General features: G+C 61.1%; 202 protein-coding genes, 13 pseudogenes and 1 riboswitch (2 of these 216 running past the window's edge). Of the genes and pseudogenes, 112 read left to right on the top strand and 103 right to left on the bottom strand.

The features are described 5' to 3' along the window. The 5 genes from EJ078_RS23405 to glcF form a co-directional block, all read left to right on the top strand. Positions 1-318, top strand: partial view of a DUF3422 family protein gene (locus tag EJ078_RS23405; RefSeq protein ID WP_127215720.1) — the 3' portion only. It extends 999 nt beyond the left edge of the window; 318 of the gene's 1,317 nt are visible here — the last part of the coding sequence; its start codon lies beyond the left edge, outside the window; its stop codon occupies positions 316-318. Between the two features lie 286 nt (positions 319-604). Beyond that, positions 605-2,101 carry an FAD-linked oxidase C-terminal domain-containing protein gene (locus EJ078_RS23410; protein WP_067327351.1) on the top strand — a complete coding sequence of 499 codons (1,497 nt, stop codon included), beginning with the start codon at positions 605-607 and terminating at the stop codon, positions 2,099-2,101. A gap of 68 nt (positions 2,102-2,169) precedes the next feature. Next, on the top strand, positions 2,170-3,426 hold the full coding sequence (gene glcE / locus EJ078_RS23415; RefSeq protein WP_095801081.1) for a glycolate oxidase subunit GlcE: 1,257 nt from the start codon (positions 2,170-2,172) through the stop codon (positions 3,424-3,426). Further along, positions 3,423-3,812, top strand: coding sequence for a DUF4870 domain-containing protein (locus tag EJ078_RS23420; RefSeq protein ID WP_095801080.1), 390 nt, complete (start codon positions 3,423-3,425; stop codon positions 3,810-3,812). Before glcE ends, EJ078_RS23420 begins: the two co-directional genes overlap by 4 nt. A 69-nt stretch (positions 3,813-3,881) precedes the next feature. After that, positions 3,882-5,207: a glycolate oxidase subunit GlcF gene (gene glcF, locus EJ078_RS23425; protein ID WP_127215718.1), complete on the top strand. Its 1,326-nt coding sequence runs from the start codon at positions 3,882-3,884 to the stop codon at positions 5,205-5,207. Here glcF and EJ078_RS23430 read toward each other — a convergent pair whose 3' ends face one another. Further along, positions 5,208-6,128 (bottom strand): bifunctional 5,10-methylenetetrahydrofolate dehydrogenase/5,10-methenyltetrahydrofolate cyclohydrolase, encoded by a 921-nt coding sequence (locus tag EJ078_RS23430; RefSeq protein WP_127215717.1) that lies wholly within the window; start codon positions 6,126-6,128, stop codon positions 5,208-5,210. Between the two features lie 339 nt (positions 6,129-6,467). After that, entirely contained in the window at positions 6,468-7,208 is a 741-nt protein-coding gene (locus EJ078_RS23435; protein WP_127403499.1) for a L,D-transpeptidase, read from the bottom strand. A gap of 215 nt (positions 7,209-7,423) precedes the next feature. On the opposite strand from EJ078_RS23435, the gene EJ078_RS23440 reads away from it, so the two are divergent. Beyond that, positions 7,424-8,062: a DNA-3-methyladenine glycosylase I gene (locus tag EJ078_RS23440; protein WP_127215715.1), complete on the top strand. Its 639-nt coding sequence runs from the start codon at positions 7,424-7,426 to the stop codon at positions 8,060-8,062. 124 nt (positions 8,063-8,186) lie between these two features. Here the strand turns inward: EJ078_RS23440 and EJ078_RS23445 are convergent, their stop codons facing one another. Further along, positions 8,187-8,423 (bottom strand): hypothetical protein, encoded by a 237-nt coding sequence (locus tag EJ078_RS23445; RefSeq protein WP_067327371.1) that lies wholly within the window; start codon positions 8,421-8,423, stop codon positions 8,187-8,189. Positions 8,424-8,653: 230 nt separating this feature from the next. On the opposite strand from EJ078_RS23445, the gene hisS reads away from it, so the two are divergent. The 6 genes from hisS to EJ078_RS23475 all read left to right on the top strand — a co-directional run bounded on the left by hisS (position 8,654) and on the right by EJ078_RS23475 (position 16,078). Next, a complete protein-coding gene (gene hisS / locus EJ078_RS23450; RefSeq protein WP_127403500.1) occupies positions 8,654-10,156 on the top strand; it encodes a histidine--tRNA ligase in 1,503 nt (500 codons plus the stop codon). Between the two features lie 174 nt (positions 10,157-10,330). Further along, entirely contained in the window at positions 10,331-11,452 is a 1,122-nt protein-coding gene (locus EJ078_RS23455) for an ATP phosphoribosyltransferase regulatory subunit (RefSeq protein ID WP_127216257.1), read from the top strand. Continuing rightward, a complete protein-coding gene (gene hisG, locus EJ078_RS23460; protein ID WP_127403501.1) occupies positions 11,449-12,147 on the top strand; it encodes an ATP phosphoribosyltransferase in 699 nt (232 codons plus the stop codon). Before EJ078_RS23455 ends, hisG begins: the two co-directional genes overlap by 4 nt. 70 nt (positions 12,148-12,217) lie before the next feature. Continuing rightward, positions 12,218-13,984, top strand: a complete 1,767-nt coding sequence (locus EJ078_RS23465) for an AMP-binding protein (RefSeq protein WP_127216259.1) — start codon at positions 12,218-12,220, stop codon at positions 13,982-13,984. A gap of 80 nt (positions 13,985-14,064) precedes the next feature. Beyond that, on the top strand, positions 14,065-14,679 hold the full coding sequence (locus tag EJ078_RS23470; protein WP_127216260.1) for a poly-gamma-glutamate hydrolase family protein: 615 nt from the start codon (positions 14,065-14,067) through the stop codon (positions 14,677-14,679). 295 nt (positions 14,680-14,974) lie between these two features. After that, positions 14,975-16,078 (top strand): calcium:proton antiporter, encoded by a 1,104-nt coding sequence (locus tag EJ078_RS23475; protein ID WP_127216261.1) that lies wholly within the window; start codon positions 14,975-14,977, stop codon positions 16,076-16,078. Between the two features lie 142 nt (positions 16,079-16,220). Here EJ078_RS23475 and EJ078_RS23480 read toward each other — a convergent pair whose 3' ends face one another. Then, on the bottom strand, positions 16,221-17,129 hold the full coding sequence (locus EJ078_RS23480; RefSeq protein ID WP_127216262.1) for a hydrogen peroxide-inducible genes activator: 909 nt from the start codon (positions 17,127-17,129) through the stop codon (positions 16,221-16,223). Positions 17,130-17,280: 151 nt separating this feature from the next. Here EJ078_RS23480 and katG point away from each other — a divergent pair, with 151 nt between their 5' ends. Beyond that, positions 17,281-19,494: a catalase/peroxidase HPI gene (katG, locus tag EJ078_RS23485; RefSeq protein WP_127216263.1), complete on the top strand. Its 2,214-nt coding sequence runs from the start codon at positions 17,281-17,283 to the stop codon at positions 19,492-19,494. A gap of 146 nt (positions 19,495-19,640) precedes the next feature. Here the strand turns inward: katG and EJ078_RS23490 are convergent, their stop codons facing one another. Next, entirely contained in the window at positions 19,641-20,318 is a 678-nt protein-coding gene (locus tag EJ078_RS23490) for an MIP family channel protein (protein WP_127216264.1), read from the bottom strand. 331 nt (positions 20,319-20,649) lie between these two features. On the opposite strand from EJ078_RS23490, the gene EJ078_RS23495 reads away from it, so the two are divergent. The 5 genes and pseudogenes from EJ078_RS23495 to EJ078_RS23515 all read left to right on the top strand — a co-directional run bounded on the left by EJ078_RS23495 (position 20,650) and on the right by EJ078_RS23515 (position 26,435). Next, complete coding sequence (locus EJ078_RS23495; RefSeq protein ID WP_127403503.1) at positions 20,650-21,939, top strand: RsmB/NOP family class I SAM-dependent RNA methyltransferase; 1,290 nt, start codon at positions 20,650-20,652, stop codon at positions 21,937-21,939. Positions 21,940-22,032: 93 nt separating this feature from the next. Next, entirely contained in the window at positions 22,033-22,491 is a 459-nt protein-coding gene (locus EJ078_RS23500) for a PaaI family thioesterase (protein ID WP_066989431.1), read from the top strand. A 3-nt stretch (positions 22,492-22,494) separates the two neighbouring features. Then, entirely contained in the window at positions 22,495-23,133 is a 639-nt protein-coding gene (locus EJ078_RS23505) for a 5'-methylthioadenosine/S-adenosylhomocysteine nucleosidase (protein WP_067327396.1), read from the top strand. Between the two features lie 175 nt (positions 23,134-23,308). Beyond that, positions 23,309-24,865, top strand: coding sequence for a glutamine-hydrolyzing GMP synthase (guaA, locus tag EJ078_RS23510; protein WP_067327399.1), 1,557 nt, complete (start codon positions 23,309-23,311; stop codon positions 24,863-24,865). 317 nt (positions 24,866-25,182) lie between these two features. Continuing rightward, a pseudogene (locus EJ078_RS23515) lies at positions 25,183-26,435 on the top strand (tyrosine-type recombinase/integrase). On the opposite strand, the gene EJ078_RS23520 reads toward EJ078_RS23515, so the two are convergent. Further along, complete coding sequence (locus tag EJ078_RS23520; protein WP_091595894.1) at positions 26,416-26,670, bottom strand: AlpA family phage regulatory protein; 255 nt, start codon at positions 26,668-26,670, stop codon at positions 26,416-26,418. The pseudogene EJ078_RS23515 and the gene EJ078_RS23520 overlap by 20 nt on opposite strands. A gap of 256 nt (positions 26,671-26,926) precedes the next feature. Here EJ078_RS23520 and EJ078_RS23525 point away from each other — a divergent pair, with 256 nt between their 5' ends. The 12 genes and pseudogenes from EJ078_RS23525 to EJ078_RS23580 all read left to right on the top strand — a co-directional run bounded on the left by EJ078_RS23525 (position 26,927) and on the right by EJ078_RS23580 (position 37,740). Continuing rightward, complete coding sequence (locus EJ078_RS23525) at positions 26,927-27,064, top strand: hypothetical protein (protein WP_164746654.1); 138 nt, start codon at positions 26,927-26,929, stop codon at positions 27,062-27,064. Between the two features lie 1,243 nt (positions 27,065-28,307). After that, positions 28,308-28,502 (top strand): annotated as a pseudogene (locus EJ078_RS23530) (transposase); the annotation flags it as partial. A gap of 883 nt (positions 28,503-29,385) precedes the next feature. Then, positions 29,386-29,946 (top strand): hypothetical protein, encoded by a 561-nt coding sequence (locus EJ078_RS23535; protein ID WP_091595768.1) that lies wholly within the window; start codon positions 29,386-29,388, stop codon positions 29,944-29,946. A 457-nt stretch (positions 29,947-30,403) separates the two neighbouring features. Continuing rightward, a complete protein-coding gene (locus tag EJ078_RS23540; protein WP_091595766.1) occupies positions 30,404-31,432 on the top strand; it encodes a hypothetical protein in 1,029 nt (342 codons plus the stop codon). Positions 31,433-31,434: 2 nt separating this feature from the next. Then, positions 31,435-32,367: a cupin-like domain-containing protein gene (locus EJ078_RS23545; RefSeq protein WP_126092613.1), complete on the top strand. Its 933-nt coding sequence runs from the start codon at positions 31,435-31,437 to the stop codon at positions 32,365-32,367. Next, a complete protein-coding gene (locus tag EJ078_RS23550) occupies positions 32,360-32,617 on the top strand; it encodes a hypothetical protein (RefSeq protein WP_127323513.1) in 258 nt (85 codons plus the stop codon). Before EJ078_RS23545 ends, EJ078_RS23550 begins: the two co-directional genes overlap by 8 nt. After that, positions 32,592-33,353 (top strand): hypothetical protein, encoded by a 762-nt coding sequence (locus tag EJ078_RS23555; RefSeq protein ID WP_091595760.1) that lies wholly within the window; start codon positions 32,592-32,594, stop codon positions 33,351-33,353. The genes EJ078_RS23550 and EJ078_RS23555 overlap by 26 nt, the downstream gene beginning before the upstream one ends. A gap of 246 nt (positions 33,354-33,599) precedes the next feature. Beyond that, positions 33,600-33,733: pseudogene (locus EJ078_RS23560) on the top strand (IS5/IS1182 family transposase); the annotation flags it as partial. Positions 33,734-34,321: 588 nt separating this feature from the next. Continuing rightward, positions 34,322-34,756 carry a transposase gene (locus EJ078_RS23565; protein WP_024505581.1) on the top strand — a complete coding sequence of 145 codons (435 nt, stop codon included), beginning with the start codon at positions 34,322-34,324 and terminating at the stop codon, positions 34,754-34,756. Beyond that, the gene (tnpB, locus tag EJ078_RS23570) at positions 34,753-35,109 is read left to right on the top strand and encodes an IS66 family insertion sequence element accessory protein TnpB (RefSeq protein WP_024505580.1); all 357 of its coding nucleotides are present in this window, start codon (positions 34,753-34,755) and stop codon (positions 35,107-35,109) included. Before EJ078_RS23565 ends, tnpB begins: the two co-directional genes overlap by 4 nt. A 69-nt stretch (positions 35,110-35,178) precedes the next feature. Beyond that, positions 35,179-36,711: an IS66 family transposase gene (locus tag EJ078_RS23575; protein WP_024505579.1), complete on the top strand. Its 1,533-nt coding sequence runs from the start codon at positions 35,179-35,181 to the stop codon at positions 36,709-36,711. Between the two features lie 12 nt (positions 36,712-36,723). Further along, a complete protein-coding gene (locus tag EJ078_RS23580; RefSeq protein ID WP_208721669.1) occupies positions 36,724-37,740 on the top strand; it encodes a DUF4238 domain-containing protein in 1,017 nt (338 codons plus the stop codon). Positions 37,741-38,731: 991 nt separating this feature from the next. On the opposite strand, the gene EJ078_RS23585 is transcribed toward EJ078_RS23580, so the two are convergent. The 4 genes from EJ078_RS23585 to EJ078_RS23600 form a co-directional block, all read right to left on the bottom strand. Then, a complete protein-coding gene (locus tag EJ078_RS23585) occupies positions 38,732-39,268 on the bottom strand; it encodes a hypothetical protein (RefSeq protein WP_126043593.1) in 537 nt (178 codons plus the stop codon). Positions 39,269-40,566: 1,298 nt separating this feature from the next. Beyond that, a complete protein-coding gene (locus tag EJ078_RS23590) occupies positions 40,567-41,619 on the bottom strand; it encodes a tyrosine-type recombinase/integrase (protein WP_245456906.1) in 1,053 nt (350 codons plus the stop codon). Continuing rightward, positions 41,552-42,322: a HAMP domain-containing protein gene (locus EJ078_RS23595; RefSeq protein ID WP_127214444.1), complete on the bottom strand. Its 771-nt coding sequence runs from the start codon at positions 42,320-42,322 to the stop codon at positions 41,552-41,554. Before EJ078_RS23595 ends, EJ078_RS23590 begins: the two co-directional genes overlap by 68 nt. Further along, entirely contained in the window at positions 42,319-43,044 is a 726-nt protein-coding gene (locus EJ078_RS23600; RefSeq protein ID WP_127403964.1) for a response regulator, read from the bottom strand. The genes EJ078_RS23595 and EJ078_RS23600 overlap by 4 nt, the downstream gene beginning before the upstream one ends. Positions 43,045-43,258: 214 nt before the next feature. On the opposite strand from EJ078_RS23600, the gene EJ078_RS23605 reads away from it, so the two are divergent. The 16 genes and pseudogenes from EJ078_RS23605 (at position 43,259) to EJ078_RS23680 (ending at position 62,311) form a co-directional block, all read left to right on the top strand. Further along, positions 43,259-43,948, top strand: a complete 690-nt coding sequence (locus EJ078_RS23605; protein WP_127214448.1) for a hypothetical protein — start codon at positions 43,259-43,261, stop codon at positions 43,946-43,948. Positions 43,949-44,025: 77 nt separating this feature from the next. Continuing rightward, the gene (locus tag EJ078_RS23610; protein ID WP_245456907.1) at positions 44,026-44,229 is read left to right on the top strand and encodes a hypothetical protein; all 204 of its coding nucleotides are present in this window, start codon (positions 44,026-44,028) and stop codon (positions 44,227-44,229) included. Next, complete coding sequence (locus tag EJ078_RS23615) at positions 44,222-45,361, top strand: efflux RND transporter periplasmic adaptor subunit (RefSeq protein WP_164747244.1); 1,140 nt, start codon at positions 44,222-44,224, stop codon at positions 45,359-45,361. Before EJ078_RS23610 ends, EJ078_RS23615 begins: the two co-directional genes overlap by 8 nt. Continuing rightward, the gene (locus EJ078_RS23620) at positions 45,358-48,507 is read left to right on the top strand and encodes an efflux RND transporter permease subunit (protein ID WP_127847460.1); all 3,150 of its coding nucleotides are present in this window, start codon (positions 45,358-45,360) and stop codon (positions 48,505-48,507) included. The genes EJ078_RS23615 and EJ078_RS23620 overlap by 4 nt, the downstream gene beginning before the upstream one ends. After that, on the top strand, positions 48,491-49,774 hold the full coding sequence (locus EJ078_RS23625; protein ID WP_208721671.1) for an efflux RND transporter periplasmic adaptor subunit: 1,284 nt from the start codon (positions 48,491-48,493) through the stop codon (positions 49,772-49,774). Before EJ078_RS23620 ends, EJ078_RS23625 begins: the two co-directional genes overlap by 17 nt. An 8-nt stretch (positions 49,775-49,782) precedes the next feature. Beyond that, positions 49,783-52,932 carry an efflux RND transporter permease subunit gene (locus tag EJ078_RS23630; protein WP_127847459.1) on the top strand — a complete coding sequence of 1,050 codons (3,150 nt, stop codon included), beginning with the start codon at positions 49,783-49,785 and terminating at the stop codon, positions 52,930-52,932. 12 nt (positions 52,933-52,944) lie between these two features. Further along, positions 52,945-54,441, top strand: coding sequence for an efflux transporter outer membrane subunit (locus EJ078_RS23635; protein WP_127214158.1), 1,497 nt, complete (start codon positions 52,945-52,947; stop codon positions 54,439-54,441). Positions 54,442-54,802: 361 nt separating this feature from the next. Beyond that, positions 54,803-54,988, top strand: coding sequence for a hypothetical protein (locus EJ078_RS23640; RefSeq protein WP_127214156.1), 186 nt, complete (start codon positions 54,803-54,805; stop codon positions 54,986-54,988). A gap of 205 nt (positions 54,989-55,193) precedes the next feature. Beyond that, positions 55,194-55,417 (top strand): annotated as a pseudogene (locus tag EJ078_RS23645) (co-chaperone GroES). Positions 55,418-55,512: 95 nt separating this feature from the next. Then, positions 55,513-56,118: pseudogene (locus EJ078_RS23650) on the top strand (TCP-1/cpn60 chaperonin family protein); the annotation flags it as partial. 226 nt (positions 56,119-56,344) lie between these two features. Next, positions 56,345-56,434 (top strand): annotated as a pseudogene (locus EJ078_RS30535) (hypothetical protein); the annotation flags it as partial. 854 nt (positions 56,435-57,288) lie between these two features. Next, on the top strand, positions 57,289-58,380 hold the full coding sequence (locus tag EJ078_RS23660; RefSeq protein ID WP_127214154.1) for a porin: 1,092 nt from the start codon (positions 57,289-57,291) through the stop codon (positions 58,378-58,380). A 596-nt stretch (positions 58,381-58,976) separates the two neighbouring features. Further along, a complete protein-coding gene (locus EJ078_RS23665) occupies positions 58,977-60,536 on the top strand; it encodes a type II and III secretion system protein family protein (protein WP_208720847.1) in 1,560 nt (519 codons plus the stop codon). 434 nt (positions 60,537-60,970) lie between these two features. Then, positions 60,971-61,549 (top strand): TolC family protein, encoded by a 579-nt coding sequence (locus EJ078_RS23670; protein ID WP_208720849.1) that lies wholly within the window; start codon positions 60,971-60,973, stop codon positions 61,547-61,549. After that, positions 61,509-61,934 (top strand): TolC family protein, encoded by a 426-nt coding sequence (locus EJ078_RS23675; protein ID WP_208720856.1) that lies wholly within the window; start codon positions 61,509-61,511, stop codon positions 61,932-61,934. The genes EJ078_RS23670 and EJ078_RS23675 overlap by 41 nt, the downstream gene beginning before the upstream one ends. After that, on the top strand, positions 61,934-62,311 hold the full coding sequence (locus EJ078_RS23680) for a TolC family protein (RefSeq protein WP_281060669.1): 378 nt from the start codon (positions 61,934-61,936) through the stop codon (positions 62,309-62,311). Before EJ078_RS23675 ends, EJ078_RS23680 begins: the two co-directional genes overlap by 1 nt. Positions 62,312-62,532: 221 nt before the next feature. Here EJ078_RS23680 and EJ078_RS23685 read toward each other — a convergent pair whose 3' ends face one another. Then, positions 62,533-62,868: a hypothetical protein gene (locus tag EJ078_RS23685; RefSeq protein ID WP_127214146.1), complete on the bottom strand. Its 336-nt coding sequence runs from the start codon at positions 62,866-62,868 to the stop codon at positions 62,533-62,535. A gap of 666 nt (positions 62,869-63,534) precedes the next feature. Here EJ078_RS23685 and bamA point away from each other — a divergent pair. The 4 genes from bamA (at position 63,535) to EJ078_RS23710 (ending at position 71,709) form a co-directional block, all read left to right on the top strand. Next, positions 63,535-65,817 carry an outer membrane protein assembly factor BamA gene (bamA, locus tag EJ078_RS23690; protein ID WP_245456886.1) on the top strand — a complete coding sequence of 761 codons (2,283 nt, stop codon included), beginning with the start codon at positions 63,535-63,537 and terminating at the stop codon, positions 65,815-65,817. A gap of 354 nt (positions 65,818-66,171) precedes the next feature. Further along, positions 66,172-66,570, top strand: coding sequence for a MucR family transcriptional regulator (locus EJ078_RS23695; RefSeq protein WP_127214142.1), 399 nt, complete (start codon positions 66,172-66,174; stop codon positions 66,568-66,570). 375 nt (positions 66,571-66,945) lie between these two features. Continuing rightward, complete coding sequence (locus EJ078_RS23700) at positions 66,946-67,854, top strand: patatin-like phospholipase family protein (protein WP_348627320.1); 909 nt, start codon at positions 66,946-66,948, stop codon at positions 67,852-67,854. 1,527 nt (positions 67,855-69,381) lie between these two features. After that, positions 69,382-71,709, top strand: coding sequence for a DUF3772 domain-containing protein (locus tag EJ078_RS23710; RefSeq protein ID WP_127214140.1), 2,328 nt, complete (start codon positions 69,382-69,384; stop codon positions 71,707-71,709). A gap of 191 nt (positions 71,710-71,900) precedes the next feature. Here the strand turns inward: EJ078_RS23710 and EJ078_RS23715 are convergent, their stop codons facing one another. The 4 genes from EJ078_RS23715 to EJ078_RS23730 all read right to left on the bottom strand — a co-directional run bounded on the left by EJ078_RS23715 (position 71,901) and on the right by EJ078_RS23730 (position 74,351). Then, positions 71,901-72,572: an invasion associated locus B family protein gene (locus tag EJ078_RS23715; RefSeq protein WP_164747550.1), complete on the bottom strand. Its 672-nt coding sequence runs from the start codon at positions 72,570-72,572 to the stop codon at positions 71,901-71,903. A 616-nt stretch (positions 72,573-73,188) separates the two neighbouring features. Further along, on the bottom strand, positions 73,189-73,488 hold the full coding sequence (locus EJ078_RS23720) for a hypothetical protein (RefSeq protein ID WP_208720858.1): 300 nt from the start codon (positions 73,486-73,488) through the stop codon (positions 73,189-73,191). 382 nt (positions 73,489-73,870) lie between these two features. Further along, positions 73,871-74,128, bottom strand: a complete 258-nt coding sequence (locus tag EJ078_RS23725) for a hypothetical protein (RefSeq protein WP_127214136.1) — start codon at positions 74,126-74,128, stop codon at positions 73,871-73,873. Between the two features lie 49 nt (positions 74,129-74,177). Further along, complete coding sequence (locus EJ078_RS23730; RefSeq protein ID WP_164747549.1) at positions 74,178-74,351, bottom strand: hypothetical protein; 174 nt, start codon at positions 74,349-74,351, stop codon at positions 74,178-74,180. A gap of 217 nt (positions 74,352-74,568) precedes the next feature. Between EJ078_RS23730 and EJ078_RS23735 the strand changes: the two genes are divergently transcribed. The 3 genes from EJ078_RS23735 to EJ078_RS23745 all read left to right on the top strand — a co-directional run bounded on the left by EJ078_RS23735 (position 74,569) and on the right by EJ078_RS23745 (position 78,090). Then, positions 74,569-75,438 (top strand): DUF6502 family protein, encoded by an 870-nt coding sequence (locus EJ078_RS23735; RefSeq protein WP_245456882.1) that lies wholly within the window; start codon positions 74,569-74,571, stop codon positions 75,436-75,438. Positions 75,439-76,090: 652 nt separating this feature from the next. Beyond that, the gene (locus EJ078_RS23740) at positions 76,091-76,816 is read left to right on the top strand and encodes a response regulator (RefSeq protein WP_127214134.1); all 726 of its coding nucleotides are present in this window, start codon (positions 76,091-76,093) and stop codon (positions 76,814-76,816) included. Further along, positions 76,813-78,090, top strand: coding sequence for an ATP-binding protein (locus EJ078_RS23745; protein WP_208720860.1), 1,278 nt, complete (start codon positions 76,813-76,815; stop codon positions 78,088-78,090). The genes EJ078_RS23740 and EJ078_RS23745 overlap by 4 nt, the downstream gene beginning before the upstream one ends. A gap of 247 nt (positions 78,091-78,337) precedes the next feature. Here EJ078_RS23745 and EJ078_RS23750 read toward each other — a convergent pair whose 3' ends face one another. The 3 genes from EJ078_RS23750 to EJ078_RS23760 are packed head-to-tail and all read right to left on the bottom strand — an operon-like array spanning position 78,338 to position 79,700. After that, positions 78,338-78,595: a hypothetical protein gene (locus tag EJ078_RS23750; RefSeq protein ID WP_306462627.1), complete on the bottom strand. Its 258-nt coding sequence runs from the start codon at positions 78,593-78,595 to the stop codon at positions 78,338-78,340. Positions 78,596-78,625: 30 nt separating this feature from the next. After that, positions 78,626-79,075, bottom strand: a complete 450-nt coding sequence (locus tag EJ078_RS23755) for a hypothetical protein (RefSeq protein ID WP_164750368.1) — start codon at positions 79,073-79,075, stop codon at positions 78,626-78,628. 34 nt (positions 79,076-79,109) lie between these two features. Next, a complete protein-coding gene (locus EJ078_RS23760; protein ID WP_127214130.1) occupies positions 79,110-79,700 on the bottom strand; it encodes an amino acid synthesis family protein in 591 nt (196 codons plus the stop codon). A gap of 165 nt (positions 79,701-79,865) precedes the next feature. Between EJ078_RS23760 and EJ078_RS23765 the strand changes: the two genes are divergently transcribed. The 9 genes from EJ078_RS23765 to proX all read left to right on the top strand — a co-directional run bounded on the left by EJ078_RS23765 (position 79,866) and on the right by proX (position 90,119). After that, the gene (locus tag EJ078_RS23765) at positions 79,866-81,659 is read left to right on the top strand and encodes a helix-turn-helix domain-containing protein (protein ID WP_127214128.1); all 1,794 of its coding nucleotides are present in this window, start codon (positions 79,866-79,868) and stop codon (positions 81,657-81,659) included. Between the two features lie 161 nt (positions 81,660-81,820). Beyond that, on the top strand, positions 81,821-82,807 hold the full coding sequence (locus tag EJ078_RS23770) for a flavin reductase (protein ID WP_127214126.1): 987 nt from the start codon (positions 81,821-81,823) through the stop codon (positions 82,805-82,807). 20 nt (positions 82,808-82,827) lie between these two features. Then, positions 82,828-84,339, top strand: coding sequence for an aldehyde dehydrogenase (locus EJ078_RS23775; RefSeq protein ID WP_127324599.1), 1,512 nt, complete (start codon positions 82,828-82,830; stop codon positions 84,337-84,339). A 41-nt stretch (positions 84,340-84,380) separates the two neighbouring features. Continuing rightward, a complete protein-coding gene (locus tag EJ078_RS23780) occupies positions 84,381-85,457 on the top strand; it encodes an LLM class flavin-dependent oxidoreductase (protein WP_127215098.1) in 1,077 nt (358 codons plus the stop codon). 4 nt (positions 85,458-85,461) lie between these two features. Further along, entirely contained in the window at positions 85,462-86,271 is an 810-nt protein-coding gene (locus tag EJ078_RS23785) for an alpha/beta fold hydrolase (RefSeq protein WP_127215097.1), read from the top strand. Then, positions 86,268-86,582 carry an NIPSNAP family protein gene (locus tag EJ078_RS23790; protein WP_127215096.1) on the top strand — a complete coding sequence of 105 codons (315 nt, stop codon included), beginning with the start codon at positions 86,268-86,270 and terminating at the stop codon, positions 86,580-86,582. The genes EJ078_RS23785 and EJ078_RS23790 overlap by 4 nt, the downstream gene beginning before the upstream one ends. A gap of 270 nt (positions 86,583-86,852) precedes the next feature. Then, entirely contained in the window at positions 86,853-87,995 is a 1,143-nt protein-coding gene (locus EJ078_RS23795) for a glycine betaine/L-proline ABC transporter ATP-binding protein (protein WP_127215095.1), read from the top strand. Next, positions 87,988-88,926, top strand: a complete 939-nt coding sequence (locus tag EJ078_RS23800; RefSeq protein ID WP_127215094.1) for a proline/glycine betaine ABC transporter permease — start codon at positions 87,988-87,990, stop codon at positions 88,924-88,926. Before EJ078_RS23795 ends, EJ078_RS23800 begins: the two co-directional genes overlap by 8 nt. A gap of 158 nt (positions 88,927-89,084) precedes the next feature. Next, on the top strand, positions 89,085-90,119 hold the full coding sequence (proX, locus tag EJ078_RS23805) for a glycine betaine/L-proline ABC transporter substrate-binding protein ProX (protein WP_127215093.1): 1,035 nt from the start codon (positions 89,085-89,087) through the stop codon (positions 90,117-90,119). A gap of 212 nt (positions 90,120-90,331) precedes the next feature. On the opposite strand, the gene EJ078_RS23810 is transcribed toward proX, so the two are convergent. From EJ078_RS23810 to EJ078_RS23825, 3 genes and pseudogenes are all read right to left on the bottom strand, one after another. Beyond that, entirely contained in the window at positions 90,332-90,703 is a 372-nt protein-coding gene (locus EJ078_RS23810) for a hypothetical protein (protein ID WP_127215092.1), read from the bottom strand. A 647-nt stretch (positions 90,704-91,350) separates the two neighbouring features. Beyond that, a pseudogene (locus tag EJ078_RS23815) lies at positions 91,351-91,545 on the bottom strand (RND transporter); the annotation flags it as partial. A 296-nt stretch (positions 91,546-91,841) separates the two neighbouring features. Then, positions 91,842-92,042 (bottom strand): GMC family oxidoreductase N-terminal domain-containing protein, encoded by a 201-nt coding sequence (locus tag EJ078_RS23825; protein WP_164747400.1) that lies wholly within the window; start codon positions 92,040-92,042, stop codon positions 91,842-91,844. Positions 92,043-92,933: 891 nt separating this feature from the next. On the opposite strand from EJ078_RS23825, the gene EJ078_RS23830 reads away from it, so the two are divergent. From EJ078_RS23830 to EJ078_RS30770, 11 genes and pseudogenes are all read left to right on the top strand, one after another. After that, positions 92,934-93,953: a substrate-binding domain-containing protein gene (locus EJ078_RS23830; RefSeq protein WP_127215090.1), complete on the top strand. Its 1,020-nt coding sequence runs from the start codon at positions 92,934-92,936 to the stop codon at positions 93,951-93,953. A gap of 71 nt (positions 93,954-94,024) precedes the next feature. Continuing rightward, positions 94,025-95,545, top strand: coding sequence for a sugar ABC transporter ATP-binding protein (locus tag EJ078_RS23835; RefSeq protein ID WP_127215089.1), 1,521 nt, complete (start codon positions 94,025-94,027; stop codon positions 95,543-95,545). 14 nt (positions 95,546-95,559) lie between these two features. After that, entirely contained in the window at positions 95,560-96,555 is a 996-nt protein-coding gene (locus EJ078_RS23840; protein ID WP_208720862.1) for an ABC transporter permease, read from the top strand. An 18-nt stretch (positions 96,556-96,573) separates the two neighbouring features. Beyond that, positions 96,574-97,538 (top strand): annotated as a pseudogene (locus EJ078_RS23845) (sugar-binding transcriptional regulator). Further along, positions 97,528-98,523 (top strand): aldo/keto reductase, encoded by a 996-nt coding sequence (locus EJ078_RS23850; protein ID WP_127215086.1) that lies wholly within the window; start codon positions 97,528-97,530, stop codon positions 98,521-98,523. Before EJ078_RS23845 ends, EJ078_RS23850 begins: the two are co-directional and overlap by 11 nt. A gap of 58 nt (positions 98,524-98,581) precedes the next feature. Further along, entirely contained in the window at positions 98,582-100,312 is a 1,731-nt protein-coding gene (locus EJ078_RS23855; RefSeq protein ID WP_127215085.1) for a glycerol-3-phosphate dehydrogenase/oxidase, read from the top strand. Next, positions 100,303-101,145, top strand: a complete 843-nt coding sequence (locus EJ078_RS23860) for a class I fructose-bisphosphate aldolase (protein ID WP_127215084.1) — start codon at positions 100,303-100,305, stop codon at positions 101,143-101,145. Before EJ078_RS23855 ends, EJ078_RS23860 begins: the two co-directional genes overlap by 10 nt. Next, entirely contained in the window at positions 101,138-102,655 is a 1,518-nt protein-coding gene (locus EJ078_RS23865) for an FGGY-family carbohydrate kinase (protein WP_127215083.1), read from the top strand. Before EJ078_RS23860 ends, EJ078_RS23865 begins: the two co-directional genes overlap by 8 nt. Beyond that, complete coding sequence (locus EJ078_RS23870; protein WP_127215082.1) at positions 102,652-104,262, top strand: GMC family oxidoreductase N-terminal domain-containing protein; 1,611 nt, start codon at positions 102,652-102,654, stop codon at positions 104,260-104,262. The genes EJ078_RS23865 and EJ078_RS23870 overlap by 4 nt, the downstream gene beginning before the upstream one ends. Before the next feature lie 893 nt (positions 104,263-105,155). After that, entirely contained in the window at positions 105,156-105,434 is a 279-nt protein-coding gene (locus EJ078_RS23875; RefSeq protein ID WP_245456985.1) for a hypothetical protein, read from the top strand. Between the two features lie 135 nt (positions 105,435-105,569). Then, on the top strand, positions 105,570-105,692 hold the full coding sequence (locus EJ078_RS30770) for a hypothetical protein (RefSeq protein ID WP_259979830.1): 123 nt from the start codon (positions 105,570-105,572) through the stop codon (positions 105,690-105,692). 362 nt (positions 105,693-106,054) lie between these two features. On the opposite strand, the gene EJ078_RS23880 is transcribed toward EJ078_RS30770, so the two are convergent. The 4 genes and pseudogenes from EJ078_RS23880 to EJ078_RS23890 form a co-directional block, all read right to left on the bottom strand. After that, the gene (locus EJ078_RS23880) at positions 106,055-106,306 is read right to left on the bottom strand and encodes a hypothetical protein (RefSeq protein WP_127215392.1); all 252 of its coding nucleotides are present in this window, start codon (positions 106,304-106,306) and stop codon (positions 106,055-106,057) included. A gap of 616 nt (positions 106,307-106,922) precedes the next feature. After that, a complete protein-coding gene (locus EJ078_RS23885) occupies positions 106,923-107,753 on the bottom strand; it encodes an alpha/beta hydrolase (protein ID WP_127403285.1) in 831 nt (276 codons plus the stop codon). A gap of 16 nt (positions 107,754-107,769) precedes the next feature. Continuing rightward, positions 107,770-107,977: pseudogene (locus tag EJ078_RS30540) on the bottom strand (aldehyde dehydrogenase family protein); the annotation flags it as partial. Between the two features lie 49 nt (positions 107,978-108,026). Continuing rightward, positions 108,027-109,358 (bottom strand): sorbosone dehydrogenase family protein, encoded by a 1,332-nt coding sequence (locus tag EJ078_RS23890; protein ID WP_127215395.1) that lies wholly within the window; start codon positions 109,356-109,358, stop codon positions 108,027-108,029. Positions 109,359-109,843: 485 nt separating this feature from the next. Between EJ078_RS23890 and EJ078_RS23895 the strand changes: the two genes are divergently transcribed. The 3 genes from EJ078_RS23895 to EJ078_RS23905 all read left to right on the top strand — a co-directional run bounded on the left by EJ078_RS23895 (position 109,844) and on the right by EJ078_RS23905 (position 111,539). Then, on the top strand, positions 109,844-110,062 hold the full coding sequence (locus EJ078_RS23895) for a hypothetical protein (protein ID WP_127215396.1): 219 nt from the start codon (positions 109,844-109,846) through the stop codon (positions 110,060-110,062). Between the two features lie 625 nt (positions 110,063-110,687). Next, on the top strand, positions 110,688-111,122 hold the full coding sequence (locus EJ078_RS23900) for an Hsp20/alpha crystallin family protein (protein WP_164747352.1): 435 nt from the start codon (positions 110,688-110,690) through the stop codon (positions 111,120-111,122). 12 nt (positions 111,123-111,134) lie between these two features. Continuing rightward, on the top strand, positions 111,135-111,539 hold the full coding sequence (locus EJ078_RS23905; protein WP_127215398.1) for an Hsp20/alpha crystallin family protein: 405 nt from the start codon (positions 111,135-111,137) through the stop codon (positions 111,537-111,539). Between the two features lie 67 nt (positions 111,540-111,606). Here EJ078_RS23905 and EJ078_RS23910 read toward each other — a convergent pair whose 3' ends face one another. Together EJ078_RS23910 and EJ078_RS23915 are read right to left on the bottom strand one after the other, a co-directional pair. Beyond that, positions 111,607-113,412: a hypothetical protein gene (locus EJ078_RS23910; protein WP_245457050.1), complete on the bottom strand. Its 1,806-nt coding sequence runs from the start codon at positions 113,410-113,412 to the stop codon at positions 111,607-111,609. A gap of 868 nt (positions 113,413-114,280) precedes the next feature. Further along, a complete protein-coding gene (locus EJ078_RS23915) occupies positions 114,281-115,180 on the bottom strand; it encodes an HWE histidine kinase domain-containing protein (protein ID WP_208720864.1) in 900 nt (299 codons plus the stop codon). A gap of 572 nt (positions 115,181-115,752) precedes the next feature. Here EJ078_RS23915 and EJ078_RS23920 point away from each other — a divergent pair. Then, positions 115,753-116,133: a cytochrome c family protein gene (locus EJ078_RS23920; protein WP_095802744.1), complete on the top strand. Its 381-nt coding sequence runs from the start codon at positions 115,753-115,755 to the stop codon at positions 116,131-116,133. Between the two features lie 1,506 nt (positions 116,134-117,639). Here the strand turns inward: EJ078_RS23920 and EJ078_RS23925 are convergent. After that, entirely contained in the window at positions 117,640-117,777 is a 138-nt protein-coding gene (locus EJ078_RS23925) for a hypothetical protein (protein WP_164750450.1), read from the bottom strand. Positions 117,778-118,074: 297 nt separating this feature from the next. Next, a complete protein-coding gene (locus EJ078_RS23930) occupies positions 118,075-118,365 on the bottom strand; it encodes a hypothetical protein (protein WP_128294375.1) in 291 nt (96 codons plus the stop codon). 370 nt (positions 118,366-118,735) lie between these two features. On the opposite strand from EJ078_RS23930, the gene EJ078_RS23935 reads away from it, so the two are divergent. After that, positions 118,736-118,939 carry a hypothetical protein gene (locus tag EJ078_RS23935; RefSeq protein ID WP_095826422.1) on the top strand — a complete coding sequence of 68 codons (204 nt, stop codon included), beginning with the start codon at positions 118,736-118,738 and terminating at the stop codon, positions 118,937-118,939. A 148-nt stretch (positions 118,940-119,087) separates the two neighbouring features. Here the strand turns inward: EJ078_RS23935 and EJ078_RS23940 are convergent, their stop codons facing one another. Continuing rightward, entirely contained in the window at positions 119,088-119,810 is a 723-nt protein-coding gene (locus EJ078_RS23940; protein ID WP_127215400.1) for a DJ-1/PfpI family protein, read from the bottom strand. Positions 119,811-121,407: 1,597 nt separating this feature from the next. On the opposite strand from EJ078_RS23940, the gene EJ078_RS23945 reads away from it, so the two are divergent. Next, positions 121,408-121,833 carry a hypothetical protein gene (locus EJ078_RS23945; protein WP_095826417.1) on the top strand — a complete coding sequence of 142 codons (426 nt, stop codon included), beginning with the start codon at positions 121,408-121,410 and terminating at the stop codon, positions 121,831-121,833. A 489-nt stretch (positions 121,834-122,322) separates the two neighbouring features. Here the strand turns inward: EJ078_RS23945 and EJ078_RS23950 are convergent, their stop codons facing one another. The 4 genes and pseudogenes from EJ078_RS23950 to EJ078_RS23965 all read right to left on the bottom strand — a co-directional run bounded on the left by EJ078_RS23950 (position 122,323) and on the right by EJ078_RS23965 (position 124,192). Further along, positions 122,323-122,703, bottom strand: coding sequence for a MucR family transcriptional regulator (locus EJ078_RS23950; RefSeq protein WP_095826433.1), 381 nt, complete (start codon positions 122,701-122,703; stop codon positions 122,323-122,325). 281 nt (positions 122,704-122,984) lie between these two features. Beyond that, positions 122,985-123,263 (bottom strand): annotated as a pseudogene (locus EJ078_RS23955) (DUF763 domain-containing protein); the annotation flags it as partial. Positions 123,264-123,340: 77 nt separating this feature from the next. Next, on the bottom strand, positions 123,341-123,706 hold the full coding sequence (locus EJ078_RS23960) for a hypothetical protein (RefSeq protein WP_127215401.1): 366 nt from the start codon (positions 123,704-123,706) through the stop codon (positions 123,341-123,343). A 168-nt stretch (positions 123,707-123,874) separates the two neighbouring features. After that, positions 123,875-124,192, bottom strand: coding sequence for a hypothetical protein (locus tag EJ078_RS23965; RefSeq protein WP_066999538.1), 318 nt, complete (start codon positions 124,190-124,192; stop codon positions 123,875-123,877). Between the two features lie 654 nt (positions 124,193-124,846). Between EJ078_RS23965 and EJ078_RS23970 the strand changes: the two genes are divergently transcribed. Further along, on the top strand, positions 124,847-125,212 hold the full coding sequence (locus EJ078_RS23970) for a hypothetical protein (RefSeq protein ID WP_189413660.1): 366 nt from the start codon (positions 124,847-124,849) through the stop codon (positions 125,210-125,212). On the opposite strand, the gene EJ078_RS23975 is transcribed toward EJ078_RS23970, so the two are convergent. The 3 genes from EJ078_RS23975 to EJ078_RS23990 all read right to left on the bottom strand — a co-directional run bounded on the left by EJ078_RS23975 (position 125,155) and on the right by EJ078_RS23990 (position 129,404). Further along, a complete protein-coding gene (locus EJ078_RS23975; RefSeq protein WP_127217387.1) occupies positions 125,155-126,327 on the bottom strand; it encodes an MFS transporter in 1,173 nt (390 codons plus the stop codon). The genes EJ078_RS23970 and EJ078_RS23975 overlap by 58 nt on opposite strands. 618 nt (positions 126,328-126,945) lie before the next feature. Beyond that, positions 126,946-128,064, bottom strand: a complete 1,119-nt coding sequence (locus tag EJ078_RS23985) for a DUF1501 domain-containing protein (RefSeq protein ID WP_127216139.1) — start codon at positions 128,062-128,064, stop codon at positions 126,946-126,948. After that, positions 128,055-129,404: a S8 family serine peptidase gene (locus EJ078_RS23990; protein ID WP_127216140.1), complete on the bottom strand. Its 1,350-nt coding sequence runs from the start codon at positions 129,402-129,404 to the stop codon at positions 128,055-128,057. Before EJ078_RS23990 ends, EJ078_RS23985 begins: the two co-directional genes overlap by 10 nt. A 165-nt stretch (positions 129,405-129,569) precedes the next feature. On the opposite strand from EJ078_RS23990, the gene EJ078_RS23995 reads away from it, so the two are divergent. Then, positions 129,570-130,148, top strand: coding sequence for a hypothetical protein (locus EJ078_RS23995; protein WP_127403287.1), 579 nt, complete (start codon positions 129,570-129,572; stop codon positions 130,146-130,148). A gap of 12 nt (positions 130,149-130,160) precedes the next feature. Here the strand turns inward: EJ078_RS23995 and EJ078_RS24000 are convergent, their stop codons facing one another. Next, a complete protein-coding gene (locus EJ078_RS24000) occupies positions 130,161-131,894 on the bottom strand; it encodes an adenylate/guanylate cyclase domain-containing protein (RefSeq protein WP_127403288.1) in 1,734 nt (577 codons plus the stop codon). 212 nt (positions 131,895-132,106) lie between these two features. Here EJ078_RS24000 and EJ078_RS24005 point away from each other — a divergent pair, with 212 nt between their 5' ends. After that, positions 132,107-133,285 carry a YcaO-like family protein gene (locus EJ078_RS24005; protein WP_208720872.1) on the top strand — a complete coding sequence of 393 codons (1,179 nt, stop codon included), beginning with the start codon at positions 132,107-132,109 and terminating at the stop codon, positions 133,283-133,285. Positions 133,286-133,604: 319 nt separating this feature from the next. Here EJ078_RS24005 and EJ078_RS24010 read toward each other — a convergent pair whose 3' ends face one another. Next, complete coding sequence (locus EJ078_RS24010; protein ID WP_306462628.1) at positions 133,605-135,194, bottom strand: DNA polymerase/3'-5' exonuclease PolX; 1,590 nt, start codon at positions 135,192-135,194, stop codon at positions 133,605-133,607. Between the two features lie 92 nt (positions 135,195-135,286). Then, the gene (gene ligD / locus EJ078_RS24015; RefSeq protein WP_306462629.1) at positions 135,287-137,359 is read right to left on the bottom strand and encodes a DNA ligase D; all 2,073 of its coding nucleotides are present in this window, start codon (positions 137,357-137,359) and stop codon (positions 135,287-135,289) included. A gap of 228 nt (positions 137,360-137,587) precedes the next feature. On the opposite strand from ligD, the gene EJ078_RS24020 reads away from it, so the two are divergent. From EJ078_RS24020 to EJ078_RS24055, 8 genes are all read left to right on the top strand, one after another. Continuing rightward, positions 137,588-137,809, top strand: a complete 222-nt coding sequence (locus tag EJ078_RS24020) for a DUF768 domain-containing protein (RefSeq protein ID WP_127847222.1) — start codon at positions 137,588-137,590, stop codon at positions 137,807-137,809. A gap of 1,557 nt (positions 137,810-139,366) precedes the next feature. Beyond that, a complete protein-coding gene (locus EJ078_RS24025; RefSeq protein ID WP_208720874.1) occupies positions 139,367-139,948 on the top strand; it encodes an adenylate/guanylate cyclase domain-containing protein in 582 nt (193 codons plus the stop codon). Between the two features lie 35 nt (positions 139,949-139,983). Continuing rightward, entirely contained in the window at positions 139,984-142,461 is a 2,478-nt protein-coding gene (locus EJ078_RS24030) for an AAA family ATPase (RefSeq protein ID WP_208720876.1), read from the top strand. Then, positions 142,461-143,609: a YcaO-like family protein gene (locus EJ078_RS24035; protein WP_127215353.1), complete on the top strand. Its 1,149-nt coding sequence runs from the start codon at positions 142,461-142,463 to the stop codon at positions 143,607-143,609. Before EJ078_RS24030 ends, EJ078_RS24035 begins: the two co-directional genes overlap by 1 nt. A gap of 61 nt (positions 143,610-143,670) precedes the next feature. Then, positions 143,671-144,339, top strand: a complete 669-nt coding sequence (locus EJ078_RS24040; RefSeq protein ID WP_245457046.1) for a TfuA-like protein — start codon at positions 143,671-143,673, stop codon at positions 144,337-144,339. An 85-nt stretch (positions 144,340-144,424) separates the two neighbouring features. Beyond that, positions 144,425-145,606, top strand: coding sequence for a hypothetical protein (locus EJ078_RS24045; RefSeq protein ID WP_306462630.1), 1,182 nt, complete (start codon positions 144,425-144,427; stop codon positions 145,604-145,606). Between the two features lie 27 nt (positions 145,607-145,633). After that, positions 145,634-146,356 (top strand): hypothetical protein, encoded by a 723-nt coding sequence (locus EJ078_RS24050; protein ID WP_127215356.1) that lies wholly within the window; start codon positions 145,634-145,636, stop codon positions 146,354-146,356. 742 nt (positions 146,357-147,098) lie between these two features. Further along, on the top strand, positions 147,099-149,288 hold the full coding sequence (locus EJ078_RS24055; protein ID WP_245457047.1) for an adenylate/guanylate cyclase domain-containing protein: 2,190 nt from the start codon (positions 147,099-147,101) through the stop codon (positions 149,286-149,288). A 33-nt stretch (positions 149,289-149,321) separates the two neighbouring features. On the opposite strand, the gene EJ078_RS24060 is transcribed toward EJ078_RS24055, so the two are convergent. The 4 genes from EJ078_RS24060 to EJ078_RS24075 form a co-directional block, all read right to left on the bottom strand. Beyond that, on the bottom strand, positions 149,322-149,792 hold the full coding sequence (locus EJ078_RS24060; protein ID WP_245457048.1) for a YHS domain-containing (seleno)protein: 471 nt from the start codon (positions 149,790-149,792) through the stop codon (positions 149,322-149,324). Positions 149,793-149,866: 74 nt separating this feature from the next. Next, positions 149,867-150,535, bottom strand: a complete 669-nt coding sequence (locus EJ078_RS24065; RefSeq protein WP_245458923.1) for an ankyrin repeat domain-containing protein — start codon at positions 150,533-150,535, stop codon at positions 149,867-149,869. Between the two features lie 286 nt (positions 150,536-150,821). After that, positions 150,822-152,750, bottom strand: a complete 1,929-nt coding sequence (locus EJ078_RS24070; protein WP_127403874.1) for an adenylate/guanylate cyclase domain-containing protein — start codon at positions 152,748-152,750, stop codon at positions 150,822-150,824. 244 nt (positions 152,751-152,994) lie between these two features. After that, positions 152,995-153,813 carry a methyltransferase domain-containing protein gene (locus tag EJ078_RS24075; protein WP_208720878.1) on the bottom strand — a complete coding sequence of 273 codons (819 nt, stop codon included), beginning with the start codon at positions 153,811-153,813 and terminating at the stop codon, positions 152,995-152,997. A 216-nt stretch (positions 153,814-154,029) separates the two neighbouring features. On the opposite strand from EJ078_RS24075, the gene EJ078_RS24080 reads away from it, so the two are divergent. Beyond that, entirely contained in the window at positions 154,030-157,407 is a 3,378-nt protein-coding gene (locus EJ078_RS24080) for an adenylate/guanylate cyclase domain-containing protein (protein ID WP_127403872.1), read from the top strand. Positions 157,408-158,112: 705 nt separating this feature from the next. On the opposite strand, the gene EJ078_RS24085 is transcribed toward EJ078_RS24080, so the two are convergent. The 11 genes from EJ078_RS24085 to EJ078_RS24135 form a co-directional block, all read right to left on the bottom strand. Beyond that, positions 158,113-158,862: a hydroxymethylpyrimidine/phosphomethylpyrimidine kinase gene (locus tag EJ078_RS24085; protein ID WP_127215750.1), complete on the bottom strand. Its 750-nt coding sequence runs from the start codon at positions 158,860-158,862 to the stop codon at positions 158,113-158,115. Next, positions 158,853-159,458 carry a thiamine phosphate synthase gene (locus EJ078_RS24090; protein ID WP_067320447.1) on the bottom strand — a complete coding sequence of 202 codons (606 nt, stop codon included), beginning with the start codon at positions 159,456-159,458 and terminating at the stop codon, positions 158,853-158,855. Before EJ078_RS24090 ends, EJ078_RS24085 begins: the two co-directional genes overlap by 10 nt. Further along, complete coding sequence (locus tag EJ078_RS24095; protein WP_127215749.1) at positions 159,455-160,228, bottom strand: thiazole synthase; 774 nt, start codon at positions 160,226-160,228, stop codon at positions 159,455-159,457. The genes EJ078_RS24090 and EJ078_RS24095 overlap by 4 nt, the downstream gene beginning before the upstream one ends. A gap of 3 nt (positions 160,229-160,231) precedes the next feature. Next, positions 160,232-160,429, bottom strand: a complete 198-nt coding sequence (thiS, locus tag EJ078_RS24100) for a sulfur carrier protein ThiS (protein ID WP_067320453.1) — start codon at positions 160,427-160,429, stop codon at positions 160,232-160,234. Beyond that, positions 160,426-161,394 (bottom strand): glycine oxidase ThiO, encoded by a 969-nt coding sequence (thiO, locus tag EJ078_RS24105; RefSeq protein WP_067320455.1) that lies wholly within the window; start codon positions 161,392-161,394, stop codon positions 160,426-160,428. The genes thiS and thiO overlap by 4 nt, the downstream gene beginning before the upstream one ends. After that, on the bottom strand, positions 161,391-163,211 hold the full coding sequence (thiC, locus tag EJ078_RS24110; protein ID WP_127215748.1) for a phosphomethylpyrimidine synthase ThiC: 1,821 nt from the start codon (positions 163,209-163,211) through the stop codon (positions 161,391-161,393). The genes thiO and thiC overlap by 4 nt, the downstream gene beginning before the upstream one ends. A gap of 111 nt (positions 163,212-163,322) precedes the next feature. Then, a riboswitch (TPP riboswitch) is annotated at positions 163,323-163,435 on the bottom strand. 282 nt (positions 163,436-163,717) lie between these two features. After that, positions 163,718-165,853 carry a beta-galactosidase gene (locus EJ078_RS24115; RefSeq protein ID WP_127215747.1) on the bottom strand — a complete coding sequence of 712 codons (2,136 nt, stop codon included), beginning with the start codon at positions 165,851-165,853 and terminating at the stop codon, positions 163,718-163,720. Positions 165,854-165,881: 28 nt separating this feature from the next. Continuing rightward, on the bottom strand, positions 165,882-167,027 hold the full coding sequence (gene ugpC, locus EJ078_RS24120; RefSeq protein ID WP_127215746.1) for a sn-glycerol-3-phosphate ABC transporter ATP-binding protein UgpC: 1,146 nt from the start codon (positions 167,025-167,027) through the stop codon (positions 165,882-165,884). 49 nt (positions 167,028-167,076) lie between these two features. After that, positions 167,077-167,928: a carbohydrate ABC transporter permease gene (locus EJ078_RS24125; protein WP_095827647.1), complete on the bottom strand. Its 852-nt coding sequence runs from the start codon at positions 167,926-167,928 to the stop codon at positions 167,077-167,079. Then, the gene (locus EJ078_RS24130; protein WP_067320472.1) at positions 167,928-168,812 is read right to left on the bottom strand and encodes a sugar ABC transporter permease; all 885 of its coding nucleotides are present in this window, start codon (positions 168,810-168,812) and stop codon (positions 167,928-167,930) included. Before EJ078_RS24130 ends, EJ078_RS24125 begins: the two co-directional genes overlap by 1 nt. A 65-nt stretch (positions 168,813-168,877) precedes the next feature. Then, positions 168,878-170,146, bottom strand: a complete 1,269-nt coding sequence (locus EJ078_RS24135) for an ABC transporter substrate-binding protein (protein WP_127215744.1) — start codon at positions 170,144-170,146, stop codon at positions 168,878-168,880. A 114-nt stretch (positions 170,147-170,260) separates the two neighbouring features. Between EJ078_RS24135 and EJ078_RS24140 the strand changes: the two genes are divergently transcribed. Continuing rightward, the gene (locus EJ078_RS24140; protein WP_208720880.1) at positions 170,261-171,460 is read left to right on the top strand and encodes an ROK family protein; all 1,200 of its coding nucleotides are present in this window, start codon (positions 170,261-170,263) and stop codon (positions 171,458-171,460) included. A 218-nt stretch (positions 171,461-171,678) separates the two neighbouring features. Here the strand turns inward: EJ078_RS24140 and EJ078_RS24145 are convergent, their stop codons facing one another. From EJ078_RS24145 to EJ078_RS24165, 5 genes are all read right to left on the bottom strand, one after another. Then, complete coding sequence (locus EJ078_RS24145) at positions 171,679-172,140, bottom strand: phasin (protein WP_127215742.1); 462 nt, start codon at positions 172,138-172,140, stop codon at positions 171,679-171,681. A 366-nt stretch (positions 172,141-172,506) separates the two neighbouring features. After that, positions 172,507-173,784 carry a 3-oxo-tetronate kinase gene (otnK, locus tag EJ078_RS24150; protein ID WP_208720882.1) on the bottom strand — a complete coding sequence of 426 codons (1,278 nt, stop codon included), beginning with the start codon at positions 173,782-173,784 and terminating at the stop codon, positions 172,507-172,509. Continuing rightward, the gene (gene otnI / locus EJ078_RS24155; RefSeq protein WP_127217091.1) at positions 173,781-174,590 is read right to left on the bottom strand and encodes a 2-oxo-tetronate isomerase; all 810 of its coding nucleotides are present in this window, start codon (positions 174,588-174,590) and stop codon (positions 173,781-173,783) included. The genes otnK and otnI overlap by 4 nt, the downstream gene beginning before the upstream one ends. Before the next feature lie 28 nt (positions 174,591-174,618). Further along, positions 174,619-175,590 carry an L-threonate dehydrogenase gene (gene ltnD, locus EJ078_RS24160; RefSeq protein ID WP_127217092.1) on the bottom strand — a complete coding sequence of 324 codons (972 nt, stop codon included), beginning with the start codon at positions 175,588-175,590 and terminating at the stop codon, positions 174,619-174,621. A gap of 32 nt (positions 175,591-175,622) precedes the next feature. Next, positions 175,623-176,936: an MFS transporter gene (locus EJ078_RS24165; protein WP_067320488.1), complete on the bottom strand. Its 1,314-nt coding sequence runs from the start codon at positions 176,934-176,936 to the stop codon at positions 175,623-175,625. Between the two features lie 220 nt (positions 176,937-177,156). On the opposite strand from EJ078_RS24165, the gene EJ078_RS24170 reads away from it, so the two are divergent. Together EJ078_RS24170 and EJ078_RS24175 are read left to right on the top strand one after the other, a co-directional pair. Then, entirely contained in the window at positions 177,157-178,170 is a 1,014-nt protein-coding gene (locus EJ078_RS24170; RefSeq protein WP_245322509.1) for a LacI family DNA-binding transcriptional regulator, read from the top strand. Beyond that, positions 178,167-178,832: an aldolase gene (locus tag EJ078_RS24175; protein WP_127216265.1), complete on the top strand. Its 666-nt coding sequence runs from the start codon at positions 178,167-178,169 to the stop codon at positions 178,830-178,832. The genes EJ078_RS24170 and EJ078_RS24175 overlap by 4 nt, the downstream gene beginning before the upstream one ends. Before the next feature lie 180 nt (positions 178,833-179,012). Here EJ078_RS24175 and EJ078_RS24180 read toward each other — a convergent pair whose 3' ends face one another. Beyond that, positions 179,013-179,531, bottom strand: a complete 519-nt coding sequence (locus EJ078_RS24180) for a MarR family transcriptional regulator (protein WP_127216266.1) — start codon at positions 179,529-179,531, stop codon at positions 179,013-179,015. Here EJ078_RS24180 and EJ078_RS24185 point away from each other — a divergent pair. Both EJ078_RS24185 and EJ078_RS24190 read left to right on the top strand, forming a co-directional pair. Further along, positions 179,504-180,178, top strand: a complete 675-nt coding sequence (locus EJ078_RS24185) for a hypothetical protein (RefSeq protein WP_127216267.1) — start codon at positions 179,504-179,506, stop codon at positions 180,176-180,178. The two genes, EJ078_RS24180 and EJ078_RS24185, sit on opposite strands and share 28 nt — an antisense overlap. A 104-nt stretch (positions 180,179-180,282) precedes the next feature. Then, positions 180,283-181,227, top strand: a complete 945-nt coding sequence (locus EJ078_RS24190; RefSeq protein WP_127216268.1) for a hypothetical protein — start codon at positions 180,283-180,285, stop codon at positions 181,225-181,227. 373 nt (positions 181,228-181,600) lie between these two features. On the opposite strand, the gene EJ078_RS24195 is transcribed toward EJ078_RS24190, so the two are convergent. The 5 genes from EJ078_RS24195 to EJ078_RS24215 all read right to left on the bottom strand — a co-directional run bounded on the left by EJ078_RS24195 (position 181,601) and on the right by EJ078_RS24215 (position 186,467). After that, positions 181,601-182,932, bottom strand: coding sequence for a TRAP transporter large permease subunit (locus EJ078_RS24195; protein ID WP_245458924.1), 1,332 nt, complete (start codon positions 182,930-182,932; stop codon positions 181,601-181,603). Between the two features lie 42 nt (positions 182,933-182,974). Continuing rightward, positions 182,975-184,075, bottom strand: a complete 1,101-nt coding sequence (locus EJ078_RS24200; RefSeq protein WP_127216269.1) for a TRAP transporter small permease subunit — start codon at positions 184,073-184,075, stop codon at positions 182,975-182,977. A gap of 60 nt (positions 184,076-184,135) precedes the next feature. Continuing rightward, positions 184,136-185,254: a TRAP transporter substrate-binding protein DctP gene (dctP, locus tag EJ078_RS24205; RefSeq protein ID WP_067320507.1), complete on the bottom strand. Its 1,119-nt coding sequence runs from the start codon at positions 185,252-185,254 to the stop codon at positions 184,136-184,138. Positions 185,255-185,305: 51 nt separating this feature from the next. Beyond that, on the bottom strand, positions 185,306-185,734 hold the full coding sequence (locus EJ078_RS24210) for a hypothetical protein (RefSeq protein ID WP_127216270.1): 429 nt from the start codon (positions 185,732-185,734) through the stop codon (positions 185,306-185,308). A gap of 160 nt (positions 185,735-185,894) precedes the next feature. Continuing rightward, complete coding sequence (locus EJ078_RS24215; RefSeq protein WP_095827618.1) at positions 185,895-186,467, bottom strand: DUF1003 domain-containing protein; 573 nt, start codon at positions 186,465-186,467, stop codon at positions 185,895-185,897. Between the two features lie 181 nt (positions 186,468-186,648). On the opposite strand from EJ078_RS24215, the pseudogene EJ078_RS24220 reads away from it, so the two are divergent. Then, positions 186,649-187,281 (top strand): annotated as a pseudogene (locus EJ078_RS24220) (hypothetical protein). 252 nt (positions 187,282-187,533) lie between these two features. Beyond that, the gene (locus tag EJ078_RS24225; RefSeq protein ID WP_127216271.1) at positions 187,534-188,508 is read left to right on the top strand and encodes a nucleoside hydrolase; all 975 of its coding nucleotides are present in this window, start codon (positions 187,534-187,536) and stop codon (positions 188,506-188,508) included. A 158-nt stretch (positions 188,509-188,666) separates the two neighbouring features. On the opposite strand, the gene EJ078_RS24230 is transcribed toward EJ078_RS24225, so the two are convergent. From EJ078_RS24230 to EJ078_RS24275, 10 genes are all read right to left on the bottom strand, one after another. Further along, entirely contained in the window at positions 188,667-189,566 is a 900-nt protein-coding gene (locus EJ078_RS24230) for a DUF3618 domain-containing protein (protein ID WP_127403370.1), read from the bottom strand. Then, on the bottom strand, positions 189,563-189,955 hold the full coding sequence (locus EJ078_RS24235) for a phage holin family protein (protein ID WP_127323778.1): 393 nt from the start codon (positions 189,953-189,955) through the stop codon (positions 189,563-189,565). The genes EJ078_RS24230 and EJ078_RS24235 overlap by 4 nt, the downstream gene beginning before the upstream one ends. Further along, on the bottom strand, positions 189,952-190,788 hold the full coding sequence (locus tag EJ078_RS24240; RefSeq protein WP_245457169.1) for a hypothetical protein: 837 nt from the start codon (positions 190,786-190,788) through the stop codon (positions 189,952-189,954). Before EJ078_RS24240 ends, EJ078_RS24235 begins: the two co-directional genes overlap by 4 nt. Further along, entirely contained in the window at positions 190,754-191,083 is a 330-nt protein-coding gene (locus EJ078_RS24245) for a hypothetical protein (protein WP_066994801.1), read from the bottom strand. The genes EJ078_RS24240 and EJ078_RS24245 overlap by 35 nt, the downstream gene beginning before the upstream one ends. 2 nt (positions 191,084-191,085) lie before the next feature. Continuing rightward, positions 191,086-191,445, bottom strand: coding sequence for a hypothetical protein (locus EJ078_RS24250; protein WP_127216704.1), 360 nt, complete (start codon positions 191,443-191,445; stop codon positions 191,086-191,088). Further along, positions 191,445-192,665, bottom strand: coding sequence for a divalent metal cation transporter (locus tag EJ078_RS24255; RefSeq protein ID WP_208720884.1), 1,221 nt, complete (start codon positions 192,663-192,665; stop codon positions 191,445-191,447). Before EJ078_RS24255 ends, EJ078_RS24250 begins: the two co-directional genes overlap by 1 nt. Then, the gene (locus tag EJ078_RS24260) at positions 192,662-193,093 is read right to left on the bottom strand and encodes a hypothetical protein (RefSeq protein ID WP_127403368.1); all 432 of its coding nucleotides are present in this window, start codon (positions 193,091-193,093) and stop codon (positions 192,662-192,664) included. Before EJ078_RS24260 ends, EJ078_RS24255 begins: the two co-directional genes overlap by 4 nt. A gap of 117 nt (positions 193,094-193,210) precedes the next feature. Beyond that, entirely contained in the window at positions 193,211-194,185 is a 975-nt protein-coding gene (locus tag EJ078_RS24265) for an alpha/beta hydrolase (protein ID WP_127403367.1), read from the bottom strand. 89 nt (positions 194,186-194,274) lie between these two features. Then, positions 194,275-194,529 carry a hypothetical protein gene (locus tag EJ078_RS24270; RefSeq protein WP_127403366.1) on the bottom strand — a complete coding sequence of 85 codons (255 nt, stop codon included), beginning with the start codon at positions 194,527-194,529 and terminating at the stop codon, positions 194,275-194,277. Between the two features lie 113 nt (positions 194,530-194,642). Then, complete coding sequence (locus tag EJ078_RS24275; protein ID WP_127403365.1) at positions 194,643-194,960, bottom strand: hypothetical protein; 318 nt, start codon at positions 194,958-194,960, stop codon at positions 194,643-194,645. A 366-nt stretch (positions 194,961-195,326) separates the two neighbouring features. Here EJ078_RS24275 and EJ078_RS24280 point away from each other — a divergent pair, with 366 nt between their 5' ends. Further along, complete coding sequence (locus EJ078_RS24280) at positions 195,327-195,566, top strand: hypothetical protein (protein ID WP_127403364.1); 240 nt, start codon at positions 195,327-195,329, stop codon at positions 195,564-195,566. 149 nt (positions 195,567-195,715) lie between these two features. Here EJ078_RS24280 and EJ078_RS24285 read toward each other — a convergent pair. After that, positions 195,716-196,015: pseudogene (locus EJ078_RS24285) on the bottom strand (low affinity iron permease family protein); the annotation flags it as partial. A 66-nt stretch (positions 196,016-196,081) separates the two neighbouring features. On the opposite strand from EJ078_RS24285, the gene EJ078_RS24290 reads away from it, so the two are divergent. Next, the gene (locus EJ078_RS24290; protein ID WP_127403362.1) at positions 196,082-196,288 is read left to right on the top strand and encodes a hypothetical protein; all 207 of its coding nucleotides are present in this window, start codon (positions 196,082-196,084) and stop codon (positions 196,286-196,288) included. Between the two features lie 16 nt (positions 196,289-196,304). On the opposite strand, the gene EJ078_RS24295 is transcribed toward EJ078_RS24290, so the two are convergent. Both EJ078_RS24295 and EJ078_RS24300 read right to left on the bottom strand, forming a co-directional pair. Further along, positions 196,305-196,826 (bottom strand): ferritin-like domain-containing protein, encoded by a 522-nt coding sequence (locus tag EJ078_RS24295; RefSeq protein ID WP_066994822.1) that lies wholly within the window; start codon positions 196,824-196,826, stop codon positions 196,305-196,307. A gap of 109 nt (positions 196,827-196,935) precedes the next feature. Then, a complete protein-coding gene (locus EJ078_RS24300) occupies positions 196,936-197,238 on the bottom strand; it encodes a DUF982 domain-containing protein (protein ID WP_066994825.1) in 303 nt (100 codons plus the stop codon). Between the two features lie 403 nt (positions 197,239-197,641). On the opposite strand from EJ078_RS24300, the gene EJ078_RS24305 reads away from it, so the two are divergent. From EJ078_RS24305 to EJ078_RS24315, 3 genes are all read left to right on the top strand, one after another. After that, positions 197,642-198,631, top strand: a complete 990-nt coding sequence (locus tag EJ078_RS24305; RefSeq protein WP_127403373.1) for an SDR family oxidoreductase — start codon at positions 197,642-197,644, stop codon at positions 198,629-198,631. Positions 198,632-198,736: 105 nt separating this feature from the next. Next, positions 198,737-198,919: a hypothetical protein gene (locus EJ078_RS24310; protein WP_067320556.1), complete on the top strand. Its 183-nt coding sequence runs from the start codon at positions 198,737-198,739 to the stop codon at positions 198,917-198,919. Further along, positions 198,916-199,143: a DUF768 domain-containing protein gene (locus EJ078_RS24315; RefSeq protein ID WP_095779498.1), complete on the top strand. Its 228-nt coding sequence runs from the start codon at positions 198,916-198,918 to the stop codon at positions 199,141-199,143. The genes EJ078_RS24310 and EJ078_RS24315 overlap by 4 nt, the downstream gene beginning before the upstream one ends. 40 nt (positions 199,144-199,183) lie before the next feature. On the opposite strand, the gene EJ078_RS24320 is transcribed toward EJ078_RS24315, so the two are convergent. Then, the gene (locus tag EJ078_RS24320; RefSeq protein ID WP_127403361.1) at positions 199,184-199,492 is read right to left on the bottom strand and encodes a hypothetical protein; all 309 of its coding nucleotides are present in this window, start codon (positions 199,490-199,492) and stop codon (positions 199,184-199,186) included. A gap of 631 nt (positions 199,493-200,123) precedes the next feature. Here EJ078_RS24320 and EJ078_RS24325 point away from each other — a divergent pair. After that, positions 200,124-200,279: a KTSC domain-containing protein gene (locus tag EJ078_RS24325; RefSeq protein WP_348627321.1), complete on the top strand. Its 156-nt coding sequence runs from the start codon at positions 200,124-200,126 to the stop codon at positions 200,277-200,279. Positions 200,280-200,373: 94 nt separating this feature from the next. Here EJ078_RS24325 and EJ078_RS24330 read toward each other — a convergent pair whose 3' ends face one another. Next, positions 200,374-200,559 carry a DUF3606 domain-containing protein gene (locus EJ078_RS24330; RefSeq protein ID WP_066994850.1) on the bottom strand — a complete coding sequence of 62 codons (186 nt, stop codon included), beginning with the start codon at positions 200,557-200,559 and terminating at the stop codon, positions 200,374-200,376. A 973-nt stretch (positions 200,560-201,532) separates the two neighbouring features. Between EJ078_RS24330 and EJ078_RS24335 the strand changes: the two genes are divergently transcribed. Next, a complete protein-coding gene (locus EJ078_RS24335; protein ID WP_067320564.1) occupies positions 201,533-201,760 on the top strand; it encodes a hypothetical protein in 228 nt (75 codons plus the stop codon). Positions 201,761-202,079: 319 nt separating this feature from the next. On the opposite strand, the gene EJ078_RS24340 is transcribed toward EJ078_RS24335, so the two are convergent. Beyond that, the gene (locus EJ078_RS24340; protein WP_245458926.1) at positions 202,080-202,403 is read right to left on the bottom strand and encodes a hypothetical protein; all 324 of its coding nucleotides are present in this window, start codon (positions 202,401-202,403) and stop codon (positions 202,080-202,082) included. Between the two features lie 1,408 nt (positions 202,404-203,811). Here EJ078_RS24340 and EJ078_RS24345 point away from each other — a divergent pair. Both EJ078_RS24345 and EJ078_RS30025 read left to right on the top strand, forming a co-directional pair. After that, positions 203,812-204,021: a hypothetical protein gene (locus EJ078_RS24345; protein ID WP_127245897.1), complete on the top strand. Its 210-nt coding sequence runs from the start codon at positions 203,812-203,814 to the stop codon at positions 204,019-204,021. Positions 204,022-204,382: 361 nt separating this feature from the next. Continuing rightward, the gene (locus EJ078_RS30025) at positions 204,383-204,487 is read left to right on the top strand and encodes a putative RiPP precursor (RefSeq protein ID WP_206516957.1); all 105 of its coding nucleotides are present in this window, start codon (positions 204,383-204,385) and stop codon (positions 204,485-204,487) included. 696 nt (positions 204,488-205,183) lie between these two features. Here the strand turns inward: EJ078_RS30025 and EJ078_RS24350 are convergent. Both EJ078_RS24350 and EJ078_RS24355 read right to left on the bottom strand, forming a co-directional pair. Then, entirely contained in the window at positions 205,184-205,396 is a 213-nt protein-coding gene (locus tag EJ078_RS24350; protein ID WP_095779495.1) for a hypothetical protein, read from the bottom strand. A gap of 402 nt (positions 205,397-205,798) precedes the next feature. Next, positions 205,799-206,239 (bottom strand): hypothetical protein, encoded by a 441-nt coding sequence (locus EJ078_RS24355; protein WP_245458928.1) that lies wholly within the window; start codon positions 206,237-206,239, stop codon positions 205,799-205,801. Positions 206,240-206,603: 364 nt separating this feature from the next. On the opposite strand from EJ078_RS24355, the gene EJ078_RS24360 reads away from it, so the two are divergent. Next, entirely contained in the window at positions 206,604-207,518 is a 915-nt protein-coding gene (locus EJ078_RS24360) for a YihY/virulence factor BrkB family protein (protein ID WP_095826182.1), read from the top strand. Between the two features lie 231 nt (positions 207,519-207,749). Here EJ078_RS24360 and EJ078_RS24365 read toward each other — a convergent pair whose 3' ends face one another. Beyond that, positions 207,750-208,187 carry a CBS domain-containing protein gene (locus EJ078_RS24365; RefSeq protein ID WP_127403371.1) on the bottom strand — a complete coding sequence of 146 codons (438 nt, stop codon included), beginning with the start codon at positions 208,185-208,187 and terminating at the stop codon, positions 207,750-207,752. A 54-nt stretch (positions 208,188-208,241) separates the two neighbouring features. Between EJ078_RS24365 and EJ078_RS24370 the strand changes: the two genes are divergently transcribed. The 4 genes from EJ078_RS24370 (at position 208,242) to EJ078_RS24385 (ending at position 214,479) form a co-directional block, all read left to right on the top strand. Further along, positions 208,242-209,612 (top strand): chemotaxis protein CheB, encoded by a 1,371-nt coding sequence (locus tag EJ078_RS24370; protein WP_245458931.1) that lies wholly within the window; start codon positions 208,242-208,244, stop codon positions 209,610-209,612. Then, positions 209,566-213,159: a CheR family methyltransferase gene (locus EJ078_RS24375; protein WP_127403360.1), complete on the top strand. Its 3,594-nt coding sequence runs from the start codon at positions 209,566-209,568 to the stop codon at positions 213,157-213,159. The genes EJ078_RS24370 and EJ078_RS24375 overlap by 47 nt, the downstream gene beginning before the upstream one ends. Next, positions 213,156-213,560, top strand: a complete 405-nt coding sequence (locus tag EJ078_RS24380) for a response regulator (protein WP_067320576.1) — start codon at positions 213,156-213,158, stop codon at positions 213,558-213,560. Before EJ078_RS24375 ends, EJ078_RS24380 begins: the two co-directional genes overlap by 4 nt. Positions 213,561-213,915: 355 nt before the next feature. Then, positions 213,916-214,479, top strand: coding sequence for a sigma-70 family RNA polymerase sigma factor (locus EJ078_RS24385; RefSeq protein WP_127213774.1), 564 nt, complete (start codon positions 213,916-213,918; stop codon positions 214,477-214,479). Between the two features lie 9 nt (positions 214,480-214,488). Here the strand turns inward: EJ078_RS24385 and EJ078_RS24390 are convergent, their stop codons facing one another. From EJ078_RS24390 to EJ078_RS24475, 18 genes and pseudogenes are all read right to left on the bottom strand, one after another. Then, positions 214,489-214,665, bottom strand: coding sequence for a hypothetical protein (locus EJ078_RS24390; RefSeq protein WP_082953720.1), 177 nt, complete (start codon positions 214,663-214,665; stop codon positions 214,489-214,491). A gap of 183 nt (positions 214,666-214,848) precedes the next feature. Continuing rightward, positions 214,849-215,067, bottom strand: coding sequence for a hypothetical protein (locus EJ078_RS24395; protein ID WP_066992288.1), 219 nt, complete (start codon positions 215,065-215,067; stop codon positions 214,849-214,851). 64 nt (positions 215,068-215,131) lie between these two features. Then, complete coding sequence (locus EJ078_RS24400) at positions 215,132-216,040, bottom strand: class I SAM-dependent methyltransferase (RefSeq protein ID WP_127213763.1); 909 nt, start codon at positions 216,038-216,040, stop codon at positions 215,132-215,134. Continuing rightward, positions 216,037-217,029: a GNAT family N-acetyltransferase gene (locus tag EJ078_RS24405; RefSeq protein ID WP_127403359.1), complete on the bottom strand. Its 993-nt coding sequence runs from the start codon at positions 217,027-217,029 to the stop codon at positions 216,037-216,039. Before EJ078_RS24405 ends, EJ078_RS24400 begins: the two co-directional genes overlap by 4 nt. Further along, entirely contained in the window at positions 217,026-218,090 is a 1,065-nt protein-coding gene (locus EJ078_RS24410) for a glycosyltransferase (RefSeq protein ID WP_127213761.1), read from the bottom strand. Before EJ078_RS24410 ends, EJ078_RS24405 begins: the two co-directional genes overlap by 4 nt. Before the next feature lie 22 nt (positions 218,091-218,112). Next, entirely contained in the window at positions 218,113-219,045 is a 933-nt protein-coding gene (locus tag EJ078_RS24415) for a beta-xylosidase (protein ID WP_127213760.1), read from the bottom strand. Then, entirely contained in the window at positions 219,038-219,799 is a 762-nt protein-coding gene (locus tag EJ078_RS24420; protein ID WP_127213759.1) for a TIGR04290 family methyltransferase, read from the bottom strand. The genes EJ078_RS24415 and EJ078_RS24420 overlap by 8 nt, the downstream gene beginning before the upstream one ends. A 2-nt stretch (positions 219,800-219,801) precedes the next feature. Continuing rightward, positions 219,802-220,605, bottom strand: coding sequence for a sugar phosphate nucleotidyltransferase (locus EJ078_RS24425; protein ID WP_095827599.1), 804 nt, complete (start codon positions 220,603-220,605; stop codon positions 219,802-219,804). Continuing rightward, on the bottom strand, positions 220,605-221,705 hold the full coding sequence (locus EJ078_RS24430) for a glycosyltransferase (RefSeq protein WP_127213758.1): 1,101 nt from the start codon (positions 221,703-221,705) through the stop codon (positions 220,605-220,607). Before EJ078_RS24430 ends, EJ078_RS24425 begins: the two co-directional genes overlap by 1 nt. Positions 221,706-221,718: 13 nt before the next feature. Then, positions 221,719-222,312 carry a histidine phosphatase family protein gene (locus EJ078_RS24435; RefSeq protein ID WP_067320596.1) on the bottom strand — a complete coding sequence of 198 codons (594 nt, stop codon included), beginning with the start codon at positions 222,310-222,312 and terminating at the stop codon, positions 221,719-221,721. Continuing rightward, positions 222,309-223,412, bottom strand: a complete 1,104-nt coding sequence (locus tag EJ078_RS24440) for an inositol-3-phosphate synthase (RefSeq protein WP_067320599.1) — start codon at positions 223,410-223,412, stop codon at positions 222,309-222,311. The genes EJ078_RS24435 and EJ078_RS24440 overlap by 4 nt, the downstream gene beginning before the upstream one ends. Before the next feature lie 189 nt (positions 223,413-223,601). Then, on the bottom strand, positions 223,602-223,760 hold the full coding sequence (locus EJ078_RS24445) for a DUF3309 domain-containing protein (RefSeq protein WP_066991972.1): 159 nt from the start codon (positions 223,758-223,760) through the stop codon (positions 223,602-223,604). Between the two features lie 452 nt (positions 223,761-224,212). Continuing rightward, positions 224,213-225,169: pseudogene (locus EJ078_RS24450) on the bottom strand (UDP-glucuronic acid decarboxylase family protein); the annotation flags it as partial. A 23-nt stretch (positions 225,170-225,192) separates the two neighbouring features. Next, the gene (locus EJ078_RS24455) at positions 225,193-226,302 is read right to left on the bottom strand and encodes a glycosyltransferase (RefSeq protein ID WP_095826276.1); all 1,110 of its coding nucleotides are present in this window, start codon (positions 226,300-226,302) and stop codon (positions 225,193-225,195) included. Further along, positions 226,299-227,393, bottom strand: coding sequence for a glycosyltransferase (locus EJ078_RS24460; protein ID WP_127213757.1), 1,095 nt, complete (start codon positions 227,391-227,393; stop codon positions 226,299-226,301). The genes EJ078_RS24455 and EJ078_RS24460 overlap by 4 nt, the downstream gene beginning before the upstream one ends. Next, positions 227,390-228,520 carry a glycosyltransferase gene (locus EJ078_RS24465; RefSeq protein ID WP_127403171.1) on the bottom strand — a complete coding sequence of 377 codons (1,131 nt, stop codon included), beginning with the start codon at positions 228,518-228,520 and terminating at the stop codon, positions 227,390-227,392. The genes EJ078_RS24460 and EJ078_RS24465 overlap by 4 nt, the downstream gene beginning before the upstream one ends. A gap of 2 nt (positions 228,521-228,522) precedes the next feature. Next, positions 228,523-229,623 (bottom strand): glycosyltransferase family 4 protein, encoded by a 1,101-nt coding sequence (locus tag EJ078_RS24470; RefSeq protein ID WP_127403170.1) that lies wholly within the window; start codon positions 229,621-229,623, stop codon positions 228,523-228,525. Further along, positions 229,608-230,686, bottom strand: the 3' portion of a protein-coding gene (locus EJ078_RS24475; protein WP_127403169.1) for a TIGR04295 family B12-binding domain-containing radical SAM protein. The gene runs 214 nt beyond the window's last position; 1,079 of the gene's 1,293 nt are visible here — the last part of the coding sequence; the start codon falls outside the window, past its right edge; the stop codon is at positions 229,608-229,610. Before EJ078_RS24475 ends, EJ078_RS24470 begins: the two co-directional genes overlap by 16 nt.

Raw genomic sequence — 230,686 nt, forward strand, 5'->3', positions numbered from 1 at the left:
GCCACCACGTTGCTGCGCACCTGGGTCGATGTCGACGTCGAGAAGCAGAACCGCGACCTGCTGGCCTCGATGAACAATCGCGCCAGGCTGCAGTTGCGCCTGCAGCAGACGGTCGAAGGTCTCTCCGTCGCTGCCGTCTCTTATTATGTCGTCGGCCTCATCGGCTATGTCGCCAAAGGCGCGTCGAGCTTCGGCCATGCCTTCCCGCCGGAAGTCGTCACCGCGGCTTCGGTGCCGGTCGCCATCCTGCTCGTCTGGTGGGGCGTGCGCCGCGTGCGCAGGATGCACTCCGAACCGGCCAAGCATCCGGGCGAGTAAACTTCCCCTCGACCGGGAGATTTCCCGAAGACAACAGGGGGCCGCGGCGCGAGAAGCTCCAGGATCTTCCTCGACGCCAGACGAGCCGGCGGTTACGTGAGGCGAACCCCTGACCGCTTCGCGGCCATCTCCCCTCGAGGGTCCCTCAAGCGGGCAGAAGCCAGCGGCAGATTGCCGCTGCGAAAGCTCGGCCGTCGTTCGCCATCCGATTTCGACCAAAGCAGCGTTTGCAAGGAGTGCTCCCGGCTGGTAAAAGATTTTGACCAGTCGAGTGGAGGAGGCTTCGATGTCCGGCCTTGCCATGCCCAAGCCAGATGCCGGGACGCTGCGCAAGCGCGCCGAGATCGTCGCCGACATGCGCATCATCGTGCCGGGCGAGGGCGTTGTCGACACGGCCACCGAGATGCGCGCCTTCGAGAGCGACGGCCTGACCGCCTACCGCCAACTGCCGCTCGTCGTCGTGCTGCCCGAGACGGTGGCGCAGGTCTCCCGCGTGCTGAAATATTGCAACGAGCGCAACATCCGCGTCGTGCCGCGCGGTTCCGGCACGTCGCTGTCGGGCGGCGCGCTGCCGCTCGAAGATGCCGTGCTTCTGGTGATGAGCCGCTTCAACCGCATCCTCGCGATCGACTATCCGAACCGTGTCGTCGTCGCCCAGCCGGGCGTCACCAATCTCGGCATCACCACCGCCGTCGAGCAGGAGGGCTTTTACTACGCCCCCGATCCATCCTCCCAGATCGCCTGCTCGATCGGCGGCAATGTCGCGGAAAATTCCGGCGGCGTGCATTGCCTGAAATACGGGCTTACCGCCAACAATGTGCTGGGCATCCAGATGGTGCTGATGAATGGCGAGGTGGTGCGGCTCGGCGGCAGCCATCTCGATCAGGAAGGCTATGACCTGCTCGGCGTCATGACCGGTTCGGAAGGCCTGCTCGGCGTCGTCACCGAGGTGACGGTGCGCATCCTGAAGAAGCCGGAGACGGCACGCGCGCTGTTGATCGGCTTTCCGACCAGCGAGCAGGGCGGCCAATGCGTCGCCGACATCATCGGCGCCGGCATCATCCCGGGCGGCATGGAGATGATGGATCGCCCGGCGATCCACGCGGCCGAGGATTTCGTCCATGCCGGCTATCCGCTCGATGTCGAGGCGCTGCTGATCGTCGAGCTCGACGGGCCGAGCGTCGAGGTCGATCATCTGATCGGTCTCGTCGAGGCGATCGCATACCGCAACGGCTCGACCACCTGCCGCATCTCGCAGTCGGAGCAGGAGCGGCTGAGCTTCTGGGCCGGACGCAAGGCGGCCTTTCCGGCCGTCGGCCGCATCTCGCCCGACTATTACTGCATGGACGGCACCATCCCGCGCAAGGAGCTGCCGAGGGTGCTCGCCGGCATGCGCGATCTCTCCGAAAAATACGGGTTGGGCGTCGCCAATGTCTTCCACGCCGGCGACGGCAATTTGCACCCGCTGATCCTCTACGACGCCAACGTGCCGGGCGAGCTCGACAAGGCCGAGAGTTTCGGCGCCGACATATTGCGGCTGTGTGTCGAGGTCGGCGGCGTGCTCACCGGCGAGCATGGCGTGGGGGTCGAGAAGCGCGATCTGATGCCTGAAATGTTCAACCAGGTCGATCTCGAGCAGCAAATGCGCGTCAAATGCGCCTTCGACCCCAGCCATCTGCTCAACCCCGGCAAGGTCTTCCCGCAGCTCCGCCGCTGCGCCGAACTCGGCCGCATGCACGTGCACCGGGGCCAGGTGGCGTTTCCGGACATTCCGAGGTTTTGATGGGAACGTCCCAGAACTTGGGTTCCTCGCCCCCGCTTCGCGGGGGGGGGGAGGAACCGGAGATTACAATGACCACCTTCACCCCATCCAGCCCCGCCGAAGTCCTCTCCACCATCCAATGGGCCGCCGCGGAGGAAAGCCCGCTCGAAATCCTCGGCCATGGCTCCAAGCGCGGCATTGGCCGGCCGCTGCAGACCGAGCATACGCTCGACCTGTCGACGCTCACCGGCGTCACGCTCTACGAGCCGGCCGAGCTGGTGCTTTCGGCACGCGCCGGCACGCCACTCGCCGAAGTCGAAAAACTGCTTGCCGAGAACGGCCAGCAATTCGCCTTCGAGCCGATGGATTACGGGCCGCTGCTCGGCGGCGAGCCGGGTAAGGGAACGCTGGGCGGCGTGCTGGCTTCGAACCTATCCGGTCCGCGCCGGCTCAAGGCGGGTGCGGCACGCGACCACATTCTCGGCATATCGGCGGTTTCCGGCCGCGGCGAAGCCTTCAAGTCGGGTGGCCGCGTCGTCAAGAACGTCACCGGCTACGACCTTTCCAAGCTGATGGCGGGGAGCTGGGGCACGCTTGCCGTGCTGACCGACGTCACCTTCAAGGTGCTGCCGGCGGCGGAAACCGAGGTGACTTTGGCCATTCGAGGCCTGCTCGACGATGCTGCCGTTGCGGCTATGGCGCTGGCGCTGGGCTCCAGCGCCGAGGTCTCGAGCGCCGCGCACCTGCCCGAGCGGATCGCCGCGCGCGTCGCCGCCGGCCATCTCGGCAGCGATGCCGCGACGCTGCTGCGCGTCGAAGGCTTTGGCCCCTCGGTCGTCTACCGTACCGAGGCATTGCGAAACCTGCTCAGCAAGGCCGGCCCGCTGCAGGAAATTGCCGGCGAAGCGTCGAAGGCGATCTGGCGCGACATCCGCGACTGCGCGCCCTTCGCCGATGGTGCCGCAAGGCCGGTCTGGCGCGTCTCGATGCCGCCGTCTGAGGCGCATCATATGGTGATGGCGCTGCGCATGCAGGCGGCGGTCGATGCCTTCTATGATTGGCAGGGCGGGCTGGTGTGGCTTTCGATGCGCGAGGACGACCCAGAGGCGGAACTGCTGCGCGGTCTTATTCGCAAATATGGCGGCGGCCACGCGACGCTGGCGCGCGCGTCTGCCTCGCATCGCGCGGCGCTCCCAGTTTTCGAACCGCAACCGCCGCATCTGGCGGCGCTTTCCGCGCGGGTCAAGGCCGAGTTTGACCCGAAGCACATTCTCAACCCCGGCCGCATGGCGCCTACTTCCAGCTCTGCTACTCTTCCTCAGTCAACGGAGGGAGCAGCACCATGAGCAATGCCAATCCAGGCCCCGGCAGCGGCTCGCGCCAGACCGATCGCTGGCTTGAGCCGGGCCAGACCAACGCGCTGGTCATCTACATTCTCTATCTCGCCAGCCTTGTGGTCGGCGTCACCGGCATTATCGGATTCGTGCTTGCCTACATCAATCGCGGCAAGGCGGGCGGCTATGTCGAAAGCCACTACACATTCCTGATCAGGACGTTCTGGATCGGCCTTCTCTACGCGCTGATCTCGGTGGTCCTGATGATGCTCGCGATCGGCTTCCTGCTGATGTTTGCGGTTGCCGTCTGGTTCATCGTCCGCTGCATTCTCGGCCTGCAGGCGCTGCAGCGTGGCGAGCCGATCAGGGACCCGCAAAGCTGGCTTCTCGGTCAATGAGAGCATGATCCAGCAAAGTGGAAACTGGTTTGCGGAAAAGATCATGCTTAGACGATAAGGACATTTTTCGTGCAGACCAATTTTTCAGCCGCGCAGCTCGCTGACCCGCATGTCGCGGAATCGGAGAAGATCCTGCGCAAATGCGTGCATTGCGGCTTCTGCACCGCGACTTGCCCGACCTATGTAACGCTCGGCAACGAGTTGGATTCGCCGCGCGGCCGCATCTATCTCATCAAGGATATGCTGGAGAACGGCCGGCCGGCGGACACGGAGATCGTCACCCATATCGACCGCTGCCTCTCCTGTCTTGCCTGCATGACGACATGCCCGTCAGGCGTGAATTACATGCATCTGGTCGACCATGCCCGCGCCCACATCGAGCAGACCTACAGACGGCCGCTGCTCGACCGGCTGACCCGCGCCATGCTGGCTTTCGTGCTCCCCTATCCGGGCCGCTTCCGCGCCGCGCTGAAGCTCGCCCAGCTCGGCCGGCCGCTCATCGGCCTGTTGGAAAAGCTGCCGACCCTGAAGCCGCTCGCCGCCATGCTGAAGCTTGCGCCGTCGTCGACCCCGCCGGCATCGCCGATCGCCTCGCCCGGGGTGCATGCGGGGCAGGGCACGAAACGCGGCCGCGTCGCCATCCTCACCGGTTGCGCCCAGTCGGTGCTCGATCCCGCCATCAACGAGGCGGCCGTCTCGCTGCTGACGCGGCTCGGCGTCGAGGTCGTGGTGCCGGAAGGCGAGGGCTGCTGCGGCGCGCTGGTGCACCACATGGGCCGCGAGGATCAGGCCCTTGCGTCGGCTAGGCAAAATGTCGACGCCTGGACGCGCGCGATAGACCAGGGCGGGCTCGACACCATCATCATCACCGCGTCCGGCTGCGGCACCACCATCAAGGATTACGGCTTCATGCTGCGTCTCGATCCGGCCTATGCGGAAAAGGCGGCTCGTGTCTCGGCGGTGGCTAAGGATATCACCGAATATCTCGCTGCCCTCGACCTGCCTGAGCCGGTGCGCAAGCCGGGCACGATCGTCGCCTATCATTCCGCCTGCTCGATGCAGCACGGCCAGAAGATCACCCGTCAGCCGAAGGAGCTTTTGGCCAAGGCGGGCTTCGTCGTGCGCGAGCCGCGCGAGGGGCATCTCTGCTGCGGCTCGGCCGGCACCTACAACATCCTGCAGCCCGACATTTCGGCCAAGCTGCGCGACCGCAAGGTGAAAAATATCGAAGCGACCGGCGCCGAGATCGTCGCCACCGGCAATATCGGCTGCATCACGCAGATCGCGTCCGCGGCGAAGCTGCCGGTGGTGCACACGATAAAATTGCTCGACTGGGCCTATGGCGGCCCGAAGCCCGATGGCGTTTCCGAGAACAGCCTGGGTGGCGCGGAATAGCTACTCAGCCGCCAGCTGGTCCGCCACACCGTAGGTCGCGCGGTAGAGCGCGCGCTGACGGCTGAGCGCCACCATGGTGTTGCGCAGCAGGATCGCCACCGTCAGCGGGCCGACGCCGCCCGGCACCGGCGTGATCCAGGAGGCGACCTCCTTGACGCTCTCGGTGTCGACATCGCCGACGATGCGGCTCTCGCCGTCCGGGCCGATTTCCGAATTGATGCCGATGTCGATGACGCAGGCGCCGGGCTTCACCATCTCGGCTTTGATCAGTCGCGGCCTGCCGACGGCGACGAACAGCGCGTCCGCGCGCCGCGCATGCGCGGCCACCGAGCGCGTCATGTGATGGCACACCGTCACCGTCGCGCCCTCGCTCATCAGCAGGAAGGCGATCGGCTTGCCGACGATCTCGGAATGGCCGACCACCACCACCTCGAGCCCCTTGAGGTCCAGGCGGGTCTCCTTGAGAAGCTCGACCGATGCGGCCGCCGTGCAGGGCGCGAGATCGAGCTGGTTGTAGACGATGTTGCCGATCGAGGCCGGATGCATGCCCTCGACGTCCTTCAGCGGGTGCACCGCCGCCTGCAGCGTCTTGATCGGGATATGCGCCGGCACCGGCCGCTGGATGATGATACCGGTGACGCGCGGATCGGCGTTGAGGCCGTGAATGGCGGCTTCCAGCTCGCCCGCCGTGATGTCGGCGGCAAAGCGCCGTTCCTCGAAGCCGATGCCGGCAAGCCTGGCCTTGGCGCGCTGGTTGCGCACATAGACGTCGACCGCGTCGGTGTCGCCGACGGTGATCGAGACCAGCTTCGGCGGGAAGCCTTCCGCTGTGGCGATGGCCGCTTCCTCGCGTACCGAAGCGATGATGCGCTGGGCGACCGGACCGCCCCTGAGATAGCGGCTGTCGTCGGACCGGGTCATAGGTGGAACCTCTGCCTTCTGGAGCAACTCCAGAAGGGCGGTTTTCCGTCCGGAATTGCGTAAAACCAAGATTGTGCGCTGCAATAGCAGAGGTGCGCTGGGAAATCAGCCCCGAATGCGAAACATGCTGCTTCCGGGGCGACCCGTTGACGGGCTTGAAACGAAAAGGGCAGCGCGGTCTCCCGTGCTGCCCTTCGTGACTGACCGTATCCCCACACGGCCCGTCCCCCGTTAGCTCGATGCCAGTCTAAGCATGTCTCGCCAAACCGCGCTATGGCTTGGGGGCAACAGCAACCGCCAAAACTGCTCAGCGCCGCCTAACCGGCTGATTCGCAATTACTATATCACCTCGACGGTTGTTCCGACATTGACGCGCTCGTAGAGGTCGACAACATCCTCGTTGCGCATGCGGATGCAGCCGGAGGACACCGCGCCGCCGATCGTCCAGGGCTGGTTGGTGCCGTGGATGCGGTATTCCGTGGTGCCGAGATAGAGTGCGCGCGCGCCGAGCGGGTTCTCGATGCCGCCGGCCAGATAGGTCGGCAGGTAGCGACCCTTGGCCGCCTCGCGGGCGATCATTGCCGCCGGCGGGCGCCAGTCCGGCCACACTTTCTTGTCGGTGATCTTGTGCGTGCCCGACCATTCGAAACCGGGCTTGCCGGTGCCGACACCGTAACGGCGCGCCTTGCCGTCCTTCTCGACAAGATAAAGGAAGTTCTGGTGGGTATCGATGACGATCGTGCCCGGCCTCTGCGGCCCGTCATAGGCGACTTCCTGAGGCAGGTAGATCGGGTTGATCTGTGGCCGCATCACCATGCGCTTGGCAGGCTGCCGCACGGCTGCGGTGCGCTGCTGGTCGGGCTGCGCCTGGAAAAGCCGCCGCAGCGGCTGCTGGGTCGCCCGGCGGCTCGGGCGCACGATCCCTGGCGCATGGCCGAGCTGCAGCACCCAAGGCGCTGAAAGATCGGGGCTCACCATCACGGGCGGCCTGTCGGCATAACGGTCATTGGCGAAAGAGGTCGTCGCGCCGGCGGCAAGCACCGCGGCTGCGCCGAGCACGAAAGTGAACGCTGTCTTCATCGGAACGCACCTTGATCGTCGAACTCGTCCAAGAGCAGGGAAGAGCCCTCGGCGTGGCGATCCTTGGCGCTGAGCGGCAAGCAAAACATGAATCGGAATGCGTAAAATGCCGACTTGTCAGTAAACTTTGTGGTGTGGTTACCGGCCGGTTCAGGAATCTGGTAAAGCCACGGTAAAACCGACGCTTGCGCGCATTAACGGACGGATTTCTAACAATGGAACAAGAAAATGCCGGCCTGCTCGATGGCCCCGACGGTATCGCGCGCTGCTTCTGGCACGGCAATCTGCCGGACTATCTGGACTATCACGACCATGAATGGGGCCGGCCGGTAGCGGACGATCGCCGGCTCTTCGAAAAGATCTGCCTCGAAGGTTTCCAGTCCGGTCTCTCCTGGCTGACTATCCTGCGCAAGCGCGAGAATTTCCGCGAGGCTTTCGCCAATTTCGACTTCGACAAGGTGGCGGCGTTCACCGACAAGGATGTCGAGCGTCTGCTCGGCAATGTCGGCATCATCCGCCATCGCGGCAAGATCGTCTCGACCATCAACAACGCCGGGCGTGCCCGTGAAATGGCCGATGAATTCGGCTCGCTGGCCGCCTGGTTCTGGAAGTTCGAGCCGGGGCCTGACGAGCGGCCGAGGGTCGTCGACCTCGCCCAACTGCGCGCCAATCCGACGACGGCGGTCTCGGTCCGGATCTCGAAGGAACTGAAGAAGCGCGGCTGGAGCTTCGTCGGCCCGACCACCGTCTATGCCTTCATGCAGGCGATGGGCTTGGTCAACGACCATCTCGAAGGCTGTGTCTGCCGGGCAGAGGTGGAGGCCGAACGGCAGAGGTTCAAGAGGCCGAAATAGCGTCACCTCTACCTGCCCCTTGGGCCCCCTTTTGCGGGGATCGCGCCGAAGGCGCGGGTCGGTTCGCAAAACCGAGCTCATCGCCTCCGACGCTACGCGTCCTCACATTGGAGGGTGCGGAAGATCAGAGGCTACCGGCGCTTGTCAGAAACAGCCCGGCGATGATGGCCGCCACGGCAGCAAAGGCCGGGTAGATCACCAGCAGTCCGGTCACCAGCGCGTCGCGCACCGTCGGCTTGTGGGCTTCCGCCACGACCTCGAACGGCCCTGCAGGCTGCTGCGCCGGGTTGGGGATGGCGCTGCCGGCCGGCCGGAGCTTGGCAACCGGCTTGCTCTCGATGATGTCTTCCGTGGTCGTCATGGCCCGAACCCTTATTTCGGCGCGCTTTATGATCCTCGATTGTGTCGGCAGCATGCCGCGCCGGTGACGCGATTGTTTCGTTCTTGGCGCCGTTTTGTTTCGAAGGCGCGGCCTTTCCTTGTCGGCACAAGGAGAAGGGAAAGGCGCCAACCCTTGCCGCCCAAGGCGGTATCGTCTAGGACACGCCCGCTCGAAACAAGTCAGCGTTCAGACAGCGAAAAGACCCATCCATGGCCGACAAATCGGAAAAGACGAAAGCGCGCCTGCCGCGCGGTTTTGCCGACCGCAGCGCAGAAGACATTCGCGCCGTCGAGAAGATGATGGCGACCATACGGTCGGTCTATGAGCTTTACGGTTTCGAGCCGGTCGACCAGCCGATGATCGAATATACCGATGCTTTGGGCAAATTCCTGCCCGACCAGGACCGCCCGAACGAAGGCGTCTTCTCGTTCCAGGACGATGACGACCAGTGGCTGTCGCTGCGCTACGACCTGACGGCGCCGACGGCGCGTTTCGTCGCCGAGAATTACGACCGCCTGCCGAAACCCTATCGCAGCTACCGGTCCGGCTGGGTGTTCCGCAACGAGAAGCCGGGCCCCGGCCGCTTCCGCCAGTTCATGCAGTTCGACGCCGATACGATCGGCACGCCGGGCGTCGCCGCCGACGCCGAGATGGCGATGATGATGGCCGACGTGATGGAGGCGCTTGGCATCAAGCGCGGCGACTACGTCATCCGCATCAACAACCGCAAGGTGCTGGACGGTGTGCTGGAGGCGATTGGGCTTGGCGGTGAGGAGAATGCTGGGCGCAGGCTGACGGTGCTGCGCGCCATCGACAAGCTGGACAAGCTCGGCCCGGAAGGCGTGAGGCTGCTGCTTGGCCCGGGCCGATGGGATGGCGGCAAGGAAGGCGAAGGTGATTTCGCAAAGGGCGCGGGGCTGAATGACGCGCAGGCCGAAGCGGTTCTTCTCGCAACGGCAAGGAACGGACAGGCTGGCCAGGATTCCAGCGTCGGTGCCAACGCTGTGTATCAGGAAGGCGTCGGCGAACTTGCAACGATTGAAGCTCTGGTCAGGGCTGCAGGATATGGCGAGGACCGCGTTGCGATGGACCGCTCCGTCGTGCGCGGCCTCGAATATTACACCGGCCCGGTCTTCGAGGCCGAGCTGCTGGCCGAGATCCCCAACGACGAAGGTCAGATCGTGCGCTTCGGCTCGGTCGGCGGCGGCGGCCGCTATGACGGGCTGGTCTCGCGTTTCCGCGGCGAGCCGGTACCGGCGACGGGCTTCTCGATCGGCGTCTCGCGGCTGATGACGGCGCTGAAGAACCTCGGCAAGCTCGACACTTCCGACGTCGTTGCTCCGGTCGTCGTTCTGGTCATGGATAAGGATACGGAAAGCCTCGGCCGCTACCAGAAGATGGTCGCCGATCTGCGCGCCGCCGGCATTCGCTCGGAAATGTATCTCGGCGGCGCCGGTATGAAGGCGCAGCTGAAATATGCCGACCGTCGCGGCAGCCCGATCGCCGTCATCCAGGGCGGCGACGAGCGCGTCAAGGGCGAGGTGCAGATCAAGGACCTGATCGAAGGCGCGCGCCTGTCGGCCGAGATCACCGATAACGCGGAATGGCGCGCCGCGCGCCCGGCGCAGGTGACGGTGGCGGAGAGCGAGCTGCTCTCCGAGGTGAAGAAGATCCTGGCAGCGCAGGCCGAGGAGCGGGCACGTGGCAAGTAGGGCGCCAACCTCTCCTTCTCCCCTTGTGGGAGAAGGTGGCCGAGCGAAGCTCGGTCGGATGAGGGGTGTTCCAGGGAGCGCCGGCGTCTCATTCCTTCCAGCACCCCTCATCCGTCTTGGCGCTGCGCGCCAATCCACCTTCTCCCACAAGGGGAGAAGGGGAGGTGGTGCTTTATGACTTCCCGCTATCCCGCCATCGCCGCCGACGTCGCAAAACTCTTCGCTGCCCGGGACACCCACGCGGTCGAGGTGGCCGTGCTGCAGCCGGCCGATCCGTTCCTCGACATGGCGGGCGAGGATCTGCGCCGCCGCATCTTCCTGACCGAGAGCGAGACCGGCAAGACGCTCTGCCTGCGACCCGAATTCACCATTCCGGTCTGCCTCGACCACATCGCCAGCCAGGCCGGCACGCCGCGCCGCTATTCCTATCTCGGCGAAGTGTTTCGCCAGCGCCGCGAGGGCGGCAACGAGTTCTTCCAGGCCGGCATAGAAGATCTCGGCGATCGCGATACCGCCGCCGCTGATGCGCGGTCGCTGGCCGACGCGCACGCGCTGCTTTCGCTGGTGCTGCCCAGCGTGCCGCTCGCCATCACGCTCGGCGACCAGACCTTGTTCGAGGCGGTGCTGGCCGCGCTCGGCCTGCCGCGCGGCTGGCGCATGCGCCTCGCCCGCGCCTTCGGTTCGGCGCCGATGCTGGAGGCGGCCCTTGCCGATCTCGCCAATCCGCCGCGCAACAGCCAGCTGTCGGGTCCGGTGGCCTTGCTGGTGCTCGACAGCGATACCGACGGCCTCGCCGCTTATATCGCCGCCGGCATGGAAGAGGCCGGGCTGTCGGCCTCCTCGGGCCGCGCCCCGGCCGAGATCGCGCGGCGGCTGATCGAGAAGGCGCAACTGCGCAGCGTGCGGCTGTCCGACGAGGCGTTCTCGGCGTTGAAGGGATTTCTCGAGATCGACGTCGCGCTCGGCGGAGCAACTGAGGCGCTGGAAAAATTCGCCGCCGATGCCGGCCTGTCCCTTGGCGCAGCGCTCGAAAATTTCGCCGCCCGCGCCGAGGCGATCGCGGCGCATGGCCTGCCGGTCGAACAGATCCGCTATGACGCCGCCTTCGGCCGTCCGCTCGATTACTATACCGGTCTCGTCTTCGAGATTGCTGCCCGGGGTGGCGACCGTCCGCTGGTGGGCGGCGGTCGTTACGACCGGCTGCTGACGCTGCTCGGCGCGAAGAAGCCTATCCCCGGCGTCGGCTTCTCGGTCTGGCTCGACCGCATCGAAGCATTACGGGAGCCCACGCGATGATCACGCTGGCGATCCCATCCAAGGGCCGTCTCAAGGAGCAGTCGCTTGAAGTCCTGGCCAAGGCCGGACTGGCGGTCACTCTGCCCGAGGACGACCGCAAATACCGCGCCCGGATCGAGGGCCTCGACAATGTCGAGGTGGCCTTCCTCTCCGCGTCCGAGATCGCAGGCGAGATCGGCCAGGGCGCGGTCGATCTCGGCATCACCGGCGAGGATCTGCTGCGCGAGAACCTCGCCGACTGGGAAGCACGCGCCGAGATCGTCGGCCGTCTCGGCTTCGGTCATGCCGATGTCGTCGTGGCGGTGCCGGATATCTGGCTCGACGTCGATACCATGGCCGATCTCGATGATGTCGCCGCCGATTTCCGCCAGCGTCATGGCCGGCGGCTCAGGATTGCCACCAAATACTGGCGGCTGACCCAGCAGTTCTTTTCGCTGAAGCACGGCATCCAGGTCTACCGCATCGTCGAAAGCCTCGGCGCCACCGAAGGCGCACCGGCGGCCGGCCTTGCCGACGTCATCGTCGACATCACCACCACCGGCTCGACGCTGCGCGCCAACCATCTCAAGGTGCTGGGCGATGGAATAATCCTGAAGTCGCAAGCCTGTCTCGTTGCTTCCAGGAAGGTCCGCGACGCGGCCGATGAGGCACAGTTGCGTGGCATCGCCACGAAGATGGCTGCGCTGGTCGCTTAACCCATACCTTCGGCGGGTTTCCACCGTCCCGGCAGGCTGATAGGCTGGCTCATCCCGGGAGGTGACGGCGATGGCGATCAAACTCGACGAGCTCATGAACGCCACCAATCTGCGCGGGCGCGGAACGCATGGCACCTTCATTGCTCCGATGGACGGCAGGGCGCATGTCTCGGGCGACCGTTCGACGCCGTTGCTCGACAAAACCATTCCGGAAATGTTCTCCGATACGGTGAGCAGATACGCCACGCTCGATGCCGCCGTCTTCGTCGGCCAAGACAAGCGCTTCACCTGGAGCGAGCTGTCGGATGCGGTCGACGCGCTGGCCGCCGGCTTCCTGGCGCTCGGGCTGGAGAAGGGCGATCGCGTCGGCATCTGGTCGCCCAACCGTTGGGAATGGCTGGTGACGCAGTTCGCCACCGCGCGCATCGGCCTGATCCTGGTCAACATCAACCCGGCCTATCGGCTCAGCGAGCTGGAATATGCGCTCAACAAGGTCGGTTGCAAGGCGCTGGTCACGGCGGTCAGCTTCAAGACCTCCGACTATCTCGGCATGATCGAGACGCTGGCGCCGGAGATCGCCAAAGCCGAGCCCGGCAAGCTCGAGGCAAAGAAGCTGCCGTCGCTGAAGATCGTCATCCGCATGGGCGAGGACAACTCGCCCGGCATGTTCAATTTCGGCGATGTGCTGGCAATGGCCGGACGCGACGAGCATGACAGCCTCGATCGCATCTCCGAAAGCCTGAAGCCCGGCGACGCCATCAACATTCAGTTCACCAGCGGAACGACGGGCGCGCCGAAGGGCGCGACCCTCACCCATTTGAACATCGTGAACAACGGCAGCTTCGTCACCTCGGCGATCGAGCTCACCGTCGATGACCGGCTCTGCATCCCTGTGCCGCTCTATCATTGTTTCGGCATGTCGATGGGCACGATGGGCTGCGTCACCAAGGGCGCCACGATGGTCTTCCCGGGCGAAGGTTTTGATGCGGGCGCGACGCTCAGGGCCGTCGCGCAGGAACGTTGCACCGGCCTTTATGGCGTGCCGACCATGTTCGTCGCCATGCTCGATCATGCCGATTTCTCTAGCTTCGACCTCTCCAGCCTGCGCACCGGCATCATGGCCGGCTCGCCATGCCCGATAGAGGTGATGAAGAAGGTGGTGTCGCTGATGCATATGGCGCAAGTGACCATTGCCTATGGCATGACCGAGACCAGTCCGGTTTCTTTCCAGAGCAGCGTCGACGACCCGCTGGAAAAACGCGTCTCCACGGTCGGCCGCATCCATCCGCATGTCGAGGTCAAGGCGATCGGCGCCGATGGCGCCACCGTCCCGGTCGGCGAGCCGGGCGAGCTCTGCACACGCGGCTATTCGGTGATGAAGGGCTATTGGGACGACGCGGAAAAGACCCGCGAGGCGATCGACGCGGACGGCTGGATGCACACCGGCGACCTCGCGACGATCGACGCGGAGGGCTATTGCAACATTGTCGGCCGGGTGAAGGACATGGTCATCCGCGGTGGCGAGAACGTCTATCCGCGCGAGGTCGAGGAATTCCTCTACCGCCACCCCAAGATCAAGGAAGTGCAGGTCTTCGGCATTCCCGACGACAAATATGGCGAGGAGATCTGCGCCTGGATCGTGCTGAAGCCCGGCCAGATCGCCACCGCTGAGGAGATCAAGGCCTTCTGCAGCGGCCAGATCGCGCATTACAAGGTGCCGCGCTACATCCGCTTCCGCACCGAGCTGCCGATGACAGTGACCGGCAAGCCGCAGAAATTCCTGATGCGCGAGGCAATGGTGGAGGAACTGGGGCTGGTGGCGCAGAAGACGGCGTGAAGCGGGATTGATCCGGAAATATTCAGCCTTTGCAAAACGCGCTCGAAGCGCAACTGCCGACCACGCGTTTGGATGGGATTATGGACAACGAGTTCCCAAATTTCGCGGCGCTGAAGGCCGCCAAAACTGAAAACGTGGACTATCGCATCGTCGTGCGGCGTGGCGCTCGAACCGGCAATGCGATCGTCCTCGCGCCGCACGGTGGGAAGATCGAGCCCCGCACCTCCCTGATTGCCGAGACGGTGGCAGGGAGCGATCTGGATCTGTATTGCTTTGAAGGACTGATGCCGCAAAACAATCGCGAGTTGCACATAACGTCAAATAACTTTGACGAGGAATCCGCGCTCGGCTTGGTGCGGGCGAAGTCGATTGTCGTTGCTATCCATGGTCGCCAGGATCGGGACGATCCCTCGACAATCTATATGGGCGGCAAGGATGCCGCGCTGATTACAGAGATAGTTCGGCGCCTCCAGGAAGCCGGCTTCAACACCAAAAGGGACAACCATATTTTTCCAGGCATCGGCGATTTGAACATCGTCAATCGTGGATTGACCGGCAAAGGAGCGCAGCTGGAGATACCCTTCTCCCTGCGCCAGCGCCTGGGGAACGAGCCGGAACTTTTGGGAAAATTCTGCACGGCGGTTCGCAAGGCGATTGACACCGTCGATGCCAGAAGCTGTTCGATCGTGTCCTAAAGCCGCCTCACCCAGACCGGCAAGGGGAGTACGCCACGCACGCGTGAAGTCCTAGCACGGTGCTTTGTGGATGGTCGTTGTCGGGGAGGGAAACGGCGTAGACCACGGCATCTCGACGTTTCGGTGCGCTGGAACAGCCGGCGCCGCAACTCCTCGCGCATCCTCGGCAGCAGCGGGTCGGCTTTCTGCAAAGAAGTCGAACGCCGGGTGATCGGTCCGTCCGCTTCGCAATGATGTCGGCTGGGGTGTTTCCCACAGGCTTTTCCGCTAAATTCGCGGAAACGCAGGGGCTTCAATGACTGGTTTCGCGCGGTCGGTGACTTCCTACACGATGCCATTGGCCGCCCTGGTGATGGCTGTCGCGGTCAGAGCCAGCGGCCTTTCGGTGGACGAAGGTTCGCTGAACATCAGGATTGTCGTTGGAGCGCTTTCGAGTGCGATCATGTTCATCACCATTTTCGTGGTGCTCGACCACGCCGAGGCAGTGGCCCGGCGCGTGGGGGAGCCGTACGGGACGTTGGTGCTGACCTTTGCCGTGACGGCAATCGAAGTGTCGATCATCGTTTCCATGATGCTGCATGGAGAGAACAACCCGACATTGGCGCGCGAGTCCGTCTTCTCGACGGTGATAATTATCTCTACCGGCGTCGTCGGTACGTGTCTCACGCTTGGCGGCTGGCGTCATCGCAAGCAGGCAATCGTTCGGCAAGGGACCAGCGCGTATCTCGCGGTTCTGATCGCGCTGACTGTCATGACGCTCGTCCTGCCGACCTACACCCAGACGACGGATCCAGGCACGTTTTCGGCAGGCCAGCTTGGTTTTGTGAGCGTCCTTTCGGTGCTGCTCTATGCAAGCTTCGTGTTCGCCCAGACCGTTCGGCACCGGGACGACTTCGTCCAGGAACAGGCGCACGAGGTTTCGATGCGAACTGCCCTTCACGAAAACCTTTCTGTCGGCGTTCTGCTGCTGGTGAGCGGGCTGATCGGCATCGTCATGCTGGCCGAGCAGGTCGCCGCCGGTGTCGAGGATACGCTCGTTGCCTACCAGGTGACCCAGGCCGACAGTATCGTGGGAGCGATGATCGCCGGGCTGGTTTTGATGCCGGAGGCCATTTCGGCGGTTCGCGCCTCGCTCAACAATGAGCTGCAGCGCGGCCTCAACGTTGCGATGGGTTCGGCCTGCGCCACCATCGGTCTGACGATACCGGCGGTCGCGGCCGCCAGCCTGCTGACGGGCCGAGGGTTGACGCTTGGGCTTCCGGCGGCTGATGCGGTACTTTTGGCCCTGGCGCTGTTCATTTGCAGCGTAAGCTTCAGCACCGAAAGAACGACATTCCTGACGGGAATGGTTCATATTGTGGTGTTCTTTACCTACGTATTTCTCATATTTGTGCCGTGAAGGGTGGCAATCGAACGAGGAATAGAGAACACGAGGTTGGGAACCGCACTATCGCATTTCAGAAGCGGGCAGCATTAGCTCCGGTAAGCAGCAGAAGCTTCCGATACAAGGCGTCGGCTGAGGGAAAGTTCAGAATCCAGGGTCAGCTCGCCAGCACCGCCTGATCCAATCCCCGTATGTTCTTTGCCAGTTCCACGCATTCGTCCTGGCGCACCTTGTTGCGCCGCCATGCGAGGCAGATCATGCGCTGCGGCATCGGCTCCTGGAACGGCACGATCTTGAGGTCCGGCATGACGCCGGCGGCGTTTGCCGCCATTTCCGGAACCAGCGTCACGCCCAGCCCATGCGCCACCATCTGCAAGAGTGTGGTGAGACTGGTGGCGCCATAGCTTGCCATCGCCACCGGCCGAACATTGCCGCAGACGGCCAGAGCCTGTTCGCGCAGGCAATGGCCTTCCTCGAGCAGCATCAGCCGTTCCAGCGCCGGGCTTTCCGGCGGCACGGGCGGCGAGGCGAAGGCAGGATCGCCGGCGGGCACCGCAAGGAAGAAGCGGTCCGGGAAGAGCTCTTCCGTGACGAGCCCCGGATTGTCGAGCGGCAGCGCGGCGATGAAAGCGTCGAGCTTGCCCGAGACATTGTCCTCGACCAACGATGCCGTCAGCGCCTCGCGCAGTTCGAGCTGCAGGCCCGGGAAATGCTTCTTCAATTCCGGCAGGACCCGCGGCAGGAGATAGGGCGCTACGGTCGGGATGATGCCCAGCCGGAAGCGGCCTTCCATCGCGGGGCGACCGCGCCGGGCGGTCGTCTCGACGTCACGTATATCGGCAAGAATGCGCTCGATGCGCGGCTGCAGCACAAGCGCTTCGTCCGTCATCCGCACCGTCTTGCCGCCGCGCTCGAACAGAAGACAGTTCAGCCGCTCTTCCATTTCGGCGATCTGGGCGGAGAGCGCCGGCTGGCTGACGCCGGCAAGCTTCGCGGCGCGGCCGAAATGCAGCGTCTGCGCCAGCGCGTCGAAATAAAGCATCTGTCGCACGGTGAGGCCGATCATAAGGAAAGCTTATCAAAACGAACAGGAAAGGCAATTTGTCTTTATCGCCCAGCCGGCCTAGGCTGGAATCGTTCCAGATTGGCGCGGCCGCTGGCCGGCCCCGAAATCTGCGCAGAATCAATCTCGGAAAAATCAAAACCTGGAGAGTAAGATGGACGCGAAAACCGACGACAACAGCGCTGGCAAATGCCCCGTGGCGCATGGATCCGCCGGCAGGACCAATCGGGATTGGTGGCCGAATCTGCTCGACCTCGGCGTTCTTCATCAGCAGTCGAACCTCTCGGACCCGATGGGCGAGGATTTCGACTATGCCACGGAATTCCGAAGCCTCGATCTCGATGCCGTGATCAAGGACCTGCACCATGTGATGACCGACTCGCAGGACTGGTGGCCGGCCGATTTCGGCCATTACGGACCGCTCTTCATCCGCATGGCCTGGCACAGTGCCGGCACCTATCGCATCGGCGACGGGCGTGGCGGCGCCGGTGCCGGCCAGCAGCGGTTCGCGCCACTGAACAGCTGGCCGGACAATGCCAATCTCGACAAGGCGCGCCGGCTGCTGTGGCCGGTCAAGCAGAAATACGGCCGCAAGATCTCCTGGGCCGACCTGATGATCCTGGCCGGCAACGTCGCGCTGGAATCGATGGGCTTCAAGACCTTCGGCTTCGCCGGCGGCCGTGCCGACGTGTGGGAGCCGGAGCAGGACGTGGATTGGGGCTCCGAAACGAAGTGGCTGGACGATCAGCGCTATTCCGGCGACCGTGAACTGCAGGGCCATCTCGGCGCCGTTCAGATGGGCCTGATCTACGTGAACCCGGAAGGCCCGAACGGCAAGCCGGATCCAGTCGCCGCGGCCCGCGACATCCGCGAGACCTTCCGCCGTATGGCCATGAACGACGAAGAGACCGTGGCGCTGATCGCCGGCGGCCACACCTTCGGCAAGACCCATGGCGCCGGCGATGCCTCGCTGGTGGGCGTGGAGCCGGAAGGTGCCGGCATCGAAGCGCAGGGCCTCGGCTGGTCGAGCAAACATGCCACCGGCATTGCCGGCGACACCATCACCTCGGGCCTGGAAGTCACCTGGACCACGACGCCGACCAGATGGAGCAACAATTTCTTCGATAACCTGCTCAACTTCGAATGGGAGCTGACGAAGAGCCCGGCTGGAGCCAATCAGTGGACGCCGAAGGGCGGCGCCGGCGCCGGCACGGTTCCGGACGCGCATAATCCCTCCAGGCGTCATGCTCCGGCCATGCTCACCACCGATCTCGCGCTGCGCTTCGATCCTGCCTATGAGAAGATCTCGCGTCGCTTCCACCAGAACCCGGACCAGTTCGCCGACGCTTTCGCCCGCGCCTGGTTCAAGCTCACCCATCGCGACATGGGTCCGGTGGTTCGTTATCTTGGCCCGCTCGTGCCGAAGGAAGAGCTGATCTGGCAGGATCCGATCCCGGCGATCGATCACGAACTGGTCAGCGAAGAGGATATCGCCGCGCTGAAGACGAAGATCCTGGCCTCCGGCCTTACGGTTCCTGAACTGGTCTCAACCGCCTGGGCCTCGGCCTCGACCTTCCGCGGCTCGGACAAGCGGGGCGGAGCCAATGGCGGCCGCATCCGACTCAGCCCGCAGAAGGACTGGGAAGTCAACCAGCCCGCCCAGCTTTCGAAGGTGCTGGCAAAGCTCGAAGCCATCCAGCAGGAGTTCAACACGGCGCAGGCGGGCGAGAAGAAGATCTCGCTCGCCGACCTGATCGTGCTCGGCGGCGCCGCCGCGATCGAGAAGGCCGCGAAGGACGGCGGCAATGAGGTGAACGTGCCCTTTACGCCAGGCCGCATGGACGCTTCGCAGGAGCAGACCGATGTCGAATCCTTCGCGGCACTCGAGCCGAGGGCCGACGGCTTCCGCAACTACGTCCGCGGCAGGCTGCCCATGTCGGTCGAAGCGATGCTGGTCGACCGCGCGCAGCTCCTCACGCTGACGGCGCCGGAAATGACGGTGCTGGTCGGCGGCCTGCGCGTGCTCGGCGCCAATCATGGCGGCTCAAAGCACGGCGTGTTCACCGACAGGCCGGGCACGCTGACCAACGACTTCTTCATCAACCTGCTCAGCATGGCGACCATCTGGGATCCGGCGGCCGGCTCTGAGCCAGACGCGGATGAGGTCTATGAGGCGCGCGACCGCAAGACCAAGCAAGTCAAGTGGACCGGCACCCGCGCCGACCTGATCTTCGGCTCGCACTCGCAATTGCGTGCGCTGGCCGAGGTTTACGGCTCGGCGGATGCCAAGCAGAAGTTCGTCAAGGACTTCGTGAAGGCGTGGACGAAGGTGATGAATCTCGACCGCTTCGAACTGGTCGCGAAGTAAAGCATGTCTCCCGAGAGTGGGAGCCGCTTTTCGGCACAAAGGCAACTAAAGCGCACGGAGCGAAACTGAAAGATCGCGATGCGCTTTAGGTCTCATCCTCCCAAAGAGAAGGCGCGGGTTCATGCCCGCGCCTTTTGCATTACGTATCAGTCTTTTTCGAAGATACCAGTCTTGGCGACGATGCCGGCGATCGCCCCGCCGATCAGTGGCGCGACGATGAACAGCCAGAGCTGGCCGAGCGCCGCGCCGCCCGAAAACAGCGCCGGGCCAATCGAGCGCGCCGGATTGACCGAAGTGCCCGTCACCGGGACCATGGCAAAGTGGAGCCCTGCCAGCGTTAGGCCTATCACCAGGCCGGCAAAGGCCGTCATGTTCTTGGCGTTGGTGACGCCGAGAATGACGGTGACGAAGGTGAAGGTGCCGATCAGCTCCCACAGGAAGGCCGAGTTCATGCCCCATTTCGCCTCGTCCCAGCCATTTGCGCCGAAGCCCCCGGTGTGGCCGCCGGCCTGACCGGTGACGATGATCCACAGCGCCAGCGAAGCGATGATGGCGCCGATGATCTGCGCGATCCAGTAAGGCACGACTTCCCTCGCCGGCATCCGCCCCGCAAGGAACACGCCGAGCGTCACCGCCGGATTGAGATGCGCGCCCGAGATCGGGCCGATCGCATAGGCCGCGGCGATCAGGCCGATGCCGAACGCCAGGCCGATCCCTTCCTGTCCGAGCGGCAGCGCGCCGCCGAAGCCGCCCGTGACCACGGAGGCCGTGCCTATGAACACCAACAGAAACGTGCCTAGAACTTCTGCCAGATAAGTCTTCATTGCCCTCTCCTCATAGGGATCCGCCAAAACGCGTTTTCCGCGTCGCGAATCACAGGCGAAAGAGTATTCCTGCCGGCAAAACTTGGAAAGCTGAGTGTTAAGCCAGCGGTCTTGCTTTGCATCCGCCAGTCAAGACATTAGAGAAGTTTCATGTGCGAGGCGTTTTTCTTGTTCTCCGCTGACCGCCGACTGCCGCGAAAGAACCTTCCGCCTGTTGCATGGACGATGGCATGGGACAGGTCGTTTTGGCTTCACCGCAAGAGAAGTGTTTCAATCGGAGCCGGAAAGGCTCTAAGAGCAGGGCTGGAAGCAACGATAGACGGAAGCAGGAATGAGACTGGGCGGAAGGCTGGCGGCGGCCATCGAAGTGCTTGAAGACATCGGCCGGCGGCATCGGCCAGTGGCCGACGCCTTGCGCGACTGGGGCTTGTCGCACCGCTTTGCCGGTGGCGGCGACCGCGCGGCGATCGGCAACATCGTCTACGACGCGCTGCGCCGCAAGCGCTCGGCCGGCTGGCTCTTCGGCGAGGAGACGCCGCGCGCCATCGGCTTCGGCGCGTTGCTGCTGGAATGGGGCCAGACGGCGCGGTCGCTGAATGACGCTCTCGACGGCGACAAATTCGCGCCGCCGCTGCTCAGCGCCGCCGAACTGAAAGCGGCAGCCTCCGGCAGGCTCGCCGATGCGCCGGATGCCGTGCGGGCCGATGTTCCGGACTGGTGCGCGCCGCTCTTCGAACACGCCTTTGGCGATGCCTGGGTCGAAGAGGGCGCGGCTCTCGCGATGCGCCCGCCGCTGGATCTCAGGGTCAATGCGCTGCAGGCAGACCGCGGTAAGGTGCTGACGGAACTCCAGGGCACCGGTGCAGCAGCTGCCGCAATCGCGCCGCACGGCATTCGCATCCCGCCGATCAATGGCGACGGCAGGCATCCGAACGTCCAGGCCGAGCCCGCCTTCCAGAAAGGCTGGTTCGAGGTGCAGGACGAGGGCTCGCAGCTTGCAGCAGCGCTCGCCGGCGCCGAGCCAGGCATGCAGGTGCTCGACTATTGCGCGGGCGCCGGGGGCAAGACGCTGGCGCTTTCGGCAGAGATGGACAATCGCGGCCAGGTCTTCGCCCATGATGCGGAAAAGGTGCGGCTGGCGCCGATCTTCGAGCGCATCCGCCGCGCGCACAGCCGCAACATCCAGGTCGTCAGCAAGCCCGCGGAACTCGCGCCGCTCACCGGTCATATGGACCTCGTGCTGATCGATGCGCCCTGCACCGGCAGCGGCACCTGGCGGCGGCGCCCGGACGCCAAGTGGCGGCTGACGGACAGACAGCTCGATGCCCGCAAAGGTGAGCAGCAGGCGATCCTCGACATGGCGCAGGCTTTCGTGAAGCCCGGCGGGCTGCTCGTCTACATCACCTGCTCGGTGTTCGATGCCGAAAACGGCGAGCAGGTCGCAGCCTTCCGCGAGCGCCACGGCGACTTCGCGCCGGTCGACCACCGCCAGCTCTGGGACGGCCGTTTCCCCGGCCACAAGAGCGCTGCGCGTATTGGCGAAGCCGGTGGCATCTCGCTGTCGCCGGCGCTCAGTGGCACTGACGGGTTCTATTTCCACGCCCTGCGCAGGGCCGCATGAGGGCAGCCGGCATTTGCTGCGCTGCAACATAAGAGATTGCCTGTCCTGCCTGCCTCTGCAATAAGCTTCGCCAGCAAAAATGAGGCGAAGGCCATGGCAGCCAAGATCGTACCCGCTCCCGACTATGAGGATCGCGTCAGGACTTCCTTTGCCCGCCAGAAGGCCATGGCCACCATCGGCGCGGAGCTGACGCTGGTCACGCCCGGCATCATCGAGATCGAGATGCCCTATGCCCCTTCGCTCACCCAGCAGCACGGCTTCCTGCATGCCGGCGTCATCTCGACCGCGCTGGACTCGGCCTGCGGCTATGCCGCCTTCTCGTTGATGCCGCAGAATTCCAGCGTGCTGACCATCGAATTCAAGGTCAACCTGCTCGCACCGGGGAAGGGCGAGCGCTTCCTGTTCCGCGGCTCGGTGACCAAGCCAGGCCGCACCATCATTGTTGCCGACGGCCAGGCCTATGCTTTCGCCGCCGATGGCGAGGCCAAGCTGATCGCCACCATGACCGGCACAATGATGACGGTGGTTGGCCGCGACGGCATCGAGGGGTGATCCATGGCGAGCGTTGCGCGGTTAGGGGAAAAATCCGTCCTCTTCGTCATGGCGGCCGAGGCCGAATACGGTCCGCATCTCAAAAAGCGGTTCACGCCGCTGATGACCGGCGTCGGCCCGGTCGAGGCCGCCGTGCGCCTCGGCGCCGAGCTCGCCACGTTGAAGGCCGAGAATGCGCTGCCGGATCTCGTCGTGTCGCTAGGCTCCGCGGGAAGCCGAACGCTCGAACAGACCGAAATCTACCAGGCCGTGTCGGTGAGTTACCGCGACATCGACGCTTCGCCGCTCGGCTTCGCGAAGGGCGCGACGCCGTTCCTCGACCTGCCCGTGACGGTGCCGCTGCCCTTCGTCATTCCCGGCATCAGGACCGCGACGCTGTCGACCGGAGGCGCCATCGTCACCGGCGCCGCCTATGACGCGATCGACGCCGACATGGTCGACATGGAGACCTTCGCCTGCCTGCGCGCCTGCCAGCTGTTCGGCGTGCCGCTGATCGGCCTGCGCGGTATTTCCGACGGCGCGGCCGATCTCAGACATGTCGGCGACTGGACCGAGTATCTGCACGTCATCGACGAGAAGCTGGCGGCGGCGATAGGTCTGCTCGAGCAGGCGATTGCGTCCGGCGCGGTCGGCCTTACTTAAATGCATGTCGCCCAAAAGTGCGCAGCGGTTTTGGGAGAACGACATGTATCAAGATAAAACTTGAAGCTGGTCGCCTGGGCCCGTTCGACGCGACGCGCTTTAGCGCTCTGGCAAGGACCGAACGCCGCAGCGCGCCACCATTGCGCCGAATCGGTTCTTTCTTTAAAGGCTCGCCATGACGACACATCCCGACACCGTTCTCATCATCGACTTCGGCAGCCAGGTCACGCAGCTGATCGCGCGGCGCGTGCGCGAGGCCGGGGTCTATTGCGAGATCGTTCCGTTCCAGTCAGCCGCAGAGGGCTTCCGCCGCATCCGGCCGAAGGCCGTCATTCTATCGGGCAGCCCGCACTCGACCGTCGACATCGGCTCGCCCCGCGCGCCCGACGAGGTCTTTTCGTCCGGCATTCCGGTGCTCGGCATCTGCTATGGCGAGCAGACGATGTGCGCTCAGCTCGGCGGCAAGGTCGAGGCCGGCCATCACCGCGAGTTCGGCCGGGCCTTCCTGGAGATCGAGGACGACTGCGCGCTGTTCGAGGGTGTCTGGGCCAGGGGCACGCGTCATCAGGTCTGGATGAGCCACGGCGACCGCGTCACCGCCATTCCGGAAGGATTCAAGATCGTCGGCACCTCCACCGGCGCGCCCTTCGCAGCGATTGCCGACGAGGCACGGAAGTTTTACGCGGTGCAGTTCCATCCCGAGGTCGTCCATACCCCGGACGGCGCGAAGCTGCTGAGCAACTTTGTCCACCATATCGCCGGCCTCAGCACGGGCTGGACCATGGCTGCCTATCGCGAGCAGGCGGTCGAGGCGATCCGCAAGCAGGTCGGCAAGGGCAAGGTGATCTGCGCGCTATCAGGCGGCGTCGATTCCTCGGTCGCTGCGCTCCTGATCCACGAGGCGGTCGGCGATCAGTTGACCTGCATCCTCGTCGACCACGGCCTGATGCGGAAGGACGAGGCGAAAAGCGTGGTGGAGATGTTCCGCCAGCATTACAACCTGCCGCTGATCCTGGTCGACGCTTCCGACCGCTTCATTTCGGCGCTGGAAGGCGAGAGCGATCCGGAAAAGAAGCGCAAGACCATCGGCCGCCTGTTCATCGAGGTGTTCGAGGAAGAGGCCAAGAAACTTGGCGGCGCCGACTTCCTGGCGCAGGGCACGCTCTATCCCGACGTCATCGAAAGCGTCTCCTTCTCCGGCGGCCCGTCGGTGACGATCAAGTCGCATCACAATGTCGGCGGCCTGCCCGAGCGCATGAACATGAAGCTGGTCGAGCCGCTGCGCGAGTTGTTCAAGGACGAGGTGAGGGCGCTGGGCCGAGAGCTCGGCCTGCCCGAAAGCTTCATCGGCCGCCATCCGTTCCCGGGTCCTGGCCTTGCCATACGCTGCCCGGGCGGCATCACCCGCGAGAAGCTGGAGATCCTGCGCGAGGCCGACGCCATCTACCTCGACGAGATCCGCAAGGCAGGCCTCTACGATGCCATCTGGCAGGCCTTCGCCGTGCTCTTGCCGGTGCAGACCGTCGGCGTAATGGGCGACGGCCGCACCTACGAATTCGTCTGCGCGCTGCGCGCTGTCACATCGGTCGACGGCATGACGGCCGATTTCTACCACTACGACATGAACTTCCTGGGCGCCGCCGCCACCCGCATCATCAACGAGGTGAAAGGCATCAATCGCGTCGTTTACGACGTTACGTCGAAGCCCCCGGGCACCATCGAGTGGGAATAAAGGTGCATCATTAGCTAGCTTTCGGTAAGTATCGATCAGAGTTGTATAAGCCTCTGAAATAAGTGTGTTTTCCTTACTGCATCTATCGCCATCTATCGCCTGGAAGCGGAATCATTTGGCGGTAAATTTGACGGCATGCGTTTCAGCGTTCTCTTTCCTGCCATGCAATACCGTCGTCCCGCCGATTGCAAGCGCACTCACTTCTTGCCCATCAAAGCATTGAAATACAATGATCGTTCCTAACAGTTGACGGTAAAATTAATGACGGTAAAATTGGCGGCCGAGAAACCCAAGTTGTGATCCGATCCTCTGTCATTATGTTAACAGATATTGCCCTTAAGCGGCTGAAACCGAAAGACAAAATGTACAAAGTTGCCGACCGTGACGGTATGTACGCTGCGGTGTCTCCGACTGGGCAGATTGCGTTTCGGTACGACTACCGGACCAATGGTCGGAGAGAGACTGTGACGCTGGGCCGATATGGGAACGGAGGTCTCACGCTGGCAGAGGCACGCGACCGCTGCCTTGCCGCGCGAAAAATGGTGGCAGCCGGAAAGTCGCCGGCGCAAGAAAAGCAGCGCGAGAAGCGTCGCCTGTCAGGCACGGCGAGCTTCGGGGATCAAGGCAAGCGCTGGTTAAAGGAAGCGAAGATGGCGGATAGCACCCGCTCGATGCGCAAGGCTATTTTCGATCGCGACATTTTGCCGATTTGGGAAAAAGACTCCTAACCGAAATAACACCTGACGACTTGCGGGCGCTCTGCGCAAAGGTGAGGGATCGTGGTGCGCCGGCAACCGCCGTCCATATCCGCGATGTCGTGAAGCAGATCTATAGCTACGCCATTCTGCACGGCGAGAAGATCGCCAACCCTGCGGACGAGGTGGGACCAGCCTCAATTGCCACGTTCGAGGCGAAAGACCGCGCTCTGTCGCCTGCAGAAATCCGGATAATGCTGAAAGAGTTGGAAAACGTGCCGACGCTGCCGACGATTCGGGTCGGCCTAAAGTTCATCCTGCTCACGATGGTCCGAAAGAGTGAACTACTCGAGGCGACTTGGGACGAGGTCGATTTCGAGAACGCCGTCTGGAGCATCCCAAAAGAGCGAATGAAGCGGAAGAAGCCGCATAACGTCTACCTGTCACAGCAATCCCTCGATATCATGATCGCGCTCAAGACTTGTGCGGCGAACTCCCGATATGTGCTGCCGTCCCGCTACGATGCCGATGAGCCCATGTCGCGCGCGACGTTCAATCGGGTAACCGCGGCGATTGTCGAGCGGGCAAAGCAGCAAGACTTTCCGCTCGCGCCTTTCACAGTGCACGACCTTCGGCGCACCGGCTCAACACTCCTGAACGAGATCGGATTTAATCGCGACTGGATTGAGAAATGCCTTGCCCACGACGACAGGCGGTCCTCTCGAGGTGTCTACAACAGAGCTGAATATGAGCCGCAGCGTCGTCATATGCTGCAGGAATGGGCGGACATGGTCGATGCGTGGGCGGCAGGCAAAAAGCACACGCCCAGACTCCAGCCGCCTGCAGAGGCAGCGGTTATCCTTGATCCGATTTGACGGGTCTTGCCTTTCGTAGTCTTACGTCAGGCGCAGGCTTGGTCTTGATTTTTCCGACAGATGACGCATTCCGCCGCTCCTCGATCCACGCTTCGACTTCTGCCAAGTCCCAAACAACACAGCGGGCGGTGAGATTGAAGCGTCGTGGGAACTCGCCACGCTGTTCCATCTCATAGACGGTCGTATCAGACAGGGGAACGATTTCTCGCAGCTGCGACCGGCGAACAGTTCGCACTACTCGACGCGACGCGATGTGTGGTAGAACCAGAAGTGGATCCGGCTGCCCAATTTCGATGCCCTTGAATTTATCGACCTCGGAAGACTGCTGCCGTTTGACCATTTGCGTGACCGGGATGGATTGCCTTACTGGCCAACAATCGCGCAACTTTTCGAGGTTTCGTACAGCCCTCAATTGCGACCACGTATCCTCGCCTACTGACGTGAAGACTCAAGGGCATTTCACTGCGGATTATGTCAGGACCGCACCACCAATGGGATCCATCGAGCAGGCGCTGCATAAGGTCCGACAGGCGATCCTTGCTGCAGGCTTCTCGATGCTCGAATATCTCAAGCTGCGCGCTGACAATGACCTTGCGCCAATTGACGCGTTAATCGGCCGGCGCGGCTAGATCGCGGCGGAGGCGAAGCGCCGCGAGATCACGCTCACAGCCGAGGACGCGAAGCGCCGCCGGCTTCGCAGTTACGCCGTCGCCGATCTCACCAATCATGAGAGATTGCCGACATGGACAGCGAGACTTGGTCTTTGGTTAAACGGCAGCAGGCTCGGCGGTCGCAACGGCTACCTTGTCAAATACTGTGATGAGAAACGTTGCATCGCCAACATCTTCATCGAAGATGTGCTCGCATATTTCGAATTCCTGCGTGCCTTAGCGTGGCTGATCACGGAGGACGGCAGAACAGCCGATGCCGACCGACAAAAGGTGAAAGGCAATGAAGGCGAGCATAGTTCCTGCTCCGCTTGGTTGTTTGCGGAACCGGACCGAGTGTTGGAAAATGAAAGTTGGGGACAGTGCTCTCCGGCAGTTGATTGCAGACGCATCACAATGCGTATTACTCCGACTCAACCGCGCGGGGAAAACCAATGGCGAAGAAACCCAATGAGACTACGAGCAAGAAAGTTGCTTCGACGGCATCCAAGTTGCTTCGTTCTAACAGCTCCTCAAAGGCAGTCAAATCGGTCGCGGGATCCGCTCTTACGCAAAGGGTGAAAAAAAGAAATAGCGCCGGTTTGACAGACATGAAGCAGTTTTGGCCTCATTCAGAAGAGCGCCAAGGAGTTTGGTTTCCGGCGAACTGGTTGTGTCCGAAAAGGTGGACTGCACGTTGGCGTCGACGCCATCCACAAACTGGAGAGCGCAGAGATTGGCGTTTTGGTTTGCCTTGATCCACCAACGGCACCGATGCTGAGAGAGGCTGCATCCGAGGGTGAGGTCGGCCCGCGCTCAAAGCAAGTTCCTAAAGTCCAGATTTAGAAGACGCCCGTCGAACGCCTGGGGATGATAGATCTTCCGGAAGTAGGAAGACAGCCGGCTGTTTCGCCACAAAAGCTTGGCCGCAAGCGGGTTGAGGGTCAAACGGAAATGATGTTTCCAATGTCTTCAAACAGCAGAATGTCGAAGGGCCAAAACGCAAGGGAAATGGGCCCATCCGGACGGTCGACATCGAAGTGACCCGCGGACCATAGCCGAAAACAAAATAGCCTTTAAGGGCCCGCTCGACTGAATCCAGGAGCGGGCTTTTCTAATTCAGGGCGGGGTTCGAACCCACGAGACCGATGAAGGTCCACCTCCTTATCAGGGATGCGCAATCGACCGCTCTGCCACCTATCCACAACGTTGGTTCGATTGATCGATCTTCAAGCCCCGAGACATTCTCGGTGCGAATACGGCGGACTTTTGCCGCAAGCACGGCATTTCGGCAGCGACCTTCTATAAGTTCAAGGCGAAGTTTGGCGGGATGGAATTGTCCGACGCCCGTCCCCTGACGGCGCTGGAGGACGAGAACGCGCGGCTCAAGAAGCTGCCGGCGGAGCGGATGCTCGACAATGGATCTTGAAGGATGCTGCCGCAAAAATGTATGGTCCGCCCCGTCCGGGCAAGGTGTCGCGAGATCGCGAATGACCTATGGAAGGGCCGATACCCTCGAAGAGCGGCTTGGGTTGAAGCCGCTGGTTGGCCAGCGCATTGCGCCGATCATCATCTTCGCCGCCAGCATCGAACATCACCTGGAGCGGCGTTGTGGAAGCTCAAGGGCGTCAATCCAAAGGGCATTCGACCCGAGACCGACGCGAAGATGATCTCTGATTTGATCGGGATGCTTGAAACATTCGCGTCAACCGCTGCCAGCGGGAGACGAGCGCACCCTTCTTCAGACATGGTCCAATGCGGCCAGTCTTGCATTTGCGATCAGGAATGACATCGCTCATGGCGTGCCACCAACTTGGGCGAGAACGCGCAAGAGACCGTCCAGCGACTATTGGGCCGACGATCACTCTCTCGATCTCGTTCGTCACGCCTTCGCGGTTCTACTGCGCGTCACTGTTGGCGTTTCGACAGAGAAGATGCCGTTGATCGAGCTTGCGAACCCATCTTTGCTACGTGCCCTCCGCCGCGAATTATTCTGAGCGAGATGGCCTGCAAAGACTATAATCCGACCTTCAGAAATACTAAATCGGCAGCGATGGCTTCCTATTTCCCCGCGAGCGCTACACTGGTCACTTCAAGAATGGCGGCACCGTACCGCGGGCGCGCAGGCCAGGATGTCCAGTTCGACGTCACGGAAGGCCAATCGAAGACACGATCGAGGCATTCAACAATCTTGGATTTAACGATCGCACGATGACGATCAATCGTACGGCTACTCGGGCTATATCGCTCGAACTTGGACCGATTGCCCTTGGCCGCTTCCAGGTCGCATTGGTTTCGAGGTTGTGCCGGCATTCAACGAAGCTTTCTACGGCGCGCTCCACGTCGATCATATCGATCACAGCTGGAATGAGAATGACGGCCTCGCTTTTCGCATTCAAAATACACTTGGCCTTGCCGGCTTAGTGGTCGGCGGCAAAGTAGAGTTCTGCAAGATAAGCGGCACCATTCCAATCGGCGGCGCGCTGGTTACCTTGGGCGCGAAGTCGGCGACGGGGTCGACATCGCTTGATACGCCCAATGGCGACAGCACAACCTACCATGTGCGGCTCACGCAGCCGATCTACATGCTCGCCCATGTCGTCACGCCGGTGTTTTCAGGTACGGTCCCCCTGTGGTTCAAGTTGGAACTGACCAAGGGCAAGATCCCTACAACGCTGGGACAGAAGGGGTCGATCCAGATCACACCGACAGGACAGCGCCGTGACTACGTCCTTGTCGTTAGGCTCGATCAGGCCGCCTTTCTCCCGCAAGGGCTGACCGCGTCGGGCAAAGTCGACGTTAATTGGCAGGCACCGACCACGCTGCCGCCGACCGCGGCCGGCATCACGATGCCGCACCAGTAGCGAATTTCTCGCTGTAGCCGGGTTTGAGCGCAGCAAGCGATCTATTCGTCGCACTGCAATCGGCCTATGGCGAACTGAGTGCGAGGCCCTTTTGGAGGGCTTTTCCGTGTTGGCCGAAACGGTAGCTTTGGGTCAGGTCACGACTATGCCTAGCGGGGTGCCTCAACGTTCGTTTCCGACTATTTGTGCCTTAAAACTGCCAACCTGCAACGGCCCAACGCCGCCTGGCAGCTTTTGCGCCTCGTGTCGGCCATAGAGGCGAACTTTACCTCTGCCCGGAAGCAGACATTTCGGTTGACAACGCGCGCCGTCGCGGTCGCGCCATGAACAGGCATGGAATGTGGGTTCAACTGAAATGGATAGCTGGAGACTAGTATTGGCAAAAGTGCTTGCATCGCGGTGCGAACTGACGCTCTCTATTAGCTTAAGGTAAGATCAATTAGCTAAACCTAGTGCCATGGGCGATACTGACATCAACGCCGCTTTCGCGGGGGTGGACATAGCGCGATTTGCCCCGAGGGGGCATGAGCGTTTTGATGGTCCTATTCGAACGTTCTCAGACGCAGATGGGACAACTCTCTCAGCAATATCGGATCGAACGTTTCTTAGGTGGATAATCAGAGAACTCGGCGATCTGAGGGGGAAGCGCATATACGAAATTGGAACAGGAACTGGTTATCTGGTGTCAGTACTCTCCTTGCTAGCCGGCAGGGAAGGAGACGTCCCACTGATATTTGGTTGCGAGATTATTCCCGACCTCTTCGATCAATCACAGCGCGCCCTCATCGGCACTTCTGGTGTGCGCGTGCAATTAGGTGATTGGGTCGATCGACTACCCGAGCTGGGTCTCTTCGACGTCATAATAGCCACTTCTGCGTTTCGTGGCATCCCGCGACTGCTTCGCGAGGCGTTGCGGGTGCCGGGAGGCATGCTCGCTATGCCTGTAGCGATTCCGGGTGGCGGGGACTGCTTTACGATCTTCCTAGCAACCGAGAAAGGACTACTCACGGTCGGCGCTAGGATGTCCGTGTCCGTCCCTACAACCGGTTCCATTGCAGATGAGGACACATGGTACATCCCGCTTGAAAAGCTTATTGATCCGCGACCGAAGTCCTTCTTGCATATTGAAAAGGGCCGAGGCTTTGGTCACCCTGTTTTGGATTCTTTGGCATTCCGGAGCTACCTTTTTGGCGCTGAACCGAATTTCCGCGCTGTGAACCTAGGCGTCGAGCGTACATTCGACCTCACACACTACTCTTTCGGTCTCATCGATAGCGAGCGCCGCTCGGGCGCGCTTTATCACGGCCGCGACATAGTCGTGTTCGGTGATCTGGGCCTCGAATTTGCCGGCACCTTGGCAGCCCATCGGGAACGATGGCAAGCAAATGGGCAGTCGGATCTTAGCCGAGTGCACTATCATATCCCTTGGACCGCGTTCGATGCTGACCAGTTGCCAAGCGGATATGTTGCTGCCCTTGGAGGCTGAGGATGTTGCAGACGGCTCCTCCAGACTTGTCATACGTTTGTCCCGATGTGAGATTTCGGGAAATAGGTTGCATCCCCATCATCGGAATGAAGTGCGCAGCAGAGCTGATGGAAACTCCCTGGGTGTCGCGAGACGTTTCCGCTCTGGATGAACTTGCTGCCCTCCTCACACCCCAGCGTATCGCGGCACGGCATGGGACGCGCTTGGTCACGCTCGAGCATAAGGAACGATGGCGGAACCTCCGGGCGCAACAGAGATTGGGCGATTATCTCGCTGGTCTCGACACAACTGAATTTTATCTCAGGCAGAGTGACGCGTCCTTCGTCGACATCGCGCATCGATTGCCTGTTTCACCTCGATCACGCGAGCCGGCATACTTCGACAACATATGGATCGGTCCGCCAGGAACGGTGCAAACCTTTCATCAAGATAACCACAACGACTACGTCACGAACCATAATTACTTCATTCAGTTGTTTGGGTGGAAATATGTTGCAGTCTGCCACCCACGGGATACCTTCGCGCTCACGGACGGCGCCACAGTGCGAGGGCACCATTGCGATGCCTCGCCGACGGACCCCAATGTCTGGCAACGCGTGCCGTCGTTACGTCATGCAATCGTCGGTCCATGCGACCTCCTGCATATCCCTCCCAGTTACTGGCATTACGTCCAATCCCTCTCAGTTAGCATTTCGGTGTCGCGTTGGTGGTTCGATAACCACTTGGCAGAGATCATTTACAGCGTTGGGCAAGAGCGTTGGGAGCGTCCTGCAATCGTTGTGGCGGATACTAGGACATTCTTGGCTGACCTTGAAGAGTTTGGCGGCGCTTCTGCTTTGAAGCGTGTCCTTTTGCAATTGTCTCCCATCGCAAGATTTGCAATTATAACGGCGTTCAGTGAATTCTATGGCAAAGGAGTTTTCGACTATGTCTGAAGCACCGCTTTCCTTCGAACTGAGTGAAGATCAAGCTAAGGCCCTCAGGTCCCTCGCTGGAGGTAAAGGCATACGCATTTCCGGTTATGTCGATGGGACAACCCTGAAGGTCGACAACATTGCCATCAACGCAGGGATAATCGGTATCAGCAGTTCACCCTTCAAGGACGGCATGGCCCCTTTTATCGCTCTTGCAATGGCCCGCTCGAAGTTGAAAAATGACAATGGACTACGTCGCGCGTTTTGTTGAAACTGCCCTTGACGAACAAGGCGACATAGCAACGCGCGACTACCTTCGGCTGTTTGGCGACGCTGTTGCACGTCACGTGCCGCCATACTTCCTCGCCGACTACGGCAACAGTTTTAGGTCGCATATTGAGAACCCGGTATGGGTGCTGCAGTCGCTTGTCTCGAATGCGATCAAAGAGGGCGAGGGTTCCCGCGACTTAGCGAAGATTGCCAACGCTTGCACAAGTGCCGGGCTTGTTGACGATCTGAGCCAGCATGTCGAGGATGAGGCAGGTCATTGCCGAATGTACCTTCGTCTCGCCGATCTGGTATTTCCAGACGCATTGCCAGATAATGTGCGCGGGGCCGTTGAGACCCAGTTTCCCCCCATGCAGCACAGCCAGGTCGAGGCCGCTAGCCTCGAAACCTGGAGGGTGCTCGACTATTTGATTCAGGTGAACCTCGGTGAGGTGAGGACCCGCATTCACCAGAAGTTGTTGGAGCCCGTGCTCGAGGCATATTGCCCGCACCGTAACCTAGACATGCTGGGTCGAACGCTATGCAAGTTAAGTGGCGACGAGTGTAGCCACATCCGCTACACTGCAAGACGCATCGGAGAACTGTCCAAAGAATTTGCCTCGACTCGGGTTGAAGAACTCTTTTGGCAGAGATTGCTACAGTTCACCGCATACACAGAGCGCGAATTGGGTAGCCAGAGGGCTGGAGGGTTTGCGACGTCCCTAGTTAGGGATCGGTGATTGCTCCGTGGGGATCGTGTTGGCAGGCACGCTCTTATTCAGGTCGCCTTCGCCGTTGACCCGCGCCGTTAGATCTGTCGACCTCCTGGATGAAAATTCGCTTGCGAACCGCGGGGAGTCAACCGGACAGTTCTCAGGACGGCTGTTGGCGCCAAGCGGTCCGCGCTATGCTGGACGTGTTAGTCCGTTTCTAGACCGGCCAACCCGAAAACAAATAGTCCGCTTGCGGCCCAGAAGCCGACGCATCTGGCCGCCGACAGCGCCTACGGATCGGCAGCGAACCTCGCCTGGTTGGTCAAGGAACGGGAGATCGCGCAGCATATCCCCGTGTTCGATAAAACCGCACGGATGGCACTTTCTCGCGCGCCGACTTCATGTTCAGCGGAACTACTGGTTCGCCCTGAGCGAGGATCGACCGCTATTCTTTTTCGCCGGCCTTCGGACGCCTTGGCATGGTATCGGAAGGTTACTCGGGTCTAGCCGGCGCGGCCGTCTTGTCCCGTTCCTGCCCGCTCCTTCGCTGCGCTCCCGTGTTGGGGACAAGCCAGCCCTGCACGCCGTCTCCTTTGGAGCCGTCCTCCCGGGACAGCGCGTCGGCCGCATCCAAGTCTGACGCTTCGTGAAACGAACGCCACCCTGCGACGGCGTTCGTCACGTCTCTTCGATTGAGTGCCAGGAAGGGCGGGCCTGAGACGTACATTCCCGCTGGAAGCTCTGTGTGATAGCAACGGCTTGGCGCGGGTGTTTGAGCGCCCCCACGGCAGTGCCGGAATGGCGGATCGCTCAATTGCATGGCGGAGAACAAGAACCAGCACTTTGTTCCCCGGGTACATCTATCGCCCTTCAGCGTGTGTGCCGAAGGCAAAGCCATTCACCTGTTTAACGTAAGCGGTGTTTCCTGACCACCTTTCGGGAGTGGTCGCGATCTGTGAGGTTGCCGATCCTGTATTGGGATCGGAGATCGGCTTGTGTCTGGACTTGACCTTACGCTTGACCCGGAGCGGCAGCTTCGGCGTTTCGAGGTGATCAACGGTGCCGGCGGTCGGCGTCACTGGTCGGTGGATGACAAGGCGCGGATCATCGCAGAGACGCTGGAGCCGAATGCGATCATTTCCGAGGTCGCCCGCCGTTATGGTCTCAGGCCGCAGCAGGTCTTCGCCTGGCGCCGCGAAGCGCGCAAACAGGTCGCTTCGGTGCAGCAAGATTCTCCTGCCTTTGTGCCGGCGGTTGTGGCGGCGGCGGAACCTGTAGCCAGCCGTTCACCGAAGCAGCGGAAACGGCAAGCCACCCGAGATGCCGGCATGATCGAGCTTGAGATCGACGGCGTCGCGATGCGCGTCGGCCGGGGCGCCGATACCAAGACGGTGGCCGCAGTGATCCGCGCGCTGAAGGCGACGTCGTGATCGGGCCGACGGGTGCGGTCAAGGTCATGGTGGCGACGAAGCCCGTCGACTTCCGCAAGGGTGCGGAGGGATTGGCGGCGCTGGTGCGAGAGACAATGGGGGCCGATCCGTTCAGCGGGGCCGTCTACGTCTTCCGGGCGAAGCGGGCTGACCGGATCAAGCTGATCTTCTGGGATGGCACCGGGGTTTGCCTCTATGCCAAGCGTTTGGAGGATGGGGAGTTCCGCTGGCCGAAAGTGCATGACGGCATGATGCGGCTGACGGCCGCGCAGCTCTCGGCGCTACTCGAAGGTCTCGACTGGCGGCGAGTCCACGAGGCGCGCCGGACCCGCGTTCCAGCCCAGGCGGGCTGACCCGCGACGAAGTGAATCAGCCTGGATTCCGCTGTCGCGGGCTGTCGGCGAATATGGTCTGATCCGCTCATGGCGATGACGGCTGACCAGCTTCCCGACGATCCGGACGCGCTGAAGGCGATGGTCCTGGCGCGCGACGTCGAGAATGCCCGTCTGATTCAGATCATCAAGGAATTGCAGCGTCACCGCTTCGGCCGGCGTGCCGAGACGCTCCCCGAGGATCAATTGCTGCTGGGGCTCGAAGAGGCCGAGCAGATCGAGGCCGCCGACGAGGAAGAGAACGAACAAGCATCTCCCGCAGAGCGCCTGGAGCGCGCCAGGAAGCGCCGGACGAACCGCGGCGCGTTGCCATCCCATCTGCCGCGGGTGGAAATGATCGTCGACATCGAGGACCATGCCTGCCCATGCTGCCGCAATGGCTTGCATCGGATCGGCGAGGACGTGAGCGAGCGGCTCGACATCGTTCCGGCGCAGCTGCGTGTAATCGTCGTGCGGCGGCCCAAATATGCCTGCCGCGCCTGCGAGGACGTCGTGGTTCAGGCTCCCGCGCCGGCCCGGCTGATCGAGGGTGGTCTTCCGACCGAGGCAACGGTCGCCCAGGTGCTGGTCTCAAAATATGCCGATCACCTTCCGCTCTATCGTCAGGCGCAGATCTACGCCCGGCAGGGTATCAATCTCGATCGCTCTACGCTCGCCGACTGGGTCGGCCGCGCCGCCTGGCACCTGCGTCCGGTGCATGAGCGGCTGCTTGGCAAGCTGAAGTCCTCGCCAAAACTCTTCGCCGACGAGACGACCGCGCCGGTGCTCAATCCCGGCCGCGGCAAGACTAAGACAGGTCAACTCTGGGCCTATGCCCGCGATGACCGACCATGGGAGGGGAGCGACCCGCCGGGCGTCGCCTATGTCTATGCGCCGGACCGAAAGGCCGAGCGTCCGATCGCTCATCTCGCAGGCTTCACCGGAATCTTGCAGGTCGACGGCTATGGCGGCTATCGCGTGCTGGCCGACAAAAGCGGCGTCACGCTCGCCTTCTGCTGGGCGCATGTCCGTCGGCGCTTTTATGAACTGGCAGCAGCCGGTCCCGCGCCGATCGCCAGCGAGGCGCTGAGACGGATCGCCGAACTCTACAAGATCGAGGATGACATCCGTGGCCGATCGGCCAACGAGCGCCGCGCGATGCGTCAGGACAAAAGCCGCGCCATCGTCGCCGATCTCGAACCCTGGCTGCGTGAGAAGCTCGGCCTGATCAGTCAGAAGACCAAGCTCGCAGAGGCAATCCGCTACACGCTCTCACGCTGGGAAGGCCTCTCGCGCTTCCTTGACGACGGCCGCATCGAGATCGACAGCAACACCGTCGAACGCTCGATCCGTCCGATCGCGCTCAACCGCAAGAACGCGCTCTTCGCAGGCTCTGACGGCGGCGCCGAACACTGGGCAGTCATCGCCTCGCTGATCGAAACCTGCAAGCTCAATGGTGTCGAACCGCTCGGCTATCTCGCCGATGTCCTCACCAGGATCGTCAACGGCCACCCCAACAGCCAGATCGACGATCTCCTGCCTTGGGTCTACATCAACAAGCTCGAGCTCAAGGCCGTGGCCTGAGAACACCGCTTACTGTTTAACCTTGATCGCAACCAATCATTCTTCGATGCCCCGGTGAAGAATCAGTGTTCCAGGGATTACTTCTACGGGCAGGACCCAAGGCTCGAAACCGCAATCCAGACCGTCGAGGGACACTATGGCGACTGCGTTTCGTCGTTGCTCAAGCCACGTGCGGTCATCAAGGATCTTCATGCCACAATCCTCAGGCGTTTCGCCTACCTGCAGCATGTCCGCACAGAAGCCGCCGCGCGTCGATCCGCGGAGTTTGCTTTCGCTGCCACGTCAGTCAAAGGTGCGGACTTCGAACAACCGTCTTTCAAGGAGGCCGTCAAAAGTGCGGTGATCTCGGCGATGCATCACTACGCCAAAACGATGAGCGTCGTAGACGATCTAAAGGTGCGGGTTGTTCGCAACCTTACCTCGGTGCCGTTTCTCACATCAGATGACCCTGCTGCTCTCGCCAACCGCTGGCATCAACAGCACAGGCATGCGCAGCACAGATCTTTTGGAATCTCCAGCGCAGGTGCGCTTCTCTTCCTGCCGCTTTCGCCAACGCTGTTGGCTGTTCTCCTGGATGGCGACGTCTATCAAGCCGAGCACGTCGGTGGCTGGATCGATGTGTCAAATACGGCGGACATTCTTGCGTGCAACCACCAGCAGGTACTGAACTGCGCGGCAAATCTGTACTTTGGCGAGCGTAGCTCTGGGGATGATGTGCAAGCTATAGCGATCTCAGTTGCGCATCTGCGACCCCCGAGTCGGTTTGACGTGGTTATGGCGGTAGCCGACGGCAGAACCGAAACTCATACTCACTACGCAGTCGTAGATGCCCCCGACGCTCGGGAGCATGACGACGTGCTTATCCACGTGAGAACTGTCAGGCCGGTTCCGCCAACGTGGCCCTCGTTCCTGAAGTTTCGAAACAATCGTTTCGTCTTCACCAACGATACGGGCGCAGGCTTCCGCCGTCGGAGGACTGCGACGTCAAGTCTTTGGGGTAGTCCGCCTTGGCGGAAGGTTCGAGGCTAAGGAGACCAATGCTATTCTGGCGCTTCGCCATCATTCTCACCTGGCGGCGTTTTCGGGTTGTTCGGTTTCATCGAAGACCAAGAAGAGGGTGTCGTCATCCTCGTTCATGGCCCTTTCCGCCAATCCTTTTGCCAATCGCAAAGGCAACGCGTTGGCCGATGGCGGGATGCTGGTCCCGAGTGGGTCATAGAACGGAGGTACGGCGTCGGCTTTGACTTTACAGCTTAGCGTGTGAAGCACGAAGAGCAGCCGCTATCGTTTGCGGGAGTGGCGTCCCATGCGAACTGGGACAGATTGGTTAGGTTAGTCTCCTACGGGCTAAGCCCACCCGACGTCGTCCTTTCTGGAAAGTCTCAAAAACAGATCGAACCAGAATCGATATTCGGCATCTTCACGATTGCCAGACACTTCCAAGGGACACTAGGCGACCGACGTGGTAGCGTCCTTGCCGTGCCTTCGATCTCGGCTTCCATCGCCTCGTCGTCGGATAGGAGTGCCCAATCTTTAACAATGTCATACTGGCTTCGCACATCGATGCCCTCCGTCTTGCCGAGAAGCAGCCTTAGGTACCCCGACGCCTCCCGACCTTCAACACAATGACAATGGCCATCACCAGCCCCGACGCGGCCAAGACGCCGTAAAACCCTTCGGCCGTTATTGCAAAGCCCCAGAAGTCGATTGTGATCTTGTCCATTGGTTCGGTTGCCTTCACCAGATTCCAGGTTCAAACGACAGACTGAACCGTCTGCGCTCGTGTTGCGTTTTACGGCGCAAGCATGAGGCACCCTTGCAGGCGTCAATTGCAAAAGCGCCATCTTAGAAAATTATACCTACAAAATGCGTCGTTTCAGTCCCGGCTGGGGCCGAAATCTGTCCTTCGCGAACCGGTCGCGCGCTGCCTTGGCGTCAATTGCCGTTATTGGGCAGTTTTTGTAGCCTCAACCCCATTTTTTCAGCTCGGCAAGGAAGCGATCCTGCTCCTCCAAGGCTTTCAGCATCGTTCCATGACAGTGGAATCCGTCATGCGCCGCAATTCTCGCTGAATGGACGATTCGTGAAGACCCAGCGCCGTCCTCAGCGCCAGTGAGTCTAAAACACCATGTACCTCTTTCCTGAGGGGCGTATCGAGGTATCCAGCCGCGGCCTTTTGGAGAGCAGATGCTTCCGAAAAATTGTACATACTCGCCGTCTCTTTGGCTTTCCGCATAAGGTACTCGCTAGCCGAGTCGGAGATCGATGACGTCGTGCGCGAGGGCGCTCTCGCCGTCCTTGCAGCTCTCGTTGCCGCCGCTTCGTTCATGAATTTCTGTCTGTTCAGCTTCCAGCGCCCCTGCCATCGACGGATCAAGGTAACGTCTGTCTCCCTCCGCGAGCTGGACATATCATTGAGGACCCGCCTCATGGCTGAAGTCGCCTTCATGGAAGGATTATCCAGCAAGATACTTGCGACCTTGGCAAGGGCCTGATCGTTGTTCTTGACGCCGCTGCCAATTGGGCGGCCGACGCGGCGCTTCTGAATCTCTTCCATTGCTTTGCCTCCAGTTGGTGTCGGTCTGCCCCGTGCGCTCTTTGATATTGTAGCAACGGATGGATTCTCAAGCGATTTAAATAGCTCCGATCAGTTTAAAAGCGCGGAAAATTCCCGCTCGTGAATCCAAAAGCGCGGAAAATTCAGCGACACGTAATTTTCCGCGCTTTTACGGCTTACGGAGAGGCTGAGCGCGAAAAATTCCAGCCGGTGCGGCGTTTGGCAATCGGCGTTTTCATCCGAAAACGGCCCCGCATTATTCCTCTAAAGCTTAGAACTGCCGGCCATAGCGCGGGCGAGCGGCACTGCTGAGGTAAGCAACTCAGCTCCCACCTTGCAGGACCTGGATGACGGACTGCCCGCAGGTGCTGCCCCATCTGCTTTGGACCGCATCTGCGAAATTCTCACGTATCCTGCCTGTGCGCATGTAAGCATAGGGTAGCGCCTGGGCTCGATTGGCCACCACACTAAGAACCACCGTCGGCATGGCGACCGCAGGCTGATGTCCCAAACGCCACTCCAAAAGGATCATCCTCTCATGGATCCCAATGCCATCATTGCGTCCCTGCCAGTCGCCGGGGCTGATCGATCTGTGCTCATCGAAGTCGCTAATGCCGCGTTCGAGCCCGTCATTGAGCGGATTGAACCGAATATTAGGAACGACCCGAAGCCTTTGGGATGCTGATAACTACATCGACAATAGCCTTCTCGGCGTCTCTCCCACAAGTCCGTGGGAAACGGCTCAGGAATTCTTTGCGGCTCTCGCACGCAAGGAAACCTTGTTCACCCATACTTGGCAGCTGGTCGGCAGAGAAGCTCCCCTTGCTGAAGCCTTGGAAGCACACAAGAATCCGGACGTTGGCGTGACGCTGGTAACGGGGTCTGGCGGCGGCGGCAAATCTCGAGCTCCAAGCCATTCTGGACCAAATCGCCGCCGATCAGTCTGCGACTAGGATCAGGCTTGTCTCACCGACAATGGAGATCACCAAGGTGTCTCTAGAAGAGCTTGGTTCCGGTGACCTGCTCCTCGTCGTCGATGATGCTCATGACAGCGACAAGTCTCCAGCCATTGTTCAATTACGCCGCGGCCAACGTGGGTCGTGTAAAATTGCTCATTGTCTTCCGACGATATGGAGTTGAGCATATCCGGGCCCAGGCAAGCAGCTATTCCTTTTCTGGAGACCGTCTGAGCGTCATCGACGTACCGCCTCTTTCCAAGGAGGAGTCGGAGTCGCTTGCCCGCCAGGTGCTTGAACACCTAGGTGGACCTATGGAGCTTGCGGCCAGCATTGCTCATCTCACCCAAGATTGCTCGCTCGCCACAGTGGTCGGGGGCTCAGACCTGCATGAAGCCCCATCTTGTGCAGCGTCCTTTGCTTAGGCGCGGAACCATACGGAGCGATACGGGAAGATTTCTGATTTTGGCCCACGAGAAAGCCAATGAAATCAACGGTCCCGGCACATCCTCCGGGCCCACCATTATCGTTATTTATCAATGCTTTATAAGGTGGTTCGCCACGAGGTTCGCCAATAGGTTCGCCAAGCATCGGCTTGCGCGTCACGAGGCGTACGACTCGATCCATCCCCTGTACCGCCAGCCGAACCTGCGATGCCTCGCGTGAATAGAGCTCGGCATGGTCGATGTCGTCGTGTCCCAGCACGTCCATGAGCTGTCTGGTGGAGGCCTCTGCCTCCGCCAGATAAACACCGAGCGACTTCCGCAAACCATGCAGGGTCAGCCCCTTCGGCAGACCAGCAAGCTTGCACCAATGCGTCATCATTCCAGTCAGCGACTTGGCGGAGAACGGCTCACCGTAGCCGTTGACCAGGACGGTCTCGCCGCGCCGGTCGGCCGCATCCAGGATCTCGGACAGCATCGGCGTGATAGGCACAAAAAGCCGTTTGCCACCCGTGCGTCCCTTGTTCTTGGCTTGAACGATATCAAATCCGTCGAAGTGACGCTCGACACCGTCGATGAAGACTCGGCGGGTGACCCTCTGATCCCAGCGCAGGCCCGCGACGTCGCCGCGGCGATTGCCGAGCCAAAGCGCCAAGCCGTAACAGGTGCGTGCCGCCGTGCCGAGCTGCCAACGGTTTTCGAATTGCGCCATCGCTTCCCGCGACCAGGCTTTCCAACCGGCATAGGCGGGCCGCCACTCGACCGCTGCTGTGGGATCGATTTCGATCCAGTCTTGCCGCAGCGCGACATAGACCAGCTTGCGTATGCCCACCAAAAGGTGCTTGGCCTTATGTGGGGTGGCGATGAAGCGGCCAAGAAGCTCTTCAATATGGATACGTCGAAGGTTTTTTACCGCTACATCCCGCCAGATGAGCGGGTGATCTGCGACCACCCGGAGTCAGCCGCATGCGCGTCATAGGTGTTCTCAGATCATGGCCCGCCGCAGCGACGAGGTGCATACGACTTTCCATGGCTGATTTAAGCCGGCTCGAAAGCTGGTTCAGTGCACGTGCGGTGGCGCGCACCTCGCCGGAGCCTTCTTCGGGCAGAGGTGCGAGGATGCCGTCCGGCCCAATGCGTGCTGCCGCAGCTTCCAGCATCACCAGGGGCCTAGTCAGCACTGTCGCGGTGTAGAACGAAACGGCCGCGGCACCCAGCACGATCAACGTGATCCAGCCGGCAAGGACCAGCCAACGGTCTTCCGGCGGCGAGAAGTCCGGAATATCGACTGTCATCCAGCGGCCGTCCGGCAATTGCACCGGGGCGACCATGCCTGGCTTGCCCGCGACCCGCACGACAGCAGCGGGAAGCGGCGCGCCGCTGTTTTCGAGCGCTCTCTCGAGAACATATGTGGCGCGTTCGTCGTCTTCCCCCTTTGCCGGCCGATTTGAGAGGTCACGCTTGATGTCATCTGACTGCGGAGCGCGGCCTGGAAACGATTGCGCCAGAAGCCTAATCTGGCGCGCGACCGGTTCTATCGTCGTTTCGAGGTTGGGTGCCCGCATCGCACTGACGGCCGCAAGCGTCGCAAGCGCCACAACGCCCACGATCGCAGCCACGAGAAGCAGCGCAATCCGCGCCCGGAGCGAGGTCATGGCCGGGCATCCAGCGTCTCGACGCGGACGGCCAATTGATAACCGCCATTGCGTACCGTCTTGAAAAAAGGCGCTGCGGCGTCTTCGCCGAGCTTGCGCCTGAGCCGGCTCATCAGCACGTCGACGGAACGGTCGAGCGGCTCGCGCTCGCGCCCCTGCGTCAGATCAAGAAGCTGGTCGCGGGACAAGACGCGGCCCGGCCTTTCGACGAAAACTTGAAGGAGGTCAAACTCGGCACCGGTCAGATCGACGACCGCGTCTGCAGCATTTGTCACCTTGCGAGTGTCCGGTTCCAGCCGATAGCCGGCGAAGTGGTAGATGCGAACACGAGGCGGGGCAGCTTCCTCCGGCGCCGAGCGCCTCAGCACTGCCCGGATGCGGGCGGCGAGTTCGCGTGGATTGAACGGCTTGCCAAGATAGTCGTCGGCGCCGAGCTCCAAGCCGATAATGCGGTCGACATCCTCCTTCAGCGCTGTGAGCAGGATGACCGGAACATGCGGTTTGCTGTCTCGCAAGGCGCGGCAGATATCGAGCCCTGAACCGTCCGGAAGCATGACGTCGAGGATGATCAGGTCGAACTGGTCGGCGGCAATTTCCTGCTCGCATTCCCGTCGATCCGCCGCCATTGAAACACGGAAACCCTGTTCGTCGAGATAACGTCTGAGAAGTATCCTGATTTCACGATCGTCGTCGACGACAAGGATATGGGGTTGTGTCTGCATCGCTTACCCTGCCGTTACTTGCGTCACGCGGATTATAGGAAGAGCCACAGCTAACGGGGATAAAAATTGCAATCGAATGTTTCCAATCGGCCTTTAGAAACATTGGGAAACAATTTTCCGTTTTCTGGAAATCTTCTGCAACATTCGGAAGCAAAGCGGCAAAGGATGCCTCCTATCCTAATACCACCCGAAGCACGCAGGAAAGGATCATGTCATGCGCAGCAAACTCTTGGCGCTCGGCCTGTTTTCGGTCGCGGCCATCCATCCCGTGCTGGCCGCTCAGCCCGATCCCGGCGCCGCACCGGGCGGCGAGCCGCCGGCCATCAATCAGAAGGACGACACGGGCCCGGGGCCGATGCCCTGGCCTCGGCCGCCTGGGCCGATGCGGCACGGGCCGCAAGGGCCGGAAGGCTTCGGCTTCCGCAGCATGGGACCGCCGCCGCCGGAAATGCTTGCCGCCCGGCTTTCGGCGCTCGAGACCCGCATCGGCATCCGGTCTGAGCAGCTCGATGCCTGGCGCGACTATACCAGCGCGCTGCAGGCGGTGTTGGCGCCTCCGCAGTTCGACCGTGGCCCCGGCGCTCCCGGCGGCCCCGAGGCAGGCGGGCCGGGCTCCCCCGGCGGCCCCGGCCAGGCGCAACGCGATCCCTTCGCCTTCCAGGAGCGCCTGGCCGACGAGGTCACAAAACGCGCGGCTTCGGCCGCCAAGCTGAAGGATGCGATCGCCGTGCTGCGCACCAAGCTGACGCCCGAACAGCTCGAAATCCTCGCTTCGGCGGATCGGCCGCACGGCCCGCCCCCCGGTCCATGGGGTGATCCGCCGGATGCAGCCGGCCCCGGAGGTCTGCCTGGTCGCGGCGGACAGCTGCCTCCACCGCTACCCCGGAGAGGCGAGCAACTCTGACCGGCTGCGCCGGCCGGCCCCCTGACCCACCCGTTCAAGGGCCGGCCGGTATTTTTTGCGAAGCATGGAACGCATTTATGATCTGGGAAGCCCTGATGATGCTGCGGCTGCTTGCCTCCCTGGGCTCGCCCCTGACGATCCGTCCCGGCGCTAATGCCAGCCAGCGGATCCTGTCGAACCAGGCGCTGACGGGAGCGATTCGGCTGAGCTTCGCCGCTTATCGCCTGTCACTCCTAATCGCCTCGCCCAACGTCAAAAACGATGACCGTAAAATTGCGTAAACGATATCTTCTTCTGCTGGCTTTGCTTGTCGTGGTGGCCGCTGTCGCCGCGCTCAAAGCCTATGGCCGCGCCTCGCCCGAACCGGTGGCGCAGACGCCCGTATCGGCGGCGACACTCGCGGTTTCGGTGGAGAAGGTGGTCCCCCAGACGGTGACATCCTCGGTCAGCGCGACCGGCACGGTGGCTGCTTGGCAGGAAGCGACAATCGGCGCGGAAGAGAGCGGCCTGCGCCTGACCGAGGTTCTGGTGGCCGAGGGCGATCATGTGAAAGCCGGCGATGTCGTCGCGCGGTTGGACGACTTGCTCCTCAAGGCGCAGCTCGCCGAGCAGAAGGCAGCCGTCGAGCAAGCTCAGGCCACGCTCGACTCGGCGCTGTCGGCCGCCGCGCGAGCCAACAAGCTGCTCGCCAGCAACGCCGTCAGCGCTGAAACCGCCGAGGACAAGGCGACCGCCGTCAAGACCGGCAAGGCCGGCGTCGATCAGGCCCAAGCCGCGGCCGAGCGGCTACAGGCCCAACTCGACAGGACGATCATCCGCGCGCCATTCGACGGCATCGTCTCCAGTAAGCCGGCCGTGACGGGTTCCATCGTCCAGGCCGGCACCGAGCTGATGAAGATCGTCCGCGAAGGCAGGCTGGAGGTCGGCGTGCTTGTCCCTGAAAAGGATCTCGCGGCAATCTCGGCCGGTCAGCCGGCGAACATCGTCGATGCATCCGGCCGCGCCTTTTCCGGCAGCGTTTCCCAGATAGCCGAGACGGTCAACTCGACCACCCGGCTCGGCACCGTCTATGTCGCCGTCAGCGACGGCTCGGGCCTTAAGCCCGGCATGTTCGCCCGCGTCACGATCGAGACGGCTGCGTCCCGGCAACTGACTGTCGCGGAGACGGCGTTGGTCTGGCATGGCGGCAAGCCGGCCGTGTTCGTCGTCGACGATCAAGGCAAGGTCAGCGCGCATCCCGTTGCAACCGGCACGCGCCAGAACGGCCGCGTCGCCATCGAAAGCGGCTTGTCGGAAAGCGTTTCCGTCGTTGTCGCCGGCGCCGGCTTCCTCAACGACGGCAACCTCGTGCGTGTCGCCGCCGACGAGACGAAGGCGGCCGATGCCGCGAGCACGGCGGAGCCGGCGCAATGAACGCCATCTCCTCCTGGTCGATCCGCAATCCGGTTCCGACCATCGTGCTGTTCCTGTCGCTCAGCGTTGCCGGCGTCTACGGCTTCATGCAACTGCGCACCAACAATATGCCCGACATCGACTCGCCGACCGTCACCGTCACGGTAGCGGAGCCGGGCGCGGCACCGAGCGAAATGGAAGTCCAGGTGGCGCGCGTCATTGAGAACGCTGTCGCGACCCTCGAAGGCGTCGACGACGTCTCGACCTCGATCAGCGAGGGCTCGTCCGTCACCACCGTCGAATTCACCCTCGGCACGGATCCCGAGACCGCCACCAACGATGTCCGCAACGCCGTCTCGGGCGTGCAGTCCAGCCTGCCGGCCGCGGCCCAGACGCCGGTCGTGGCGAAGGTCAACGCAACCGGCAATTCGGTGCTGACCTTCGTCGTCGAGGCGCCGACCATGTCGCCCGACGCTCTGAGCTGGTATATCGACAACGACGTCGCCAAGGTCCTGCTCGGCGTCGACGGCGTCTCCAAGATCACCCGTTCCGGCGGCGTCGACCGCGTCATCCGCGTCGAGCTCGACCCCGACCGGCTCGCCGCTCTCGGCATCAGCGCCGGCGATGTCAGCCAGTCGCTGGCCTCCAACAACGTCAACCAGCCCGGCGGCCGCGCCAATATCGGCGGCCAGGAGCAGTCGGTGCGCACGCTGGCCAGCGCCGCGACCGTCGAAGCGCTGGCCGACACCCGCATCGCGCTGAGCGGTGCCGGGGATGTCAAGCTTTCCGACCTCGGCACCGTCGTCGACAGCTGGGAGAAGCCGCGCCAGTCGGCCTATCTCGACGGCAGGCAGGTCGTCGCCTTCAATGTCTACAGGTCGGTCGGCTCGAGCGAGATCGACGTGGTCAAGGCCGTTCGCGACGCGATCGCCGACATGGGCGCCAAGACCACGACGGCAAAGTTCACCGAAGTCACCTCCTCGTCCGGCTTCGTCCAGGAAAGCTACGACGCCGCCTTCGAAGCCTTGTGGCTCGGGGCCCTGCTCGCCATCGGCGTGGTCTGGCTGTTCCTGCGCGATATCAGGGCGACGCTGGTGTCGGCGGTGGCGATGCCGCTGTCCCTGATCCCGACCTTCGCGGTGATGGCGGCCTTCAACATCTCGCTCAACAACATCACGCTGCTGGCGCTGTCGCTGGTCGTCGGCGTCCTTGTCGACGATGCTATCGTCGAGATCGAAAACATCGTGCGCCATATGCGCCAGACTGGCATGAGCGCCTACCAGGCGGCAATCGAAGCGGCCGACGAGATCGGCCTCGCCGTGGTGGCGACCACCGCCACAATCGTCGCCGTGTTCCTCCCCGTGGCCTTCATGCCCGGCATTCCCGGCAAATTCTTCTTCTCCTTCGCCGTCGCCGTCTGCGTCTCGGTGCTGTTCTCGCTCTTGGTGGCGCGCATGCTCACCCCGCTGATGGGGGCCTATCTGGTGCGCGCTGGCGGTCATGACGAGAACGACACGCCTGCCTGGGTGCCGACCTATCTTTGGCTGCTGCGCAAGGCGCTCGATTACCGCTGGATCACGCTTGTTGCCGGCATCGCCTTCTTCGCCGGCTCGATGATGCTGGCGACGCATCTCCCGACCGAATTCATGGCAGCGACAGATCGCGGCCGCTCGATGATCTCGGTCGAGCTGCAGCCCGGCTCGACCATCGAGCAGACCACGGCGGTGGTGCAGGAGATCACCAAACGACTGGAGAAGGAGCCGGCCGTCGACAGCTTGTTTGCCACGATCGGCACGGCCGCCTCGTCGGGTGGCGGACCCAACCAAAGCTCAAGCTCGGCCGAAGTGCGGACCGCGACCGTCACGGTCAACCTCAAACCGCGCGCCGAGCGGACGATGAGCCAGCAGCAGTTCGAGGCCGAGGCTTCGCCGAAGCTCAACGACATCCCAGGCGCCCGCCTCCAGTTCGGCGCCGACGGCTTCGCCGGCGCCAAGGTGTCGATCACGCTGGTCGGCGACGATGGCGCGGCCCTCGAGAGGGCGAGTGATGCGCTGATTGGCGGGATGAAATCGGTTCCCGGGCTGATCAATCCGACGTCGACCGCGGCCACCACCAAGCCTGAGCTGATCGTGCGGCCCGACAGCGCCAAGGCGGCCGAGCTCGGCGTCACGCCGACCGAGATCGCCGCGACGGTCAAGATCGCCACCATCGGCGACACCGACACCAGCCTGGCGAAATTCAATCTCGGCGACCGTCAGGTCTCGATCATCGTCACCTTGCCCGACGGCGCCATCGACGACCCGGCGAAGCTTGGCATCCTGCCCCTGACCGGCAGCAAGGGCACGGTACCGCTCGGCGCCGTCGCCGATATCGGCTTCAATGCCGGGCCGAACAGCATCACGCGTGTCGACCGCAGCCGCAGCGCCACGGTCGAGGCGGATCTTTCCGGCCTGACGCTCGGCCAGGCGACGACCGCCATTCGCGCGCTGCCGGTCATGAAGAGCCTGCCGCAGGGCGTGCATGAGCTGGCGCGCGGCGATGCCCAGCGCATGCAGGAACTGTTTTCTGGTTTCGCCACCGCAATCGCCGCCGGCATCATCCTGATGTACCTGACGTTGGTGCTGCTCTTCCGCAGCTTTATGCAGCCGGTGACCATCCTGGTCGCCTTGCCGCTGTCGGTCAGCGGCGCGCTTGGTTTCCTGCTCATTACCGGCAAGGCGCTCGGCATCTCACCGTTGATCGGCATACTGATGCTGATGGGCATCGCGGCCAAGAACTCGATCCTGCTCGTCGAATATGCTCTGGTCGCCGAGAAGGAACGCGGCATGAGCCGCTTCGAGGCACTGCTCGACGCTGCCCGCAAGCGAGCCCGGCCCATCGTCATGACATCGATCGCGATGGGCGCCGGCATGCTGCCGATCGCGCTCGGCATCGGCGCCGACGCGGAGACGCGGTCGCCGATGGCGATCGCCGTCATCGGCGGGCTCATCTCCTCGACTGTGCTCAGCCTCGTCTACGTACCGGTCGTTTATACCTTCATGGACGACATCCAGCGGTTCCTTGCCCGGCATCTCGGCAAGCTGTTGGTCGAAAGACCTGATGCTGAAACCTCGACTGAAACAGCAACCTCAGGGAAAAATCATCCGGACAATGCCTATTCAACCTAGTCGATATGCGCCTGGCGCACGTTTATCCCTTGTGCCCCCGACGGGGCTGTTCTGCGCCGTCATGGTTCTGGCAGGCTGTACTCAGCAAAGCGCGACCAGCGCGCCTCCCGGCGGGGCACCGGCCCGGCCGCAGGTCGGAGTCGTCACAGTGCATCCGCAATCGGTCGCGATCACCGCTGAGTTGCCGGGACGCACGGTCGCCTCCCTCGTTGCGGAGGTGCGCCCCCAGGTCGGCGGCATCATCCAGTCGCGCCTGTTCAAGGAGGGCAGCGAGGTTGCCAAGGGTGATGAGCTGTACCAGATCGATCCGGCGAGCTACCAGGCCTCCTATGACAGCGCGATCGCCACCGAGCAGAAAGCCGAAGCAGCGGTGCCGAGCGCGCAGGCGAAGTTCGACCGCTATGCCGGATTGATCAGTCAGAATGCGGTGAGCAAGCAGGATTATGATGACGCCGCCGCCTCGCTGGCGCAGGCCAAGGCCGAAGTTGCGTCAGCCAAAGCAAGCGTCGAGACTGCGCGCATCAATTTGGCCTACACGAAGATCATCGCGCCCATCGCCGGACGCGTCGACAAGTCCTCGCTGACGCCTGGAGCCCTTGTGACGGCAAACCAGACAGATGCCCTCACCACCATACGCACGCTTGATCCGATCAACATCGACGTCACGGAATCGAGCACCAACCTGCTCAACCTGCGCCAGGCAATCGCCGAGGGGCGGCTGAAGTTCAACGGCGAAGGTGTCAGCGTGAAGCTGAAGCTCGAGAACGGCACCATCTATTCGCAGACCGGCAAGATGGAATTCGCCGAGGCCAATGTCAGCGAGACCACTGGCACGTTCGCGCTGAGGGCCCAGTTCCCCAATCCCGACCGACTGCTGCTGCCAGGCATGTATGTGCGCGCAATCGTCGAGGCTGCGGTGGCACCGAACAGCTATCTGGTGCCGCAGCGCGGCGTCACCCGCAATACCAAGGGCGAGCCAACTGCCATGGTCGTTAATGCCGACGGCAAAGTTGAACAACGCATTCTCAGTGTGCGCAACAGCGTCGGCAACGACTGGCTGGTGGATCAGGGTATCAGTGACGGCGAGCGTATCATCGTCGAAGGCACGCAACTCGTGAAGGCCGGAGCGGAGGCGACGCCGGTCGAAGTGACGATCGATCCGACGACCGGCGAGGTCAAGGAGCATCAGTCCTCGGCCGCGCCCGCTCCCGTGCAAGCAGCCGATAGCGGACAGAAACCGGCGCAAGGCGCCTCAAGCAGCAACTGAGGCAAATCATGTCCGGCTTCTTCATTAACCGGCCGATCTTTGCCTGGGTGATCGCCATCGTGATCATGCTGGGCGGCCTGCTGGCGCTCCGATCGCTGCCGATCTCGCAATACCCGCAGATCGCGCCGACCACCGTCAACATCAGCGCCACCTACCCTGGCGCCGACGCCCAGACCGTCGAGAACTCGGTGACCAAGGTCATCGAACAGGGCATGACCGGCATCGACAATCTCGACTACATGACCGCGACATCGACCTCGACGGGTTCGGCCTCGCTCACGCTGACCTTCACCAGCGGCGCCAACGCGGACACCGCCCAGGTGCAAACCCAGAACAAGCTGCAGCTCGTGCAGTCGCAGCTGCCGCAGGTCGTCCAGAATAATGGAATCACCGTCTCCAAATCCTCGACCGGCTTCCTGATGGTCATCGGCTTCGTCTCCAGCGACGGCAAGATGAACTCGACCGACCTCGCGGACTATGTCGACTCAACCGTCAACGACACGCTGAAGCGCGTCGAAGGCGTCGGCTCGACGCAGCTCTTCGGCTCCGGCTATGCCATGCGCATCTGGCTCGATCCCGACAAGCTCTCCAAATATGCGCTGATGCCGAGCGACGTGTCATCGGCGATCGAGGCGCAGAACACCCAGATTTCGGCAGGACAGCTTGGCGCTTTGCCGGCACTCAAGGGACAGCAGCTCAACGCCACGGTGACGGCCAGGAGCCGGCTGCAAACCGCTGAGCAGTTCCGCAACATCATTCTGAAAAGCAACACCGCCGGCTCGCTGGTCAGGCTGAACGATGTCGCCAAGGTCGAGATCGGCGCCGAAAGCTACACCACTCAAGCCCACTACAACGGCAAGCCGGCCGCGGGCCTCGCCGTCAGCCTGGCGACCGGCGCCAATGCCCTCAACACCGCAGAAGCAGTGCGCGCGACCATCAACCGCCTGAGCTCGACCTTCCCGCAAGGCGTCGAGGTCGTCTACCCGTATGACACTTCACCCTTCGTGCGGCTTTCGATCGAGGAAGTGGTGAAGACGCTCGCCGAAGCGATCGTGCTGGTGTTTTTGGTGATGCTGCTTTTCCTGCAGAACCTGCGCGCTACCATCATTCCGACGATCGCCGTGCCGGTGGTGCTGCTCGGCACATTCGGCGTGCTCTCCTTCTTCGGCTATTCGATCAACACGCTCACCATGTTCGCCATGGTTTTGGCCATCGGCCTGCTCGTCGACGACGCCATCGTCGTGGTCGAGAATGTCGAGCGCGTGATGCAGGAAGAAGGCCTGCCGCCGAAAGAAGCGACGCGCAAATCGATGAACGAGATCACCGGCGCGCTGATCGGCATCGCGACCGTGCTGTCGGCCGTGTTCGTGCCGATGGCCTTCTTCGGCGGCTCCACCGGCATCATCTACCGGCAATTCTCCGTCACCATCGTCTCGGCCATGGTGCTTTCGGTGCTGGTGGCACTTGTTCTGACGCCGGCGCTCTGCGCCACCATCCTGCGCACGCCAAAGGACCATGCGACGCAAAGGGGTCCGTTCGGCTGGTTCAACCGCGTCTTCGACCGCGGCACGATCGCCTATCGCGAAGGCTCGCATGGCATCATCAACCGCTCCTGGCGCTTCCTCGCCGTGTTCCTGGCCATCGTCATCGCCATGGGCTGGATGTTCGCCCGCCTGCCGAGCTCGTTCCTGCCGGACGAGGACCAGGGCATCCTGATCACCAGCGCCTCGCTGCCCTCCGGCGCGACGCAGGATCGAACCGAGCGCGTGCTCGCCCAGGTGACCGACCACTATCTCAGCGAAGAGAAAGACGCGGTCCAAGGCGTGTTCACGGCTTCCGGCTTCAGCTTCGGCGGCGCCGGGCAGAATGTCGGCATTGCCTTCGTGCGGTTGAAGGATTTCGACCAGCGCAAAACGCCGGCTCTGGCAGCATCGGCGGTCGCAGGCCGCGCTATGGGCGCCTTCTCCAGGATCAGGGACGCGCAGGTCTTCGCGCTCGCCCCGCCCGCCATCCAGGGTTTCGGCAACACCAACGGCTTCGATTTCTACCTGCAGGACGTCAACGGCGCCGGCCATAATGCACTGACCCAGACGCGCAACCAGCTTCTGGGTCTCGCCGCAAAGAGCAAGCTGCTCGCCAACACCCGTCCCAACGGCCAGGAGGATCAGCCGCAATTCTCGGTCGATATCGACCAGGAGAAGGCGAGCGCGCTGGGCATCGGCCTTGCCGACATCAACGACACGCTTTCGACTGCCTGGGGCAGCGACTACGTCAACGACTTTATCGATCGCGGCCGCGTCAAGCCGGTCTATCTGCAATCCGCTCCAGAGTTCCGCATGCAGCCGCACGACCTGGAAAGATGGCAGGTCCGTAACTCGAGTAGCGCAATGGTGCCGTTCTCGGCCTTCGCCTCCAGCCACTGGACCTATGGATCGCCCCGCCTCGAACGTTACAACGGTTCGGCCGCAGTCGAGATCCAGGGCGCGGCGGCTACCGGCCAGAGCTCGGGCGCTGCCATGGACGAGATCGACAGGCTGGTCGCGCAACTGCCCGCCGGCTATTCGCATGAATGGACCGGGCTGTCGCATCAGGAAAAGCTTTCCGGCAACCAGGCGATGCCGCTCTACGCGATTTCGGCGCTCGTCGTGTTCCTGTGCCTTGCCGCGCTTTACGAAAGCTGGTCGATCCCCTTCGCGGTGATGCTGTCGGTGCCGATCGGCATCTTCGGTGCGCTCGCGGCGGCCACCCTCTTTGGCCAGACCAACGACGTCTACTTCAAGGTCGGCCTGCTCACCACGATCGGTCTCGCCGCCAAGAACGCCATCCTCATCGTCGAGTTCGCCATCGAGCGGCAGGCAGCCGGAATGGGACTGGTCGAAGCGACGCTGGAAGCGGCGCGGCAACGCCTGCGGCCGATCCTGATGACATCGCTGGCCTTCATCCTCGGCGTCACCCCCTTGGCGATCGCCAGCGGCGCCGGGTCGGGGGCGCAGAACTCGGTCGGCATCGGCGTCATGGGCGGCATGATCGCGGCGACCGTGATCGGCGTCTTTCTGGTGCCGCTGTTGTTCGTCACGGTGCGCCGCATCTTCAAGGGCAAGGCAGCCAACGAGAATTCGGACGGGACCCCAGCTACAGCCACAGCCACTCAAGAATAGAGGTTTCTTTCCATGCCAGGTTTTGAACGCGGTCTCGCGACCGCGAAGGGGCTTCTTTTGCCCGCGTTTGCCGCTGCCCTGCTCTCGGGATGCGTCGTCGGTCCGGATTACCAGAAGCCTCTTCTGGCAATGCCGACGAGCTGGAGCGGGCAGAAGGCGGTGAAATCGGCCAAGCCGGCGCAGCTGTCGCAATGGTGGCAGCGCCTGCGCGATCACGAGTTGAACGCGCTCGTCGAGGAGGCGGTCGCCGGCAATCTCGATGTCGCCACCGCCAAGGCCAAGATCCGCGAGGCGCGGGCAAGCTACCGCCAGTCGGTGGGCAAGTTGCTACCATCCGCCGAGGGTTCGGCCTCAGCCACCCGCAACAAGTCAGCCGCGACCACCTCGGGCTCGAACGCCATCTATAGCGAATATCAGGCCGGCTTCGATGCCAGCTGGGAACTCGACCTCTTCGGCGCCAACCGCCGCAGCATCGAGGCCGCCAGCTACGGCTTGGACGCTTCCGAGGAAAGCCTGCGCTCGACCCTACTGACCTTGGTCGGCGATGTCGCCTCCAACTATATCCAGGCACGCGGCTATCAGACGCGCGTCGCGCTGGCCCGGCGCTCGGCTGCGTCACAAAGGCAGACCGCCGAGCTTACCCGCACGATGGCCCTGGCCGGCACCGCGACGGCGGCAGATGTCGCCAAGGCCATGGGGCAGGCAAGCAGCACGGAAGCGGAGATTCCGACGCTGGAAGCGAGCTACGCCGAGGCCGTGCATCGCCTTTCAGTGCTGACCGGGCGGCCGCCGGCGACACTCACCGAGCGCTTGAGGCGCGTAAAGCCGATCCCGGCGCCGCGCCTGCCGATCCCGACCGGTATTCCGGCCGAAATCCTGCTCACCCGTCCGGACGTGCGCATGGCCGAGCGGCAATATGCGCAATACACCGCGAAGATCGGCCAGGCCGAGGCGGCGCGCTATCCGAGCGTCAGCCTGACCGGCGACATCAGCACCACCGCCCTCAAGCTCGGCGATCTCGGCAAGAACTCCACCATCGGCTGGTCCTTCGGCCCCTCGCTCAGCGTGCCGTTGTTCAATGGCGGCCAGTTGCAGGCGGCTGTCGACGTCGCCCGTGCCCAGCGCGATCAGTATTTCGTCGCCTACAAGGCCGCGGTGCTCACGGCGCTGGAAGACGTGGAGAACGCCACGGTTTCGCTGTCGCAGGAGCGCATCAGAAACGGCAAGCTCGCCTCCTCGGCCAAGTCCTATGGCGATGCCGCGCGGCTAGAAAGAACGCTCTACAAGGCTGGCGAGGCAAGTCTCCTCGATGTGCTGGACGCCGAGCGTTCAGCCTACTCGGCGGAGGATTCGCTGCTGCAGAGCCGGGTGTCGATCGCCACCGACTATGTCGCTCTCAACAAGGCACTCGGCGGCGGCTGGGATGGCGCGATCGACAGCGCCACACCTGAAATCATCGACGTCAAAACCGGCCCGCGGTTGGCATCAGAGCCGCAACGCAATGAATAAGAGAGATTTGCCTCGCGGCGACGTGCTGCAGGTTCCTGGGCAATTTTGGTCATGATCCTCTCATGGTCATCTCTATTTTGAAATCATTCGCGGCAGGCCCGGTTTTCACCTCTCAGGCCAACTATACATCATGCTGCTCTCATGGGTGATATGGGGTGCCGTCTTCTTCTCGGAGCATCCTGCGCCGACATTTTGGGTAAGCCTCGGACTCGTCATGGCGGCATTGGCACTGCTTTCCTGGCAACGGTTAGAGGCATCTCGCAGAAAGAATCCAGGCGAGGCAGAAGCTTCATGACGCCGGGAGTTGATGATGTATGAACTAAGCCGGGCTGCCCTCTTCGAACTTGTATGGTCGAAGCCGATGACCGAGATCGCCCGCGTACTCAACGTGCGCGATCAGCACATTGCCATGACTTGCGATCTCTTCGACATTGCCCGACCGCGCGCCGGCCACTGGCAAAAGGTTAGGTACGGCAAACCTGTCGAAAAGGCCGTCCTCAGCACTGAAGCTTTTCCTGCCGAGGAGATTGTTTGCCTAGGCGTTTGAACAGCAGTCGCGGGCCGATCCCGATGGGCCTGCCCAGTTGCGTCCCTCGATGGCGGCGTGCGCCAAGATGAAAGGCGTCGGCAAAAGTGTGCTCCAAATCTTTCCAACAACGCAATGAACGTTTTTGCTTCGGTTTTGCGGCCTTCGCTACAACTTGTCAGCACTTCGATGAGGAGACTGTCAAGTTTAGCAATGGAGATATGTCATGGGATCCAAGCCCTTACATGATCGGGTGGTGATCCGCCGGATCAGTGAAGAAAAGACGGCGGCCGGCATCATCATCCCGATACGGCCAAGGAAAAACCGCAGGAAGGCGAAGTTGTTTCGGTCGGCCCCGGCAGCCGCGACGAGACGGGCAAGCTCGTTCCACTGGACGTCAAGGCCGGCGATCGCGTGCCGTTCGGTAAATGCTCCGGCACCGAGGTCTAGATCTGCGGGCAGGACCTGCTGATCGCCAAGGAATTCGACATTTTCGGCATCATCGCCTGACCCCTTTCCAAGACCAAGTCCAGGAGGCAATGATCATGGCCGCCAAGGACGTGAAATTTTCAACCGACGCCCGCGACTGCCTGCTGCGCGGCGTGGACATCCTCGCCAACGCCGTGAAGGTCACGCTGAGACCCAAGGGCCGCAACGTCGTCATCGAACAAATACTTCGGCGCGCCGCGCATCACCAAGGATGGCGTCACCGTCGCCAAGGAAATCGAGCTCGAAGACAAGTTCGAGAATCTCGGCGCGCAGCTGCTGCTGCGCGAGGTCGCCTCCAAGACCAATGATCTTGCCGGCGACGGCACCACGACCGCGACGGTTCTGGCTCAAGCGATCGTCAAGCAGGGCGCGAAATACGTCGCCGCCGGTCTTGATCCGCAGGATCTGAGGCGCGGCATCGACCTCGCTGTGGCCGCCGCCATCGCCGATATCAAGAAGGGCCCCCGCAAGGTCGCCTCGTCGGAAGAGGTGGCGCAGGTCGGCACCGTTTCGGCGAACGGCGCGCCGCGGAAATAGGCGGCCGGATCATCGCCACGGCGGTTGAGAAGGTCGGCAATGAAGGTGTCATCACCGTCGAAGAGGCGAAGAGTTTCGAGACCGAACTCGACGTCGTCGAAGGTCTGCAATTCGACCGGGGCTATGGTGATAGCCCAGATCAAAGAGGTGCAGGCCGAGCGTGACGCTCCGCTGGCAGTCGAAGTAGCCGAGACTCCAGCGGCGACATTGCTCGATCTGAACGGAATCAGGCCCGAGTGTGGGGCCCTCTTTTGCGCCGAAGGGCTGTTCAGACACTTCGATAATCGCTGACAAGTCGCCGCCTATGCCGGTCTCGCGCCGACACCCTGCGAGAGCGGATCGGTCCAGCGCAAGCAAGGCGTCTCGAAGCTCGGCAACTCCCGGCTGCGAACGACCATGATCGAGTTGGCCCGGCTGTGGTTGCGCAATCAACCGCCTTAGGCGCTTCCCGCTGGTTCCACGAACGCGTAATGCGCAATCAGGCCTCAAAAAGACAAACCATCGTCGCCCCTGCAAGGAAGCTGCCTGTGGCGCTGTGGACCGCAGGCGTTTTCATAGAAGGGGGCGTCATGAAGCTGTCTGACGAGACCACACCGACACACTCATCCCTCGAGGCCTGATCTCGCCTTCTGGGCCGTGCCGCCGCAAGCGGAATATTGGTGCAGCCGTCCTCAAGCGGCGACCGTGTGTGAGCTTAACCAGGCTCGATTGACCGAGTCGTGCCACGCGATCGGGCTCAGCTCTGGATTCGGCCGCCATTGGAGCAACCGATGCCGCCCTAAACACGGCTCTTGACCTTGGCATGTAAGCCCGGATCAACAGCCAGTCCTGGCTCGTGTCGTCTCACCGTATCTCGCGGACCGTACTCCCAATCGAATTGCAGACGAGACCTGGTTGAAGACGTGGCAGAGGTCGCTCGCCGTCGTGCTTGGTTCCTGACGGAACCGCTTTCCTAAGCCCTGAAATACCAAGCTAACTAGACAAGAAAACCTAGTCGAAGCCGAGCGGAAAGCTGATGTTGTTAGAAAAAAATAATGCCATATGTTCCAAATGATTTAGTTGTGCCACATGTATCACAAGTATTACATGTATCAGACGTCCAAATTAAGTGGTATTTGCGCAACAGTAGCGAAGGATACTATTGGCTAGCGATTTAATTCGACAGAAACTTTATTGAAGAATCGCGACTCATGGGTAATCCATTTGCGCAGAGGTGGCGTCCCGCGCTGCTTCTTAAGCTGGGGACGAAGGCGGAAATTTTGGCCAGCCCCTTTAACTTTACTGGAGGTCCAAAAATGAACATCAAGAGCCTTCTTCTCGGCTCAGCTGCGGCCCTGATCGCAGTCTCCGGTGCTCGCGCCGCCGACGCGGTGACGGTCGCCGAACCGGAACCGGCCCAATACGTCAAGATCTGCGACGTATACGGTTCGGGCTACTTCTATATCCCCGGCACCGAAACCTGCCTGCGCATCGGCGGCTATGTCCGCTATGACATCGGCGTGGGTGACCGAGAAGGTGTGCAGAACGTTCCGGATCGCCAAGGCGACGGGAACAACGATACCTACTACAAGCAAGCCCGTTTCACGCTGAAGACCTGGACCGGCCAGGAAACCGAACTCGGCACGTTGAAGACCTACACCGAGACCCGCTTCAACTTCGGCAACAGCAGCGGTGATTATCTCGGCACCGACTCGACTGATTGGCAGGCTCGCAACAAGGGCGTCTCGCTGAACTTCGCCTGGATCCAGCTCGGTGGCCTCCGCGTCGGTAAGGACGAATCGGCCTTCAATACGTTCATCGGCTACGCAGGCAACGTCATTGACGACACGATCGTCCCCTACGGCGATTTCGACACCAATGTCGTCCAGTACTACTTCGATGCCGGCAACGGCTTCTCGGCCGTGGTCTCTCTCGAAGAAGGCGACGGCGACTATACGATCGACAGCTATGTTCCGCATGTTGCCGGCGGCGTGAAGTACACGCAGGGCTGGGGCGCCATCACCGGCGTGCTTGGCTATGACAGCAACTATGAGGAAGTGGCCGGAAAAGTCCGCCTGGACATGAACGCCACCAACGAACTGTCGTTGTTCGTCATGGGCGGTTACGGCTCGGACTCGAACGCCGACCACAACTTCTACAAGCTGTGGGACGGCAACTGGGCAATCTGGGGCGGCGGCACCTATCAGTTCAACAAAAAGACCTCGTTCAACGTCCAGGCGTCCTATGACGAAGGCAAGACGTTCGGTCTGGCTGCGAACATCGCCTATGATATCGTTCCGGGCTTCACGGTTACGGCCGAGGCCGATTATTTCAGCAAAGGCACCAGTGTCTATCACGCTTCTTCGGACGGAATTGGCGGGATACTGCGCTTTCAGCGCTCGTTCTAGACCTCGTTTGGTGGGCAAGGTCCGCAGCGTCGGCTGCGGACCTTCAGACCTCTGACGAACCCCGTCGATTTTCGGCGGGGTTTGTTTTGCGGCCTGATCGACCTCAGCGAATTGGTGTCAGGAGAGGACGCCAGGATGCCGCTGCGGTAGCCTGAGCCTCATGCGAGGCCGGTTTGAGAGGTTGATTGCGATCTTTTCATGTTCGGAGCTGCGGCTGCCAAGAGGCACTGCCAGGCGACGCTCGTTCGTCCCCGGGAGCGGGTGTAGCGGTGACCAAAGAGAAGCTTGGCGTCGGCGAAGGATATCCTGGCCGTCTCCGCGCCCGGCCTTATGTCAACAAGCGATTTTTTGGCAGGCTGCTAGCTTCGGCGGAGGCAAAAATCGGATGGGAAACTTAGAGATGCCGCTTCAGAAATCGTCGTCTCCCTTGCGCGGTGCCGGAAGGATACGGCGGAAACGTTCTGTCACAAAAAAAGACTTACGAGAAACATTCGGACATGCATGGAAATAACCCGGAAAAATCCGCCTGTCAATTTAACGGAGCGAATCATCTGTTTACTTGCACAAGATAGTTCAATAGCGCCAGCGGAGAGACCATGTGCAACCTGGGGAGCTTGGAGCAAACTGCGTGCAAACTCCTTTTCTTCGTATCCTCGCTTGGGATAGCGTATCTTGTTACCTTGGCTGAGCTACCCAACGCTGAAGCAGGCAGCAGCCAGACTGTGGAAAGGCAAGGTCAAGGTGGGGTACAGCGTGTAAAAATCGGACTGAACAAGGCTTTGGTGCTGGATATTCCCGGGGACGCCAGTGACATTCTGGTCGGCAATCCTTCTGTGGCCGATGCTGTAATGCGCACGGCTCGCAGGATATATCTCTTTGGCAAGCAGGTCGGTGAGACGAACATCTTCGTGTTCGACGCCAATCAGGAGCAAATTGCCAACATCAACCTTGTCGTCGAGCGCGATGTGGCCGGCTTAGAGGCCTACCTGAAGCGCTATATCCCAAGCTCAAAAATCACCGTTGAACTCCTGAACGACAATGTCGTGCTAACCGGCAGCGTCGACACTCCGCTGGACTCTTCGCGTGCCGTGAGCCTCGCGGAAATATTTGTAAGCGGCGGCGAAGCGACCACGGGCCAGTATTCGCAAACCGCAAGCGGCGGCTCATCTCAAAGTGGGGTGACGATTAACAACCCGGATAGCGAGCGGCGGGACAGCAAGATCGTGAACCTGCTGACGATATCTGGCGACGATCAGGTTACCCTGAAGGTGACTGTCGCAGAAGTTACTCGCGCAGTGATGAAGCAACTGGGCGTGAACCTCACCGCGTCTGGTTCTAGCAACGGCATCAGCTGGGGTGCTGTGAGTGACAATCCATACGGTCTTGGAAAGGCGCTTTCTAACACAGGGGTCAGCATCAGTTCCTCCGGGCTGGACGCTTCAATCAATGCGATGGAGCAAGCCGGTGTCATGAAGACACTTGCCGAACCAACGTTGACCGCGGTCTCGGGTGAAAAAGCGACCTTCCGGGTTGGGGGTGATTATAATATTGTAAAGAGTTCATCGACGGATAGCGATGGAAAGACAGACTATAGCACAGAAACCGTGGAATATGGAATTGGCCTCGAGTTTCAGCCGGTTGTTCTTGCGGCTGGTCGTATAAGTCTTAAAATCCGCACCCAGGTGTCCGAGCCGACACTAGAAGGTTCGGTATCCATCGCTGGGAGTTCGACTGAAAGTGACAGCGGAAGCAAGAGCTACGCGGTGGGTTCAAACATTTTGTCCATACGCAAACGCCTTGCGGACACAACCGTCGAGTTGCCATCTGGCGGGTCGATGATGATAGCCGGTTTGGTGCGCGATGACGTTCGGCAAGCCGTGAGCGGCTATCCTGGACTTTCTAAAATCCCGGTGCTTGGCACATTATTCCGAAGTCGGGATTTTGTGCGCAACGAAACTGAACTGGTTATCATCGTAACACCATATCTAGTGCGCCCAGTGCCGACGAAGGATTTGTCTAAGCCAGATGATAATTTTGAGCCGGCCGGGGACGCAGCAGGAATGTTTTTGGGGGAGATTAACAGAATATATGGAGTAGGTAATATGAAGAAATCCGGAGAAATATACTACGGGTCAGTTGGCTATATTTATAAATGAGAATTGTTCTATATTTAATATCAAAAAATAATGGCGTTACATTCGGCCGTACACGCCGGCTCGTTCTTCGCTGGTACAGCTGTCGATCAGCCCGGTTCGCCGGCGGTTCATAACGCGCCCGGAGAGGAGTCGACACTTATAGACGGGGCCACGCCAACTTTGAAACATACATATGGTGATTGGACCGTGCAGTGTCGGATCGTGAAGGGGCATAAGGGTGACCTAGGATTCGGTAGTTCCGACCGAAGGACACGAACCGACATGATTGCTTCCGCGGATTCTGAATTCGCCTCGTCAACCAGTTCCGCTGAGCCTGCACGACGCGCTAAATCGCGGACAGTCCTGACCATTGTCGCGATTGGGTGAGCGCGCAAGACATTGAATTTATTTAGGTCGATCACGTGATGTTTTCTCGCTCGCTGGTGGCCACTGCAATGGTCGCATTTGCCTTGTTGGTTTCGTCCTGTTCCGACGTCCCGATCGCGCCCCCTTCTGCAGATCTACCTGCCCGTTTCGCGGGGGCGCCGCCGAAGCCGCAGCTGCATGTGTCGCCCATAAAGGCGGAGTGGTGGTCGGGATTTGCAGACAAGGAGCTGGCAGTTCTGATCGCAACGGGCAGAAGTCAAAATCCTAGGCTTCGACAGGCATCGGCGAAGGTCGAGCAGGCTCGCGCCGAGGTTGGTATTGCGAGCTCGAGCCTTTTCCCCTCGCTCAGCGCGGGAGTTGGCTCATCACGCGGCGACAAATACGGCTTCGGCACCAGCCACAGCAACAAATACAGTACGGTGTCCGGCGATTGGACTGTGGATCTCTTCGGCGCAAAGCATGCGCAGAAACGCGCTGCGGAGGCGAAACTCGCCGCGGCGATATCGGACCAGACTCAAGCCGAAAACGAACTTCTTGCATCGATTGCGTCAACTTATGTCGATGTCCGGTATTATCAGCGACGCATTCAAATATCGGAAAGACACGGTGGCAAACCGGCAGCGCAGTCTCGCCTTCGTGGGCGATAGTCAAGCGGCAGGTAACTCAAGCGACCTTCAGATCGTTCAGGGCGAGCAACTCGTCGCTAAAGCAGCTGCATCAATTCCAAATCTTGAAGTTCAACTGGGATCCTCAATCGACCAGCTTGCATCGCTGACGGGGCAGTCCGTTGCGGACCTGAAGATTACGCTGAGGAAGGGGAAGGCTCAGCCGATCCCTCGATATAAGATCGGTGTTGGCATTCCTGCCGACGTCATACGCAATCGTTCGGACATCCAAACTGCGGAAAGCAATTTCGCGGCTGCGGCGGAGAATGTTGGTGTCGCGCAAGCCGCATTTTATCCGAGCCTGGATCTGTCTGGCTACCTGACGCCAACCCAGGTTATCGATAGGGTCACGTCAACGTCTGGCTGATCGCTGCCAACTTCACGGCGCCGATTTTTGACGCAGGCAAGAATAAGGCCAATCTTGCCGATGCCAAAGCTAAGCTGGAGGAAGCTCGTGCGGCATGGAGTTCCGCAGCGCTCTCCGCAATCGCGGAGGTCGAAAAGTCGCTGGCCGCCTACAACAAGGATGACCAGAACGTCGCCGCGCAGCAAAAGCTTGTTTCTACATCGCGCAGAATGATCGAACTCGGGCAAACCAGTTTCAAGCTCGGCGCAGGCCCGATCTTTAACGTGCTGGATTCGCAGCGCGACTACTTGGAGGCGCAGGAGTCGCTCGCCGAGGCGGTGCGTAGTCAGGCAGAGCATTATATCTCTTTATGCAAAGCGGCACCGGCGGCAAAATAGAGCATAGTCTACCCACCGGGGTCGTCATCTCAAACCTTAAATCTGGGCGCCGGAGGAAATTACCGCCATGCGACATTTTGGTAGAGATCCAATATCGGTGTTCTCGACCAAACCTCTCGAGCACGGAGGAGTTGTTCCGATTGCCGAACACATTCCGCGATGGATGATTTTTACTGCTATAGACGAGTGTATCCCATTCTCAAACGGAACGGACGTGCCGATCATGACGGCTCTTCAGATCTTGCTCGACTGATCAGCGCTCGCATTTTGTCGCTGACGCGGTCGGTGCGCGACAGCGGATGGTCCGTTCCCTTGCGGCCCGCGAGGGTTTGTCGTGACGCGCCGGAGGGAGACAGGAGCGCTCCGTTCGCTATCATGGCGGCGGCGAGCAAGGTGCCGATCAGATCATCCGGCACGGTCCAGCTCGCCGTCATCGGACGCTCGAACATCCGGCCCGTGCCATAGGGTGCATCTACGGCGCGGGTTGCGTCGAGCTGCTGCTCCGTTTCAATACTCTCACCAACGATGACAGGTGTCAGGCAAGCGGCGAGCCGCAACAGCGAGAGTAGACCAGCACCATCCGCAGGGATCCGGTTCTGGCCACCAAAGCAGATGCGATCTATGGCGCGGCCAGATACACCGCAAGTCTTCTTGGGTGACTACCGCGGCATACTGATGAGGGCTTATCTCTTGAATGTAGCTGGCGCACGCGCGGCGCCTCGGTGGCGCAGAGACACGATTTCTATCCGCGATTGTGCATAAGAACTAAGTTTTTCGGGGGGCTGCTATCGACAACGTGGCAGCCCAAGCGGGCGGAAAATTTTGTGGCTAAATCTCGCCAAACAGCAGCACCGCAACGTTCGTTTGCAAAAATCCCCATTGCGGAAACGCTTCGATACAAAATGGACTAATTCGAGATACGTGCGCTTCCTAAATTAGCCCCCGACGTCAGGAAGATCGCATGAAAAACAAGCTCATAACTATTTTTAGCAACTATGCTGGCCTCGACGAACGTCCCGCCCCTGGCGCGGCGCTGCGGGTCGCTCGGCTCGTCTCCCGAAGAACAAGCGAGTAGTCCTCAGAAGGCCGGTTTTGACGCTGTTCCGGGCCGTCCTCCGCATCCGGCCGCGACCGAGAAACCAGCCTTCTTGTCCCTGCTTTTCCCAATCATAAAAGGATGTCTCGGTTTGTTCAGGTTTTTATACGTCTCCTTGGCGATAGCTTTGTTTGTTGCTGTCGACAGTGCGCGGGCTGCCGTGGTTTCCAGTGTCGAGGTGATTGGCAACCAGCGTGTCGATGCCGACGTCATCCGCGACTACGTGTCCATAAAGCCCGGGAAGGAATTCTCCAGTGCCGACATGGACAATGCGGTCAAGGCGCTGTTCGGCATGGGACTGTTTTCGGACGTTGAGATCAACCAAGTTGGATCCAAGCTTATAGTTAAAGTTTCGGAGTACCAGATCGTCAACCAAGTCCTCTTCCGGGGTAACAAGAAACTCAAAGACACGCAATTAGCTTTGGGAATCCAATTGAAGCCACGGGGCTCGTTTTCTCAATCAGCGCTTGATGCCGACGTTCAGGCGATCAAGGCTGCCTACAAGAAAATCGGCCGCGATCACACCGCTGTGACCTCACAAGTCACGAAGCTCGACGAAAATCGTGTGAACGTGATTTTCACCATCAACGAAGGGGATCGCACCCAAATCACGGCCATTAACTTCGTCGGTAACGTCGCTTTTTCAAGCCGGCGTCTATCGGATGTCATTACGACCAGACGTACATCTTACCTGTCATTCCTTCTTCGCGACGACGTCTATGACGAGGACAAATTACGCGCTGACCAGGAGCTGCTGCGACGCTTCTACTACAATCACGGTTATGCCGACTTCCAGGTCGTCTCTGCGGTCGGTGAACTGGACGAAAACACCAACAAGTATACCGTCACGATCACCGTTCGGGAAGGCGAGCGCTACGCATTCGGTGATGTCAATGTCGATAGCACGCTCCCCGAGCTCGACGGCAAGGCACTGGAGTCGGTGGTCGAAACCCATAAGGGCGACATCTACAATGCCAAGAATGTCGAGGACACTGTCACCGCGTTGACCGAGAAGGTTGCCGGTTCCGGCTATCCTTTTGCCCAGGTAACGCCGCGCGGCGCTCGCAACTTCGATAACCGCACCATCTCAGTTGTCTACACGATCGATCAGGGCGCCAAGGCCTATATTGAGCGCATCGAGATCCGCGGCAATCAGCGCACGCGCGACTATGTCGTGCGCCGTGAGTTCGAGGTCAGCGAAGGAGACGCCTTCAATCAGATCCTAATTCAACGGGCAAAAAAGCGGCTGGAGGCGCTTGACTATTTTGAGAAGGTCGACATCACCGCCGAGCCCGGATCGGAGCCCGACCTCGTCGTGATTGTGGTCAACCTGGTCGAGAAATCGAGCGGCGACTTCTCGATCGGCGGCGGCTATTCAACAGGGTCCGATCCGGGCGTGACGCTTGAAGGGTCGATTACCGAGCGCAACTTTCTAGGCCGCGGCCAGTTCATCAAGCTATCAGCGTCCGGAGGGAGCAGTTCGCGGGACTACAGCCTGTCTTTCACCGAACCCTATTTCCTTGGACGGCGCATCTCCGCCGGCTTCGACATCTACAAGCAGACCAGGGAATATGACCACTACGATAGTGACACCTTGGGAGCGACCATTCGCTTCGGCCTGCCGATCACCGACAGTATTTCAACGCAGCTCGCCTACAACATCTCGCAGGAAAAATACTCCTATCCGGATGACTGCTTGAGCGATGGATCGCTTGATCTTTCTAAGTGCAACGTCTCCCAGGCTATCCAGCAGGGCGTGGCGGAAAGCCCATGGGTCAAGTCGTCGGTCAGCCTTGGTCTGGTCTACAACACCATCGACGACATGAAGAATCCGCATGAGGGGCTCTACGCCAACTTCACTACGGAAGTAGCCGGGCTCGGTGGCGACGCGAAATTCGTCAAGTTGACCGGTCGGGCAAGCGTCTACCAGACCTTGTCCGAACAGATGGATCTGGTCGGCCTTATTTCGGCCGGCGCCGGCCATGTAGAGGGCTATGGCAATGACGGGCTGCGTATCTTCGACCAGTTCCAGAGTAGCACCAAAATGATCCGTGGCTTTGCCTCTGACGGCATTGGTCCGGTGGACTCTGACGGGGCGGGCGACCATCTTGGCGGTACCACCTATTTCAATGCGTCGGCCGAAGCGCAGTTTCCTCTGCCCGTCATTCCGGAAAGCTTCGGCCTGCGTGGCGCGGTGTTTATCGATACGGCAACGCTGTATGGCAGCGAAGTCGACTCAGCCTTAGTCAATTCCTCGACCACTGGTATGCAGTGGCGCGCTTCGGTCGGTCTCAGCCTGATGTGGGCGTCCCCCTTTGGCCCAATTCGAATCGACTACGCCGTACCGGTGAAGAAGGAGGCGACTGACGACGTTCAGGAATTCAACTTCGGTCTAGCCACGCGTTTCTGAACGGTGGGCAAGCCGACCAATCGGTACGGAAAAGAGTGTTAGGCATTGGAGCGCGCCCTGAGGTGGACAGTCGTCATGCTGGTGTTTTTTGCCCGTCTGCCGGATGTGTTGATCCTCGAACCGCTATGGCGGCCAGGACGTCCGATTGGAGCAGCGCTTGGTCCGTGCAGGTGGCAATCAGCGGCTGCCGCCCGCGGTCAGAAAATTTGTCGAAGGATTTGCCATAACCTTCTTTGTTTCAAAATATCTCTAGCGGCCATTTTAGCAACATTCCGTTACAAATTTCTCCGTCGATTTAATTACCAATAACTGATAGTTCCGTCCGATGCCTACACTGCTTTTGGAGAGTCGAAAATGGCTACTGGCACCGAAAAGGATTTAATCGTCTCGGTTGCGGTGGACATCGTCTCCGCTTATGTCTCGAACAACTCCGTTCAAGTGGCGGATATCCCGGCCCTCATCAGGCGGGTGTACGCTTCGTTGGAGGCTATTTCGGCCGGTCCTGTCGTACCGGAACGTTCAAAAGCTTCTATCCCACTTAAGAAGTCAGTTAGGCCCGATTTCATCATATGCCTCGAAGACGGCAAGCGCTTCAAGGCGCTGAAGCGGCATCTTAGGACCCGTTACGGTCTTACGCCTGACCAATATAGAGCCAAGTGGGGCTTGCCTTCCGATTATCCAATGGTTGCTCCCAACTATGCTGCACTACGTTCGGCACTTGCCAAGTCCGCGCGGCTCGGCCGGCGGGTCTAAGAGTGCTGCAAGCCCAGAGTATCTGTTCGAGCCTGATGACCACGGTGGGGACGGCGATGCGAACTTGTAGAGATTGGACTTCAGGCACGAAAGTCATCTGGTGACCCCGCCGGCAAACATCTGCACTCGGCTTGTTTGTCAAATTCTCTTGGCGGTCTTGCTGATTGGTTGCACTTCAACTCAACGCGTCGCCTATCTAGCCGACGAAGCAAACAGCGCCCAAGTGAGCGGCTTCCATGCCATCCGGACGAACTTGGATGCCCGGCCAGATACGATGGCCAAGCCTCCACAGCGCGCGCACGCTTCATCGAAGGCTGAGATGAATTATCTCGTCATCTCAGGCGGGGGTCCGGAGGGGCTTTCAGCGCGGGCGTCCTGAAAGCTTGGTCGGAGACCGGAACGCGACCACGATTCGACATCGTAAGCGGGGTCAGTACCGGCGCCCTTATCGCGCCGTATGCTTTCCTCGGATCTTCATATGACGATCGTCTTGTCGATCTCTATACCAGTGGAGTGGCGAAAAATCTCGTCGACGCGAAGTGGTTGCCTACCGGGCTTCTGGGGACAAGCCTTCTGAAGCAGGGACCGCTTCGCAAGATGGTTGAAAGGTATATAACCGAGGATGTCTTGAAAACAGTGGCCGTCGAGTACCGAAAGGGACGCCGGCTGCTCGTGCTGACCTCAAATCTCGATTCGCAGCGAGCCGTGATTTGGGACATGGGCGCAATTGCCAATAGTGGTAAACCCGATGCGCTACGGTTGTTTCAAGACGTGCTAATCGCTTCGGCTAGCATTCCGGGAGTCTATCCGGCGGTCCTTATTCGAGTACATTCTGGAAACCATGTATTTGAGGAAATGCATTCCGACGGTGGTTCTGGCTCTCAGATCCTGGCGGTCCCGGACGGCTTCATGACCTCGGCAAACCCGGCCAAGCCGCGGCCGGGAGTTCGGCTCAATATGTATGTTCTTGTCAACAACGCTCTGATGCCCGAATTTGAAAACGTAAAAAACAATACACTGTCCGTCATGGCGCGCGCTTACTCGATTCAGGTCAAATCTCAAACACGAAGCGCACTTCTGGCAAGCTATATGTTCGCACAACGTGTTGGTATCCGATTTCACGTGGCGTCGATCGATAGACAAATTGATTACTCAGTGCTCGATCCATTCAATACGGAGTACATGCGGTCTGTCTTTAGGCTTGGTTATTCGGAGACCATTGCTGGAAAGTTGTGGAAGGATAAACCCATATTCTCGGAAACGAAGGCAGAATTTGCACCATAGGCGTTGGAGCGCGGGTTTGAGGTGCTCAACTCGCCGATCGGGAGGCCATGGATTCGGCCTGAGAGGTTTCTGATGTCGAGTGCTACGTCAAGCGTTCTATTCAATCCAAGCAGCCTTTGATGGAGCGGCTGGATTACGCCTTCTGTCCCGCTGGCTCGTCAGGCTGGCCGCGATGAGGTCGGCGTCGGACCGCCCGGTGTTCTTGAGGAGCCATCACCGGCTGCCCCGCCAGCGACATCGTCGCGAAATTCTTAGGCGCGGTACTACCTAGCGCAGGACCGGAGACGTTTCTGTCCACGGATCAATTCTCGGTTGACGACACGCTGGTCAAGTCGTGAGCTTCGGCGAAGAGTTCCGAGCGACGGATGGCTCGCCGGGCTTGGCTCCTCACGACGTCCGCTAGATGAGTGACCGCCCAAGACGATCGAGTTTCGTGGCCGCCGGACGCCGCCGTCCGGCAATCGTTTCGTGGCTGCCGGAGCTTGACGGAACCCGTCTTGTTCCAGAGGGCCGCGGCAAACCACCAGTCAAGCTACATCGCACGCGAGGCGTGATCCTCCAGCAACTGAGACCGCGAAAGGAAGTTATCCTCGGCTGGCTTGGTTCTGGCTCGTGTCGCCATCGCCATACCTTGGGGGCCGTCCTCCTATTGAATTGCTCAGACGAGACCTTGTCGAAGACGTTGTGCGAGCCGCTCGTCATTCCGGGTTGACAGGAGGTTGAAGGACTAGCGATCTGGTTCTGAGAATTTGTTTTCGCCGTTACGCGATCCTCCCGGTGAGGGCCACATCGCGTAGCAAATGTGAATCCGGTTCGAGAGCGGGTGATCGAGCGACACGAGCGGCCCATTGTAGCCGATGCCAATTCGCCCCTCCGCTCGGCCAATTAGCGTCGCGCTGATGAACCGGGGGGCAGGAAATCGATCTGTCGCTATTTTGAACTTCCTATTTCAAGCGAATCGCCAACCTGCTTCGGGCCGTGAAGGATTCGCGACATCGTCGGTCAGCGGCATCTCGGAAGTCGACAGCGAGACTGTCGACCTCACCAGCAATGACCGTCATCACGACGCGATGCATCAAAGATGAAGCAAGAGCCGTCGCTTGCGGGCTGGAGGCGACCAACGGCGAGTCCCTCGACGAGATCTGCCGCCGCGCCAAGTCGGACGGGCTTTCAGCTCCTGCTCGATGGGTCGCTCGGCAAATACTGCGATCGCGTTGTGCGACTGGCCGTGGCATCCGCCAAGTTCACACCCCGATCACACCCATTCAGCCGCGGCAGTACATCTATCGATCCCACTTGTATTCGGGACCTATCCACATTCTGGCCCCAGTCGCCGTTAATAAACTTTGTATAGACAAATGGCGGCGGCCAACTGGCCCGCCCATAAGCCATGTCCCCCAGCTGCTACCCGAGGCACTCGCGCGACGCGGGCGAAAGCCGAACTAAACAATACCAAACTGTGCTCATCGATCGTCGGGATGGGGCGTGAATCCCATTGATTGGGATCATTGAAATGGAGACCGTCGTTTGAAGTTTTTGTCCTACTTATTGCTGGTTCTCGTCGTCCGGACGAGCGTACCCTGCATCGCCTATGCCGAGCTAGGTGCGACCAGCCAAGACGGGAATGCATCGGCTACCATAGAGCAGCGAAACGCCGAGCTCGAGATCATCTCGAACTCTGTTTCCACCAACACGGATTCACAGGCATTACGCGGCCTCAGGGCGCAGGTGCTTGAGATACAGATGGCTGCAACAGAAGCGTTAGCTACCCTTGAGCCTGAGCTTGCGGGCTTAGATGAGAAATTGCGACAACTCGGCGAGGCGTCAAAGGGAGAGGACGCCGACATTGGTCAGCAGCGAAATCAAATTCAGGCCCGTCGCGCTGAACTCGATTCCGCCATCAAGCGCGGTCGTCTTCTTGCGACAAATGCGGCAACTACACTTGAAACGATCAATCGCTCCCTCTCAGCGGAGTTCAACCGAAGCACGTTTCAGAAAGAAAATTCTCCGTTGTCGTCCGGGTTTTGGATCAAGGTCGGGAATTCAATGGAAACTGACTTTCAGCGTGTCGACCGGGTTCTCAATCAATCCTTCACAAAGCAGGGCGGTGCCGATTTTCCATCGATAGTACTTGCGGCATTGAGTGTCGCAGGTGCGTTACTGGCATTTGGCCCGGCGAGACGACGGCTGGAGTCGCTCGGTTTCGACTTTATGAAACACAAAGCTCCCGGCACACGTGTTCGCCGGTCCGGTCTGGTACTGTGGTTCACGACCGTCGGCACCCTAACGGTTGTCCTCGCCTTCAATTTGCTCGCGCTGGCACTTCGCTTGCTCGGATTCTTTGCCAACGACGCCGCAAGTTCCCTCCTTACTCTGCTTCTGGGAGCGACCTCGTTTGCGGCGTTCGTCGTCGTGCTCGGACAGTCGCTCCTGCTCAACGACCGGGGGAGCTGGCGTCTTCCACCGCTAAGCGATGCGACAGCCCGCGCCTGGCGGCATTATCCCATGTTTGCCGCGGTGATCATGGCATTCGGAGTAGCACTCGTAGAGACAAGCCGTCTTGCTGGCGTGAGCTCGGCAGGCAATGCGCTGCTGAACTTGGTCATCGCTCTTTGTTACGTTCTTCTGATCGCAGCTGCATTGCGAACCGGGCGCCTGCTGCGAGCGCATCGGCCCGCCGAGGATGGTGCCGTTTTCAGGGCGCCGGCGCCATGGCTGCTGGCCGTGGAACTCGTCCTGCACGTTGCCTTGCTCACATCGGTTCTCGCACTGCTTTTCGGGTATATAAGCCTGGCGCTTTTCATCGGGCGGCAGGTGGTATGGATAGCGGTTATCGCCTCAGGAGCCTACCTGCTGGTCCTCGCCATAGACGATTTCGCTCAGGCCGTCTGTTCGCCAGAGGGGGATATAGCCCGTTACCTTAACGCCTCCTTCCGGGTTCGCCCGGGTACCGTGCGGCAGATCGGCGTCGTCGGCTCGGCGATGGTTCGGGTTTCGGTGATGTTCGCGGCGGTCGTTCTCGTGTTCGCTCCCTTCGGGCCAGGCACCGGCAACCTGTTTTCCGGAATTGCCGACGTCTCCAGTATAACCGTCGCTGGAATAACCATCGAACCAGCCGCTGTCGTCCGCGCGGCTATCGTATTTGGGCTCACTCTAGCTGCGGTCCGCCTAGTCCTGCGCTGGTTCGAGGACACTTATCTTCCGACGACGGGGCTTGACAGCGGGGCCCGCAACTCCGCCGTCACGGTCGTGAAGTACGCTGGGTTCATTTTGGCATGTCTATGGGGGGTGAATACGCTCGGCATCGGCGTCGAGCGGATTGCACTGGTCGTGAGCGCACTTTCTGTAGGCATCGGCTTTGGGCTGCAGGCGATCACTCAAAATTTCATCTCAGGCTTGATCCTCCTTGCGGAAAGGCCGCTAAAGATCGGCGACACAGTCCGGGTCGGAACGGAGGAGGGTGACGTCAGGAAGATTAGCGTGCGCGCTACGGAAATCCAGATTTCGGATCGGTCCGCGCTCATTGTTCCAAACTCGGAGCTCATAACCAAGACGATTCGGAACATGACCCCTTCCGAGCCGATCGGCCGAATGGAGATCGAGTTCAGTGTTCCGATCGACCATGACCCAAAAAGAATACAGATGCTCGTTCTTGCGATCTATTCCGAACACGAGGGCGTGCTCGACGAACCTCAACCGGTGATTCTTATCGAAGCCATTGTCGACGGAAGAATCAACTTCAAGAGCTATGCGTTCGTCGCTTCGCCGCGAGCGGTGGCGGACACAAAGAGCGCTCTTTTGTTCACGCTCCTTGAACGCTTTCGTCAAGCCGACATCACACTCCATACATCATAGCGGGGAGTTGGAGATCCGCGCAGGTGATCAGCTCTCGCATTTACGCATAAGCTACGGGCGGATCTTGCTTGCGAAGCGCTTACCCGGAGTTTCGCTATTGCGAAGGGCCAGATAACGTCCGCGTAGGTCCTCTCCAAACTGCAGCCAGCAGTCTTCGCAGCGCAATCGGCCACGGCAATCTGAAAGGTCTACTACTGCAGATTTTTCAGGCGCTCGATAGCTGCCGGGAATCCCTTGAGCGAAACGTTGAAACTCGTGTCTTTCCCACCAGCATAGGCTTTGGCGCTCACTGTGAGGATCTTCGTCGTCTTCATCGTCTCGATGCTTGAAGTCGAGAACTTGAATGGTGCCAGACATCCAGTCGGCAAGCAGGTGGCGAAAGCTGCCAGCTGCTCGACAGGCTGATCGCCGAGCCTCAATCTTATGCCGTCTGGCAGGTTCAGGCCGAAGGGCATCGTTATGATAGCGGCGTAGTCTCCGTTTTTTGGCTGAGAGATTTCGATCGAGAACATCAGCAGCCGCTGCTGCTGATCGAATTGGTACTGCCCTACGGAGCACTCCCTTGCGTTTTGAGCAATGCGGCATTCAACAGCCCAATCACCGTAGGTCTCCTTTACGGCATCGGCGCCATTGGGCAATGTAACGGAAGAGGGCTCCTCACTCGCCGTGCCTTGAGTCATTTCAACCTCTCCCCACCGGCGACCATTCAGATGGGCCAAGGCGTTACTGGGAGGCCAGCTCTGCTCGTCCTGTAATTTGCGATAGGCGAAAGCCTGCGTGTTACCGCCTGAAACCACAAGTATGGCCGCTAAGAGCGTCGCCATTCGTTTTATTGCCATGACTCGATCCAAACTCAATTTCATGCGGGGCATCCATCACGTCTGGAACACTTGGCCTGATGTTAATTGTGGCAAAAATGTCTTCTTTACATTCAGTTACAATCATTGCAAGTGATCTCAGATTGATCAACGTCCCCGAGACTAGGCCGGATTGCTGCATCGGTCTCGCCTTGCTGAAATTGCCGAACTTCCCACGGCCTGCAGTTGCTTGCTATTATTCGTCAGAAGAGTTTCCGAGGTGGAGTCGAGCTTGCTTAGGCTGCCTATCGAAACGGGACGATGCTGAATGACCACAGTCTGGCGGTCTTCGCGGCAGCAGGGCGCGCAGGAGATGTCTTATGCTGTCTTTCTGGTGATTCAGCTGCCGGGCGCGCCTGCGAATAGGCAATCCAGGTACGATGCGACCAGCCCTGCCGCCACCGGCCTTTCATTCCCGCACTCGGCATCGTCGCGGCATAGAGAAACCAGCCGGCCCTATGCAGGTTGATGGGCCGGCCGGCGCAACCGGCTGGGGTTGCTCGCCATACCGAGACAGCGGTGGCAGTGGCTGCACGCCATGGTCAGGGCAAACCTCCACTGCCGGCTGCATCGTTCGACGAATTGCCCCCAATCCGTCGAAGCGAAGATTTCGGGTTCAGGCTTAGCTCGAAGCGCGGCGCTCGCATTCTTCAGCCTGGTCCCCCGGGGGCTCGCGCGGCTTTTTCTGGAGGACGAAGATATTGCGATCCGCGTAATAAGCCGGCTTTGGTCCCTTAGGGCTGGGGCCGCCAGTGCCTCCCAAGCCGAAATCGGGTTGTGCCGCCATCGTATGCTTCACGCCAGTAAAACTGCCTGCCCAAGTTTCGGCCAGCGACAACCGAGTCGTGAGACGTTGCTGCGGCAGCAGCCCTATCCCTTTCGGAGGCAGTTGCTCGATCAGCCGGCTTTTCAGTTCGCGCAATGCAATCCGGCGCGGCCAAGGTAGTGAATCTTGGTCCGCTCTATCCCACAAAGCCGCATCCCTAGGGCCGTCAAATGTCATGCAGTTATGCATGAGGCGATCCTTTTCGAACGATTCAAGCAGTATCAGAATAGTGCGTGTCTATTTCCGCTTTGCTACAAAAAGTTGCGGAAGGTTTCTGAAAAAAGGAAATTTGTTTCGCAACATTGCTGCGAGTCGGCTGGATTTGTGGTTGCGATTTTCCAATCGCTTGGTTGATGCCCTCGTCGTGGCGCAATGACGCGTTCCCGTATCGAGGACAAAGCATCGGAATTTTGAAGCCTAGCGTCCGGCGCTAGATCGATAGGTTGTTTCCACGTTTACACCGTTGAGTAAGCGGTTCTCACCAAGCCTCGTCGTAGATGCGCGCCTCCGTCTCCGCGTCGGTCTCGTGGCGATACTCCCATCTGTCCCCACGCCATCTGCGCATCAGCGCGCCAGTTGCCGAACAACCATCAATCAACCGCTTAGGCAACAGCGCGAAGTAGCGGCCCCATTCGTTAACAGGCAACCCGCCACGGCTCCAATGTTCCGCCACCATATATAAGCTCTTGAGAAAACCCTTCGATCTCAATCTAAGCTCCAGCAGCACTATCGCCATAGATGACGGTCCGATATTCACTGCTTCACAGTTCAATCTTGGCCTGCGTCTAGCGACTTTGTTCTAAGGGGTCGGATTTCTGCGACGCGGATTCGGGACGCGCCGTCTTGGATGAGGTTCCGCTCAAGCTGACGTCGACTCTGCTTATGATCGGCTTCAGAGTTGGTTTTTCCAGGCTCATGTCGAGTTTGCTAATGGTCGGCTTGCTATAGGTTTTCTTCAAGGGGCACTCCTCGGCATGGCTTCAGTCTGGCGGGGACTGCCGTGTGCGGGTTAGCTGTCACGACGAAAAAAGATGTGGGAAAATTTCACACATGTCAATGGGCGATGCATTGCTCGCGTATGCGAGTGCCTCCTTCCGTCATTGCCTATGCCCTTGTGGAAATAATCCCGCTGGCTATTTTCGGCACGGTCTTTGTGACTGACGGGTGAAGACTTTGATGAACAGATCGGAAGGGCGCTCTCTGGACGCCGCCGGGGTCCAGAACGCATTAAATAGGGTTCTTCGTCCCCTAGTGCGGCTGGCTATCAAGTGCGGGGTGACGTTTCCGACCTTCGTTGACCTGCTGCGGCAGCTTTATGTGAGTGTGGCGGAGCATGAATTCGCACTGTCTGACAAAGAACAGACAGACAGCAGGGTCAGCCTACTGACAGGCGTACATCGGAAGGAGGTCAGCCGGCTGAGAGGCGCTGGTGCTCCAGTCCGGGTGGTGCCTGAGTCTGTTTCGAGGACGAGTGCCATCGTTGCGCGCTGGCTCGCCGACCCGTTATTCGTCGACCGCCAAGGCCTTCCATTGCCTTTGCCCCGAACGGGCAAGGTCGGACAGGCCTCATTTGCCGGCCTCGTGGAAGCGGTGACCCGCGATTTGCGTCCAAGGGCGGTTCTGGACGATTGGCTCGATAGAAAACTTGTCGAAATCGACGAGGGCGACCGAATCGTGCTGATGGAAAGAGCCACTGTACCGCGAGAAGACGGCGAGGTTCGGCTCTATTACTTTGCCCGGAATCTTCAGGACCATGCTGCCGCTGCCGTCCAGAACGTGCTCGCCGATGAGCCAGCGTACCTCGAACGTGCTGTCCACTATGATGGACTTTCCCAAGAACTCGCCAGGGCGCTCGAGGCTCACAGCCGCAAGCTCGCGATTGAAATGCTCCTTCGTTTGAATAAGCATGCGAACAGGGCTGTTCGCAGCGATCCTGGCGGGACTAGCCGATGGAATTGCGGCATCTATATTCTCACCTCGGATGGGACCCCGGCTGGTGCCGAATTTTCACCTCAGCACGACGATACCAGCGGATCGGCTTCATGAGTTGGAGCCGGAGGCCGAAGTGGCGCTGAGGCAGCCAGCGGATCACCGGAGCGATCTTGTCGCCACCGTTCACGAGCGGACCTACGGCAACATCATGCCATGAATGCAACGGTCCGACCGGCCGGTCTTTGGGGTTGCGTTGGGGGACCGAAAGACAGGCCAGCCGGCGCAGCCGTTGATGGCTCGTTCAAGAAGAGGGGCGCTCGAGCTCTTTTGGGCGACTCCTTTCGGCGAACTTCCCATGGGACGGAAGCCTTCCGGCCCCGGCCCGTGCCGCATTGATCCATGCCAGAGCACCGGGCCTGGGCGCCCGCATCGTCCTGTCGGTTGATTGTCGGCGGCTCGTCTGCGGGCGCGGCGCCGGGCTCCGGCTGCAGCCAGCAAAGGGTAGATGGCCGCGATGGAGAACAGACCGAGCGCGAAAAGCGTGCGACGCATGACATGATCCTTTCCTGCGCGCTTCGGATGAAGGGTAGGATAAGGAAGGTCTTTCTTTGCCGCTTTGCTTCTGTGTATTGCTGAAGATTTCCGAAAAAGGAAGATTTGTTTCCGAATGTTTCCAGCGGCCTTGCAGAAACGTTCCGTTGCAATTTTCTGTGCCGCTCGGCGGCGTCGCTCCCTATAATCAAAGCGAAAAGGCAGGCGGGCAGACATGCAGGCACAACCCCATATCCTCGTCGTGGACGATGACCGCGAGATCAGGACGCTGCTCGGTCGCTATCTCGACGGGCAGGGGTTTCGCGTGTCGGTGGCGACGGACCGGCGCGAATGCGAGCAGAAGCTCGGCTCGGGCCAGTTCGACCTCATCGTGCTCGACGTCATGCTGCCTGACGGCTCCGGTCTCGACATCTGCCGGAGCCTCCGGGACCGCAAGCCGCATATCCCGGTCATCCTGCTGACTGCGCTGAAGGAGGACGTCGACCGCATCATCGGCCTGGAGGTCGGCGCCGACGACTATCTCGGGAAGCCGTTCAATCCGCGCGAGCTTTCTGCACGCATCCGCGCGGTGTTGAGGCGTTCGGCGCCGGAAGAAGCCGCCCCGCCCAAGGTTCGCGTCTATCATTTCGCCGGTTACCGGCTGGAGCCGGACACGCGCAAGGTGACGCATGCCGACGGCGCGCTGGTCGACCTTACCGGCGCCGAGTTTGATCTGCTTCAAGTTTTCGTCGAAAGGCCGGGCCGGCTGTTGTCGCGCGACCAGCTGCTCGATCTGACGCAAGGGCGCGAGCGCGAGCCGCTCGACCGGTCCGTCGACGTGCTGATGAGCCGGCTGCGCCGGAAGTTCGCCGAGGCGGGCGAGGAGAACCTGTTCAAGACCGTGCGCAACGGCGGCTATCAACTGACCGCGCGCGTCGAGACCGCGGAGACCGGGGCATGACCTCGCTGCGCCGGCGGCTGATCATCCTTCTCGTCGTTTCGATCCTCGGCGTCGTTGGGCTCGCCACCTTCGTCGCGATCAAGGTGCTCGGCGGGCCGTCGCCGGAACTGATCATGGGGCCGCTCGCCCACCAGATCCAGTACATGGTGCAACTGGCTCCCGCCCGCGCGCCGAATTCAAGCGATGCGCCCATCATCGTGAAGGATCGCCCGGCCGACGGCTTCGAGGACGGCAAGCACACCAAGGTGCTGAACGAGATCCTGCGCCAGAACGGCCTCGATGTTTCGGCGGTTGTCAGCCGCAATGCCGGCGCGCCGGGAATGGTCGCTTCCGTCGAGTTGCCCGACCATCGCTGGATGATCGTCGACGTTCCCGATTTCGGCCCGCCGCGCGATGTCTGGTATGTTTTCGCCGGCTGGATGGCGCTGATCGTGCTCGGCGCGACGCCGGTTTCGATCTATTTCGCCGGCGTGCTGGTGCGGCCGCTCGAAATGCTCGAAGCCGCCATCAGCAAAATCGGCTCGGACGGGGTGCTGGCGACCTTGCCGGAAAAAGGCCCCGTCGAGGTGAGGGCCACCGCCCATGCGCTCAACGAGCTGTCGGCAAGATTGAGAACGGCGATGGAAAGCCGCATGCGGCTGGTGGCCGCCGCCGGCCACGATCTCAGGACCCCAATGACCAGAATGCGGCTCCGTGCCGAGTTCCTCGAAGAGGACCGCGAAAAGTGGCTGAGCGACCTCGACGAGCTCGACCGCATCGCCGACAGCGCCATCCGCTTGGTGCGCGAGGAGGTCAACCAGGACGCGGTCGAGCCGTTGGCCCTGGACAGGCTGGTCCGCGATATCGAGGTCGAGATGGTCTCGCTCGGCCATGCGGTGACGATCGACCATCTCGACCATGTGTCGGTCAAAGCCGGCGCGCTTGGCTTGCGCCGGGCGCTGCGCAACCTGATCGTCAACGCCGCGACGCACGGCAAGAACTGCACGGTCTCGCTATCCGGGCAAGGCAACCGAGCGGTTCTCACCATCGCCGACCGCGGCCCCGGCATTCCGCCGGATCTCCTCGCCAAAGCCTTCGAGCCGTTCTTCCGGGTCGACCCGGCGCGCACGCAATTCATTGCGGGCGCCGGGCTGGGGCTGGCGATCGCCAAGGAGATCATCGAGCGTTATGGCGGATCGATAAGGCTTGAGAATAGGCAGGGGGTGGGCTGGTGCAGACAATCATCTTTTCCCGGGAGTAGAACACGAGCCAACGATACCGTCGGCTCCCTCTAAACATATGATGTCACGTCATCCTCTACGGGCCTGCTGATCTGGACATGCTCCAGCGGGTGTTTAACCGGTTGTACGATGAGCGACGCCTGGCCAAGAAGGATCGCGAACAGCGGGAATATCTGGCTAGGGAAGTTTTCCAAGCTTTCCATTACGGTTGAATGCCGAAGGCAGCACCTAATGGATAGAGACTTAGAGCGGGCAACCAACGGATAGGAGTGAACGTCCGAGATGATGATTGAACGGCGGGTCAGGCGTTACCTTCGACCGCGCTCTCGTCGTCCAGCGCGTAGGGCACCGGCAGGTAGGCGTTGGCCATCAGCCATTCACCGACGATCGTTCTGACCAGCTCCGACTTGGATAGCCCCATTTCCGCAGCCAGGCCTGCCAACGGTTCCTCGACTTTCGGATCCAGGACGAGCCCCGTCACATTCCTCAGCATTAGGGCAGCCCTGCGGAGCATCACCTGAAGGTCGGCTCTCGAGATCTCTGCAATCTGGTCGCGCAACTTCCAGGTCGGTTGCTATCGTCGCACGTGTCATGATGTGCCCCCGCTGCAAGTAGCGTTCCCCCGCCCCACGGTGCTCAAAGCAAAACCAGTGGGATGGCTGCCTCGGGCGAGTAAAGCCCCAGCCCGCATCTTTCCGACAACCCCGATGGAGGTTCGACGGCAAGATCGTCTGGCACACCGAGCGGTTCCGCCCATCGCGTCAGAAATGCCCGGCTCGATCATCCGCACGACGGGCAACTCGGCCGGCAAGACGTCGAAATCGAACTGGTCGACCCCAGCTCCCAGCGAAAACAGCACCTCAAGGTTCGGGTACTTCGCGCTTATGTCTGTGGGCGGATGCCAGACGCCAAGATACTTCACCGAACGCGGGTCGACCGCGTCCGCGCAATAGTGGAAGGCGATTTCGGGAGCACGTTCGGCGAAGAGCGCTGCCCACTCGGCGCCGCGTTCGGCATCGGCATCATAGAGGAAGGTCATTTCGGCGCCCCGGGATTGCTGCGAAAGACGAAGCTCAGCGTGCCTGCCCCTCAGCTTCCATTTCCGCCATGTCCTGGAACCTGTCGGCGATACGTGGATGCGCCCGCCCGCCATCACAGGCGCCAATGGCGATCAGCACCTCATCCGCACCGGGTGCGTCCGGAACCTGGAAGTTGGCCGTCAGGAAGTGGGAGCGTTTGCCGGTTTCGCTCTTGTGGGTCATCGGCAGGGAAAGAAGGGCGCCTGGCCCGTTGCGGGTATTCGTGAAGCTCAGATAGGTCGTGCCGTCTACCGCCGTGCGGAACATATTGCCGAACCGCAAGGTATGGATCAGCGCCGATGCATGTTCGATCTCGCCATTGATGCCGACCGAAGCCGCCTTGCCGTAAGCCTCGACCTTATCCGCTGACAAGAGCGCCACCAATCGCTTGGTCATTTCGGCGCCAAGACCCGGCGCCAACCGGAGGATCTCTGGGCGTAAATTTTCAACGAATCCTTGACCGGCCCACGGGTTCTTCAACACGGCTGCGACCACCACCATGGAGATCGGTTGGTCGGCTTTCTTGCCACCCTCGACGAATACTTCCTCGATGAATGTGCAGAACTTTCTCACTCCGAGATCCATGGATTCCTCATCTGTTCGCTGGATTGTGGCGCAACCTAATGAGCAACGACGGTGAATGTCTTCCTTCGTTAGGGAGGAAAAACAGAATGGCCGGCACTTCGAAACGATGTAGAATTCAGCTCCCGCGCATGCCTAACTCAGCGGGTCGTGGCGCAGGGAGCGATTGTGGACAGGAAGGCGCAAATCTCGGTTCTCAAAGATGTCGCGAGTGAGATCAATTCCGGCGGCGATCTTGTCATGATCCTGAAGCACTTGGTTTTCGCCGCCTGCCGCCATGCAAACTGGACGCTCGGTTCGATCATGTCGATCGATGCCGCTCATGGTTATGCCCATGTGATGGTTCGCTATGATCCGACGTTGATCGAGCGAACGCTCCCTGACCGTTGGGAACTGGCGACGAGCCCCTCGCTGATCGCCTTGAAGCGGAACGAGCCAGTCTATATCCGCGACGTGCGCGAATCCGAGGAGTTTCCAGGTTATCGCCGCGAAGCTTTCGAGCGAGATTACCGTAGCGTCCTCGTCATGCCTATGAACTGCAGCGACTTCGAGGGCCGGCCAATGGTGCTGAGCGTTGTGTCGCGGGATATCATGGAGGTCCCGGAAGAGGATTTGGCGTTTCTGGGTATGATCGTCCATCTCGGCGCCATCGCGATCGAGAGGGAGCAGCGGCTGGAAGCCGAACGGCAGGCCGGAGACAGGTTGCAAAAGGCGCTCAAGGCGCACACCTCCCTACTTGAACACGTGCTTGCAGACGGCTCAGTTTCTTCATTGTCGGCGATGGTCGGCAGCCTGCTGCCCAATCCGGTCGTCGTCGTCGATTTTACTGCGAACCAGATTATAGCCGGCCGCTCGCCAAGCGAGGTGCAGTTCGATGATGCCGCTTGGCAATCAGCAGCGGCCGGTCCGCTGAGCCGACAACTGGGAAAGGCAGCACGCGATACAATTGAGCGGGGCGGCAACAGTGGGGCGACGCTTTTTCTCGATGACGGCAGCTCCCGGCTCAATCTGGCCGCCCGCATCGAGCCCTTGACGGTCGACCGCCAACTTGTCGGGGCATTGATCATCTTTTCCACGTCGCGTGCCTTCAGCGATCTGGACCAGTTGCTGCTTGACAGCGCCAAGTTCGCGCTCAGCGTCCAAATGATGCGCAGTTTCATCCGATTCCGTTTCGAAACCCGCACACAGACCGAGCTTTTCTTCGAGGTGGTGGAGCGGCGTTGGCGCGACGCGGCAGATGTCCAGCAGCGAGCCCAGCGGCTCGGCATCAATTTCATGACGGCTCAGCAAATCGTCGTCGTCGACTTTCCCGAGAGCGCGAAGAATCTTGGCGGAACGTCCGTCGATCTGCATCACAGTCTCGCTCGTGTCATGCAGCAAGCTTCCGTTCCCGCGTGCGTCGTGGCCATCGATGGCGGGCTGGTGTGCCTCATTCCCTATGACGAGGTCTGGAAACAGGAGCGGACATCGAAACTGATGCGGCGCATCGCAGCGGATCTTGGCCAATATTTTGACGAAGAACCGATCGTCATCGCCAGCAACGCCTGTGCCACCCTGACGGATTATCCGTTGGCTTGGGATCGCTGCAGCCGCATGATTGCCATCGCCCGTTCGTTCGGTCGCACCGGTGCGCTGTCCGGGCAGGATTTCGGGCCGTTGCCGATGCTCGTAGCGGCCGCGGGCGTCGACGACGTACGCGCTTTCGTTCAGGAAAGCGTCGGCGCCATCGCCGCCCATGACCGCCAGCATGGCACGCCCTATCTGAAAACGCTGTCGACTTATCTGAGGGAGGGCTGCCGCAGCGGCGCCTGCGCCGATGCGATGGGCCTGCACGTAACCACGCTGCGCTATCGCCTGTCGCGAATCGAGGAAATGTTCGGCATCGATGTCGAGACGCCAGAGCGGCGCTTTGCCATCGAATTGGCCATTCACCTGCATGGTGTCACGGAAGGTCGTGGCTGACGATCGGTCGACCTGACCCTCGAGACGGCGGATCGGCACCCTTCGTCTCTTACCGCAAACAGTAGCAATATTTTCCGTGCTCTTCCGGCTGAACGACGGAAGAAGGTAGCTCTACTTGCGATTAGCCTTCCCTTTATCAACCAACAGGAGGCGCTGATCCCATGTTGACCACGGGAACCGCAAAGATTCCGACGGCCATCGACCCAATCGCGTTGCGTCGGGCTTTCGGAACCTTTGTCACCGGCGTCACCATCATCACCACGCGGGACACGGACGGCAATCCGCGCGGCATGACGGCCAATTCCTTCACCTCGGTTTCGCTCGATCCGCCGCTGCTGCTCGTCTGCGTCGCAAAATCGGCGTCAAGCTTTGCTGCCTTTACGACGGCGGATTCCTTTGCCGTTAACCTGCTTCATGAGGGACAGGTCGACATCTCGGCGATCTTCGCCTCGAAATCCCCCGATAAATTCCAGTCCGTCAATCACGACCGCGTTCATACCGGCGCGCCGATCCTGACGGACAGCCTTACCTGGTTCGACTGCACGATCTACAACAGGGTCGATGCAGGCGATCATGTCATCCTGATCGGCCAGGTGCAGGCTTTCGGTACGAGCCCTTCAGCGCCCCTCGGCTTTTGCCGCGGCCGATACGCCAGCGTCAAGGATCCGCTGCCGTCCGGCTGGCTGGCCTCGCACAACATGATCATCGGCTATCTGATCGAAGCCAGCGGCGAGATTCTGCTGCGAGCGGATGGAAGCGGTGGCTGGGCTCTGCCAACGGCCAAACGCCGTAAGGCCGGCAGCGAACTGCCGCTCAACGACGGAAAATCCCTCAAGCTGCTGTCAGACAACACCTTTCTTTACTCGATCTTCGATGTTGCTGACTGCGACCCCGGTTATCTAATCTATCGCGCCCGACTTGCCGATGGCGGACAAGGGCGCGACCTGCCGGAAGACCTGCGGTTCTTTGCCATTGACAAGCTGCCCTATGACCTCATCGCGACCCGGGAATTGCGGGCGATGCTCCGCCGCTATGTCCGCGAGCGCAAGCAGGAACGCTTTGGCATCTACATGGATTCCGGCGACGGCGGGCGATTGGCAATGATCGAGGGCGAGGCCCGCTCGTGGCATCAGGCCATTCAAGACTAACCCGAAATCAGGAAGCGACGATGAAGACGACGGTGAAATCGCTCGAGGGAATGCGCCTCAACCTGTTTATCGACGGCCGGTTTGTCGAACCGACATCCGGTCGCTACCTGGACAGTTTCGACCCGACCACCGCGGAGGCCTGGTATCAGTTTGCGGAAGCCGACGCCAACGATGTGCGACTGGCGGTTGAGGCGGCGCAAAAGGCATTCGTCAATCCTGCCTGGCGACGTATGACGCAGACCGATCGCGGAAAACTGGTGCGCAAGCTGGCCGATCTGGTTCTCGCCAATGCCGACGACCTCGCGCTGATCGAAACACGCGACAATGGGAAGCTCATCAAGGAAATGCGGGCGCAGATGCGCTCGATCCCGGACTCTTACACTTACTTTGCCGGCATGGCTGACAAACTGCAGGGCGATACGATCCCGGTCAACAAGCTGGACCAGCTCAACTTCAACATGCGCGAACCGATCGGCGTCGTCGGTATGATCACACCCTGGAACTCGCCGCTGATGATGTTGACAGGAACGCTCGCTCCCTGTTTGGCGATTGGCAACACCATCGTGATCAAGCCTTCCGAGCACGCGACCGCCTCGACGCTGGCCTTGGCCGAGCTAATCATGGAAGCGGGGTTTCCGGCCGGCGTTGTCAACGTCGTCTCTGGAACGGGTGCGGTAACCGGCGACGCGTTGACGCGGCAAAAGGGCATCGCAAAATACGTCTTCACCGGCAGCACCGATACCGGCCGTAAAATTGCTGCTAACGCGGCGGCCAACCTTGCGCAGTGCCAGATGGAACTCGGCGGCAAATCTCCCCACGTGATCTTTTCCGACGTTGATATCGAAAAGGCCGTTAATGGGGTCGTTTCGGGCGTCTTCGCAGCTGCGGGCCAGACCTGCGTCGCCGGCTCGCGCTGCTTCGTGGAGGCCAGCGTCTACGACCGCTTCATCGAAGCGTTGGTGGAACGCACCAACCGCATCACCGTCGGCCACCCATTGGAGGACAAGACGGATATCGGCCCGCTGGCGCTGTCGGCGCAACTGACGAAAGTCGAGTCCTACGTTGCTTCGGGCGTCAAGGAAGGGGCACGGATCGCGTCAGGCGGCAAGCGTCCTCACGCGGAAGAACTCGCCCGCGGCTGGTATTTCGAGCCGACCGTCATGATCGACGCGAAGAACGATATGTCCTTCATGCGCGATGAGCTTTTCGGACCGGTCGTTGGTGTCATGCCCTTTTCCTCGGAAGAAGACATGATCGAACTCGCCAACGACACACGCTACGGCCTCGCGTCCGGGATCTGGACCCAGAATATCGACCGGGCGATGCGCTTCGCCAACCGGATCGATGCGGGCACCGTTTGGATCAACACGTACCGGTCAGCAGCCTACATGTCCGCAAATGGCGGCTTCAAGGAAAGTGGTTACGGCAGGCGTGGCGGTTTCGACGTCATGCGCGAGTTCTCCAGGGCAAAAAATGTCGTCATCGACTATTCCGGCGCCATGCAGGATCCCTTTGTCATTCGACTGCGCTGACCGTCAGAAACGCTGGGACAAACCATCCAAGGGAGATTGAAATGAAATTTGCCGTCTCATTGGGCATGGAGCGTTTCTCGCCAGAAACCTCGATGACGGCCGTAATGGACAATCTGCTGCAACTTGCCAAAATCGCGGACGCCGGCGGGTTTGAGACGATCTGGACGCCGGAGCACCACACAATCGAGTGCACGATATCACCCAATCCGTTTCAGATCCTCACGTGGCTATCCCAGCATACGAGCCGTATCCGTCTGGGAACGGCAACGCTTGCCGCCGCCTATTGGAATCCAATCCGTCTCGCTGGCGAAGCCGCACTGTGCGATCACCTTACGAACGGGCGCCTCGAATTCGGCATCGCCCGCGGCGCCTATCAGTACGAGTTCGACCGAATGGCGCCGGGCGTCCAGCAGCAAGAGGGCGTCGGCTACATGAAGGAACTGGTGCCAGCGGTCCAGAAGCTTTGGGCCGGTGACTATGCGCATGAGGGCCAGTACTGGAATTTTCCGCGAGCGACCTCGGTGCCGAAGCCGCTGCAGAAGGGAGGTCCTCGCATCTGGGTCGCCGCCCGCGATCCTGGCACCTTCGACTGGGCGATCGGCATCGGCGCCAACATCCTCTCCACGCCGCTCTCGCTTCCGGCGGCGGAAATCGGCGTGCTCGCCAGCAAGTTCAACAAGGCGGTCGCCGATCATCCCGAGGTGAAACGCCCAAAATTCATGATGCAGCGACGCACTTGTGTCTATGACAGGGCCGACGACTGGCATCTCGCCGTCGAGCACAGCATGAACTATGGTCGCTATTTCGAAAACCTCATGCAGAACATTGGCACCGTGAAGAACGGGTTCCCGGAGGCCGTTCCCTTCGAAAGCGTTAAGGGCCGCGACAACTACAACCCGGAAAATATCCGCAAGAACCTGATGTTCGGAACGCCCGACGAAGTGATCGAGAAGCTGCTCGACTACGAAGCAGCTGGCGTCGATCAATATTGTCTCGGCCTCAGCTTCAACCTGCCCTTCGAACTGCAGAAGAAGACGCTTAGCCTGTTCACAGACGAGGTCATGCCCTTCTTTGCGCAGCGCGAGCGCGAAACCCAGCAACTGGCCGCGGCAGGGTAGTAGGATGACTGATACGCAGCGTCATACGGTCGGAGATGTGGTCCTGAACTATAGGGTTGACGGCAACGGGGCAGAGCCGCTGGTGCTCATCCACGGTGTCGGTTCCTACCTTGAAGCCTGGAGCGGGGTCGTAGAGCGGCTGAAGCATCGGTTCACCATCCTCACGTTCGACCTACGGGGTCACGGAAACTCGTCGCGCGTCAAAGGCCGCTACGAGATCGACGATTTCGTTGCCGAAACTCTTGCGTTGGCGGACAGTGTCGGCTTCGACCGTTTCCATCTGGCCGGTTTTTCTCTTGGCGGGTTGATCGCACAGCGGTTGGCACTGACACATCTTCCGCGCATTCAGCGCCTGATTCTCCTCTCGACTGTCGCGGGACGTACGCCTGAGGAGCGGGATCGCGTCCTCGCCCGCCTCGCCGCTCTTCGCAGCGGCGAACCGGGATCGCACTACGACGCATCCCTGTCGCGTTGGCTGACTGAGGATTTCCGGAAGAAGAATCCCGATCTGATCGCAACGCTTAGGCAGCGAAATTCTCAGAACGATCCGGACTGTTACGCTTCTGCCTACCGGGTTCTCGCCGAGACCGACTTCGGCGGTTTTCTCGACCAGATTCGCTGCCCGACGTTGATTGCAACCGGCGAGGAGGATGCCGGCTCCAATCCGCGCATGGCAAGATATATGCATGAGCGCATCCCAGGCTCCGAGCTCCGCATCCTTCCGGGGCTGCGGCATTCGATCCTGACGGAAGCACCCGATCTCGTCGCATCGATGATGGCGGATTTTTTGACCGTGCCGGAGACTGTGAAATGATCGTTGAAGAGCGTATCTATCGCATAAAATCCGGCAAAAGCTCCGAGTACCTGAAGCTTGTACGCGAGGAGGGGCTGGCAATCCAGGAACCGATTCTCGGCGGACTGATCGGCTATTTCGTCACCGAGATCGGGCCGCTGAACCACGTGGTCCATCTGTGGCGATATGCCGATTTCGCGGATCGCGTCGCGCGCCGGCGCACTTTGTCGGAAGATGCGCGCTGGCGGGCCTTCATTCCGAAACTGACGGCGCTGATCGAAAGCGCGGAAAACCGTATCCTTCTTCCGACCGATTTTTCGCCACTCCAATAGGAACCAAGGGGCGTAAGGCAAACCCTGAAGCCAACCGGCGCACGGTGGAGTTGCACTGCAGTAAATGCACCTCGGTTTGGAGGAAGGGGAGGGGCAAAAATCCTCCGTGTTCGCGGAAGACGATCTCGCTGACATGCCCCTTAATTGATCCTCGTCAAAAAATTGCGGATCGGGAACATCCGTATCGTTGAAACATGGGAGCCAATGGTGACAGAGCGATTGAGAGTAGAGAATCTGTATAAGATTTTCGCCCCTTCACCCACCAGAGCCATGACGCTGCTCGCCACCGGCGCGGATAAGGCGCGTGTCCTTGCGGAGACCGACGCCGTCGTCGGTCTGAACAACGTCTCGCTTTCCGTTCCCTCGGGCGCGATCTACATGGTCATGGGCCTTTCGGGGTCCGGCAAATCGACGCTGGCGCGTTGCATCAACCGGCTGAACGAACCAACGGCAGGCAAGATCCTGCTCGACGATATCGACATCGTGCCGCTACGCGAGGATGCGCTTCGCGAATTGCGGCGCACGCGCATCTCCATGGTCTTCCAGCATTTTGCCTTGTTGCCAAACAAATCGGTGATCGAAAATGCCGAATTCGGCCTGAAGTTGCGTGGCGTTTCCGCCCCGCAGCGACGCAGGCGCGCTGAAGAGGTGCTGGCGATCGTCGGTCTCGCCAAATGGGCCTATCATCGCCCGCATGAACTCTCCGGCGGCATGCGCCAGCGTGTCGGCTTGGCGCGGGCCCTGGCGACCGATGCCGACGTGCTCATAATGGACGAAGCCTTCAGTGCCCTTGACCCGCTGATCAGGACCGAGATGCAGGATGAGTTGCTGCGGCTGCAGCACACGCTGAAGAAGACCATCCTCTTCATCACTCATGACTTCCAGGAGGCGCTGAAACTCGGAACGCGCATCGCCATTATGTCCGAAGGCGAATTGGTGCGCGAGGGAACACCGCAATCGATCGTGCTCGAACCAGGTAGCGATTATGTCGCCGCCTTCACGCGCGAAGTCGACCGGTCGCGATTGTTTGACGCACGGTCGGTGATGCGCACCGGTTCGACGGTGTCAGGCGATGGTTCGGCGCGGATCGTCGGCGACGCCGAGCATCCCGAGGCCATGAGTTTTGCCGTCGACGCGTCGAACCGCATCGTCGGCTGCCTCGACGCTGCGGCCCTGCAACAGGTAAAGGCTGGCAAGCCGGTCGATGCCCTTTTGACGCGTGATTTCGTCGCGGTGAGCGGCACCACCAAGCTCGTGGATGTCGCTGGCTTATATCAGAGCGGCAAGGCAATGGCCGTCATTGACGAGGACGGCTGCTTCCTCGGCATGCTTGAACCCGAACATATCCTTGGACGGATCGCCTCGGCGACGAGATCGACAGCGCCTGCTTCGACGGGAGGCCACAATGCTTGATGCCGATGATCTAGCCATCTTTCCGGTGGACCAGTGGATTGCAGACGCCGTCCAATGGGTCGCGCTCCACCTCCGTCCACTGTTTCTTGCAATCAAGTGGCCGGTCGAAAACCTGTTGTCGTTCAACGATTACATACTGCACGAGATTCCGTTTCCGATCTTCGTCGTTCTGGTGTTTTTGACCGCCTATCGGCTTGCCAGCATCGGCATCGCGGTGTTCAGCGCCATCTCACTTGTCGTGATCGCAGCCATCGGTGTCTGGACCGAGGCCATGACAACGCTTTCGCTGATTACCACGGCCATCGTGTTTTGCACCGCCATCGGCGTGCCGACCGGCATCTGGTGTGCTCGTAACGACAAGGTCTGGAGCGTGGTGCGGCCGGTGCTCGACATTATGCAGACCACACCGACGTTCGTTTACCTCGTGCCGGTCGTCATGCTGTTCGGCGTGGGCACAGTGCCGGGCGAAGTGGCGGTCGTTACAGCAGCTGCACCGCCGCTAATCCGCTTCACCAATCTGGGTATTCGCATGGTAGAGCAGGAAATGGTCGAAGCAGGTCTCGCCTTCGGCGCCGATAAGCGCCAGCTTCTGTGGGAAATACAGCTGCCTTTGGCTATCCCCACCATTCTCGGAGGATTGAACCAGACCGTGCTGACTGCGATGGTAATGTCCGTAGTCGTCGCCATGATCGGCGCGGAAGGCCTTGGCCTCGTGGTTCTCCAAGGTCTCGGACGTCTCGATGTCGGTCGCGCCGCCGTCGGTGGCATCGCCATCGTCCTGCTCGCCATGATGCTTGATCGGATCACCCAGCAGCTTGCCCAGCCGACCGACCGCAAGCGCAGGTCGGTGCTGCGCGACCTTTTCAATCTTTACAAGGGCGAGCGATCGCACGAGGCCATCGTAACAACCGCAGCGAACCGCACGCGTTGAGAGCCGCTCCGGCGGTAACCACCACCGGAATGACGACAGACACCGGCGGCTCGTTCCGCCGGCCAGGAATTCACTTGCCTATCCCTTGCAGCGTCCGCGTTACAGCCGAACCTCGAATTCAGTGAAGTCCAAAGAAAAATCCAGAAGGAGAACATCCGATGAAGCACAGCCTGAAAACCTTTTCCCTTTTTGTCACCGGCATGGTGCTGGCGGCCTCTCTAGGTCAAACTGCTTTCGCCGAAGACCTGCCTGGGAGCGGCAAGACGGTGCGGTACGCCCAGTCCGACAGCCTAGGCGCCAATTACGTCGTTGCCCAGATCGGCATGGCGGCGATGAAGGAACTCGGTTACGACGTCAAGCTTAGCACGCTCAACACCACCTTGTTCTTCCAGGCGGCGGCCCAGGGCGATCTTGATATCGCGACCGACATAAACTTCCCGCAGCGCGAGCCGGGTTACAAGAAGGTCGAGGCGGAGGCGGAGATCGTCGGCGGTGGCCTAATTCAAGGCGGCGGTATTAATGGCTATCTGATCGACAAGAAAACCGCCGACGCAAACAACATCACCACGCTCGATCAGATGAAGGATGCGAAGATCGCAGCTCTTTTCGGCACGACCGGCAAAGCCGACCTCATCAATTGCGATCCGGGCTGGAGTTGCGGCGACGTTGTCGATTTCCAGCTTGAGAAATTCGGACTCAAGGGCAGCGTCAATTCGGTCCGCGGCAAATACGAGGCTCTGATGGTCGAGGCCGTCGCCCGTGTCAAGCGCGGCGAGCCGGTATTCTTTTATGCCTGGAGCCCTTCGTGGATGAACAAGGCTCTGGTGCCCGGCAAGGATGTCGTCTGGTTGCCGACGCCCTTCGATGCCTTGCCGGAATCGGTCCCGAACAAGGGCTCTGCCCTGGTGCCAGGCGTCAGCGGTTGCGCTGGCGGTGCTGATCCATGCCGCATGGCCATGGCGGCATGGAACTGGAACGCCGTCGCCAACCGGAAGTTCATTGCAGCCAATCCGGCAGTCAAGAAGCTCGTGGAGCAGATGTCGTTCCCGCTGGCCGACTGGTCGACCTGGGAACAAACGATCAGCGAAAAGGGCGGCAGCGACAGCAACATCAAAAAGCTGGCGCAGGAATGGATCAAAACCCATCAGGAACAGTTCAACAGCTGGGTTGACCGTGCCAAAATTGCAAGCTGATCACAATTCGCTGAAGTAGCCGCGCCAGGCCGACCCGACGTTGGGGTTTGACGACGCAAAGAAGCTCCGGTGGCGCAAGCCGCCGGGGCAATTCGATTTTGCCATTACTGCGGTGCTTTCGCTACTGAGTCCCTTGAGCCAAGCTAGGTAGCCGTGGAGCCTCAACAGGTTTGCACCGCGTTCGCACGAGTACCGTCTCGCCTTCATGGTGATCAAAGCCTACCGCAAGCCAGCCGGAACAGGTCGGCGAAGGTTTCGAACAACCGGTCGCTTGCCTCCGTTTCCGGCTGGTGGCTCGCGAAACGACGCGCCGCGCTCGGCGTCACCGACGATGTCCTAGAGCGCCTGAAGGCACGGCTCCACGATCGAAGCACGACGCGCTGGGCGCGAAACCCGGCCACGCCGTGCTCGTCGAACCGTGGCGCGCGCTGCTCCCGGCGCAGACCGTCGACGCCGCCTTTGAAGGCGTCTGATGGTCGCGTCGCGAGAAACCCTTCAGGGACCTCGCAGCCGAGCGCGAGCCTCGAAGCTGCCAATCCGCTTCTGGCCCAGGACAGCCGCGCTCGCACCATTATGGTCAGCACGGGTTCATCGACCCCTTTTGTAGGATGAAAGAGACACCGCGTGGCATGGAATACTAGTCCTCCTCCTGGTCATTAGGTTCGCCAGACCATACGAGAGAATACGAAGGAAATGGGCTGGCGAACCACCCGCTACGTGTTGATTTCCGGTAGAAAACGACGACCCTCAGCGACTAACATAACCGTTATTCGCCAATGGGTTACGGAGCGGTCCGCCGAAATTGATTCAAGAGTTGATCTAGCCCCTCGTTGACCGTAGTGAGCTTCTAAAGAATGGCGGCTCTGCGCCTCATCTCGGCCGCAACGATGTTGACTGCAGTTGCCTATAAGCCGACATCTGATTGGAGGTCGCGCTAGACAATCCACGGTGGCGCCACGACGTGCAAGTGATCCTGATACCATACTCGGTAGGCCTGCGACTTGGACGATATCTGCCGCAGCCCGATTAAGGCAGGCGCTCGCCATTTCGCGACGCGGCGAAGCTTCTGGTCCGCGATAGCCTCCGATCCAGCTATTCGTACCGACCGTTTTCGCCGGAACAACGTTGTTCGAAACATACGCGGAAATCACGTCTGCCATGAGTTCCAAAATTGCATCTTTCGAGGCGTCGTCGGTCATTTCTCTCTTCTCTGATTGACCGTGCATCTTGTTCACTGCGCCACGGCTCTTGACGCGAAGCGTGGCCCAGTCGTGACATCGATGATCTCTGGTGTCGTGCTGTCGACGCCGCCGTCCCAGCCGCCGCCGAGCGCCTTGTTCAATGCTATATAGTCGGTGGCGATCGACACTCGGCTTTGGAGCAGAGTGTCATCGGCTGAGTAGGCCGATCGCTCGGCATCCAGCACCTGGCCAGAACCATGGCGAACATGGTGAGCGTGTTGATGGAATAGCGTGGGTGTCGGTACGCATTGATCTCGACGCTAAGCGGTCCTCCCTCCCATGATACTCATTGTGGATCGTGGCATTGGCTTCTGCGCGTATGAAATACGGCAGGACGTCATCGCAGGACCAGCCGTGATTGCCGAACTGAGCCCACTGGTCATAGTCGCCCGAGTTTCCGCGAATGTAGACCATGTAGTTGAGGATACCTGAGCCGCCGACTACCCGGCCTCTTGGATAGGCGATGCGCCTATCAAATAGTTCACGCTGGTGCGTGGTGGAAAAGGCCCAATCGGACCTGGAGTTCTGCATCCATGAAAGCGGCTCCCGGAATGTGCGCGAGCCTGCAGTCCGGTTCGTCGCCCGCCTCGATCAGGAGGACCGTGCGATCTGGATCCTCAGTTAATCGGTTGGCCAACACGCATCCGGATCCGGCGCCGACGATGATGTAATCGAACGACATCGTGACCACCCTTGGGCCGACATGGCTCGCCCGAGGAGCTCTAGCCTCTCGACGCGGCATAAGCGAACACTAATATTGCGGAGAACGCGCTGCGGCAGTTTTATATTCGCTGATCGTGATCTGATCGCCAGCGCCGCCGGAGACATTGTTAGATCTTCGCCGTTCCTCGTCCATGCGAAAGATAGATTGTCGAGAGTTATCCCGCCCTGCAGCGCGGCTGTGAACGGCTCACTGTGCACCTCACGGTGGTCCGATCATCATGAACCACCCAATCCGACTGGACGATCTCTATGCACGGCTCGATCCGAGGCGCGCCTCGCCGCATCTCAAGGATCTTTGAGCCAACCAGCCCAGTCGCTCCGGTGACGATTAGGGTGCGGCCTGCCATCATAGACCGGTATGCTGCCTGATCATTTCCAGTCGTTCCGCCTCCGGCAGGGTTTGGTGCAAGACAAAAGCTTGCTCAGCATCGGAACCCAAGAGATACATGACTTGGCCGGTTTCGTCGTCGCCGCCCGGAAATGACTTCGGCGATCGACTCGGGAGTGGAATAGTTGTTGCGCCGTTCCTCCATAGCTGTAGTGACCCTGCAAGGCGTTGGGCCATAGGCACCCGGACCATTTTCAAAGGTCATGGCCGCGGATCGACCGGCGAAGTCGGTGGCCACCCCGCGGTTACGCGCTAGCTCGGCCCTGGTGGCATAGCTCCTGCCAGTTCTCACTTGGCACTGTTTCGACATGCAATAAATTTCAAAATACGAATTTTATCGCAGCGACGTTGACGGGGGATCGCAAATCCCATATGTCTGCTTGCGAGAGATTTCTGCAGATGAAATTTCTTGCAGCGAGCGATAGAGCCCTATCGTTCTGGCTAGACAAGCGGAGGAGAGATATGAAGAGGGTTGGATTGGCCAGCGCGCTGAGCGCGGCCACTATGGCAGTTGCGCTCATGGTTACGGGCGGCGCATCCGCACAAAGCAAATTCCAATGCAAGCCGGACGAAACCTATGTCATGAACGTCATGGTGTCTGCGCATCCCTATTGGGTCCCGGTCTACCAGGGTTTCAAGCAGGCGGCGCAGGCAATGGGCTGCAAGACAGTGTTTTCCGGCACGCCGGACTATGACATCACCAAACAGATCGCGTCTTTCGAGCAGAATCTGATCAAGAAGCCGGCCGGCGTGCTGCTCCACCCGATGCAGGCCGATCCGTTCATCGAGCCGATCAACAAGGCGATTGCCGATGGCACGACAGTGGTCACCTTCGCTGCCGACTCGCCGAAGTCGAAGCGCGTCTCGTACATCACGTCGGACAACGTGGCCGAGGCCAAGTTTGCAGCGGAAGAGATCGTGAAGCAGGTTGGCGACAGCGCCGAATATGCTGTGCTTGAGAATCCCGGCCAAAGCAACCACGACTTGCGCGTGACCGCTCTGATCGACTATTTCGCCAAGAAATACCCGAAGATGAAATTGGTCGGCCGGCAGGCTACCAACCAGGACGCCAACGCAGCCAACAAGGCCGTCGCTTCAATGCTGCAGGCGAACCCGAACCTGAAGGCGCTCTGGATTCCGGAGGCCGGCTCGGCCGAAGGCGCCGTTGCTGCCGTCCTGGAGGCGAAGGCGAAAGTGCTAATAATACACGCCGACATCACGCCGGCGACGCTGGAGCAGATCAAGGCCGGCAACATCCACATGGCGCTGAGCCCCAACCAGGTTATGCAGGGCTATCTGGGCTTCGTCGCGACATTCATGGCGGCTCACCCCGATCTGATCGATCCATTCAACGACTACAAGGCGTCAGGCTACAATCCGATGGGTATCCCATTCGCCGACAACGGCTTTGCCGTCATTACCAAGGAGAATGCGGACTCGTTCGACTTGAACAAGTACATGGAAGGTCGCGATCCAGCGTAAGATCACACGTCCCCAGGCCCGCGTCACCTCCCAGGACGCGGGCCAACACTTCCTACCTTGTCGTGGACGCAATGGATAACTCCGTCATCCTCAAGATATCGAATCTAAGCAAGTCGTTCGGACCTGTCGCGGCGCTGCGAAGTGTCGATCTGGAGCTCCGCCGTGGTGAAGTCCACGCTATCGCCGGCGAGAACGGTGCCGGAAAATCGACCTTAATGAAGATCATCGACGGTATCCTACGTCCCGACAGCGGCGAGATTTTCATTGACGGCAAGCTGGTTTCGATCTCCTCGCCGACCGAGGCTCAGAAACTCGGCATCGGCTTCGTGCACCAGGAAATCGCGCTGTGCCCGGACATCTCGGTCGCCGAAAACATCTTCATGGGCGTGACAAACACCAGCAAGGCGCTGCTGATGAGGTACGCCGAGCTGAAGGCGCGCGCCTCGACCATTCTTAAGCAATTGGGCGACATCGACTCATCGGCGCTCGTGGGCGTGCTTTCGATCTCTCAACAGCAACTCGTCGAGATCGCCAAGGCACTGACGCTCGATTGCCGCATCCTGATCTTCGATGAGCCGACCGCCGCACTGACCGAACGCGAAGCCAAGATACTGTTCGAGATCATCCACAGACTGGCGGATAAGGGCATCGCCATCATCTACATTTCGCATCGAATGGCCGAGATTTTCGACAACTGCGACCGCGTCACCGTGCTGCGCGACGGCCAACACATCACTACGCGAGACATCAAGGAGACGACGCCAGAGCAGGTGGTGGCAGCGATGGTGGGGCGCATCATCGACAAGCTCTATCCGGAGAAGCAGCGTGATGACGAGAAGTCTCGGGAGATCATCCTTGAGGTGGCTAACCTCTCGGAAAAGACGCGCTTCCGCGACGTTTCCTTTCAACTTGCGAAAGGCGAAATCCTGGGTCTTGGCGGCCTGATTGGCGCGGGGCGGAGCGAAATCGTCAAGGGCATCTGTCGCCTCGAGGGCGATGTGACTGGCGCGGTGGCCTTGCATGGCCAGCTGCTCTCGCTGGTGAATTATGGCGACAGCATCGACGCCGGCATCGTCTATCTTTCGGAGGACCGCAAGGGGGACGGCCTGTTCCTCGACATGTCGATTGCCTCCAACATTTCGGCGCTGGCGGTCGAGCAGGTGGCGTCTCGGCTGGGGCTGATCGACGACGCATTTGAGACGCAGCGCGCGGAAGAGCTCGGACGCAGGCTGACGCTCAAATGCGGTCATGTCGGCCAGCCGGTTTCGGCGCTTTCCGGCGGCAATCAGCAGAAGGTGGCGATCGCCAAGATGCTGTCAGTCGAGCCGAAGGTTATCTTTCTCGACGAGCCGACGCGCGGCGTCGACGTCGGCGCAAAGGCGGAGATCCATCGCATCCTGCGCGACCTCGCGCGCGCCGGGGTCGGTGTCGTGGTGATCTCGTCGGAGCTTCCAGAACTGATAGGCATCTGCGATCGCGTGCTGGTGGTGCGGGAAGGCCGAATAACAGGTGAGGTCACCGGCGAAAAGATGACGGAGGAGAATATCATGTACCTGGCATCCATCGCCGACGAGCGGCCGCACGCGTCATGAGCGCCGAGAAATTTATGGCCACGACTACGAGCCCCCTGGAAGGTGAGACCGGCTCCGCCGCAAACGCGCTCGGCCGATTGCTCAAGATGCGAGAGACTGGCCTCATCCTCATCATCGCGGCCATGTTCGTGGTGATGTCCCTCGCGTCGCCCTATTTCCTGACTTGGGACAACATGCGGGCAATGGCGATGGCCTTCGCTGTCGAAGGCATCGTTGTCGTCGGCATGACAATCCTGCTCATCTCCGGTGGCATCGACCTGTCGGTCGGCTCGGTGACCGCGCTCGCGATGGTGATCGCTGGACTGCTCTTCCTCGAAGGCCTGGATCCCTGGACTGCTTCGCTGCTTGCCATCGCAGCGTGCACGGCAATTGGCGCGGTGATGGGCTTCTTCGTCACCAAGGTCGGCCTTCACCATTTCATCGTCTCGCTGGCGGTGATGGTCGTCGCGCGCGGGCTTTGCCTCTTGGGGACAGGCGGGCGACCGCTGGGCCTCTACACGCTGTCGCCGGAGTTCAAGTTCATCGGGCAGGGGTCCATAGGGCCGATGCCGGTCGTCATCGTTATATTCATCATATTCGTTGTGGCGTTCGACTTCATGCTGCGGCGCACGACTGTCTTCCGCAAGGTGTTCTACACGGGCAGCAACGAGAAGGCGGCAGCCTATTCCGGCATCCGCACCAGCAAGGTGATCTTCCTCACCACGACGCTGTGCGCGACCCTGAGCGGTGTTGCGGGGATCATCTACATGGCGCGCTTCGGCTCGGCCCAGCCGACTTTCGGCGTGGGCATGGAACTGAACGTCATTGCTGCCGCGGTCATCGGCGGCTCCAGCTTGAAGGGTGGCTCAGGCACGGTTCTCGGCTCGATCCTGGGGACAATACTGCTGTCTGTGGTTTCCAGTTCGCTCGCCCTGCTGGACGTCTCCGTATACTGGCAGGACATTATCCGGGGCTCGATCCTCCTGACCGCGGTGACGATCGACCATTACTTGAACAAGCGTCGCGGCTGATCGGGATCGGACTGGGACATGGCTGACGGCAGAGAAGAGTTCGAGACGATCCGGCAAATACACACGGTGCTGGTGCTGCATTTCATGGACGGCATGAAACAGAACGACATCGCGGCGGCGCTCAACCTGTCGCCGTCCAAGGTGAACCGACTGATCGCGCAGGGCCGCAAGCTGGGCATGGTGAAGATCGCCATCGAAAGCCCGTTCCAGTTGCTGGTCGATATTGAGAGGCAACTGGCGGAGTTCGCGGGGCTTGCGAATGCAGTGGTGACGCCGACTGTGATAGGCAGCCCCGACAGCACATTGCAGCAAGTCGGGCGCGCGGCAGCATACCAGTTGCTCGAAACATTGCGCGACGGCGATGTCATCGCCATTACTGGCGGCAAGGCGGTGAGCGCCGTGGTCGAGAACATCCAGGCCGAACGCACTTCGACATACAGTGGTCCGCTGACTGGGCGTCCAGGCAGCACTACACGCATCTGGCGACGCGCCTGTCCGAACGGCTTGGCGGCTCCACACTTCTGCTACACGCTCCGCTCTTCGCGGAGAGCCCGAAACAGCGCGACCTGCTTATGGACATGGCTTCGGTTCGGAAGGTTTTCGACGTCGCCCGAAATGCCGCCGTCGCGCTGGTTGGTATCGGCTCGATCCAGAATCCGGGGTCGAGCTACTACGATCTGCATCCGACCTCCAGCCCCGATCGCGAGACGCTGCTCGAGAGCGGCGCGGTGGGCGAATTTCTTGCGCATCTTATCCGTGAAGACGGGACGATCGCCGACTATCCGCCCAACTCGTGCCTCGTGGCGCTGAACCCTGATGATCTCGCGCGTTGTCGGGTGGTGATGGGCGTGGCCTCCGGCGTCGAAAAGGTGCGCCCGATCCGTGCGGCGCTGAACGGCGGATATGTAAAATCGCTCGTCGTTGACGAGGACACGGCCAATGCCGTTTTGAACAATACCGGGAGCATTCGTAATGTCGCATGAAGTTTTGACCCGGCAGATCGGCCGTTCCCGTATCGAGGCATCGGCGGTGGGGCTCGGCACCTGGGCGATCGGCGGGTGGATGTGGGGCGGGACCGACGAGCGCCAATCCATCGACGCGATCCGTGCCTCCATCGACGAGGGCGTATCGTTGATCGATACGGCGCCGGCATATGGTCAGGGCTTGTCGGAGGAGATCGTCGGCAAGGCGATCAAGGGTCGGCGCGACAAGGTTGTGCTCGCCACAAAATGCGGTCTGGTCTGGCACACGACAAGGGGCAATCATTTCTTCGACTACGACGGTTGTCCGGTACATCGTTATCTCGGCGGCGACTCGATTGCGTTTGAAGTCGAGCAGAGCCTGAAGCGGCTCGGCACCGACCACATCGACCACTACATCACCCATTGGCAGGACCCGACCACGCCCGTCGCGGAGACGATGGAGGCGTTGCAACGCCTCAAGACACAGGGCAAGATCCGCTCAATCGGCGCCAGCAACGTTACATTGACCGACGTCGAGGCCTACCTCGCGGCCGGCCAGCTGGACGCGGTCCAGCAGGAATACAGCATGGTCTGCCGCGACCTCGAAACCAAGCTCGCGCCTTACTGTATCGAGAACGAGGTCTCAATTTTGAGCTACTCGTCGCTGGCTCTTGGCCTGCTGTCGGGAAAGGTCGGTCCTGAACGCGTTTTCGAAGGCGACGACCAGCGCAGGAATAATCCACGGTTTTCCCGGGCCAATCGCGAAAAGGTCGCGCGGCTGATGCAGGAAATCCGGTCGATTGCCGCCGCGCACGAGGCAACCGAGGCGCAGATCGTGATCGCCTGGACTTTGCAGCAGCCGGGCATCACCTTCGCATTGTGCGGCGCGCGCAACCCGGAGCAAGCAAGGGAAAACGCCAAGGCCGGGCGAATCCATCTTTCCAGGGAACATATCAGCCGGATCAGCGAGGCAGCGAAACGCAATCTGACTGATCTCGATGCCTGAATATCGAAGGACAACCCGAAAAACGATCGGACCGCCTCCAGCAGTCAACGGCGAAGCTATGCCTGAACAAAGAGACGAAAATCTCGAGAAAATTCACCTCAACGGCGCTTTCGACGTCATCATTCTGGGTGGCGGCATCAACGGCATCGGCGTGTTCCGCGATCTGGCATTGCAGGGCCTGCGCGTCCTGCTGGTCGAGCGCAGCGACTTCTGTTCGGGGTGCAGCGCGGCGCCTTCGCGCATGATCCATGGCGGACTGCGCTATCTAGAGAACGGCGAGTTTGAACTCGTGCGGGAATCGCTGCGCGAGCGCGATGCCTTGCTGGCCAACGCGCCGCATATGGTGAGGCCGCTGCCGACGACCATCCCCATCCGCTCCGTCTTCTCAGGTCTTATGAACGGCGCCGCCAACTTCCTGGGCGTTTCCGAGACGCCCTCAACCCGCGGCGCCCTCGCAGTCAAGGCCGGTCTCGCCCTATACGACTGGGCGACCCGACACCGCCGAATTCTCCCGCGACATGTCTTTCGCAACGCGCAGCAGACATTTGCCCAGTGGCCGGGCCTGGACCAAAAGCTGCGCTACTCGGCCACCTACTACGACGCCTGGATAAGCTACCCGGAGCGGCTCGGCGTCGAGCTTCTCCTCGATACCACGCGTTTCGCCCCGGAAAGCGTTGCGGTGAACTACGCAGAACTGTCACGCGAAGGCTCAAACTTCGTGGTCACCGACACCGTCACTGAAGGGCGCCTCACCGTATCCGCCAAGGCTGTGGTCAATGCCACCGGTGCGTGGGTCGATGAAGCCGTCGCAAAACTTAGCGGAGACGTAGTTACCGATGACCGTCTCGTCGAAGGGACGAAGGGCTCTCACCTCATCCTCGATTGCGAGCCTCTTTACCGGGGGCTTGGCGGTCATATGATCTTCTTCGAAAACGACGACGGACGGGTCTGCATCGTATTTCCCTATCTCGGCAGGGTTCTTGCCGGTTCGACCGACATTCGGGTGAAACAGGCCGAGCGAGTGCGGTGTGAAGCTGATGAGCTGGAATACATTCTGAGCGCGATCCGCGCCGTGTTTCCCGGTATCGACGTGAACTGCTCGCATGTCGTCTACACTTACAGCGGCATCCGTCCGCTGCCGAAGAGCGACCATGCCTTCACCGGACGAATTTCGCGCGGACATTTCGTACACCGGCTTGACGGCGAAGTGCCGCAATTCTGTATGATCGGCGGTAAGTGGACGACATTCCGGGCGTTTGCGGAGCAAACGGCCGATGCTGTGCTGGCCGAACTGGGAAAGCCCCGCCTGAGATCGACCATCGCCATGCCGATCGGCGGCGGCAAGGGCTTTTCGGATGACGGCGAAAGTTTGATGGACGAGCTGGTTCGGGATTTTGCAATCGCCCGCTCGCGCGCTTCGCACCTGGTCGAAGCCTACGGTACAGGTGCGCGCGAGGTCGCAGCGTTTTGTAGAGGGCGCAACGACGATGTGAAGCTGGATGCAGCCACCGAAATCACGCAAGCGGAGATCGTCTTCCTGTGCAGAAATGAGTTCGTGGTCGCTCTTGCGGACCTGCTGCAGCGCCGTACCGCCCTCGCCATCCGAGGAAGCCTCTCGACAAACCTGGTTGGACGCGTGGCCGGCATTCTGGCACAGGAGAGGCGCTGGGATGCAAGGCGTCAGCACTCCGAAATCGATGGTTTCCTCGACGCACTCGACCGGTATCACGGTGTCTCACGGGGGACGCTCGACCAACGGACACATGACAGGAGTATCGCATGCGCGTGAGCAGCAAGGCCCGCATGAATCGCATGTTCACGAACGGCAGATGCCTCGATGTGGCGCTCGACCACGGCGTTTGCAACGAGCCAAGCTTTCTGGTCGGCCTTGAAGACATGCCGGGCGTCGTCGACGCGTTGATCCGTGCCAAGCCCGACGCCATACAGATGGCCTATGGACAGGCTGACCTGCTGCAATTGCGTCCGGAAAAAGACAAGCCGGCGCTCGTCATGCGTATCGATATGGGCAATCCGTACAATGCTCAACGCCATCGCGTCATGTGGTCGATGCTGCAGAATGCCGACGAACCGGTCATCGGCGCGCTGGAAATGGACGCGGCCTGCGTGGTGGTCAATCTCTTCATGTTGCCGGACGAGCCTGAGCTTTTCCGGCAGTGCGTCGAGAATATCAGCCGCGTGCGCGCCGCCTGCCACCGCTACGGCATGCCATTGATGATCGAACCGCTTGTTATGCTTCCCAACGACGTGCGCGGCGGCTACCAGGTCGATGGCGACGCCGAGAAGATCATCACTCTGGTGCGTCTGGCGTCGGAAATGGGCGCCGACATTATCAAGGCCGACCCGACCGAGAATCCAAACGATTTCCACAAAGTCGTCGAAACAGCGAGGGTTCCAGTGCTCGTGCGTGGTGGCGGCAGGGAGGATCTGAAGATCGTCCTGAGTAAGTCGGCGGCTATGCTGAAGGCCGGCGCGAAGGGGTTGGTCTACGGTCGCAACGTCTACCAGCATGCTAATCCGAAGGCAGTCGTTAGCGCTTTGATGGCGCTGATTCACAATGAGGCCAGCGGCGAAGAAGCCTGGGATATCTACAACCGTGGCTGATCAGGAACGTTACCTGCTCGGCCTCGATGCCGGCAACACAGTTATCAAAGCCGTGCTGTTCGACCTGGCAGGTCGGCAGATCGGCATGCATGCCATCGACGGCCGCTCTCATACGCCGCAACCCGGCCATGTGGAACGCGACCTTGATGAACTGTGGGCGAACGCCTGCGAGGCGATCCGCATTTGTCTCTCAGCAGCCGGGATCGATCCGTCGGCCATCGCGGCCGTAGGCTGCGCCGGCCATGGCAACGGCCTCTATCTGATAGACGACGCCGGCCGACCGCTGCTGGGGATCCAGTCGCTGGATACCCGCGCCGCCAATGTCGCGGCGTCGCTTAATGCGAGGGCGGGCGACGCGCTGCATGCGATCTGCCTGCAGAAGCCCTGGCCGTCGCAAACCCCGACTTTGCTGGCCTGGGTCAAGGCCAACCAGCCGCAGCTTTACTTCAGCGCGCGCACCGTAATGCTGTGCAAGGACTTAATCACCTTCCGACTTACCGGCGAAAGGGTGAGCGATGTTTCCGACATGTCGGGCGCCGGCTTCGTTCGGATGCCGGATGCCGAGTATGATGGTGAACTGCTGGCGCTCTACGGCCTGGAAGACGCCAGGGCAAAGCTGCCGCGTCTACTCGATCCGGCCGACATTGCCGGCGTAGTGACGACCGAAGCGGCGGCGCAGACCGGCTTGGCGGCGGGCACGCCGGTGATCGCAGGCTACTTTGACGTGGTATCGAGCGCCACGGGCGCCGGCGCAATCGGAGCAGGGGAGGCGTCGATCGTCGCCGGGACGTGGTCGATCAATCAGGTGTTCTCAACAGCACCTGTCGTCGATCGGAACGTCTTCATGGTTGCACGGTTTGGTCCGGGTCGCTTCGTCAACATCGAGGCCAGCGCAACTTCGGCGGCCAATCTCGAGTGGTACGTTAGGGAACTCGTCGAGCGCGGGCATCATCACGACGACCCGTTCGGACACTGCAACGAGCAGATCGGCAAGGTGACGCCGGCGACGGACGATCCGATTTTCCATCCGTTCCTCTATGGCTCGCGCCTGGGTTCGGATTTTCGCGCGGGCTTCTACGGGCTGGCTGGGTGGCACAAGGAAGGGCATTTGCTGCGCGCGCTTTTCGAGGGGGTTATGTTCGAACACCGGCGGCACATCGAGGTGCTGGCGAAAGCCGGCGTTACTTTTGACCGGGCCGTGCTCTCCGGCGGCGGATCGCGCAGCCCGCACTGGCCGCAGATGTTCGCGGATGGTCTCGGCGTGCCGATCACCGTGCCGGAAGCGCGCGAGACTGGCGCTTTAGGCGCTGCGATAGGAGCCGGCGTTGCGGCCGGCCTGTTTGCCGACTACGAGGCCGGCATCGCCGCCATGACGCGGCCGCGCACAGTGTACCGGCCGGACCCTCGATTAAGGCTTCACTATGATCGGCGCTATCGTCTGTCCGGCGAGATTGCCAACGTCATGCGCCCGTTATGGAACGATCTGGTCTCTGGACAACGCCCGGCATGAGCCAACGCGTGGATATAGGATCCTTCGACTACGTCATAGTCGGCGCAGGCTCGTCCGGCTGCGTGCTCGCCAACCGGCTGAGCGCCGATCCGGCGAAACGCGTGCTGCTTCTGGAAGCTGGCGGATCGGACAACTATCCCTGGATCCACATCCCGGTCGGCTACCTCTATTGCATGGGCAATCCGCGGACCGACTGGGGCTATCGCACCACCGAAGAGCCTGGTCTGAATGGCCGCTCGCTTGCCTATCCACGCGGCAAGGTGATGGGCGGCTGCTCGTCGATCAACGGCATGATCTACATGCGGGGCCAGGCGGCCGACTACGACCACTGGCGCCAGCTCGGCAATCGCGGATGGGGCTGGGGCGATGTGTTGCCGCTGTTCAAGAGGTCCGAGGACCATCAACGGCTGAACGGGGCCTTTCATGGCCAGGGCGGAGAGCTTCGCGTCGAGCGCCAGCGGCTCTCCTGGCCGATCCTCGACGCGGTCCGCGAGGCGGCCGAGGAACTCGGCGTGCCCAAAGTCGACGACTTCAACGCTGGTGACAATTTCGGCTCGTCCTATTTTGAGGTGAACCAGAAAGCCGGCTTCCGCTTCAACGCAGTGCGCGCCTTCATCCGTCCGATCCGCAACCGCAGGAACCTGACCATCCTGGCCCAGGCGCACGCTGAACGAATTGTGCTCTCTGGCCGCAAGGCGACAGGCCTGGAATTTCGACACAACGGGACGCCATCATCGGTCGAGGTTTCCGGTGAACTGATCCTGTCGGCCGGCGCCATCGGCACGCCGCAGATACTGCAGCTGTCCGGCATCGGGCCGGGTTCGCTGCTGCAAGGGCATGGCATCCAAGTGCAGCACGACCTGCCGGGCGTTGGCGAGAACCTGCAGGACCATTTGCAGATTCGCACGGCCTTCAAGATCGCCGACGCTCAGACACTGAACGAGCGGCAGGCAAGCCTGTGGGGCAAGGTGCGGATCGCGTTGGAATACGCATTTTGGCGATCAGGTCCGATGTCGATGGCGCCAAGCCAGCTCGGCATCTTCATGAAATCCGATCCGCGCTTCGAGACAGCCAATATCGAGTTCCATGTCCAGCCGCTTTCGCTGGAGGCATTCGGCCAGCCGCTGCACAGCTTCCCGGCGATCACGGTCTCGGTGTGCAACCTCAGGCCCGAATCGCGTGGGACGGTGCGGATCGTCTCGCCGCGCTCGGAGGACCATCCGGCGATCGCGCCGAACTACCTCTCGACGGATGGGGACCGCGAAGTCGCCGCTGCCTCGATCACGGCGGCGCGCCGGCTCATGGCCACGAAGCGGATGGCGCGATATCGACCGGAGGAGTTCAAGCCGGGCGTCCACATCCAGGCGCCTGAGGAACTCGCGCGCGCCGCCGGCGACATCGCCACGACGATCTTCCATCCCGTCGGCACCGCCAGGATGGGTGCGGACGATGCCGCCGTCGTAGATCCCGAATTGAAGGTGCGCGGCTTCGAAAGCCTGCGTATTGCCGACTGTTCCATCATGCCCACCATTGTGTCAGGCAATACGCACGCCCCTGCGCTAATGATCGCGGAAAAGGCGGCTGAGTTGCTTTTGAGGGTTCGCTAGTATCGCAGACGCCCTATTGGGCAATTCCTATGGTGCGATTGTCCTGTGAGCGCAACGAGCGTTAGTCGACCCAGCGCTCCCGTCTGCATAAGACCGGAGCCAAGCTATGTCTCCCCTCGAAACCCATCGTGCCCTTCTGAATCATTCCTCCGCCATTACGGAGCGGGCAAGGGCCTTGCGCCTTGAATTCAGACAGAGCGTTGAGGATGCTCGCTCTCAATCGCAGGAACGCATAGCGCGTTCCCGTCATCTTCTGGCGACGACCAAGGTGCGCTCGTGGTGGCCCAAAAAAGTTCAAACTGAGACACGGATCATGCGGCTTGGTCTCGCGCGAGGGCACCTCAGGCTCGGCAGATGGCACCTTTGCCCTGCAGCGGGAGGGGATAGACAAACTACAACGCTTCGAACTGCCAGCCGCCAGGGCGGATTTAATATTTGGAAGCGACTTTAGGCATATCTAAACGGCCGTCGCTGCCAATAAGCGTAAGCGCCGGACTTTCTAGGTTGCCAGGTCTGTGGATGGTGGCAGATGCCGTGCTGAAGGGGCGGCGCTTATGTCGTTGTCGCGTAGCAGTCGCGTCTACGGGCCTGCTGATCTGGACATGCTCCAGCGGGTGTTTAACCGGTTGTACGATGAGCGACGCCTGGCCAATTGGTGAGGCCACCACCGACGAAGCTGACCTACTGCGAGGGCTTTCGGCTCTCAAATGACGCAGCGAGGCGCGAAGGTATCAGCATAGGGACCAAAGTGTCGGTCTCTACGACTTCTGTCTGAATAGAACATCTCAACGGGCATGCGATCCTGCTTTCAGACGGCACCGGTCGACCTCGCATTCTATCCGTGCCGTCTGAAAGGCATGGAGCCCGCTCGTCCCCCTCTAACGAGGGGGCTCTTGCATGCGACGGATTTCGAGGAAGGACCTGAAGGTAGCGGCCAGATTTTCCTCAGCATGAGCGCGCGGGCTTTGAAATTTCTGAACCGATGGATGGCAGAACATCTGCCAAACGTGAGCACCGAAGACCCAGGGGCCATTGCCGATCTCGTCGTCGAACTCCTGGCTACTGCCGGGCGTCAGGGCATCGCGCCGCAAGAGATATACGAGGAGGTCGATAGCGTGTTTCACCTTCTGAAAGAAGCGATGCAGCGCCGTGGGGGCGGCTTGGCCGATTGACACGGCGAAGATGCCTGCGCAGGGACGTCCATCATTTTTAAATGACGGCGCGCTTCTGCCCTCGCCAGAAGACGAGCCAACCAAGTTTGGTGGCTTGTCGCCCACAGGCGGGCGCCTAGTTCAGGAGCGGAAAGCGTGAAAACCATGGCCGACAAAAAAATACTCAACGGCGGAAGCGGCTTTGAGATCGCCATGATGGCTGTCATCGTTGCGGCTGCGATGGGCCTCATCATAGTCGCAGCTACGGGAATGCAGTGAACGCCAGTTGCGCTCGCCCCCAACGCTCTTGACAACCGGCGATAGCACAGGCCAGTTTCGCCGCGTTTGAAGACCATAGGGGGAATTTTGTGAAGAAGACATACGAGAAGCCCACTCTCCGCAAGCGTGAACGTCTGGCTACGGTAGCGGCTGCCCCAATTTCGGGACCACCCGTCGAGCCGGCTTGAGTTCGCTGGTTTCGCATCAAAGCCCGTCGGCCCCGGTCGGCGGGCTTTTTGTTCCGCTGCAGTTCGGTTCCTGGTCGCAGCTCCCGGGAGACGGTCGAGCGCCCCCTGTCGGGTCGGTCCTGACGCAAAGAGCCCGCTCGCGGAGGAGGTGCGGCGGGCTCTTCTGCGGACTCGCTAAGTCAGTCTTGCGGCCAAGCCTGCCAGAACCTTAAAGGCGCCCGAGGCACGAGACTTGTAGGCATATTTGTAAACCGTGCGGTTTCCTTCATCGGTCACCCGCACCCAAAAGCGTTCATCTGTCCGTGCCGTGACGTCCTTGCCGGTGGCCTTTTTGGCGGCCTCCCAAGGAGTGTCTGCGCTGGCTACGCGATAGGATATCGGCATGTCGCCGACCATCTCTTCCACCCTGTAAAGCCTAACCGTCATCAGGCTCACTCCAACAAAGGAGCGTCCCAACTTGCACTCGATCAGCTTGTTCCCTCTCGGGCGCTCACCTTCTTTCGTTGGAAGGAGGAGCAATCGCGCCTGGAACGATGTCGGTGTTCTGAGCCACCTTTATCCGCCAGCCCGACGGTTCTTCCTTCACAACCAGAAGCAGAATGCCTTGCCGTGTTCCGGCGGGTGCGCCGTCCGGAGCTGATGCACCGGTTAGGATCCATGTGAAGTGCACCGAGGCAAGGCCGGGTGCTAATTCGACAACTGATGAGACAGCCCCCTCGAGCCGGCTGTTGCGAAACATGGTTTCATGAGTTGCGCGATGCGCCCTCGCGATTTCGGCGCCTATGCTGCTCCGCGGCGCCACGTGCTCCTGAGCGCCCTCGCGTTCACTCATTGGACGGTAGCAACGCCGACCACCGATATGCCCAAGTCACCGGCTTCGCTTGACGGCGGGCCGGATGACTTGGCCGGTCATACGCCCAGCTCGCCCTGCCGGCCTCTGTGCAGGATGAGTTCCCCTTCGGTGCCGCGCAAACGGAGGCTGGCAGGGCCTTCATCGTGGTTCCCTGGCATCGCATGTCAAAGCCCGCGCGATTCCGCCGGATCAAGACACTCCCGAAACAGATGCCAGCAGATGTACCAAAGACCGGGCAGCATCTGTGTCGGGTATGCCCAGATCGCGGACGCTGCTCATATGGTTCACCCTCGCCAGGCTCGTTCGTGAAACACCCAGTCCTTGGTTTTTCAGATGCTCCGCAAAAGCCGCAGCCTGGCTATGAAAAGGCGGGGTTTCATCCGCCCCGACCGAGATCTGGACTGTCACCGACGGATCGAAACGATGGTCGATCGGCGAAAACCGCTCAACCTCTTCATCGGTGATGGCTATTTCAGGAGCGAGGAACGACTCTTGCAACGGCCTTAAATCGTAGATGCCACCGAGCAGGAGCGCTCCTTTGAGACCCGATGGTCGGCTGTCGTCGTCGAAAAGCATCGTCGCGAGGTGCGCGCCGGCGGAATGGCCGCTGACGGTCAACTTGCCGGGGTCGCCGCCGTGGCTTTCGATGTGTTCATCCACCCACCGCTTGGCGCGGCGTATCTGGTCGACGATCGTGGCCATCCTCACCGCCGGCATCAGCGCATAGCCCATAATGACCGCGATCGCTCCTGCTTTGGTTACACATCCCGCGACGTAAGAATAGTCTGTCTTGGAGAACATGCGCCAGTAGCCGCCATGGATGAAGATATGCACCGGCAGTCGATCGCGTCTGCCTTCAGGGAAAAAGAGGTCCAGAGTTTCAGCGTGGCCGGCTCCATAAGCGACATCAGCGATCATGGGGATTTTCGCCCTGGTCTCCGCACTTCTGCGGCGGATCTCGGCGACGATGTCGTCGAACTCGGGGACGTGATCGAGCGTGCGGAATGGGTCTTTCGCCATCTCTCTCATCAGATCATCACGGCGAGTATTTCGCCTCCATGAACTCGGCTTGTAATGCTTCTGGCCGCCCTCGCGCCCAAGCCCGCTCTGCTTGACGCTTGCGGAGGGTCGGCAGGGTCGGACATCAGATCGCGATTGAGCGCGATCATAACGGGCTCGATCTTCGATGCCATGCGGGTGCCTTGCAAGACGCGTGCGTAGATATAGGCGGCAAGGCCATACTCGGCGCTGGAGATCGCGGTTGCGGAAAACGCGGCCAGAAAGGCACTGATGCTAACGCACCTTCGCTCGGGTGACCCGCCAGATGACATTACCAACATCGTCGGCGACGAGCAGCGCGCCGGCCCGATCGACAGCAACGCCGACCGGACGGCCCATCGCCTTGCCATCATGTCCGAGGAAGCCGGTGAGCACGTCCTTCGGCGGCCCGCTCGGTCTACCACCGCGGAACGGCACGAAGATCACCTTATAACCGCTGTGCACGCTTCTATTCCATGAGCCGTGCTGGCCAACGAAAGCGCCGTTGCCGTAGGCCGTGCCGAGCGACGCGCGTCTGGAGAAGGCAAGACCCAGAGAGGCGGTGTGGGAGCCGACCGCATAGTCGGGCTTGACTGCCTCCGCCACAAGATCAGGGCGCTGCGGCTTGACGCGTTCGTCGACGTTCTGCCCATAATAGCTGTAGGGCCAGCCATAGAAGGCGCCGTTGCGAACTGAAGTGATGTAATCAGGCACGAGATCGTCCCCAATCTCGTCACGCTCGTTTACGGCGACCCAAAGCTCGCCGGTTTCAGGATTCCAGGAGAGCCCGTTTGGGTTGCGCAGCCCGGACGCGAAAACCCGGGTGTTGCGGCTGGACCGATCCACCTCAAGGACGGCGGCGCGGTTTTTCTCCGCAGCGATGCCATTTTCTCCAGCGTTGCTGTTGGAGCCAACCGTGACATAAAGTTTGCGTCCGTCCGGACTTGCGATCACGTCCTTGGTCCAATGATGGTTGATGTCTCCGGCCGGCAAGTCGACGATCTTTTCCGGCGGCGCGGTTGTTCGGGTCTGGCCGTTGGAGTAGGGGAAAGCGACGAGCGCGTCGGTGTTGGCAACATAGAGCTTGCCTTTGGAAAGCGTCATGCCGAAGGGCGAATTGAGGCCTTCCACGAAAATTCTGCGCACATCCGCAACGCCGTCGCCATTGGTGTCGCGCAGGAGCGTGATGCGGTTAGCGCTGATGGTCGCAGCGCCGGCCCGCTTCATGGCCTGGTTCATGACGAGCTTTCTGAGGCTGAAGCCAGCGTCATGCTTGGCAGGGGCATTGGTTTCGGCCACAAGCACGTCGCCGTTCGGGAGCACGTGCAGCCAGCGCGGATGGTCGAGGCCGGCGGCGAACGCCGTCACCCTCAGCCCCTTCGCCGGGGTTGGCATACCACCTTTCTGCCAGCCTGTTGCCTCCGCGATGTTGACGGTTGGGATCAGTGTGGGTGTCGGTTTCGGCAGGGTAGGGTTAGGGCCATAGCCGCTTACTGCCACCATTTTCTGAGCTGGGACGCTAGCGCAGCTGACCATGAGGACTCCCAATCCAGCTAGGATCAAGTTTTGCGGGAAGCCGGCATGCATCGAACGTCCCTCCGTTCGGATTCGCCTCGTGCTCTTTGGTTAAACGCTAGTCAGCGGCATGGTATTCCAATCACGTCAAAACAGCAGCTCGTGATCCGTTGCCGATCCGCTTGAGAGCCAGGAGTTCGCGACGCTCTGCTCTCTGCCATAGATATGCCGCGAGGAGATTCCGGCAACGCCGGCGGCCCAAACTCGAGCGAACCAAGATAAGCCTGGTTGGATGACGCCTCGCCTGGTTGGCCTGTCGCAAGCCATACGCTCGCCGGCATGATCTATCTCGCCCAGATCAGCCCGGCGCCTTCGTTGGGAAGGTGGCAAGCGTGGGCACACCGCAAGAGCCAAAAAAAGCAGAGAAGCCGAAGCGAGCGTTCAGCGGCTTCATGTTGTATCGATAAAACATCTCGTCTCGTTACGGGCCTTTGGTCCGTGTCGACTCTCCGACTCCTCAGCGAGATACTTGGGGCTCGTGCTTCCAGGAGGGTGCCATGCGAGAATTGCCGCCCAACGTCGATGCGGATGTCGTGATTGAAGTGGGCCGATACCTGGATGATCATGCGAAGACCACAGCAGTTTCCATATCAGACGCGATACGTGTCGTCAGACGTCGCGCACCTGCTACTCGTGCCAGCGAGCTATGGCTGGAAGAACTGATTGTAGAAAGCGCCGGCACCAGACAGTTGGCCGTGTTGCTTGACAATCGCTAGCACCGCGAAATCTCGCCCCAGCACCACCTATGCAATTGGCGATCCTGTGCTCGCCGCGAAGCTAGGCGCTGCCCTGCCGGTGACCAACGGTAGGCGAGGCCTAGATCCGAAAGTTGGTCACGCCCGGGCCGCTATGCCTTCCGCGCCAAGCGGGCCTAGAACTCGATAGCCCGATGCCGCCTTGCTCTTTGCCGGTTTGACGGCTCCCGACGGCCTCTCTGCAATCGATGCAGGGCCGTCGAGCTTTGGGTTGGCGCTCCGTTACTGAGGCGCCGTGAGGCTAACGGTCACGGCCGAAGCGGCCCGGTTGGGGATCGCAGAGCGTCTCAAAGACCACCTCTTGAAACGCAATTTGGCCCTCCCTAACTCATTTTTGCCGGATGCCGCTATCGGGTCCTGGCACGGGAACAACGGTCCTATCAGGGATCGAGTTCGGTTCATGTCGCTCGCATGGAGGATATGTTCCGGCGTTTGCTCGAACTTCCCTCCTCGCGGTTGCGAGCTGGCTCCTGGCCGTCTCGTTCTCTGCCTGATCGCCGCCCGATTGCCTTCGATCCAGTTCGCTTCCGGTGCACGCGTGCTTCGCGCGTTGCGGCGTCTGGTCGTCAATCGAAGGAGGATACCCATGCTGTTATCGGATTTGGGCCGCGTCGGATTCGATCCGTTTCTGGAAGTGCGGCGCATGCAACAGGAAGTGAATCAGCGTCTGGCCGGCCTGACGGCCAGTGCCGCCCAGGAGTTTCCCCCGGTCAATCTTTGGGTCGGCAACGATAGCGTAGCGCTGACCGCCGAACTGCCTGGGATCGCGCCCGACGAGGTCGAACTTACGGTGCGCGACAATACACTAACATTGAAGGGCGAATGCGAATCTCGGGCGGAGGACGAGAAATCCGTCTGGCATCGTCGCGAGCGCCCCTTGGGAAGCTTCTCCCGGACGGTGCAACTGCCGTTCCGCGTCGATCCGGAACAGGTCGAGGCGCGTTTCGGCAACGGGGTGCTCGAGGTCGAACTGCATCGACCGGAGGCGGATCGGCCGAAGAAGATCCAGATCAAGGGATGAGAGGAGGGAACCATGGCTCAGGAACTAAAGACCACCGATCGCCAGGTCATCAGCCAGCCTGACGGCGGCGAACGGACCCGCTCGCGGTCCGTATTCGTGCCGCGCGCCGATATCTATGAGACGCAGGACAATGTCGTCCTTCTGGTCGACATGCCCGGCGTCGCCCCGGATGGAGTGGATATCACGCTTGAGAAACGGACACTGGCGATCCGCGGCTACGCGGCCGATCAACAGCATGAAAATTATCGTCAGGTCTATGCCGAATACAGCGCCGGCGATTATGAGCGCGTCTTCATGCTATCCGAGGACATCGACCGCGACGGCATCGAGGCGTCCCAGAAGAACGGCGTCCTGCGTCTGGTGCTGCCCAAGGCGGCGCCGGCCAAGGCCCGCAAAATCCAACTCAAGATGGCTTAGCCCTTAGAGGCTAGATGAGGTTGACGATGCGAATCAGAGACCCGATCCTTGAAGCAACCGATGCCCGTCACTCCAGGCACGGAATGGCGGGCCATCTATTCACTCTCTTCACTGCCGTCGAACGAAGGAACCCCATGCTCGCCGGCTCTATCAAATGATGCAGCAGGGCGAAGGTTTCAGCATAGGGACCAAAGTGTGAGTCTCTACGACTTCTGTCCGAATAGAACATCTCAACGGGCATGCGATCATGGTCGCGGCGGCACGGGTCGTCCTCGCATCTACCTGTGACCGTCTGAAAGCACTGCCGGTGCCCGAGCGCGTGACGACCCCGGTGCTGGAATTGATGGCAAAGCGCGAATCGTCGATCGTGTAGGTGACCGTCGAGCCGGCATCGGGATCCTTGGCCGAGGCGGTGATGCCCACGGCAGTACCGGCGGCGGCATTCTGGAGGATCTGGTTGGCCGCGGTGTTGGCATCGGGCGGCGCGTTGAACTTTACAGGTTCCGGGCTGTCGAGAACGGCGAGGGTGAAGCTCTTGTTGGCCGTGCTGCCGTCGGAGGAGGTCGCCGTCACCGTCAGATTGATGGACGAATGGGTCTCGAAGTCGAGTGTGCCAAGGGCCGCGCGTGATGACGCCGGCATTGGAGATAGCGAAGCGCGCATCATTGATGCTGTAGCTGACGGTCGCGCCGGCGTCGGGATCCGTGGCCGAAGCGGTGATCCCGGTGGATGCTCCCGCCGCGGCGAGCTCGGCGATCTGGTTGGCAGCGGGATCGGCATCGGCCGGTGTGTTGAAGGCCACCGGACTTCCGGATCCCGGCAAGACATATTCGATGTGCAGCAGCGGCGCGCTGGTCGGATTGTATTCGTAGGAATCGGCGGTGCGCGTGCCGGTGCCGGTGATCAGGAAAGCCATGTCGTTGAGCGCTGCCCAGCCCGAGCGGCTGACGATCTCCTGGACGATAGCCGTGAGGTCTGGCGTGCGCTCGGCCAGGGCCTGCTCGCCCACCGTGGTCCACGGGGCCGGCGTCCAAGCTGTCGACGCGTCGGTCGTTGCCCGTGACGATACATTGAAGCTGGTGCTGGTGAAGGGGCTTGCGTCGTCGGTGTCCTGGCCCTTGATCACCAGCGAGGTCGCGCCGGTCTTCACCTCATTGGCCTGGAACTGGATGTAGGCGCTGGTGATGATCGCGCCTTGCGGGATATCGATACCGGTGAAGCGGAGACCGACCGTCTGGCGGGTGCTGCTGTCAAAACCCAACTCCAGATCGTTGATGTTGGTCGAAATCGAGCCGGAGCCTTTCTCCTCGACGTCGTCCCCTGCGGTCGCGATCCTCGTTTCGGACACCGGGTCGGCCCCCAGGGCACTGGTGGCGGTCAATGCGCTCGCCGTTGCGGTGCCGGTCGTGGATGCGGCACCGGCACTGGTGTTTTCGTGGGTGGCATCTGGGAGGCCCGCACGATGCCATAAGCCCGAGGCATATCCTGTCGCGCTCTCAGGAAAGGTGCCGTCGAGATGAATACCAATTCTGGCTGCAGCTTCCGCAAGGCCGTTCAGGCCGGCATTGATCCCGCCTGTCGAAGTGCAGGCGGCAATGAGGGCATCGATTCTGGTCGCGGCTAAATCCGGGCCATCGCTATGAATGCTTTTGCCGATTCCGGCAGCAAGACTGCCGGAATCGGGAGTCGGTTCCTCGATCGCCGAAGCCCTTGGCCTGCTGTCAATATCGGCAGCCGGAGCGCCAGTTCCAGCGGTTGGGACCGGTCCGTCGCCGATCGTCTGAAGGCCTTTGAGGGAGGAGCAGAAGCCGAACCAAGTCGCGTCGTTTCCAAGGCTCCCGCCAATGCCCGGGATCCAAAGTAGTTCGGACATATAGTGTCTCCTTCACCGCACGTCACAAAAACACCTAGCGTCAGCCTGATCGCAGCAGCCTCGAACCGTCGTATTCGACCGCGCCATTCACGTGACTCGAGACGAATGGTGCGTGAGAATCGTACCGAGAGGCAGCGAAGAACCAGAGACCTCCAAACACAGGCGCAGCCGGTCTCACACATGCGCGTTCAATGCCGGTATTCCTAAGATGATGCGAGCCGACAGGCGCGACGGCCCTGCGCCAAGACGGCGTACGTGACAAGCTGGCAAAGCCGTGTTCGAGCTACTCCTTCCTGCCGGCCAATTGACCCCGATCCATTCGAAGCTGCCCGCGCCTAATTCGGGGCTCAAATTCAGCCTCGAGGCGCGACTTGGAGTTCTATAAACATTGGCACGCCTTCAGATAGCGCGTGCTATTATTTCAGAGAATTCTGCGTCATCACAACGGCTATTCGGTCAGACGAAGGGCTTAGAATTGGGCGGTGGTGCTGCAGGCTTTCGAGCGCGCAAGGAACTCGAGCGCCTTCGCGGGTGGTCAGTTCGAGCCGGTTGGTATCAGGCGCTGCGTTCGGCACCGGTGTGAAGCAGGGATACGCACCGCGGGATACTAATCAGCTGAAAGTTATTCGCCTATCGCCGGCCGAACGGCTGGCTCATAATAGAGACTTGCCTCGGGTGGCAGTTGGGCTGCTCTGTCCGGCCGGCGAAGCCCGAAACTGCTGCATGCCTGGCGGGGTGTAAAGGCAGAGCTGACGGCGACGCGTTGATTCTTGCGGCGTCTTCCGAAATTGTCGCTCCCCTGTTTAGTCCCTGCCAGTCAGCCTGAAGGCAATTTCAACGATGAGGCCTTCCGGCTGAGGGAGCCAGCTCACGCTCCCGCCTGCGCTTTGGAAGGCGCTGTCGAGCAAACGGGTGCCTGCCCGTTTCGAGCTTTTCCAAGCACGATCGGGCCGCCACTTTCCTGCCACCGCATCCGAACCACGTCGCCCTGAATGTCCCAGCTGACGTGAACACGGCCCTCGCTCGCCGACCACGCACCGTACTTCGTGGCGTTGGTCGCTAATTCGTGCAGAACAAGTCCCAGCATTAGCGTCGTGTCTGGATGAGGGCTCGCATCAACACCCTCATAGGATAGGAGGTCATTGCCATATGTCGCCGCCATTGCTTCGAGAAGTCCATGTAACGAGATGCCCCTCGGGTTTACTGCCGCGCCGGACTGAACTTCCGAGAGCGCCTTCAGACGCTCCGTAAAACTGTGCATGAACTCATCTGTGGTGTCTGAGCTTTTTGCCGATAAGCGCGCGATCGATTGCACCAACTGGAAGAGGTTCGTGATCCGGTGGCGCATCTCGTCCGCGACCAGCGAGGCGCGTTCTTCGGCGTCCCGCAGCGCAAAAAGTAACGCGTGGGTTAGGCTGACAGCTCCGATCATAAGGCAACCGAACGTGAGAAACGCCAGCACGGCGACAAGCGTTCCCAGGCCCCATTCGGGCGATGTGATCGGTTCCAGCCAAAGGGAGCTTCCGACGGTCACGCCAAGACCCAGGACGAGGATCCCAGCCCAGGAGCCGCCGAACAGGCTGACTATGAGGATGGCGGGATAGAACGTCAGGAAAGCCAGCCCCCGTATCCATGGCGCGAGACCGAGGCGGACCAGGAGCGCGACCGCGAAGGCCGCAAGGCCCATCGCTGTCGAACGCGCGAGGGGTACTCTGGCGCGAGGCAGATATGCCAAGGCAAATTTCTGAAGCTCAGCATTGAGCTGCATTGCGATCCCGGCGTCGCGGCTCCCCATGCCCTATGTTTGCCGACGGTCATGGTGAGGTCAAGAACCTTGCCGCCAAGCCGAAGATCGCGGAAGCTCGCGTTCCGCATTCAGCTTCCAGCCAGTGGGGCACGCCAATGAGGCATCCTGAACAGCCCGTCGGGCTCGAGCTCTTTTGGCTTCTAGCCGGCCCTCGTGCCGTCGAACTCGTTGTCTTGATCACGGGGTTGGCGCTGCACTGAGCCGTGAGCCCTGCGCCAGATCCCAGGAAGCAATCCGGGGCACTTGCTTAACTGAATGTCCGGCCGCATCTGTCTCTTGGGGAGAGAGGGGCTTGGACAAGGCTCGATATAACAACGACTTTAGCTGCCGCTCGGCCCGCTCTAGGGGTTTGTTGGAACCTCATCAGCCTCGGAAAGATTGGCGTTTCTACCCATCGGCTTGATATTGTGGTATGTAGATGCCGCAATTCCATTGGTGGGAGCACGGATATTCCGCTCTGCCGTTCAGGCCACGCCAGCGCAGCTGGCGTTCGGATCGTCCGGCGCAAATGACGATCGTCAGGGAGGAATGCCATGCGCGCAATCGCACTTTTCATCGCCTCGTCGGCCACGATCTTCCTTGCAAGCCCCTCGCGGGCGCAGGATGCAGCCGCAGGCGAGAAGGTCTTCACTAAGTGCAAGGTCTGCCATATTGCCGACCAGGACCAGAACAAGGTTGGCCCCTCTCTGAACGGCGTCATCGGGCGCACCGCGGGCACGCATCCCGGTTTCACTTATTCCATGGCCATGACAGAGGCCGGAAAATCCGGCATCAAATGGGATGAGCCCACGCTGACTAAGTATCTTCATGACCCCAGGAGCATGATCAAAGGGACGAAGATGGCGTTTCCCGGCCTCAAGAACGATCAGGACGTAACCAACGTCATCGCTTACCTGAAACAGTTTTCCAAGTAAGGCCAGTAGCTTTCACGCTTACCGCCGCGCGGGAATGGTTTGCGCCCCCGCCTGTGAGGGAAAACTGGCGAAATCACATTTGACGGCGTTGGACGCCGAAATCCTGAAGGTTCCTAAACGAAATTCGCTGTAACAAGACGGCCCAAGCCGCGCGGCGAGAGCTGCCCGAAAATAATCCGGGCGTATACCGGCTCTCAGACCGTCGATCACAAAATTTGTCGATTGAATTGTCAGAGATGACTTGAGCGCATCTAAGCCGGAATAGGGAACATCGCGACACGCAAGCGGTTGTAGAGTCGGCGGCACGGTCTGTCCTCCGTTCTGCCGGCCGTCTGAAAGGCAACGACGGAGCGCCGCTCGTGCGAGCGGGCTCCGACCAGTTTTAAGATCCTGCGACTGAAGTCCAATTTCCGTCGCATTGGTCTTACCGGCGAAACATGCCCCTCGACGTTCGTCGCTCCCATCCCAAAATTGTAATGATCGGCGAAATCCCGGTGAGGATGCGTGGTAATAGTTGATTCAACCATTGCTGGTATCTATTGGGTGGCGGCTCCGACAGCTGGCAGGGTGGGCTGCTGGGTGTTGCCTGAGCCGCCTGCGCGGCCCGATGGAAAGACCGCGCTGTCTCAGAATAGGACAGCGCGGTCTATAATCAGTTAAGGCTAACGTATTCGCCGCCTCCCTCCTTTGTATATGTGCGAGGTTTCAACGGAACGGACGCTCTCGGTGTCAGTTTCTGCAGGCGGTCATATCCAGCTGTCACTGGCGATTGCCGCTCAGCCCGTCGCCTGTTCCCCCCATAGCTGGCGACGGGCTGTCGCTATCATCAGCACTGCGAAAGCCTGTCGGTGAACAGACAGATGCCCGCGCGGACCAAAATCTTTTAAATGACGGCGCTGCTGCCGCCGCTAGGTCACGGCCAACTTCAGCAAGGGGATTCGCGATGAAGCGCACATATGAAAAGCCGACACTGGTCAAGCGAGACGCCGTTACAGCCAACATCGTCGTCTGGCTCGCGAACGGCGGGGCATCCGGACAAGACGATGCCCGTCGGCATGGCGGGTATCTATCTTAGCTGACACCGACGGGGAAGGTGACGCATTTCCTCACCGGTTCTCTCAAATGCTGCAGTGAGGCTTAGGTTTCAGTTTAGGGACCAAAGCGACCTCGGTCGTATCGAGAATACTGGCGCTCCGGCGATGGAATGGATATCTCCGGCCGAAGATGAAATGCGCGGTGTGCGCGGCAAGCGCGTTACCCTGGCCTACGCGCCAGATACCTCTCCGAAGAAGCTGCCGCAGCGCTAAAGACGGCCCGGCGGCCATCAGTGCTTCGGGGGAAGTGGTGACGATCTGCCGGGCCTGATCCGGGATTGGGGCAACCAGACCCCGGACACGCCAACCATAGCGTCACGGCAGCCGATGGCAATTGTGTTGTTTTGGTCAGCCGGCGAAGGCGAGCACGATTGTCGGCGATCTGTGTAAGGCAACAACTGGGGCAACCGCTTCAGGCGCCGCCCGGCATGTCCGCAGCGGTCTGTCTGAGGCCTCTCTCGACGTTGGCGATATAGGCACTGTCATTGGCATAGTGGTCCCATAGGACCAAGCCGACAATCAACGCGATCACGACCAAAGGCCATCGCATCGGAACCTCCCTCAAAGCTCCTCGCACCAGGCATTATCTTCCTGTTTTGCTGTGTTTACAAGTGATCGCTAATATACGGGAGAACTCGCCGGGCGAGGCCCCCAACAACAGCCTCAAACCCGACGAGCTGCCGGCCCGGGAGCGGTACCGGCAACGTGTGCTGTGCAAGATCAATGCCGGCAGTCCCGTCCTGAAATGGAACGGCCGCGCGCTAGCGCCGCGGAAAAGCCCGGCTCTGTCCGCCTAGCGGCGGAGATCCCGCGCGGTGAACTCGCCTGTCACGGGGCGACGCGATTGTCAGTGGGCGTTGGCTGACGGTGCCGTCTTGCCCTGGGTGGCCGCAGGCATGGACCTTAGTGAGGCACCAGTCTGCGTGTCGGTGGCCGGGACGGTATGATCCTCCCCGGACAGCGGGCTACCCCCGCCCGGCACTTGCTCGGCAGTCGGCGCTTTGTTGTTTATGCCGTTCTGGAAAGGTTGGCTCGATGTCGTCAAGCCGCCTGCCGATGTGGCGGTGAAGAGGTGATCGGCCGCTGACGCGGGGCCAGCGAGCAGCGAAAACGCTGCAATGAAGATAAGTGTTCGCATGGTGGGTTCTCCAACGATTGTATGGTCCCTCCGATGCTGGGCAGGAACGCCGCCGTCCCCTTCACGTCTTCAACGCCGCTCCTCGTAGCTTTATTCCCGAAAAAGCGTCTCGACCGGAGGCGCCTTCTCGTCGGCGGGCTTGTAGGGCCTCTTGTACTCTTTCCGTTCTGGCGTCTGAATGGCAGACAACTTACATAGCCAGGGCTATGGCGCGTCGACGGCCCGGCGTCCCATCGCTTCGGGGAAGTGGTGACAATCCGCCGGGCTTTATCCGGGTTAGGGGTAACAACGGGCTTGTGCAGAAACGAGACAGGGGCAGCCGGTTGTGGCTAGCCGTCGCCATTATAGGCTGCGGGTTGTGGGGGAACTCATGCTCAGGCCTAAACAAAAGCCGCCGAAAGTCTATTCGAACGCCGACCGCTTTGGCGAGGATGGCCGGCGCCTCTACAGCGCATACGCAGCTACGCTGCGCAAAGGCCGTCGCAAGAGCCTCATGATACCTGTGGTCGACCTTCTGGCCGGTGCGCTTGCCGCAGCTATGGTCCTCGCGTTGGTCTATTTAGTTGCTTTTTAGCCATCGCAAAGCCGATGCCGATCGCGAAGCCGGCGAAGAGCTTGCCGGCCGCGTCTATGGCAATGACGCGGACCTTGCCCCAAACACCGCTGTTGGGCTTCCTGAGGGCGATTGAAAGGTGGCGAAGATCGCACCCATGAGTTGAATCTTAGATCGAACTCCTTTTGTTCGCTCTGCCCAGCGCCTGCGAGATGCCGGCGTGGGTTGCCGCGTTGCGCTGCATCATAAGTTCTATTGCCGCCTCTGATGCCTTGTCCGGATGGCCGGCCTCGAAGGGCGGTGCTGGATCGTACTCGATCGAAAGCTGGATAGCCTTCGCCACCTCCTGCCCGGCAACCTCAGCGATGACCGCAAAGGCGAAGTCAATCCCCGCGGACACGCCGGCAGAGGTGAACACGTTGCCGTCGCGGACGGTGCGGCCCTTTTCGTAACGGGCGCCCACCAGTGGCAGCAACCCCGTGTGAGCCCAGTGCGTGGTGGCGCTTCGTCCTTGCAACAGCCCCGCTGCGCCGAGCAGGAAAGCCCCGATGCACACCGATGTGACGTAGCGTGCATTCTCAGCTTGGAGGCGGATGAAGTCGACAATCTCGACATCGGCAAGCGCCTCAGCAATGCCGGCGCCGCCGGGCACGCAGATCAGGTCGAGCTGCGGACAATCCTCGAAAGTGCAATTCGGCATTATGGCAAGGCCACGGTCGCTTAGCACCGGCGCAAACGTTCTTGCGGCAACGTAGGTTTTCGCTTGGGCAAACTCGCTGGGCGACGACAGCGAGCCAGGGGTCGCGAGCCGGCTTAACACCTCAAACGGACCGGTGAAGTCGAGTTGGGTAATGCCGGGGAAGATCACGAAGCCAACGTTGAAAGCCGACATGACTGTCCCTCCGAGCCATTCAGTCTAAATTCTACCTCGTGGACAACCATTTCTCTAGGCAGGTGACAGGGCTCACATCGTGTCGACCGGCGCGAAGAAGCAATTCTCGTCTTCTTCGGTCGGATGCAGGCAGATGTGGAAATTGTCGTCGCCAGATGGAATGACCACGTCGTAGGGAACGAAAATAGCGGTTTTGATGAGTGACTCTGTGGTGATCGCCTGGTCGAAGGATGATTACATATCCGTCAGGCCGCGGCGTCACGGCGATGGCGGGGATCTTGCCGCATTCTCCGGTGATGGGATCGCCATGGCAACAGGCAGGTGGATACGTCCAGCTTCTACTGGGGCTATGCGCCAAGGCTAGACCACCATTGAGGGCCGCAGCTGTGACCACAATGCTCGCCAGCCCTGCGCGTTCTCGCGTGCTGACCTGATGCATAGACACCCCTCGCGTAACCACGTCAACATCTAGATTAGCACCTACTAATATGTTAAGCAAATGCGAGGGCGTTTCCATGGCGCACTTGCACGGACCTATTGCATTAATATGGCTTGTCTTTGCGGACCAGGCCGGTGCACACGATTGGTATACGGGCAAGACAGACCCGGTTCTCCGGTACGATTGCTGCGGGAACAAAGACTGTTACCCGATAGACTCTGCGGATGTCAGAATGACGAGGGATGGCTATATCGTCAGATCGCAACATCGCCTTTACTTGAACGAGCCCCAGCAGCCGGAGTGGTTTATTCCCAGAGAGCGTGTCCAGACTTCGCCAGATGACCGCTATCACATTTGCGAGCAGCTGATGACGTTCTACCGGTCGTTGACCCCACACATGAATTTCGAAGCTTATCACAGATTTCGATGGACGTGTTTTTTCGCCCCGCCAGGCACCAGTTCTATCGGCCAAAAATAGGACAGCAAACAGATGCCCGTCACCCCGGGCTTGTCCCCTCAGCGAGCGGGCTCTTGGTCTTCGTTCATTAGCTGCGGCGGACTTTCGCGATTCGCACCATACGCTCCACAGAGATATAATTTCCACCGCGCGGGGAATTGTTTTCGCCCCCGCCTGTGAGGGAAAAATGGCGAAATCACACTTGACGGCGTTGGACGCCGAAATCCTGAAGAAGGCCTTCCAAAACGAAGTTCGGTATAACAAGACTCCCGAAGCCGAGCGGCGAGAGCTGGCCGCGAAAATAATCCGGGCGTATACCGGCTCTAAGACCGTCGATCCCAAATTGGTCGATTGGATGTGCACACAGAGAGATGACCTAGAGCGCTCTAAGCTCTGAACAGGGAACATCGCCATACGCGAGCGATTATAGATTGGGCGGCACGGCTTTGTCCTCCGTTTCTGCCTGCCGTCTGAAAGGCCACGACGGAGCCCGCTCGGCCCTCACGAGCGGGCTCTAGGCCGATGCCCACGCTGACTGACCTTAGGCGAGCGGGCTCTTGCCGTTCTAGTCCCGTTTCGCTGTCTATACCTCGCCTGGTGATTGCCGGGCGGATCCCCAATTGTGTTTTGACTATTTGGCTTGTCGGGCGCGTAAAATATCAAGTTCGCCCAACCGGGCGGACCAACTCAGGGAGGATGTTATGAAGATGAATCGACGTAATGCTCTCGCCCTTGCTGCCACCTCGTTGGCCGCCCCGCTATTGGCCGCAGAGTTCACTCCAGTAGCGGCCAAGACCTATGGCGCGACTGAGGGCAAGGAGATTTTTCCTGGCGTTCGGCTAGTCGAGCGGGGGACACGAGACTCCCATATCAAGGGGTATAACAAGATCGTCATGGAAGACGTGATTTATCAGCCGAAAGGATCTAGCCCGTTGGGGGATGTGATGGCCGACGACATGGTCTGCACGGTCACCGAAGGCGAACTGGAAGTTACGGCCGGCGATATGAAGTTCACGGCCAAGGAAGGCGACGTTTGGAGCTGCGGCAAGGGCAGTACGAAAGAGGCTGCTACGAACAATGGAACAGTGGTCGCGGTGATGCGCGTCATTAACCTGAAGGTCGCATAAGTGCACACGACGGGCGGGACTAGCGCCATCGCCATCTATCGGAATGCATCGCGCCATATAACGGATGGTGGCCCGGTAGCCTTTGGGTGTGGCTTTGGGGGCCGGCCACCGGGCCTTAGCCGGCAGGGGTAAGAGCCGCGAGCTAGTATATGCGCGTCTGCTAATAAATGGAAATTCAGCCAAAAGGCGCTGACCCGTGATGCGCGGCAGCGTGGGCGCTTGCTTACGCCCCATCACGAGGACGCCAATATTCGGCAGAATCCTTTAACCCGCCGCTGGGTGTGCCCCCACACCCGCGCGGCGGGCTAAGGTGTGACCGGCGCCTTTTCTCGTGGGGAGAATTGCCTGAGTCCTGGCGCCGGCCTGGCGAACCGGCGGTCCGCCGCACATGCAAGATAGCTAATTTCTACCACAAAAGGACATGGCGTGATCGCGTACCTCTAGGTTCGTCCATCGATCAGGAATATAATCCTCGCTGGTGCGGCGACCTCATTTTCGGAGATCTGCAGGCTTCCGCTGAAAGCCCAACCCCTTCGCCAAGTCCGATCGCCGCTGCGCATAGTTCGGCGCCACCATCGGATACTCTGCCGGCAGGTTCCATTTCGCGCGATACTGCTTTGGTGTAAGACCGTGATCGGTCCTCAGGTGCCGCTTGAGCGACTTGAACTCCTTGCCGTCCTCCAGGCAGATGATGTGATCGGGGAAGACCGAGCGCTCCGCGTCGACGGCAGGCTCCTGCTTTGGCAGCAGGGCTGCGCCAGTGAGCGAGTAATACACCGACGCGATCAAATCCGCCAAGTCGGTTACCGAGACGAGATTATTGCTAACATAAGCGGAGACGATGTCGGCGGTGAGGTCCACTAGTGACATGCGAAATCTCTTTGTCTGACAAACCTCTCTATTTGAGCGCATCTGCTAATAAAATGAAATCCCGCTAAAAGGCCGAGCCGCCCTTGGATCGCCAGCATGACGGCTGGACTCTTCAAGAGCTTATCGACGCGGGCATGTCCGTCACGGGCGGCTGCCTAGACTGCCATCGTCATCAGAGCATCGATCTGCCGGCGCTCCGCGATCGCTTCGGCCCTGACGCTCCCGCCATGGAGTGGATCTGCGGCCGAAGATGAAGTGCGCCATCCCGCGCCCGCCACAGGGTGGATGCCAAGCTCACCGGCCGTCGGGTTGAGCCCGCGCTTCAGCGCGCCGATGACGGAAGTGGTGATGCCGGAGGAGTGCCAGTCCATGCCCATCACAGCGCCGAAGGACTGGAACCAGAAGGGATGGGCCAGGCGCCGTAAAAGCTCGTCGCGGCCATAATGATGGATGATGGCTTCGCACAGCACCGCGCCGAGCTTCGTCATGCGATCGCCCAGCCATTTCGGAACCCGCCCGCCATGCAGCGGCAGGTCGGCGCTGCCGCTTCGCTGCGTCACTTTTGCTTCCCTTATGAATGCCGGGCATTTAGCGGGAATTTGCAAGGCGGCGCAGCCGCAGCCAATGTTTGGCCGTGTCAGTAACGGCAAACCCGCACGCGTTCCAGCACCCGGCGATGATGATGCCAGTGCCGCACCCACTTTACGTGGCAATGGCGGTAGTGGCGGTGCCGGTAGTAGCGATGCGGATAGCGGGCCACGTAGCCAGGATAATAATCGCGATAATAGCGAGGGCCGTAATAGCGGCCGCCATAATCGTAAAACGGGCCGCCGCCGTAGAAAGGACCACCGTTGAATGGCCCACCGAATGGGCCACCGTAGAACGGGCTGAAGCCGCCGAATGGACCGAAACCGAGACCGAAGAACCCCTGCGCATCCGCAGGCGCGACCGTGGCTGCCGCGGTGGCAACGGCGATCACTGAAGCGAGTAGCAGTTTTTTCATGGCAACCTCCTCCTGAAGGCTGATCATCGGGTAAACGCGCCGTAGGAACCCATGTTCCCGGTCGCTAATATTCCCGGTGGCAAGAGCAGGTTGCGGCGAAGATGCTGAGGCGGACGCACTACGGCAACATCTCCCCTCGCCGCGGGGAGATGTCCGCTCGCTGGTCGGTCAGCGCCGGCAGATGCGGATCTTTTCGATGACGCGGTGGCCGTGGCGCCAGTGCTTCACGATCTTGATCCGGCAATGATCGCGATAATACCGGTTATGATAGCGCACCACATAACGCTCGCGATAGGGAGTGTAGTAGTCGTCATCGTAGACGTGTCGGTAATAGCGGTGAGGGTAATACCCGCCATAGTAGTCACCATAGTAATCGCCGTAGCTGGGGCCGACGCCGATGCCGAACTGAACGCTACCGGCACTCGCCGGCGCGATCGCAAACGCCGAGGCGATGGCGATCATCGAAGCAAGCAGAAGCTTTTTCATCGCTGCCTCCTTGAGGTCGATGGTTGCCCCTTCGAGGCACAAACGGTTTCGGGACGGGTGGTGTTCCGAGAAAGTTGGACGGCGATCCTGGGCCCGGCAAGGAGCGAAGCGGCGCCGAAGCTGTCGATCTTCGCCCTTGCGGGGGAGCCACGCTTTTCTTCGCCCCGCTGTCTTCGATCTTCGGAGTCGCCATACCCCCTGCGGCAATCACAACGGCGCCGAATTCCTAGGTGCTGACGGCCACCAAGCGCGATTTGTGATGGTGGCGGTTCGCTAACAGGCAACCCCGCGTTTGTGGCGTTCAACCGGCTTGCGGGATACAATGAGCCACACACCTGAACTCTCCAAGTTGGGGTTCTTTTTGGCCCGGCTGCCTCGGTGGCCGGGCTTTTTAGCAATCGCGGATGTGTTATGTGCGTTCGAACCGGATTCGGGGTGGGAGTGAGCATCACACCTGAACCTCTCCAAGTTCGGCTTTGGCCCGGCGGCTTCGGCTTCCGGGCTATTCTTTATGTGGAACAATGTACCTGACAGCGCTGCCGCCGTGCGCGACCGTGACTGTCGTATAGCCGGCCGGCAGGGCGCCCGTGGTAATTGGATCGACTTCCTGGCCACGGCCGATCATTCCGCTAGGAGCGCGAGGCCGTCGGCTTCATGGCTGGCGTGATCCTGTGCCCGTTGACTCTTTTCGTCATGACCTTCGCGATGTCGAGGGGAGTTCCGGTAGCGGGTCTTCTCTTTGCCGTTACGATGATGACCGGCATTGCAGTGACCCTGTCCACGGTGGCGGTGTTGTCGATCCTGTTCCGCGAACGGCTTGTGCACATCTTTGAGAGCCGCGCCTGTTCGCTGCTGTCTCACGGCATCGAAGGCGCTGCGGGGATCGTGCTCGCCAGCGTCGCCGCAGATCGCAGCAGCTTGAGGGATGGGTTGACCGCAGTCGCACAGGGTCGTGCGCAGCTTCAGCTCTCTTCAGGCGGCTTGATGTGGCGGAAAGCCCAAAGCAAGGCCAAGTCGTAGAGGATCTTGAGGGCACCGCAGATCACCAGAGGCCAGGCTTCGAACCCCTCGGCAAATAGCGCGCCGGCGATCGCCGGGCTCGCAGCGGCCGCGAGGCTGCGTGGTACAGAGGTGACGCTCGCCGCCGCGGGCCGCTCCGGTGGCGTAACGACTGCCATCACATACGAGGAGCGAGTCGGCACGTCCATCTGGGACAGTGCTGCGCGTACAAGAAGAAATGCCAGAGAGACATAGAGATTCGGCTCCAAGGCGGCCAGGATCAGGCAAATGCTTGACGGGATGTGCGTGAACACCATCGTGTTCACAAGCCCGATGCGCCTCGACAGCCATGCAGCGACCGGAAATGAAACCGCAGACAAAACACCCGACCAGAAAAAGAACACCCCGGCGGTCGATAGCGAAAGCCCGAACCTGCTGAACAGCCACAAAGCTATGAGCGATTGCACGGCAAAACCGCCGGCGAAGGCATCGATGCTGAACAGCGCCGCCAGCTTGTAGACAATAGCGCGCGACGGCCCAAGTGCCGCGGCGGGCCGGTCCTGTGGAGACGTTTTCGGACCAGCAGGAATGCGCGCGTACACCAGGCCGCCCGCCACGCCAAGAACGGCATAGAGGAAAAACATTGCCTTGAGAGCGGTGAGCCGTGCGATCCCAATCGTCACCAAGAAATCGGGACTGGTTGCAGCAAGGGCGCCAAACGCAGCCGCCAGCGCACCTAACAGGCTATGGCGTGCGAATGCCTCCGTGCGGTCCGTATCCGCGACAAGCCGAGACAAGACGGCGTGCTCGAGCGGAACGAAGATGCTGACGCTCCCGGACGAAGGATTGATCGTGCCCAGGAAAGCCACGAGCAGAACAGCTGCATAGGTGCTTGACTGCGTGTAGGCCACCCCGGTTGCGATCATCAGGCCGGACGCAGCCAAAAGCAGAGTGCGCCGGTCCGCCCGTACGGCCAGGAATCCAATGCCGAGCGTCAGAAGCGCCGAACCAAGGAGTGCGGCGGTGGCGACAACGCCGATCTCGAGCGGTCCAAACCCGATTGAAGCCAGGTATACCGGCAAGAGCACTGCGGCAAAGCCATCGCCAAAGTCTCGACAGGCCCGCGCCGCGTATATGTCCGCAGCGCGGCCGCCTTTCCCAAGGTGCTTGACCTCGCCAGGGCCAACGCAGTTGCCTTCGGAATTTCGAAGGGACTCTGTCAAAGATCAGCTACCCGTCTTGAGGTGTACTTGATCGAGGGCCAGGTTTAGTCCTTTGGCCAACTTCCCGACAGTCGTCATTCGCCCAGAGATCAATGGAGAACAGCCCGGGTTCGTCGTCGGGCTGATTGTGCATGGACGCGACCTCTATTCCGCTTTCCGGCAACGCTTTTAGCACTGAGTTCAGGTCGGAAGCGATCAAGACCAAGTCGCAAATCTGAGCCACGGCGAAAGGAACCAATTCGGCTGCTTTGCGCCGCATCTCGGTCGTACAAACGTTATGTGGTTGTTGCGCAAGAGCCGCCGTTTGAAGAGTGGGCATGTGGCTATTCGGGCGGGGCGGGGGGACGTCAATCGTCGTCAAGCGTCGCTGACGCCTGAGCTGCCGACCGTTCGAGTGTCGCCTCGAACAGCCCGGTCTTGTCGCCTACGGATGTGTGACGGAAAACTTCTGAAACTCCTTTCGGGCGCCGCACCCGACGTCTCGCGCCCCTGATGCGGGGTGTTGGCGTCGTGACTGTCGCAAAGGATGTATCAAACCAGAAACAATCCTTTGATTGCTTGAAGGCCCGATGCGTTGGGAGCGACCATCGCCATTGCCTGGCTTGACAGTCCAAGATGGTCTTTCAACACCGCGTTGACGATCGAGCGGGCATCGGTGGTGACTGCCAAGTCGGTCCCCTCGTGGAGCTGATCTGGCGCCAATCCGGGCCAGCGACCCGCGATCCGCCCTCCGGCTATCGCACCACCCATCAAGAACGCTACGCTGGCACTGCCATGGTCGGTGCCGCCTTGGTCGTTGAAGTGGGCAGAGCGCCCGAATTCCGTAATGCCGAGCACAACGGTTTGACGCCAGATTGCGGCTGCCGCTTCCGAGAACGCGACGACACCGCGCGCCAATGTCCCAAGGGTGGCCGAAAGACGCTCTCCCTGAGCAACGTGGGTATCGATACCGTCCAACTGCAGCAGGGCCACGCGCGGGCCGTCCGGCCCGGACAGCGCCTGCCCCGCGGAGGTCGCCGCTGCGACAAAGCTTGCAGCACTCAGCGCATGTCGCCGCGCAAGCAATGTCTGCACGGCGTCTCCGGCTGAACCGGACGCCTCGCCGAGCCAAAGGCGGGCGAGGTCAAGTCCCGGATTGCCCAACACAAGATCGAAAAGCGCGTCATTTGGCAGGCCGGCCGGCGCAGCACGCCAGATTGGTTGCCTTCCCTGCGACAGCACCGAAGCGGCTCTTCCCGGCCAGCCAAAATCGCCGCCGTCGAAATCGCCGTCGAACAGCACCCTCTGCGCGGCGTCATGCGATCTCCCGATATCCGGGATGCCCGTCGCGGGCAGGATCAGCAATTCGCCAGCCGAATAGAACCGAGCAAGAGGTTCCAGCGCCGGATGAAGTGCGAACAGCGGATCAAGCTTCACACCGAACGCGTCGTCGGAGGTGCCAAGTTCTCTCGCCCTGCCTCGTCCCCGCCGGAAATCCGGATCACCATGGGGCGGCAGCGCGGCCAGCGCATCAAGTCCGCCCCGAAGGTGGACGACCAGCAGCCGCGGGTGGATGTCGCCGGCAAAAACCGCCGAAGCAAAGCCTGCGCTGGTAGCAAAAAGCGAGGTAAGACCCAAACCCTGGAGGGCCGTGCGGCGCGTCAATTGCATTTCGGATAGTCCGGATCAGCGACGTCCGGCGTTCCGGCCGTCGAAAATCCAAGCTGATCGGCATTTGGGATCACGCCCTTTTTGATCGGGGCCTCTGGCAAACTCGCAGTGGTCCGAGCCAACAGTCCCGCCAGGACTGGAGCGGCAAGGGACGTCCCCGAACAGATATTCTGTCTTAGCTTGTGATTGTTTGTACTCCGCCAAAGCACCTGGACGCCAACGCCGGGCTCGGACATGGCCGCGCCAAAAGCGCCGCCATTCCAAAGCACATCACACCACCCGTTTGAAACGGTGCTGCACACGCCAGTGCCGGTGCCGGTCGGGATATAAGTGCTGTCGGATGCCGAGACACTTTGGATGAAGCCTTGCGTCGGGTTTGGAGAAAGATATTCCGACGCATTGGCCGGGAAAAAGGACTGTGCCCACGACGCCTCGTCGTCTTCCCGCGCATTGCCCGCCGCAATCACGATGCGGACCTGCTTGTTTGCGATCTCAAACAGCAGCTTGTCCATCTGACCAAGCAGGTCCAATTGGCCACCCTTCTTCGCGGTCTCCATGAACTGCGTGCCCCAGCTGATGTTCAGGATTTGGCCGGCCGACGCATGATCACTGACATATTGTAGGGCGACAAGCGGCGGTCCGACGATCTTCGACTTTTCGCCTTCAAATGCCTTGACAATCTTGAGTGGCACCCCTGGGCTGACCCCAACGATGCCAAGGAATTGACCGCTTGTTGTACCTTGCACGCGCATTCCGCCAATGATGCCTGCGACCATCGTGCCGTGACCTTGAGTGTCTCGCGCGCCGGTGGTCGTGCTGCATGGGGTAACCATACAGTTGATCCGTTCCGAAATATTGAGAAGCCCTTTTGTGACGACGTCGTCGTCGACGCCGCTATCGATGATCCAAACCGCAGGCCCGCCGGTCACAGGACTGGGCGACCCGATGACTCTGCAAACGCTCGGCGGCACGAGCTTGTCACCCGTCACAGGCTCTAGCCGACTACGTGCTTCGCAACCGCCATCCGCGAACAGGCTTACTTCAAGTGAGTCCGGCTCCTGATACCCTTCCGAAAGAAGCTTGTTCGCTTCCTCGTCGGTAAAGCTTCCAGTGACCAGGCTAAACCCCAGATCCGGCATGTCGACAGCCTGCAGGGCGTCCCCCGACGGATTGATCTTGTTCAGGCTGGTGATAACCGATGCAAATCTGTCCTTGTCCGCAAGTGGCGCGATGAATGTGTGTTGCGTTACTTGCGGCCCGCCGGGGTCTTCGTCCGCGTGCACGATTGTGGACGCGGAAAGTGTGGTGGCGAGAGAAGTCACAAGCCAGGCGAACCTCATGGATCCCAACCGTCTGCTGGTCGACTGACTTGCAGCATGCTCCCAATAGCTCTTTCTGTCCACGGCAAAGCTTTGGAGGCGAACCGCTCGAGGGCTCTTCTTGCAGCCAAAGAAAAAGCAGCCTAGGTTGTTGTCGCACGCCTCAAAGCGCGGGGAGCAACGCTTGTGCCCAAGGTGAAACTCAAGCAGGGCCGACAGGCTCAGGAGATTGGCGCGGCACTCGTGGGAGCCTGGCTGAAGGCTTTGCCGCCCGCATTCACGGCGACTGTATCAGCGGTAGTCTCGACAAGTCCTTTGCGTATAACCGTCGACATACCGAACGCATTCACGCTCAACGATGTCATAGCTCTGCGCACTGGGGATAAAAGTGGCAGCCTTCGAAGTGTGAAGGTGGGACAGATCACAGGTGCTACGGGAAACACCTTACGTGTTGTTGATCTTGCTGGTGTCGATATCGACTATAAAGGCAAGAGCTTGCTGAATGGCGTAGTGTCGAAAGTAAAAGACCTGAATGACGTCATTTTTCGTAACGAACTTACTATTGTGTTGGAGCAGATCGTCGACGCGAAAGTGAAACTGGCGTGCGATGCGCCTACGGAGCTGACTGTGGTCCTGCCGGCCCTGCCGGAAGGCGTTGTCACGCGAGAGGACCTGATAGATTACCTCGGGGCGTACCACAAAAACGCGCAGGGTCGGCACTATCATGACGAGCTTGCGTCCGCGGTCCTTTTCGGCTGCCGATAGCAAACTTCAAGATCAGTTCGGCAGCCCTGCGGCGAGCAGCCCCTTCAACAGCGCGGCCCGATCCTCCTCCAGGCGATAGGGCTCCTTGGCCACGAATCGACTGCAGGAAAAGCTGGGTGTACCCGCCAACACGCGAGCCGCGTACGACTTTGCATCGCTGTCCCGGCCAAGCGCCGAGCTCGAAGCGGCCATGTAGGCCGTAACCCATGTCGGCATGGTCGACGAACGGCTCAAAGCGACCAATGCCGGCTCGGGCCGGCCCGCAATGAAGTGGACGATGCCGCGAAACGGCCAATACCAGGATGGTTCATAGAGCGGATCGAGCACCTGCGCCCGCTCGAACCATTGCATGGCGCGATCCGGTTCGCCGCAAAATGTGTAGAGGGTGCCGAGATAGGAAACCTGCTCGGGATCGTTCGGATTGAGGTAGAGGGCCCGTGCGTAGAGTTGCGCGGCGACGTCGAAGTCTCGCAGGTGCAGCAGCACCCAGCCGAGAATGTTGAGGCAGACCGGATCGTTGGCGGAGAGCGCCACCGCCTTCTTGGCAATTTCATGCGCCTCGTTGAGCAGGGCGTCGGAAGATCCCATGTCGCGAAACCATTCCAGCTGCTTGTAGTGAGCCAGCTTGGCATAGGCGCGCCCATAGGTCGGATCGAGGTCGATGGCGCGCTGATACCATTGCCTGGCTTCCGCTTCGCACGCGAGGTCGCCTAGCGGCAGGGCGTTGCCACGCAGCACGCACTCATAGGCAGCCAAGTTGGCCGGCGGCTTGCGCCGTGCCTTCTCCGCACCCGCCGCCTTGAGCCGGCCGATAACTGTGCCCACGATCTTGCGGACCAGTTCGTCCTGCACATCGAATATGTCCTGATCGTCGCTGTCATAATGCTCTGCCCAAACATCACCGCCGGACGTGGCATCGACCAGTTCGCACGACAGGCGGATACGCCTCCCCATCCTGCGGATTCGCCCCGCAAGCTCGAAATCGAGCCCGATATCCGAGACCAGCTTCGGCAGCTCCACATCCTTGAGCCGCATCGAGGTGTGATATGACGCGACGGAAAGCTGCGTGAACCGCGTCAGCTCGGTAATGACGTCTTCAGTGAACCCTTCGCTGAAGTACGGCTCCACGCCACCGGTGCTGACAAATGGGCGGACCAGGATCGACGGCGCGTTCGAGCTCGAAGTCTCGGCGCCGATCCTCGCAAAGGCGCCGTCGGGTCTGTGAATAAGCGAGTAGACGGCCACCGGTCGGGGAATGTTCTTGAGCAGAAAGTCACCGCAATATTCGAAGGGCAATTGGAGCCCTGCGCGGACCTCCTCATGCACTTTTGCCGAAAGGCAAATGCCTCCGGGAGCCGCGATCTGTTCAAGCCGTGCAGCCACGTTCACACCGTCGCCGAACACGTCTCCGTCGCCGTCGACGATAATGTCGCCGAAATTTATGCCCATCCGAAGCGACAGACCGGGCGACGACCGCTCGGGGCTTGCGAGATAGGCCTGAATAGCCACCCCGCACCGCACCGCTTCGACCGCGCTGAAGAACTCCGCCACCATACCGTCGCCAGTGTTCTTTACGACGCGGCCGTCATGCCGATGAACGTAGCCTGGGATCTCGTCGCGCATCAACGCTCGGACGCGGGTAAACGTGCCTTCCTCGTCTTCCGCCATTTGTTGCGAATAGCCGACCACGTCCGCGACCACGATCGCAGTCAGCCGTCGCTTCAGGGTGCCGTTGCTTGCGATCAATCTAGGCTTTGGGGTCAATCCATACCTCGGGTCGGACGTCCGAACCTACTTTAGCACATTTGCATGATGCTATCGCGCATGGCAGCGTGTAAACTGCTGCATGAAGAGCTTCGGGCGTGCGGCAGAGCGAAATCCGTTCAGAAACGCTCGCAATGCAAAAGATGCGCACATTCGAGGTCTGCGTGGGGTCTAGTCTCCTCTAGGGCCCGGTGGTGATCTCGGATCCATTGCTCGGCTGTCCTCTCACTGTGGCGGCAGGCCGCGTTCGCGCCGCCAGGGATGGCGATGAGAGCATTTACTTCGCGTCCGGTTGGGGCACGACAGTCGAGCAGGCGCTGCAAGGCTGCCTTTATGAGGCGGACGAGACCTACTTCGCCCAGATCATTCCCGAGGGGCGAATTCTGCGGTCGCGTGCCGATGCGATTCATGGTCGGGTCGTCGAGCCGCCCGGCATCCTTCTTTTCAGCGAAGAGCAATATGACCGCCGAGAGGCCGCGAACCGACAGCCCCGCAATATGGTTCCGGCCCGCTGGGACAGATCCGCGCCCGAAGACTGGATCCTGAGTGACGACAGGCTCGGTACGGAGCAAGCCTGGGTGCCCGCGGGGCTGTGTTTTCTCGGCTATGATCCCGGTGGCAAGCAATCATCGTTGCCGGCTGCCGACTCGAACGGACTTGCGCTGGGCATCAACCCTGAGGCCGCTGCGATGAGCGCCCTTCTCGAGCTGATCGAGCGAGATGGGACCTCCATCTGGTGGTACAATCGGCTTGTTCTGCCTCGAATCGATCCGAAGTCGATGGCAAGCGATACTATATCTTCATACGAGGATTGGCTTCGGCGCCAAGGTCGCGAATTGCGCCTTCTGCGACTTACGTTGGATTTGGCGGTGCCGATAGTTGCGGCAATCTCCAGCGATAATTCCGGCCGGGGTCCGGCGATGGGGTTTGCGGCAGGCGCATCGTGGTCAGCGGCTGCCACAAGGGCGCTTGGAGAGCTTGCTCAATGCGAAGCGAACCTTGCTCTGCTCTCCCAACAGGCGCAGCAACAGGGAACGGCCCGCTTTACGCCCGGGGCGCGGCAACTTTATCGCTGGCATCAAGAGACGGATCTTGGGCTGTGTCCATATTTGCAGGGTGAAAATAGCGGCCCTGCCTGCGCGGATGAAGCGACACTCGACTACGCCTCATGCGTCAAACTCTGCCGCGAACGAAGCCTGGAAATACTCGCCGTCATCCTGATGCAGGATGAGCAGCGGTCCCTTGTCCGAATGTTCGCTCCGGGGTTGCGTTCGACCAAACCAAGGTTTGGTCCGGGCAGGCTCTATTCTGTTCCAGCCACGCTTGACCACGGGCCTGCGAGGTCAATATGCCGAGACCCTTTCCCGTTTTAGCGCGAAGCCAAAAGCTGCTGCAAAGTTCCAATTTGGGATCGAACACCGGAGGGCATACTCTACCGCTTCAGATTCCTTAAAGCGGCCATTCCGCTATCGGCCCCCTTCCGGCATTTACAGTGGCCCCTAATCGCCGAACCGGGCCAAAGCTGCCGACGTCACACTAAGCGCTAATCTATGCTGAAAGCTAGGACCTCGATTCTATGCGACAGCTTTCCGCGCAGGCGAGCGGCTGTTGCCGCCGGTCTTGGAATCGCGCTTGCGCTTTGAAAAGTGCGCAAGCAGAGCCGCCAAACCCATCGCGTTGAGAACCCGCGTCCTAGGAACGCCGCCCTTGCGGGCCATCTCGACACCCCAATGCATGTGGTCGAGTTCTCGGATCGAATGCGCGTCCGGATTGATGCTGAAGATGCAGCCGTAGTCGAGTGCCTTCTGAGTGCCACCGCCAGTCGAGATCGAGCCGCCACGGATGCGCGTTGATTTCGACAGCGACACCATATCTCGCGCACGCTCTGAGGACCTTGTCGACGTCGAGATCATAGCCGGGGCGACGCAACAACTGGCGACCGGTCATGTGCCCGATGATTGTCGTGAAGGGGTTCGCGATTGCCTCAATCATACGGTCCGTCTGCTCTTTCTTCGGCAACTTGAAGCGGCTGTGCACGCTCGCGACAACGAAATCGAACTGCTCCAAGACGTGGTCCGGATAGTCAAGCGAGCCGTCGGCCAGGATGTCCGCCTCGATGCCCTTGAGGATACGGAATTTTCCACCATACCTCTTGTTCAGCCGATCCGCTTGGCGGTGCTGCTCAGCAATCTCCTGCAATGTGAGGCCGCCCGCGTAGTGCGCAGACTGCGAATGGTCGGCGACACCATAGTACTCGAACCCGCGCTCACGGGTCGCTTCAGCCATTGCCTCAAGCGTCTCGGTGCCATCGGATGCGGTCGTGTGAGAATGCAGGATGCCATTGAGATCTTCATCCCGGACAAGGGTAGGGAGTTGCCGCCTCGCTGCCCGCTCAATCTCGTCCCTGCCTTCGCGCAGTTCGGGTTCGATGAACTGCAGGCCCAGCGCGTCGTAGATATCCTCCTCTGTCACTGATGCGATCAACTTCCTCCCGCGGTAGAGACCATCGGGTTTGAGGGCGAACCCTCTCTCGGCCGCAAACATCCTCAATTGCTCTAGATGGGCCGCGGAACCGGTTGCTTCGAGGAAGCTCGCGCCAAAGTGCTTCTTGTCCGTTACGACAAGCCTGAGGGTGGACTGCTCGATTTCGGTCCGTTTCTTCCCCTGCGCGACCAACGCGAGGTCGGCAACAAGTTCGCAACCACGTCGGAAATCACCGGCGATTTCCACGCGCGAAAACTCGGGATGCTCTTGCTTCACGGAAATGACCGCATGCTCAAGGAGAGCGGCGGCCTTGTGCAGGTGAAGCTGTGTTTCGCCGCCTCGGGCGATAGCCAGGTTCTGCAGGATTTTAGTCTGAAGTGAAGCGCCGAGGCCTTTGATTGGCCGGATGCGATCTGCCTTTGCCGCCGCTTCGAGCTCGGCCAACGACTTCACGCCGAGCGCCTGATGAAGCTTCAGTATCTTGTCGGGCCGAAGCCCCGGTATGGCAAACAGCTCCATTACACCCGCCGGCACCTCCTCGCGCAGCTTCTCAAGGCGTGGATGCGTGCCCGATTCGTAGAGCTTGCGTACAATGTCTGCGATAGCGTCACCGATGTCCGGGATTCTGGTGAGGGCGCCGGCGGCGATGATCCGGTCAAGCGGCTGCGACAGCGCAGTCAGACTATCGGCCGCGCGCAGGTAAGCCTTAGTGCGATAGGGATTGCCCCCGCGCAGCGACGAGCGATGTGCGTATTCCCTTAGGAGACTGGCGACGGTCCTTGAATCTGGTTTTGCCATTGTCGAGGCAAACGGGCCCAATCTCCGCAGGTTCCAATCAGGCAAGGGCAGCGAGCGCTCACTCCTTGCTGCCGTTTTCCCGGAGTGGGGCGCTACAGATTCGGCAACGATTGGTCGGCGCGACCCCATCCCGCCAGAGCTTTGGAGGCTGCGCGTTTCTTCAATTCAGGAGCGTCGCCGACGCGGAAATGCGAGGGCGTATCAATCGTCTTCATCTCCGCCCAGGTGATCGGCGCCGCGACGGGCGCGCCAGGTCGGGACCTTGCGCTATAGGGCATGATCGCGGTCGCCCCGCGCTGGTTGCGTAAATAGTCCACAAAGATGCGACCCTTCCGGCGCGCCTTCGACAGCGCGGCCGTAAAGTGGGCGGGATCGCTCTGAGCGACCGCTTGAGCGAGACGAAATGCGAAGTCTTTCACTTGCGGCCATTCAGCCTGAGGGGTGAGCGGGGCGACCACATGCACCCCTTTGCCTCCCGTCAGCATAGGGAAGGTCGTAAGTTCCAACGATTTCAGAATATCACGAAACTGGAAAGCAGCCGCACGGACAGCTTCGAAATCAAGACCCTCATCGGGGTCGAGGTCGAACACGAGGCGGTCGGGCTTTTCGACATCCTCGATCCGAGCTCCCCACCCATGCAGCTCGATCGTTCCCATCTGGACGCAAGTCATCAGCCCAGCGGCATCGTCGACATAAAGGTATGGCTCCTCGTGGCCGTCTTTTTCGGTGATACCCACTTGGTGGACTTTGTCGCCAAAGCTCCCGGCATCATGCTTCTGGAAAAAGCACTTCTTGGCCCGCCCCTGCGGACACCTAACAAGACTGATCGGCCGACTGCCGACCCAGGGAAGCATGATCTCCGCGACGGCCGCGTAGTGGTCGGCGAGCTGGCCCTTGGTGATATTGGACTCTGGATAGATCACACGGTCACGGTTGCTGATGGCAATGGTGTTCGCCGGCCACGTGGTCAGCTTGGTCGTGCGACGTTCCGTCTCCAGCACGACCGCCTCCGGCTTCTTGTCTTCGCGTAGACCGAGGTAGCTCGGATGTCTCAGCGTTCCTTCGTTGGTCATCTCGGTGAAGGCAATCTCTGCGACCAGCTTGGGGTAAAGCCAATGTGCTCCGCGAACTTCCGCTCGCGGCGCCTCGACGGTCGCGGCTTTCTGCTCGAGCGGTGCCATGATCTTCATGAGACGGAAGAGTTCAGCTGTATCGAAGCCGGTGCCGACTTTCCCGGCATAACGCAGCTTGCCGCCGTCATGCACCCCGAGGATCAATGACCGGAACGCGCGGACCTTATCGGACGGCGTCCAGCCGACAATTACGAATTCCTGCCGCTTGATGCACTTGATCTTGAGCCAGCTTCCGCCGCGGGCTGCCACATAGTGCGAATCGGCGAGCTTCGAAACAACTCCCTCGAGACCGGCTGCGCAAAAGCGTTCGAGCAGCTCTTCTCCGCGACCGAGGATGTGATCGGAATAGCGAAGGATCGCGTTCTTCGCGGGCAAGATTGCCTGGAGCTTCTCTTTGCGTTCAAGGAGCGGGCGCCTGGTAAGATCTTCGCCGTCGAGCTGAAGGAGATCGAAGGCATAAAAATCGATGGTGGCTGGCGCACCCTTTAATGCGTTCTGAAGCGCCTGGAAGTTTGATCTTCCGTTCGCATCGACAACGACGGCCTCGCCGTCGATCAGAGCGGAGCGGACCTTGAGCTTGCGGGCTTCCGAAAGAACGGAAGGAAAACGCTGCGACCAGTCCAGGCCAGATCGGGTATAGGCACGCGCTTCGCCGCCGCCGACGGCAACAAGAATGCGATAGCCGTCGTATTTCATTTCGTGGATCCAGCGGTCGCCGGCAGGGACGGTGTCTACGAGCGTTGCCAGCTGGACGGGCCGAAAAGTGGGAGGCGCTAATTTGGTCCGGTCACGAATAGGCGACTTCGCTTGAGGAGCGCTCCACCCAGGGATTGCCTTACGCGACGTTGGCTTGACCACTCTCACGCACCCCAAACCCGAGACGAAATGGCTTAATCGCGTCCAACGCGCGATTGCTTCTTTGGTTTCGTTCCGGGGGGTTGAGCTTGTCTCCATCATTGCTGAGTCCGTGTGCCTGCCTGCAAGCCCGCAGCGGTATCGTTGCCCGAGACGGCAAGTATGCGGACCGCCCATCACGCTTCGGAAGCAGCTCCGCGATCGCCAGCATCAGCTCGTGCAGAACACCAGAGTGGCCCCTCCCGCCGATCCCCCGGCCATCATCGACCCGACGGTTGAACGGGTGAAACCGGGCAGCATAACAGCCTGGGTCCGCCATCTTCGGAACAGCCAAAGCTACGGCATGGTGCCGTGCAGGGCATCAGCGAAGACGGAACCTAACGCCGCCTTCCGGCTTCTCTCGCCATGACCACGCGCGGGATCAATTTCTTAGACCGGTGGATGGCGGATCACCTGCCGAATGCGATCACGGACGATTCAATGGCCATCGTTTACCTCGTCGAAGAGGCCCTGAAAGCTGCTGAGCGAGAAGGCATTAGCCCCGACGAGATCAGCGAGGAGGTCGGCACAGTCTTCGAAGTGATCCTGGAGGCGATGCAGAACCGAGAAGAGGGCTTGGCGGTCTGAGCTCCGGTGGAGCTATGCGTTGCATTAGGAAATGTTAACTTCAGCCGCTGCAAAGGCGGCGCATAATGCCCACCTGCCCCGGCTCGCAACACGGGGTAAGAGGCCCGGCCTGTCCCGCTCTAATCGTCCCCCGAATTCCCGCTCGCAGGCCGGGTCGCCTCAGCTTCACCTGATGGGTAAACTGCAATCGGAGCGGCCCGCCAGGGTCAACAGCCCGTTAGACTCCACATGTCACTTGAACGCGTACCTGTTAACAGCCCCGTCCGCCTCATGCGTGACCCGGATCCAGCGCTGACGACCGCCGAGCGGGGCGGGGGACCAGGGTGTGTCGACGGTCGTCCGAGGACAAGGGGCCATATGGTCAGCAAACTGCGTTGCGATAGGCCCTGGCTCATTGTGGCGTCGATCACCCCCATCCACATTCACATTTGTTATTCCCTCCGAGTCGGGCGCCTTGTATCGGCGCGCTACAAATCGGGGGTAGGCCAATCCTCGAAACCGCATGCATTCGCCACGGGGGCAGGGCAAGGACGCGCGCGAAGGCCTTCGCAGGTAGCGAGTGAAGGGCGGGGGTGTGAGAAACCTCTGTACGGGGCTCTATTCCAATTCGCATCCAGATTGGCAACGATCCGGCAACAAAAACGGTGTAGCTCTCGGCCGACCGATGTAGGCTTGAGCACGTGCCGAGCCCGTTTGGAACCACATTGGCAACATCGGGCCAAAACGGCGCAGGGTGTGAAAGGGGGCCGCTACGCCTTGCAATTCAAGGCGTCTGCGGTTATTCAGACGCCCGTTGCTGCGGTAGCTCAGTGGTAGAGCACTCCCTTGGTAAGGGAGAGGTCGAGGCTACAACCCCCTCGGGCTTCAATGGCAGCCATTCGATCTTCGATCGCCGAGAAGCGGACTGTCTGCAAACGGCCCCATTTCGGTCATTCACCAGGAGGAAGTGGCTGGCTACTTAGGGCTCCATCGTCGATATCTCGAAGCCAGTAACTATTCTCGTCCATCGTCTTTCGGTTCGCCAGACCATACGAGAGAATACGAGGGAAAAGGGTAGGCGAACCACCCGCTAACATATTGATTTCCTGTCGAAAACGACGACCCTCCGCGACTAACATAATCGTTATGCACCAATAGGTTACGAGGCAGTTCGCCGAAATAGATTCAAGAAGCCGATCCGGCCACTCGCCCATTTCTTTGGCGCTGTGGATGGCTGCTTTGCGCCTCATCTCGGCCTTAGAGAACGGCTTTGCCAGTTCCTGAAAACAGACGTTGGCGGCGGCGGCGTTAGATTGTTGCGGTGCGCCGTGAGCGGACGTCTGGGCTTAGGCCGTCGAATGTCTGCCTTTGGACGAAATTTGGCGTTGAGTCCCGCCAACTCACAGGCGAGAGGTCCTGAGCAGCCGTCGCACGTTCCGGCGATCGCCGCTCTGTAATTTGTGCTCTGTCATAGTTTTGATAGTATGCCCTGTCGGCGAGGGTGACATGTCTCATAGCAGCCGAGGTGATGTTCCGAAGGCGGGGACTGGCTCGCGCCTTCCGATCGGCAGGGGGTCGATGGACGACGGCGTCGAGGCCCGTCACGAGCGGCGCGTACTAACCGCCCTTTGCTACGATCTCGTGGGCTCCACCGAGTTGCTCGGCCTGCTCGGCATCGAAGACTTCGAGGAACTTATCTTGGCGTTTCAAACGGCCGCCAAGGGAGCGATCGTATCGTGCTCCGGAACCGTGATGGTCGAGGCTGGCGACGGTGGCCTCGCTGTGTTCCCAGTCGATTTGGGCGCTAAGGATGCGGCGTCGCTGACGATCAGCGCCGGACTTGCGATCGTCAGGGCGTGCAAGCTCCTTGCCGCGGAGAAACGGAGGAGCGACCTACATGTCAGGGTCGGCGTGGCGACGTCGATGACGCTAATCCTGAAGGGCGACACCGCCGCAGCGCAGGACACTATAACCGGCCCTGCATTTGCACTGGCGACCAGGCTGCAGGCAATCGCCCGGCCAGATACCGTCTTCGTGTGCAACGAGACGCGCAATCTAACACGGCGCTCACACGTATTTAGCTTCTGCGGTTCTCACGTGATCAAAGGCTTCGCGCAACCCGAGCAGGTCTGGCAGGCGTTGAGCCACAAGCGGGGGTAGACCGTTTCTTCGCGTTCGGACGCCTCACCAGCCCCTTGATCGACCGCACGGATGAGGCCGAGCTGATACATGAATGTTGGAATGAATCTGTTTCGGGACGTGGCCAGGTTATCGTGATCGAGGGCGAAGCCGGCATCGGCAAGTCGCGCATCCTGCATGAGGTGCGCCGGCGAACGCGCTTCCAACGCAACAGATTGCTCCTCTTCCAATGTGTGCCAGGCGACTCGCGTTCGACGCTGCATCCACTGCGGCAGGCGATGCTGGGTAATTTCGATGACGGCGAGCGTACACTCACCCCCGCGCTTGTAGCCGAGGTGTTCGCCGCACATGACGTTCACGACACCAAAGTCGTCGACATCTTTTCTTTTCTGCTCGGCGTGGAAGGCGCGAGGTCCGGTTTCCAAGAGATGGATCCGGAAGTGATCCGGGAGAAGGCCGATTGGGCTGCGCGCCATGCGTTACAAGCAACGTGCGCCAGTGGCCCAGTGATCTTGATCGTTGAAGATATTCACTGGATCGATCTGACGTCGAAGCAACTGCTGCGTGAACTTGCAAAGCTGGTTCCTAGTTTCCCCGTGCTCTTGATCGCAACGACGAGGCCGGGATTTGGCGACTGGCTAGACGAAAAAAGCAAGCGTGTCCTGCTCCCTCCCCTTGAGCATGCCGACACCTTGCGGGCAATCGCAACGATGTGGCCTCAAGGCAAGCGGGCACCTGCGCCTGAGCTGATGGAGTTGGTCGAGCGCGTCACCGGCGGTGTCCCGCTGTTCATCGAGGAGGTTTGCCAATGGATGGCGGAGAATGCCGCAAGCGGTAGGGAGCAGCTGCCACAGGGCGTTTCGCTCGGCCGCGCGGCGGTGTTGGAAACAGTGTTAGACGCCCGGCTGGAGCCTCTCGGCTGCGCCCGCGAGGTGGCGCGAGCGGCGGCCGTCGCCGGCAACAGATTTAGCCCGGATTTGCTGTCGGCGCTCTTGCCGGAATTTGACCCGGGCACAATCTCTGCGGCGCTCGATGCCCTAGCCGAGGCAGGCCTCGTACGCGCCAGGCACGCCGTGGCATCAGTGTACGCGTTTCGGCATACGCTTATCCAAGAGACGATCTATAACGGAATACTGCGGAAACGGCGGCAGACGCTGCATCAGCGTCTTTATGCGGTGGCTAGCGGCAACCGCAGCTTCGTTGGCTGGCTAACAACTGCAGCTCTTGCCGATCATGCTGAGCGAGGCGGCCTGCTTGACGAAGCGATCGGCGAGTTCATCAATGCCGGCATGGAAAGCTCGTCCCGCTCGGCCATGGCTGAGGCAAGGCATCTGCTCGAGCATGCCATTGCGCTTTGCGGGCAGGTTTCTGATCATGACAAACGAGATGCGCTGCGGCTCTCGGCCATGGTGGCGCTCGGGCCGATACTGACCGCCGTCGAAGGGCCAAATTCCGAGCACGCACGCACGCTCTATGACGACGGCGTAAAGATCGCACGGCGTCGGCCAATAGCGGAGCGCGCCAAGTGGTTCCCGATCTATTGGGGTTGGTGGTTCACGGGCTCGGTCGTTGATGGCGAGCGGGCGCAGGCCGTCGTCAGTGATCTAAAGGAGGTTTCCGACCCCGAGATTCAGCTTCAGGCTAGGCACTGCTTGTGGGCAGTCGATTTCAACCGCGGGGACCATGGTGGATGCATAGCCGCGATTGATGCTGGATTGCCGCTCTATGAGGTGGGCCAGGGGCACGCGAATGCCACGCGTTTCGGGGGGCACGACGCGCGCGTGTGCGGCTTCGCGCATCGTGCACTGTCGCTGTGGTTCTCGGGACGTGCAACGAGCGCTCTCCGCTCCATGTCGGAGGCCCGCCGCTGGGCGCAGCAGACTGGCCATGTCAGCAGCATAGCGCATGCCTGTATCAACGACGCGATGCTGAGTTGCTATCGCCGCGACTTCGCTTCGTTGCGTGACGTGATTGAGGATCTGCGACAGCTGACCGCGCTTCATCACCTGCCTTCGCTAGTCGTCTCGGCACAGATCTTCGAGGGCTGGTGCGATGGCAACGCTGGCCAACTTGAGCGGGGCAAGGACAAGATGCGTGAGGGCCTCGGCCTGCATGGACAAGTGCAGACACCCGAGGACGAGCCCGTCTATTGCGCCATGCTGGCGGAACTTCTCGCGCGCTCGGGTGAGATCAGTCACGCGCTTGCCCTGCTTCATTCGGCGGTGGCGCAGGCCGAGGCGGGTGGCAGCCGATATTGGCTGGCGGAACTACACCGGCGAATTGCACAACTTCTCGTCCTTGACAGGGCGGCAGCCGGCCGGGTGGCAACTGCCCTCGAGAAGAGCCTCAACACTGCAGCCGAGCAAAATGCCGTGCCCATCCTCATCGCGGCCTACGAGACGCTCAGCGCGACAAATCTCGCCCCCGTACTGCTTCGGAGCTTTAACGACCGTGTCGAAGCGGCAAGGAAGTCGGTTGAGCCCGGCGAACCGCTGATCGTGAACCCTGAGCCGGAACTGCGGGCCAGCCGATAGTGGAACAATATGAGCGCGTTGGTCCTCCGACAGACGAAGCGCTGACCTATCTGATGTCGATGCGACACGCGTTGGGCATCACCCGTATTGCGGACATTACCGGTCTGGACCGTGTCGGCATCCCGGTCGTGCAGGCAACGAGGCCGTTCTCGTTTTCAAACGCAGTCGCGCAGGGAAAGGGTGCCAGCCTACCTCTCGCGGCGATATCGTGCATTTTGGAATCCGCTGAGAGCTTTTTCGCCGAGCGCATCGAACATCTTGGTGCAGCTTACGCTTCGGCCAAGTTACTCGAAATATCCTGCGGGCGATTTGAGACGTGGCTGCGAAAGCCCGCACCTGCTGATTGGCGCGGCCGAGAAATCGCTTGGGTAGAGGCGGAGAACCTGCTGGGCGGCGGCCGCGACTTCGTTCCGCTGGAATTGGTGCACACGGCCTATCTCATACCGCCCAGCCCCTGTGACGGAATTTTCACGCCAACGACAACCGGACTGGCGGCCGCGCTTGATGAAAAAGACGCCGTCACACACGGCATATTGGAATGCGTCGAACGCGATGCGATCGCCCGCGCTCTCAAAACGCATGGTTTTCTGCAACACCAGCGAATCGATCCAGCGACCATAGATGACCCAAGGGTCCTGGCCCTATTGGATGAACTTGCACGAAAGGACATCATCGTCGGCCTTTGGCTTGCGCCGTCGCCTGTTGGCCTGCCTGTGATTTGGTGCCATCTGATGGAGAGCAATCCTCGCGAGACGGCATTGGTCCATCTGCCAGCCGATGGCTCGGCCGCTGCATTCGATCCGGCGGTAGCTGCCGTGCAAGCGATTCATGAGGCGGCGCAGGCGCGGCTTGCGGCGATCTCGGGTGCGCGCGATGATATGACCCGGGCGTCTTATCCGAAATATCCCGACTGGCAGCTTATCGAGGCGCACCGCCAATTGATCACCGGCGGCCGCAAGGACGTGAGCTTCGCCCGCCAGCCTGCCTATCGAGCGGCGGGCGGGCAGAGCTTGCTTGGCAGCCTTCTTGCAAGACTGGGGGAAAGCGGAATCACCGCCGTATATCTGATCCGCCTCAACACCAGCCCTTGGAAGCGACTGTCGGCCGTCAGGATAGTTATCCCGCAATTGTACCCTTTGGTGGAGTGACCGGATGCGACCTCGGCTCGTTTTCACCGGCCCCACGCTATCGCATCCAGAGGCACAGCAAGTGGCCGACGTGATCTGCCTGCCGCCCGCGGTGCAAGGCTCGATCGTAGCTGCAGTGCAGCGTTATGACCCGGCTGCGATTGTCATCATAGACGGCGCCTTCCAGGCTGAGCCGGCAGTGAGGCACAAGGAGATACTGTGGGCGATCAGCCAGGCCATCCCGGTGATTGGTGCTGGAAGCATGGGAGCCTTGCGAGCCGCCGAGCTTTACCCATACATGCACGGCGTTGGCCTTATCTATCGATGGTACCGCCGCTTTGCTTTCCTGCCTGATGACGCAGTGGCAGTGCTGTACGGTCCGGAAGGAGTGAATTTTTCACCGCTAACGCACGCTTTGGTTGATTTGCGAATGACCGTCCGCGCCGCTTGGAGGCGAAACCTGCTCTCCACCGATTTGTCAGGAAAGCTTGAGAATGCGGCTCGGAACCTCAATTTTCGGGAGCGTACGCTCTCCCGAATGGTCCGCGAGGCATTGCCGGAAGCCGGTCACCATGAGATCGAAGCCTGTCGGCAAATTCTCGCAGGAGCTTTCATTCAGCAAAAGAAACGCGACGCACTGTCAGCATTGCAGCTTACGCGCGAAAATGCATTGATGCCGGCGGAATTGAAGATTTTCAGAATGACGGTCGCGTTTGTCCAAGATTTGGAGGACGCCGGCTTAGCAATCTGACGACAGAGTTGCCGGTGATACGTGGTGCAATTTACGAAATACATGCTTCGTGCTAGTGTCGCAGACTATGAGAGGGGCTGCGCAGTTGGACGCGCTCGATGTCGCCGGTCGGGCGGGGATGTCGGCTGGAACACGCTTCCTGATATACCCACAAGCGCCTTACATTTCCGGGTACGAGAAACCCGAGGCGGTCTGGATTTCAACAGGGCCTGGTTTGATCCTTCCGGGCCCGGAGGATCATCGCATATACGTGCGTGATCCCGTGCTGGACAAGCAGCCGTACGAGTATCCCTACCTGCCGCCCTTCGTTGGCGCGTGTTTCCCACCAGCCGAACCCGGCTTTGATGGTCATTTCGACCACCTCCCTCTTCAGTCGCGCCAGTTCCTGGCAGCGCATGCGTTCGCGGCTGCGAGCCGGGTGCTGGACATCTGGGAAAGCTATCTGGGCAAGCCGATTGTCTGGTACTTCGCCGAAACATACGAGCGGCTTGAGATCATTCCCTGGCTTGACTGGGAGAATGCGCAATCGGGGTATGGCTATCTGGAGCTTGGCCGCGAGCGTGGAGCCGACGGACGCGGCCATTCATACGCCCTCAACTTCGACGTGATCGCGCATGAATTAGGTCACTCCATACTCTTTTCTCTCTTCGGAGTGCCCATGGAAGGCTTGCGAGACGGTGACTTCGGGCCGTTTCACGAAGCCAACGCCGATCTTATTTCGCTGCTTTCGTTCCTGCATTTCGACAGCGGGATGGATCGATTGTTACGGCACAGCCAAGCAAACCTGCTTGTCCTCAACGAGCTCAACCGCATCGCCGAACTGACGGGCGACCGCCAGATCCGCCTTGCCAGTAACTCGCGCAAGATGACGGAAGTGACCGAAGAGATTCATGACCGGTCTCGCCCATTCACGGGAGCGGTGTTCGATACCCTGGTCGATCTCTACCATGCCGGCCTGGTTCGGCAGGGCCTTGCCGACGAGCGCCTGCTTCGCTTCGACATCAGGCAGGTTGGCGAAGCCGACATGCGGCACATCTCTGACTTCACGGGCGACGCATTCCGAGCCCGTCCGTTCCTTTTCAAAACCGAGCTAATCAAGGCGCGCGACGATGTCGCGCTTGCGCTCGCGCGCGCGTGGACGCGCCTCGATGCCGATCATCTCACATTCGCTGGCGCAGCCTCCACCATCGTCGAAGTTTCCGACCTCATTGGCCCGGCGGTAGCGGCAAGCTTCGAAGAGAATTTCAGGTGGCGGGAAATTTTATGAACCAATGGATGATATAGGAGCGCGGAAATGAGTGCCGACTGTCAAAGGCCCACACTGACCTTCCCACAGAGCGCGTACAACGCAACCCAGGTCAGACTCTACGGTATTTCCCCAAACGGAAGCGAATTATTGCTTCCTGGAGAGGAAAGAAGTATTTCAGAAGAGGAATTCGATATAGCTGTAAGGTCTAAAGTTTATGACACCAGTAACAACGAAAAAATAAAAGAGCAAATCAAAAAGGCTAGTCAAAACGGAAAGCTTACAGATGGGCAGGTGGCCAATTTAATAGCTAAAAGCTCCAGTGGATTTCCCGATGGTATCGGATATGCGACACAAATATCTTTGGACATACGAAAGTTTGGATTGGTTGTAATATCAAGCGTAATTTCACTTAACGAGATGGCGAAACAGAAATCGGCTCTTTCATGCGGAATAATAGTTGGTTATTCATATGAAGGCCATTGTTTCGACCTTCCAAAGCCGAAAATTATGCTTATACCCTCTGCTCCCCAACCGATACCTGTCGACGACTGCGGGTATGATAAGAAAGTTGACCTTTCCTATCCAGGGTCTGCGGATAATTATCTTCTATGGATTGTCGACAAGCTTGATGAGTGCGTGGAATTCGAAATGAACCAGGGATTCGTCGAACAGATCGTTCTCGAAGCCAATCTACCGGGTAAGCGCTCACCCACAATGTATGCTTCCCGGATGATGATGGGGCACCGCGGGGGGAGGCTTGGCGACTAATAGACGCGCGTGTGGGCATGGCCGATGGCGAGTTGTGGTCGGCCAGCCCCAGCTCGGCTTGCCAAATCCAGCCCCCACGATGGCGATTATGCACCGCAATAACTGAGGCTGCTGGACTGCTGGGCGCTTTGACCGTCGTTGGCGAACTTAGGGCAGGCAGACGGCAGTCGGGGGGGCACCAAGGTCGCACCAACCAGCGAAACTAGTCAACTTTGTCTCAACCCTAGACCTAATCAGGCGCAAATTTATTCGATCGAGACATTGGCTGGCAGTTGCTGCATATCCGCCCTGGCCATTACACCTATGTCGAGAATCGCTGCTGCTTACCCGTTGGCGCCATTCTGCCGATGATTGTTTTACGCCGCATCTCGCCTGTAGAAATCGGCTCTCAGCTTCTTGTCCGCTTTGACTACTCGCAGCCTAAAGATGCCGGTCGGCTGTCGGCCCCCAAACTGCCAGTCTGCAACGCGCCCGATGTCGGCCGTAGGGGCAAGCTTTCCCGTCGCCCGAAAGTTGACGTCAGCGAACACGCTGTAGATTGGGGTTGCGCCGGGAGCCGACATTCCGTCGAACATCACCTTTTTCGGAATTCAAGGCGAACGCTCGTAGCCGATTTTGTAACGTAGGTCATCGGAGAGGGAGTGTTGGCTGTTAGCTCTCGTAGGCCGCTGTGTATGGTCTTGGCACCGGGCTTTCCTTATAATTCTGCCCAGTGGAACAGGCTCAACATCTGGAACGGAAGTTGGTCGCTATTCTCTCTGCCGACGTGGTGGGGTACAGCGGCCTGATGGCCTTGGACGAGACGGGCACACTTTCCCGGCTCAAGACGCTTCGCCGCGAATTCATCGAACCGTTGATCGAGGGGTATCACGGCCGCGTCGTTAAGCTCATGGGCGACGGGGCGCTGGTTGAATTCGCCAGCGTCGTCGATGCAGTGGCGTGCGGTGTCGAAATTCAGCGGATCGTCGCACGGCAGAATCTCGAGCTTCCCAAAGACATTCGGATCGTGTTCCGCATAGGGATCAACTTGGGTGACGTGATCATCGACGGCGATGACTTCTATGGCAACGGTGTGAACATCGCAGCCAGGCTGCAGGGGCTGAGCGATCCCGGAGGTATCGCCATCTCCGGAACCGCCTACGATCAGGCACACGATAAGCTCGGCCTGACTTTCAAGTCGCTGGGCGAAAGGCATCTAAAGAACATCCCTGAGCCGGTCCGCGTTTATCGGGTGCTATTGAAGCAGACGCCAATCACCAGTAAGTCGCGCTCTCGACGATGGTCTGTATTTGGCGCCGCGGTGCTATTCCTTGCTCTGACGGCAGTGGTTGCGCTGACGGTTTGGCCGCAAGCGATTGCGTTTCTTCGGGGCGATGTTCACGGCGCGGTCGATTCGGCGGCAGGCAGGCCTTCCATCGCTGTATTGCCGTTTGGCGACCTTAGTGACGACCCGGCGCAGGACTACTTCGCCGAAGGGCTCACAGACGATCTTATCACCAATCTCTCGAAGATCTCTGGGCTCCTCGTCATCGCCCGCAATTCCTCGTTCTCCTTCAAGGATCGATCCCTCGACATCACTGAGATCGCTGAGCAGTTGAATGTCCACTACGTGGTCGAAGGCAGCGTCCGGCGAGAGGGAGATGCAGTCCGCATCAATGTCCAACTCATCGACGGCAAAACAGGGAGTAACATCTGGGCCGAGCGCTACGACCGTGATTATTCCAAGTTATTTGCCCTTCAGGACGAAGTGATCGGGCGAATCGTTGAGGCACTTTCGGTACGTCTGACAGCAGGCGAAAAAACTCAGATCGCCCGACTCCCGACCCAAAATCTGGAAGCATACGATTTCTACATTCGAGCCGAGCAGAAAGTGTATGCAATCGACTACAAGTCTCTCGGGGAGGCTCTCTCCCTCTATCAAAACGCAATCAAGCTCGATCCTGCCTTCGCGGACGCCTATTCGGGCTATGCCCGGGCGACGGTGGACGTGCTTGGCTTCGACTTCCAGCGCCTCATGCTGAGCGCCGTCGCTCGCCAGCGCGCCTACGAGGCTGCAGGCCGAGCGCTGGTACTCAATCCCCAGTCCTCGCGCGCCTATGCCGTGCTCGGTATCCTGCAGATGCTGGATAGCGAATGGGACGAGGCTCTCGCCTCAGTCCAGAAAGCTGTCACGCTCGACCCGAATGGCGCGGAGGCAGAGCTCAATCTGGCGATCGTGCTGACTTATGCCGGCCAGAACCCGGCGGCGCTGGCGGCGATGGAACGCGTGCTGCAACTCGATCCCAAGCCGCGGGCGCAGGTCTTCGACTACTACGGCTTCGTGCTGTATATGAATCGTCAATACGAGAAGGCCCTGCAGGCGCTGAGCCAAGTCCAGGCGGAAGAGCGGAGCGACCTCGGCCTCGAAACCCTGGCCATGGCTAACGCGCGATTGGGCCGAATGGCCGAGGCGCACAACGCGGTTGCGGCAATCCTAAAGAAGATCCCCGTCCAGAACCTCGCCGGTTTTCGGGTCGTCTATGCGCACCATCGGCGGCAACAGGATCTCGATCATCGGATAGACGCCCTTCGCTTGGCGGGGCTTCCGGAGCGGTGCTTCGATTTCCGCGGACGGGATGAGGACCGCCTGGACGCCTCCGCCATACAGGCCCTGGCAGGCGATCGGACCTGGGTCGGGCATCAATACAACGGTGCACCGTTTGTGATGGAGCTGAGTGCAAACGGAGATTTCGCCATGAGCTCCCAAAACGGCATAATCGCCGGCGCGTTCACCCTGGAGGACAACCTCTTTTGCACTCGATCCTCAGCGACTTTGCTCGGCCGCAAGTTCTGCGGCCCGGTCTATCGCAATCCCCAAGGGAGCAGCGAAAAGCGCGACGAGTATGTTTTGCCGGACTCTGTCACGGTATGGTATTTCTCGGTGTCGCCGTGACACCCCGGTTCAACTCGGAGGGCCTTGAGTTGGTCAGTTGTCTCCTGCTCTGGCCTCGAATTCCTTTGCTTCGATTCCTGGCCATTGGTCGTCGGCCTTCGCTATGATGGGAGCGGGGGCAGCATCGAAGTCTTCCTCCAGGCCCTCCTTCCCGGAGAAAAGGTAGAGCTTGCCGTCGACGATACGCCACGCTTCCGGGTCAATGTTCGCGGATGCCTGTTCAAATGCTGTGCCCAGCGTGCAGAAGCCGCCGTATTGAGGGGCATAGCGGACCGGCTCGGAAGCGAACGCGTCGCGATGTTTTGCGCTTGCGAAATACCACGTGGCCCCGAGCCATTTCTTCGCGATCTCCGGTGAACCCTTGGTCGGTCGACCATCTGTGAAATATGCCACCGGATCGTAGCCGAGTATGGCGATGTTGCCGAAGTATCCCGTGTTCACGCCGTCAGCGTACGATGTACCGGTGCCAACGACCAGGAGGCACGCAGCTGTGATCTCGGCCAACAGGAAACTCCGAGGTGCTCTGGAACGGTTCGCTGTCATATCATCCTCCATAGTCTCAGTGGGGTCGCGCCCAGTCAGTCGCCGGCCGCGAGGCAGTCCACATACGATGCACCGATCTTTTCCCTGGGTTGGCACTTGGCCCCGTGCTTCTTGAGCAAAACCATCACTTCCGCGCTCTGAAAGAACGTCGCGCGGCTCAGGGGGGTAAACCCGTACTCCTGGATGGCCTCCACCTGTGCGCCGCGCGCAATCAGCAGCTCGGCGACGGCCGTCTGATTCTCTTCTGCCGCCACATGCAGCGGCGTGATCTTGTGCGTGCTCAACGCGTCGACCTCGGCCCCGTGGTTGAGCAGCAACTTTGCTATGTCCAGGCTTCCTGAGTATGCAGCCGAATGAAGCGCGGTGAAGCCGCGATCGTTGCGGGCCTCGATGTCGGCCTTGGCCTCGATCAACACGACGGCGACCTCGGTCTTGCCAGCAAGCGCGGCATCGATGAGCGGGGTCTCGCGGCTCTCGTCGCGATCATTCACGTCAGCGCCTTGTGCCAGGAGCGCGGCAACCTGGCCCGCATCGCCTTCCCGCGCAGCGTTATGAAGCGGCCCTGCGGTCGCCGCACCACCAGCAATTCCGAGCCCAGAAATGCACGCAACCAGCGCAGCAATGCAGACGAGCCGATCTGAGCCTACCCCGGGGAGTGTGACTCTCAGCCAGGCCAGCAACCGTATTCGCTTGGTGACGGTCACGACAAACCTCCGGGCGACGTTCGCTCGCAGAAGGATTTCTGAGTCACTCTACTCCATTCGGCCCGCGGGGACTATGGATTCCGTGATTTCACCAAAGGTCAATCGGCGATGCGCTCCAGGAGACCCTTTGCTCTGGAAAGGCAGGCTTGGTCCGAGCGCCGCTTTCATGTGCCATAAAAGTGTCCGGATCGGGTCGGGTCATCACGATGCCAACTCCGAACGTAATGTTCGCTCTTGAAGATTGTGCAGCCGGAAGCTGCCAGTCTGATAGCGGCCCTTTTTGGTCCTATGGCTGCCCGAGAGACTTCGCCTCCTCCACCTCGCATTCCGGCAGCCGCACAGGTTTGGCGAGCTCTACCAGCGCCTCGGGCTTGGCGCAAAGCGGGAAGCCGGCGAGCGGCATTGTCTCGATGAAACGACCGCGCTCCGTCTTGCTCAAGCTGTATTCATTGACCATGCCCTCGACGGTCAGCTCCGGATACCGTTTGAGGGTTTCCCTGACCGAAGCATTCGCGTCATCGATTCGATCCAGAGCCGCAAAGGAGCTGCTACGCATCATCCACTCCCATTTGCTGTAGTTATCGGTCGTCTTGCGCTCCAGCATCTTCAAGGCGTCCTCATAGCGGCCAGCCATAAAATAGGCATTGGAGTAGAAAGCGGTTGCCCACATCGGGTAATTCGGGTCGAGCCGTATGACTTGGTCGACCAACTGAGCGCCGCGTTCGGGTTCGTCGAAGGCTGACGCAAAGCCGGAATAGAATGTCAGGATTTCGGCCGACCCCGGAGCGAGGCGGAGGGCCGTGTCCAGCTCGACTTTGGCGCGGGCGTTGTCGCCCTTGTCTTTGAGGCTCACGCCAAAAACCGCGTGCGCCTCGGCGTCGCTCGGATCGAGCCGCACCGCGCGTTCGGCTACATCGGCAGCCGCCTTGACCTCGCTCTCGGGATTGATACCGAAGCCAGCCAATATGTTATGAGCATGATAGAGTTCCACCCAGGCGCGTGCGAACTCCGGATCCAGCTCGACAGCGAGGTTGAGCAGCCTGATGGCCTCCTGCTCATCCGCTACGGTAATCTTTTCAATCCTTTCGGTTCCGAGCAGATAGTAATCATAGACAGTCAAGCTGTCCGGCCGTTTGCGCTTCGCTGCAGCCCGCCCCGCTCCCTGAATCAACCCCACGCCGTTGCCGAGACGGTTGGTGACCTGCTCGGCAATCTCGGTTTGAATAGCGAACACGTCTTCAGCAGGCCGGTCCCATCGCTCCGACCACAGATGGTTGCCGGTTTTTGCATCGATCAACTGCGCGGTGATCCGCAACCGGCCTCCCTGGCGCTGGATCGAGCCTTCCAGCACATAGCCGACATCGAGCGCATTTGCGACCTGGCGGACATCCAACGCCTTGCCTTTGTACGCTTGCGTCGAATTGCGTGCCACGACGTCGAGTTCGGGAAACTGCGCGAGATCGGTGATGATGTCCTCGGTGAGGCCATCGGCCAGACGCCCTGTGGCGTCGTCGCCGCCAAAGTTGTTGAAGGGCAGCACTGCGACCGACGGCTTGGCACCCAGAGCAGCTGAATGAAAGAACCACCATGTCCCGCCGCCGCCCAGCAGAGCAAATAGTACGATGGCCGCCGCCGTCCCAACCCAGCTCGGCATCGCCATACGCAAGGTCCAGCGCGGCCGCTTGCCGTCCAGCCTCAGCCGGTACATCCGAACCGGGCGGCTGATATTCTTTACTTGTTGCTCGCCAGCGAAATCGAGGGACCAATCAAGCTTGCCTTGAAGATGGTCAAAGGCTGTGCCCGACACGATCACGCCGCCAGCATCAGCGAGTTGCTGCAATCGCGCGGCGACATTAACGCCATCGCCATAGACATCGCCGTCAACCAGCGCAACGTCGCCCAGATTGACCCCGATGCGGAACACGATGCGCTCAGGCTCCGGCAGACCTTCATTGCGCGCGGCCGCCGCACTTTGGATTTCCGCTGCGCAGGCGACTGCGTCGACCACGCTGTCGAAGGCGACAAGCGCGCCATCGCCCATCAGCTTGATGAGGCGGCCATGGTGCTGGGAGACGGCGGGGTCGAACAGCTCGGCACGAACGGATTTCAACCGCTCAATGGTGCCGGCCTCATCGGCCTCCATCGCCCTTGAGTAGCCGACCATATCGGCGGCCAGGATCGCCAGCAGCTTCCGGTTCAATGGAGGGACGATCATCATCCGGCCCCAGACCCAACATGGCTAAAATGGTACACCCAGCGCAGCGCCCTGACGAGGGCCCACCAAAGTCAGGAGGCCATCGATTAGCCCCGGTGGTCGGAAAGGTCGCTTCTGGTGCAAAACGGTCCGCACGAGGCTGGACACAAGGGTCGGCTTTCTTGCGCAGTCATCCTGAAAGTTTACAGTCGGGTCCCTGATCGGAAGGAGATCCCCGGCAGTCAGTTGAAATCGAACTCAGGCATCACCGCCTTCGGGCAACAATCTCGACCGGCGCAATGAGGCCGGCTGAAATACTTTCGCTCATGTTTCGGACCATCTGCGGCCGCCGCGCTCCCATGAGTGTCTGGATGCCCAGCAGCCCAGTGGCCCCTGGGCGCGCTGCCGCGCGAAATAGGCAAGCGCAACATCGCGTCGCTGGCGTTCCGAACCCTGCCGCGGAAAGCGTGTCGCGGTACTGGCCTGGCGCGGCGATCGCGTTCGTTTCTGCCGTACTCGCCCATGGCAGCGGATAAGACAGCTCGCCAGCTCCAGTGCGCATGACGTCGTAGACACCGACGCGCGCACCGGCGCGCAGGACTCGCGCAACCTCCGAGAATAGTGCGCTCTTGTCGGCAATGTTCATTCCGACGTGCAACATGTATGCGGCAGTGAACGATGCATCTGCGAAGGGCAGCGCCAAAGCATCGCCCTGCTGCAACGAGACGCGCTCCTTAAGATGCAGCCAGCCGGAGAGGACATTGCCGGCTTCGACGTAGTCGCGAGTGAGATCGATGCCGGTCACCTGACAGCCATAGTGCGCAGCGATCTGTCGTGCCGGTCCACCGAGGCCGCAGCCGATGTCGAGCAATCGATCCCCAGCGGTGAGCGCGAGTTGCGCTGCCAACTCTGCCGTGGCGGCGCGGCCGCCAATGTGAAACTCGTCTACCGGCGAGAGGTCCTCGGCGGTGACCATGCTTTCAGTCTTCCCCATCGCGGCAAGTCCATCGCGGATATCTGCGACGAGGCTGCCTCGCGCGTAGTGATCAGCAACCTGTGAACGCGGCGCCGCTTCCATGATCATCGCCTCTTTGGTGCCAGCCTCGCGGAGATCTCCGCCTACGGTCCGCCTGTGATACCATTTGATCCAAGCTCAAGCCATGATGTCAGAAGACGGATGGCGGGATGGGCCGGGTGGTCATGGTTACGTTTGACCCAAACGGGTCGTTTAAGACCCGGTCCTAGACAGGCTGTCTCCCCTGGTGGATCATGCGTGGGCAGGTAAGTCAGGGGCGCCGCCATGGACGTCGGAGGTTGGCTGCGGAGGCATGGCCTCGAACAGTATGAGGCCTCCTTCCGCGAGAATAAGATCGACGACACGGTCCTGCCGAGATTGACGGCCGAGGACTTGAAGGATCTTGGCGTCGGATTTGTCGGACATCGTCGTAAGCTGCTCGACGCCATCGCAGCCTTGCGCGCTGAAGCAAGCGCACCAACGCCGCTGCTGTCCGATGCGCCTCTGGCGGCCGACAACGCCGCGAAGAACACCGCTGAACGCCGCCAGGTCACCGTGATGTTCTCGGACCTTGTCGGCTCGACAGCGCTCTCCGCGCAAATGGATCCCGAGGATTTGCGTGAGGTGATTGCGGCCTATCAGAACTGCGTTGCCGAGGCCGTGCGTGGCTTCGGCGGGTTTGTGGCCAAATACATGGGCGATGGCGTGCTGGTGTATTTTGGCTATCCGAAGGCGCATGAGGAGGACGCGGAGCGAGCCGTGCGGGCGGGGCTGGCGGTCGTTGATGAGATCGCAAGGCTCGCGACCCGGGCATCAGGGGCGCTGGCGGTACGCGTTGGCATCGCAACCGGGCTGGTGGTGGTGGGCGACCTCATCGGCGAAGGAGCGGCGCAGGAGGAAGCAGTGGTCGGAGAATCGCCGAACCTTGCTGCGCGGCTGCAAGCTTTGGCGGCGCCCGGCCAGATCGTGATCCCGCTCGCGACGCGCCGACTGCTCGGCGGACTGTTCGAGTTCGCCGACCTGGGCCTGCACGACCTGAAAGGTTTCGACGCCCCCATCCGCGCTTGGCGCGTGCTTCGCGAGAGTGCCGCTGAGACCCGGTTCGAAGCGCGTGCGACGAGCGGCCTAGCGCCCACGGTCGGGCGTGAGGACGAGCTTGCTTTGCTCGCGGAGCTCTGGAGCAAGGCCGCGTCCGGCGAGGGCCAGGTGGTCCTGCTCTCCGGCGAGCCCGGCATCGGCAAATCGCATCTGATTCAGGCGCTCCGCGGGCGTCTGCGGGACCGGCCGCACATCCGCATACGCTGCCAGTGCTCGCCGTTCCATGCAAATAGCGCCCTTCGCCCGTCGATTGTCCAACTCACCCGCGCGGCTGGCTTCCATCCGGACGATTCACCGAGCGCAAAACTCGACAAGCTGGAGCGCCTCTTGGCGCGGTCCACAGACAAGGTCCGGGACGTCGCCCCTTTGTTGTCGGCACTTCTCTCGCTCCCGGCAGGCAGCCGCTATGCACCCTTGAACCTCAGCCCTCAGCGCCGGAAGGAACTGACCCTCGAGGCTCTGGCCGGGCAGCTAATTGGCTTGGCGGCCCGCCAGCCCGTGCTGATGGTTTTCGAGGATATCCACTGGATTGATCCAACGTCGCTGGAGCTTCTCGACCGATTGGTCCCGCAGATCCCGCGCCTTGCAGTACAGGCGATCTTCAGTTTCCGCCCTGAATTCGAGCCGCGGTGGACCGGCCACCCGCAGGTCACCTCGCTCACGCTGAAACGCTTGAGCCGCCGGCAGGGCGCAGCCCTGGTGGAGCGGTTGACCGGGGGCAAGGCGCTTCCGGGCGGGTTGCTCGAGCAGATGGTGGCCAAGACAGACGGCGTGCCCCTGTTCCTCGAGGAGGTGACCAAGGCCGTCATTGAATCTGACGTGCTGACCGATGAAGGCGACCGTTACGCACTCTCGGGCCCGCTGCCACCGTTGGCGATCCCTGCAACCCTGCAGGATTCTCTGGTGGCGCGGCTCGATCGGCTGATGACGCCAGCGCGGGAGGTCGCGCAGATTGGCGCCGCCATCGGTCGCGAATTCTCTTACGAATTGCTGGCGGCGGTGGCGCAGCGCGAGGAACGGGAACTCCAGGACGCCCTCGACCAACTGATCGGCGCCGAACTCGTGATCGCACGCGGTCGGCCGCCGCACGCGACGTGCATCTTCAAGCACGCATTGGTGGGAGATGCCGCTTATGCCACCTTGCTGCGGAGTCGCCGCCAGCAGCTGCACACCCGGATCGCCCATGCACTGGAGCAGCAATTCGGCGAGGTCGTCGAACACGAGCCCGAGATCGTGGCTCAGCACTACACGGCCGCGGGCCTCTCGATTCAGGCCATCGGCTATTGGCAGCGCGCGGGAGAGAGCGCCAACGACCGTTCGGCCAACGATGAGGCCCAAAACCATCTGCAGAAAGCGCTGAACTTGATCGAAACGCTGCCTGCGGGCCCGGAGCGCCAGCGGCGCGAGCTCGCAGCGCTAACGGTGCTGGGCCGCGTGCTCACCGCCAAGAATGGCTACGCAAATGCCGAGGTCGAGCGGGTCTATTCTCGCGCGCGCCGCCTTTGCGAGCTGATGCCGGAAGATGCGGCTGTCTTCCCGGTTCTGCTCGGCCTGGCCATCTACTCGGCCACGGGCGCCCAACTCACGTCGGCGCACGAGCTGAGCGGACGGCTTCTCGACCTTGCTCTGCATAGTAACGATCCCGTGTGGGTGGTCGAAGCCCATTATGCCCGGGGGGTCAGCTCTTCTTGGCGCGGCGACTTCAGGGAGGCACGCAAACATCTGGAGCTGGCCTCCGAAGCCTATCGCCCACAGCGACATCGAGCTCATCTCGCCCTATACGGCCAGGATCCCGGACCGATTTGCCTATGTCGTGGGTCAGCGGTGCTTTGGCACCTCGGCTATCCCGACCAGGCGCTGACCCGGATGGAAGACGCCCTTGTCTTGGCCGAGCGATTGGCGCACCCCTTCAGCCGCGCTTACGTGCTGGTATGGGCAGCGTGGTTACGAATATTCCGACGCGAGGTGGCCGAAGCCGAGGAGCGGAACGACCGTGCGCTCACCTTCGCGACCGAGCAGGCGTATCCGTTCTGGATTGCCATGGCCGCCCAGCAGCAGGGATGGCTCTCGGCGAAGCAGGGCCATAAGGAGCGAGCGATCGCCCAAATCGAGGAAAGCCTGGCGCGGATGCAGGCCGTCGGAACGCAAGTGACGCAGGCCTACACGATGGGATTCCTCGGCGAGGTGCTCGGCAGCGTCAATCGTGCGTCGGACGGCGTGCGCCTGATCGATCGGGCTCTCGACCAGGTGAACCGGTCCCGCGAGCGGTGGTGCGATGCCGAATTGCTGCGGCTCCGAGGAGCCATATGCGCTGCCGCGGAACCAAGCGACTGGCACGAGGCTGAAATCTCATTCCGCCAGGCAATCGAACGGTCACGTGAGCAAGGTGCCAAATCCTGGGAGCTCCGCGCCGCCACATCGCTTGCGCGCCTTTTGGCCGAACAGGGCAAGCGCGCCGAGGCGCATGACCTGCTCGCGCCGACCTACGGCTGGTTCACCGAGGGCTTCGACACGCTCGATCTGAAAGAGGCCAAGACTTTGCTCGACAAGCTCGGGGCATCATGACGCACATAACAATGTCCGGTCCCGGCGCAAAACCGCCGCGAATGTGCCGGCCGCGAAGTCGGCTTTTCTGTTCAATCATCGCAAAAGCGGTCCGTCCGTTCTCGGCCCCATTTCGGTCATTCACCAGGAGGAAGTGGCTGGCTACTTAGGGCTCCATCGTCGATATCTCGAAGCCAGTAACTATTCTCGTCCATCGTCTTTCGGTTCGCCAGACCATACGAGAGAATACGAGGGAAAAGGGTAGGCGAACCACCCGCTAACATATTGATTTCCTGTCGAAAACGACGACCCTCCGGGCCCACCATAACCTTTGATTTCGTTGCCGAAAATTGAGCGAGGCCAGAAACTTCCGGGCCCGTTGACGGGCTGGGCAAAAGGCGATCCCCGCGTTTGCTCCCGTCAAGTTGGAGGCGCAGCACCATCGAGTGACTAACCACCATTGCCCGGACGGCACAAAGCCTACACTGCCGCTGCATGCCCATGCTGGAAGGCCAAACTCGGGGCGCCACTTGTTACCGTTCGCTTCCGGCCGCTGCTCCAGATTGTTGGGGCAGCATCTTATGAAGCGAGGTGAATAGCAGACGGTAACGAGTTGATGCCATTGACCTCCAAGGTTTATTTGATCGCCGGCTCGGACCTGGAGGGCATGCGCCTCTGACCTCCTGGGAATCGGTCAAGATGCGCATTGCGCTCGTCCGTTCAACGTCATCGCGCCCCACGAAGGAGCTCAAGAACATAGGTCTTGGCGCCCCGTACCGCCGCCTCCAACGGCAAACCTTGAGCTAACGATGCGGCGATGGCGCTGGACAGCACGCAGCCGGTGCCACGCATCCCCCCATGGACGCGAGGCGCTTCGACCCGAACGGCGCGACGGTCCGGCTGCATGAGAAGGTCATTCGCGTGATCTCCGTGCGCGTGCCCGCCCTTGACGAGCACGGCGGTCCGCACCGTCGCCGACAGGTCCTCGCCTTGAACGCAAGCGCCTTCTTCGTCCTTCGCAGGTTCTGATCCCACCAGCCTTGCGAGCTCAATCAGGTTGGGGGTCACGAGCCGGCAGAGCGGCATCAGATCACGGCACAACACGTCGACGGCATCGTCCTCCAGCAACACGCGTCCCGAGGTCGAGCCAAGCACAGGGTCGAGGACCACCGGCACCTTCGGATGGGCCGCCAGGACAGAGCCGACCGCCTCAATGGCTGCCGCCGTCCCCAGCATGCCGATCTTGACGGCTGCGACCGGGTTGGCAGCAAAGGCAGCGCGCATTTGGGCGGCGATAAGCTGCGGCGGCATCTGCTCGATGTGTTCGACGGCCGAATGCGTCTGGATGGTCACGGCCGTGACGGCGAGGCAACTGCGCAGCCCAAAGGCGGATACGGTCTCGACGTCTCGGGCTGTTCCGGCGCCGCCACTTGAATCGCAGCCGGCGACGATCAGCACATGCGGCGTCAACGCCATTGGGCTGTCGCCGCCAGCCATTCAGCCGTCCGCGCCTCGGGGTGCGTGTTGCGGGTGATGTCGGTGACGACCGCCGCACTTTGGGCGCCGTGCGCGAAGACACCGGCTACGCGCTCGACGGTGAGCCCGCCGATGGCCACAAGCGGAAGTTCGCCTACGCGCTGCTTCCAGGCGGCGATGCGGTCCAGCCCCTGCGGATCCCATTTCATCGCCTTGAGAATGGTCGGGTAGATCGGTCCGAGCGCGACATAGTCCGGCTCGGCTTGGAGCGCGGTTTCGAGTTCGGCGCCGTCGTGAGTGCTGAGGCCCAGCCTCACGCCCGCCCTGCGGATCGCCTTCACATCAGCCTCCGCCAGATCTTCCTGGCCGAGGTGAACGAAATCGCAATCTTCCTCGATCGCAAGGCGCCAGTAGTCGTTGACGATGAGCTGGCAGCCGTGGCTGTCACAGACTGCCTTCGAGGCGCGAATTTCTCGGCGCAGCGAAGCTTCGTCCTGGTCCTTAGTGCGCAGCTGCACCAGCTTCACGCCGAGCGGCACCAGACGTTCGATCCAAGCGGCGGAATCGACGATCAGGTAAAACGGATCGAGCTTCATGAGAATGCTGCCATGCCGATGATGGGGGTGGAGGGAACGGCCATGTCGCGCGGCTCGAGCAGGCCGGCGCAATAGGCCTCGCGGCCGGCCTCGACCGCCTTGCCGAAGGCCGCGGCCATGGCGGCGGGATCGCCTGCCCTGGCGACGGCCGTGTTGAGCAACACCGCGTCGTAGCCGAGCTCCATCACGGCCGCGGCATGCGAGGGCCGGCCGATGCCGGCATCGACGATCAGCGGAATGCCGGGGAAGTGGCCTCGCAGGCTTCGCAGCGCATTGGGGTTCTGCGGCCCGCGTGCGGAGCCGATCGGCGCGCACCAGGGCATCAGGAGCCTGCAGCCGGCGTCGAGCAGGCGCTCGGCGACGATGAGGTCGTCGGTCGTATAGGGAAACACCTCGAAGCCTTCGGAGGCAAGGATCCTTGCGGCTTCGACCAATCCGAAGACGTCGGGCTGCAGCGTGTCGTGGTTGCCGATCACTTCGAGCTTGATCCAGTCCGTGCCGAACACCTCGCGCGCCATCCGCGCCGTGGTGACCGCTTCCACCACCGAGTGGCAGCCGGCGGTGTTGGGCAGCACGCGAACGCCGAGCGACTGGACAAGCGACCAGAACTGGCCGCCGGCTTTGCCGCCCGATGTTTCGCGGCGGAGCGACACGGTGACGATCTCCGTGCCGGACGCTTTCACCGCCTCCGCCATGATGGCAGGCGAGGGGTAAAGCGCGGTGCCCAGCAGAAGGCGGGACGCGAGTTTCTGTCCATAGAACTCGAGCATGGATCAGCCTCCCTTCATCGGTGAAAGGATTTCGATGCGGTCGCCATCTTTGAGCCGGCAGCGGTCGCGCTCCCTGGCCGGTACGACGTCACCGTTCAGCGCGGTTGCCAGCCAGCCGCCTTGGAAATCGAGTTCGCTGAGCAGCGCGGCAAGCGTTTCTGCCGCGACTTCATGGGCTTGGCCGTTAACGGTGAGCTTCAAGGGCAAACTCCTTTGCTCCAGGATTCCAGGATGAGGTCGGCTGCCCGCCGCGCCATGGCCGGCGCGAGCAGGAAGCCGTGGCGGTAGAGGCCGTTGATGCGAATATTCCCCCCGTCGCGCTCGACGCGAGGCAAGTTGTCGGTGAATGCGGGACGCACGCCAACACCGGTTTCGACCAGCTCGGCTTCGCCGAAGGCCGGATGCAGCGCATAGGCGGCGCCGAGCAGCTCCATGGTCGAGCGCGCGGTGATCGGGCCTTTGGCATCGCATTCGATCATCGTCGCGCCGACCATGAACAGGTTTTCCGCGCGGGGCACTACATAGACCGAGATGCGCGGATGAAGCAGCCGCACTGGCCGGGCCAGCGAGATCTCGCCCGTTCGCAGCATAAGCATCTCGCCGCGCACGCCGCGCAGTTCCGGTCGCCTGTCACCGCTGCCGGTGCAATCCACCTCAATATCCTGAGATGCGGGCGCCGAGCTGCGGCCGAACTCGACGCGCGCGCCCATCCCGCGCAGCTTGTCGCGCAGGGAAAGCAGCGCCTTGCGCGGGTCGAGATGCGCTTCCTCAGCGAAGAACAGACCGCGTCCAAACCGGCCGTCGAGCGCCGGCTCGAGTGCCGCGATTTGGCTGGCGTCCAACTGCCTGAAACCGGATGTGCGGCGGCCGAACCGGTCGAGTTCGCCGGCATCGCGGGCAGACGCCAGCACCAGCGTGCCCTGGCGCGAGACATGGCCGGGCAAGGCGGCGTCCCACCAATCGGCTGCGTCGCGTCCGAGCGTCAGCACGGTCTCCTCGGCGCTCTCGCGCTCGCACCAGGGCGCGAGCATGCCGCCAGCGTGCCAAGAGGCATTGCCGGCGATCTCGAGGCGTTTCTCGACCACGGTCACATCGGCGCCGCGCGTTGCCAGCTCGTGCGCGAGTGTCAATCCGGCGACGCCAGCGCCGCGAATGAGCACCTTCATGGCGTGTCCGTGCGCTCGGGGGTGCTGTCGACAGGCATGTAGAGATCGCCGCCGTCGCGGTACTTCGCCGCCATGGCCGCGAGCCCTTCCTTCTGGGCTTCGGCGCGGATGTCGTGCGAGATCCGCATCGAGCAGAATTTGGGGCCGCACATGGAGCAGAAATGCGCCACCTTGTGCGCCTCCTTTGGCAGGGTTTCGTCGTGGAAGGCGCGCGCCGTCTCCGGATCGAGCGACAGGTTGAACTGGTCTTCCCACCGGAACTCGAAGCGCGCCCGCGACAGCGCGTCGTCCCTGATTTTGGCGGCTGGATGGCCCTTGGCGAGGTCGGCGGCGTGGGCCGCGATCTTGTAGGTGATGACGCCGGTCTTGACGTCGTCGCGGTCGGGCAGGCCGAGATGCTCCTTGGGCGTGACGTAGCAGAGCATCGCCGTTCCGAACCAGCCGATCATCGCCGCGCCGATGCCCGATGTGATGTGGTCGTAGCCGGGCGCTATGTCGGTGGTGAGCGGCCCGAGCGTGTAGAACGGCGCTTCGCCACAAACCGCGAGCTGCTTGTCCATGTTCTGCTTGATCTTGTGCATCGGCACGTGGCCGGGCCCTTCGATCATCACCTGGCAGTCCTTGGTCCAGGCGATCTTGGTGAGTTCGGCTAGCGTTTCCAGTTCGGCGAACTGGGCCGCGTCATTGGCATCGGCGATCGAGCCGGGGCGAAGGCCGTCGCCGAGCGAGAACGCCACGTCATAGGCCCGGGCGATGTCGCAGATCTCCTCGAAATGCTCGTAGAGAAAACTCTCCTGGTGGTGATGCAGGCACCACTTGGCCATGATCGAGCCGCCGCGCGACACGATGCCGGTGACGCGGTCGACGGTCAGCGGGATATAGGGCAGGCGCACGCCGGCATGGATCGTGAAATAGTCCACGCCCTGCTCGGCCTGCTCGATGAGGGTGTCGCGGAACACCTCCCAGGTCAGTTCCTCGGCGACGCCGCCGACCTTCTCCAGCGCCTGGTAGATCGGCACGGTGCCGATCGGCACCGGCGAATTGCGCACGATCCATTCGCGGATGTTGTGGATGTTGCGCCCGGTCGAGAGGTCCATCACCGTATCGGCGCCCCAGCGGATCGCCCACACCATCTTCTCGACCTCTTCGGCCATCGACGAGGTGACGGCGGAGTTGCCGATATTGGCGTTGATCTTGACCAGGAAATTGCGGCCGATGATCATCGGCTCGCTTTCCGGGTGGTTGATGTTGGACGGGATGATGGCGCGGCCGCGCGCCACCTCGTCGCGCACGAATTCCGGCGTGACGAAGTCGGGGATCGCGGCGCCGAAGCTTTCGCCATCACGTTGAACTTTCGAACGCAACTGCTCACGGCCGAGGTTCTCGCGGATGGCGACGAACTCCATCTCAGGCGTGATGATGCCGGCGCGCGCATAGGCGAGCTGTGTGACGGCGCGGCCGCCGGCCGCGCGCAACGGTCTGTTGCGAACCGGGAATTCCGGCGTCAGGCGATCGGCTGAGACGAAGCCGTTGTCTTCCGGCTTGATCGTGCGGCCCTCGTAGCGCTCCACGTCTCCGCGCGCCTCGATCCATGCCTCGCGCAGCCGTGGCAAGCCACGCTCGATGTCGGTTTTCATCGCGGTGTCCGTGTAGGGACCGGACGAGTCATAGACCGTGACCGGCGGCTCGCCGGCGCTCGGGTGGACCGAGATCTCGCGCATCGGCACCCGCAGCTCCGGGTGGAGCTGACCGGGTTTGTGGACCTTCTTCGAAGCGGGCAATTCGCCGACGGTGACGGTCGGGGTGTGGGCATTCATGAGTGAGCCTCCTTGCTCGAGTGCACGGAGACCCAGTCCACGCGATGAGGAGGAAGTGACGCTTCGCTTAGGATGCGGGCACTGCCCGAATGCCGAAGCCGGATTGCCGACCCGCGAAGCCTCGCACCGTCCCTACGCCAGTATGAACTGGATCAGGTTCAACGGGTCACTGCGCGCTATTAGCAGTATCTCAGCCCCTTGCCGGGACTCCCCTGGTGAGGCGCCTAGGTTGGACGATGCGACGCTATCCTGTCAACTCGACTTCATGACTTCTCCAGCCTCGAACAAGCGACGAGAAGGGGCGCAGCCACGCAGCTTTGATCGAGCATCTCTTACATCGACGCCCATTGAGCCACGACCTTGCGCGCGTCGAGCTGGCAGTCGGGGCCCACTTGTCATCCGCCAAGGAAACGCTTTTGCGAATCCCTTGTGGCGGCGGATTGAAGAACGCATTTTTCGCCTCGAAGAGCATCTGTTCGGCGTCTACGGACGCTGGTTCGATTTGTTCAGGACCGAATTATTGCGCAGCCGTAAGGGTCGAGTTGCAGCGTTCCTTCAACGGCCTTGCCCGTCAGCAGGTCGAGGCCCTTTGGGACGTTGGGTACGATCACGGCGACTTCCGTGGTGTTCAGCACGAACATCAGCCGGCGGTCGTCGGCTTCCCTGACAGAGACCTCCACCCCGGCAGGCAGGTCGGGCAGCAAAGGCGCTATACCGGCTTTGGCCAGCACGACATCGACAAGCTTCTCCGTCAGTTGCGGCGTGAGATACGTGCCGACATAGACAACCCGACCTTGCCCAACCTTGCGGGCGGTAATTGCCGGAGAGCCGGCGGCGAAGCGGTTCGACCAGATGCCGAGCACCTCGGTGTCAGGCGCTACATCAAGCACCTCGTACAAATGCGCAGCCTGGAATTCTTCATTGCCAAGGGTGAACAGGTATTTGCGTTCCGCGGACGAGGCCGGGAGCGGCGGCGGTGCATAGGCGCCCATCGGAGCCGGACGAAACAGCGGAAACAGGCCGCTGCCGCCTTCGGGAACGACGCGGCCGAACTCCGCCACCCTGACGCCGCTCAGGGCTGCAAGGGCCTTGCCGGGCGCCTGCTCGCGAATGATGTGGTTGTTCTCGTCCCTCGTCCCGCTCAATGCCGATAGGATCAGCGTACCGCCGTTGCGGACGAATGTTTCAACAGCCTCGTTCCATTCATCCTTCCACATCACCCAATGCGGGACGTAGAGCGCCTTGAGCCGCGAAAGATCGTCTTCGGGATGAATGAACCCGCATGCAATGCCGTTCTGATAGCAGTGGCGATGAAGCAGCGTCGCGTCTTCGAGCGGACTGGGGAGGCCGATCGGATAGGTCTTGTGAGCCTCCTGGTTGTCGAAGTCCGCGCCGGCGATGCCGAGGTCCATGCGCACTGCGGTGCCAAGAATCTGCTCCTTCGCGGCGGCGATCTCATGGAAGAAGCGGCCTGCCTCGTCATAGCGGCGGCGCGGCACGTCGTCGTGATCGATGACGCCCATCCAGTAGATCTCGGCGCCGAAATGCGCGGGACGCCAACGAAAGAACATGACACCGTCGGCGCCGCGCGCCACCGAGGTCATGGCCATGCGACGCATCTCGCCGGGCTCCGGCGTCATCGTCGAGAAGCCGGGCTGGCTGCCGAAGCCTGAGGCCTGCTCCGGAACGATGAAGTTGCCGGAATAGGCGCGGCATATGTCGAGATGGAGGGCCTGGGTCGCGGCATGCCCGCCGGTTCGGCGCATCTCGTCATAGAGCATCGGATAGATGTCGAAGCCGATGAAATCGAGGTCCTGTCCGAACTGACCGCGGAAGTCGATGTCGGCAAGCTGGCCAAGATTGTGGAAGATGAACCAGTCCGGATTGGCGGCGCGCAGGATCTCGACCTGGTCGTGTTGGAAGGCCGCGGTCGCGGCGGCCAGAAAGCGATGGTAGTCCTGCACGTGGCCGGGGCTGGGGTAGGACGGCATGAGCGGTCTCGGCAGGTCGATCTGCGAGAAATCGTCGTAGGCCGTCGCCCAGAAGTGGCCGCCCCAGGCGAAGTTCAGCGCCTCAATGGTGCCGTAGGCCTTCTGCAGGTATTTCTGGAACTCCAGCCTTGTCGAAGGCGCGAACGATTCCGACACCGTGGTGTTGAGCTCGTTGTCCGTCTGCCAGCCGATCACACGCGGGTTGTGCCGATAATGCTCGGCCATGGCGCGGGTGATGCGGCGGCTGTGGGCGCGGAATACCGGGCTTGTGGTGTCGGCATGCTGGCGCGATCCGTGGCTTGAGGCCCGCCCGTTCATGTCAACGCGCAGCACTTCGGGATAGTTGACGGTGAGCCAGCGGGGAGGGGTGGCTGTCGGCGTGCACATGATCGTGTCGATCCCCGCGCGGCCGAGAAGTTCGATCGCGCGATCGAACAGGCCGAACTCGAACTTGCCTTCGCGGGGCTCGAAAATGTGCCAGGCGAACTCTCCCATACGCACCGTGTTGACGCCGGCGGCGGCCATGCGCTCGGCGTCACGCTGCCAGCAGCCTTCGTCGACATGTTCGGGGTAATGAGGTGCTCCAAGCAGAAAGCGGTCAAGATTGAGGGGCCGCCATACGGATAGCGGAGCGGGCTCTTTGCGGTTCATGCGTATGGGACTTTCGAAATTTCGAGGTTCAGACTGAGGCGAGGGGTTTTCTTGGCGTGAGCGTGCGGCCATCGGGGCCGAAGAGGTAGGCGTCGCCGGGTTCGAAGCCGACCTGCAACGCGGCGCCGACGCCGACGGTAGAAACCTTGTTGAGCTGAAGGGTGAAATTGCCGGTGCCGCTGTCGGAATTGGTCGTCTGAAGCGGAGAGCCGTCGACGTAGAGGACAGTTTCGCGCCCCAACTGCTCGACCAGACGCACTTGGCTGGAGAAGGCCGGCGTTGCGACGTCGCTTGGCTCGACGACACGCAGGGCCTCCGGACGGATGCCGATGGTCACGGCGTCACCAGCCGAAAGGCCGCCGGCGTCGATGCCATCCAAGGTGATGGCAGGGAGGCCGGCTGCCGCTACCGAGACGGTGGATGCCTCGACGCTCACTGCTTTCGCTTCGATGAAATTCATGCGTGGCGCGCCGAGGAAGCCCGCGACGAAAATGTTCGCAGGATTGGCGTAGAGCTCCAGCGGCGAGCCGACCTGCTCGATCCGGCCCTTGTTGAGGACCACGATCCGGTCGGCCATGGTCATCGCCTCGACCTGGTCGTGGGTGACGTAGATCATCGTCGATCCAAGCTGCGCGTGCAGGCTCGAAAGTTCCACTCGCATCTGAGTGCGCAGCGCGGCATCGAGGTTCGACAGCGGCTCGTCGAACAGGAACACCTCGGGCGAGCGGGTGATCGCGCGGCCGATCGCGACGCGCTGGCGCTGCCCGCCCGATAGTTGCTTCGGGCGCTTGTCGAGCTGCTCCTCCAGACGCAGGATCCGTGCTGCGCGTTTGACGGCGGCGTCGATCTCGGTCCTGGGCCGGTGGGCCATCCGCAGGCCGAAGCCCATGTTCTCGGCCACGGTCATGTGTGGGTAGAGTGCATAGGACTGGAAGACCATTGCGATGCCGCGGTCGCCGGGTTCTTCCCTGGTGACGTCTCGCCCGTTGATCACGATGTGGCCGGAGTTGATGGTTTCCAACCCGGCGATCGTCTTCAGCAATGTCGACTTTCCGCAGCCGGAGGGGCCGACCATGACGACGAACTCGCCCTTTTCGATCGTCAGGTCGACCGTCTTCAGGGCATGGTAGCCGGCATAGTGCTTGTCGACTTTTCGCAATTCCACGCTGCTCATATCGAGGCGCCTTTCCGTGCGTGTCGGGTGCGGCAGGGTTCGCGGCGGATCATCCCTTGACGGCTCCCATGGTGAGGCCGGCGACAAAGTGCTTCTGCATCATGAAGAACATCACGACCGGGGGCAGGGCGACGAAGATCGTGGCCGCCGAGACGATGTTCCAGGCCGATGTCCATTCGCCGCGCAGATTGTTCAGGCCTGCGGTAACGGGTTTGACCGCATCACTCTGGGTAAGGACGATCGCCCAGAAATAGTCGTTCCAGACGAAGGTGAAGGTGAGGATCGCGAGTGCCGCCAGTGCAGGCCGGACCAGCGGAACAACCACGTGGCGCAATGTCTGGAACGGCGAGGCGCCTTCGGCGCGCGCCGCCTGGAACAGTTCGCCCGGGAGAGCGGCGATGAAGTTGCGCATGAAAAGCGTGGCGAAGCCGGTCTGGAAGGCAATGTGGAAAACGATCAGCGCATAGACGGTGTCGTAGAGACCCAGCCTCACCATCAGGTCGCGGACCGGGATCATCATGATCTGCGCCGGCAGGAAATTGCCGCCGACGAAGAGGGCGAAGATGAGGTTGGAGCCACGGAACGGGTAGCGCGACAAGACGAAGCCGGTCAGTGTCGACAGGATGAGAACGCCGATGACGGACGGAATGGTGATCAGCAGGCTGTTCAGGAAAAAGCGCAGCATGGCGGTCTGGTCGAAAACCGCCTTGTAGTTGTCGATCAGGCTGAATTTCTGCGGCCAGCCCCAATAGTTGCCGGCCATCAGCTCCTCGTTGGAACGGATCGAGGTCAGCATCACGGCGAGCAGAGGCAGCAGCCACAGGATCACGACCAGGGTTACACCACCTAGATAGAGGGCTCGCTGGATCCTGGCGTTTTCGGGAATGGGGCGCGGGTACATCAGGCGTTGCTCCGCTCGGCCTTGATGAGGCCACTGAGATACCAGGCGATGAAGACGATCATGATCACGAACAGCACGGTGGCGATCGCGGCGCCGTAGCCAAAGCGGTAGGAAAAGATCGACTCCTGATACATCTGGTAGGCGAGCACGGTGGACGAGCCATAGGGGCCGCCACTGGTCATGACCGCGATCATGTCGAAGGAGCGCAGCGCACCGATCACCGTCACCGCGATGGCGATGAAGCCGACCTGCGACAGTTGCGGCAGGACGACATGGCGCAACATGCGCCAGCCGCGCGCACCGTCGACGCGTCCGGCGGCGATCAGATCGTCGTTGAGGCTGTTCAGTCCCGCCAGGAACAGGATCATGCAGAACGCGATCTGTGGCCATAGACCGGCGGCGGCTACCGCGAAGGTGACGAAGGTCTCGTCTGAAAGCAACGCCGGGGCGGTACCGCCAAAGGCGCCGAAGAGAAGCTGCAGCAGCCCGAAGTTTGGATCATAGACCCATCCGAACACGACACCGACGGTGACGGTCGCCAGCACAAGCGGCACGAAGAACAGCGACTTGAGGATGCGCATGCCTCGGATCTGCTGATTCACGATCAGCGCAAGCGCCAGGCCGATCGGCGGCGCCAGCATGAAGATCAGCAGCCAGATTACGTTGTTCTTGAGCGAGACGTAGAACTGCGGATCGTCGGCCAGTTCGACATAGTTGGCGAGCCCGACCCAGGTCTTGGCGCCAATCCCATCCCAGTCGTGCAGCGAAATCCAGACCGTCTCGATGGAGGCGGCAAGGATCACCGAGCCGAACAGGATGAGGCCCGGCAGCAGGAAAAGTACCGGCGTCAACCAATGACGATTTCTGCGCCAGACAGGAGGCATGGCGTTCCATCCGAAAAAAGAGAGACGGGAGCCGCCGAAAGGCGGCGCCCGTCAGCCAGGGAGGATCAACCGAAGATTCTCTTGCGGGTTTTTTCGAGGCGCTTGAGGATCTGCTCACGTCGCTCAGGCTTGACCATGAATTCCTGCAGCCCCGCCATCCCTTCCTGGGCCATGTCCGGATCGGTGTCGCGATCGTAATATTGCGATGTTCCAACCACTTTCTTCAGTTCCTCGACCGCAGCATTGACCAGCGGGTCCTTGCTTGGCGGGCAGTCGTTGCGAGGCGGGATGGCGCCTTCGGCGGCGAGGAATGCGCCCAGATTTTCCGGCTTGTAGAAATAGGCGACGAAGTCGCGCGCACCCTGCTTGTTCTTCGCATTCGCCGGAACGTGGATGGAGTTGACCGAAAAATCCTCGTAGCGGGCGACGCCGGGAACGATCTCGGGAAATGGCGCGTAGGCAAGCTGAGGCAAATCCGCTTCCGGAAAGGCGGATCGAACGAAGCCGCCCAGGTCCATCATTGCCGCCTTCTTTTGCGCTAGGGCAGCACCCGCCTGCTCCCATCCGAACGAACTGTGGCTCGGCGAGAAGAAGCCCGCCTTGATCAGATCGTTCCATTTGTCGAAGACTGGCGTCAACATCGGATCGGTGTAGGGAACTTTGCCGTCCATCAGCGCTATGTGCTTGTCGAGCCCGTTGATGCGCAGGTTCATATGGTCGAACCAGCCGCCCGCCGGCCAAAGCTCCTTCGTGCCCATGCTGATCGGGATCATCTTCGCGGACTTGGCCGCCTCGCCGAAGGCGAGGAAGTCGTTCCAGGTCTTGGGCGGCGACCAATTTTTTTCGGCGAAGACGTCCTTGCGATAGAAGAGGCCCCAGAGAAGACCTCCCATCGGCAGGCCGTACTGCTTGCCGTCGACGGTGACCGCGCTTGTGGTGGCACCGAGTACGCTCTTGTAGTTCTCCTTGGCGAACAGATCGGAGATGTCGTCAAAAAGGCCCTTGTTGACGAAGGCCTTCATGCGGTTGCCGGAAAACCAGAAGCAGATATCCGGAGCGCCGACGACAAGATAGCTGCGGATTGCCGTCTTATGGGCCTCGTGGTCCATGTTGTTGATGACGATCTTGGTGCCTGATTTTGCCTCATACTCGCTCGCCAGCCGCTGCAGGATCTGGCGTTGCTCGACATTGCTGAGGTTGGAAATGATGGTGATTTCCTGAGCCTGCGCCAAGGCCGGGAGGCAAAGACCAGTCGCCGAAGCGGCGAGTGCCGCGCCAGTGCCCTTGAGGAAACGGCGCCTTGTTGTGGTTAACGCGGAAAAGTCGGTGGTCATGGCTTCTATCTCCTCCCTGAGAACAGCCGGATTCCAATTGAACCATGCGAATTCGTAGCGTATGGATGTCAGCATGGTCAATACTTAATTTACAAAATTAATTATGAGGCAGGAATGAAGCTCAAAGGCGATCAGCAAACGGCCCGCGCGATCAACCGGCGGCTGATCCTGAACCTACTGCGAAGGCAAGGTGCTATAAGCCGCGCCGAAATCGCCTCTGTTACGGGCCTCAGCCCCGCGGCGGTGACGTTCGTCGTGTCTGAATTGCTCGAGGAAAATATCCTGGTGGAAGGGGAGGCGAGTCTTGGCGCGCCGGGACGTCGACCTATCCCGATCAATATAAACTACGCCGGCAGGCTTGTGGCCGGGCTCAAGCTGAAGCTAGGCGGCATCGATTGTGTGCTGACCGATCTTGCCACGACTCCACTTGTTACGAAGCAGGTCGTTGTCCCCGATCTGTCGCCACAAAGTACGGTGGAGGCCTGCGCCTCGGCAGTCGAGGAGCTGGTTTCCGACCGCAGGGCACCGACAGGCGCCCAGCTCAGCGGGATCGGCATCGCTGTACCAGGCGTCATCGATAACGGTGTCTGCCGGTTGAGCCACCGGTTCAATTGGGCCGATGTGCCGATCGCTGCGATGCTTGCCGAACGCGTGCGCGTACCCGTCTGGGCGGACGACGACACCAACGCATTTGCGCTCGCGCAACAATTGTTCGGACTTGGCCGGCATCATAGCACCGTCGGGGCCCTGGCCATCGGGGCGGGCATCAGCTGCGCGGTGGTCATCGATGGCTCTGTCCATCACGGCGCGAATGGCGCCGCGGGCAAGATGGGTCACTCGACATACGATCCGAACGGGCCGCCATGCGAGTGTGGCAGGCGCGGTTGCCTGCAGACCTTCTTCTCGGAACCGGCCCTGGTGCGGCGATGGAAGGAGGCCAGGCGACTCCCTGGTGAAGTGACGCGCCACGACATGCTGAACGCGGCCAAGACTGGAGACCGGGCAGCCATAGACCTGTTGCAGGAGGCAGGCGAGGGGATTGGACGATACCTGGGCGGCTTCTGCAATATCATCGATCCGGAAGTGATTGTCGGCGGGGGCGAAGCCGTCACCTTTGGCAACTATCTGTTCGGGCCAATGCGCGATGCATTGAAGCGTTATGCCATGTGGAACCCGCCACCGATTACACCCGATTGGGCAGACGATTCCTGGGCGCGTGGCGCCGCGGCGCTTGCGACCCAAAGGCTCTTCGACTTCGAAAGCAGCCCCGGAGAAATCGCCGGCACCGGGCTGCAACAATCAATGGTCAAGTAGCTGCAGGACCAAAGCGGCGTCCTCGTCCCGATTTCGGGCCTTCGTCACTGCGGGCCTATTCCGTAGCCAACTGTTTGGAAAAGCGATGCTTGGCCGATAGTTGCGATTTGTGCAAAGGACGCCGGCCGAATGGAAGAAGACCGGCGCGAGTGTGCCGGTCTTGATGTCGTAACGAGCAGAGGAGGTCGGCGACCTCCGGTCTCGGATTGCCTGAGCAGTCAAGCGGCCTTGAGGTTCTTCAAAGCCTTTTCGAAGGCATCCTTGATCGGCTTGGATACGTCGTCGGTGGCTCTCAACATCACCGCCTGCAGGGTCTTGGCCTGCTCGACGGAAGTGTCGATCTGTTTGTTCACGAAAGCGGCCTGCAGCTCGAAGAACTCGGATGGCGACTTCACGGCAACCAGTGCTTCGAGGTGAGCGAAGCCGGCTTCGGCATTGGCTCGCAGAGCTGCGATCGTCTTCAGCGACACCTCGTTGCGGGTGGTATTGGCCACCTCAAGGGTCGACTCAAGAGCCTTTTGAGTCGTCTCGGCGTTCGATTCCAATTTGGAAAATGCTTCCTTCGCCTGCTCAATGCCCTGTTCGGCGACAGCGCGAACCTGCTCGGTAACCTTGTACGGCTCGTAAGTAGCGGATTCCGCGTTTTCGATCGTTTCGGTCTTGCCGGGGATCTTGGACATTTTCCATCCTTTTCCAGAGAGTGGCATTACACAAAGCCCCCTGTTTCATCTACGAAATCGACACAACGGATTTATGAAGGGGAGAATTGTCGCTCGAGGGCACCACTGCGGCGGCCGGCGCGCTGCCGGCAGCGATCGGTGCCAACGTGGAAGGGCAAAAGCCTGAACTGCCCGTGCGGGCCGGAGGCAGCCTGGGGTGCCAAACGCGGCCATCAGGCCGAGCGCGATCTTGGCTGTCGTCATTCGGCAGGTCCGCCGGCCGAAATTGAGCATCACCTTCTTAGGAGCGGCCTCTTCGGAATCCATCGCTGCCATTCGACCTTGGCGCGACCTTCTCAGTTGTCCTTGTACAGCCAAGACTCCGTCTCATGCCAAAACGGCCAAGGCGTCGGCGAAGAAATGGTCGCCGCCGAAATTGCCTGACTTTAGGGCAAGCAGCAGCTCGCCGTGCGGGCTGCCGAGTGCACGCAGCGCTGGGACACCCGCGGCGATTTCGGGGCCCAACTCGAAGGCGGGAATGGCAAGCTGGTCCACGACGGCGCCGGACGTCTCGCCTCCCGCCACGACCAACCTGCGCACGCCGAGTTCGACCAGACCTTCGGCGATGGTCGCCAACGACTGCTCGATCGCTTGACCGGCAGCGTCACGTCCATGCCGCGCCTGCAGCGCCGAAACCACCTCGGGCGATCCGCTGCTGGCGATGAGGACGGGGCCATCGGCCAAGCAGGCGGCGGCCCAGGCGAGCGCACGGTGCGTCTCCGCCACTCCGCTCATCAGCCTTTCCGGATCGAGCCTCAGCACGGGCATCGTCTCTTCGGCGCGGGCAATCTGCGTCAGTGTCGCCCGCGAACAGCTGCCGGCGAGGCACGCCGCAGGCCCCTCGACCGGCCGGTCCCGCAGCACCGTCCGTTGATGGCGCCGCGCGGTGCCGGCGGCGACCAGGCCGCGGGCGAGACCCAGTCCCAGGCCGGACGCTCCGACCGACAGGCGTTGTGCCAAGGCTGCCGCGCCGATCGCTTCAAGATCGCTCTCGAAGACGGCGTCGGCGATTGCCGCTCCGGCTCCATCTTGGGAAAGCGCCGCGTTGCGCGCGCGGATCGCGTCCGCGCCGCGCGCGACCGTCGCGAGGTCGACCGACCCGACCGCTGCCATGCTCTGCCGGGCGAGTACGCGCACCAGATTGGCATCGCGCATGGGATTGAGCGGGTGATCCTTGAGCGGACTCTCGTTGAGCGGCACCGCGCCGACGAAAAGATTCCCCTGGTAGACGGTTCGGCCGGTTTCCGGAAAGGCCGGCGTCACCAAAACCGATTTCTCATCCACGTCGTGACGCAAGGCGTCCAGCACCGGGCCGATATTGCCAGCATCGGTGGAATCGAAGGTCGAGCAGATCTTGTACATCACATGCGCTGCCCCGCGGGCGCGCAGCCATTGGTCGGCCGCGCGGGCGCGCTCCACCGCCTGCGCGGCGGCAACCGAACGGATCTTGAGCGAGACGACAACCGCGTCGACCTCGGGGAGATCGAGACCAGCGGCCGGAATGCCGATGGTTTGAACCGTGCGAAGACCTTCCTTGGCGAGCGTGTTGGCCAGGTCGGACGCGCCTGTGTAGTCGTCCGCAATTGCGCCGAGGGCGAGGCTCATAGCGAAACTCCGATGCCGGCCTGGGGCAGGGGCCCGCTGGCAAAGGGGGCGAACCAGCCGAGCCCCTCAAGTGTCTTGCCGCCGGGCCGATATTCGCAACCGACGAAACCATCATAGCCCAGCCCGTCCAGTTCCGCGAAGATGAACCGGTCGTTGAGCTCTTCCGAAGTCGGCTCATGGCGGGAGGGCACGCTTGCGATCTGGACATGGCCAATGATCGGCAGCAGCCGGCGCAACGCCATGACGACATCGCCGTGCAGGATCTGGCGGTGGTAGACATCGAACTGCAGCTTGAGATTGGGCAGGGCCAGTTCGCCGATGAGCTGCTCGGCAAAGTCGAAGTCATTGAGGAAATAGCCCGGCATGTCGCGGCCATTGATTGGTTCGATCACCAGGTCGATGCCGCGATCGGCAAGCTTGCCGGCGGTCCAGATGATCGCTTTGCGATAGGTATCCACGGCCGCCCTGTCCTCGCGAGCGGCGAGCCCCGACATCAAATGCAGACGCTTCACGCCCGTGGCCTCTGCGTAGGGAAGGGCAAATGCCACGGCGGCCTGGAGCTCGGCAAATCGATCGGGCAAGGCGGCCAATCCTCGCTCGCCGGCGGCCCAATCGCCAGGCGGCAAATTGAACAGAGCCTGGGTCAAACCGTATCTGCGAAGGCGCTCGCCGATCGCCTCGGGCGTGTGCTCGTAAGGAAACAGGAATTCGACCGCACGGAAGCCGGCATCGGCGGCCGCCTGGAACCGATCCAGGAACGGCCACTCGCTGAACATCATTGTCAGGTTGGCGGCAAAGCGGGGCATGGGCGATCCAGTCTTCCTCAGGCCGATGTCAGGCCGATGTCAGGCCGGTTTGGCCAGGTTCGCGGGTGGCGGGCAGTTCGGTGCCGGTGATCTTTGCGTAGAGCCGGGCGACGGATGCGTCGTCGTCCCGGCCCATTCCAGCCGCCGAGGTCGCCAGGAACATCTGTAGCGCGGCCGCGGCCACCGGCACCGGGAATTTGGCGTTGCGGGCCATATCCTGAATGATGCCGAGGTCCTTGACGAAGATGTCGACCGCGCTGCGCGGTGTGTAGTCGCCGTCCAGCACGTGCGGCACCCGGTTCTCGAACATCCACGAATTGCCTGCGGAGGCAGTTATCACCTCGTAGACCTTGCGGATGTCCAGCCCTTGCCGGGCGGCAAATGCGATGGCTTCGCTGGCCGCCGCTATGTGCACGCCAGCAAGCAACTGGTTGATCATCTTGAAGGCTGCACCAACGCCCGGCTCGTCACCGAGGTCATAGACGTTGGTGGCTATTGCATCCAGTGCCGGCCGCGCTCTGGCGAAGGCGGCAGGGCTGCCGGAGGCCAGAATGGTGAGCGCACCCTCGGCGGCGCGCACCGACCCGCCGCTGATCGGCGCGTCGAGATAGAGCCGTCCCGTCGCTTCGAGCGGCGTGGCAAGGCGGCGCACCGCATCGGGATCGATCGTGGCCGAGGAGACGAAAACCGCGCCCTCGGCCATGGTTTCGGCGACGCCGTTCGTACCGAACAGGATGGCCTCCGTTTGCGCGGCGTTGACGACCACCGACACGACGACGTCGGCACCTTCAGCGGCCTCGGCGGGGCTTGCCGCGCCTCGGCCGCCCGCGTCGACGAGCCGGGCGACGGCCGCGGCGTCCACGTCGAAGCCAGCCACTTCAAACCCGGCCCGCCTGAGCGACATGGCCATGCCAAGTCCCATGGAACCGATGCCGATCAGGGCGGCCCGGTTCGTCCTTGCTCCGGCGGGGTTTTCCTTGCTTCGATCATAAACGGTCATCACGGAGATCCTTATTCGAAACGCAATCCGGTTTAGCGATTGACCAGCTTGGGTGGCGTCGTCAGCACCAGGACCGCGCCGAGCACCAGGATTGCGGCGAGCGCATACATGCCGACCTGCGTTGCGCCGGTCAAATCCTTCAGGTAGCCGACGAGATACGGGCTAACAAAGCCGGCCAGATTGCCGACCGAATTGATGAGCGCAATGCCTGCCGCGGCACCTGTCCCGGCGAGAAATGACGTCGGCAGCGACCAGAACAGCGGCGCACAGGTGATCGCTCCGGCCGCTGCAACCGACAGGAAGGCGATGGCGATCGTCAGATTCGAGCTGGCGGCCGCGACGACGAAACCGACGGCCCCGAGCAGTGCCGGAACGACCAGGTGCCAACGGCGCTCGCGATGCCTGTCAGCGCTGCGGCCGAACAGATTCATGACCACGACGGCACAGATGAAGGGGATCGCGCTGATCAGTCCGATATTGAAGTTTCCGGTGATGCCGGTCGCCTTGACCAGGGTCGGCATCCAGAAGGTCAGCCCGTACTGGCCCATCACGAAGGTGAAGTAGATCAGGCACATCAGCCAAACTCGGCGATCGCGGAAGATACCGGCTACCGAATGCCCACTCTCCTTGTGACGCTCCTCGCGTGCGATCTCCTCTTCCAGGGCCTGCTTTTCCGTTTCGCTCAGCCACTTGGCCTGACGAATGCCGTTGTCGAGGAAGAACAAGACAGCGATGCCGAGAAGGACGGCTGGAACCGCCTCGATAAGAAACATCCATTGCCATCCGGCGAGGCCGTGGGCGCCATCGAACGAATCCATGATCCAGCCGGAAAGAGGATTGCCCAATATGCCTGAGACCGGGATCGCGGACATGAACACCGCGATGATCTTGGCCCGGCGATGCGAGGGATACCAGTAGGTGAGGAAAAGGATGATCCCCGGGTAGAACCCGGCTTCGGCGACGCCCAGCAGAAAGCGCAACAGGTAGAATGTCGGCGCGGACGTGACGAACATGAAGCCAGCTGAGATCAAACCCCAGGTGATCATGATGCGCGCGATCCACATGCGCGCGCCGACCTTGTGAAGAATGACGTTGCTTGGCACCTCGAACAGGAAATAGCCGATGAAGAAGATGCCGGCGCCGAGGCCGTAGACGGTCTCGCTGAAGCCGAGGTCGGCCGACATTTGCAGCTTGGCGAAGCCGATGTTGACGCGGTCGAGATAGGCAACGACGTAGCACAGCATCAGGAACGGCACGATGCGCCAGAAGACCTTGCTGTAGGCGGTCCTCCTCGTTTCGATTTCAGCTACGGCTTGCGCCGGTAGCGCAGGTGTAAGCACGGTCATTGGTTCCTCCCTTGACTGTGAATGGGGTGTCAGCGCGCCCCGCCGGTGGCGGTTTTGGCAGCGCTTGCGTAACCGGATAACATGGATTGGCAGCGCTGCCAACGAAAAAGTGGCAGCGCTGCCAACAATTGTTTGAAAAGGTTGCCGCGACATGGCAAAAGAGATGGACGGAAGCGAGGACGGTCGAGTGCGACGTCGCGCTCCAGCGGGGAGATCGAAAGTGGCCGACGAGCTGGCCGACGGCACGCCGACGGGGACGACGACCCTTACCGATGTCGCACGCGCGGCCGGCGTCGGCGAGAGCACCGCCTCGCGCGTGTTGCGCGGGCACGGTTCATTTTCGGCCAAGACACGCGAGAGCGTCCTCAATGCCGCGAGAAGCCTCGGCTATGTGCCGAACCGCATCGCCGGCACGCTGGCCTCGACCGGCTCCAAGCTGGTCGGGATCGTGATACCGTCGCTCAGCAACATCGTCTTTCCGGACATGCTGCGCGGCGCCAACACGGTGCTGGTGGGCGCCGGGTTCCAACCTGTCGTCGCGGTGACGGACTACGAACAGGGCCGCGAGGAAACCCTCGTCGAGTCGCTGCTTAGCTGGCGTCCGGCGGGCATGATGGTGGCCGGGCTCGAACACACCGAGCGTACCGTGGCCATGCTCAGGCACGCCCGCATCAGGGTCGCCGAACTGCTCGATTCCGATGGCGATGGCATCGACATCGTCGTCGGTTATTCCAACCGCGAGGCGGGAGGCGCGAGCGCGCGTCATCTGGTCTCGCGCGGCTATCGGCGCATCGGCTATGTGGGCCACGATCTCAGCCGCGATCTGCGCGCCGCCAAACGCTTCGCCGGATTTCGCTCGGCGCTCGCAGAGGCAGGCCTTGAAGTCGCCGCGGAAGAAATCATTCCCTCATCTTCGTCGATCGAGGCCGGGCGCGAGGGTCTCGGCCGGCTGCTCGGGCGCGCCCCCAATCTCGATGCCGTCTATTTCTCTAACGACGACATGGCGATTGGCGGTTATTTCCATTGCCTTGCCCGCGGCATCGCCATCCCCGGCCGGTTGGCGATTTTCGGCTATAACGGCCTGGACGTCGCCCGCGCGGCGCCGCAACCGCTTTCCACCATCCGGACGCCACGCGTCGCGGTCGGAGAGACCGGCGCCCGGCTGGTCTGCTCCGACGGGCCGCCGACGAAGATCGATCTCGGGTTCGAACTGATCGAGGGAGCCACAACATGAGCGAGGCCAAACTTCGCGAAGAGATATGCCGCTTCGGCCGTTCCCTATTCGAGCGCGGGCTGACACCGGGATCATCGGGCAATATCAGTCTGCGGCTCGATGACGGCGGCTGGCTTGTGACGCCGACCAACGCATCGCTGGGCTTTCTCGATCCGGCTCGCCTTGCCAGGCTCGATGCGCAAGGGCGGCTCGTCGCGGGCGATGCGCCGACCAAGGAAATCCCCCTGCATACCGCCCTCTACGAGACGCGGGCAGCAGCGCGTGCGATTGTGCACATGCACTCAACCCATGCGGTGGCCGTCACCATGCTTCCCGAGATCGATCCCAAGTCGGTCCTGCCGCCAATGACGCCGTACTATCTCATGCGCGCCGGACAGACGGCTTTGGTGCCATATTTCCGTCCCGGAGACCCTGCGGTAGCTGATGCAATCAAAGGGCTCGCCGGACGCTACTCTTCGGTGCTGCTCGCCAACCATGGTCCCGTCGTCGCGGGCGAGACGCTCGAGGCAGCGGTATTCGCTACCGAAGAGCTGGAGGAAACGGCAAAGCTCTATCTGCTTCTGCGCGGCCTCAACCCCCGCTACCTGTCACCGGAGCAGGTCAGCGACCTGGTGCGGACTTTTGGGCTCTCGCTGCAGGAGCATGGTGCGCACGACCACTGAGACCCGATTTCGACCTTCGTGAGGCGCTCCTGGATTGCATAGGTTGGGGGTATTACCTGAGCATGTTGCTATGGGCGTGCGCTTGTTGAAGATGTCCTGACGGCCCGCAGCCTTACGAGATACAGGGCTGGCTGCTACCGAGTTGCGGTCGAGATTGCTTCTCTCTCGCGCTGTTCGGCACTAGCCGTTCCGGCGGCGGGCGGACAGTCGCCCCGGACCGTCGCTGTCTATCGGTCGCGTTGCGGTCAGGCCGGCTTCGATGGATCTGAGAAGCTCAAGCGCGGCATTGAGCTTGCGTGTGTCGCCGCCGGCGGCCTCGGATACGGCAGTTGCCCACTCCTTGCGCACCAGGGCGTAATTGTGGGCTCCCCGCCGGGTGCGATGGACGCTGACGCCCCGGCGATCTTGCGGGTCGACATGGCGCTCGATCAGCCCCTTGCCTTCCAGGTCGCGCAGCACGGTGGAAACATTGGTGCGCTGCAGCCCGGTCGCCGTCGCGATCTGGCTGGGCGTTGCGGAAGCGTGCGCAACCAGGTGGCGCATCACCATGCCCTCCGATTGCGACATCGACAGCGCTTTCTCGTCCCTGTAACCGCGAAACTGAATCTCACGGGCAATGATGAGGATGAGGTCGGCCAGGTCCGCCCAGCGAACAGCCGGGGGAGCTTTGCGTGCGGACGAGTCCGGATCGGTTTCCATGGGGCGCAGTTTACAGACTTCAAGATCTCCTTGCGCTTTACGGCACCGACGAGCCGCTTCCGCAACGGAGGCTTCTTGCCGCCGGACCGCTGACCGCCGTTCTCGAGGACGGCAATCTGCGGACGATCTGTTTTGCCGGCGTGGAGGTGGTTCGGGCGATCAACTATCTCGCGCGCGATGCGTCCTGGGGGACTTACAAGGCCGAGCTTTCCAACATGCGAATTTCCGAGGACGGCACGTCGTTCGAGCTTCGCTATGACGGACTCTGCGCCGGCCCGCAGGGACGTTTCGCCTATCGCATGAAGATTCGTGGCGACGCGTCGGGCGAGCTGACCTTGCAAGCGGATGGCGTGGCGCTCACCGATTTCCCCACCAACCGCATCGGTTTCGTGGTGCTTCATCCTTCAGAGGCGGCGGGCAAAAGGCTGACCATCCGGCATAGCGACGGAAGCATCGAGGAGACGACATTTCCCAAATTGATCAGCCCGGACCAGCCTGCCTTCGACATTTCAGCGCTGACGCACGAGCCAGCACCCGGCCTGGTCTGCGCCGTCGCCATGGAAGGCGATGCCTTCGAGATGGAGGACCAGCGCAACTGGACGGACGCGTCGTTCAAGACGTATGTGCGGCCGCTCGCAAAGGTGTAAAGGACATACAGCGCGTCACGGTTTCCGTGCGCGCCGAGACATCGGCGCCTGGACCGGCTATCCGCAGTCCAGCAACCCTGACCCTTGGCGGGCCTGCCGGGCGGATGCCGTCGATAGCGCTGTTCGTCGATCCCGACCAACTGCCGGCAGCCGTCGCCGGCGCGGCTTCGCTTGGCCCGGTGCCGGAGATCATACTGCGCTTCGACAGCGCGCGCGGGGGTGATCGGCGCGTGCTGGAAAAGGCAGCCGAGCTTGCGAGCGCGCTTGGCGCCCGGCTGGCGGTCGAGGCGATCTTTGATGCGATCCAATCTGGGGCCGAGGCCCAGGCCCTTGCAGCTATGGTTCGCTTGGCAGGCGTTGAACCGAGCGCCATTCTGGTTTCACCACGGCGCGAATTCAAGACACGCCCCTCGAACCATTTGCCTAACGGTGAGCGACCGATTGACGAGATCGTGCAGGCATTGCGGGCTGTCGGTCGCGCTTGCCCGATTGGGGCTGGTACGCCCTCCCTATTCACCGAATTCAACCGCAACCCGCCGACCGGCAATGCGGATTTCGTCTTCTTCGGCAACAGCGCCATCGTGCATGCCGCCGATGAGCAGTCGGTCATGGAAACCCTGACCGTTTATCCTGCAGTCATGGAGACGGCACGGCAATTGTGTCCCGGAAAGCCGATCTGGCTTGGGCCTTGCACGATCGGCTTGCGGCACAATCCCTATGGGGAGGCGGTCGCAGCCAATCCCGGAAATAACCGGGTTCCCGCCGCCGGCACCGACCCGCGTCAGCGGGCATTGTTCGGTGCCGCCTTTGCCGTCGGCGTCGCGGCCCGGGCCGCTGAGACAGCCGCTGCGCGGTTGATATTGGCAGCACCGACTGGCCCCTTCGGTCTCTTGAACGAGGACGGCTCCCGACGACCTTGCAAGCCGTCCATGCCCAAATCGCTGAGGCCGCCGGCGTCGAACGCTATGGGATTTCGAGTGATTGGCCAGGCGTGGCAGCAATTGCCTTTCGTCGCGGCAACACGATCCGCGTGCTGGCGGCCAACCTGACCCCCGTGCCGATCGACATAGCGCTATCCTCGGATGCTAAACTGCTTTGCGTTGCAGGTGAGGACACGAAGCCGGCGAAGTCCCCGCTGACCACCCATACATTGGGGCCGTACAACTCTGTCGCTCTTCAGTTTGTCCAAACACCAAGTCGACCAGACGGCAGGCCCAGGAAAAGCTGAACGTCAAGATACGCAATCCAAAGCGGGATGTCTCGTCTCCCAGCTATTTGCGTGGGCGGGATGATGGCGCCCGGCAGGAGCATGGAGTGCGCGGACAGGCCTCAAGATCAGCAGCTTCTGCAGGCGAGCGGCGCCTCTGAAGCGCTGAACCTTCGATTGTTGAGTCGGCGTCGAACCGCCAAAGACGTGTGCGGTCAACCGCCTCCGTACATGAGCTTCGGCAGCCAAATGACGATCGAGGGGAACACGATGCACAACCCTACTCCGATCGCCTGCAGGCATAAGAAGGGAACAGCGGATCGGAAGATCGTCGCCATCGATATCTCCGGTGGCGCGACACTCTTCAAGTAAAACAGTGAATAGCCGAACGGTGGGCTCAGGAACGCCATCTGCATGTTGACCATGAAAATGACGCCATACCACAGCGGCACGTCTTCAGGAGCCACACCGGCTAAGCCGAACGTACCGCCGAATTCGAGGGACTTAAGGATGGGCAGAAATATCGGTACGGTGAGAAGGAGAATGCCCACCCAGTCCAGAAACATGCCCAGGACGAACAGGATGATCATCATCAGAACAAGAATGCCGTAAGGCGCGAATCCAGTTCCGAGAATGGATTCGGCGACGAAGCTCTGCCCGCCCTTCAGGATGAAGAAGCCGACGAACATGGTGGCTCCGAAGAATATCCACATCACCATCGCAGTCGCCTTGAGGGTCGCCACGCCGGCTTCCCGGATCGTGTCCCAAGTCAGGCGGCGATGGGCGGCGCAGACGATGAAAGCACCGAATGTGCCGATGCCGGCGGCTTCAACAGGCGTTGCTATGCCAAGGAAGATGACTCCGAGCACAAGCAGGATGAGCAGAATGGGCATGAACGTGCGGCGCAGAAGCCTCAGCTTCTCCCCAAAGCCGATGCGCTCGCTCGGCGGCAAAGCCGGGCCGAGCTTGGGGTTGATGTAGCAGCGCGCCGTGACATAGACGACATACATCCCAGACAGCAGCAGCCCTGGGAATACCGACCCGATCAAAAGCTCGCCTAACGACTGTTGCGCGACGACGGCGTAGACGATCGCCATCACCGAAGGCGGTATGAGGATGCCAAGCGTTCCTCCGGCGAGCAGCGAACCGCAGGCGAGCTTTGCGTCGTAGTTGCGGCGGAGCATCGCTGGCAGAGCGATCATGCCCATTGTCACTTCCGTCGCACCGACGACCCCAACCATTGCTGCGAGCAGGGTGCACGAGATTATGGTGGCCGAGGCAAGTCCGCCTTTCAGCCCACCCAGCCATTTATAGACGACGTCAAACAGCTCCTCGATGATCCCCGCTTTCTGAAGGATCGCGGCCATGAAGATAAAAAGCGGCACCGCCGAGAGCTGATAATCCGTCATGAAGGGAAAAATCCGCGACGGCAGCATGTTCAGCATGGCCGCATTACCGAATAAGAAGAGGAAGAGAACGGCGAGGCTGCCCGTGCAGAAGGCCATTGGCAGCCCGAGCAATAAAAGAACGCCCAGTCCGCCGAACATGAGGATGCTCAGCCACAGGATTGGAAGCTCGAGACCCATGGCTTAGCGGAGCCTTCTTGTTGCGGTCGCGATGTCACGCATCAGGCGAGACACGCCTTGAAGCAGCAGCAGCGCGGCGCCAACAGGAATCGCCAGCTTCACCGGCCAATATTGAATACCCCACTCGGTGAAAGAACTCTCGCCCACCGCCATCGCGTCGCTGGCAAAACGCCAGCCGGCAACGAGCATTGTACCCACGAACAGGAAAAATAATGCCGAGGTGATGATATCGCAGATCGCCCGGCCACGTTCGGAGAGGTGGCTGTACACGATGTCGACCCTGACATGGGTCTCATCGCGATAGGCATAGGCCCCAGCCAGCATGTATTGCATACCGAACATCAGAAACATGCTCTCGTGCACCCAGTTGGTCGGGGAGTTGAAAACGAAGCGGGCGACCACCTCGTAATAGTACGCCATGACCGCGAGGACCGACCAATAGGCGACGAACTCGCCTGTCACTCTTACAAGCCAGTCGACCGGCCTAAATGGCGCAAGAGGCTGTTTGACGGGCGTCGCGGGCACATCGACGACGATCTTATGGTGGGTTGCGGCGCGCCCAGTCTCACGGGCGCGGGCGCGCCGCACAAGACCGGGTATGAGAAGGGCGTCGCCGACAATAATGAGACCGAGCAGAAGTCCCGCAATCCGGCTGATGCTGCTGTCCCACTCGAGCCCGTGAACGGCCGCCGTCAGATTGTTGCGCGCCGCCGCGGCCTCAGCCTCAGCTTTTGCAAGTCGATCGGCAGCCCCCTGCTTGTTGGCTGCCGTATCTGCCTTGGCACGCGGCAACAGTCTCTCGGCGTGCTCGCTCTGGGATCGCGCGAGTGAAACTGCCTCGCGTCCATCGCGCACCTGGGTGCTTGTCCAAAGTACCGCGATGAAGAACGGGATAAAAATGAATCCCCACCTGCTCTTCAGATAGAAGCGGTGCATGCCGAGGAAGCCGGCTGTGACCAGGAACAGATAGGCAAGAAACAGGTTTGGACGGCCGGGATCACGCTGTGCCCGTTCTCGATGGACAAAATGAACCGCGGCCAGCGGAAAGACCGCGAGGGTTAACCAGTAGAGCCAGTGCGGCAGCACAAATGTTAGGGAAGGCATCGGCGAACGCCTGCTGCAGGAGCGAGCGCCCGTCCGGCTCAGGACGGGCGAAAAGAGGGTTCACAGGTTGATGGTCAGCCCCTGGTACATGTCCGGAGTGACATAACCGACTGTCGGGTTCTCCATGACCTCGAGCTGCAACTTGAAGATGCGCGCTGCGTCCTTGTCCTTGTTGGCCCACTCGAACCAGATGGGCACCGCGATTTCCTGGAACTTCTGGAGGTCCTCCGGTCCAAGCCGATTGATTTCAATGCCGGCATCAAGGAATTTTTGCCAAGCCTCCATGTCGGCCTTCTGGATCGAGCCGAAATGGGCATTGGAATAGACTTGGATCTCGTCTTCCACGAACTTCTTGAGGTTGTCCGGGAGTTGGTTCCAGACATTCATGTTGACGGCAAAGTCCATCAGGTCGACGGGCTGGTATACGGACATCAGACCGGCTGGACCCATGGAAATGTACTTGGTCACCTGCTGGAAACCGAGGGCCCAGTTTACGGCCGGACCGGTGTAGTCGGCGGCATCGATCGTGCCCTTTTCCAGCGCGGAGAACACCTCGCCGCCCGGCAGCAACGTCGTCTTGGCACCGGCTTTCGCAAAGGTTTCGGCGATCATGCCGCCCGGTACGCGCAGTTTCAGATCCCTAAAATCCTCGATTGAGCGGATCGGTGTCTTTGAGTGGATGATGTTCGGGCCGTGATGAATGCGGTTGACGTAGTAAAGGCCTTGTTTCGCATAAAGGTCGCGCGCGGCCTGCAGACCACCTTTTGAATAGAAAAAGATATCCCATTCGTGCGGATAGCGTAGCCCCAACGTGTAAGAGGACAGGAACGCCGTAGCGGGAAGCTTGCCGGCCCAATAAAGTGAAAACGAGTTCATCGCTTCCAGAACGCCGTTCTTCACCCCGTCGAGGAGTTCGAAGTCACCAACGATATCCTTTGCCTTGAACGGCTGAAATTCGAGTTGGCCTCCGGTTTTTTCCTTGATGGTGCCACACCAGTTTTGGAAGGTTTCAAGTCCGACACCCGCCGGCCACGAGGTTTGGATTTTCCAGGTGATTGCGTCTGCGGCTCCGGCCCTTCGAACCCAGGGCGCGGTGACCGCCGTCGCCGTTAGCCCAGCGACAAGTCCACTCGTCTTCAGAAACTTTCGCCTTGATTGGGAACGCGATTCTCCGTCCATTGCTTTCCTCCCTGTTCGGCAAGCGGGCAAATGATGGGCCCGTCGCCGGTCTCAAATCGCAAAATCAATGACGCAAAGGATGTCCCGTTCTTGTGGGACCAGAGCTGCCTCCTTTTTCGCAGTCGTTTCCAGCCGGATGCCAACGCCACAAACGATAGCGACAGGGACCGGCGCAGCCTGTAAATAACATAACGCGGCGCAATCATTTTCAACCACTGCGCGCCCGATCCATAGTATGCCTGTGCGGCTGTAATAAATCCATTGGTGAGTCACGCCCAATGACGCGCTCGGGGCGTCGATCTGATGCTTCAGAATTGGGATTGGGGTAAGAGCCATCGGCTCGTACTGAGCGAGTCCTTGCAGGCCCGCGAGGTCAGTCAGATGTAGGACGCGCGAGTTGCTGGTGATGAGCTGTTCGACACGCAATGCTGAATTGCGCGATTGAGATGGGGGCACACTCAGTCCGAGCGCGTCCGCCATGACTTCCCCATGCGGTATAAACCAGCTCTGGCAAATGGCGTTCGGGCGTCTCCCAGCTATTTGCGCAGGCGGGATGATGGCGGCGCCCGGCGGGAGCATGGAGTGCGCGACAGGCCTCAAGATCAGCAGCTTCTGCTGGCGTCCGGTGGATACGGATCGGTCAGTCGACCGTCGCTTGACCCGTTGCCTCCTTAATCTTGTCCAAGACCGCTTCAGGCGCCACGTCGCGCTTCAGCTCCTTCAACTCATTGTCTGCTTCCGTCGGAACATCCAGGCGCTTCGCGATCTCCTCGACCAGTTTGATGAGCTTGGTCGTCTCATGCTCGTTGAGCAGGCTCACCTGCAGATCGAGGTCTGCCCGCGCATCATCCTGGGCGGCCATGCGGTTCTGGTTGATCAGTACGAACGTTGAGAGAAAGATCGCCTCGACCGAGGCGAACATGGCCAGAATAACCAGAGAAGGATCCCAGGGTTTGATAAAGTTCACGATCCCGAAATTTAGGCCGATCCAGGCGCCAAAGAAGACGAGGTGGATGTAGACGAACATCATGCTGCCGGCAAACCTGCTGATTGCCGCCGCCGCGCGCTGCTCCAGCGATGCTGCCTTGGCATCGCGCTTCCGCCTCTCGACCAGTGCCTCGATGTTCCGCGCCAGGGCAGGGGCGAGCCCTTCCGCTGCCGGCGTGGTCGGAGTGGCGTAGCCCTGATCCTCTGGAGCGGCTTTGGGATTCATTGTTGTCTCTCCCGTGTAGGCAGCCTAACTCGCTATTTGGCAATTCGCTCCATTTCACCGCTGTCCAGAGTGCCGAACGAGCGTCTGTCCGGCGATCCTGCCCGATGCAACAGCGGTTGCTGCAGACCGGTGCAGGCTCGCTTCGCGTTGAGTTCGCAGGGCAGGACTCCTACTTAAGGGGATGCCCGCGAGCAGAAAAATCGATTCGACTGCACGGCTGGTTGCAGAGTGGCCGCTATCCCCGGCGGCGACGCTTGGATCGTCGGTGCGGGCGAGGGGCATTTTTCTTGAAATGCGCGCTCGCCTTCCGACGGACTTGAGAAGCCTGCTCCATAGCGAGTCCCGGGTTCTTACCTTGCGTCTGCCGTAGGGCTCCCATGCCAATGTTGAGGCCGCATCGGCGATCGTGTCCAAAGCCATGCAGGACATCGAAGACCTGCCCGTCATGCCTCGCGAGGTCGAGGACATTCTGACGATCTCGGCGGGCGAGCGTCACCGCTGGCTCAAGGCCGGCCGCTTGCAGAGCGCCGGGACGCGGACGGTGAAACTGCGTGGACGCGCGAGGAAAATCACCTTCCACGTTTTTGATCCGCGCCTGATCGAGGATGTGCTCGACCGTGACCTTGTAGCGGTCTGGCGCGAGGAAGACGCTGCGAGAGCCGCCGAGAACCGACGCCGAGCCGCTGCAAAGGCGGCGCTCAAGCGCTCGCAAAAGAGCCGCGGCGCGGCCGCAACCGACGACAGCCAAAGCGAGGCAGTCCACTCCAACCTGCGCGGCTGGGAAGACTTCGAGCGCAACGGGCTCCTCCGCTGAGGTAGGGAGCGCCGTGTCATCGTTTGGGCGGACCGCAGCGCCCTTTGAGGACAGCGATGTCGGCCTCGCGGTCCCCACCGGGCGGCGAGAGACCGGCGCGCCGACGAGAAACGCGCCAAGCGCGTCACCCGGCGACATATTCACGATACTCTTCGGTGGTGACACTTGGAGCCACGATTCTGTCAGCCGCGCGTCTCGAAGGCTGGCAAAGATAATTGGCGGCAGTGTGGGAAAGAGCGTGACCATAGAGACATGACAAAGCAGAGAATTCTTTTCGATACCGATCCTGGCGTAGACGATGCCCTTGCGCTGCTTTACCTGCACCGTCATCCGAACATCGAACTGCTCGGCATCACGACCGTCTTCGGCAACGCATCGATATCGGTTACAACGCGCAATGCCAGGTTCCTCGCCGAGGCTTGGGGAATCAAAGCGCCCGTTCACGCCGGTGCTCCCGTTCCGCTAAACTGGTCCGGCGCGCCGCACCCCTATCCTGTCCATGTTCATGGCGCGAACGGGCTGGGGGATTATCCTATTGCCCAGGAGGCGCGGGAGGAGAAGGACACTGCCGCGCGATTCATCGTCGATACCGTCCGGCAGAATCCGCGTCAGGTACGGTTGCTTGCTGTCGGAGGCCTGACCAACTTGGCGCGGGCATTGGAGGCCGATCCGGCGATAGCAGATCTGGTGCAGGACGTCGTCGTCATGGGTGGCGCGTTCGAAGTCCCTGGCAATGTGTCGCCCGTTGCCGAGGCCAATATCTACGCAGATCCGAAGGCAGCCGATCGAGTGTTTGCAGCCTCGTGGAAAGTGACCGCGGTTCCGCTCAATCTCACAAATCGAACGGTGATGACGCGACAGGATCTCGCCGCGGCCTCGGAAGGTGCCGATGCCGCCATGCAGATGGTAGCCGCACTGTCGCAAGGCTACATCGACTTCTACCTGCAATGGGGCGAAGCGGGTATGCTTGTGCACGACTGCAGCGCCGCGGTCTACCTGACCGACCCGCACTTATTCGCCACCCGATCCGGTTCGATCATCGTGCTGGAGGACGGCCCGGCGGCAGGTATGACCGTGCAGAGACTGGGCGCCGCCAGTTACTCACCGAACGAATGGGATCAGCGTCCAGTCCAATCGGTGTGCGTTGGTGGCGATGCTGCAGGAATCTTGGCGAGGATTTACGCTGTCTGCAGGGGAAGTTTCGCGGAGCCATCCCCAAAAAGCTAAAAAGGCTCCCTCCGGCGAGAGAGCCGCGATAGCGCGGCCGAGCCTGTGGCGCGGCTTCTACCCGCAGCCATCCAACAGGTCGGGCTCGAATGGTTCACCAGGCCCGACGCGAATGTTCCTCGAAGGCGATTCTTGCAAATCGATCCGGTCTGTTCAGATCAGGACTTGTTCGTTGTCGACGGTTCGGTATCGGACAGCCTCCGGTGCACCGCCTCATCGGCTTTGTCGGCGGCGGACTTGACGACATCGCTGACCTTGTCAGCGAGCGTACCTTCGCTCGACGCCTGCCGTCCTGCTTCGTCGCTGGCCGCCTGGTAGGCTTCGGCTGCAACCTGCTTCACCTGGTCGACGCCCTTCTCGAGCGCGTCCTCGGCCCTTTCGCGAAGCTGTTCGCGATAGCCGCCGAGCTGCTCGTCTTCGAGTTGCGTGTGGGGCAGCATCGCGCCGATCGCCGCTCCGATCGCGAGACCGACAGCAGCAACTGCCAGAGGCTGATCCTCCATCAACTGCTGCGCGGAACGAGTGGCCCTCGTCGCCATGTCGGCGGTGGCTGTCGCCGAGTTCGTCAGCGTCTCCGCCGCGCCGCTTGCCATGTCAGATACGCTACCGGCTGCGCTGCTGGCCATGTCAGACATGGTACCGGCCGCACTGCTGGCCATTCCCGAGACGGTGCCGGCCGCACCGCTGGCCATGTCGCCGACAGAGGCATAGGTGTCCGAAGTCATGGCTCCGGTTCCAGCCGTAGATGTGCCGTCATGGCGGTCGGAACCGCGACGGGTCGCGTAGCCGGGCGCGGCGGTTGCGGCGGAAGCGCCGCTGCCCAGCATCAGCCAGGCCAGACCGGCGCCGATTACGGTCAATGGCAGAGGATTGTCTCGCACCTGAGCCTTCAGGTTGTGGAGCATATCGGAGCCTGCACCGCCGCTGAAAATACCGGTGAACTCATCGAAGAGCTGGCCGGGCGTCATCTTGCCTCGAATGGATTCGGCGGTCGCCACCACCCTTGCTCGCGTGGCCTCGGCTTCGCGTTCGAGTTCGGCTGCGGATTTGTCGCTCATCTCGCTTGTTCCTTGATTACGTTCGCGTCACGCTTCAGTTGCTCCTGCGTACGATCCGGCGCCAGCTCGGAGGGCGACATGCTTGCCATGCCGGTGCGCAAGAGGATGACACCCAGCACGGCAACGACCACTCCTACGAGCAAGGCGGACCAGCCGGCGCCAAGGCCGAGGCGGGTCAGGGCAATGACGAGCGCTTGCAGCAGCACCATCAGCGCGGCGAGGAGACACACCGCGCCGCCCAGAACCCCGACGGCGCCGGCCTCCGCTTTAGTCACGCTCTCGGATAGCTCCGCCCGCAGGAGTCTGGCCTCCGTTTGCACCAGCGTGCTCACCTGCTGTGCCAGGTCGGCGACCAGAGTGCCGAGGCTTTGGTTGTCTTGAGTGTTCATTTCTTTAGCTCCGCTGCCTTCCTGGGAGCGCCGCCGTCGACGCCCCAATTGGTCGTCGCGTCATCCCATGGCTCGCTCGCCTGCGCACCAGTCTGCCTGCTCGTTTCCCTACCAGTCTTCCCAGTCTTCCGTGGCGTCGCTGCGCTCTGCCCCGCGCGGCGTGTTTCCGGGGGAGAAGCCTTTATGAACCGTCCGAGCGCCAGTCCCGCCAGCACCGAACCAGCGATCAGAGTGCCGGGATTTTGGCGGCCGAAGTTCTGAATTTCCCCAAGCACCTCGCCGAAGGGCTTCTGCTTCAACGAGGAGGACAGCCTCTCCAGTCCGCCTGCCGCATCCCGCATGAAATTCGACGCCGAGCTCTGGTCGCTGTTTGCCAGATGGTCGCTTGCCGCACGCAGAGCGCCGCCGAATGCCGCCAGGCTCGATCCGATGTCGCGCTGCGTTTCCTCGGCCCTCTCCGACAGGACCTCCTGTGCTTCCGACGCATAGTCGACTGCCCTGCGAGCGACCTCGTCGCGGGCATCGTGGAGCGCTTCGCCGGCGCTTTGGGTTTCTTTCTTAACTCGATCGGAAACTTCGTTCTTCGCCTTGGCGAAGTCGGCCGGCTCGCGGCCCTGATTATTTTCGCGCTGCATGACGCCTCCTAATGAAAGCCGAGAAAGGAGAGTATCGCGAGCACAACCACGATGAGACCGATAAGATAGATGACACTGTTCATGGCGCAGGCTCCTCCTTGCCTGTTCCAACTTCGCGCCCGCCGCGATGTTCCCTTCCGTGACCAGGATTTTTTGTAAGTAGCTACTTACCCCGATCGGCGCCTCCGAAGCCGGCAAGCTCGTCATCCGAACAGAGCAGCCGCGGCTGCGCCGGATCGGAGATATCGAGCTTGTCCCAAGGTATGCGGTAGAGGCCCTCGCGGCGGCGCAGCGCGAAAAAGTCGAGCAATGCGGTGCCGATGGCCGAGGCCGACAGGCGTTCAAAAGCTGCGAAGATGCCGACATGGAATTCGGTGACGACGAGGTCGTCGCCGTCCTGCTCAGCGATGACCTCCTCGATATGGCCGATGCTCCTGCCGCCCTGCGTGAGAACGCGCCGGCCAGCCAGATGCTCGAGATTCACATTTGCCATCCTCAGGCTCCCGGGATTCGGCCGACGATGCGATCGCGCAGCCAGCTCTGCCAGGCCAAGATCTTGGTCCTGCGCACGTCGATATCGAATTCGATGTCGACGCCGATGTCGCGCACCTTGGTCCAGGCGATGCGATGCGGCCGTGCCTGCTGCTTCCCGCTCAGCCTTGCGGCCAGCCGCGCCGTTAATCGCCCAGGCCGAGCGCCAAGCCGTCGGGTCAGCGCAATCGCGCCAAGCTCGACCGCAACCACCCTCGGCGGCTTGCCCTGCCTCAGCTCGGCGACCAGTCCATCCACCTTGCCGATCTTGACCTGCTCGCGGTCGACGACCTGCTTGTCCAGGATATCGCGCAGCAGCTGCATCAGGTGCCTCCGAATATCTGCAGGGGAATAGTCACCACCGCCAGCACGAAGCCGAGCGCGATGGCGAAGATCACGGCGGCATTAGAGATGACGCCGTTGCGGTGCTGGCCGACATAGCGCTCGTCATTCAGCAGGAAGAGGAACGGCACGACCGTCAGCGGCAGACTGGCGGCGGTCAACGCCATTGAGAAGATGGTGAGCCTCAGCGGGTCGAGACCAAGCGCTATCGGAACGGCTGCAAGAAAAAGCGTGAGCGTGTAGACGAGACTGAAGCCGGGATCGTCGCGCGGCTTGAGATCCTCGCCCCAGGTCCAGCCGAACCCTTGCGCGACGAGATAAGCCTGCTGCAGCGCCACTTCCAGAGCGGCTCCGAAACAGGCGATGCCGAGCGATGCGACGAAAAGGACGAAGCCCCAGAAGCCGAACACCGAGATCAGCATCAGCGGGAGCTGGTTGTAGTCGTCCACATGGTTCACGCCATGGGCGCCGAGCACAAACGCGGCCACGATCAGCACGGCCACGGAGATCGTTCCTCCGAAGCTCATGCCGAGACCGGCAATCGCCCGATTGGTGCCGAGATAGCTCTTGTCCCATTGATCCTCGACCGCGCCCGAGGAATAGAACATGAAAAGGTAGGGCGAGATGGAAGCGCCGAGGATGCTGACGGCCATGAACCAGTAGTTCGCCGTATCGTGTTGTGGCAGGCTGGGCACGGCACCGGCAGCCACCTGTTTCCATTCGGGCTTCAGCATCACCGCTGCGACGACGAAGCAGAGCGTGATCAAGCCAAGAATCGATACGCCTTTCTCGATGAGGCCGAACGTGCCTTTCCACAGCAGCAGCCACGCGAGGAAAGCCGCTGGCAATGCCCACCATTGAAAGCTGATCCCGGTGGCAAACTCGGCAGCGATGGCAACCCCGCCTATTTCTGCGGAGAGGACCAGGAAATTGACCAGAAGGACTGCAAGCAGCGGCCAAAGGAAAGCATTGAAGCCGAAGCGTTCGCGGATGCCGTCGGCGATGGTGTGGTGGCTCACGGCGGCGAAGCGACCGGCCATCTCGACCAAGAAAATGATGCAGATAGTGCCGAGCACGATCGCCCAGATGAGTTGGAAGCCGAACAGGGCGCCTGCCTGCGCCGCCGTCGCCATCGAACCGACCTCGAGGAAGCCACCAACGCTGGTCACGACGCCAAGCGAAATTTCCAGCAGCTTCTTCATCGTTGCGGCGCGAAATAGCCGCGATAGGCCGTGGCGAGATCCGCCTGCGCGGCGCGAAGCTCGTTGCGTGCCCGGCTGGCCTGCGCCTGCTGTCCGGCCTCGACCGCGCTCTCGGCCCCGCTTGCCGCGGTTGACAGCCGGCTGACCGCCGCCTTCAGCGTGTCTCGCTTTGCAGGATCGGACGGGGAGGCCGATTCGACTTGCCGGCCGGCATCGGCGAGTGTCTCGGCGAAGGATTGTAGGGCAGAGGACGCGTAGTGGGACGGCGCGGCGCCGGAGAGCCAGGCATCGGTGACCAGCACCGCCGCCTGCGCGGTCGAGGCGGCACGCTTCGATTGCTGTTCGACGGTTTCAGACGAGGAGCAGGAAGCAAGTGTCAGTGCAAGCACCTGCAGTGAAGGCAGTTTTCGCCGAGCAATGCTGCGCAATGCTTCCTCTCACTGCTGCTGCTTCGAACATGGAGATAAAGCGGCGTGGATCGGAAGGTTCCCCGCCGTAGGCCGGTTGCATGGGACTCTCCGTTGGCGGGCTCCGGCACCGGCCGCTTATCGGTCGCTCAGTTGCGCCTCCTCGGTGGTCGAAAGGGCAGCGATCTTGTCGATCATGGCGAGCACCGCCTGCGGGGCTCTCAGGTGCACCATATGCCCGGCATCGGGGACGATATCGACTACCGAGTTTGCGAGATCCGCGTGCAGCCGAAACGCCTCGGCCGGCGCGTCGAAAAGCTGATCGCCGGCGCCGGCGATTATCCCAACAGGAACAGAAATGTCGTTGTGCCGAGGCGTCACAAACGCCGCTGCGATCCACATCAGGAAGGACTCCGCCGCGATCGACCGCAGTTGCGAGGGGCGGCTCGCCAACTCCCTCGTCGTTGCGGTGAATGCCGCCGAGATCGCCGCCGGGCCAAATATCTTTCGCATTGACCAAGCCCAGCCAAGCCTGACCAGCGGCGGCAGCAAGGTGTGGCGGAAGGCCGTTCCGATCAAAGGCAAGATCGGCAACCCCGACAAGGCGAGTTCGAACCTTGGCGATGGATAGTGGTAGCCGGAGACAAGCACGACCCCGGCAACGCGCCCAGGGCGCCGTCGCGCCATCTCGAGCGCAACCGCGGCACCCCAAGAGTGGCCAACAACAATATAGCGTCCAATTCCGAGTTTCGCGGCCGCGGCATCGATCAGATCGGCCTGCGCGGCGGCCGACCAGATCCTGCCGATCGGGCGCGAGCTCCTGCCGAAGCCTGGTCTGTCGAAAGCCAGAACACGATAGTCTGCGGCCGCTTTGTCGACGATGCCGCTTGTCGTGAAATCCTCGGCCGAAGAGCCGTTGCCATGCAGCAACAACAGCGGCATGCCCTGGCCATCCTCGATCAGGTGCAGCCGCGCTCCGTCGACTTCGACGAAGCGTCCAAAACGTCGGCCGCGTAACGCCCGCCGCGCTCGCAGGCCATTGTAGAGGGCAAGCCCGGCCGCTGCCGCGGCAAGGAGGAGGACCACGTCGTTGAACGTGGCGATGTCAGGCATGATCCCGTGCTGCTACGGAGCGATGGCACAAGCCGCTGTTGAGAGAAGCGGCGGATGTACCCAGGCGCTGGCTTCCAAAGAAGGAGCTTTCAGGCCGAGCCCTTCTGAGGCAGCTTCGTCTCCTCATCGACCTGTTCCTGGAGAGCCCTGCGTTCGCGCTCTCTTCCCTCAGCGTCGACCGGTCGATCTTGCCGTTCAAGCTCGCGTTCCACCGTGTCACGCGCGCCCTCGACAGGATCTTCCTGCGGCAGACGCTTATCTGTTCGCTTTGTGCCTTGCTCGCTCGCCTGGTCACTGTCCGATCCCAGTTTGGACGGATCGTCCTTTGCAGAATGCTTCGTCATTGGCTTACTTACCTATCTGGCCTGCCACGTCGGCGGATCACGTGCCGATCTGTTCAGAAGCAGCCCAACAGGCGAGCTGTCTCTTTGTTCCGGCCATCCCGTGCGGCAGTTGGTCAGTCCCGATCCTCATGGTCTTCCGCCTGTGCCGGTTCCGACTCATCGAGAGCTTCAATGACCGGGGCAAGCGAGGTCTCTTTCCGCGGATTTGATTCTGTCGGGTCCTCCTGCTCGGCGGTCATGTCGAGCGCCCGTTCGATTGCATCTTCGATATTGCCGATTTCCTCCTCGCGAACCTCGTGCCCGTAGCCCGCGGCGTCGGCGTCCTGCTCGAACTGTCGCACAAGCACCGGAACGCTGACTTGCGTGTCGGCAGGCAAGTTCCCGACGTTCTCCTCGAGCCAGCTTCGAAAGAACTCCTTGGTTGCACTCATGAGCCGCCTCCTTCGAGCTGAGAACGGCCGCCGTCTGCCAATGTTCCTCTGGCGGAGCTTGCGTTGCCGCGTCTTTCGTCTGAGCGGTTACAACGAGGATCTTCGCGGCAGACGGGATCGCTCATCCACGGCCCGACGGGAAGCTGCGCCCTCCAGTCGATCTGGAACGCTTAGCGCAGGAATGGCGGCTCCTCAGCAGCGTTCCTCGATCGACCGGATCACCTCCTCGACACCTCGCAGTCGGTTTCGATTTCCCGCGTGATTAGGTCATCTGGCGCCCTGACTTTCAGGCACCCGAAACGCCTTGCGCATGTTCGGAACGATCGAGTCCAACTGCCGTTACCGACGAAAGAACAGGAGGAACCGATGAGCGGACGCAGAACCCATGACCAGCAAATGCGCATCCTGGAAGAACGTGAGAACACGAAGAACGCGCCCAAGGAATTCGACGCCAAGACGGAGCTGAAGCAGCCAGCCGCGGAGCGCGAAGCGCGGCGGAAAGGTTCGGACCTCAGGAGCGACACGCCCGACCTCGTCGACCCCGATGATCGCAACATCCTTCGCGGCAAGAATCAGGAAAGCGGCCACAAGCATCGTGGCGACTAAAGCGCGTCACGCATGTCTTGGTCCCGAAGCCGGATTCCACTTTCGGAAGACATGTTTTAGGCAGGGCGGCTTTCGGCGTAAGATGCGATCGTCCCCTTGCTGGCGGTCTTGGTTTGGGCACACCTGGTTCTGAATTCTTGGGCCTACGCTTCCGTGAGATGCTCGATGCCGATGAAGTCGTTTTTTGCGCGGCCTGAGCGAATGAGCTCATCGAGCTTCGCCTGAATGGCCACGCCGTCGCGATTCTGCGTATTTTGAATCAGGAAAACCATCAGGAAAGTAACGATCGTCGTCGCGGTGTTGATGATCAGCTGCCAAGTCTCGGAATAATGAAAGGCCGGGCCGGCAATGGCCCAGAGGACCACCGAAACCACGCACAAGACGAAGGCCCATGCACGGCCCGCGGCATGGGCGACATTCTCCGCGAGCCGATTGAATGCTTTTTCCAATGTTGAACTCCGGACTTTCACCCTGACGAAATTTCCCGCCAAGCCAGCCTGAGGATATTGTGCCGGATGAACTGCACCGAAATGCAGCCGTTTATCCTGTCCTTGGCGCTGGGCACCGGCAAGAAATCAACTGAAGGCGGGCGCGACGCCAAGAAGGCGACCGCTCCGCTGAATAAACTTGCAGCGTTTCGCGAGGAGGCGGGCCCCGTAATCGCGGCCCCGGTCAAAGAGACCGGGGCCGCGTCGCCAAGTCGACTTTTGGCATGCGAATAAGCGTTTATCGGGCGCCTTACGCGGCCGCCTGCATGGCCCGCTTGTTCGCACCGCTTTCGCCGAGCTTGCTAAGTGTCTCGTCGGTAGCGGATTCTTCCTTGAGGGTGTCGCGCAGCAAGGGGAGGGCGTCTTTCAGGCCCAGTTGCTCCGCCCAGGCAATCAGCGTGCCGTAGCGCGCTATTTCATAATGCTCGACCGCCTGGGCGGCAGCCACAAGGCCCGCGTCGAGCGCCGGCTCGTCCTTGTATTCCTCGAGGATCTCCGAACCCTCTTCAATGATGCCATCGATCGCGGGACACGTCTTGCCGCGCGCCGGCTTGCCCAGCATTTCGAAAACCTGCTCGAGCCGGTCGACCTGAGCTTCAGTCTCGGTGCGATGCTTTTCGAAGGCCGCGCCCACTTCCTGTGACTGCGCCGCCTTGGCCATCTTAGGCAGCGTCTTCAGGATCTTTTTCTCTGCATAATAAAGGTCTTTCAGGCCATCCACGAACAGGCTTTCCAAGCCGTTCGCCGCGCCGGACGAACTTTTCTTTGCCATCGACGTCTCCTTCGTTCGACTTTCTTGACCAAACAAAACCGGTGGGATCGACCGATGTTCCCGCGAAATATCTTTTGAAGCTGGGACGACGAGCCGAGGTGCGCGAGCGTTACTTCGGCGTGCCCTTGCCGTTGCGGGACGAAAGTTGGTCGAGCATGCTGAGCGCTGCACTGGGACCCGCATGCTCCAGCAGACCCTGCTCGGCGGCCGCCTTCTTGAAGGCGGCAAAGGCGATCGCCGGCCGGCAAATCCCGTTGGTCGCGTCTTCCACAAGCCGAACCGCCTTGCGATAGGCTGGTGAGTCCTTGCTCTTCCATTTCCGGCCAAGCGCCTTCTTGGCGTCAGCGATCGACGACACCATCATCGTGCCGCCGTTGACGAAGTGGATGGTGAGGGGCAGGAATCTGCTCAAGGCTCTTTCACCGTCCTAGCCATTCGCACACAGGCCGGGCGGGCCGGACGAAGAGGTTCGCGGCTCGGCGCCGCCGCCAAGGGAATATGGTCCGAAAGGATTTCATGGTTGCTACCGCCTGTTTGAGATCGCATAAAACGAAGCTGCTGCCGGGTAGTTGCATTCAGCCGGCCCGTGGCGGTCAAAAAACGTGCTCGTTACTGATCGCCGTCCGGGTGAGCAGCGCCGGCGGTGGTGGCGGCCGTGGTTGAGGTCCCAACGGATGTCGCGACCGATGTCCGCATTGAGAGCCGGCAGCTTCGGAGCGAGTCCAACCTTTTCTGTTTGCGCGCGTTGTCCCTCGAAAGCGAAGGAGACACCCATGCCGACAAAATCCGCTAGGATGACCGACTCCGCCACACCGATGAAATCGGCCCCGCGGACCAAATCCACCTCCGAGCAGGCGGCCAGCAAGCAGCGGAGCGTGCAACGCAAGGTCGACGCGACCGATCGCGCCAAGTCGAACGGCAAATCCAAACCACAAGGCGCCATGCAGGCCGGCGCGCGGGAATACCCAGTGCCGCCTTTCCCGAAGCAGCATCATCCGAAACCCGGCGAGGAATGGGCGATCGAGCCCGCGCCGCTCTACGACGCGCCGTTCTGGCAGGGATCGAACAAATTGGAAGGCAAGGTGGCGCTGATCACCGGAGGCGATTCCGGCATCGGCCGCGCAGTTGCCGTGTTGTTCGCCCGGGAAGGGGCGGATATCGCCATCGCTTATCTCAGCGAGGATCGCGACGCGAAGACGACAAAGCAGGCAGTCGAGGCCGAAGGCAGGCGCTGCATCATCATGCGCGGCGACGTGGCTAGGCGGACCTTCTGCCACAAGGCGGTGGAGCGGACGCTGAAGGCCTTCGGCAGGCTCGACGTGCTCGTCAACAACGCTGCCTTCCAGGTGCATTCGACCGATTTCGCCGACCTCACCGAGCAACACTTCGACACCACGCTGAAGACCAATCTCTACGGCTACTTCCACATGGCCCAGGAAGCCGTTCCGCATATGAAGCCGGGTTCGGCCATCATCAACACCGGGTCGGTCACCGGCATCGAAGGCTCGAAGGAGCTCGTCGATTATTCGATGACCAAGGGCGGCATTCACGCCTTCACCCGGGCGCTCTCTGGTAACCTGATCAGCAAGGGCATTCGCGTCAATGCCGTGGCGCCGGGGCCGGTTTGGACGCCGCTGAACCCGTCGGAGAAGGAAGCGGAGAAGGTCTCGCAGTTTGGCGCAAAGACCCCGATGAAACGGCCAGCCCAGCCGGAAGAGATCGCGCCTGCCTATGTATTTCTCGCTTCGCCGCAATGCTCCAGCTATATCACCGGCGAGATCCTGCCGATCATTGGGGGCTATTGACCGCGGCCGCCTGTATGAAGGTCTTCATGAAGAAGGCGCTTCAGATTTTCGGCACAAGCCTGAACCTGTCGGCCTTTCGGCAGTTTTCAAGGCTAGGAGGTTTCGATGAACGAGCACACCGACAAAGGCGACTCGCATGACGGTGCCGTTGAGATCCTGGCCGGCCGATTGGCCAGGGAGGCAGACATTTCCGAAGAGCAAGCCCGCGAACTGATCGAGTTGATCGGGACCGATTGGAATTCCCTGCTTCGAGAGGCTCATTTTCTGAAGGCGCGGCATCGCCTATGAGCGAACGCGGGGCCGAATTCTTTGGCGAATGGATTACCAACAACGTGATGCGCGGCAGCGTCGGCGCTGACATCATTTCCGTCGCGGAATTGACGACCAAGCTCTTTGCAGATGCGAAGGCCGCAGGTGTTTCCGAGCATGAGATTGAAGAGGAGATCGGGAGCGCTTACGATGCCATACTGGCTGCAATCGTCGGACTTGAGGACTCGGGCAAGTCCGATTGAAAGCCAAGGCAGCCTGCAATTAACCCGGATAGGGGCGCGTTCAGCCCGCCTTGCGCGGAACGATGTAGCCCGTCCCTTTCGCGCCGCGGGATCGGCCGACGGACCGATGCTGCCTATGGGCTGCAGGCTCGATCGCCGGCGCTGTTTCCATCTGCGATCGCTCAGCGTCATCCGACATGACAAAGGAGAGCGCGATCAGATCGTCGGCGTCGATGCCGCCGCGACCGTTGTCCATATGGTCGGCGACCCTTTGAAATGCCTGCATGTCATCCATGCTCACGTTGGCCGCCCGCAGCCTTTCTTGGAGACCCGTCAACTTGGCGGCCAAGGCGTTGGAAATTTCGATCATAATTGCCTCCGTGGTTCCAATCTAAGGGCCAGACCGAGGATAAGAGCCTCGAACAGTGCGGGGGCCGATGAACAGACTGATTTGCCATTACCTGCTATCGCCCAGCCGCTCGGCCTGCCTGGCAACCTTTGCGAACTCTCCGTCTGTTGAGATGACCTCGAGGGTGGCAGGGGCTCATCCTCGCCAGTCGCGACCCAATGAAATTTCTCGCAAGATGTTTCCTGCCCCCGACCTTTGAGTTGGCCCGTACGACATTTGTCCCGCATTCGCTGGGACCGGTGGCCGAGGTCCAGAATTTTAGGGAACGGTCGCTGTCGGATTTTGTTGATTGGATGCCTGCTGCGCACGTTGCCAGGTTTGCGCACTCAGGTACCAACCTCCAGAATACTCAGCCCGCAGGCTCCGGTCTGCGGGCTTTTTCGATGCCATGGAATGCGGCGCTCGCGCTGCCGCTGCCCGTCCGCATCTGGGACGGCGGCGTCGGCTGCGAGACTTGGCTCTCACTCACTAGCTTCGGAAACAAAAGGCCGGCCGGATCGTTCGCTCTATGCCAGACCACCGGGTGCCGCGCCATGCCGTCCACCTCGATCAAGAAAACAAAATACGATCCGGCCAAAGGGACTCTTTCCGTATGGTTTGTGACCAGCGGGAAACGCTACGAGTTCGAGGGGTGCCGCCGGAGACGTTCGCGGCATTCCGATCAGCCTTTGCCAAGGGCCGCTTTTTCAACGCGCACATCCGCAATCGCTTCCGATATCGTCGCGTAACAAGCGATGACGATGATTGACCGGCTATTCAGCGTCCAGTTCAAGCGGCTCGTGCTGCGCTGCTCATGATTTTGGCGTGGATCCCGGCGATCGCCGCTGCGTTGGAGCTCTTGGTCATCCGCGAAGCTTTTCGGCCTCGCGTTCCAAGGTCTTCCGGTCGTTGCCGTGCTGTTTGATGAGATCGCGAACCTGTTGCGCCGTCAGCCCGACCTTGTTGGCGAAATGCCGGACTTCGTAGTCATCGTCCGCTGATACCCGGTTGCGGTCACTGCCACCACGCTTGCTCTTGTCGTCTGCCATCGCTTGTTCCTCCGGCAGGGAATAACAGCGGCCGCGCAGGAATGTTCCAGGCGCGGCAAGCGGCAATTTTAGGCGGGACTAACAAAAGTTATCGAAAACGGACTGCTCGCTCGTGCAGGATTAACGTCACTCCGCCCGCCACGGCGGAGGATGGGAGGACCGGCCTCAACAAAGCCGAAGGCCGGGTTACTTGGCCCGTTGCGCGGATCCCTTGGGCGCTGCGACGGGCCAAGGTCGCTTGCGTCAGTCTTTCCTCCAGCGGCGCCTTTCTCGCCAAGCCAGCAGTGCACCATTAACATTTGTTACTGCGGACCTGCTAATGAACTGCGTAGATGACTGGGCGGGCGTTGCCCTGGGCTTTGGAGTTGGGTTCGGTTTGCGGCGACAGTGTCACCGACTTGAGAAGCGAACCGATAGCTAGGCCCGTTGTCTAACCTTGGCGGGTCACGGCAACGGGTCTAGCGTTCCTCCGCTTCGGAATGGGATTTCCGGCCGAAGATGAATGTGCCGTCTCTGACGGCGTTCACACTGCCCCCGATACGAGCCCGAAACACCTTCGCGGCATGAGCAGACAGCCCGCCAGCGCTCACAAGGAACTTTAGCGGCATCTAAAAGTTCTCCTCGGGCAATCCCGCACTCCTTGGGTCGAACGATGGCCGAGCTGGCATCAACTTTCGCATATTCATCAGGGCTGACCGGCGATGATATGCTAAGCGCAGTCGTGTCGATACTGGCCGGCCTGCTGCTCTATAATGTCATGCGCGAACCAAGCCGATAGGGCTCCTGCCGAGACGAAATTCACAGACCGCGCAGTGACGCCGGACAAAAGTTCGGTGGGCGGCCGTTGCTCGGTGGCGCAGCATGGAGGCAATCGGCTATTTGCCCGGGACCTCAGTCCGATCCAATTGACTCGTAGCTGACTTTTTTTGGGTGTATCCTTTCCCCGTTGTGGCGTATCGGGGTGAGGTAAACGATGCGTGGAAGCAATCGCAATGCTGTCCCGCCCAAAAGTGCGGGATGCGGTATAGTTGAACCTGCAGAGGTCAACATTCTGGCCAAGGCGGTGAGTGACTACTGCTCCAGTCACAAAATCGAACGCAAGGACGAGCGCGAAAACGTCGCGGTCAAAGTCATGAGCCTTTTTGGACGCGGTGTAACTGACGCTGACCAGCTGTTGGAAGAACTCGAGAAGGTGCGCTAAAGCGAGCCTGGAACAAGTCCACTAAAGCGGCACTTTGTAGACAGGCTACGAGCAAAAAGAACGCGTTCGGAAGAGCTTGTGTGAAATAATCCTCCAGACGATGCAGCACTGGGAGAGCGCTCTACCCGAAAGACGCAACAGATGCCCGTCATTCCAGGAATGGCGGGCATCTATTTTCACTGCTGCCGACGAAGAAGGTGACGCATTTCCTCGCCGGCCCTACCAGATGATGCATCGGGCAAGTTGTTTCTAGCATAACGACCAATGCGCCGGCCTGTCTAACCTCAGTCGAGCGGAAAAAGGTCGTTCCTCGACGGCACTAGTTGGGATCGCCGGACCTCGAGCCCCCATGGGCTCCGCCGCCATAGCTGTCCCCCCGCGACCCTCCGTTGCCGGATTTAAGAAACTTTGGCTTGGGCCCGACGTGAACGTGGTTCTTGTCACCCCATCCATTGCCCGGACGTGTTCCTCCCGATTTGGCAATCGCCCTGGAGTTCAAGCTTGTGCCGAGCAGCAATGTAATGGCCGGAGGCGTCACCGCAGCAAAGCGTCCAGCCTGCTTGAGAAAATCGCGGCGCGCGTTGGCCTCTGAAACAAGCTTTTCGGAATTCTTTTCAATAAGCCTTTTGCTCTCATTCGGCATTTTAGCACTCCTTTCCTGCAAGATACTTTAATTGCTGTCTGCAAAGAAAGTAGTTCTCCAAAAGGCGTACACCGCGCCGGTGTCCGGAGCGGCCCGGCTCTCTGGCCGACAAAGGCCAGAATTGAGCCGGGCCTGACCGGCGGGGGCTCGGAATCGCAACACGGCGCCGGCTGACCAATGAGCATATACCCCTGATTGTATAGCCGGAACGCATTCATAAGGATAAAGCCGAGCCGGATCAGTGCAGCCAATACGAGGCTTCAAGCTGGCGCTAATATTCGAGCAGGCTGATGGAACCCGAACGGTCCGGTCGGGTTGGTAACATGCGACCGCACTCGTTTTCTCCCATTCAGGGTGCGACGCTCTACTCCGTAAGCAACAGAAGCCCGTCGCGCTTGCGCCATTGCGCGACGGGCTTTCTGGTCCACTGAACTTGTAGGTCGATACCCTTCATGTGCGAAGCAGCACCGCGAAGGCGGCTTGACGGCTGAAAACCCAAACAGGTACCCGCCACCCGGGGGAGTGTATGGCGGGTACCTGACCTCTCTCCGCCGACGACTGAAGGATTCCGCCGGCTCTACCAAATGTCGGAACGGGCTTAATGTTTCAGTACTGGGACCAATGCGTTTGGATGTCCGACTTCCGTCCGGAGCGACAATGCTTTCAAATCATTGGTTCAGAGAAACCCGCACTAGACCTGGGAAGTGCTCGGACTGGTCTATGTTTTCATCAGCGCAATTCGATAGGCGCCTTTGTTCGCCACGCCATCCCAGATGAAGAACGCGGCAAGGGCGGCGACGATCAGCAGGATCGGTCGCATGGCTGGAACTCCCTCAAAGCTCCTCGTACGCGCGTGGCCTGATTATCCGCCTGTTCATCTATGTCTACAAGCAGTTGCTAATGTATTGAGAACTCGCCGGGCTCGCCGCCCCATAGCCCAGCCCCAAGCCCGACGAGTGCCGACCCGGGAGGGTACCGGCATCATCCTATTTGCAAGGCTGATGCCAGCATATTCCGTCCTGAAATGAAACAGAGGGTGTGTCAGCGTGCGCAGGCTTGAACGATGGCAAAGCCTATATGCCGATGACAACCGGTACGGAAACACTCCTCCTGCCCGAGACAAACGGATCATCAAGAAAATGTTCCGTCATCGCGGAACACCTCGCATTCGAAGAGGTTTGGGGCGCGGCGGCGCGATTCCCTCCCGATCATGTGCACAGCCGCCGGGCGGAGCCTCCCATTCTCCGCAGGCCGGCTCCCTGGCTCCCATCAGGGGCGGGCCGTTCTTTCAGATCGCGCTAAGGGAACGCTTACGGGAGTTCCATATTGAATCAAATTCGAGTTTCCCATTGGGGTTCGCATGCGCAAGCCTGCCGGCAGAGCCAGGCACGAATAGGAGTTCACCGCCATGGCGATCCGCCAAAGAGCACTGGAAGCGGAAATTTTCGATCCGGAAGAGCTGGAAATTCTGGCCCGCGTCTTCGACCGCTTGAAAAATGATGGCCAAACGACCGAGCAGCGTGAGGCGCTGGCCTCTCGCATCATCGCCAACTTCATGGCGGGAATTGTGGACGAGAATGAACTGGTTTCGCTATCCAGGCTACCTTTAGGTAGGTAACGGTCTGAACGGACTGGACTGCCTGCCGCCCGCCGCCTTGTGAATATTCGTCATTGTTGCCGCTGGGCTACAGCCCTTTGGGCGCGACTGTATTAGGAAACGCTTGTGCGGGGTTCCCGGAATCGGGCGGACCATCTGGGAAAGGGGCGCACAGCAGTTTTGAGGGAAGATGGCCCGTCGGCTTTGGTCGGCGGGCTTTTCTTTTGTATGGCCTTGTCTGTAGGGCCTTGTTCGTCGATCAGCGCCGCTTCCTCGTGCTTCGGCCCTTCGTCGCTACTTCCGGACCTACATCTTTTTTAAATGACGGTCGGGTGCTGCCTCAGCCAGATCGGCGAGCCAACTTCAGCAAGGGGGATTCGCCATGAAGCGCACCTATGAAAAGCCCGTCCTGGTCAAGCGTGACCGCCTGTCCGCCGTTACGGCCGTGATCGTCGTCTCGCTCGTGAACGGCGCGACGTCCCAATAGGACGATGCCCGTCACTCCAGGCAGGAAATGGCGGGCATCTATCTAGCTGCTACCGACCAGGAAGGTGACGCACTTCCTCACCGGCTCTATCAAATGATGCAGCGAGGCTTAGGTTTCAGCATGGGGACCAAAGCGTCAGCCTCTCGGACTTCTGTCGCATCGGCGGAAGCGATCATTCTGCCAATCGTCCCGGTTGGGTCGCGCGGCGTGTGTCTCCGGCCGAGGTTCACCGCGCCGCGCGGAGGCGTAGCCCGTTCGACCTCAGGCGAGCAGGCTCTCTTGTCTGTCTTGGAACAATTCTATGCCGCTGCAGTTCGCTTTCTGGGCGCAGCTCCCGGCAAACAGAGACGGTCGAGCGCGCCTTGGTCGGGTTGACCCCGACGCAAAGAGCCCGCCCACGGAGGAGGTGCGGCGGGCTCTTCTGCTGATCCGGCTAATTCAGCCTGGCCGGCGGCTCGCCGGGATAGCAGTAGTGATTACTATCCGCAGGCCGACCGGGGTATAATCTCCAATGGCCGTTCGGATAGCGGTTGTCCTGGCGCTTCTCGCCGCCTTCGCCTACGGGTTCGCAAAACTCGTAGAGCGGTATGGTGGTGCGGGCAATGATCCCGCATCACCCTGCGGAAAGGTGCCAAGCGTCGATTGCCCGGACCCGAATGCGCCGCCTCCCTTTCCCAAGCCCGACCGGACGGAGCCTCAAAGGCAATCCGGTGCGTCAAGCCTGAAGGCATATTTGTAAATTGCGCGGTTTCCTTCATCGGTCACCCGCACCCAGAAATGTTCATCCCGTCTCGCCAGGACGTCTTTGCCGGTGACTTTCTGAGCAGCCTCCCAAGGGGCACGGGCATTGGCAACGTGATAAGCCACCACCTGGTCGCCAGCCATCTCTTCAACTCGGTATGTCTTCATGATCGCTCCAAGCAGCGACCCGAACTTGGAGCGAGGAGGGTTGTTCCGGGTCTTCCATTTTCGCTCGCCCATAGCGAGCGATTGCAGGGCAGCCTTGGGCGCCTCTAGGCGGGGCAGGTGGCCCGGTAGCCTTGGGTGGCTATGGGGGTGGCCACCGGGCCTTGGCCGGCAGGGGCTTAGGGAACACGATGCCGGCGAAAGAGTATATGCGCATCTACTAATAAATCAAAATTCAGCCAAAAGGCCGAGCTGGCCCTTGAAACGCAAACATGACGGCTGGACGCTCCAAGAGCTGATCGATGCGGGCATGTCTGCCACGGCCGGCTGCCTCGACTGAAGTCGTCATGCTCGATTACCGGCGGTCCGCGACCGCTTCGGGCCAGAACATCAATCTGGCCCCAATCAGCCCGGTTTGGAGAGCCGGTTGAAATTTGTTCGGACGCGGCGGCCGGCAGGTTTGAGTGCTGCGACCATGGACTCCTTCAGAGCACCGCCGCTTAGAAAAGACGGGCTCCGGCCGGATAGAACTTCCGGCCAAAACCTTAGCGCCGATCGTAAGATCACCAATTGCGTAGCGGCCATGCCTTCGGCGAAGGCGAGCGCCTTCTCGTTGACCGCAAGCATCGCCTCAATCCCTTTCGGGGCACGGCTGCTTGCATCCAAAGCAATCAGCGGAAGGCGCATGGCGACGACAGCGGGTGCCAACATCAGGTCTCCACAAAGCGAGAATGCACTTTGGGTGTGGCGCTTCTTGCGAGTTGACATTGTGCCCCCATCTGGACCCGGCTGTTCAGCCAATACGCACCAATCCGGGGTTTGTTCCTGGAGGATGGCGGCCTTCATGAGTCCGTCATAAGGTGCGAATACATTAGCGAGGCCGGATGTCCCATCATCGGCTCCTACAAAGTCTCCTGCCCGGTTTCGGCCGGGCATTCTTTTAGCCTTCAACGAGCGCCAGCTTCGACCTGATCGCGCAGTCGCGTTCACGACGGCATCGGCGGCGTGAAGGCCCAGCGCGATGTCCAAAAGACCCCGCAAGCGAATAGATCGGAACCTCCCGCCCGCGGCGTCATTGACCTCTGCGGGCCGCGTCAGCCGGACCTGGTGGCAAAGAGAACAGGGTGGTTTTCCGGCTTCACATCCTGGCCAACGAAAAGGCAGTCGAGCTCTTGTCCCACCCGGCCCGCTTCAGTTCGGTGTCGAGCGCATGGCAAAGGACGGGAAATCAAGGACCGGCTGGCTTCAGGAGGCCTGGCTTCTGCTGAAAGAAAGCGTCAGCGGTTATATGGATGACAACGCGCTGAGCCATGGGGCGGCGATTGCCTTCTATGCCACTACCTCTCTTGCGCCGATCCTTCTGATCGTTGTGGCGGTCGCAGGTCTCGTCGTCGGCAACGACGCCGCCCAGCTCGCGCTCTCGGCCCAGATATCGGGCGTGATGGGTCCGCAGAGCGCCGACCTCTTGAAGGCGACGATCGAGACCGCTTCGCGTCCCTGGTCCGGCGCGCTTGCCACCATTATCGGGCTGGTGACGCTCCTGATCACAGCCTCCGGCGTGTTTGGCGAGATGCAGCAGTCGCTGAATGAGATCTGGAAGGTCGAGCCAAGGGCCATGTCGCTCTCGCGTTTGGTGCGGGCGAGGGCGGCGAGCCTTGGTCTCGTAGCCGCGCTCGGCTTCATGCTCCTCGTGTCGCTCGCGGCGAGCACGGCCATCTCGGTGTTGGCCGATGTCATCAACCAACACCTGCCGTTCGGCGAACTGATCGTGAGTTCGATCAACACGATCGTATCGTTCGCGTTGATCGCGCTGCTCTTCGCGGCGATTTACAAGGTCCTGCCGGACCGCAGTCTCAAATGGCGCGATGTCGCTGTCGGTGCGCTGGTCACCGCGCTTCTCTTCACCATCGGCAAGTCGCTGATCGGCTGGTACATCGGCAGCAGTTCGATCGCCACTTCCTATGGCGCCGCCGGCGCGCTGATGGTGGTGCTGCTATGGGTCTATTACTCGGCTCAAATCTTTCTGTTCGGCGCCGAAATCACGCGCGCCTATTCGGTGAGCAGAGGAAGCCGGGCCGACCTCAGGCGGGTTATGAAGCCGGAGGTCGGAAAGACGGAGAGGTGACGGTCAACGAACGCCGGAGAACGCAACACTGCGCGCGACCCTCTGCCTAAAGAGATCAGGCGTTGGGCCAAACAGCGTTGGCTTAGGCTGACAACCTGAGAGGGATCGTCGCCACCTGTCGGTCCATCAGGACGTGATTAGGTTGCGAAGCCGCGATGAGGCCGCCGCAACCCAGTCACGCCCGGCGGGCGTCAACCGACGATCAAACACACCCCGATGTCGTTGTTGTCATCAATGGGCGGTCTGCGAATGAACACCGCCCGGCGCCGAAATGCCGCTCAATGCCTCTCCAGCCTCCCGTGTTTCACCCTTTCTTGCGAGGTCTCCGAGGGAGATGATGCCAACGAGCCGTTTGTCTCGGTTCAGAACCGGGAGCCGGCGCACCTGCAAGTCTCCCATGTTACCAAGAACATGATCGACGTCTTCGTCATCGAAGCAATATCTTACCTCTTGGCTCATGACATCGCGCACCTTGGTATCGGGACCTTTGCCCAGCGCTATCCCGCGGATGACCATGTCCCGGTCGGTGATCATCCCCACCAGCCGGTCATTTTCACCGACAGGCACGACGCCGGCGTCGAGCTTGCCCATCATCAGCGCCACCTCGCGGATCGACTGTTCGGGATTCGCGACGGCAACGTCCTTTGTCATGCAACTGCCGACCTTCATGGCTATCTCCCTTTGTTGCGGAGCCCACCCGCCGAACCTGAACTGAGAAAACAAATGCTCGGCGCTATTGGTTCCTTCAAATCTCGCGCGGGAGAGGGCATGGAAAGTTCCGCCGTGGGGCTCGAATGCCAGCCGGACAGGCGACCGGTCCTTGCGCAGGCCCGAGGGAAGCAAGGCCGGCAGCCCATCGCCCATGTTCGGCCGAGACCCGCTCGTACTGGTGCGATCCCGGTGATCGTTGCTTTCGTTGCGTGCGCGGCTCATGGAACAGAGTCCTGCCTTCGGCCATTGTGTATGGGCCGGGGGCGACCTGATAGGGGAGCCATGGCCGACTTTCGAAACCGGATCTCACCTGCCCGCGACGCCGAGACGAGCTCGCGGCAAGCTAAGGCGCGCAACCGCTCCATCATCGTCATCGGGGCGTCCGCTGGCGGGGTTGAGCCCCTGAAAGCGATCGTGAGCGACCTGCCTGCCGATCTACCGGCGGCCGTGTTCGTCGTGGTCCATGTCGGCCAGGTCAGCTATCTGCCGGAAATCCTCGACCGTGCGGGAGCGCTGAAAGCCTCCGGCGCCAAGAACGGCGAGTCCTTCAAGATGGGAAACATCTATGTCGCGCCGCCCGGCTTCCATCTTCTTCTGCATGACGATCACATGATGCTGCGCCGCGGCCCGCGCGAAAACCTCGCGCGGCCGGCGGTAGACCCGCTGTTCCGCTCGGCGGCGCTGAGCTTCGGCGCAAGCGTCGTCGGCGTGCTGCTGTCGGGCGCGCTTTCCGACGGCACCGCCGGCCTGCGGGCAATCAAGGCGGTCGGCGGCCTCGCGGTGGTCCAGCATCCCAAGGACGCGCTGGTGCCTTCCATGGTGGAAAGCGCGCTGCGTTATGTCGACATCGATCATTGCGAACCCGCCGCCAAACTCGGCGGCTTGCTGGGCAAGCTGGCGGCCGAGCCGGCCGGAGAAACGTTGCCGGCCCCACCGACGGTCAGGCTGGAGGCCGCAATCGCGGCACAGGAGCATTCGACCATGAAAGAACCAGATCGACTTGGGCAACTGTCGGTGTTTACATGCCCGGAATGCCACGGGCCGCTGTGGGAGATCGAGGACGGTGACATGCTGCGCTATCGGTGCCATACCGGGCACGCTTTCACCGCCGATGCGATCATGGAGGCGCAGGCGATCGAGGCGGACGAGATCCTGTGGAGCCTGCTGCGGTCGCATCAGCAGCGGGCGGAGTTTGCCCGGCGCATGGCGGAGCGGGAGAAGACGCGACATCGCTCCCAACTCGCCAGCGAGTTCGGCAAGCGGGCGAGGGAATACGAAGCGGATGCCTCCGTCATCAAGCGCATCCTGGAAAGCAGGCGGACACAGGTAACAGGCAATGGCGCAGGCGGCGAGGAAGGCAAGCACAAGGAAGGCACGGACTAGCCCGCGCCAGGATGAGAGAGAGCCCGCGCTGTTCCCTGTCATCGGCATCGGCGCATCGGCCGGCGGCATCGCGGCGTTGCAGAAGTTCTTTCCGGAAGTGCCGGCCGACAGCGGCTTTGCCTATGTCGTGATCCAACACCTCGATGCCGAGCATGAGAGTGTGCTCGCGAGCATCATCCAGCGCTCCACCGCGATCGAAACGCAGACCGCGGTCGAAGGCGCGGAAGTCGAGCCGAACAACATCTACGTCATCCCGCCGGGCGTCTCGGTGACCATCCGGGGACAGCGTTTCAACATGGCCAAGATGGCCGCCACGCGCGCGAAGCGGACGCCGATCGACGATTTCTTCACGTCCCTGGCACAGGATCAAGGGGAGGATGCGGCCGGGCTGATCCTCTCCGGAACCGGCAGCGACGGCACGATCGGGCTCAGGGCAATAAAGGAACATGGCGGCCTAACGCTGGCGCAGCAGAGCGCCGAATATGATGGCATGATGCGCAGCGCCGTGCAGAGCGGCCTGGTTGACATGGTGCTGCCGGCCGAGGAGATGGCTGCGAAGCTCGTCGGCTATTTCAGCCACGCCAACCGCGATGAAAGCGAACGCGACCGCCGCAAGCGCGAAGTGGGCGAACAGCTTTCGCGGATCACGGGGCTGTTGCGTACGCGCACGGGCCATGATTTCAGCGGCTACAAGGACAACACCATCCTGCGGCGCATCCAACGCCGCATGCAGGTGCTGCAGATCGACGATCCCACGGCTTTCTACGAGCGGCTGCGCGACGAGCCGCAGCAGGTCGACCTTCTGTTCCAGGACCTGCTCATCGGCGTGACCAGCTTCTTCCGGGACCCGCAGGCCTTCGATGCGCTAGAGAGCTTGGTTATTCCGAAGCTTTTCGGGGGCCGCAAGCCGGACGAGACGATCAGGGCCTGGGTGCCCGGCTGCGCCACCGGAGAGGAAGCCTATTCGATCGCCATGCTTTTGAAGGAGAACGCGCCGCGGGGCGCCGCTTCTCCCAACCTGCAGATCTTCGCCACCGACATCGACGAGCGTGCGCTGGAAGTGGCGCGCGCCGGCCGCTATCCGGCGACCGTCGCAAGCGACATCACGCCGAAGCGCCTGAAGGAATTCTTCTCGCGCGAGGACGGCACATATCGTGTTTCCGCCGAGTTGCGGGAAGCCTGCCTGTTCTCGGCGCACAATCTGTTGCGCGACCCGCCGTTTTCCAAGCTGGACCTCATCGCCTGCCGCAACCTCTTGATCTATATGGGGCCGGAGCTGCAGGAGAAGATCATCCCGATCTTCCATTATGCGTTGCGCAATAACGGCTATCTCTTCCTCGGCTCGTCCGAGAACGTTACGCGCCATGCGCGCCTGTTCTCGACCATCGACAAGGCGACCCGCATCTTCCAGAAGCGCAGTGAGGTCGCCGCGCAACGCCTGCCGGAATTCCCACTTGCCGCCGCCGCCAGGCAGGCTGTTCCCAGCACGCGCCCGCGGGCAACGACAGGAACCCTGCAAGAAGTTGCAGAACGCTTCCTGGTCGAGCGCTATGCTCCGGCCTACGTGGTCATCAACGCCGCCGGCGAATTGATGCACAGCTCGGGCGGGACAGGCAAATATCTGGAACTTGCCGCCGGCGCGCCCGACCACAACGTCTTCTCCATGGCCCGTCGCGGGCTGCGCATGGATCTGCGCGCTGCCCTTCACAAGGCAGTCAGCACCGGACAGATGGCGGTGCAGAACAATATCAGCATCGGCACCAATGGCGGACGCCAGACGATCAGCCTCGCCGTGCAGCCGCTGCCGGTCGACGGCAATTCGGATCCGCTCTACATGCTGGTCTTCCGCGATATCGGCGGGATAAAGGCGGAGGCAGAGGACGAGCCCGTCCACACGACCGACGATGTCGAAAGCGCCAATGTCAGTCAGCTCGAAAAGGAGCTGCGGGAAACCAGGGAACGGCTGCAGATCACGACGGAGGAGCTAGAATCCTCCAACGAGGAGTTGAAATCCTCCAACGAAGAACTGTCCTCTATCAACGAGGAGCTGCAATCGTCCAACGAGGAGTTGGAGACCTCCAAGGAGGAGCTGCAATCGATCAACGAGGAACTGCAGACCGTCAATGCCGAGCTCAACATCCGCGTCGACGAGCTCAGCCGCGCCAACAACGACATGTCCAACCTGCTCGAAAGCACGCAGATCGCGACCGTGTTCCTCGATCGCGACCTTTGTATCAAGAGCTTCACGCCGACGGCACGCGACCTGTTCAGGCTGGTCGAAAGCGATGTCGGCCGGCCGCTCGCGCATGTGCGGCCGCGCTTTGCCGCGGACCGGCTGCAGGCAGACATGGAGCAGGTGCTGCAGCGGCTGGGCACGATAGAAAGGCAGGTGGAAGGCACCGAAAGCGGCAAGCGCTACATCATGCGCGTGATGCCCTACCGCACCGTCGACAATGTCATCGCCGGCGTCGTCGTCACCTTCGTCGACATTACCCAGATCGCGCAGGCGGAGGAAAAGATCGGCGCGCTGTCGCACGACCTGCGCAACCGCCTCGAAAGCCTGGAGACTGTTCTGGATCTTGTGCCTGTCGGCATCTTGATCGCCGAAGACGACGACGGCGATGCCATCCGCGCCAATCGCCGCGCGGCCGAGCTCGCCGGCCGGCGCGCGGCGGACGGCAAGCTCAGCACTGTGCCGGCGGTCCTGCCGCTAATGGTGAACGGCTCCAAGGTGGAGACGCACGAGCAGCCGCTGCAGAAGGCGATGCGAACGGGCAAGCCCGTCCGCGGCTACGAAGCCCGAATCGCGCAGGCGGACGGCTCAAGCATCGACGTGATGATGTCGGCCAATCCGCTGTTCGATGAATCCGGCAGGGTTCGGGGCGCGATCGCGGCCCTCGTCGACGTATCGAACCACAAGGAAGCCGAGCGCGCTCAGGAGAGGCTGCTGCACGAGCTGCAGCACCGCGTGAAGAACATCCTCGCCACGATCACCGCGCTGGCCGCGCGCATGATCCGCTCGTCAGCTTCGATGGGCGAATTCGCGGCCTCGTTCCACGAACGCTTGCACGCGATGGCCCGCACGCATGAGGTCCTGTCGTCCCATAATTGGGGCGACGCCGACCTCGAGCAGCTGCTCAGGGCGACATTTTCTCCCTACAACAGCACAGAACGGCAGAACCTGGTCCTGCACGGGCCGCCGTTTCATCTCGATGCGGCAACGGCGGCGGCGCTCGGCATGGTCTTCTTCGAGCTTGCCAGCAACGCTGCCAAATATGGGGCACTTTCCGTCGACACCGGCCGCATCGAAGTCTCCTGGAACATCGCGAAGCCGGGCATGCTGTCGATCAGCTGGAAGGAAGTCGGCGGTCCGGCCGTGGAAGAACCATCCCGCAGGAATTTCGGAACCACTTTCATCCAGCAGAGTTTAGAGTACGAGTTGAGGGGGAGTGTTGAATTGAACTTCCGGCCCACCGGCCTGGAGTGCCTGCTTGAAATCCCCCTTGCCCGAACCGAAGCCTTCGAGCCGCTGCCCGGCTACGCATGAACAAGAGCGCTCCATTATCGGGCCTGCGAATCCTCGTCGTCGAGGACGCTTTCCTGGTTGCGCTCGACCTCTCCGACGAACTGACCGATGCGGGCTGCCATGTGGTGGGGCCCGCGCCCTCGGTCCAACAGGCGCTCGAGCAGATCGATGGCGTCGAACTCGATGGGGCGGTGCTCGACGTGAACCTGCATGGCGAACGCAGTTTCCCGCTTGCCGAGCACCTCGCAGCGCGCCACGTTCCTTTCCTCTTCCTCACCGGCTATGACAGCGCAACGGTCTTTCCCGATCAGTTCCGGGATTCGCCGAGACTGTCGAAGCCAGTAGACTCCAAAGTGCTGATCGAGGCGGTCGCCCGATTGGCGAGCGCAGGCACCGAGGCCGCGCGGCGCTCTCGCCTGTAGCAATCGGGCTCCTGCAAGGGTTTCGCAACATCCAATGTAGGTATTGGTCTGCAGGTCTTTTCTACTCCTCCGCTAGTCTTTTGCTGACGAATGATCGCAGGATCACGGGCGGCCGGGTCAATAGTCGGACCACGAACAACTTCGGAGCATAACGAGCGTGGTGATCTTTGCGGCCTCGGCGGATTGGTCGCGAGTTGGTTTCTCTAGCTCGAACGGCGACCCCGTTGGTTGGCCGGAGGCGTTCAAGCAAGTTCGTTTACAACAGGAACGATCATCATCGTCACGCATTCTCCCTAATCAATGCCCATCAACTCTCTCTGCTGGGGTGAGAACCGTGTTACCCAAAGGCCATGCCGTGCCTGACTGCGTACCGGGCGAGGTCGCTGTCGTCGACCTCATTCCTGCCTTGCGTGCTTTTGCGCGCACTTTTTGCCGCTTGCCCGATGATGCCGACGATTTGGTGCAGGAGACCCTGACCAAGGGGCTTGCGAACTTGGACAAGTTCGAGCCCGGGACGAGATTGAAGTCCTGGCTTTTCACCATCATGCGCAATACGCATTATACGCGGGTCAAGGCGGCAGCTAGGGAGGCGCCCGGTTTGCTTGACTGCGCCTCCAGCCGGCCGATTTCGGAAGCCTCGCAGGACTGGTCCGTTCGGACCAAGGAAGTCTACCGCGCTATGCAGAAGCTTCCGATACATCAGCGCGAGGTACTGACGCTGATCGGTGTGCTGGGCGTCAGCTACGAAGAAACCGCGGAGATATGCGATTGCGCGGTCGGGACCGTTAAAAGCCGTCTCAACCGGGCGCGTGCAAGCGTCCTGGAATTCCTTGATGAAAGCTCATCGCAAACGCTGGTCGAAAGACACGACCATCTCGCGGAAGATCACTGGGACAGAGGCGCTGACAGGCATCGATGAGGCTTGCCGTCAGTTCTCCTTTTTGCACCGGCGCTTCTCGATCAGCGCATTCTGCAACTCGATCGCGAGCTTGGCCAGGCGATCAGGAACTTTTTCCTGCTCAATGGCGGTCAACAACGACGCGATCTCTTGGTCTATGCCCAGGCTTGCCTGGCTGACGGGATCGCGCTGGCTCGGACGAGACATGGCATTCTCTTAGCAAATGTGGCCCCTTCGAGATTCACTTGAGACCATACACGGCCAGAGTTTGCAAGGCGCTTCCAGCCGCCGATCAGCTTCAGCCCCGCAGCAGATCGTGGCGGAGCGAAAACCCTTTGCCTGAACTGATCCGTTGCGAGCCTGCAAAGTCTTGCGATATTCGCCGCAAGATCAGTCTTCCGGGATCCGGTTTGCCGCGTGGTCCTGATACTGATCGGACTTGATCCGATTGCTGTCGAGGCCGCGTTCTTTTGTATGCTGTTTCTTGTCCCGGTTCGACAGGACGTCATTTTCGCCAATCATGTCTTTCGGAACCGTCGTCTTCGCTCCGGTCCCGGCACCTTTGCCCTGACTGCCGCGTCCCATGTGTTTCTTACCGCCGGACGCCATCTTCTTCTCCTGGGTCTTCCAGATTCTGCGCAAGTGGTCTGGGAGCCGAACTTCGGTCCGTCGGTTATGTTCCGCCGGTACGACGAATAAGAAAGGCGGTGCCGTCCCATCGACGGAAAGGCATCTCGCCATCGATGAGGACGTCCATGGCGCATATTCGGGCGAGATGGCGGATGTCGGAGGAATCGGCGGCGGGCGACATCCGGTATGAATAATTCAGGATTGCCGCCATCCCTCCCGGCCGCAACACGCGCGCCACTTCGATAAAGTGCCGTTCGGCGACGCCGGCAAGTACCAGGTAAGGGAAGCTGTCGACCGCCAGCACGCCATCAAAACCCGCGTCGACGAATTCGCCAAGATCGAGGCCCGAGGTCCGGCGGAATTCAACATTGCCAAGACCGGCGCAGCGTCGGCGCGCGACGGCAACCATCCTGGGGGAGATATCGATGCCGACGATATGCTTCGCTCTGGCGTGGAGCGCGCATTCGAAGCGGCCGATGCCGGAGCCGATATCGAGTATTGTCTTGTCCGCGCCGGTAAAATCCTGTCGCTCCAGCCAGGAGACGATTTCGGCCGTTGCAGCCGTAAGCTTTTCCTCGTCGCCAAGCGACGAAAGTTGGACGCTGGCCGCCGGAGAGATGGCGACCGCCTCGTCAAAGCCCTCGGCCAGCCGGCGGATCGTCATCTCACCGGTTTCGCCGCGCAGACGGTCATGACAAACCGAAGCTGCCGTTGACCTCAGACTATCGAAGGCATCTGCCTTGCCTGAAAGAAGCACAGCGATGTCCTCGAGCCAGCCCCTTTGCTCGACAGCGCTTGTACGCATGTCCAATGCGACGTCCGCCAATTCTGGCGCGCGCATATCCGTCTCGACTGCCAATCTGGCGACCGCGACTTCGGCGGACAGGTCGGTCGCCATGCAATCCTCGAGGATATGCCTCGCGGTCGACCTCACTCGCTCTGCTGTGGTCATGGCGAGGCGCTCCGGGTCCAGACCCGTTGTATGGTCCATCGGTCCTTTGCTCCCCAGCTGTATTTGTAGCTCTCCCGGCCGCGTAGAAAATCGAACTCTCGCGCGCCGTCCTGAATGGCTTCGGCGATAGCCTTGCCGATCAGAATGGCGCCGGGGCTCTCCGATGCGTAAGCGGGGTCGAAGCCGCCGAGATAGGCATAGGCGCGGTCGTGGTGATGAAAACCGTAATAGGCGCCGACGACGGCGCCGTCGATTTCCATCAGCCAGCACCGCGCCAAATGGCTCGCGGCGAGACGGGGCAAGGCATTGCGATGAAACTCGATCGCGCTTTGCGTCAGCACGCCGCCGCCCTGTCCGGCCCAGCGGGCGTCGTGCAGGCGGATCAGCTGACCAAGAAATATCTCCGGCGCGGCCTCCGCCCGGTTGATCGTCACCCGGCCTCTCCGTTGCGCGGCTCGCAGCGCGCGACGCAGCTGGCGTCTTCGCCGCGCGGGAACGCACCCTGCAAGCGTCTCGTCGCCAGCCAAGGCAAGCACGGGGCAGGCGGCATGGCCGGTAGATCGGCTCTCTTCGATATCGGGCAGCAAAAGCTCCAGGGATGCGGCTTCACTCGAAAGGTCCGGCAGGATCCATTGCGACCATTCGAGCGAAAGCACAGTCTCGGCAATCAAGGTACCGACGGCTTCTTCGAACTTGGGTGCGCAAAGAATATCGAGATAGTCGCTCAGCGATATTCCGATCGGAAGCAGGCGCAAACCGGAAGCGTGCCGTTCGAGGTAGAGTGGTGCCAGGCCGACGAGATCGTTTCCGTTCCACACCGCGATCGCCGAGAGATCGCCCGGCGCGAATGTCCGCCACCATGGCAGGAGCCAGGCGGGTGACTGGAAAGGCGTAGCAGAGCTGCATTGCGACCAGAGCGGCCACCAATGCTGCTCTAGACCGTCGAGCGCTTCTTGGTCGCGGATGACATCGGCACGCAGGCCGCTCACCCGGCGGCTCCCAACCGTGCTCGGGAATCGCCGAGCTTTGCCAATGCCCGATAGGCATCCATATAGGCCGAAACCATGCGATCGAGCGAAAACCGATCTCGCGCCTCGGCCCGGCATATTTCGTTGTCGAGGTCGGCCGAAGCGTCGATGGCTATCGCCATCTCGTCGATATCATTGACCAGGAACCCGGTCTTGCCGTGCTCAACGACATTGGGCAGGGCGCCATTCGGGAAGGCCACAACCGGCGTGCCGCAGGCGAGGGCTTCCATGGCAACGAGCGAGCTCGTCTCCGCGGCGAGGCTCGGAATGACCAGGCAGCGGGCGGCGTTGAGAAGCCGCCGCTTGGCGAAAAACCCGAGCGGTCCCAGGAAACGCCGCCGCCTGTCGAGGCGAGGCTCCACCTCGTCGGCGAAATACTGAACATGTGTCCGGTAGGGATATATCTGCCCTCCTATTGCAAGCGGCACTCCAGCGCGCTTCGCGGCGTCGATCGCCAGGTGGATGCCTTTTTCCGGGCATATTCGGCTTAACACGAGCGCGAAATTGCGATGCGACCGGGGGGCGGCAAGCGCATTGACGTCAACCCCGTTTGGGATGGGCGCGATCAGTCTCGATCCGGCCGGCGCGGTTGCTTGCTGCGCCTCCGAGACCGCGTGCAGCCACAGGTCTTCACGGGCCGGGCTCAGCACTCCGGCCGGATACCAGGCAAGCGGCAGGTGCAGTGTCACGAGCGTGGGGCCGTCATCGGGAAGATAGGCATCGAAATCGATGCCATGCAGATGGACGACATCGATCGGCCAGCGCGCACGCGCGGCTGCGATCGCCGCGCGGTGCGCGTCCTGGGCGCGGCTCTTTGCCGTCTCGTCGAGCGCGCCTGTTTCGGCAGGCGTCTCGACCAAGGTCCCGGCCGCGCTGGAGCCCCGGCAGGCGACGACGATGGATTGATGGCCTTGCCTGACCAGTGCGTGATCCAGCATCGACAGCACCTGCTCGGCGCCGCCGACCGCATCGAGGCCGACAGGCGCAAGCGGATAGGCGACGTTGAGCACTGTAAGCGTCATGGCTGATCGAGCCGAAGTGACCTCATGCGGCCGAGACCCGCCGCATGGGAATCGCGGCGTCGCGCACGCCAGGTGCGTAGCGGCGCACCATCTTCGCGCAGAATTCGGCGAACTCTTCGGGCGCCTGTGGCGGGCTGGTGTGATGGGGCTGCAGGCCTCGGTGCTCGGGCGTGAAGCAGAAAGTGATGGTGACGTTGAAGTCTGCCAGGGCTTCCATCTGGCGATCGAACCAATCGAGGGCATTCGGTCTGAAACTGTCGGCCCAAGAGAGGCCGGTGCGCAGACTGGTGACGCCCAGCCGCTTCATCCAGGCGACGGCGTCGTCCAGCCGGTGGTCCTCGAAATGGAACCACTGGACGAGGCCCATTTCCGGAGTGTGCCGCACGAACTCTTCGAGCGCGGGCTTGGGCGAGCCATCCTCGCGCAGAAGACCCATGTAGAAATGACGGTAATAGGAAGAGCCTTCCACCTCGCGATGCCGTGTGGTCGCTCCCCAAGCTTGAGGCAAATCATAAAGGCTATACCATTGGACGCGGGGCGCGTTGCCAAGCAGAAGCTCCGCCGTCCGCCGCAGGCCCCAGACCTGGACCTCCTCGGCGCCGAAGCTCGACACGCCGACTTCGCTGATCCAAATCGGCAGATCGGTGACTTCGGCGATCTCGCCGAGCTTTTGCGGCCATTCGTGGATCTGCCAAAGGTTCCAGTCCAGCGGGAAGCCGTGCACGGCGACGGCATCGACATGGTCGAGGACACCATATCCCTTGATCAGCGACATGAAGCCGGCATCGATCGGCGAAATGCCGCCAAGCACTCTGGTGATCGCCGGGTTTTCAAGCCCGATCGCGTCCGCCGCCAGGATACTCATGCCGGCGAAGCGGCTCCAGTCCGGATCGAGCTCTGGGTCCCAATGCGACTTGTTGTTGGGCTCATTCCAGATCATGGCGGCTTCAATCATCATTTCGTCCTTTCGACGGGTAGACCGCACCTTCACCCGCCGGCTCATCGGACGCGCGGCAGAAGTAGACCTCGTCTTCCGGGTGAAGCAGGATCTGGAAGCCGGCGCTGCGCAGCATCGCCTCGATGCAGCCGCGGTTCGGGATCCACCAGTTGGTCGGATCGTCGGCGTAGCGGTGCTCGATGAAGTGCAGCTTCGGGAATTCGGTTCGATCGAACAGGTCGAGCGTCCAAAAATCATAGTTCTGTTCGAGCGCGAGGATTTCGCTGCTCCCGCGTTGCATCGACTGGAAGACCATCAAGTCGCGCGCAACATGCTCGCGGATCAGGTCGAGCGCCAGCAACGGGTGGCGTAGATGGTAAAGCACGCCCATGAAGAGCACGATGTCGAAGGTCTCGCTGAGCGCGCCGACGTCGTAGACCGACAATTGCCGGAATTCGATGTCGCACTCGGCGATTTCGGCGGCGAAACGCGCTTGCGTCAGATAGTCCACGTCGAAATCAATGCCGAGCACGCGATCGGCGCCTCGCTTCTTCATTTCAATGGAATAGAACCCGGCGTTGCAGCCGATATCGAGCACCGACTTGCCCGAGAGATCGGCCGGGATCGCATCCGCGAATTTCTGCCATTTCACCAGAGGATAGTTGCCGAGGAAATGGTCGGGAGCGGTCTCCACGCCCGCCAGTTCCATGTTGTGGAACCACGGTCCAAGCGCATCGATGCGGCGGCGAATTTCCGCGTCGGAATGCAGCACGGTCAGCCTCCTTCGCCTGGCAAGGATGGCACCTGCGAGCGGCTCGGCGGCACGAATATCGCTGTGTCTTCGTCTTCCGAGGCGTCGTTGTTTTCAAGCAGCCGGAGCGCCGTGCGGTAGCCGTTGAAGGTGCCGACATCGACATAGGCCGAGCCTGCCTTGACGCCCCAGGCTTCACCGCCGACGGCAAGGTAAGCATTGACCAGCGTTCCGAAATACTCGTCGCAGCCGTCCCGCTCGCGCCAAAGCGCCGCGAGCCGCTGAAAGGTGAAGCCCGGCATCTTGAACGCGCCCCAGACCCAGTCCGTGGCTGCGTCCTGCTGCTTGACCTGGATCTGCTCGACGCGGCCGTCCTGATCGACAACCACGGCGTCGAAAAGCTCGGGACGGTCTACAGGAAACAGCAGGAATGACAGCCGGTCGTCCGGCAGATGGCAGAAGCCGTCCTCGGGGAACCAGATCGTGTCCGGCAGACCGATCAGGACGGTCTCTTGCGGCGCGACGAGAGGGGCGGCGCGGAAGATCGCGTCGCAAAGACCGACGGGAGAGGGCTGGGCCACGAAAATCGCGGCCGCGCTGTCATAGCCGGCCGCATAGTATTCGAGGATATCGGACTTACCCGAACCGATGATGAAGCAGATCCTGTCGACGCCGTTGCGCACCATTCGGCGCACCAGATACTCGCTGACCGCGCACGGACGCTCGGTTTGCCCGTCCATCCGGCTGCCAACCGGGAGCAGTTCCTTGGAAAAACCCAGCGGTTGAATGCGGCTGCCGCGCCCCGCCGCAGGCACGATACCCAACATCAGACGGTTTCCTTCATCGGTTCGCTTGCTGGCGCGGTGGCGGCTTCGACCAGAATCCGGTCCAGTTCCGCGGCGCGGCGTGCGGATGTGTGTTCGTCGAGGACGCGTTCGCGGGCTCGGCGGCGCAACGCCTCGAGCTCGCGGTCCGACAAACCGAGCGCGGCGACCACATCGTCGGTGGAATGTGCAAGCAGGATTTCGCAGCCGGGCTCGAAGAAGTCGTCCAGACCCGGCCAGTCGTCGGAAACGATGGCGGCGCCGCAGGCAGCCGCTTCGAACAGCCGGCCGGAGGGGCACCAGCCCTTGCGCGCCATGGCCTCGCGGGTGACATTCAGGGTGAGACGTGACGAGCAGAAGAAGGCCGGATGATCGGCAGGCGGCAAATGCCTGACGAAGAAGATGTTGTCGCTCCACGGAAACTCCTGCGGATATTGAGCGCCGCCAATGACGAAACGGCGATCCGGCAGCCGGACGGCGGGCGCGACGAGCAGCTTCTCGACGCCGGCCTGGCGATCCGAGGCATAAGTGCCGAGGTAGGACAGATCGCCCGCAAACTCGGGCCTGGACTTTGCTGGCCGATGACGCTCCGGATCGACATGGCCGTAGAGCGGCACGACACGGCGCGCCCCCAGCATGGACTTGAGCGCACCGAGTGCATCGCCGCCGGTGTAGCTCAGCACCAAATCGAAATCGCGAAGGCCTTCCGGACCGAAATAGGGAGGCTGCTCGCCCTGCTCGATGCGCGCGAGCGTCACCGCGGTATCAAGATCGTAGAACACCTTGAGCCCACGGCAACTCTCCTGCGCGAGGCGTGAGGCTTCAACAGCATCCGGGCAGTAGGAGGTGACGATGACCGCGTCAGCCTGCCGGACCGCGATTGCCGCAGCCTGGGCAATATCATCCCATCCCGGATAGAGCACCACGTGGCCGCCATCGAGATGGGTGAGATCCCTTGCGCCGGCATAGTAGGGCGTGTCGCGCTCAAAGAAGCTGATCGACCAGCCGAGTGGCGCCAGCGCGCGTATCAGCCCGCGCCAAAGCGTGGCATGTCCGTTTCCCCAGGAAGAGGTGACCGTGAGGCCGAAGATCACCATGCGCATCGGGCAGCTCCAGTCAGGCGATTTCGTTCAGGCGAATGAGCTTAGAGCCCCAGTCGCCATGGACGACGGTGGTGATCGAGGCAGGTTCGATGTCGAAGCGAAAACAGTCGCCGAGCTGAAGGCCAAGCACCTTGCACACCGCAGCCTTGATGACGTCCGCGTGACTGATCAGTGCAACGCATCGGTTTGGGGCCTGTTCGCGCAGCACGTCCATGAGGTCGACGATCCGCTGCTGGGTGTCCTGCATGGTCTCGCCGCTCGGTGTTCGGGCGCTCTGTCGCTGGTCGTTCCACATCCGCCAGGCGGCGTCATCGGCCAGCTCTTCGAATGTCTTGCCGGACCATGCGCCGAAATCGATCTCGTCCAATTCCTGGCAGATTCCGATCTGCTCGATATTGCAGGCGACAGCGATCGGTTTCGCGGTTTCCAAGGTGCGCTTGCGCGGGCTGCTGAAAATGGCCGCGAGCGGTTCCCTCGCCAGACGGCGGGCCAGACGCAGCGTCTGTGCCTGGCCGGTTTGGCCAAGATCGATATCCTGGCGGCCTGCCAGATAGCGGCCGACATTGTCATACGCAGCATGCCGCACGAGGAAAATAGTCGTTGTCATTCCGCGGCGTCGAGCATCGGCTCGCCCCTACCGGCTATGAAGGCGAGGGTGCGCAGGCGGGCTTCGGCATCGGTGAACTGCTCCGGCGGAGACTTCATGAAATAACTGCAAGGCCCGGTGAGCGCCCCAGCGATACCGCGATCGAGCGCCAGCTTGGCGCAGCGCACCGCGTCGATGACCACTCCGGCGGAGTTGGGGGAATCCCAGACTTCCAGCTTGAGTTCGGCATTCAGCGGGACGCCGCCGAAGGTCGTGCCTTCGACCCGGATATAGGCCCATTTGCGGTCGGTGAGCCAAGGCACATGATCGCTGGGTCCGACATGGATGTTGCCGGGCTCGAGCGGTACATCGATCTGGCTGGTGACCGACTGCGTCTTGGAGATCTTTTTCGATTCCAGCCGCTCACGCTCCAGCATGTTGAGGAAGTCCGTGTTGCCGCCGAAGTTGAGCTGGTAGGTGCGGTCGATGCGCACCCCGCGCTCCCGAAACAGATTGGCGAGCAGCCGGTGAACGATGGTAGCGCCGACCTGGCTCTTGATGTCGTCTCCGATCAGGGGCAGGCCGCGCTCTTCGAAGCGGCGGCGCCATTCCGGCCGCGAAGCGATGAAGACCGGTATGCAGTTGACGAAAGCGCACCCGGCCGCCAACGCGCATTCGGCATAATAGCGGGTTGCCGCATCCGAGCCGACCGGCAGATAGGACACCAGCACCTCGGCCCCGCTTTCCCGAAGGCCTGCGGTCACGTCGGCGACCGGCTCATTCGCTTCCTCGATTTCATCGCGCAGATATTTGCCGATGCCGTCGAGTGTAGGTCCGCGTTGCACGCGCACGCCGATCGGCGCCACATCGGCAAAACGGAAGGTGTTGTTCGGGGCGTTGTAGATTGCTTCGGCCACATCGCGCCCGACCTTGCTCTTGGCGACGTCGAAGGCGCAGACGACCTCGATGTCTTCGACATGGTAGCCGCCGAGATCGGCATGCATTAGCCCGGGGATCGGCTCGTTGCTTTTTGCCTGACGATAATAGGTGAGGCCTTGCACTAGGGAGGATGCGCAATTGCCGACACCGACGATGCCGATGCGAACCTTTTTCGATGTCACGAAACCGCCGCCTCTATTGTTGGAGGTAAGTTCCTCGCGCCGAACTGTGACCGGTCAGGAATGTTCCTTGAGAGGTGGAAAATTCGCCGATGCGGTCGACGTTCAATACTCCCGTTGCCGCGTTGTCTCCGAGGCCAGCGCAGGACGCGACGTTCGGAGTGCGGCTAATGGAATCTCGCCCGCTCGGCCTCAAATCCGGCCCATGAGCGCCATGATCACCAGGATGACAAGTATGACGCCGAGCACGCCCGAAGGCCCATAGCCCCAGCCCGACGAATACGGCCAGGCCGGGATCGCGCCGATCAGCAACAAGATCAGGATAATAATGAGGATTGTGCCGAGACTCATATCGGGTCCCCTTCATTGGCGAGGTGGACGTTCGGACCTCAGACTGCGGGGCTCATATGCTATTTGTTCGTCATTCGTCTGAGGCGCTGGGGGCTCAGTCCAGCCTGCGCAGCATGTCAGCTTCCCGCTCGAGGATGGTTGCGACTTCTTCGCGTTGAAGATGCGTCATCATCAGGCTGACGCAACATTCGAGGTAGGTGATGGAGGCTCGTCGCAGGAAGGCGGCGGTTTCCGCGGCCGCCATCTGCTCGATGTCCTTGGCTGATCGCTTCGACTGCACGACTGCGTTCTCCGTGCCGGTTATCGGGCCCAACCAGAATCTCGGTCGGATGTTCCGCTTCGGTGAAAAGAACGCGGGACGCATCGGGATCCTGCGGGCCGCCGGTTTCAACTCCGTCTGCCCCGGACCTGTTGGTCGCGGTGGCGGGCGACACGGTCGCGCTGCCGTCGAGTTCGGCGAAGTAGACGACCGTTTGCAGCAGGCCCTGCCGGAGAGGCACCTTGGGGGCCCAGCCGAGAAGCTCCTTCGCTCGGGCTATATCGGGGCGTCGCCGGCGGGGATCGTCTTCCGGCAAAGGCAGGAATTTGACGGGCGACCTGGTGCCGGTCAGTTCCCTCACCAGGCCGGCCAATTCGAGGACGGTGAATTCCCCGGGGTTGCCAAGATTGATCGGCTGGCGCGGATTGGGCTCGATGTCCATCAGCCGCAACAGGCCTTCGACCAGGTCGGTGACGTAGCAGAAGGATCGCGTCTGCCGGCCATCGCCGAATATCGTCATCGGCCGCTTTTCAAGTGCCTGCATGACCAGATTCGAGACGATGCGACCGTCGGCGGGGTCCATCCTTGGGCCATAAGTGTTGAAGATACGGGCGACACGCACGTCGGCCCGATCGGCCCGAAGGTAGTCGAAGCAAAGCGTCTCCGCAGTGCGCTTGCCTTCGTCGTAGCAGGCGCGCGGGCCGGTGCAGTTCACATGGCCGAGATAGTCCTCACGCTGCGGATGCTGCTCGGGATCACCATACACTTCGCTGGTCGATGCCTGCAGGAAGCGTGCACCGTCGCGAACGGCAAGCTCGAGGAGATTGAGCGACCCGACCACGCAGGTGCGCGTGGTGTGAACGGGATCGGCCTGGTAGCGGGGCGGTGACGCCGCGCATGCCAGGTTGAAGACCCGGTCGACCGGTTCACCCAGTTCCAGCGGGCTGCAGATATCCTGCTCGATCAACCGGAAGCGCGATTGGCCGATAAGCGGCGTAATGTTCTCCATTCGGCCGGTGAGAAAGTTGTCGATGCAGATCACGCGATAGCCGATGCCAAACAGGGCCTCGCATAGGTGCGAACCGAGGAAACCGGCACCGCCGGCGACAAGCGCCGTCCGTGTCTGTTGGGCCTTTCTTGAACGCCGCATCTGTGTGTTCTCCTGTCTGCCTGTCATGCTGCACTTTCGACATCCAGATCGAGCACCGGACGTGTCTGTCTTGCCCGCGCCAGCATCGACGTGAACTCTCGTGCCCGAGCAACTCCGGTGTGTCTTTCCAGGACCAGCGAATGGGCCTGCCTGGCCATGCTGAGCCTGGCGCGGTCGGGCTGTCCCAGAAGAATTCCCGTCACATCATCTGCGCTGCCGGCCGTCTGTATCGCCGTAGCCGGAAAGAAACTGTCGAGGCCGGGCCAGCGATCGCTGATGATCGGCGTCCCGCACGCCGCTGCTTCGAAAAGCCGGACGCTGGGCGACCATCCGGCTTCGACCATCGAAGTGCGTGTCACATTCAACGTGTAGCGCTGCCGGCTATAAAATCCGGCATGCTCGGCCGGCGGCAGGTGCTCGATCCGCTCGACATTATCGGGCCAGTCGATATCGTGCGGGTATTGCGAGCCCGCAACCACGAAGCGTCGATCCGGCAGTCGACGCGCAGGCTCGAGCAGAAGCGTTTCCAGGGTCTGTTGCCGATCCGGACTGTAGGTGCCGAGATAGCCTAGGTCCCATTTGATCACATTTCGGTTTCGATGGTGCCGCTCGGGGTCGACGGAGCAATAGAGCGGTTCGGCCCGACGCGCGCCGAATTCGAGCTCCAGGCGATGGAGGGTCGGTCCGCCCGTGAAGGAGAAATAAAGGTTGAAATAGGGAATCTGCCGACGCGCGAGATAGTCGCAGTCATCCTCGGCAATCCTGGCCAGCGTCACCGGCGTGTCGATGTCGTAGAAGCAGAATAGCCCGGTGCACAGCGACGCGAGGTCGTCGATGACCGCCCTGCCTTCAGGCACGAACGAGCCGATGACCACAACATCGGCCTGCTGAAGGTCTCGTTCATGGCTGCGACGAAGCTCCTGGACGGTGTCGTAATAGCGCAAGTCGCAATAATCGGGGTCGCGCAGGTCGCGGTGGTGCGCGTACCAGGGCACGTCGCGTTCGAAGAAGGTGACGCGATGGCCGAGCTCGTCGAGGCCCCGCAGCAGCCCCCGAAACGTCGTCGCATGGCCATTGCCCCAGGAAGAGGACAGAGAAAGACCCAGGAACACGATATCGAGTGCCTTCGTCATTCTGCGGCCTCCACGGTCTCGCGCTCGAAATGCGCCTTTAAGATTGCGTCAACCCGTTCAGCCCTCAGTGTGTAGGTGTGCTCGGCCAGAACACGCCGAAGCGCTGCCGCCCCGATCGCCTTTGCGCGCCCTGGTGTGAGCGTGCACATGATCTCGACAACGTCGGCGCCGTCTCGCGCCACCAGGATTTCCTCGCCAGGCGTAAGGAACAGCTCGACACCGGCCCAGGCGTCGGTGATGAGGCATGCACCGGCGCCGGCCGCCTCGAACACCCGCGTTGCCGGCGAAAAGCCGTTGCTGGCCATGCTGTCGCGGCTGATGTTCAGCACCGCCTTCGGCGTGACATTGAAGGCGTTATGGTCTCGAGTGCCGACATGGCCGAGCCAGGAGACATTCGCCGGCATCGGCTTGTCGCCCCAGCCTGATCCGCCGAGCAGGAACTTCTGGTCCTCCAGCGCACCGGCCGGCTCGAGGAAGAAGCCTTCCACGCGGGCCTCGCGATCCGGCAGGCGATTGCCGAGAAAGGCGAGATCGCAGGCGAAGCGGGAATCTCGGGCGACGGGGAAATGCGTCTCGGGATCGAGCGCGTTGTAGATCGGCACACATTCGGCGGCGCCAAGCGCCCTATAGTCCCACACGACGGGATCTCCGCCGCCATAGGTCAGCACGAGGGAGATCCTTTTGAGCTCCTCGTGGAGAGGATGGGCGGCATCGTTCCGCAACTCGCTGAGCGTCGCCGGGGCGTCGACGTCCCAGAACACCGTCAGCGCGTCATTGCGGGCGTGGTCGAGCACGGCGCGCAACAGCGCTTCGTCTTCGAAGCCCACACCGCTTGCCTTGACCACGATGTCGGCCTGCTCGGCGCAGCAAGCGACCTGCATCAGCGCATCCGGCGTCGCCTCGTAGACGACGACGTCGCACCAGTCGGGAACCTCGATGTCGCGGTGCTTCTGCCGGTCAAAGGCATCCGGCTCGTAGAAGACGATGTCGTAACCGCGCCGGGAAAGTGCCTTCAGCAGGCCGCGATAATAGGTGGCGGCGCCGTTCCAATAGGACGACAGCAGGCTGGATCCGTAAAAGGCGATCTTCATGCGGCGGCCTCCCTTGCTGGCAACCCGTCGGCCGCATGGCGATTGCCGCATGCGGCGAGTATGTCGAACAATTCGTCGGCGCGGCGCCGGCATGTGTGCCGCGCCAGGATGGTTTCCAGCCCGGCTGCCGCCAGAGCCTTGGCAAGCCCGGCGTCGTGCAGCACGTCGCGCAGGTGCTGGCGCATCTCGGCGCCGTCGCGGGCAAACAGAAAGTCCTTGCCGGGACGGAACAGCTCTTCGACGTCCGACCATGGCGCAGAGACGAGGGGAATGCCGCAGGCCAATGCCTCGAACATGCGGATCGTGGGAATGCCCGGCAGATGTTCCCGATAGGGTCGGCGCGGGATGTGCACGGTCACGCGATGCTGCGCGAACGCTTTCGGGACGTCGGCATTGGCGATCCAGCCCTCATGGCGCAAGCCGGCGACGGCGAGCGCGGCCCGCGCCTGCGCTGGGTAGCGCACCCCGTGAACGGTTCCCGACAGGCCAAGCTCGCGTGCCGGCGCGACGAGGAACTCCTGGATTTCGGCGCTGCGTTCGTCGTCGCCCCAGTTGCCGACCCAGACCAGATCCGATACGGCGTCGGCTTCGGGAGAGGGTTTGAACAACCGTTCGTCCGCTGCTTCATGCCAGGTGAAAGCCCGTCGGCCCCAGCCGGCGCGAAGGTAGCTCTCCCGCAACGCCTCGCCGAAGACCAAGACGCCGTCATAGTGCTCCAGGTTCAGTGCCGAGATCGACTGCGTCGCCGACACGGCGCGGTGATGCGTGTCGTGAAACAGCAGCGTGAACTTGCCGCCGTTGAGCTTGGCCCGCCCGATCCGCGCCACAAGATCTGGATCGGTCCATTCATGGACGATCACCACATCCGCCTTCGCAATCCAGGCCTCGTGATCGAAGGACGCATCGTAGGTCACCGGCATCAGCTCGGGAAAATCTTTCCGGAAGCGCTCGACGGCGAAGGGGCCTTGCTCGGCCAGAAGGTTCGAACGACTCCAGCCGTCCGCGGGTTCGAGCGCGAGGGCATGGTGTCCGTTCGCAACAAGCTCGCGCATGATGCCGCGCTGGAAATGCGCATTGCCATGGTTCCAATCGGAAACGACGGAATGGGTGTAGAATACGAAATGCATGGTCAGCGCCCTGCGACGGCCATCGCCGCACGATCGTAGATTTCACTCATCGCGGCCGCCTGCGCCTGCGGCGAAAATTTGCGCGCGCGACGGACGGCGCGCCGGCCAAGCTGGCGCCGCAAATTTTCGTCGCGGGAGAGGTGGGCGATGCATCCGGCAAGCGCATGCGGATCGCGCGTGTCGAAGAACATAGCCGCGCCGTCCCAGAGTTCGCGATAGGTCGCAATGTCGGCGAGGACCAGCGGCGCGCCCGAGAGCGCGGCTTCCAGAGCGGCAAGCCCGAAGGGCTCGTAGATCGATGGCGAAACGAAAATGCCGGCCCGCGCCATCCGCTGGCGCACTTGGGCATGGCCGATCGAGCCGAGCGCGACGCAATGATCAAGACACGCCATCTGCCCGTCCGGCCCGCCGAGGGGGCCGGCGGCATGGACCGGCCATTCCGTCATGGCAGCCGCGGCATCCAGCACAGCCGCGTTCTTTCCTTCATCCCACCAGCGGGCGGCGGCCAGGACGAAAGGCTCGCGGCGCGAGCCGACCGGGCCGGGAAGAGCACTGTTGTGGACGACACTTAGCCGCGCGACCGGCCCGTAGCAGGCCTCAAGCATGTCGGCGTGGCTTCGGCTGGGTGCCACCACAATATCGGCGCGATTGAAACCGGCCCGGTTGCGGTCTTTCTGCCAGGCCCAGGCATCGGTCGGCACCTGACCGCGCACGGCATGCAGCCACGTCACGACGCAGGAATGCGAGACCACGAGGATGGGGCAGGGCAGATCGACCTCGGCCGCCTGGGCCGGAGCGTTAAGATGAACGAGGTCCGCGGCATAGGCCGTCGCAAGCTCGCGAAGCTCGCCGGGCAGGCCGTCGAGATCGCTCTCGTTGCGCGTCATCCAGTCCGGAGGGGTCTCGAGCCATGCGAGCGTCGCGAAGGATTGCGCCTCTTGTGCCTGCTCCCGAGAAGGCCGAGGCCCTAGCCCGGCCAGCACGACGCTGTCCCCTCGGGTGGTGAGCTCGCGCGCTAGGTCGAGCGAATATCGCCAGACGCCACCGACGGAGTCGGTGGTCATCAGGATGCGCCGCGGGCGATGGATCAATGATTGCAGCATGAGGACTCCAATTCGGCCAGCGCGCGCGGGCGCTGGTCCTGGATGTCGCTGAACGTCCGGAACGAAGCCAGATAGTGCTCATGCGCGCGCTCCCAGGCGAAATCGTCGGGTTCGCCCCACAGCTCGCGGTAACTTGGCGAGCTCGGATAGGGATAGAGCGGCACCGGCTCGTTGGCCCAGACGCCGTTGTCGATGAGGTGCTTGCGCCAATACTCCACCAGGGCCGGATCGTCCTCGACCACGCCGATCAGATTGGCTTGGACGAAAGGAACATGGCGGCGGGCATCGACCAGCAGCGCGGCCAATTCCTCGGTGCCCAGCCGACAGCGCTTGGCCAGCATCTCGCGGCCTTCGACGGTTAGGCTTTCCAGGCCAGCTTCGATCGAGACGCAGCCGGCCTCGCCCAACAATTCCAGCAACTCCGGTTTCCAGAGGTCGATGCGCGTCTGAACGCCGAATTGGATATCGCGGTCGACAAGGGCCTCGAGCAGCGCCTTCTGGGGCAGGAAAATCTCGTCGATGAAGTAGATATAGCCGACGCCCTGGGCCATCAGACCGTCGATCTCGGCGACGACCGCGTCGTGGTTCCTGCGGCGGTAGGCGTCGCGAAAATCGATCTTGGCGCAGAAGCTGCAATTATAGGGGCAACCCCGCGAAGCTTCCACCTCGGCACCGGCGCCCTTCTGGTCCGCGTCGAACCGATGATGGTGGTGCGAATGGGCCGCAATCCAATCGGACGGCCAATGAAGTGCCGGGTGGTCGACGAAGCGGCTGACGCTCACGCCACCGTTGCAGGCCAGCACGCCGCTCTCGAGCCGCGCCGTGTGAGGGACGGCGCTCCATTCGCCGCGCCCGGCAAGCTCCGCCACCACCTCCTCGCATTCGCCGCGCACGACGACATCGACGCCAAGCTTGCGCAGGGTAGGGGCCGGCGTCGCCGAGCCATGCGGCCCGACGGCGGCGGTGCGCCCGCCGCGCCCGGCGAGATGCTTCAGGAATTCTGCCGGCACCCGCAGCTCCGGCGGCGCGCAGCGCCAGAACAGATAGGTCGGCGCGGTGGTCA

This window comes from Mesorhizobium sp. M1A.F.Ca.IN.022.06.1.1 (genome assembly GCF_003952605.1).
Taxonomy (GTDB): domain Bacteria; phylum Pseudomonadota; class Alphaproteobacteria; order Rhizobiales; family Rhizobiaceae; genus Mesorhizobium.

What these genes read in the sequence shown, in the direction of transcription:
- EJ078_RS23410 (WP_067327351.1), top strand. Translation starts at nt 605, where the DNA reads ATGTCCGGCCTTGCCATGCCCAAGCCAGATGCCGGGACGCTGCGCAAG.
- glcE (WP_095801081.1), top strand. Translation starts at nt 2,170, where the DNA reads ATGACCACCTTCACCCCATCCAGCCCCGCCGAAGTCCTCTCCACCATC.
- EJ078_RS23420 (WP_095801080.1), top strand. Translation starts at nt 3,423, where the DNA reads ATGAGCAATGCCAATCCAGGCCCCGGCAGCGGCTCGCGCCAGACCGAT.
- EJ078_RS23430 (WP_127215717.1), bottom strand. Translation starts at nt 6,128, where the DNA reads ATGACCCGGTCCGACGACAGCCGCTATCTCAGGGGCGGTCCGGTCGCC.
- EJ078_RS23435 (WP_127403499.1), bottom strand. Translation starts at nt 7,208, where the DNA reads ATGAAGACAGCGTTCACTTTCGTGCTCGGCGCAGCCGCGGTGCTTGCC.
- EJ078_RS23440 (WP_127215715.1), top strand. Translation starts at nt 7,424, where the DNA reads ATGGAACAAGAAAATGCCGGCCTGCTCGATGGCCCCGACGGTATCGCG.
- EJ078_RS23445 (WP_067327371.1), bottom strand. Translation starts at nt 8,423, where the DNA reads ATGACGACCACGGAAGACATCATCGAGAGCAAGCCGGTTGCCAAGCTC.
- hisS (WP_127403500.1), top strand. Translation starts at nt 8,654, where the DNA reads ATGGCCGACAAATCGGAAAAGACGAAAGCGCGCCTGCCGCGCGGTTTT.
- EJ078_RS23455 (WP_127216257.1), top strand. Translation starts at nt 10,331, where the DNA reads ATGACTTCCCGCTATCCCGCCATCGCCGCCGACGTCGCAAAACTCTTC.
- hisG (WP_127403501.1), top strand. Translation starts at nt 11,449, where the DNA reads ATGATCACGCTGGCGATCCCATCCAAGGGCCGTCTCAAGGAGCAGTCG.
- EJ078_RS23465 (WP_127216259.1), top strand. Translation starts at nt 12,218, where the DNA reads ATGGCGATCAAACTCGACGAGCTCATGAACGCCACCAATCTGCGCGGG.
- EJ078_RS23470 (WP_127216260.1), top strand. Translation starts at nt 14,065, where the DNA reads ATGGACAACGAGTTCCCAAATTTCGCGGCGCTGAAGGCCGCCAAAACT.
- EJ078_RS23475 (WP_127216261.1), top strand. Translation starts at nt 14,975, where the DNA reads ATGACTGGTTTCGCGCGGTCGGTGACTTCCTACACGATGCCATTGGCC.
- EJ078_RS23480 (WP_127216262.1), bottom strand. Translation starts at nt 17,129, where the DNA reads ATGATCGGCCTCACCGTGCGACAGATGCTTTATTTCGACGCGCTGGCG.
- katG (WP_127216263.1), top strand. Translation starts at nt 17,281, where the DNA reads ATGGACGCGAAAACCGACGACAACAGCGCTGGCAAATGCCCCGTGGCG.
- EJ078_RS23490 (WP_127216264.1), bottom strand. Translation starts at nt 20,318, where the DNA reads ATGAAGACTTATCTGGCAGAAGTTCTAGGCACGTTTCTGTTGGTGTTC.
- EJ078_RS23495 (WP_127403503.1), top strand. Translation starts at nt 20,650, where the DNA reads ATGAGACTGGGCGGAAGGCTGGCGGCGGCCATCGAAGTGCTTGAAGAC.
- EJ078_RS23500 (WP_066989431.1), top strand. Translation starts at nt 22,033, where the DNA reads ATGGCAGCCAAGATCGTACCCGCTCCCGACTATGAGGATCGCGTCAGG.
- EJ078_RS23505 (WP_067327396.1), top strand. Translation starts at nt 22,495, where the DNA reads ATGGCGAGCGTTGCGCGGTTAGGGGAAAAATCCGTCCTCTTCGTCATG.
- guaA (WP_067327399.1), top strand. Translation starts at nt 23,309, where the DNA reads ATGACGACACATCCCGACACCGTTCTCATCATCGACTTCGGCAGCCAG.
- EJ078_RS23525 (WP_164746654.1), top strand. Translation starts at nt 26,927, where the DNA reads ATGGGATCCATCGAGCAGGCGCTGCATAAGGTCCGACAGGCGATCCTT.
- EJ078_RS23540 (WP_091595766.1), top strand. Translation starts at nt 30,404, where the DNA reads ATGGGCGATACTGACATCAACGCCGCTTTCGCGGGGGTGGACATAGCG.
- EJ078_RS23545 (WP_126092613.1), top strand. Translation starts at nt 31,435, where the DNA reads ATGTTGCAGACGGCTCCTCCAGACTTGTCATACGTTTGTCCCGATGTG.
- EJ078_RS23550 (WP_127323513.1), top strand. Translation starts at nt 32,360, where the DNA reads ATGTCTGAAGCACCGCTTTCCTTCGAACTGAGTGAAGATCAAGCTAAG.
- EJ078_RS23555 (WP_091595760.1), top strand. Translation starts at nt 32,592, where the DNA reads ATGGACTACGTCGCGCGTTTTGTTGAAACTGCCCTTGACGAACAAGGC.
- EJ078_RS23575 (WP_024505579.1), top strand. Translation starts at nt 35,179, where the DNA reads ATGGCGATGACGGCTGACCAGCTTCCCGACGATCCGGACGCGCTGAAG.
- EJ078_RS23585 (WP_126043593.1), bottom strand. Translation starts at nt 39,268, where the DNA reads ATGGAAGAGATTCAGAAGCGCCGCGTCGGCCGCCCAATTGGCAGCGGC.
- EJ078_RS23595 (WP_127214444.1), bottom strand. Translation starts at nt 42,322, where the DNA reads ATGACCTCGCTCCGGGCGCGGATTGCGCTGCTTCTCGTGGCTGCGATC.
- EJ078_RS23600 (WP_127403964.1), bottom strand. Translation starts at nt 43,044, where the DNA reads ATGCAGACACAACCCCATATCCTTGTCGTCGACGACGATCGTGAAATC.
- EJ078_RS23605 (WP_127214448.1), top strand. Translation starts at nt 43,259, where the DNA reads ATGCGCAGCAAACTCTTGGCGCTCGGCCTGTTTTCGGTCGCGGCCATC.
- EJ078_RS23610 (WP_245456907.1), top strand. Translation starts at nt 44,026, where the DNA reads ATGATCTGGGAAGCCCTGATGATGCTGCGGCTGCTTGCCTCCCTGGGC.
- EJ078_RS23620 (WP_127847460.1), top strand. Translation starts at nt 45,358, where the DNA reads ATGAACGCCATCTCCTCCTGGTCGATCCGCAATCCGGTTCCGACCATC.
- EJ078_RS23625 (WP_208721671.1), top strand. Translation starts at nt 48,491, where the DNA reads ATGCCTATTCAACCTAGTCGATATGCGCCTGGCGCACGTTTATCCCTT.
- EJ078_RS23630 (WP_127847459.1), top strand. Translation starts at nt 49,783, where the DNA reads ATGTCCGGCTTCTTCATTAACCGGCCGATCTTTGCCTGGGTGATCGCC.
- EJ078_RS23635 (WP_127214158.1), top strand. Translation starts at nt 52,945, where the DNA reads ATGCCAGGTTTTGAACGCGGTCTCGCGACCGCGAAGGGGCTTCTTTTG.
- EJ078_RS23640 (WP_127214156.1), top strand. Translation starts at nt 54,803, where the DNA reads ATGACCGAGATCGCCCGCGTACTCAACGTGCGCGATCAGCACATTGCC.
- EJ078_RS23660 (WP_127214154.1), top strand. Translation starts at nt 57,289, where the DNA reads ATGAACATCAAGAGCCTTCTTCTCGGCTCAGCTGCGGCCCTGATCGCA.
- EJ078_RS23665 (WP_208720847.1), top strand. Translation starts at nt 58,977, where the DNA reads ATGTGCAACCTGGGGAGCTTGGAGCAAACTGCGTGCAAACTCCTTTTC.
- EJ078_RS23670 (WP_208720849.1), top strand. Translation starts at nt 60,971, where the DNA reads ATGGTCGCATTTGCCTTGTTGGTTTCGTCCTGTTCCGACGTCCCGATC.
- EJ078_RS23695 (WP_127214142.1), top strand. Translation starts at nt 66,172, where the DNA reads ATGGCTACTGGCACCGAAAAGGATTTAATCGTCTCGGTTGCGGTGGAC.
- EJ078_RS23715 (WP_164747550.1), bottom strand. Translation starts at nt 72,572, where the DNA reads ATGAAATTGAGTTTGGATCGAGTCATGGCAATAAAACGAATGGCGACG.
- EJ078_RS23725 (WP_127214136.1), bottom strand. Translation starts at nt 74,128, where the DNA reads ATGGCGATAGTGCTGCTGGAGCTTAGATTGAGATCGAAGGGTTTTCTC.
- EJ078_RS23735 (WP_245456882.1), top strand. Translation starts at nt 74,569, where the DNA reads ATGAACAGATCGGAAGGGCGCTCTCTGGACGCCGCCGGGGTCCAGAAC.
- EJ078_RS23740 (WP_127214134.1), top strand. Translation starts at nt 76,091, where the DNA reads ATGCAGGCACAACCCCATATCCTCGTCGTGGACGATGACCGCGAGATC.
- EJ078_RS23745 (WP_208720860.1), top strand. Translation starts at nt 76,813, where the DNA reads ATGACCTCGCTGCGCCGGCGGCTGATCATCCTTCTCGTCGTTTCGATC.
- EJ078_RS23755 (WP_164750368.1), bottom strand. Translation starts at nt 79,075, where the DNA reads ATGACCTTCCTCTATGATGCCGATGCCGAACGCGGCGCCGAGTGGGCA.
- EJ078_RS23760 (WP_127214130.1), bottom strand. Translation starts at nt 79,700, where the DNA reads ATGGATCTCGGAGTGAGAAAGTTCTGCACATTCATCGAGGAAGTATTC.
- EJ078_RS23770 (WP_127214126.1), top strand. Translation starts at nt 81,821, where the DNA reads ATGTTGACCACGGGAACCGCAAAGATTCCGACGGCCATCGACCCAATC.
- EJ078_RS23775 (WP_127324599.1), top strand. Translation starts at nt 82,828, where the DNA reads ATGAAGACGACGGTGAAATCGCTCGAGGGAATGCGCCTCAACCTGTTT.
- EJ078_RS23780 (WP_127215098.1), top strand. Translation starts at nt 84,381, where the DNA reads ATGAAATTTGCCGTCTCATTGGGCATGGAGCGTTTCTCGCCAGAAACC.
- EJ078_RS23785 (WP_127215097.1), top strand. Translation starts at nt 85,462, where the DNA reads ATGACTGATACGCAGCGTCATACGGTCGGAGATGTGGTCCTGAACTAT.
- EJ078_RS23790 (WP_127215096.1), top strand. Translation starts at nt 86,268, where the DNA reads ATGATCGTTGAAGAGCGTATCTATCGCATAAAATCCGGCAAAAGCTCC.
- EJ078_RS23795 (WP_127215095.1), top strand. Translation starts at nt 86,853, where the DNA reads ATGACGCTGCTCGCCACCGGCGCGGATAAGGCGCGTGTCCTTGCGGAG.
- EJ078_RS23800 (WP_127215094.1), top strand. Translation starts at nt 87,988, where the DNA reads ATGCTTGATGCCGATGATCTAGCCATCTTTCCGGTGGACCAGTGGATT.
- proX (WP_127215093.1), top strand. Translation starts at nt 89,085, where the DNA reads ATGAAGCACAGCCTGAAAACCTTTTCCCTTTTTGTCACCGGCATGGTG.
- EJ078_RS23825 (WP_164747400.1), bottom strand. Translation starts at nt 92,042, where the DNA reads ATGTCGTTCGATTACATCATCGTCGGCGCCGGATCCGGATGCGTGTTG.
- EJ078_RS23830 (WP_127215090.1), top strand. Translation starts at nt 92,934, where the DNA reads ATGAAGAGGGTTGGATTGGCCAGCGCGCTGAGCGCGGCCACTATGGCA.
- EJ078_RS23835 (WP_127215089.1), top strand. Translation starts at nt 94,025, where the DNA reads ATGGATAACTCCGTCATCCTCAAGATATCGAATCTAAGCAAGTCGTTC.
- EJ078_RS23840 (WP_208720862.1), top strand. Translation starts at nt 95,560, where the DNA reads ATGGCCACGACTACGAGCCCCCTGGAAGGTGAGACCGGCTCCGCCGCA.
- EJ078_RS23850 (WP_127215086.1), top strand. Translation starts at nt 97,528, where the DNA reads ATGTCGCATGAAGTTTTGACCCGGCAGATCGGCCGTTCCCGTATCGAG.
- EJ078_RS23855 (WP_127215085.1), top strand. Translation starts at nt 98,582, where the DNA reads ATGCCTGAACAAAGAGACGAAAATCTCGAGAAAATTCACCTCAACGGC.
- EJ078_RS23860 (WP_127215084.1), top strand. Translation starts at nt 100,303, where the DNA reads ATGCGCGTGAGCAGCAAGGCCCGCATGAATCGCATGTTCACGAACGGC.
- EJ078_RS23870 (WP_127215082.1), top strand. Translation starts at nt 102,652, where the DNA reads ATGAGCCAACGCGTGGATATAGGATCCTTCGACTACGTCATAGTCGGC.
- EJ078_RS23880 (WP_127215392.1), bottom strand. Translation starts at nt 106,306, where the DNA reads ATGACGGTTAGGCTTTACAGGGTGGAAGAGATGGTCGGCGACATGCCG.
- EJ078_RS23885 (WP_127403285.1), bottom strand. Translation starts at nt 107,753, where the DNA reads ATGGCGAAAGACCCATTCCGCACGCTCGATCACGTCCCCGAGTTCGAC.
- EJ078_RS23890 (WP_127215395.1), bottom strand. Translation starts at nt 109,358, where the DNA reads ATGCATGCCGGCTTCCCGCAAAACTTGATCCTAGCTGGATTGGGAGTC.
- EJ078_RS23895 (WP_127215396.1), top strand. Translation starts at nt 109,844, where the DNA reads ATGCGAGAATTGCCGCCCAACGTCGATGCGGATGTCGTGATTGAAGTG.
- EJ078_RS23900 (WP_164747352.1), top strand. Translation starts at nt 110,688, where the DNA reads ATGCTGTTATCGGATTTGGGCCGCGTCGGATTCGATCCGTTTCTGGAA.
- EJ078_RS23905 (WP_127215398.1), top strand. Translation starts at nt 111,135, where the DNA reads ATGGCTCAGGAACTAAAGACCACCGATCGCCAGGTCATCAGCCAGCCT.
- EJ078_RS23910 (WP_245457050.1), bottom strand. Translation starts at nt 113,412, where the DNA reads ATGTCCGAACTACTTTGGATCCCGGGCATTGGCGGGAGCCTTGGAAAC.
- EJ078_RS23915 (WP_208720864.1), bottom strand. Translation starts at nt 115,180, where the DNA reads ATGCAGCTCAATGCTGAGCTTCAGAAATTTGCCTTGGCATATCTGCCT.
- EJ078_RS23920 (WP_095802744.1), top strand. Translation starts at nt 115,753, where the DNA reads ATGCGCGCAATCGCACTTTTCATCGCCTCGTCGGCCACGATCTTCCTT.
- EJ078_RS23925 (WP_164750450.1), bottom strand. Translation starts at nt 117,777, where the DNA reads ATGCGATGGCCTTTGGTCGTGATCGCGTTGATTGTCGGCTTGGTCCTA.
- EJ078_RS23930 (WP_128294375.1), bottom strand. Translation starts at nt 118,365, where the DNA reads ATGCGAACACTTATCTTCATTGCAGCGTTTTCGCTGCTCGCTGGCCCC.
- EJ078_RS23935 (WP_095826422.1), top strand. Translation starts at nt 118,736, where the DNA reads ATGCTCAGGCCTAAACAAAAGCCGCCGAAAGTCTATTCGAACGCCGAC.
- EJ078_RS23940 (WP_127215400.1), bottom strand. Translation starts at nt 119,810, where the DNA reads ATGTCGGCTTTCAACGTTGGCTTCGTGATCTTCCCCGGCATTACCCAA.
- EJ078_RS23945 (WP_095826417.1), top strand. Translation starts at nt 121,408, where the DNA reads ATGAAGATGAATCGACGTAATGCTCTCGCCCTTGCTGCCACCTCGTTG.
- EJ078_RS23950 (WP_095826433.1), bottom strand. Translation starts at nt 122,703, where the DNA reads ATGTCACTAGTGGACCTCACCGCCGACATCGTCTCCGCTTATGTTAGC.
- EJ078_RS23960 (WP_127215401.1), bottom strand. Translation starts at nt 123,706, where the DNA reads ATGAAAAAACTGCTACTCGCTTCAGTGATCGCCGTTGCCACCGCGGCA.
- EJ078_RS23965 (WP_066999538.1), bottom strand. Translation starts at nt 124,192, where the DNA reads ATGAAAAAGCTTCTGCTTGCTTCGATGATCGCCATCGCCTCGGCGTTT.
- EJ078_RS23970 (WP_189413660.1), top strand. Translation starts at nt 124,847, where the DNA reads ATGGCTGGCGTGATCCTGTGCCCGTTGACTCTTTTCGTCATGACCTTC.
- EJ078_RS23985 (WP_127216139.1), bottom strand. Translation starts at nt 128,064, where the DNA reads ATGCAATTGACGCGCCGCACGGCCCTCCAGGGTTTGGGTCTTACCTCG.
- EJ078_RS23990 (WP_127216140.1), bottom strand. Translation starts at nt 129,404, where the DNA reads ATGAGGTTCGCCTGGCTTGTGACTTCTCTCGCCACCACACTTTCCGCG.
- EJ078_RS24010 (WP_306462628.1), bottom strand. Translation starts at nt 135,194, where the DNA reads ATGGCAAAACCAGATTCAAGGACCGTCGCCAGTCTCCTAAGGGAATAC.
- ligD (WP_306462629.1), bottom strand. Translation starts at nt 137,359, where the DNA reads ATGGGCGGTCCGCATACTTGCCGTCTCGGGCAACGATACCGCTGCGGG.
- EJ078_RS24020 (WP_127847222.1), top strand. Translation starts at nt 137,588, where the DNA reads ATGACCACGCGCGGGATCAATTTCTTAGACCGGTGGATGGCGGATCAC.
- EJ078_RS24025 (WP_208720874.1), top strand. Translation starts at nt 139,367, where the DNA reads ATGGACGACGGCGTCGAGGCCCGTCACGAGCGGCGCGTACTAACCGCC.
- EJ078_RS24050 (WP_127215356.1), top strand. Translation starts at nt 145,634, where the DNA reads ATGAGTGCCGACTGTCAAAGGCCCACACTGACCTTCCCACAGAGCGCG.
- EJ078_RS24070 (WP_127403874.1), bottom strand. Translation starts at nt 152,750, where the DNA reads ATGATCGTCCCTCCATTGAACCGGAAGCTGCTGGCGATCCTGGCCGCC.
- EJ078_RS24075 (WP_208720878.1), bottom strand. Translation starts at nt 153,813, where the DNA reads ATGATCATGGAAGCGGCGCCGCGTTCACAGGTTGCTGATCACTACGCG.
- EJ078_RS24080 (WP_127403872.1), top strand. Translation starts at nt 154,030, where the DNA reads ATGGACGTCGGAGGTTGGCTGCGGAGGCATGGCCTCGAACAGTATGAG.
- EJ078_RS24085 (WP_127215750.1), bottom strand. Translation starts at nt 158,862, where the DNA reads ATGGCGTTGACGCCGCATGTGCTGATCGTCGCCGGCTGCGATTCAAGT.
- EJ078_RS24090 (WP_067320447.1), bottom strand. Translation starts at nt 159,458, where the DNA reads ATGAAGCTCGATCCGTTTTACCTGATCGTCGATTCCGCCGCTTGGATC.
- EJ078_RS24095 (WP_127215749.1), bottom strand. Translation starts at nt 160,228, where the DNA reads ATGCTCGAGTTCTATGGACAGAAACTCGCGTCCCGCCTTCTGCTGGGC.
- thiO (WP_067320455.1), bottom strand. Translation starts at nt 161,394, where the DNA reads ATGAAGGTGCTCATTCGCGGCGCTGGCGTCGCCGGATTGACACTCGCG.
- thiC (WP_127215748.1), bottom strand. Translation starts at nt 163,211, where the DNA reads ATGAATGCCCACACCCCGACCGTCACCGTCGGCGAATTGCCCGCTTCG.
- EJ078_RS24115 (WP_127215747.1), bottom strand. Translation starts at nt 165,853, where the DNA reads ATGAACCGCAAAGAGCCCGCTCCGCTATCCGTATGGCGGCCCCTCAAT.
- ugpC (WP_127215746.1), bottom strand. Translation starts at nt 167,027, where the DNA reads ATGAGCAGCGTGGAATTGCGAAAAGTCGACAAGCACTATGCCGGCTAC.
- EJ078_RS24125 (WP_095827647.1), bottom strand. Translation starts at nt 167,928, where the DNA reads ATGTACCCGCGCCCCATTCCCGAAAACGCCAGGATCCAGCGAGCCCTC.
- EJ078_RS24130 (WP_067320472.1), bottom strand. Translation starts at nt 168,812, where the DNA reads ATGCCTCCTGTCTGGCGCAGAAATCGTCATTGGTTGACGCCGGTACTT.
- EJ078_RS24135 (WP_127215744.1), bottom strand. Translation starts at nt 170,146, where the DNA reads ATGACCACCGACTTTTCCGCGTTAACCACAACAAGGCGCCGTTTCCTC.
- EJ078_RS24140 (WP_208720880.1), top strand. Translation starts at nt 170,261, where the DNA reads ATGAAGCTCAAAGGCGATCAGCAAACGGCCCGCGCGATCAACCGGCGG.
- EJ078_RS24145 (WP_127215742.1), bottom strand. Translation starts at nt 172,140, where the DNA reads ATGTCCAAGATCCCCGGCAAGACCGAAACGATCGAAAACGCGGAATCC.
- otnK (WP_208720882.1), bottom strand. Translation starts at nt 173,784, where the DNA reads ATGAGCCTCGCCCTCGGCGCAATTGCGGACGACTACACAGGCGCGTCC.
- otnI (WP_127217091.1), bottom strand. Translation starts at nt 174,590, where the DNA reads ATGCCCCGCTTTGCCGCCAACCTGACAATGATGTTCAGCGAGTGGCCG.
- ltnD (WP_127217092.1), bottom strand. Translation starts at nt 175,590, where the DNA reads ATGACCGTTTATGATCGAAGCAAGGAAAACCCCGCCGGAGCAAGGACG.
- EJ078_RS24165 (WP_067320488.1), bottom strand. Translation starts at nt 176,936, where the DNA reads ATGACCGTGCTTACACCTGCGCTACCGGCGCAAGCCGTAGCTGAAATC.
- EJ078_RS24175 (WP_127216265.1), top strand. Translation starts at nt 178,167, where the DNA reads ATGAGCGAGGCCAAACTTCGCGAAGAGATATGCCGCTTCGGCCGTTCC.
- EJ078_RS24180 (WP_127216266.1), bottom strand. Translation starts at nt 179,531, where the DNA reads ATGGAAACCGATCCGGACTCGTCCGCACGCAAAGCTCCCCCGGCTGTT.
- EJ078_RS24190 (WP_127216268.1), top strand. Translation starts at nt 180,283, where the DNA reads ATGCCGTCGATAGCGCTGTTCGTCGATCCCGACCAACTGCCGGCAGCC.
- EJ078_RS24195 (WP_245458924.1), bottom strand. Translation starts at nt 182,932, where the DNA reads ATGTTCGGCGGACTGGGCGTTCTTTTATTGCTCGGGCTGCCAATGGCC.
- EJ078_RS24200 (WP_127216269.1), bottom strand. Translation starts at nt 184,075, where the DNA reads ATGCCTTCCCTAACATTTGTGCTGCCGCACTGGCTCTACTGGTTAACC.
- dctP (WP_067320507.1), bottom strand. Translation starts at nt 185,254, where the DNA reads ATGGACGGAGAATCGCGTTCCCAATCAAGGCGAAAGTTTCTGAAGACG.
- EJ078_RS24210 (WP_127216270.1), bottom strand. Translation starts at nt 185,734, where the DNA reads ATGGCGGACGCGCTCGGACTGAGTGTGCCCCCATCTCAATCGCGCAAT.
- EJ078_RS24215 (WP_095827618.1), bottom strand. Translation starts at nt 186,467, where the DNA reads ATGAATCCCAAAGCCGCTCCAGAGGATCAGGGCTACGCCACTCCGACC.
- EJ078_RS24225 (WP_127216271.1), top strand. Translation starts at nt 187,534, where the DNA reads ATGACAAAGCAGAGAATTCTTTTCGATACCGATCCTGGCGTAGACGAT.
- EJ078_RS24230 (WP_127403370.1), bottom strand. Translation starts at nt 189,566, where the DNA reads ATGAGCGACAAATCCGCAGCCGAACTCGAACGCGAAGCCGAGGCCACG.
- EJ078_RS24235 (WP_127323778.1), bottom strand. Translation starts at nt 189,955, where the DNA reads ATGAACACTCAAGACAACCAAAGCCTCGGCACTCTGGTCGCCGACCTG.
- EJ078_RS24245 (WP_066994801.1), bottom strand. Translation starts at nt 191,083, where the DNA reads ATGGCAAATGTGAATCTCGAGCATCTGGCTGGCCGGCGCGTTCTCACG.
- EJ078_RS24250 (WP_127216704.1), bottom strand. Translation starts at nt 191,445, where the DNA reads ATGCAGCTGCTGCGCGATATCCTGGACAAGCAGGTCGTCGACCGCGAG.
- EJ078_RS24255 (WP_208720884.1), bottom strand. Translation starts at nt 192,665, where the DNA reads ATGAAGAAGCTGCTGGAAATTTCGCTTGGCGTCGTGACCAGCGTTGGT.
- EJ078_RS24265 (WP_127403367.1), bottom strand. Translation starts at nt 194,185, where the DNA reads ATGCCTGACATCGCCACGTTCAACGACGTGGTCCTCCTCCTTGCCGCG.
- EJ078_RS24270 (WP_127403366.1), bottom strand. Translation starts at nt 194,529, where the DNA reads ATGACGAAGCATTCTGCAAAGGACGATCCGTCCAAACTGGGATCGGAC.
- EJ078_RS24275 (WP_127403365.1), bottom strand. Translation starts at nt 194,960, where the DNA reads ATGAGTGCAACCAAGGAGTTCTTTCGAAGCTGGCTCGAGGAGAACGTC.
- EJ078_RS24280 (WP_127403364.1), top strand. Translation starts at nt 195,327, where the DNA reads ATGAGCGGACGCAGAACCCATGACCAGCAAATGCGCATCCTGGAAGAA.
- EJ078_RS24290 (WP_127403362.1), top strand. Translation starts at nt 196,082, where the DNA reads ATGAACTGCACCGAAATGCAGCCGTTTATCCTGTCCTTGGCGCTGGGC.
- EJ078_RS24295 (WP_066994822.1), bottom strand. Translation starts at nt 196,826, where the DNA reads ATGGCAAAGAAAAGTTCGTCCGGCGCGGCGAACGGCTTGGAAAGCCTG.
- EJ078_RS24305 (WP_127403373.1), top strand. Translation starts at nt 197,642, where the DNA reads ATGAAATCGGCCCCGCGGACCAAATCCACCTCCGAGCAGGCGGCCAGC.
- EJ078_RS24310 (WP_067320556.1), top strand. Translation starts at nt 198,737, where the DNA reads ATGAACGAGCACACCGACAAAGGCGACTCGCATGACGGTGCCGTTGAG.
- EJ078_RS24315 (WP_095779498.1), top strand. Translation starts at nt 198,916, where the DNA reads ATGAGCGAACGCGGGGCCGAATTCTTTGGCGAATGGATTACCAACAAC.
- EJ078_RS24320 (WP_127403361.1), bottom strand. Translation starts at nt 199,492, where the DNA reads ATGATCGAAATTTCCAACGCCTTGGCCGCCAAGTTGACGGGTCTCCAA.
- EJ078_RS24325 (WP_348627321.1), top strand. Translation starts at nt 200,124, where the DNA reads ATGGTTTGTGACCAGCGGGAAACGCTACGAGTTCGAGGGGTGCCGCCG.
- EJ078_RS24330 (WP_066994850.1), bottom strand. Translation starts at nt 200,559, where the DNA reads ATGGCAGACGACAAGAGCAAGCGTGGTGGCAGTGACCGCAACCGGGTA.
- EJ078_RS24335 (WP_067320564.1), top strand. Translation starts at nt 201,533, where the DNA reads ATGCGTGGAAGCAATCGCAATGCTGTCCCGCCCAAAAGTGCGGGATGC.
- EJ078_RS24340 (WP_245458926.1), bottom strand. Translation starts at nt 202,403, where the DNA reads ATGCCGAATGAGAGCAAAAGGCTTATTGAAAAGAATTCCGAAAAGCTT.
- EJ078_RS24345 (WP_127245897.1), top strand. Translation starts at nt 203,812, where the DNA reads ATGGCGATCCGCCAAAGAGCACTGGAAGCGGAAATTTTCGATCCGGAA.
- EJ078_RS30025 (WP_206516957.1), top strand. Translation starts at nt 204,383, where the DNA reads ATGAAGCGCACCTATGAAAAGCCCGTCCTGGTCAAGCGTGACCGCCTG.
- EJ078_RS24350 (WP_095779495.1), bottom strand. Translation starts at nt 205,396, where the DNA reads ATGAAGACATACCGAGTTGAAGAGATGGCTGGCGACCAGGTGGTGGCT.
- EJ078_RS24355 (WP_245458928.1), bottom strand. Translation starts at nt 206,239, where the DNA reads ATGAAGGCCGCCATCCTCCAGGAACAAACCCCGGATTGGTGCGTATTG.
- EJ078_RS24360 (WP_095826182.1), top strand. Translation starts at nt 206,604, where the DNA reads ATGGCAAAGGACGGGAAATCAAGGACCGGCTGGCTTCAGGAGGCCTGG.
- EJ078_RS24365 (WP_127403371.1), bottom strand. Translation starts at nt 208,187, where the DNA reads ATGAAGGTCGGCAGTTGCATGACAAAGGACGTTGCCGTCGCGAATCCC.
- EJ078_RS24370 (WP_245458931.1), top strand. Translation starts at nt 208,242, where the DNA reads ATGCTCGGCGCTATTGGTTCCTTCAAATCTCGCGCGGGAGAGGGCATG.
- EJ078_RS24375 (WP_127403360.1), top strand. Translation starts at nt 209,566, where the DNA reads ATGGCGCAGGCGGCGAGGAAGGCAAGCACAAGGAAGGCACGGACTAGC.
- EJ078_RS24380 (WP_067320576.1), top strand. Translation starts at nt 213,156, where the DNA reads ATGAACAAGAGCGCTCCATTATCGGGCCTGCGAATCCTCGTCGTCGAG.
- EJ078_RS24390 (WP_082953720.1), bottom strand. Translation starts at nt 214,665, where the DNA reads ATGTCTCGTCCGAGCCAGCGCGATCCCGTCAGCCAGGCAAGCCTGGGC.
- EJ078_RS24395 (WP_066992288.1), bottom strand. Translation starts at nt 215,067, where the DNA reads ATGGCGTCCGGCGGTAAGAAACACATGGGACGCGGCAGTCAGGGCAAA.
- EJ078_RS24400 (WP_127213763.1), bottom strand. Translation starts at nt 216,040, where the DNA reads ATGACCACAGCAGAGCGAGTGAGGTCGACCGCGAGGCATATCCTCGAG.
- EJ078_RS24410 (WP_127213761.1), bottom strand. Translation starts at nt 218,090, where the DNA reads ATGACGCTTACAGTGCTCAACGTCGCCTATCCGCTTGCGCCTGTCGGC.
- EJ078_RS24415 (WP_127213760.1), bottom strand. Translation starts at nt 219,045, where the DNA reads ATGATTGAAGCCGCCATGATCTGGAATGAGCCCAACAACAAGTCGCAT.
- EJ078_RS24425 (WP_095827599.1), bottom strand. Translation starts at nt 220,605, where the DNA reads ATGTTGGGTATCGTGCCTGCGGCGGGGCGCGGCAGCCGCATTCAACCG.
- EJ078_RS24430 (WP_127213758.1), bottom strand. Translation starts at nt 221,705, where the DNA reads ATGCGCATGGTGATCTTCGGCCTCACGGTCACCTCTTCCTGGGGAAAC.
- EJ078_RS24435 (WP_067320596.1), bottom strand. Translation starts at nt 222,312, where the DNA reads ATGACAACGACTATTTTCCTCGTGCGGCATGCTGCGTATGACAATGTC.
- EJ078_RS24445 (WP_066991972.1), bottom strand. Translation starts at nt 223,760, where the DNA reads ATGAGTCTCGGCACAATCCTCATTATTATCCTGATCTTGTTGCTGATC.
- EJ078_RS24455 (WP_095826276.1), bottom strand. Translation starts at nt 226,302, where the DNA reads ATGACGAAGGCACTCGATATCGTGTTCCTGGGTCTTTCTCTGTCCTCT.
- EJ078_RS24460 (WP_127213757.1), bottom strand. Translation starts at nt 227,393, where the DNA reads ATGAAGATCGCCTTTTACGGATCCAGCCTGCTGTCGTCCTATTGGAAC.
- EJ078_RS24465 (WP_127403171.1), bottom strand. Translation starts at nt 228,520, where the DNA reads ATGCATTTCGTATTCTACACCCATTCCGTCGTTTCCGATTGGAACCAT.
- EJ078_RS24470 (WP_127403170.1), bottom strand. Translation starts at nt 229,623, where the DNA reads ATGCTGCAATCATTGATCCATCGCCCGCGGCGCATCCTGATGACCACC.